The sequence below is a fragment of the Lelliottia sp. JS-SCA-14 genome (assembly GCF_035593345.1).
GTDB lineage: Bacteria > Pseudomonadota > Gammaproteobacteria > Enterobacterales > Enterobacteriaceae > Enterobacter > Enterobacter wanjuensis.
In genome coordinates, this window is sequence record NZ_CP141606.1 from 631,131 (window position 1) to 861,816 (window position 230,686).

General features: G+C 55.8%; 207 protein-coding genes, 3 tRNA genes, 3 pseudogenes, 1 riboswitch and 1 other annotated feature (1 of these 215 running past the window's edge). Of the genes and pseudogenes, 120 read left to right on the plus strand and 93 right to left on the minus strand.

Translation table 11 applies throughout. From position 1 onward, the window contains the following. The 4 genes and pseudogenes from U9O48_RS02995 to U9O48_RS03010 form a co-directional block, all read left to right on the plus strand. Positions 1-1,217 (plus strand): annotated as a pseudogene (locus tag U9O48_RS02995) (tyrosine-type recombinase/integrase); it begins 21 nt to the left of the window's first position. Positions 1,218-1,314: 97 nt separating this feature from the next. Then, a complete protein-coding gene (locus U9O48_RS03000) occupies positions 1,315-1,677 on the plus strand; it encodes a hypothetical protein (RefSeq protein ID WP_324723488.1) in 363 nt (120 codons plus the stop codon). Between the two features lie 11 nt (positions 1,678-1,688). Then, positions 1,689-3,659, plus strand: coding sequence for a site-specific DNA-methyltransferase (locus U9O48_RS03005; RefSeq protein WP_324723489.1), 1,971 nt, complete (start codon positions 1,689-1,691; stop codon positions 3,657-3,659). A gap of 2 nt (positions 3,660-3,661) precedes the next feature. Further along, complete coding sequence (locus tag U9O48_RS03010; protein WP_324723490.1) at positions 3,662-6,571, plus strand: type III restriction-modification system endonuclease; 2,910 nt, start codon at positions 3,662-3,664, stop codon at positions 6,569-6,571. Positions 6,572-6,751: 180 nt separating this feature from the next. On the opposite strand, the gene U9O48_RS03015 is transcribed toward U9O48_RS03010, so the two are convergent. The 4 genes and pseudogenes from U9O48_RS03015 to U9O48_RS03030 form a co-directional block, all read right to left on the minus strand. Continuing rightward, entirely contained in the window at positions 6,752-8,551 is a 1,800-nt protein-coding gene (locus tag U9O48_RS03015; RefSeq protein WP_324723491.1) for a GmrSD restriction endonuclease domain-containing protein, read from the minus strand. A gap of 94 nt (positions 8,552-8,645) precedes the next feature. Further along, positions 8,646-9,152 (minus strand): annotated as a pseudogene (locus U9O48_RS03020) (phosphorothioated DNA-binding restriction endonuclease); the annotation flags it as partial. A 123-nt stretch (positions 9,153-9,275) separates the two neighbouring features. Beyond that, a complete protein-coding gene (gene symE, locus U9O48_RS03025; RefSeq protein WP_282493400.1) occupies positions 9,276-9,617 on the minus strand; it encodes an endoribonuclease SymE in 342 nt (113 codons plus the stop codon). 208 nt (positions 9,618-9,825) lie between these two features. After that, the gene (locus tag U9O48_RS03030) at positions 9,826-10,836 is read right to left on the minus strand and encodes a LacI family DNA-binding transcriptional regulator (protein ID WP_324723492.1); all 1,011 of its coding nucleotides are present in this window, start codon (positions 10,834-10,836) and stop codon (positions 9,826-9,828) included. Positions 10,837-11,021: 185 nt separating this feature from the next. Here U9O48_RS03030 and U9O48_RS03035 point away from each other — a divergent pair, with 185 nt between their 5' ends. Continuing rightward, complete coding sequence (locus U9O48_RS03035) at positions 11,022-12,116, plus strand: cellulase family glycosylhydrolase (protein WP_324723493.1); 1,095 nt, start codon at positions 11,022-11,024, stop codon at positions 12,114-12,116. Between the two features lie 45 nt (positions 12,117-12,161). Beyond that, complete coding sequence (locus U9O48_RS03040; RefSeq protein ID WP_324723494.1) at positions 12,162-13,556, plus strand: MFS transporter; 1,395 nt, start codon at positions 12,162-12,164, stop codon at positions 13,554-13,556. Between the two features lie 39 nt (positions 13,557-13,595). On the opposite strand, the gene trpS is transcribed toward U9O48_RS03040, so the two are convergent. Continuing rightward, on the minus strand, positions 13,596-14,600 hold the full coding sequence (trpS, locus tag U9O48_RS03045) for a tryptophan--tRNA ligase (RefSeq protein WP_285145139.1): 1,005 nt from the start codon (positions 14,598-14,600) through the stop codon (positions 13,596-13,598). Between the two features lie 205 nt (positions 14,601-14,805). Here trpS and U9O48_RS03050 point away from each other — a divergent pair, with 205 nt between their 5' ends. Then, positions 14,806-15,228, plus strand: a complete 423-nt coding sequence (locus U9O48_RS03050) for a FosA family fosfomycin resistance glutathione transferase (RefSeq protein WP_324723495.1) — start codon at positions 14,806-14,808, stop codon at positions 15,226-15,228. Here the strand turns inward: U9O48_RS03050 and U9O48_RS03055 are convergent. The 6 genes from U9O48_RS03055 to U9O48_RS03080 all read right to left on the minus strand — a co-directional run bounded on the left by U9O48_RS03055 (position 15,225) and on the right by U9O48_RS03080 (position 19,460). Further along, positions 15,225-16,034, minus strand: a complete 810-nt coding sequence (locus tag U9O48_RS03055; RefSeq protein WP_324723496.1) for a GNAT family N-acetyltransferase — start codon at positions 16,032-16,034, stop codon at positions 15,225-15,227. The genes U9O48_RS03050 and U9O48_RS03055 overlap by 4 nt on opposite strands. A gap of 58 nt (positions 16,035-16,092) precedes the next feature. Then, complete coding sequence (locus U9O48_RS03060; RefSeq protein WP_285145143.1) at positions 16,093-16,968, minus strand: hypothetical protein; 876 nt, start codon at positions 16,966-16,968, stop codon at positions 16,093-16,095. Between the two features lie 27 nt (positions 16,969-16,995). After that, positions 16,996-17,904 (minus strand): GH25 family lysozyme, encoded by a 909-nt coding sequence (locus U9O48_RS03065; protein WP_285145144.1) that lies wholly within the window; start codon positions 17,902-17,904, stop codon positions 16,996-16,998. A gap of 23 nt (positions 17,905-17,927) precedes the next feature. Beyond that, complete coding sequence (locus U9O48_RS03070) at positions 17,928-18,761, minus strand: hypothetical protein (RefSeq protein WP_285145145.1); 834 nt, start codon at positions 18,759-18,761, stop codon at positions 17,928-17,930. 136 nt (positions 18,762-18,897) lie between these two features. After that, entirely contained in the window at positions 18,898-19,284 is a 387-nt protein-coding gene (locus tag U9O48_RS03075) for a VOC family protein (protein WP_285145146.1), read from the minus strand. Further along, positions 19,281-19,460 (minus strand): hypothetical protein, encoded by a 180-nt coding sequence (locus U9O48_RS03080; RefSeq protein WP_285145147.1) that lies wholly within the window; start codon positions 19,458-19,460, stop codon positions 19,281-19,283. The genes U9O48_RS03075 and U9O48_RS03080 overlap by 4 nt, the downstream gene beginning before the upstream one ends. A gap of 93 nt (positions 19,461-19,553) precedes the next feature. On the opposite strand from U9O48_RS03080, the gene U9O48_RS03085 reads away from it, so the two are divergent. Both U9O48_RS03085 and U9O48_RS03090 read left to right on the plus strand, forming a co-directional pair. Beyond that, entirely contained in the window at positions 19,554-20,324 is a 771-nt protein-coding gene (locus U9O48_RS03085) for a DeoR/GlpR family DNA-binding transcription regulator (RefSeq protein WP_324723497.1), read from the plus strand. 64 nt (positions 20,325-20,388) lie between these two features. After that, positions 20,389-20,994, plus strand: a complete 606-nt coding sequence (locus U9O48_RS03090; protein ID WP_285145149.1) for an ATP-dependent Clp protease proteolytic subunit — start codon at positions 20,389-20,391, stop codon at positions 20,992-20,994. 29 nt (positions 20,995-21,023) lie between these two features. On the opposite strand, the gene U9O48_RS03095 is transcribed toward U9O48_RS03090, so the two are convergent. Continuing rightward, positions 21,024-21,320 (minus strand): SH3 domain-containing protein, encoded by a 297-nt coding sequence (locus U9O48_RS03095; protein ID WP_285145150.1) that lies wholly within the window; start codon positions 21,318-21,320, stop codon positions 21,024-21,026. Positions 21,321-21,521: 201 nt separating this feature from the next. On the opposite strand from U9O48_RS03095, the gene U9O48_RS03100 reads away from it, so the two are divergent. The 3 genes from U9O48_RS03100 (at position 21,522) to foxA (ending at position 25,934) form a co-directional block, all read left to right on the plus strand. Next, positions 21,522-22,643, plus strand: coding sequence for a cupin domain-containing protein (locus tag U9O48_RS03100; protein ID WP_285145151.1), 1,122 nt, complete (start codon positions 21,522-21,524; stop codon positions 22,641-22,643). A gap of 86 nt (positions 22,644-22,729) precedes the next feature. Continuing rightward, entirely contained in the window at positions 22,730-23,704 is a 975-nt protein-coding gene (locus tag U9O48_RS03105; RefSeq protein ID WP_324723498.1) for an AraC family transcriptional regulator, read from the plus strand. Between the two features lie 121 nt (positions 23,705-23,825). Next, positions 23,826-25,934 (plus strand): ferrioxamine B receptor FoxA, encoded by a 2,109-nt coding sequence (gene foxA, locus U9O48_RS03110; RefSeq protein WP_324724374.1) that lies wholly within the window; start codon positions 23,826-23,828, stop codon positions 25,932-25,934. Between the two features lie 107 nt (positions 25,935-26,041). Here foxA and U9O48_RS03115 read toward each other — a convergent pair whose 3' ends face one another. Continuing rightward, on the minus strand, positions 26,042-27,457 hold the full coding sequence (locus U9O48_RS03115; RefSeq protein WP_285150397.1) for a PLP-dependent aminotransferase family protein: 1,416 nt from the start codon (positions 27,455-27,457) through the stop codon (positions 26,042-26,044). Between the two features lie 176 nt (positions 27,458-27,633). On the opposite strand from U9O48_RS03115, the gene U9O48_RS03120 reads away from it, so the two are divergent. Beyond that, on the plus strand, positions 27,634-27,804 hold the full coding sequence (locus tag U9O48_RS03120) for a DUF1127 domain-containing protein (RefSeq protein ID WP_282493416.1): 171 nt from the start codon (positions 27,634-27,636) through the stop codon (positions 27,802-27,804). A gap of 44 nt (positions 27,805-27,848) precedes the next feature. On the opposite strand, the gene U9O48_RS03125 is transcribed toward U9O48_RS03120, so the two are convergent. Both U9O48_RS03125 and U9O48_RS03130 read right to left on the minus strand, forming a co-directional pair. Continuing rightward, complete coding sequence (locus tag U9O48_RS03125) at positions 27,849-28,103, minus strand: DUF4282 domain-containing protein (protein WP_324723499.1); 255 nt, start codon at positions 28,101-28,103, stop codon at positions 27,849-27,851. Positions 28,104-28,209: 106 nt separating this feature from the next. Beyond that, positions 28,210-29,601 carry a PLP-dependent aminotransferase family protein gene (locus U9O48_RS03130; RefSeq protein WP_324723500.1) on the minus strand — a complete coding sequence of 464 codons (1,392 nt, stop codon included), beginning with the start codon at positions 29,599-29,601 and terminating at the stop codon, positions 28,210-28,212. Between the two features lie 101 nt (positions 29,602-29,702). Between U9O48_RS03130 and U9O48_RS03135 the strand changes: the two genes are divergently transcribed. From U9O48_RS03135 to U9O48_RS03145, 3 genes are all read left to right on the plus strand, one after another. Next, positions 29,703-30,182, plus strand: coding sequence for a carboxymuconolactone decarboxylase family protein (locus U9O48_RS03135; protein ID WP_285153694.1), 480 nt, complete (start codon positions 29,703-29,705; stop codon positions 30,180-30,182). A 208-nt stretch (positions 30,183-30,390) separates the two neighbouring features. Continuing rightward, positions 30,391-30,717, plus strand: coding sequence for an antibiotic biosynthesis monooxygenase (locus U9O48_RS03140; protein ID WP_324723501.1), 327 nt, complete (start codon positions 30,391-30,393; stop codon positions 30,715-30,717). 35 nt (positions 30,718-30,752) lie between these two features. Continuing rightward, on the plus strand, positions 30,753-31,448 hold the full coding sequence (locus U9O48_RS03145; protein WP_324723502.1) for a winged helix-turn-helix domain-containing protein: 696 nt from the start codon (positions 30,753-30,755) through the stop codon (positions 31,446-31,448). Between the two features lie 72 nt (positions 31,449-31,520). On the opposite strand, the gene U9O48_RS03150 is transcribed toward U9O48_RS03145, so the two are convergent. From U9O48_RS03150 to U9O48_RS03170, 5 genes are all read right to left on the minus strand, one after another. Continuing rightward, a complete protein-coding gene (locus U9O48_RS03150; RefSeq protein ID WP_100777755.1) occupies positions 31,521-31,949 on the minus strand; it encodes an organic hydroperoxide resistance protein in 429 nt (142 codons plus the stop codon). A gap of 84 nt (positions 31,950-32,033) precedes the next feature. Further along, positions 32,034-32,486 carry a MarR family winged helix-turn-helix transcriptional regulator gene (locus U9O48_RS03155; RefSeq protein WP_103949857.1) on the minus strand — a complete coding sequence of 151 codons (453 nt, stop codon included), beginning with the start codon at positions 32,484-32,486 and terminating at the stop codon, positions 32,034-32,036. Between the two features lie 40 nt (positions 32,487-32,526). Next, positions 32,527-33,168 (minus strand): TetR family transcriptional regulator, encoded by a 642-nt coding sequence (locus U9O48_RS03160; RefSeq protein WP_282493448.1) that lies wholly within the window; start codon positions 33,166-33,168, stop codon positions 32,527-32,529. 65 nt (positions 33,169-33,233) lie between these two features. Further along, positions 33,234-33,707 (minus strand): threonine/serine exporter, encoded by a 474-nt coding sequence (locus U9O48_RS03165; RefSeq protein ID WP_282493449.1) that lies wholly within the window; start codon positions 33,705-33,707, stop codon positions 33,234-33,236. Further along, entirely contained in the window at positions 33,698-34,474 is a 777-nt protein-coding gene (locus U9O48_RS03170) for a threonine/serine ThrE exporter family protein (protein ID WP_282493450.1), read from the minus strand. The genes U9O48_RS03165 and U9O48_RS03170 overlap by 10 nt, the downstream gene beginning before the upstream one ends. 393 nt (positions 34,475-34,867) lie before the next feature. On the opposite strand from U9O48_RS03170, the gene U9O48_RS03175 reads away from it, so the two are divergent. After that, on the plus strand, positions 34,868-35,590 hold the full coding sequence (locus U9O48_RS03175) for a helix-turn-helix transcriptional regulator (protein WP_282493451.1): 723 nt from the start codon (positions 34,868-34,870) through the stop codon (positions 35,588-35,590). A gap of 11 nt (positions 35,591-35,601) precedes the next feature. Then, complete coding sequence (gene bglJ, locus U9O48_RS03180) at positions 35,602-36,222, plus strand: DNA-binding transcriptional activator BglJ (protein ID WP_285145179.1); 621 nt, start codon at positions 35,602-35,604, stop codon at positions 36,220-36,222. 34 nt (positions 36,223-36,256) lie between these two features. Here the strand turns inward: bglJ and U9O48_RS03185 are convergent, their stop codons facing one another. Beyond that, positions 36,257-36,715 carry a YbaK/EbsC family protein gene (locus U9O48_RS03185; RefSeq protein WP_282493452.1) on the minus strand — a complete coding sequence of 153 codons (459 nt, stop codon included), beginning with the start codon at positions 36,713-36,715 and terminating at the stop codon, positions 36,257-36,259. A gap of 328 nt (positions 36,716-37,043) precedes the next feature. On the opposite strand from U9O48_RS03185, the gene U9O48_RS03190 reads away from it, so the two are divergent. Next, on the plus strand, positions 37,044-38,387 hold the full coding sequence (locus tag U9O48_RS03190; RefSeq protein ID WP_100777747.1) for a PTS sugar transporter subunit IIC: 1,344 nt from the start codon (positions 37,044-37,046) through the stop codon (positions 38,385-38,387). A 75-nt stretch (positions 38,388-38,462) separates the two neighbouring features. Here U9O48_RS03190 and fhuF read toward each other — a convergent pair whose 3' ends face one another. Beyond that, on the minus strand, positions 38,463-39,251 hold the full coding sequence (gene fhuF, locus U9O48_RS03195) for a siderophore-iron reductase FhuF (protein WP_282493453.1): 789 nt from the start codon (positions 39,249-39,251) through the stop codon (positions 38,463-38,465). Positions 39,252-39,349: 98 nt separating this feature from the next. Further along, the gene (locus U9O48_RS03200; RefSeq protein WP_282493454.1) at positions 39,350-40,414 is read right to left on the minus strand and encodes a sensor domain-containing diguanylate cyclase; all 1,065 of its coding nucleotides are present in this window, start codon (positions 40,412-40,414) and stop codon (positions 39,350-39,352) included. 216 nt (positions 40,415-40,630) lie between these two features. Here U9O48_RS03200 and U9O48_RS03205 point away from each other — a divergent pair, with 216 nt between their 5' ends. Further along, positions 40,631-40,900, plus strand: coding sequence for a DUF1435 domain-containing protein (locus tag U9O48_RS03205; RefSeq protein WP_100780767.1), 270 nt, complete (start codon positions 40,631-40,633; stop codon positions 40,898-40,900). Positions 40,901-40,941: 41 nt separating this feature from the next. Here U9O48_RS03205 and U9O48_RS03210 read toward each other — a convergent pair. The 4 genes from U9O48_RS03210 to rsmC form a co-directional block, all read right to left on the minus strand. Further along, positions 40,942-41,028, minus strand: a tRNA-Leu gene (locus tag U9O48_RS03210). Between the two features lie 33 nt (positions 41,029-41,061). Further along, positions 41,062-41,148, minus strand: a tRNA-Leu gene (locus tag U9O48_RS03215). A 29-nt stretch (positions 41,149-41,177) separates the two neighbouring features. Beyond that, a tRNA-Leu gene (locus tag U9O48_RS03220) sits at positions 41,178-41,264 on the minus strand. Between the two features lie 156 nt (positions 41,265-41,420). Beyond that, positions 41,421-42,449 carry a 16S rRNA (guanine(1207)-N(2))-methyltransferase RsmC gene (gene rsmC / locus U9O48_RS03225; RefSeq protein ID WP_285150403.1) on the minus strand — a complete coding sequence of 343 codons (1,029 nt, stop codon included), beginning with the start codon at positions 42,447-42,449 and terminating at the stop codon, positions 41,421-41,423. A 102-nt stretch (positions 42,450-42,551) separates the two neighbouring features. Here rsmC and U9O48_RS03230 point away from each other — a divergent pair, with 102 nt between their 5' ends. The 8 genes from U9O48_RS03230 (at position 42,552) to U9O48_RS03265 (ending at position 48,883) form a co-directional block, all read left to right on the plus strand. Further along, positions 42,552-42,965, plus strand: coding sequence for a DNA polymerase III subunit psi (locus U9O48_RS03230; RefSeq protein WP_324723503.1), 414 nt, complete (start codon positions 42,552-42,554; stop codon positions 42,963-42,965). Further along, a complete protein-coding gene (gene rimI / locus U9O48_RS03235) occupies positions 42,934-43,377 on the plus strand; it encodes a ribosomal protein S18-alanine N-acetyltransferase (protein ID WP_324723504.1) in 444 nt (147 codons plus the stop codon). Before U9O48_RS03230 ends, rimI begins: the two co-directional genes overlap by 32 nt. A 17-nt stretch (positions 43,378-43,394) precedes the next feature. Beyond that, a complete protein-coding gene (yjjG, locus tag U9O48_RS03240; RefSeq protein ID WP_282493458.1) occupies positions 43,395-44,072 on the plus strand; it encodes a pyrimidine 5'-nucleotidase in 678 nt (225 codons plus the stop codon). Positions 44,073-44,163: 91 nt separating this feature from the next. Next, entirely contained in the window at positions 44,164-45,753 is a 1,590-nt protein-coding gene (prfC, locus tag U9O48_RS03245) for a peptide chain release factor 3 (protein ID WP_282493459.1), read from the plus strand. Positions 45,754-46,057: 304 nt separating this feature from the next. Further along, positions 46,058-46,663, plus strand: coding sequence for a molecular chaperone OsmY (gene osmY, locus U9O48_RS03250; protein ID WP_282493460.1), 606 nt, complete (start codon positions 46,058-46,060; stop codon positions 46,661-46,663). Positions 46,664-46,746: 83 nt separating this feature from the next. Continuing rightward, the gene (locus U9O48_RS03255) at positions 46,747-46,908 is read left to right on the plus strand and encodes a DUF1328 domain-containing protein (protein ID WP_002887716.1); all 162 of its coding nucleotides are present in this window, start codon (positions 46,747-46,749) and stop codon (positions 46,906-46,908) included. Positions 46,909-47,051: 143 nt separating this feature from the next. Then, positions 47,052-48,104, plus strand: a complete 1,053-nt coding sequence (locus U9O48_RS03260; protein ID WP_285153714.1) for a patatin-like phospholipase family protein — start codon at positions 47,052-47,054, stop codon at positions 48,102-48,104. Next, entirely contained in the window at positions 48,101-48,883 is a 783-nt protein-coding gene (locus U9O48_RS03265; RefSeq protein ID WP_324723505.1) for a TatD family hydrolase, read from the plus strand. Before U9O48_RS03260 ends, U9O48_RS03265 begins: the two co-directional genes overlap by 4 nt. Here U9O48_RS03265 and U9O48_RS03270 read toward each other — a convergent pair. Next, the gene (locus U9O48_RS03270; RefSeq protein ID WP_282493463.1) at positions 48,878-49,738 is read right to left on the minus strand and encodes a YjjW family glycine radical enzyme activase; all 861 of its coding nucleotides are present in this window, start codon (positions 49,736-49,738) and stop codon (positions 48,878-48,880) included. The two genes, U9O48_RS03265 and U9O48_RS03270, sit on opposite strands and share 6 nt — an antisense overlap. Next, a complete protein-coding gene (locus U9O48_RS03275) occupies positions 49,713-51,260 on the minus strand; it encodes a YjjI family glycine radical enzyme (RefSeq protein WP_324723506.1) in 1,548 nt (515 codons plus the stop codon). Before U9O48_RS03275 ends, U9O48_RS03270 begins: the two co-directional genes overlap by 26 nt. 261 nt (positions 51,261-51,521) lie before the next feature. Here U9O48_RS03275 and deoC point away from each other — a divergent pair, with 261 nt between their 5' ends. From deoC to deoD, 4 genes are all read left to right on the plus strand, one after another. Continuing rightward, positions 51,522-52,301 (plus strand): deoxyribose-phosphate aldolase, encoded by a 780-nt coding sequence (gene deoC / locus U9O48_RS03280; protein WP_285153718.1) that lies wholly within the window; start codon positions 51,522-51,524, stop codon positions 52,299-52,301. A 134-nt stretch (positions 52,302-52,435) separates the two neighbouring features. After that, a complete protein-coding gene (deoA, locus tag U9O48_RS03285; RefSeq protein WP_324723507.1) occupies positions 52,436-53,758 on the plus strand; it encodes a thymidine phosphorylase in 1,323 nt (440 codons plus the stop codon). Positions 53,759-53,818: 60 nt separating this feature from the next. Then, entirely contained in the window at positions 53,819-55,042 is a 1,224-nt protein-coding gene (deoB, locus tag U9O48_RS03290) for a phosphopentomutase (protein WP_282493467.1), read from the plus strand. Between the two features lie 103 nt (positions 55,043-55,145). After that, positions 55,146-55,868 carry a purine-nucleoside phosphorylase gene (gene deoD / locus U9O48_RS03295; protein ID WP_095280675.1) on the plus strand — a complete coding sequence of 241 codons (723 nt, stop codon included), beginning with the start codon at positions 55,146-55,148 and terminating at the stop codon, positions 55,866-55,868. Positions 55,869-55,967: 99 nt separating this feature from the next. Here the strand turns inward: deoD and lplA are convergent, their stop codons facing one another. Both lplA and U9O48_RS03305 read right to left on the minus strand, forming a co-directional pair. Further along, positions 55,968-56,984, minus strand: a complete 1,017-nt coding sequence (gene lplA / locus U9O48_RS03300; protein WP_324723508.1) for a lipoate--protein ligase LplA — start codon at positions 56,982-56,984, stop codon at positions 55,968-55,970. A gap of 39 nt (positions 56,985-57,023) precedes the next feature. Continuing rightward, on the minus strand, positions 57,024-57,668 hold the full coding sequence (locus U9O48_RS03305; protein WP_282493469.1) for a YtjB family periplasmic protein: 645 nt from the start codon (positions 57,666-57,668) through the stop codon (positions 57,024-57,026). 117 nt (positions 57,669-57,785) lie between these two features. Between U9O48_RS03305 and serB the strand changes: the two genes are divergently transcribed. From serB to nadR, 3 genes are read left to right on the plus strand one after another with little or no spacing between them, the layout of a single operon-like run. After that, positions 57,786-58,754, plus strand: a complete 969-nt coding sequence (gene serB, locus U9O48_RS03310) for a phosphoserine phosphatase (RefSeq protein WP_324723509.1) — start codon at positions 57,786-57,788, stop codon at positions 58,752-58,754. Between the two features lie 13 nt (positions 58,755-58,767). Next, on the plus strand, positions 58,768-60,150 hold the full coding sequence (gene radA, locus U9O48_RS03315) for a DNA repair protein RadA (protein WP_282493471.1): 1,383 nt from the start codon (positions 58,768-58,770) through the stop codon (positions 60,148-60,150). Positions 60,151-60,185: 35 nt separating this feature from the next. Further along, on the plus strand, positions 60,186-61,418 hold the full coding sequence (nadR, locus tag U9O48_RS03320) for a multifunctional transcriptional regulator/nicotinamide-nucleotide adenylyltransferase/ribosylnicotinamide kinase NadR (protein ID WP_282493472.1): 1,233 nt from the start codon (positions 60,186-60,188) through the stop codon (positions 61,416-61,418). A gap of 61 nt (positions 61,419-61,479) precedes the next feature. Here nadR and U9O48_RS03325 read toward each other — a convergent pair whose 3' ends face one another. Next, a complete protein-coding gene (locus tag U9O48_RS03325; RefSeq protein WP_285157682.1) occupies positions 61,480-62,481 on the minus strand; it encodes a zinc-binding alcohol dehydrogenase family protein in 1,002 nt (333 codons plus the stop codon). 106 nt (positions 62,482-62,587) lie between these two features. Between U9O48_RS03325 and U9O48_RS03330 the strand changes: the two genes are divergently transcribed. Beyond that, complete coding sequence (locus tag U9O48_RS03330) at positions 62,588-63,487, plus strand: LysR family transcriptional regulator (protein ID WP_285150414.1); 900 nt, start codon at positions 62,588-62,590, stop codon at positions 63,485-63,487. Positions 63,488-63,782: 295 nt separating this feature from the next. After that, a complete protein-coding gene (locus tag U9O48_RS03335) occupies positions 63,783-64,745 on the plus strand; it encodes an IS110 family transposase (RefSeq protein ID WP_285143723.1) in 963 nt (320 codons plus the stop codon). Between the two features lie 74 nt (positions 64,746-64,819). On the opposite strand, the gene ettA is transcribed toward U9O48_RS03335, so the two are convergent. Then, the gene (gene ettA, locus U9O48_RS03340) at positions 64,820-66,487 is read right to left on the minus strand and encodes an energy-dependent translational throttle protein EttA (protein ID WP_100777722.1); all 1,668 of its coding nucleotides are present in this window, start codon (positions 66,485-66,487) and stop codon (positions 64,820-64,822) included. 226 nt (positions 66,488-66,713) lie between these two features. Here ettA and sltY point away from each other — a divergent pair, with 226 nt between their 5' ends. Both sltY and trpR read left to right on the plus strand, forming a co-directional pair. Beyond that, positions 66,714-68,651, plus strand: coding sequence for a murein transglycosylase (gene sltY, locus U9O48_RS03345; protein WP_282493475.1), 1,938 nt, complete (start codon positions 66,714-66,716; stop codon positions 68,649-68,651). 56 nt (positions 68,652-68,707) lie between these two features. Then, a complete protein-coding gene (trpR, locus tag U9O48_RS03350) occupies positions 68,708-69,034 on the plus strand; it encodes a trp operon repressor (RefSeq protein ID WP_282493476.1) in 327 nt (108 codons plus the stop codon). Between the two features lie 294 nt (positions 69,035-69,328). Here the strand turns inward: trpR and yjjX are convergent, their stop codons facing one another. Beyond that, complete coding sequence (yjjX, locus tag U9O48_RS03355; protein ID WP_285153726.1) at positions 69,329-69,844, minus strand: inosine/xanthosine triphosphatase; 516 nt, start codon at positions 69,842-69,844, stop codon at positions 69,329-69,331. Between the two features lie 50 nt (positions 69,845-69,894). On the opposite strand from yjjX, the gene gpmB reads away from it, so the two are divergent. Further along, positions 69,895-70,542, plus strand: a complete 648-nt coding sequence (gene gpmB / locus U9O48_RS03360) for a 2,3-diphosphoglycerate-dependent phosphoglycerate mutase GpmB (protein WP_282491569.1) — start codon at positions 69,895-69,897, stop codon at positions 70,540-70,542. Here the strand turns inward: gpmB and robA are convergent. Further along, positions 70,539-71,408 (minus strand): MDR efflux pump AcrAB transcriptional activator RobA, encoded by an 870-nt coding sequence (robA, locus tag U9O48_RS03365; protein WP_324723510.1) that lies wholly within the window; start codon positions 71,406-71,408, stop codon positions 70,539-70,541. The genes gpmB and robA overlap by 4 nt on opposite strands. A gap of 211 nt (positions 71,409-71,619) precedes the next feature. Between robA and creA the strand changes: the two genes are divergently transcribed. Genes creA through creD form a run of 4 tightly spaced genes read left to right on the plus strand, consistent with a single transcriptional unit; the run spans position 71,620 to position 75,628 of the window. Beyond that, positions 71,620-72,090 carry a protein CreA gene (creA, locus tag U9O48_RS03370; RefSeq protein WP_285150617.1) on the plus strand — a complete coding sequence of 157 codons (471 nt, stop codon included), beginning with the start codon at positions 71,620-71,622 and terminating at the stop codon, positions 72,088-72,090. Between the two features lie 14 nt (positions 72,091-72,104). Then, the gene (creB, locus tag U9O48_RS03375) at positions 72,105-72,794 is read left to right on the plus strand and encodes a two-component system response regulator CreB (protein ID WP_285146061.1); all 690 of its coding nucleotides are present in this window, start codon (positions 72,105-72,107) and stop codon (positions 72,792-72,794) included. Next, positions 72,794-74,218: a two-component system sensor histidine kinase CreC gene (creC, locus tag U9O48_RS03380; RefSeq protein ID WP_324723511.1), complete on the plus strand. Its 1,425-nt coding sequence runs from the start codon at positions 72,794-72,796 to the stop codon at positions 74,216-74,218. The genes creB and creC overlap by 1 nt, the downstream gene beginning before the upstream one ends. Before the next feature lie 57 nt (positions 74,219-74,275). Then, positions 74,276-75,628, plus strand: a complete 1,353-nt coding sequence (gene creD, locus U9O48_RS03385; protein WP_324723512.1) for a cell envelope integrity protein CreD — start codon at positions 74,276-74,278, stop codon at positions 75,626-75,628. A gap of 45 nt (positions 75,629-75,673) precedes the next feature. Here creD and arcA read toward each other — a convergent pair whose 3' ends face one another. Continuing rightward, on the minus strand, positions 75,674-76,390 hold the full coding sequence (arcA, locus tag U9O48_RS03390) for a two-component system response regulator ArcA (RefSeq protein WP_006174002.1): 717 nt from the start codon (positions 76,388-76,390) through the stop codon (positions 75,674-75,676). Positions 76,391-76,485: 95 nt separating this feature from the next. On the opposite strand from arcA, the gene yjjY reads away from it, so the two are divergent. The 7 genes from yjjY (at position 76,486) to U9O48_RS03425 (ending at position 83,296) form a co-directional block, all read left to right on the plus strand. Continuing rightward, the gene (yjjY, locus tag U9O48_RS03395) at positions 76,486-76,626 is read left to right on the plus strand and encodes a protein YjjY (protein ID WP_001303782.1); all 141 of its coding nucleotides are present in this window, start codon (positions 76,486-76,488) and stop codon (positions 76,624-76,626) included. Positions 76,627-77,025: 399 nt separating this feature from the next. Then, a complete protein-coding gene (locus tag U9O48_RS03400; RefSeq protein ID WP_324723513.1) occupies positions 77,026-77,712 on the plus strand; it encodes a tRNA/rRNA methyltransferase in 687 nt (228 codons plus the stop codon). A 211-nt stretch (positions 77,713-77,923) separates the two neighbouring features. Then, positions 77,924-77,992: a thr operon leader peptide gene (gene thrL / locus U9O48_RS03405; protein WP_107704209.1), complete on the plus strand. Its 69-nt coding sequence runs from the start codon at positions 77,924-77,926 to the stop codon at positions 77,990-77,992. Next, positions 77,931-78,049: a sequence feature (Thr leader region), on the plus strand. (Overlaps the previous gene by 62 nt.) A 23-nt stretch (positions 78,050-78,072) precedes the next feature. Next, the gene (gene thrA, locus U9O48_RS03410) at positions 78,073-80,535 is read left to right on the plus strand and encodes a bifunctional aspartate kinase/homoserine dehydrogenase I (protein ID WP_324723514.1); all 2,463 of its coding nucleotides are present in this window, start codon (positions 78,073-78,075) and stop codon (positions 80,533-80,535) included. Between the two features lies 1 nt (position 80,536). Continuing rightward, entirely contained in the window at positions 80,537-81,466 is a 930-nt protein-coding gene (gene thrB / locus U9O48_RS03415) for a homoserine kinase (protein ID WP_282491577.1), read from the plus strand. Between the two features lie 3 nt (positions 81,467-81,469). Further along, complete coding sequence (thrC, locus tag U9O48_RS03420) at positions 81,470-82,756, plus strand: threonine synthase (RefSeq protein WP_324723515.1); 1,287 nt, start codon at positions 81,470-81,472, stop codon at positions 82,754-82,756. A 243-nt stretch (positions 82,757-82,999) separates the two neighbouring features. Beyond that, complete coding sequence (locus U9O48_RS03425; protein ID WP_285153731.1) at positions 83,000-83,296, plus strand: DUF2502 domain-containing protein; 297 nt, start codon at positions 83,000-83,002, stop codon at positions 83,294-83,296. Between the two features lie 69 nt (positions 83,297-83,365). Here the strand turns inward: U9O48_RS03425 and yaaA are convergent, their stop codons facing one another. Next, entirely contained in the window at positions 83,366-84,139 is a 774-nt protein-coding gene (gene yaaA / locus U9O48_RS03430; protein ID WP_285157975.1) for a peroxide stress protein YaaA, read from the minus strand. 66 nt (positions 84,140-84,205) lie between these two features. Further along, positions 84,206-85,636, minus strand: coding sequence for a sodium:alanine symporter family protein (locus tag U9O48_RS03435; protein ID WP_324723516.1), 1,431 nt, complete (start codon positions 85,634-85,636; stop codon positions 84,206-84,208). 260 nt (positions 85,637-85,896) lie between these two features. Here U9O48_RS03435 and tal point away from each other — a divergent pair, with 260 nt between their 5' ends. The 3 genes from tal to U9O48_RS03450 all read left to right on the plus strand — a co-directional run bounded on the left by tal (position 85,897) and on the right by U9O48_RS03450 (position 88,976). Beyond that, a complete protein-coding gene (gene tal / locus U9O48_RS03440; protein WP_100777705.1) occupies positions 85,897-86,850 on the plus strand; it encodes a transaldolase in 954 nt (317 codons plus the stop codon). A gap of 115 nt (positions 86,851-86,965) precedes the next feature. Further along, positions 86,966-87,553: a molybdopterin adenylyltransferase gene (mog, locus tag U9O48_RS03445; protein WP_285146048.1), complete on the plus strand. Its 588-nt coding sequence runs from the start codon at positions 86,966-86,968 to the stop codon at positions 87,551-87,553. A gap of 121 nt (positions 87,554-87,674) precedes the next feature. Next, a complete protein-coding gene (locus tag U9O48_RS03450) occupies positions 87,675-88,976 on the plus strand; it encodes an MFS transporter (protein WP_324723517.1) in 1,302 nt (433 codons plus the stop codon). Here the strand turns inward: U9O48_RS03450 and U9O48_RS03455 are convergent. From U9O48_RS03455 to satP, 5 genes are all read right to left on the minus strand, one after another. After that, a complete protein-coding gene (locus U9O48_RS03455; protein ID WP_285150627.1) occupies positions 88,963-90,087 on the minus strand; it encodes an ABC transporter substrate-binding protein in 1,125 nt (374 codons plus the stop codon). The genes U9O48_RS03450 and U9O48_RS03455 overlap by 14 nt on opposite strands. 23 nt (positions 90,088-90,110) lie before the next feature. Further along, positions 90,111-90,884, minus strand: coding sequence for an ABC transporter ATP-binding protein (locus U9O48_RS03460; RefSeq protein ID WP_285150628.1), 774 nt, complete (start codon positions 90,882-90,884; stop codon positions 90,111-90,113). Then, positions 90,884-91,885 carry a FecCD family ABC transporter permease gene (locus U9O48_RS03465; RefSeq protein WP_390889411.1) on the minus strand — a complete coding sequence of 334 codons (1,002 nt, stop codon included), beginning with the start codon at positions 91,883-91,885 and terminating at the stop codon, positions 90,884-90,886. Before U9O48_RS03465 ends, U9O48_RS03460 begins: the two co-directional genes overlap by 1 nt. A 257-nt stretch (positions 91,886-92,142) precedes the next feature. Further along, positions 92,143-93,393: a chloride channel protein gene (locus U9O48_RS03470; RefSeq protein ID WP_324723518.1), complete on the minus strand. Its 1,251-nt coding sequence runs from the start codon at positions 93,391-93,393 to the stop codon at positions 92,143-92,145. A 117-nt stretch (positions 93,394-93,510) separates the two neighbouring features. Then, positions 93,511-94,074 (minus strand): acetate uptake transporter, encoded by a 564-nt coding sequence (gene satP, locus U9O48_RS03475; RefSeq protein WP_324723519.1) that lies wholly within the window; start codon positions 94,072-94,074, stop codon positions 93,511-93,513. 296 nt (positions 94,075-94,370) lie between these two features. Between satP and dnaK the strand changes: the two genes are divergently transcribed. The 4 genes from dnaK to nhaR all read left to right on the plus strand — a co-directional run bounded on the left by dnaK (position 94,371) and on the right by nhaR (position 99,835). Further along, positions 94,371-96,290 carry a molecular chaperone DnaK gene (gene dnaK, locus U9O48_RS03480; protein ID WP_324723520.1) on the plus strand — a complete coding sequence of 640 codons (1,920 nt, stop codon included), beginning with the start codon at positions 94,371-94,373 and terminating at the stop codon, positions 96,288-96,290. Positions 96,291-96,376: 86 nt separating this feature from the next. Then, on the plus strand, positions 96,377-97,522 hold the full coding sequence (gene dnaJ, locus U9O48_RS03485) for a molecular chaperone DnaJ (RefSeq protein WP_282491590.1): 1,146 nt from the start codon (positions 96,377-96,379) through the stop codon (positions 97,520-97,522). Between the two features lie 171 nt (positions 97,523-97,693). Next, the gene (gene nhaA, locus U9O48_RS03490; protein ID WP_285146042.1) at positions 97,694-98,872 is read left to right on the plus strand and encodes a Na+/H+ antiporter NhaA; all 1,179 of its coding nucleotides are present in this window, start codon (positions 97,694-97,696) and stop codon (positions 98,870-98,872) included. A gap of 60 nt (positions 98,873-98,932) precedes the next feature. Continuing rightward, on the plus strand, positions 98,933-99,835 hold the full coding sequence (gene nhaR / locus U9O48_RS03495; protein ID WP_282491592.1) for a transcriptional activator NhaR: 903 nt from the start codon (positions 98,933-98,935) through the stop codon (positions 99,833-99,835). A gap of 59 nt (positions 99,836-99,894) precedes the next feature. On the opposite strand, the gene rpsT is transcribed toward nhaR, so the two are convergent. Next, positions 99,895-100,158 (minus strand): 30S ribosomal protein S20, encoded by a 264-nt coding sequence (gene rpsT / locus U9O48_RS03500; RefSeq protein ID WP_100777693.1) that lies wholly within the window; start codon positions 100,156-100,158, stop codon positions 99,895-99,897. Positions 100,159-100,485: 327 nt separating this feature from the next. Here rpsT and ribF point away from each other — a divergent pair, with 327 nt between their 5' ends. The 7 genes from ribF to U9O48_RS03540 all read left to right on the plus strand — a co-directional run bounded on the left by ribF (position 100,486) and on the right by U9O48_RS03540 (position 107,770). Continuing rightward, positions 100,486-101,424 carry a bifunctional riboflavin kinase/FAD synthetase gene (gene ribF / locus U9O48_RS03510; protein ID WP_282491593.1) on the plus strand — a complete coding sequence of 313 codons (939 nt, stop codon included), beginning with the start codon at positions 100,486-100,488 and terminating at the stop codon, positions 101,422-101,424. Positions 101,425-101,461: 37 nt separating this feature from the next. Continuing rightward, positions 101,462-104,278: an isoleucine--tRNA ligase gene (gene ileS, locus U9O48_RS03515; RefSeq protein WP_282491594.1), complete on the plus strand. Its 2,817-nt coding sequence runs from the start codon at positions 101,462-101,464 to the stop codon at positions 104,276-104,278. Further along, positions 104,278-104,778 carry a signal peptidase II gene (lspA, locus tag U9O48_RS03520; RefSeq protein WP_282491595.1) on the plus strand — a complete coding sequence of 167 codons (501 nt, stop codon included), beginning with the start codon at positions 104,278-104,280 and terminating at the stop codon, positions 104,776-104,778. Before ileS ends, lspA begins: the two co-directional genes overlap by 1 nt. Before the next feature lie 118 nt (positions 104,779-104,896). Further along, entirely contained in the window at positions 104,897-105,367 is a 471-nt protein-coding gene (gene fkpB / locus U9O48_RS03525) for an FKBP-type peptidyl-prolyl cis-trans isomerase (protein WP_095280714.1), read from the plus strand. Further along, entirely contained in the window at positions 105,348-106,298 is a 951-nt protein-coding gene (ispH, locus tag U9O48_RS03530) for a 4-hydroxy-3-methylbut-2-enyl diphosphate reductase (RefSeq protein WP_282491596.1), read from the plus strand. Before fkpB ends, ispH begins: the two co-directional genes overlap by 20 nt. Positions 106,299-106,452: 154 nt before the next feature. Further along, on the plus strand, positions 106,453-107,007 hold the full coding sequence (locus tag U9O48_RS03535) for a glucose-6-phosphate isomerase family protein (RefSeq protein WP_324723521.1): 555 nt from the start codon (positions 106,453-106,455) through the stop codon (positions 107,005-107,007). Further along, a complete protein-coding gene (locus tag U9O48_RS03540; RefSeq protein ID WP_324723522.1) occupies positions 107,000-107,770 on the plus strand; it encodes a glucose-6-phosphate isomerase family protein in 771 nt (256 codons plus the stop codon). Before U9O48_RS03535 ends, U9O48_RS03540 begins: the two co-directional genes overlap by 8 nt. Before the next feature lie 240 nt (positions 107,771-108,010). Here U9O48_RS03540 and U9O48_RS03545 read toward each other — a convergent pair whose 3' ends face one another. From U9O48_RS03545 to U9O48_RS03565, 5 genes are read right to left on the minus strand one after another with little or no spacing between them, the layout of a single operon-like run. Beyond that, entirely contained in the window at positions 108,011-108,826 is an 816-nt protein-coding gene (locus U9O48_RS03545; protein WP_285146039.1) for a PTS system mannose/fructose/sorbose family transporter subunit IID, read from the minus strand. Beyond that, positions 108,826-109,623, minus strand: a complete 798-nt coding sequence (locus U9O48_RS03550) for a PTS mannose/fructose/sorbose/N-acetylgalactosamine transporter subunit IIC (RefSeq protein ID WP_202674012.1) — start codon at positions 109,621-109,623, stop codon at positions 108,826-108,828. Before U9O48_RS03550 ends, U9O48_RS03545 begins: the two co-directional genes overlap by 1 nt. Before the next feature lie 10 nt (positions 109,624-109,633). After that, positions 109,634-110,128, minus strand: a complete 495-nt coding sequence (locus U9O48_RS03555) for a PTS system mannose/fructose/N-acetylgalactosamine-transporter subunit IIB (RefSeq protein ID WP_282491601.1) — start codon at positions 110,126-110,128, stop codon at positions 109,634-109,636. Positions 110,129-110,138: 10 nt separating this feature from the next. After that, complete coding sequence (locus U9O48_RS03560) at positions 110,139-110,567, minus strand: PTS sugar transporter subunit IIA (protein ID WP_282491602.1); 429 nt, start codon at positions 110,565-110,567, stop codon at positions 110,139-110,141. Positions 110,568-110,569: 2 nt separating this feature from the next. After that, on the minus strand, positions 110,570-112,306 hold the full coding sequence (locus U9O48_RS03565; RefSeq protein WP_324723523.1) for a class I mannose-6-phosphate isomerase: 1,737 nt from the start codon (positions 112,304-112,306) through the stop codon (positions 110,570-110,572). A 189-nt stretch (positions 112,307-112,495) separates the two neighbouring features. Between U9O48_RS03565 and U9O48_RS03570 the strand changes: the two genes are divergently transcribed. From U9O48_RS03570 to folA, 12 genes and pseudogenes are all read left to right on the plus strand, one after another. Continuing rightward, positions 112,496-113,503, plus strand: a complete 1,008-nt coding sequence (locus U9O48_RS03570; RefSeq protein ID WP_324723524.1) for a LacI family DNA-binding transcriptional regulator — start codon at positions 112,496-112,498, stop codon at positions 113,501-113,503. A gap of 133 nt (positions 113,504-113,636) precedes the next feature. Then, entirely contained in the window at positions 113,637-114,458 is an 822-nt protein-coding gene (gene dapB / locus U9O48_RS03575) for a 4-hydroxy-tetrahydrodipicolinate reductase (protein ID WP_282491605.1), read from the plus strand. A 454-nt stretch (positions 114,459-114,912) separates the two neighbouring features. After that, positions 114,913-116,061, plus strand: coding sequence for a glutamine-hydrolyzing carbamoyl-phosphate synthase small subunit (gene carA / locus U9O48_RS03580; protein WP_324723525.1), 1,149 nt, complete (start codon positions 114,913-114,915; stop codon positions 116,059-116,061). An 18-nt stretch (positions 116,062-116,079) separates the two neighbouring features. Further along, a complete protein-coding gene (gene carB / locus U9O48_RS03585; RefSeq protein ID WP_282491606.1) occupies positions 116,080-119,304 on the plus strand; it encodes a carbamoyl-phosphate synthase large subunit in 3,225 nt (1,074 codons plus the stop codon). Between the two features lie 213 nt (positions 119,305-119,517). Further along, positions 119,518-119,751: a YgdI/YgdR family lipoprotein gene (locus U9O48_RS03590; protein ID WP_095280727.1), complete on the plus strand. Its 234-nt coding sequence runs from the start codon at positions 119,518-119,520 to the stop codon at positions 119,749-119,751. 119 nt (positions 119,752-119,870) lie between these two features. Then, positions 119,871-122,264 (plus strand): annotated as a pseudogene (locus U9O48_RS03595) (DMSO/selenate family reductase complex A subunit). Next, complete coding sequence (locus tag U9O48_RS03600) at positions 122,251-122,880, plus strand: DMSO/selenate family reductase complex B subunit (protein ID WP_285146033.1); 630 nt, start codon at positions 122,251-122,253, stop codon at positions 122,878-122,880. Before U9O48_RS03595 ends, U9O48_RS03600 begins: the two are co-directional and overlap by 14 nt. Next, positions 122,873-123,697, plus strand: a complete 825-nt coding sequence (locus U9O48_RS03605) for a dimethyl sulfoxide reductase anchor subunit family protein (RefSeq protein WP_285146032.1) — start codon at positions 122,873-122,875, stop codon at positions 123,695-123,697. The genes U9O48_RS03600 and U9O48_RS03605 overlap by 8 nt, the downstream gene beginning before the upstream one ends. Continuing rightward, positions 123,697-124,548: a 4Fe-4S dicluster domain-containing protein gene (locus tag U9O48_RS03610; RefSeq protein WP_285146031.1), complete on the plus strand. Its 852-nt coding sequence runs from the start codon at positions 123,697-123,699 to the stop codon at positions 124,546-124,548. Before U9O48_RS03605 ends, U9O48_RS03610 begins: the two co-directional genes overlap by 1 nt. Positions 124,549-124,644: 96 nt before the next feature. Beyond that, the gene (kefF, locus tag U9O48_RS03615) at positions 124,645-125,175 is read left to right on the plus strand and encodes a glutathione-regulated potassium-efflux system oxidoreductase KefF (RefSeq protein WP_285146030.1); all 531 of its coding nucleotides are present in this window, start codon (positions 124,645-124,647) and stop codon (positions 125,173-125,175) included. Next, positions 125,168-127,033, plus strand: coding sequence for a glutathione-regulated potassium-efflux system protein KefC (gene kefC / locus U9O48_RS03620; RefSeq protein WP_324723527.1), 1,866 nt, complete (start codon positions 125,168-125,170; stop codon positions 127,031-127,033). The genes kefF and kefC overlap by 8 nt, the downstream gene beginning before the upstream one ends. Positions 127,034-127,147: 114 nt before the next feature. Further along, entirely contained in the window at positions 127,148-127,627 is a 480-nt protein-coding gene (gene folA / locus U9O48_RS03625; protein WP_100777676.1) for a type 3 dihydrofolate reductase, read from the plus strand. 205 nt (positions 127,628-127,832) lie between these two features. Here folA and apaH read toward each other — a convergent pair whose 3' ends face one another. The 6 genes from apaH to lptD are packed head-to-tail and all read right to left on the minus strand — an operon-like array spanning position 127,833 to position 134,559. Next, positions 127,833-128,681 (minus strand): bis(5'-nucleosyl)-tetraphosphatase (symmetrical) ApaH, encoded by an 849-nt coding sequence (apaH, locus tag U9O48_RS03630; protein WP_324723529.1) that lies wholly within the window; start codon positions 128,679-128,681, stop codon positions 127,833-127,835. A gap of 4 nt (positions 128,682-128,685) precedes the next feature. Beyond that, positions 128,686-129,063 (minus strand): Co2+/Mg2+ efflux protein ApaG, encoded by a 378-nt coding sequence (gene apaG, locus U9O48_RS03635; RefSeq protein WP_324723530.1) that lies wholly within the window; start codon positions 129,061-129,063, stop codon positions 128,686-128,688. A gap of 3 nt (positions 129,064-129,066) precedes the next feature. Further along, entirely contained in the window at positions 129,067-129,888 is an 822-nt protein-coding gene (gene rsmA, locus U9O48_RS03640; RefSeq protein WP_285146026.1) for a 16S rRNA (adenine(1518)-N(6)/adenine(1519)-N(6))-dimethyltransferase RsmA, read from the minus strand. Further along, positions 129,885-130,871, minus strand: coding sequence for a 4-hydroxythreonine-4-phosphate dehydrogenase PdxA (gene pdxA / locus U9O48_RS03645; protein WP_324723532.1), 987 nt, complete (start codon positions 130,869-130,871; stop codon positions 129,885-129,887). Before pdxA ends, rsmA begins: the two co-directional genes overlap by 4 nt. Then, a complete protein-coding gene (gene surA, locus U9O48_RS03650; RefSeq protein ID WP_282491616.1) occupies positions 130,871-132,157 on the minus strand; it encodes a peptidylprolyl isomerase SurA in 1,287 nt (428 codons plus the stop codon). Before surA ends, pdxA begins: the two co-directional genes overlap by 1 nt. A gap of 53 nt (positions 132,158-132,210) precedes the next feature. Continuing rightward, positions 132,211-134,559 carry an LPS assembly protein LptD gene (lptD, locus tag U9O48_RS03655; protein WP_324723533.1) on the minus strand — a complete coding sequence of 783 codons (2,349 nt, stop codon included), beginning with the start codon at positions 134,557-134,559 and terminating at the stop codon, positions 132,211-132,213. Positions 134,560-134,799: 240 nt separating this feature from the next. Here lptD and djlA point away from each other — a divergent pair, with 240 nt between their 5' ends. Next, a complete protein-coding gene (gene djlA / locus U9O48_RS03660) occupies positions 134,800-135,621 on the plus strand; it encodes a co-chaperone DjlA (protein ID WP_282491619.1) in 822 nt (273 codons plus the stop codon). A gap of 34 nt (positions 135,622-135,655) precedes the next feature. Here djlA and rluA read toward each other — a convergent pair whose 3' ends face one another. The 6 genes from rluA to araB form a co-directional block, all read right to left on the minus strand. Further along, positions 135,656-136,315, minus strand: coding sequence for a bifunctional tRNA pseudouridine(32) synthase/23S rRNA pseudouridine(746) synthase RluA (gene rluA, locus U9O48_RS03665; protein WP_282491620.1), 660 nt, complete (start codon positions 136,313-136,315; stop codon positions 135,656-135,658). A 12-nt stretch (positions 136,316-136,327) separates the two neighbouring features. Continuing rightward, a complete protein-coding gene (gene rapA, locus U9O48_RS03670) occupies positions 136,328-139,234 on the minus strand; it encodes an RNA polymerase-associated protein RapA (protein ID WP_285153748.1) in 2,907 nt (968 codons plus the stop codon). A gap of 131 nt (positions 139,235-139,365) precedes the next feature. Then, a complete protein-coding gene (polB, locus tag U9O48_RS03675) occupies positions 139,366-141,723 on the minus strand; it encodes a DNA polymerase II (RefSeq protein WP_324723536.1) in 2,358 nt (785 codons plus the stop codon). A 127-nt stretch (positions 141,724-141,850) separates the two neighbouring features. Next, on the minus strand, positions 141,851-142,546 hold the full coding sequence (gene araD / locus U9O48_RS03680) for an L-ribulose-5-phosphate 4-epimerase (protein WP_282491626.1): 696 nt from the start codon (positions 142,544-142,546) through the stop codon (positions 141,851-141,853). Positions 142,547-142,649: 103 nt separating this feature from the next. Further along, on the minus strand, positions 142,650-144,152 hold the full coding sequence (gene araA / locus U9O48_RS03685) for an L-arabinose isomerase (protein WP_324723537.1): 1,503 nt from the start codon (positions 144,150-144,152) through the stop codon (positions 142,650-142,652). Positions 144,153-144,162: 10 nt separating this feature from the next. Continuing rightward, the gene (gene araB / locus U9O48_RS03690) at positions 144,163-145,872 is read right to left on the minus strand and encodes a ribulokinase (protein WP_324723538.1); all 1,710 of its coding nucleotides are present in this window, start codon (positions 145,870-145,872) and stop codon (positions 144,163-144,165) included. Positions 145,873-146,209: 337 nt separating this feature from the next. Here araB and araC point away from each other — a divergent pair, with 337 nt between their 5' ends. Together araC and U9O48_RS03700 are read left to right on the plus strand one after the other, a co-directional pair. Beyond that, positions 146,210-147,052, plus strand: coding sequence for an arabinose operon transcriptional regulator AraC (gene araC, locus U9O48_RS03695; protein WP_282491629.1), 843 nt, complete (start codon positions 146,210-146,212; stop codon positions 147,050-147,052). A 128-nt stretch (positions 147,053-147,180) separates the two neighbouring features. Then, on the plus strand, positions 147,181-147,948 hold the full coding sequence (locus U9O48_RS03700; RefSeq protein ID WP_285150649.1) for a DedA family protein: 768 nt from the start codon (positions 147,181-147,183) through the stop codon (positions 147,946-147,948). A 66-nt stretch (positions 147,949-148,014) separates the two neighbouring features. On the opposite strand, the gene thiQ is transcribed toward U9O48_RS03700, so the two are convergent. From thiQ to sgrR, 4 genes are all read right to left on the minus strand, one after another. Next, complete coding sequence (thiQ, locus tag U9O48_RS03705; protein ID WP_324723540.1) at positions 148,015-148,716, minus strand: thiamine ABC transporter ATP-binding protein ThiQ; 702 nt, start codon at positions 148,714-148,716, stop codon at positions 148,015-148,017. After that, on the minus strand, positions 148,700-150,310 hold the full coding sequence (thiP, locus tag U9O48_RS03710) for a thiamine/thiamine pyrophosphate ABC transporter permease ThiP (RefSeq protein ID WP_324723541.1): 1,611 nt from the start codon (positions 150,308-150,310) through the stop codon (positions 148,700-148,702). Before thiP ends, thiQ begins: the two co-directional genes overlap by 17 nt. Further along, entirely contained in the window at positions 150,286-151,269 is a 984-nt protein-coding gene (gene thiB, locus U9O48_RS03715) for a thiamine ABC transporter substrate binding subunit (RefSeq protein ID WP_324723543.1), read from the minus strand. Before thiB ends, thiP begins: the two co-directional genes overlap by 25 nt. 31 nt (positions 151,270-151,300) lie before the next feature. Next, positions 151,301-151,401, minus strand: a riboswitch (TPP riboswitch). Positions 151,402-151,437: 36 nt separating this feature from the next. Further along, positions 151,438-153,093 (minus strand): HTH-type transcriptional regulator SgrR, encoded by a 1,656-nt coding sequence (sgrR, locus tag U9O48_RS03720; RefSeq protein WP_282491635.1) that lies wholly within the window; start codon positions 153,091-153,093, stop codon positions 151,438-151,440. Positions 153,094-153,180: 87 nt separating this feature from the next. On the opposite strand from sgrR, the gene sgrT reads away from it, so the two are divergent. Together sgrT and U9O48_RS03730 are read left to right on the plus strand one after the other, a co-directional pair. Continuing rightward, positions 153,181-153,333 (plus strand): glucose uptake inhibitor SgrT, encoded by a 153-nt coding sequence (gene sgrT, locus U9O48_RS03725; protein WP_095280755.1) that lies wholly within the window; start codon positions 153,181-153,183, stop codon positions 153,331-153,333. 120 nt (positions 153,334-153,453) lie between these two features. Further along, positions 153,454-154,632, plus strand: coding sequence for a sugar efflux transporter (locus U9O48_RS03730; protein WP_285146012.1), 1,179 nt, complete (start codon positions 153,454-153,456; stop codon positions 154,630-154,632). 82 nt (positions 154,633-154,714) lie between these two features. On the opposite strand, the gene leuD is transcribed toward U9O48_RS03730, so the two are convergent. The 5 genes from leuD to leuL form a co-directional block, all read right to left on the minus strand. Next, positions 154,715-155,320, minus strand: a complete 606-nt coding sequence (gene leuD / locus U9O48_RS03735) for a 3-isopropylmalate dehydratase small subunit (RefSeq protein ID WP_285146011.1) — start codon at positions 155,318-155,320, stop codon at positions 154,715-154,717. Positions 155,321-155,330: 10 nt separating this feature from the next. Next, a complete protein-coding gene (leuC, locus tag U9O48_RS03740) occupies positions 155,331-156,731 on the minus strand; it encodes a 3-isopropylmalate dehydratase large subunit (RefSeq protein WP_285146010.1) in 1,401 nt (466 codons plus the stop codon). A gap of 2 nt (positions 156,732-156,733) precedes the next feature. Beyond that, on the minus strand, positions 156,734-157,825 hold the full coding sequence (gene leuB, locus U9O48_RS03745) for a 3-isopropylmalate dehydrogenase (RefSeq protein WP_285146009.1): 1,092 nt from the start codon (positions 157,823-157,825) through the stop codon (positions 156,734-156,736). Continuing rightward, positions 157,825-159,396, minus strand: a complete 1,572-nt coding sequence (gene leuA / locus U9O48_RS03750; protein ID WP_282491640.1) for a 2-isopropylmalate synthase — start codon at positions 159,394-159,396, stop codon at positions 157,825-157,827. The genes leuB and leuA overlap by 1 nt, the downstream gene beginning before the upstream one ends. A 91-nt stretch (positions 159,397-159,487) precedes the next feature. Next, positions 159,488-159,574 carry a leu operon leader peptide gene (gene leuL, locus U9O48_RS23325; RefSeq protein WP_350315585.1) on the minus strand — a complete coding sequence of 29 codons (87 nt, stop codon included), beginning with the start codon at positions 159,572-159,574 and terminating at the stop codon, positions 159,488-159,490. Positions 159,575-160,206: 632 nt separating this feature from the next. Here leuL and leuO point away from each other — a divergent pair. From leuO to mutT, 23 genes are all read left to right on the plus strand, one after another. Beyond that, positions 160,207-161,154: a transcriptional regulator LeuO gene (gene leuO, locus U9O48_RS03755; protein ID WP_282491731.1), complete on the plus strand. Its 948-nt coding sequence runs from the start codon at positions 160,207-160,209 to the stop codon at positions 161,152-161,154. A 386-nt stretch (positions 161,155-161,540) separates the two neighbouring features. Next, on the plus strand, positions 161,541-163,265 hold the full coding sequence (gene ilvI, locus U9O48_RS03760; protein ID WP_285150653.1) for an acetolactate synthase 3 large subunit: 1,725 nt from the start codon (positions 161,541-161,543) through the stop codon (positions 163,263-163,265). Then, entirely contained in the window at positions 163,265-163,756 is a 492-nt protein-coding gene (gene ilvN, locus U9O48_RS03765) for an acetolactate synthase small subunit (protein WP_006173870.1), read from the plus strand. Before ilvI ends, ilvN begins: the two co-directional genes overlap by 1 nt. A gap of 180 nt (positions 163,757-163,936) precedes the next feature. After that, positions 163,937-164,941: a catabolite repressor/activator gene (gene cra / locus U9O48_RS03770; RefSeq protein ID WP_282491642.1), complete on the plus strand. Its 1,005-nt coding sequence runs from the start codon at positions 163,937-163,939 to the stop codon at positions 164,939-164,941. Between the two features lie 600 nt (positions 164,942-165,541). Next, positions 165,542-166,000: a division/cell wall cluster transcriptional repressor MraZ gene (mraZ, locus tag U9O48_RS03775; protein ID WP_282491643.1), complete on the plus strand. Its 459-nt coding sequence runs from the start codon at positions 165,542-165,544 to the stop codon at positions 165,998-166,000. A gap of 2 nt (positions 166,001-166,002) precedes the next feature. Beyond that, complete coding sequence (gene rsmH / locus U9O48_RS03780; RefSeq protein ID WP_282491644.1) at positions 166,003-166,944, plus strand: 16S rRNA (cytosine(1402)-N(4))-methyltransferase RsmH; 942 nt, start codon at positions 166,003-166,005, stop codon at positions 166,942-166,944. Beyond that, positions 166,941-167,306 (plus strand): cell division protein FtsL, encoded by a 366-nt coding sequence (ftsL, locus tag U9O48_RS03785; protein ID WP_014068894.1) that lies wholly within the window; start codon positions 166,941-166,943, stop codon positions 167,304-167,306. Before rsmH ends, ftsL begins: the two co-directional genes overlap by 4 nt. Positions 167,307-167,321: 15 nt before the next feature. Next, positions 167,322-169,088, plus strand: coding sequence for a peptidoglycan glycosyltransferase FtsI (locus tag U9O48_RS03790; RefSeq protein WP_282491645.1), 1,767 nt, complete (start codon positions 167,322-167,324; stop codon positions 169,086-169,088). Next, on the plus strand, positions 169,075-170,562 hold the full coding sequence (gene murE, locus U9O48_RS03795) for a UDP-N-acetylmuramoyl-L-alanyl-D-glutamate--2,6-diaminopimelate ligase (RefSeq protein WP_285150654.1): 1,488 nt from the start codon (positions 169,075-169,077) through the stop codon (positions 170,560-170,562). Before U9O48_RS03790 ends, murE begins: the two co-directional genes overlap by 14 nt. Continuing rightward, a complete protein-coding gene (murF, locus tag U9O48_RS03800) occupies positions 170,559-171,917 on the plus strand; it encodes a UDP-N-acetylmuramoyl-tripeptide--D-alanyl-D-alanine ligase (protein WP_285150655.1) in 1,359 nt (452 codons plus the stop codon). The genes murE and murF overlap by 4 nt, the downstream gene beginning before the upstream one ends. Further along, positions 171,911-172,993: a phospho-N-acetylmuramoyl-pentapeptide-transferase gene (gene mraY / locus U9O48_RS03805; RefSeq protein ID WP_095280770.1), complete on the plus strand. Its 1,083-nt coding sequence runs from the start codon at positions 171,911-171,913 to the stop codon at positions 172,991-172,993. Before murF ends, mraY begins: the two co-directional genes overlap by 7 nt. A gap of 2 nt (positions 172,994-172,995) precedes the next feature. Further along, entirely contained in the window at positions 172,996-174,312 is a 1,317-nt protein-coding gene (gene murD / locus U9O48_RS03810; RefSeq protein WP_285150656.1) for a UDP-N-acetylmuramoyl-L-alanine--D-glutamate ligase, read from the plus strand. Continuing rightward, positions 174,312-175,556 carry a cell division protein FtsW gene (ftsW, locus tag U9O48_RS03815; RefSeq protein ID WP_095280772.1) on the plus strand — a complete coding sequence of 415 codons (1,245 nt, stop codon included), beginning with the start codon at positions 174,312-174,314 and terminating at the stop codon, positions 175,554-175,556. The genes murD and ftsW overlap by 1 nt, the downstream gene beginning before the upstream one ends. Further along, a complete protein-coding gene (gene murG / locus U9O48_RS03820; protein ID WP_285146000.1) occupies positions 175,553-176,617 on the plus strand; it encodes an undecaprenyldiphospho-muramoylpentapeptide beta-N-acetylglucosaminyltransferase in 1,065 nt (354 codons plus the stop codon). Before ftsW ends, murG begins: the two co-directional genes overlap by 4 nt. Before the next feature lie 58 nt (positions 176,618-176,675). Continuing rightward, positions 176,676-178,151, plus strand: coding sequence for a UDP-N-acetylmuramate--L-alanine ligase (gene murC / locus U9O48_RS03825; RefSeq protein ID WP_282491650.1), 1,476 nt, complete (start codon positions 176,676-176,678; stop codon positions 178,149-178,151). Continuing rightward, positions 178,144-179,064, plus strand: coding sequence for a D-alanine--D-alanine ligase (locus U9O48_RS03830; RefSeq protein ID WP_285150658.1), 921 nt, complete (start codon positions 178,144-178,146; stop codon positions 179,062-179,064). Before murC ends, U9O48_RS03830 begins: the two co-directional genes overlap by 8 nt. Before the next feature lies 1 nt (position 179,065). Beyond that, a complete protein-coding gene (gene ftsQ / locus U9O48_RS03835; protein ID WP_095280776.1) occupies positions 179,066-179,908 on the plus strand; it encodes a cell division protein FtsQ in 843 nt (280 codons plus the stop codon). After that, on the plus strand, positions 179,905-181,161 hold the full coding sequence (ftsA, locus tag U9O48_RS03840) for a cell division protein FtsA (RefSeq protein ID WP_095280777.1): 1,257 nt from the start codon (positions 179,905-179,907) through the stop codon (positions 181,159-181,161). The genes ftsQ and ftsA overlap by 4 nt, the downstream gene beginning before the upstream one ends. A gap of 111 nt (positions 181,162-181,272) precedes the next feature. Continuing rightward, positions 181,273-182,424, plus strand: a complete 1,152-nt coding sequence (ftsZ, locus tag U9O48_RS03845; RefSeq protein ID WP_006173842.1) for a cell division protein FtsZ — start codon at positions 181,273-181,275, stop codon at positions 182,422-182,424. A gap of 101 nt (positions 182,425-182,525) precedes the next feature. After that, positions 182,526-183,443 (plus strand): UDP-3-O-acyl-N-acetylglucosamine deacetylase, encoded by a 918-nt coding sequence (gene lpxC, locus U9O48_RS03850; RefSeq protein ID WP_282491652.1) that lies wholly within the window; start codon positions 182,526-182,528, stop codon positions 183,441-183,443. Between the two features lie 275 nt (positions 183,444-183,718). After that, complete coding sequence (gene secM, locus U9O48_RS03855; RefSeq protein ID WP_282491653.1) at positions 183,719-184,222, plus strand: secA translation cis-regulator SecM; 504 nt, start codon at positions 183,719-183,721, stop codon at positions 184,220-184,222. 60 nt (positions 184,223-184,282) lie between these two features. After that, entirely contained in the window at positions 184,283-186,988 is a 2,706-nt protein-coding gene (secA, locus tag U9O48_RS03860) for a preprotein translocase subunit SecA (RefSeq protein ID WP_282491654.1), read from the plus strand. A 59-nt stretch (positions 186,989-187,047) separates the two neighbouring features. Further along, positions 187,048-187,449 (plus strand): 8-oxo-dGTP diphosphatase MutT, encoded by a 402-nt coding sequence (mutT, locus tag U9O48_RS03865; protein WP_282491655.1) that lies wholly within the window; start codon positions 187,048-187,050, stop codon positions 187,447-187,449. 32 nt (positions 187,450-187,481) lie between these two features. Here the strand turns inward: mutT and yacG are convergent, their stop codons facing one another. The 3 genes from yacG to coaE are packed head-to-tail and all read right to left on the minus strand — an operon-like array spanning position 187,482 to position 189,049. Continuing rightward, on the minus strand, positions 187,482-187,676 hold the full coding sequence (yacG, locus tag U9O48_RS03870) for a DNA gyrase inhibitor YacG (protein WP_282491656.1): 195 nt from the start codon (positions 187,674-187,676) through the stop codon (positions 187,482-187,484). 9 nt (positions 187,677-187,685) lie between these two features. Then, positions 187,686-188,429 carry a cell division protein ZapD gene (zapD, locus tag U9O48_RS03875; protein ID WP_282491657.1) on the minus strand — a complete coding sequence of 248 codons (744 nt, stop codon included), beginning with the start codon at positions 188,427-188,429 and terminating at the stop codon, positions 187,686-187,688. Next, entirely contained in the window at positions 188,429-189,049 is a 621-nt protein-coding gene (gene coaE, locus U9O48_RS03880) for a dephospho-CoA kinase (protein ID WP_324723549.1), read from the minus strand. Before coaE ends, zapD begins: the two co-directional genes overlap by 1 nt. Positions 189,050-189,277: 228 nt before the next feature. Between coaE and U9O48_RS03885 the strand changes: the two genes are divergently transcribed. Then, entirely contained in the window at positions 189,278-190,321 is a 1,044-nt protein-coding gene (locus U9O48_RS03885) for a GMP reductase (protein ID WP_282491659.1), read from the plus strand. Positions 190,322-190,356: 35 nt separating this feature from the next. On the opposite strand, the gene hofC is transcribed toward U9O48_RS03885, so the two are convergent. From hofC to nadC, 4 genes are all read right to left on the minus strand, one after another. Further along, positions 190,357-191,553, minus strand: coding sequence for a protein transport protein HofC (gene hofC, locus U9O48_RS03890; protein ID WP_324723551.1), 1,197 nt, complete (start codon positions 191,551-191,553; stop codon positions 190,357-190,359). After that, on the minus strand, positions 191,543-192,928 hold the full coding sequence (gene gspE, locus U9O48_RS03895) for a type II secretion system protein GspE (protein WP_285150661.1): 1,386 nt from the start codon (positions 192,926-192,928) through the stop codon (positions 191,543-191,545). The genes hofC and gspE overlap by 11 nt, the downstream gene beginning before the upstream one ends. Before the next feature lie 11 nt (positions 192,929-192,939). Continuing rightward, positions 192,940-193,377: a prepilin peptidase-dependent pilin gene (gene ppdD / locus U9O48_RS03900; protein ID WP_285153772.1), complete on the minus strand. Its 438-nt coding sequence runs from the start codon at positions 193,375-193,377 to the stop codon at positions 192,940-192,942. A gap of 192 nt (positions 193,378-193,569) precedes the next feature. After that, the gene (gene nadC / locus U9O48_RS03905; RefSeq protein ID WP_282491664.1) at positions 193,570-194,463 is read right to left on the minus strand and encodes a carboxylating nicotinate-nucleotide diphosphorylase; all 894 of its coding nucleotides are present in this window, start codon (positions 194,461-194,463) and stop codon (positions 193,570-193,572) included. An 87-nt stretch (positions 194,464-194,550) separates the two neighbouring features. On the opposite strand from nadC, the gene ampD reads away from it, so the two are divergent. Together ampD and ampE are read left to right on the plus strand one after the other, a co-directional pair. Next, positions 194,551-195,114, plus strand: coding sequence for a 1,6-anhydro-N-acetylmuramyl-L-alanine amidase AmpD (ampD, locus tag U9O48_RS03910; RefSeq protein WP_285145993.1), 564 nt, complete (start codon positions 194,551-194,553; stop codon positions 195,112-195,114). Further along, complete coding sequence (gene ampE, locus U9O48_RS03915; protein WP_285145992.1) at positions 195,111-195,965, plus strand: beta-lactamase regulator AmpE; 855 nt, start codon at positions 195,111-195,113, stop codon at positions 195,963-195,965. The genes ampD and ampE overlap by 4 nt, the downstream gene beginning before the upstream one ends. 18 nt (positions 195,966-195,983) lie before the next feature. On the opposite strand, the gene U9O48_RS03920 is transcribed toward ampE, so the two are convergent. From U9O48_RS03920 to aroP, 3 genes are all read right to left on the minus strand, one after another. Continuing rightward, entirely contained in the window at positions 195,984-196,934 is a 951-nt protein-coding gene (locus U9O48_RS03920) for a family 43 glycosylhydrolase (RefSeq protein ID WP_324723556.1), read from the minus strand. Between the two features lie 10 nt (positions 196,935-196,944). After that, the gene (locus tag U9O48_RS03925; protein ID WP_285157950.1) at positions 196,945-198,342 is read right to left on the minus strand and encodes a glycoside-pentoside-hexuronide (GPH):cation symporter; all 1,398 of its coding nucleotides are present in this window, start codon (positions 198,340-198,342) and stop codon (positions 196,945-196,947) included. A gap of 161 nt (positions 198,343-198,503) precedes the next feature. Continuing rightward, positions 198,504-199,874, minus strand: coding sequence for an aromatic amino acid transporter AroP (gene aroP / locus U9O48_RS03930; protein ID WP_285145989.1), 1,371 nt, complete (start codon positions 199,872-199,874; stop codon positions 198,504-198,506). A gap of 537 nt (positions 199,875-200,411) precedes the next feature. Between aroP and pdhR the strand changes: the two genes are divergently transcribed. The 4 genes from pdhR (at position 200,412) to lpdA (ending at position 207,497) form a co-directional block, all read left to right on the plus strand. Next, the gene (gene pdhR / locus U9O48_RS03935) at positions 200,412-201,176 is read left to right on the plus strand and encodes a pyruvate dehydrogenase complex transcriptional repressor PdhR (protein ID WP_103947083.1); all 765 of its coding nucleotides are present in this window, start codon (positions 200,412-200,414) and stop codon (positions 201,174-201,176) included. A gap of 123 nt (positions 201,177-201,299) precedes the next feature. Next, positions 201,300-203,963, plus strand: coding sequence for a pyruvate dehydrogenase (acetyl-transferring), homodimeric type (gene aceE, locus U9O48_RS03940; protein WP_095280796.1), 2,664 nt, complete (start codon positions 201,300-201,302; stop codon positions 203,961-203,963). A gap of 14 nt (positions 203,964-203,977) precedes the next feature. Then, a complete protein-coding gene (gene aceF / locus U9O48_RS03945) occupies positions 203,978-205,873 on the plus strand; it encodes a pyruvate dehydrogenase complex dihydrolipoyllysine-residue acetyltransferase (RefSeq protein WP_324723561.1) in 1,896 nt (631 codons plus the stop codon). Positions 205,874-206,072: 199 nt separating this feature from the next. Continuing rightward, on the plus strand, positions 206,073-207,497 hold the full coding sequence (lpdA, locus tag U9O48_RS03950) for a dihydrolipoyl dehydrogenase (protein WP_100777599.1): 1,425 nt from the start codon (positions 206,073-206,075) through the stop codon (positions 207,495-207,497). A 47-nt stretch (positions 207,498-207,544) separates the two neighbouring features. Here lpdA and U9O48_RS03955 read toward each other — a convergent pair whose 3' ends face one another. Together U9O48_RS03955 and U9O48_RS03960 are read right to left on the minus strand one after the other, a co-directional pair. Continuing rightward, positions 207,545-208,339, minus strand: a complete 795-nt coding sequence (locus tag U9O48_RS03955) for a DUF2950 family protein (RefSeq protein WP_324723562.1) — start codon at positions 208,337-208,339, stop codon at positions 207,545-207,547. 10 nt (positions 208,340-208,349) lie between these two features. Continuing rightward, positions 208,350-209,894 (minus strand): DUF3300 domain-containing protein, encoded by a 1,545-nt coding sequence (locus U9O48_RS03960; RefSeq protein ID WP_324723563.1) that lies wholly within the window; start codon positions 209,892-209,894, stop codon positions 208,350-208,352. A gap of 892 nt (positions 209,895-210,786) precedes the next feature. Here U9O48_RS03960 and acnB point away from each other — a divergent pair. Both acnB and yacL read left to right on the plus strand, forming a co-directional pair. After that, on the plus strand, positions 210,787-213,384 hold the full coding sequence (gene acnB / locus U9O48_RS03965; protein ID WP_282491674.1) for a bifunctional aconitate hydratase 2/2-methylisocitrate dehydratase: 2,598 nt from the start codon (positions 210,787-210,789) through the stop codon (positions 213,382-213,384). A 179-nt stretch (positions 213,385-213,563) separates the two neighbouring features. After that, positions 213,564-213,926, plus strand: coding sequence for a protein YacL (gene yacL / locus U9O48_RS03970; RefSeq protein ID WP_100777595.1), 363 nt, complete (start codon positions 213,564-213,566; stop codon positions 213,924-213,926). 31 nt (positions 213,927-213,957) lie between these two features. Here the strand turns inward: yacL and speD are convergent, their stop codons facing one another. The 3 genes from speD to U9O48_RS03985 all read right to left on the minus strand — a co-directional run bounded on the left by speD (position 213,958) and on the right by U9O48_RS03985 (position 216,087). After that, positions 213,958-214,752: an adenosylmethionine decarboxylase gene (gene speD / locus U9O48_RS03975; RefSeq protein ID WP_285153778.1), complete on the minus strand. Its 795-nt coding sequence runs from the start codon at positions 214,750-214,752 to the stop codon at positions 213,958-213,960. 1 nt (position 214,753) lies between these two features. Next, positions 214,754-215,623, minus strand: a complete 870-nt coding sequence (speE, locus tag U9O48_RS03980) for a polyamine aminopropyltransferase (protein WP_285145984.1) — start codon at positions 215,621-215,623, stop codon at positions 214,754-214,756. 116 nt (positions 215,624-215,739) lie between these two features. Then, a complete protein-coding gene (locus U9O48_RS03985; protein ID WP_282491733.1) occupies positions 215,740-216,087 on the minus strand; it encodes a YacC family pilotin-like protein in 348 nt (115 codons plus the stop codon). A 145-nt stretch (positions 216,088-216,232) separates the two neighbouring features. Here U9O48_RS03985 and cueO point away from each other — a divergent pair, with 145 nt between their 5' ends. Beyond that, the gene (gene cueO, locus U9O48_RS03990; protein ID WP_285157945.1) at positions 216,233-217,804 is read left to right on the plus strand and encodes a multicopper oxidase CueO; all 1,572 of its coding nucleotides are present in this window, start codon (positions 216,233-216,235) and stop codon (positions 217,802-217,804) included. Between the two features lie 75 nt (positions 217,805-217,879). Here cueO and U9O48_RS03995 read toward each other — a convergent pair whose 3' ends face one another. Next, positions 217,880-220,270 carry a glucose/quinate/shikimate family membrane-bound PQQ-dependent dehydrogenase gene (locus U9O48_RS03995; RefSeq protein WP_285150671.1) on the minus strand — a complete coding sequence of 797 codons (2,391 nt, stop codon included), beginning with the start codon at positions 220,268-220,270 and terminating at the stop codon, positions 217,880-217,882. 204 nt (positions 220,271-220,474) lie between these two features. On the opposite strand from U9O48_RS03995, the gene hpt reads away from it, so the two are divergent. Then, entirely contained in the window at positions 220,475-221,011 is a 537-nt protein-coding gene (hpt, locus tag U9O48_RS04000; RefSeq protein ID WP_095280807.1) for a hypoxanthine phosphoribosyltransferase, read from the plus strand. A gap of 104 nt (positions 221,012-221,115) precedes the next feature. Here hpt and can read toward each other — a convergent pair whose 3' ends face one another. Beyond that, positions 221,116-221,778 carry a carbonate dehydratase gene (gene can / locus U9O48_RS04005; RefSeq protein WP_282491679.1) on the minus strand — a complete coding sequence of 221 codons (663 nt, stop codon included), beginning with the start codon at positions 221,776-221,778 and terminating at the stop codon, positions 221,116-221,118. Between the two features lie 107 nt (positions 221,779-221,885). Here can and U9O48_RS04010 point away from each other — a divergent pair, with 107 nt between their 5' ends. The 4 genes from U9O48_RS04010 (at position 221,886) to U9O48_RS04025 (ending at position 225,438) form a co-directional block, all read left to right on the plus strand. Then, a complete protein-coding gene (locus tag U9O48_RS04010; protein WP_282491680.1) occupies positions 221,886-222,812 on the plus strand; it encodes an ABC transporter ATP-binding protein in 927 nt (308 codons plus the stop codon). Further along, a complete protein-coding gene (locus U9O48_RS04015; RefSeq protein WP_282491681.1) occupies positions 222,809-223,579 on the plus strand; it encodes an ABC transporter permease in 771 nt (256 codons plus the stop codon). Before U9O48_RS04010 ends, U9O48_RS04015 begins: the two co-directional genes overlap by 4 nt. A 107-nt stretch (positions 223,580-223,686) precedes the next feature. Next, complete coding sequence (locus U9O48_RS04020) at positions 223,687-224,127, plus strand: PTS sugar transporter subunit IIA (protein WP_285145981.1); 441 nt, start codon at positions 223,687-223,689, stop codon at positions 224,125-224,127. Between the two features lie 63 nt (positions 224,128-224,190). After that, the gene (locus tag U9O48_RS04025; protein ID WP_285150673.1) at positions 224,191-225,438 is read left to right on the plus strand and encodes a polysaccharide deacetylase family protein; all 1,248 of its coding nucleotides are present in this window, start codon (positions 224,191-224,193) and stop codon (positions 225,436-225,438) included. A 1-nt stretch (position 225,439) separates the two neighbouring features. Here the strand turns inward: U9O48_RS04025 and panD are convergent, their stop codons facing one another. From panD to gluQRS, 6 genes are all read right to left on the minus strand, one after another. Beyond that, on the minus strand, positions 225,440-225,820 hold the full coding sequence (panD, locus tag U9O48_RS04030; RefSeq protein WP_095284178.1) for an aspartate 1-decarboxylase: 381 nt from the start codon (positions 225,818-225,820) through the stop codon (positions 225,440-225,442). Between the two features lie 111 nt (positions 225,821-225,931). Continuing rightward, the gene (panC, locus tag U9O48_RS04035; protein ID WP_282491685.1) at positions 225,932-226,786 is read right to left on the minus strand and encodes a pantoate--beta-alanine ligase; all 855 of its coding nucleotides are present in this window, start codon (positions 226,784-226,786) and stop codon (positions 225,932-225,934) included. A gap of 11 nt (positions 226,787-226,797) precedes the next feature. Continuing rightward, positions 226,798-227,589, minus strand: a complete 792-nt coding sequence (gene panB, locus U9O48_RS04040; RefSeq protein ID WP_282491686.1) for a 3-methyl-2-oxobutanoate hydroxymethyltransferase — start codon at positions 227,587-227,589, stop codon at positions 226,798-226,800. A gap of 122 nt (positions 227,590-227,711) precedes the next feature. Further along, positions 227,712-228,191 carry a 2-amino-4-hydroxy-6-hydroxymethyldihydropteridine diphosphokinase gene (folK, locus tag U9O48_RS04045; protein WP_324723568.1) on the minus strand — a complete coding sequence of 160 codons (480 nt, stop codon included), beginning with the start codon at positions 228,189-228,191 and terminating at the stop codon, positions 227,712-227,714. Continuing rightward, on the minus strand, positions 228,188-229,588 hold the full coding sequence (gene pcnB, locus U9O48_RS04050) for a polynucleotide adenylyltransferase PcnB (protein ID WP_282491734.1): 1,401 nt from the start codon (positions 229,586-229,588) through the stop codon (positions 228,188-228,190). The genes folK and pcnB overlap by 4 nt, the downstream gene beginning before the upstream one ends. A gap of 176 nt (positions 229,589-229,764) precedes the next feature. Then, positions 229,765-230,655, minus strand: coding sequence for a tRNA glutamyl-Q(34) synthetase GluQRS (gene gluQRS / locus U9O48_RS04055; protein ID WP_285153784.1), 891 nt, complete (start codon positions 230,653-230,655; stop codon positions 229,765-229,767). Positions 230,656-230,686: the final 31 nt, after the last annotated feature.

The window sequence follows — 230,686 nt, forward strand, 5'->3', positions numbered from 1 at the left end:
GTATGAACGGTAAAGCCGTTAGATAAACCCTTCAAACTCACTGATGGTGAGGGGATGCACCTTCTCATAAATCCAAATGGGTCAAAATACTGGCGGCTGCAATATCGCTTTGGTGGTAAGCAAAAGATGTTGGCTTTAGGAGTCTACCAAACCGTCACTCTTGCTGATGCTCGTAAGCGACGTGAAATAGCGAAAAAGTTGATATCTGATGGAATCGATCCAGCTGAAAAGAAAAAAGAGGACAAGATTGAACAAAACGGTTCGACTACCTTCAAATCGGTAGCCAGAGATTGGCACGCTTCTTGTAGTAAAAAATGGTCTTCTTCTCATAGTGAACGTGTGTTGAAGAGTTTGGCTGATAATCTTTTCCCCTCCATTGGCAAAAGCAAAATTTCTGATCTCAAAACAAGAGATTTGCTCGCCCCTATCAAAGTTGTTGAAGCATCTAAGCGTTATGAAGTTGCTGCACGTCTACAACAGCGAACGACGGCAATAATGCGTTATGCCGTTCAAAGTGGGTTAATTGACTACAATCCAGCACAAGAGATGGCGGGAGCGATAGCTGTCGCAAAGCGTGAACATCGTCCTGCTTTAGATTTTGAACGCATACCTGAGCTTTTGGACCGTATCGAATGCTTTAAAGGTAGAAAGTTAACCAAATTAGCCGTCAAGTTGGCCTTGATGGTATTTATACGATCAAGTGAGCTTCGTTTTGCTCGGTGGTCAGAAATTGATTTCGAACGTGCTATGTGGACCATCCCTGCAGAACGTGAACTAAACATTCCCATCGTGGTTCAAAGATGCGCACACCCCATCTTGTTCCGTTAAGTAGTCAGGCGCTGGTAGTTTTGAAAGAGATTAAAGCTATCAGTGGTGATCATCATCTGATTTTCATAGGCGATCACAATCCTGAAAAGCCAATGAGTGAAAACACTGTGAACACAGCTCTCCGAGGGATGGGGTATGACACTAAAACCGAGGTATGCGGTCATGGTTTTAGAGCAATGGCTTGTAGCGCTTTGATAGAGTGTGGATTGTGTTCAAAGGATGCCGTGGAACGCCAGATGAGCCATCAAGAACGTAATTCTGTGCGCGCTGCTTACATTCATAAAGCTGAACATCTGGAGGAGCGTAGATTGATGGTGCAATGGTGGGCTGATTATCTGGATGCTAATTGCGAAAGGGTGATCCGATCGTTTGAGTTTGCCAACAGGTGATTATTTTGGTTAGAAAACCTCCGTAAACCGCTTGATAACCCATCACGTAAAAATATAACCATTTGTTTTAAATGTGTTTAATAGCCATCAATAGTTAATGACTATTAAACCATTTCATTGTGATTTTACAGCAATATTTGATATCGTAGCAGTATTAGATAACGAGGGAATAACCATGATATCAGGTCTTGATGGTGGAAATTTCATCCTCAGCTCAATGGCTAAGGAAAGGGTCAAATCAGGCATACTTGATAGAGCAATGATAGAAGGCTCTAAAGGCGGGTATAGCGTGATTTTTGATGGTTCAGAGTGGAATGGTAAACCCTTGGTCTTATGTAGCTCCAGACAGCCTTATGAAGCACGTATCTTCAAAAGTATTGATGGTGCGGTAGCCGAACTGCTGCGCATAGGCTTGAGTGAAGCTTCAATCAAAAACACCACAAAATCGAACTCCAAATAGTCAGGTTTAAAATGGATATGCAAAAAGAAACGATTTTTTCAGAAGTTGAAACAGCAAATAGTAAACAACTTGCTGTGTTAAAAGCTAACTTCCCACAGTGTTTTGATAAAAATGGGGCGTTCATTCAAGAAAAGCTGCTTGAGATCGTTAAATCATCCGATGTTGAGCTCTCTAAAGAGTCGTACAGTTTAAATTGGCTGGGCAAGTCCTATGCCCGGCTGTTGGCTAACTTACCACCAAAGACGTTCCTCACCGAAGATAAAGACCATAACCAACGTGAAGAGAACAAGAGCAGTCAAAATCTGTTGATCAAAGGGGATAACCTTGAAGTATTAAAGCATATGGTTAATGCGTATGCTGAAAAGGTTAAAATGATTTACATTGACCCGCCATATAACACAGGTTCTGATGGGTTTGCCTATAGCGATGATCGCAAGTTTACGCCTGAACAGCTTTCTGAACTGGCAGCTATCGATCTTGATGAGGCTACACGTATCCTCGATTTTACTGTAAAAGGTTCAAGTAGCCATAGTGCATGGCTGACATTCATTTACCCTCGTTTATATGTAGCTCGTGAGCTTTTAAAAGATGATGGAATAATCTGTATTTCAATTGATGAGAATGAACGTTCAAACTTAAAAATATTATGTGACGAAGTATTTGGTGAGTTTAACTTCGCTGGTGAAATAGTATGGAAAAATAGCAGTAAAAACGATCAGGCCTATATTTCAATCCAGCATGAATACTTGTTGTTTTATGTTAAAAGTAAAGAGCATAATTCTGGTCAATGGAGTGAGAAAAAAGAAGGGTTAGATGAAATCTATAAGGCATTTGATGGTTTTAGAAAAAAACATGGTGACAACTGGGCTGCTATACATAAGGACGCTTTGGAATGGTACAATCAATTCCCTGCTTCAAACCCAATAACAAATAGCAAACATTATAATTGGATGGATGAAAGAGGTATTTATTTCCCTGATAATATTTCTAAACCAGCGAATGGTTATTACTATGACATCGAGCATCCTATAACAAAAAAAACCTGTAAAAAACCTGCTGGGGGCTGGCGTTTTATTGAGGATACAATGAAACGTAAAATCAGTGAAAATAGAATACATTTTGGCAAAGACCACACTGTAGTTCCTAACAATAAAACCTATCTTAAGGATACTGAGTTTCAAAGTCTGACCAGTATAAAATTTAAAGATGGACGCGTAGCATCAAATATGTTGAAAAACCTATTTGGTCAGAAAGACATCTTTACAAATCCGAAGGATGTGGGATTGTTATCAGAAATATTTAAGGCTTTAAGTATTGAACATCAAGATATTGTGCTCGATTTTTTTGCTGGATCGGCATCTACTGCTCATGCAATATATAATATGAACTGCAATGAAGAGAAGGAGCTAAAATTCATTTGTATTCAACTGCCAGAGGAGACTAAAGAAAAGTCAGAAGCCTATAGAGCTGGATATAAAAATATCTTTGAAATTACAAAAGCAAGATTACTCAAATCCTCTGAGAAAATTAAAAATGAATACCCTGATTACAGAGGAGATCTAGGTTTTAAAATTTTTGAAACAATCAATGATTTCCGCTCAAAAGATGAATCAGAACTTACTCTGGCTAACCATACATTCTTTGATGATGTTGTATTAACTCAAGAACAGTATGACACCCTATTGACTACATGGTGTGTATATGATGGTAGCTTATTAACAACGCCAATTGAAGATGTTGATCTTAACGGTTACAAAGCGCACTTGTGCGATGGTCGTCTGTATCTGATTGCACCTAACTTCACCAGTGAAGCTCTGAAAGCTTTGCTTCAAAAGTTGGATTCAGACAAAGACTTTGCTCCTAACAAAGTTGTGTTTTATGGAAGCAACTTTGAAAGTGCAAAACAGATGGAACTCAATGAAGCACTAAAAAGCTATGCTAATAAAAAATCTATTGATATAGATTTGGTAGTGAGGAACTAATCATGTCTAAAGGGTTTACATTCGAAAAAAATTTACCTCATCAAAAGGCAGGCGTTGATGCGGTGATGAATGTTTTTGTTTCCGCAACACCTCATCAGACAAATAATGTTGCTGTTCGCTTGTTAGCCAACCCTGAACTGAATCTTACTGAACAACAATACTACAACAACATAAAAAATGTTCAGGAGTTCAATGGCATTGAGCATTTAAAAGATAATTACGATGCTAAAAGCAATGTGATTGATGTTTCTATGGAAACAGGGACAGGTAAAACCTATACCTACACTAAAACCATTTTTGACCTGAACAAATCATTTGGCATTAACAAATTTATAATTATTGTTCCTACACTATCAATCAAAGCCGGAACAGTTAACTTTTTAAAAAGTGATGCTTTAAAAGAACACTTTCGAGATGATTACGAGCGAGAGCTAAAGACTTATGTTGTTGAGAGTCAGAAAAACTCTGGTAAAAACACGAAATCGTATATGCCCCAAGCTATTCATGATTTTGTTGAAGCAAGTAATTTCAACAAGAAATATATACACGTTCTTGTAATCAACTCAGGGATGATTAACTCCAAGTCTTTAACTGATACTTATGATGTTGGTTTGCTTGATAATCAGTTTGATACACCATTTTCCGCCCTTAGTGCGGTAAAACCATTCATCATTATTGATGAGCCTCATAAGTTCCCTACGGGTAAAAAAACATGGGAAAACATTGAGAAATTTAATGCTCAATATATCATTCGTTATGGCGCTACCTTTAGTGAAGGCTATAAGAACTTAGTTTATCGTCTTACGGCCGTAGATGCATTTAATGACGATCTTGTTAAAGGTATTGATGCTTACATTGAAGATATTGTTGGTGATGGTTTCGCCAGCCTCAAGTTCATCAAATCTGACGGAAAAGAAGCCACATTTGAACTGAACGAAAATGGCAATAAAAAAACGTTCAGGTTAGCCAAAGATGAATCACTATCTAAAACGCATAGTGCGATCCATGATTTAACGCTTGATGCTTTAAACAGGAGCACTGCAGTGTTGAGTAATGGTATAGAGCTAAAAATTGGTAGCTCTATAAACCCCTACTCTTATGATCAGACGCTTGCTGATAACATGATGCGTAAAGCTGTCAAAGAACACTTCAAGTTAGAAAAAGAGTATCTGACACAAAGACCACGCATAAAACCTCTTACTCTTTTCTTCATTGATGACATTGAAGGCTATCGTGATGGTAATGATATTGCAGGAAGCCTGAAAACTAAGTTTGAAGCGTTCGTGTTAGCTGAAGCTAATGAACTGTTAAAAAAAGAGAAAGATGAGTTTTATAGAAACTACCTTGAAAAAACTATTAAGGATATCTCTTCTGTTCATGGAGGTTATTTTTCAAAAGATAACAGCGATAAAGATGATAAAATTGAGCAGGAAATCAACGAAATCCTTCATGACAAAGAGCTTTTGTTATCTTTGAATAATCCTCGTCGTTTCATTTTCTCCAAGTGGACATTGCGTGAGGGGTGGGATAACCCTAACGTCTTTCAGATTTGTAAGCTCCGTTCGAGTGGTAGCATCACATCTAAACTTCAAGAGGTAGGACGTGGATTACGTCTTCCAGTGAATGAATATATGTGCCGAGTGAAAGACCGCAATTTTACACTCAACTATTATGTTGATTTTACAGAAAAAGATTTTGTTGATTCTCTTGTCAAAGAGGTTAACGATAGCTCTTTCAAAGAAACCGTTCCGAGTAAGTTCACTCAGGAGCTTAAGGATAAAATACTATCTAAGTATCCTGATCTTTCATCAAGGATACTCATGAATGAAATCTTTGACGCTGAAATCATTGATGAGAATGACAACTTCAAAGATTCTGATTCCTATATACGCTTAAAAGGTAAATACCCGGCAGCATTCCCTACCGGAGTAAAACCAAACAAAATCAAAAAAGCCACAGATGGAAAAAGACGTACTAAAATGCGTGCTGGCAAGTTCAGTGAACTGAAAGAACTGTGGGATTTAATCAATCAGAAAGCAGTGATTGAGTATAAGATAAACAGCGAAAATGAATTCTTATCCATTTTCAAATCATTCATGCTCGAAGAAACAGAAAGATTTACTAAATCAGGGGTTCATACTCGTATTGATAGAATTTACATTCATAATGATACTGCCATGTCAAAAAGTATCATCAGTGATGATGATAACTTTGCAAAACTCAATACAATGAGTTATCGAGAATTTCTTGATAACTTATCACAAACTATTTTTGCTAAACAGGATACCTTACATAAGGTGTTTTGTGATATAAAAGACACTATCAATATCACTGATTACCTGAACATTCAAACAATCAGAAAGATTAAATCTGGTTTCAGTAAATATTTGTTAAACAATTCTTTCAACAAGTTCAGTCTTGGATACAATGTAATTTCAGGCTCTGTTCATCCAACTAAGTTTACAACGGAAAGCGGTGAGCCTGTAGTTGAGGTGTTATCAAGTGATCTTGGTGTATTGTATGAGAATACAAAGCCACCATTGGATTCTTATCTTTTTGAAGAGGTCTTTTATGACTCAGAACTTGAAAAGCTCAACATAACAGATGAAGAAATTCAGTCTGTGTCTGTATTTACAAAAATTCCAAAAAATTCTATTAAGATTCCGGTTGCGGGTGGCTATACGTATTCTCCAGACTTTGCATATGTTGTAAAAACATCAAAAGGTGATTATTTGAACTTTATCATCGAAACAAAAAATGTTGAGGGGAAAAATAGCTTGCGACTTGAAGAAGAACGAAAGATAAAACACGCCAAAGTATTATTTAACCAAATAAGCAAGTCTGTTAAAGTGGAGTTTAATACACAGTTTTCTGATGACTCAATATATAAATTAATCAAACAAGCTCTTTGATGGTGTTTAAATCAAGGGCTCTAAAGCCCTTGATTTTTCGACGAATGGGTACTATCCCTACCGAATAATGCCATTTCTTCTACTAAGGTAAAAATAGTCCATTTGGCTGAAAATGGGCCCCTATATATGGGAGAGTCAGAGACTTCATCAAAGTGAATATTTACCATTATGGACATGTGATTAAAGCTGGCTCGGTGATTTGACCATCGCCCTCTCAATCAACCCCAGTAACTCTTTCTGCCGCTGTTCGTAGAACGCATCGAAATCGTCCGCACGTAGGGGTTCTACAGGAATGTGATGGCTTCTCAAAAGCGTGTTCATCGCGACATCATCCAGTTGTACCTGGTTGTGGGATTGTAGCGATGCCAGATAGACGGAGGGGGCTGACCCACCAATCATCCTGTTTGCTTTATAGGAAATAGGCGTTTTATTGATAATCGAATCGTACTGGCGTCGGGCGATACCTTGCTTTTCGCACCAGTCTTTCGGGAAGATATGATGGATATCGAGTGAGACTTCATCAGCTTCAAGGTTGCGAATCTGAGATTTCCAGAACAGGTCATGTGCGCCGTCGCGTAAGACCAGAACGTTAATCCCCTTATAAGCCGCACTCAGACGAGAAGCGAGTGAACCCAGACGATCAATCTGGAAATTGGCATCGTTGATGGTTCGCGGAAGGTCTCCATTGCCTTCAATCCAGGCCAGCAACTCCTCAACATCATTCGCTATACGCGTTTCAACGGCACCGCCGTAAAGTTCGCCCAGCACGCCACACCAGAACCATCTGGCCAGCTTCTGGTGAATCTGTGGTTCTCTCCAGCGTTCTTCATCTTTGCTGCAAATGACCGTCATGACTGCCGCCAGCGGGGCGATCTGGGTTCTATAAGGTAAGTCACGTTGAGAAGTAAAACATTCCTGGCGAAGGAATTTGGCGGCGCAATTGAATCCTCTTTCTACAACTTCAGCCCAATTTTTATAAGCGTCTAAAGGTAGCTCAAGGACAGATGCTCGTTTCGCACTGACGGGGGAAACTTGTTTACCTGTTTTGCCAGCGGCGATATCAGCTTTACGTTTTTCCAGTGTATGCAGCATGGTAATAGCTTGCAGGAAGTCTGTGCTTTCAACACCATTCAGAATCGGCTCTTCGGAAATTCGCTGCCTGCGAGAGATAACGTTTCGAATATCGCTGCCGTACCAGTCATCGCGTAGATTGTAGCCGTCAGCTGCGTAGCTCGCTGTAACCAGCTCAAATACCGAGAGTGGTACGCCTCCGGTGTTCACCTTTTCAAACACGAGGCATACCGCTTCTTTGGTCGTGTCTTTTTTCAGGACAATTAAAGGAATTTGGTAATCGTTGTACGCATCCAGGACCTGCGATTTGAATTCAAAGAATTGGGGTACCGCGTCAGGATTATGGGTGTACAGATCTTTTAGCCAACCCATTACCTCCAGAATTTCCGAGCAAGGGAAATATAACTGCTGGCATTCAAGTTCCCGGGTAGAAAGATCAAGCTCAACTTTACGACCAAAATCACTGCGAATCTGGCGACTACCATCGGTTGCAATGATGGCCTCATCCAGCCTGTCAGCACCCGCGAGAGCAGTGGGAATATGGATGTAGTAAAAACGATCGATCGGTTTCCCTTTTTCCGTCGTTGTTTTCACTGGTCCCTGAAGTTTAAGCACCTGAGTTAAGGTTGTCAGACGTTGCTGACCATCGAGAATCAATTTCTCTGGCGCAGGTAAGCCCGCGGAAGGAACATTCTCTACTGGTCTCACCTGAAAACGAACTTCGCCGCCCGTTTCAAGAAGCATTACAGCACCGACAGGAAATGAACGTCCCAGACTGACCAATAAGCTCCGTACATGCTCATCATCCCAGACCCAGCCACGTTGAAAATCGGGTAACTGAATTTTCCCGCCAACAATATCTTTCAGAAGATCCTTGAGCGGCAGTTTAGTGCTGTCAAATGTCGACATATCTACATCCTTGCTATGAGTTCAATGCCCGTAAGCGTCATTAATTGAAAACGGACTATATATACATTTTTCACGTTAAACGTTTTACTTAAACAAACAATGGCTCGGTAACTTTGTGAATCTGCTGGAAATCAAAACCTATCTCTTTGGCAATTTCTTCCTGAACATTTTCAGGGAAGTGTGCTTTCAGAATTTGCTGCATAAGTGAGCAAATAAGGTTCTTGTTATTTTTCAGCCGCGCGTAATACTCTTCAGTGAAACCGCCTGCGACGCAATAGCTCACTAACTCTGTGACTGGAGGTTCTTTGCTTCCAGTGCTGGAACAATGTTCAGCATTATGAAGTTCCCAGAATCCATCCCCTTTCAGCCGCCAGAACGGCATTTGAGGGTAGTGGGTTGCGCGCTTTGGACCAAAACGTTCTAACAGGTTAAGCAGCGGGTGATGGATTTCCGTACCATAGTCGAATAAACGGCCATGGCCACGCTGGTAATTTGCCAGTACATACAGAAGCAATAGCGGCTTATGAGGTGCACGTTCATTACCTTTGCGCCAGATTCTAATATCGGAAATAGCTTGTTCCAGGGTTTTATTGGGGATCATCGTGTTATGTCATTAACTAAAATAATTGCGATGATGCTCGCAAAATCCCTCCCAATCAACCACCCACCTCTCACAACCAACAAAAAAGGCGCCCATCGGCGCCTTCCCCATTCAATTGATTTTTCAGCCTTTCGAACTCTTCGCCGATATCACTCCGACGAACTCCACCACCTGCTTTTGCTTACGCGCTGAGAGCTTACTCACCTCGCGCACCAGCTTCTCCATCTCCGTTTCTTCCGGTTCTGGTTCTCGTGCGGTCAGGATCATGCAGCCTTTCATCACCTTCACGTCCACTTTGGTGCCGGTGCTGAATCCGGCTTCATCCAGCCAGTAGCCCTTCATGATAAAGGCCGGCATACGGGCGTGATCGTGAAAACGGCTCGCATAACTCACGGTGAAGGTGCGGTTATCGGCGGGGAACACTTCTGGTTCAAATGAATCTGCAATACAATCGACGTTAGTCATAGTTACTATTCTCTCTAATAGTGATTGTGATGAGCGGTGCGGACGTGTTGGCGCATGTCCGCATCGCGTTATGAATACCTGTATATTTAATCAGGAAAATATTTAAAGTCCAGCTGAATACAAAACGTAATAAGCGTTATTCGGAGTGATTTGAATATATAAAAATCATGAATTCATTATTCACAATATATATTTCCGGAATAAGTATTTAATTACGCTCACTCGATCTCCGCATCCTCAACCGTCCCGCCAGCGTTACATGCGTCGCCGCATCTTCCTGATTGCACAGATACTCCACGGCTAACCGCCCCAGCTCGCTATAAGGCAGCTGAATACTGGTCAGCGCCGGAGTCAGCTGTTCGGAAATCTTCTGATCGTCGTAGCCCGCCAGCAGCATGTCCTGCGGGATCTGCACGTTGTTCACCGCCAGCGCCTGATAGCAGCCGATCGCCAGCCAGTCGCTGGCGCAGAAGATCGCGTCCGGGCGTTCCGGCAACGCCAGCAGGGCCTCGGTCGCGGTGAAGGACTCGCTGAACTGCCAGTTGGTCGGGCGAACCAGACTCTCATCGAACGCCAGTCCGGCCTGTTCCAGCGCGGCCTGGTAGCCCGCCTTACGCTGGCGGGTGGCCTCCATCCAGCTCTCGCCGGTGATGTGCGCGATGCGCGTGGCCCCCTGAGCAATCAGATGGCGCGTCACCTGGAAGGCGTTGGCGAAGTCGTCGGGAATGAATGACGGCAGCAGCGGGGAGCCGGGGTCGCGCTGGTTGAGCAGCACCAGCGGGAGCTGCGTGCAGTCCTGGAAATCGGTCATGTCCACCAGAGTGGTGACGGGGGAGGCGAGGATAATCCCCACGCAGTTGCGCTTCTCCAGCTGGCGGATGATGTTCAGGGCCAGCTCCACGTCGTCGCCGTAGTCGTACACGGTCAGCAGCGTCTCGTTGCGCCAGGCCGCATCCCGCGCCTGGCTGATGGCGTCGATAAAGGGGTCGTAACTTTGCAGGGAGCTGACCAGCAGCGCCACCTCTTCCTGGTTGCGCGGCGCGTGGATGGCGGGCAGGCGGTCGTAGCCGAGTTCGGCGGCCACGCCGATCACCCGCTGGCGCGTCTCGTCGCTGAGCTTGATGTTGCGGGACTGGTTGAGCACCAGCGATACCGTCGCCTGCGACACCCCCGCCGCACGCGCAATATCGTTCATCGTGATTTTGTTTTTCCGCTTCATCCGCTCGCTCCCCCTTGAGAAACAGCATCATACCTTAACCGTCTTCCAAAGCGCGGTCGATCACGTTTCTTATGCGCTCAAGCCTGAACTTTGTGATTGCTGTCGCTTTTCTGAATGCGCCAGTTTGCTCATTTATAGTTCAACTAATATTTATTAGCTAAATATTATCAGCAAGTGAGGCGACGATGAAACAGCAGTGGAGTAAAGAACAGGCGCAGGCGTGGTATCAGCAAAAAGGGTGGCTCTGCGGGTTTAACTATCTGCCGTCGACGGCGGTGAACTGGACGGATATCTGGCAGCAGGAGACGTTCGATCCCGAAACCATTGACCGTGAACTCGGCTGGGCGGCGGACGCGGGCTACAACACCCTGCGCATCAACCTGCCGTTTATCGTCTGGGAGCACGATCGCGACGGATTGCTGGCGCGTATTGACCACTTTCTGACGCTTGCTGACCGCCACGGGTTCAGCACCATGCTGACGCTGATGGACGACTGCGGGTTCTCGGGCGATGAGCCGTATCTCGGCCCGCAGAAGCCGCCGATCCCGGGCAAACACAACAGCCAGGCGGCGGCGAGCCCAGGGCGCGATAAAGTGTGCGATCGCGACTGCTGGCCGCAGATTGAGCGTTATATCCGCGACGTTATCCGCCAGTTCCGCGACGATAAACGCGTCCTGGTGTGGGATCTCTACAACGAGCCGGGCAACCGCGGGATTTTTGCGACCGGCACCGTGGAAGTGCAGTACGACGAAAAACTGGAAAGCTACGCGCATGAGCTGATGAAACGGGCGTTCGAGTGGGCGCGGGAAGAAGATCCGGAGCAGCCGCTGACGGTCTGCGCGTGGCGCGTGTCGCCAGATGTGGAAGTGGAAGGAGAGACCTTCTTCCAGCATCCGCTCGATCAAACCGCGCTGGAGTTGTCGGACGTGGTGAGCTACCACGCTTACCTCAACACCGGGCGCATGACCGCGATTATCCAGCAGTTACAGCAGTTTGGCCGCCCGATGTTCTGCACCGAATGGCTGGCGCGCCACGTCGGGAGCACCATCGAAGAGCAGCTCCCGCTAATGTACACCGCGAAGGTCGCGCCGTACCAGTGGGGCCTGGTGCGCGGCAAAACCCAGACCTGGCTGCCGTGGCCGGTGATCATGACCGGCTCGACCGACTACTGCCGTCTGTGGTTCCACGACGTCTTCGAAGAGAACGGCATCCCGTTCTCGCGCAGCGAAATCGCCCTGATGCGCAAGCTGCGCAAAATCGCCCCGCAGCCGCAGGCATAACAATAACGATCCGGCGGTACGCCGCCGGACAGCAAGGTACGCACTATGGCAACGACAATGAAAATACCGTCTCGCGAGTTGTGGTCCTATTTTGGCTATGGTTTAGGTCAGTGTTTTAGTTTTGGTTTAGTGGGTTCATTTATTAACTATTTTTACACCGACGTGCTGGGGATCTCGGCCCTGGCGGCGAGCTCGATCTTCCTGATTGCCCGCGTCTGGGATGCGGTTCACGATCCGCTGTTCGCCAGCATTATGGACACCATTAACAGCCGATTCGGCAAGTTTCGGCATTTTTTACTTATCGCTCCGCTGCTGATCACCGGCGTCACGCTGCTGTCGTTCTATAAAATCGAAGCGGACATGACCACCAAAATCCTCTACGCCGGGGTGACCTATATTCTGTGGGGGACGCTGTACGCGATCTCCGATATCCCGTTCTGGTCGATGTCGTCGGTGATGACCAACGACTCCGGTCAGCGCACCCGCGCGGTGACGGCGGCGATGCTCGGCGTCAACGCCGGGATTGCCTGCGCGAATATCTTCTTCCCGAAACTGGCGGCGTTTTTTGCCCAGTACAGCAACGACAAAGGCTATTTCATGGCGGCGCTGGTGATGATGCTCTTCGGCCTGCCGCTGATGTTGAACGGCTTTATGCAGATTAAAGAGCGCGTCCCGCCGAGCGCGGAGAAGGTGACGATGCGAGACACCTTCCACAATCTGCGTCAGAACAAACCGCTGTTCGTCATCCTGCTGTCGTTCTTTTTCTGCGTGTTCCATAACGTCGCCAACGGGATTTACATCTACTTCTTTATCTACAACCTCGGCGACGGCAGCCTGCAGATGGCGATCGGCATTATGGGGATCGTGGCGGCGGTGGTGTGCCTGATAGCACCAATGCTGACCCGCAGGATGCAGAAGCGAAAACTGTTTATGATCCTCTGCGGGCTGGATATCGCGGTGCGCGCGGTGATGTGGTTCGCGGGATATCACCACACGGCGTTGCTGTTCCTGCTGCTTGGTCTCAGCACCTTGTTCGTCATGATGAGCAATATCCTCACCTCGTCGATGATCGCCGACACCATCGAGTACGCTGAGTACCACACCCATAAACGCTGCGCGGCGATCACCTTCTCCGGGCAGACCTTCACCGGCAAGATGTCGGTGGCGGTGGGCGGGGGCTTGATCGGCGTGTTCCTGACGATGATCGGCTACGTACCGCAGGCGCAAACCCAGAGCGATGGCGTGCTGACCGGGCTGTTCTTCGGCATCTGCCTGCTTCCGGCGATTGGCTCGCTGATCCGCCTCGGCTGCATGTCGCGCTTCACCTTTACCGAAGAGAAACATGCGGAGATTTGCCGTCTGCTGGCGGAGCGCCGCCATGCTTCAGCGCAGGATGTGGAAGGCGACGAGCGGCTGGATCGCCCGGTCTCGGTGAATTAGCTTTTATGGGCGCCTGCCCGGCAGGCGTCCACTTATCCTTCAGAACACCGGTACGCCCAGCCCCTGTTTCACCTCTTTGAGCGTCGCCTGCGTGATCTCGTGCGCCCGTTCGCTACCGTTTTTCAGCATCGCCATCAGTTGGCTTTTGTCCTGAATGTAGGTCGCCCGGCGCTCGCGCATCGGCGCAATCAGCTCCTGCAGACAGGCTTCCAGCTCGTTTTTGCAGGTTCTGTCGCCCAGTCCGCCCTGCTGATAGTGCGCTTTCATCGCCGCGACTTTGGCTTTGTCCGCGTGGAACGCATCCAGATAGGTAAACACCACGTTGCCCTCGACCTGCCCCGGATCGCTCACTTTCAGATGGTTCGGATCGGTATACATCGCGCTGACGGCGCGGTGGATGGTCTCTTCGCTGGCCGAAAGGTGCAGGGTGTTGCCGAGGGATTTTGACATCTTGGCGTTGCCGTCGACGCCCGGCAGGCGGCTGGTGTCGCTCAGCATCGCCTTGCAGTGGCGCAGTACCGGGGCGGGCAGCAGGCTATTCATCTTGTGGACGATTTCGTTGGTCTGCTCGATCATCGGCAGCTGGTCATCGCCGACGGGCACCACTTCCGCTTTAAACGCGGTGATATCCGCCGCCTGGCTGATGGGATACACGAGGAAACCGGCGGGCAGCGAGCGGGCAAAGCCTTTCTGGGCGATTTCGTTTTTCACCGTCGGGTTGCGCTCCACGCGCGCCACGGTGACGATGTTCATATACAGCATCGTCAGTTCGGCCAGCGCGGGCAGGGCGGACTGCAGGCAGATGGTCGTGAGATCGGGATCGATACCCGCGGCGAGATAGTCGGCCAGCACTTCGGGGATGTTATCGCGGATTTTTTGCGGGTTGCTGCCATTATCCGTCAGGCCCTGCAGGTCGGCGACCAGCACAAACTGCTGATAATCCTGCTGGAGCGCGACGCGCTGGCGCAGCGATCCAACATAGTGCCCAAGATGCAGAGGGCCAGTCGGACGGTCGCCGGTGAGGATGGTCGTTTTGGTGTTCATGTAAGACTCCTTAAGGTTTTAAAAGCCGAAAGACGTCTTAGAAATGCAATAGCCGCCTTTCGGCGGCTATCTGAAAAAGAGGGAAAACAATTCCGGGCCGCCTTTAAGAAGGCAGCCACCACTGGGTGTGATGGAAAGCGGGGAGGTGTTTTCTGTTCATTGAATTACCGTATCATGTTCTGAGCGAAACACAACAGGGGATCCTATGCTGCAATCACTGAACCACCTCACGTTGGCCGTCAGCAACCTGCAAACCAGCATGAATTTCTGGCGCGATCTGCTGGGTTTGTCACTCCATGCCCAGTGGGACACGGGCGCATATCTCACCTGCGGCGACCTCTGGCTGTGCCTGTCTTTCGACGAAACCCGCAACTACGTTCCGCCTGAGGAGAGCGATTACACCCACTATGCGTTCAGCGTTGCACCCGAAGATTTTGACGCTTTCTCGCACAAGCTGGAGCAGGCTGGCGTCACCGTCTGGAAAACCAATAAAAGCGAAGGGGCATCGTTCTATTTTCTCGACCCGGACGGACACAAGCTGGAGCTGCACGTGGGCGATATCGCCGCGCGACTGGCGGCGTGTCGGGAAAAACCTTATGCGGGGATGCGGTTTTATTCGCAGGATTAGTCGCAAACCATCTCGCGCTGCGTAATCTCCATTTGCGCGTAACCCGCCGCCAAAAACAGCGGCGTTAAACGCTCAGGCACTGAGACCGGGGTGCTGATTCCTGGATATTGCTCGCTCAGGATCTGCAACATGCGCTGAGCCTCTCCCTTGCCGCGCGATGCTGGTTCCACAAATAGATAGCGCAGCTGCGGCACCGGACCGTGAGTGGTGATAACCGCCCATGCTCCCCGACCTGTGTTCAGCACCGTGCAGGGCAAGGATCGCAGCGCCAGCGGATCCAATTGCCAGGGCGTGGTCTCCGGCGGAGCAGAAAAGAGTGCGTGGTACAGGGAATCCAGCGTGGCGGAGTGTAGTTTCGCGCCCTGCGGGTTCTCCGTCGAGCTGCCTTTAAACCCGAGCAGCGCCTGTGCATCGCGAAAACCCAGCGACTTGTACAGCGCAATCCCGGCGTTGTTTTCGGCGATCACTTCCAGATAAAGACGCGCTACGCCTTTGGTTTTCAAAGCGGCGAACAGCGGTGCGAGCATCGATCGGGCCAGCCCTTTCCCACGAAGTGCCGGAACGATGGCAAACGCCGCCAGACGCGCGATCGAATCTCGTCGGGTGATAATGGCAATCGCCACCGGCTCACCGTCCTGCAGCCAGACGCAGGAGTCTTCCACACTCATCCCTTCTGCCCCGAAACGCAGGGCAAAAGCTTCCGGCGTGAGCGAGAAAGGGACGAAATAGTTCTGAAAGCAGCGCCCCAGAATGTCAGTAAGTTCCGTAAAGCTGAAATGAAGCGCGCTGGTTGCGGTCAGTTCCATGACGATCGTCCTCACAAATAGACAGGAAATCAGTGTAGCGGATGAATTCTTTCCTGTATTACTGAACTTCCAGCGTTTTCAGTTCGTCGGCGATGGCTTTATTGCGTTCAGTTAATGTTGAACACATCTGCTTGTCTGATTCTTGTTTGCCTCGGCAGTAAAGATTCATCTGTGCGTTATTGAGCAGCACTCGATTGTTAAGGGTATTGATTTTATTTTCTGTCGGATTCTGTGTGCCATTTGCCAGCGCCAGGCGAAGCCCTTCCATAAACGAACAACTGTTATGGTAATCCATAAAGTCGTTGATCCCTTTAGAAAGCGGATACGCGGTGATATCGTCATCTTTTAAGTGCTGCGCAATCGCGATTGCTTTGGTCTCGCGGGTTTGCTGAATTTTGTTATCGACGGCCGTGATAATCATTTGCTTGTAAACCACCTCATTGACCAGTGAACGTTCGGAGTTAGAAAACATCGCTAACGCTGAGAAAATTGATTTGCTCACTGCTGGTGTGGCAACGGTAGAAATACCGGCAAACAGACTGGTTAATGTTCCGGCGGTCACGTTAAAAGAAGCATCTCTGCCATAGATACTACGTCTGTGAATTAGGCATACCTGCTCCGAACCGGTCATCAGGGTGTAAATGGCGTTGTTGCGCTGGGTTCGGCATTTACCAGATCTGTCGGTTGTGCTCGTTGCAGTGACACAGTCCTCTGAAACAATGGCCTGCCTTTCGTTTATCTTATTTTGATTATCTGGATTTTTCTTTTTATCATCAGCAGCTGGATTTAATAATGCTCGCATTATTTTGTCAGAGGTAAAGGTAATGTTTTCATCAATGTCGGGGCTGGAATAGCCCCGATAAAAATAACTGTCGGATACGCAGCCAGAGGTAGCCAAGCAAGATAACGTGAGCAAGCAAATACACTTTTTCATGATGACCTTCCTGACCGCAGAATGGTGTTATGTCGCCCACTGCTCTTTTAATTCCTGTGCAGTACCAGGGAAATAATTGCAGTCCAGATGCCCAAGATAATTACCCGGAATCCCCGGAACGGAACGGCAACCGGAAGGTCCTTTTGGACCATCGGTATATTGCCAAAGCCAGTATTGATCCCAGTGAACTGGTAGCGTTGGATGAGCATTGTACTGTGCCAACCATAAACGATGGTTGTGATAAAAAGGATCCCGGGTGTTGCCTAATTTCTCGCGGAGCAGATTGCTACCATAAATCACCGGGCGGCGATTAAGTTTGCTATATATCGCCTGACAAAATGCTCTAACCCCTTCTTCGGTCATTTGATTGCCCGGCGTAGGTTCAAAGTCCAGTGCGATCAGCGTGTTTTCATCAGGCTGCGCGTAGTCCAAAAAATTCTTCACCTGCTGCGAAATATCCGCTGCCGTTCCCCAGTGATAAGCGCCCCACATCAGACCCGCATTCTTAGCGGCTATTCTGCGATTATCATACTCATCATCCCTGCCCGATGCCCCCGTGGTGGCTTTATGGATCACCGCCACCAGACCTGCGTTTTTGGCTTGCTGAAAGCTATTCACTTCATCGCCGTGGTAGAGATCTACCACGAAGGGGATATGTTGAAGTGCTGCGTTGGTTTCCAATGCTGGCGCAGCAAGGCTGTGCTGAGAGACTGCGGTGCACGCGCCCGCCCAAATAAATGTATTGGTTGATATGCGATACCAGTGGGTATTTCCTTCTACATTATCACCGACAACCACAGCTAAAACGGAGACGGTTTGTCCCGCCGCCATTTTTTGCACTACGGGAGCCAATATGGACGGTTTACCCTGACGCACGTTGACCAGAACGGTTGTGGTTACGCTTCCTTTTAATGGGATTTCCGGATAGCTGCTCATAGAGACCTCGTGATGATTAACAGTTAACCCGCACCAGAAGATGTCGTGTTTTTGTCTAAAGAGGGAGAAGGCACGTCGGCATCGCCATGTGGGGCGGCTTTATAAGCGAGATAACCGGCATGGCTAATACCGAGTAGCCATGACAGGCCTTCTGAAACGGGAGGGAATAGTTGCAACCACGTATGATCTGTCTTGCCAGGTATTGGAACTGGTTGGGGAAAATAGTTATTCCAGAGCAAAGTGGCGTATACGACTAACAGGATGAACGTGATGATGAATTGTTGGATTTTTCCCAGATCGGCCGAACCGGCATTAGCACTCTCTTCACCACGAAAAAGGTCTAGCCAGCTAGCAAAATCAGATGAGGAAAAATAGAAAATTTTACCGGAGGGGATGATGTCCACTTCGGGTTTATTAATTGCCTGAGATACCTGTTGTGCCGCTTGATTCGGCGATTTATTCTCCTCTTTGGCATTTAAAATCGCAGGCGCTGCCGCAAGCGACGTTAGTGAGATCCCCATGATCGCGAGAAGGTATTTATCTAATGTTATGTCCAGGGGCGAATCGACATGTGCCCATATTCTTAGTAACGCAGCGGTATACAATGCAGATAAAATCAGTACCGACCAGCACAATGCCTGTAATTTCGACAAACTAAAACGGTTACGATAATCGATGAAAATACCTGTAAAACGTCCATTGATGGCATAGCCAATACTTAGACAAAAAACAATCATCAGAATGAGCGTACTAAGCCATGCTATTTGTGGTGTATGCTGAAAAAATATCGGGGAGAGAAATGAGCCTACCAGGCTCACGATTATAAAGAACTTCGCGCCGGATGCTGTTCTGGGCATACAACATACCTTAATGAAAAAAGATGATGCTATTAACCATATAGGTGGGCATTAATCCGGCATTAACAATAAAGCATGAAAAGAATAAGGGTTTTTCATGCTTATGGTTGAAATGTTTTGCTAACAACGGTGGGAATTACTCCCCGACCAGCTCAATCCGGTTCCCGTCCGGGTCGGCGATCACCGCCTCGTAAAACCCGTCCCCCGTCATGCGCGGCGCGCTGAGCAGCGTGCCGTTCTGCTGCGCCTGTTCCGCCATACGATCCACATTGGCTTTGCTGCCAACGTTGAGAGCGATATGTGCCCAGCCGACAAATTCAGGATGCACGGGCTCGTCCGCCAGTTCCGGGACCGTCATCAGCTCAATCGTCGGGCCGTCGGTGAGCGTAATAAAGTGCGACTCAAACCCAGGGCGATTTTTACTGATGTATTTCTCGTTGCTGCGACCCCCGAAAACCGTTTCCCAGAACTGAACCTGAGCGGGCAGGTTGCGGGTCCAGAGTGCGACATGTGCAATATTCATATTAAGCCTCGTTGTTTGCTGCGCATAGTTAAGTGATGTTCCTGGAACCGGGCGGGTAACTCTTCGCGCTGCACTTTCTGCTGCGATCGCTCCGTGTGGCTGACGGGCTGGAACCAGAATCCGTCGTAAGGCTGGTTAGCCACAAGCGGGTGAGACGGTTTACTGCGTTTCATCATCAGGCTCCCTTCCAGGTTGCATCGATTGACAGGCTGAGCGTCATGCAACATTATGCGCATTGATGCTCGATTTGGATTTTAACAGGACTCTTTATGCTCGATTATGCTGCTTTTCCGGAACAACGACAAGATCTGATCCGCAAGATCCTTCAGGACAACGGCAGGGTGGTCTGCACGGAATTAGCGACGCAAATGAAAGTGTCTGAGCACACGATTCGCCGTGATTTACATGAGCTTAGCAAAGAAGGGCTGTGCAAAAAGGTCTACGGCGGCGCGGTGCTTCAGCTGCCGGATGCGGGAAATTTTCTCGCTCGCGAGCGAAAAAATCCTGCAAAAAAAGACATGATCGCGCAGAAAGCGGCAACCTTTATCAAACCCGGCAGCTGTATTTTTATGGATACCGGCACCACCAACCTGGCGCTGGCGAAGGCATTGCCTGCGGATTTGAACGTGACGATCGTGACCAACTCTCCGGCGATCGCGGCGGAGCTGCTGCGCCATCCTCTGTGCGAAGTGATCATGACCGGCGGGCAGATCCAGCGCGCCTCGGGCGGTGCCGTCGGGGCGACGGCGGCCAGTCAGATCCAGGGGATTATTTTCGATCAGGCCTTTATCGGCGGATGTGCGATGGACCCCGAAATGGGGCTGACCGGCTTTGATTTTGCCGACTGCGAGTTTAAGAAAACGGTGATCGCCCAGAGCAATCAGACCATCGTGGCGCTGACCACCGACAAAATCCCCGGCGTGGCGCGCTTCGTGGTCGCCAGAACCGGTGACATCGACGTGCTGGTGGTGGAAGCGAGCATGAACCCGGATGTTCTCAGCGCGTTCGCGACTCAGGATGTTCGCATTGTGTGCGCCTGACGACTTTGCCTGGCAAAACAGGCTACACTCTGACTTTGAGCGCTAAAAGCCGAGGATAACAACAATGCACTTCACACAGAAAGATCGCGATAACACAGAAAAATCAGAAGGGAAAAACGGCGCGGGCGCACTGCAGCAGAAATTGCTCGAGTCCCGCTCGATCATCATCTCCGGCGAAATTGACCAGGCGCTGGCCGAGAAAGTGATCACTCAGATGATCCTGCTGCAAAGCGTGAGCAACGATCCGATCAAGCTGTACATCAACAGTCAGGGCGGCCACGTGGAAGCGGGCGATACTATCCATGACTTTATCAAGTTCATCCGCCCGGATGTGCACGTGATCGGTACCGGCTGGGTGGCGAGCGCCGGGATCACCATCTTCCTGGCGGCGAAAAAAGAGCACCGCTATGCGCTGCCAAATACCCGCTTCATGATCCATCAGCCGCTGGGCGGCGTGCGTGGTCAGGCAACGGATATTGAGATCGAAGCGCGCGAGATCATCCGCATGCTGGATCGCGTGAACAAGCTGATTGCTGACGCGACCGGCCAGCCGCTGGAAAAAGTGAAAAAAGACACCGACCGTAACTTCTGGATGTCTCCTGGCGAGGCGCTGGATTACGGCATTGTCGGCAAGATCATCACCCAGTATGACGAGCTGAAGCTGGATTAAGTGTTCCAGAAAGCGCCCGGTTACGGGCGCTATCGTTCATGTAAAACGATCGCCGTCCAGCTGGGTCTGGTGATTTCCGGAAACTCCGGATACGGCTCCAGCCGCGTACAAGCCCCCGCCCAGATATAGGTATCCTCTCCCACCCGATACCAGTGCGCATTGCCCTCTACCGCATCACCCACCACCGCCCCCTGAATCGTCACGCGACTCCCGGCAGGCAGTTCATTCGCGACGGGCGAAAATACCGACGGATTATCTCTGCGAGTGAAAACGCCCATCGTGGTTTTCACGTTTCCAGAAACCGGGAGTTCAGTGAAGTCGCTCATATCGCCTCGTGACAGTGCGCGCTTATTAATTAACGATATAAGCCGCTAAGGATCGGGCGATAACCATAAAGGCTGAAACTGTCACGGTGTGTCATGCGAACGGTTGAAGGGGCAATTGGCGGGCAATTGACCCACGACAAAGCAGCCGCCCGGCCCGTCTCTCATAATCGCACCTGTTTCCCTTCTCACTGGTGCTTTCCCATGGCGTATCAACTGAATCTCAATTGGCCGGAATTTCTCGAAAAATACTGGCAAAAACAACCCGTTGTGCTGAAAAATGCCTTCCCGAATTTTGTCGATCCGATCACGCCTGATGAGCTGGCGGGCCTGGCGATGGAGCCGGAAGTCGACAGCCGTTTGGTCAGCCATTTCAACGGTGAGTGGCAGGCGAGCAACGGTCCTTTCGAACACTTTGACGGTCTGGGCGAAAACGGCTGGTCACTGCTGGCGCAGGCGGTGAACCACTGGCACATGCCGTCCGCTGAGCTGGTGCGCCCATTCCGCGTGCTGCCGGACTGGCGACTGGACGATCTGATGATCTCCTACTCGGTGCCCGGCGGCGGCGTTGGCCCGCATATCGATCAGTACGATGTATTTATTATTCAGGGCATGGGGAGCCGCCGCTGGCGCGTGGGCGATAAGCTGCCGATGCGTCAGTTCTGCCCGCATCCGGCGCTGCTGCACGTTGATCCGTTTACGCCGATCATCGACGAAGATCTGGAGCCGGGCGATATTCTCTATATTCCGCCTGGATTCCCGCACGACGGCTTCACGCACGAAACCGCGCTGAACTACTCCGTTGGTTTCCGTGGACCAAACGGCCGCGACCTGATCAGCAGCTTTGCTGATTACGCGCTGGAAAACGATCTGGGCGGCGAGCACTACAGCGATCCGGATCTGACCTGCCGCGAACATCCGGGCCGCGTGGAGCAGTACGAACTCGATCGCCTGCGCAGCATGATGATCGAGATGATCAGCCAGCCGGAAGATTTCAAAAAATGGTTCGGCAGCTTTGTCAGCACCCCGCGTCACGAGCTGGATATCGCCGCGGCGGAACCGGCCTACGAACCGGAAGAAGTGCTCGATGCCCTGCAGGGCGGCGAAACCCTGTCTCGTCTGAGCGGTCTGCGCGTGCTGAACGTCGGCGGCAGCTTCTTCATCAACAGCGAACAGCTGGAAACGGTGGATGCGAAAGCCGCTGACGTGCTGTGCCGCTACACCGAGTTTGGCCAGGACGAACTGGGCGACGCGCTGCAAAACCCGGCGTTTGTCGCTGAGCTGACGGATCTGATCAACCAGGGCTACTGGTACTTCGAAGAGTAATCCGCTCGATGAACATGGCGGCGGCGTAGCCTTTGCGCCGCCGCAATGTTATGGTTCCTGCGTCATCCGTCCACGCAAACGCCATCATGAACCTTGCCGCACAGCCTGATCTCTCAACCAAACGCCTGTTCTGCGTGGAAGATTTTATTGGCTTCGGCGAACGCTACGGCATCGATTATCGTTTCCCGCATCTGGCCGATAACGCCCGTCACGACAGCCCGGTTCTGCACGGGGATGTCGAAGAGATGACCCTCTCCTCCGGTATTTCCCTGACGCACTCCGACGTGCGCGTGCTTCAGCCCTATGAAACCACCTCTCGCCACAGCAGCCCGCTTTATATGCTGGTGGTGCTGGAAGGGTGCGTCACGCTGACGTTGAACGGCGAGGAGTATCAGGTATTGCCGGGGATGGCGTTCAGCTCGCAGCTGAGCGAACAGCAGGCGATGAGCGCCCGCCACGACGCAGACTGCACCCTGAAAACCCTCTCTTTTGGCGTTTATCCGAACCATGCCGATTGCGAGAGCTTACTGGAAACACTGCTCCTGGAATGGCAGCGCCTGCATGCGCCGACGTTCGTCTGGCCGGTGCCTGGGTTTGTGCTGATTGGCATTCAGCATGCGCAGCAGAAATGGCTGAGCGCCGTATCGCGCAAGCTGTTGCTCGAAGGGCTGATGTATCAGCTGCTCGGACACGGTCTGAATCAGTGCCAGCCGCAGGCGGTTCGCGGTGCGCTGCCGCCGTGCGGGGAGTTTGCGCGTCTGGAACGTATCCGGCGCATGCTGGAACAGTCGCCGGAACAGGAATACAGCCTCGCGCAGCTGGCGACACAGGCGGCGATGAGCCCTGGCAGCCTGCGGACCAAGTTCCGCCACGCCTACGGCAAAACCGTGTTTGATTATCTGCGCGACTGCCGTCTCGAGCTGGCGCGCCGCTATCTGCTGGAAGGGCACAGCGTGCAGCAGGCCGCGTGGATGTCCGGCTATCAGCACGCGACCAACTTCTCCACCGCGTTTCGCCGTCGATACGGCATCTCCCCCGGCGATCTGCGCCGACACGGCTAACGCACTTTTCCCCATCGCGCGAATGTCTCGCGCACAGTTTGTCATTGCGCATACGTCACCTGGCGTTACGCATAGCTGTTTGCGATCTCAAAAAGGTAATAATTCTTATTAACAATTAGAAATACCTTTGGAGACTTTCATGTTCGCTCAATCACGGCTGGCACTGCTGGTGGGATGCGTTACCGGCAGCGTCGCGTTCCCTTTGCTGGCGCAGGATACGCCGAAAAACGACACCGTCGTTGTCACCTCGCAAATGCAGAGTGGCGCGACCAAGCTTGCAACGCCAGATATCGAAACCCCGCAGTCCGTGTCGATCGTGACGCGCGAGCAGTTCGAAGAGCAGGGCGCGACCAGCGTGCGCCAGGCGGTGAGCTATACGCCGGGCGTCTACAGCAACCAGATCGGGGCATCGAATCGCTTTGATTACATTGTGCTGCGCGGCTTCTCCGACGGCAGCCTGGACAACGTCTATCTCGACGGCCTGAAGATGATGGGGGATACCAACTCCCACAGCTCGCTGGTGGTTGATCCCTGGTTCCTGGAAAATATTGAAGTGGTGCGCGGCCCGGCATCGGTGCTGTATGGTCGTTCATCGCCGGGCGGGATTGTGGCGCTCACCTCGCGCAAACCTTCCTTCGATGCGGGCGGTGAAATCAAACTCTTCGCCGGGAATAACGACCAGCGCGGGGCGATGTTCGACGTCACTGGGCCACTGGACGACAACGACCGCGTGGCCGCCCGTCTGAGCGGGATGACTCGCTACGCCGATTCCCAGTTCGGCCCGCTGAAAGAAGAGCGTTACGCGCTGATGCCGAGCCTGACCTGGCGCATCACCGACAACACGCGCCTCGACCTGATGGCCTATCTGCATCGCGATCCGGAAGGCGGTAGCCACTCCGGCCTGCCGTATGAAGGCACAGTGGTTCCTCACGACGGCAAGAAAATTTCCAATACCTTCTTTGAAGGCGAGGACGATTACGATAAATATGACCGTCGCGAGAACATGGTCGGGTACAACATCGAGCACATGTTCGATAGCGGCTGGTCGGTGCGCCAGAAGCTGCGCTATCTGCACACCAAAGTCGAGCTGAATCAGGTGTATGCCGCGGGCTGGCTGAACGAAACGGATCTGAATCGTGGCTATTCCGGCTCTGACGAGAAGATGAACGCCATCACTCTCGATAACCAGGTCGACGGCAGTTTCGACACCTGGGCGGTGAACCATCGGGTGCTGATCGGTCTGGATTATCAGGATCGCAGCAACAACACCACCGGCTATTACGGCGATTTCCCGCCGATCAACGCTTTCCATCCGGTGTATGGCGCGAAGCCTAACTCCATCACCATGTACAGCAAAGAGAAGCACAAGCTGCGCCAGACCGGCTACTACCTGCAGGATCAGATGTCGCTTGACCGCTGGCGTCTGACCCTGGGCGGGCGTTACGACCAGGTGAGCGTGTCGAATATCGACAAGCTCAACAGCAGCCGCAGCGATCTGGATAAGAACAACTTCAGCAGCCGTGCGGCGCTGCTGTATCTGTTCGACAACGGCATCGCGCCGTACATCAGCTACTCCACCGCGTTCACGCCGACCAGCTTCGCCGATGAGAACGGCCAGATCCTCGACCCGATGAAGGGCAAGCAGTGGGAAGCGGGTGTGAAGGTCGAGCCGGAAGGGATGAACAGCCAGTTCAGCGCGTCGGTGTTCCGTATCAATCAGAAAAACATCGCCACCAAAGAGGAGCCGACGGATCCGTATCGTTCCATCGGTGAGATCGAATCGGAAGGCGTAGAGCTGGAAGCGATTGGCCAGCTGACCGACAGCCTGCGCGTGCAGGCGGCGTATACCTATACGGATATTCGCTACAAGAAGAGCAGCCCGGAAGAAGAGGGCAAACGCGCGGTCTACGCCCCGCGTAACATGGCCAGCACCTGGCTGAGCTACGACGTCAAAACCGGTCCGCTGGACGGTCTGACCCTCGGTTCCGGCGTGCGCTACGTGAACGGCGTGACCAGCGATCGCCAGAACACGCACACGCTGCCGTCTTATACGCTGGTGGATTTAGCGGTGGGATACGATCTGTCGAAGCTGGGTGTGAAAGGGTTGAGCGCGCAGTTGAACGTCAATAACCTGACGGACGAAAGCTACGTGGCGGCCTGTAACTCGCTCTCTTATTGCTACTTTGGGGCGGAGCGCAGCATCGTGGGGAGCGTGTCCTGGAAGTTCTGATGTGAGTCCGTGCGGCCTGACGCCCGGTGGCGCTGCGCTTACCGGGCCTACGCTCCGAGGATTCGGTATTTGTAGGCCGGGTAAGGCGCAGCCGCCACCCGGCAAACCTACTCCTCCATGGCGATATAAATCGCCTCGCCCATTTTCTTCAACGCCTCGCGGTTTTTCTCGGTGGGCGGCAGGGCGACGTTGATCCGCAGGCAGTTACGATACTTCCCCGAGGCGGAAAACAACGACCCCGCCGCCGCCTGAATTTTCAGCGCACACAGCTGTTTACTGACGCACACCATATCCACCTGTTCCGGCAACTCCACCCACAGCAAAAAACTCCCTTTAGGTCGCGTTACGCAGATCTCACACGGGAAATACTGCCGCACCCAGCAGGTATAACGCTCCATATTTTGCTGATAAATCTGGCGCATACGCCGCAGATGCCGGTGATAATGCCCGTCGCGGATAAACGCCGCGACCGCCATCTGCGTGGCCGGAACGTTAAACCCGCCCGCCGCGTATTTCATGTGCATCACCCGGTCGTAATAGCGGCCCGGCACAATCCAGCCGACGCGCAGCCCCGGCGCGACGGTTTTGGTAAACGAACTGCACAGCAACACCCGCCCGTCGATATCGAACGAGTGAATGGTGCGCGGACGCGGATAGTCCGCCGCCAGCTCGCCGTAAATATCATCCTCGACGATCACAATATCGTGCCGCTGCGCCAGGGCCAGCACCTGCCGTTTGCGCGCTTCCGGCATGATAAAACCGAGCGGGTTATTGCAGTTCGGCACCAGGATCACGGCCTTGATCGGCCACTGCTCCAGCGCCAGTTCGAGGGCTTCAATGCTGATCCCGGTTTCAGGATCGGTCGGGATCTCGATCGCTTTAATATCAAACCCGCGCAGCATCTGCATAGTGCCGTGGAACGACGGCGACTCCACCGCCACGATATCCCCCGGTTTGCACACAGACAGCAGCGCCAGCGACAGCGCCCCGTGACAGCCGTTGGTGATGACAATCTCCTCCGCCGCGACGGTCGAACCGCCGTCGAGCATCAGCCGCGCAATCTGCTCACGCAGCTCTTTGCGCCCCTCCAGCACGTCGTAGCTCAGCATCTCCGCCGGGTTGTGCTGCGCAATGCGGCTCATCTCGCGCCAAAGGGGTTTCAGGCTCGGCTGGGTCAGATCCGGCGAACCGCCGCCAAAGGAGATCATCTCGCGATCGCCGCGTGCATCGAGGAGCATCATCACTTCGTCCCACTGGGTCACGTCGACCGGGCGCTGTACCGGGCGGGTCATCGCCGGAACCGGCGGCAGGGCTTTCTTCTGAGAGACAAAATAGCCGGAGCGCGGCTGGGGGGTGATCAGCTGAAGATTTTCGAGGATCTGATAGGCCTGCTGAATGGTGCTGATACTCACGCCGTGCTCCTGACTCAGCGCGCGTACCGACGGCAAACGTTCGCCGCTGCGATACAGCCCTTGTTCAATGCGCTGCGCCAGCAGATTGGCCAGATGTTGGTAACGCGTCATGCTGTATCCTCGATTATCACCATACAGATTGTTAAACCAGTACAGATCGCGGCGGAATTCGCCATGCAGATTCATTTTTAGCGGATCTGTATGTTAAAGAAAAGTTGTTTTTGAATCTGTATTGTAAAGCCCGATTCCGACGATGATAGAGCCTCAAACAGCGTGAGGAGAAGATCATGGAATTCAACGAAAACCGCCCGTTCCGGCCTTTTATCGGCTTCGTTTTTGTCTGGCAGGCGTTTGTGAAATGGCGTCGTCGCGAGCAGACGCGGCGCTTACTGCAGGGCATGAGCGATGAACAGCTGCGGGATGTCGGGTTAACGCGCAATGATGCATGCAATATCTGAACAACAGGCATTTATCTGCACGGCGGCAGATAAATGCCTGAACATTACTCGGCTTTCGTGATGCTGGTGTTTTCCGCGATGCGTCGCAGATATTCGTTATTTTTAAACGCCACCATGATCAGCTCGAACATCACGCGACAGCCGATCAGGCCGAAGAACATGCCAAAGAAACCGGCAATCAGATGTTCGGTGAACATGGTGTAGATGCCGCTAACCAGAATACACAGCATGGCGATCCAGTAGAAAAAGACCAGCACACGCGGCGTTAACAGATAATCAAACCCTAAAATTGACTTCATTTTCTTGTCCTTAGAAAAATGTCGGAATCCGACGAAATAAGCTCGCGGAGTATAACCAGAGTTGTTCCGCCCCGTACACCTACCAAAAAGTCTCGCTCTAGACTTGCTATTTCAGCAGGCCCAGCGTCTCGGCCAGCGGGCGGCGCAGCAGTTCCAGCGCCTCTTCGAAGCTCCGCACATTGTTGTACCCCATCACCAGTCCGTAGCGTTTGCCGGAGCCGCGATACCACTCGGATAGCGCGTTGACCTGCAGCTGCTGCGCCTGCCAGCAGCGGGCGATTTCGCGGTCGCAGCTGCCTTTGGTCAGGAACGCCACGATGTGCATTCCGCCGTCGTTTTGCTCGGTGAAAAACCGCTCGCCGTAAACTTCCCGCAGGGCGGCAATCATCCAGTCGCGGCGCTGCTGATACAGCGCACGCATCTTTTTGAGATGACGGAAAAAGTGGCCGTCGTTAATAAAGGCGGTGAGGATTTTTTGCGTCAGCACCGGCTGGCCGCTGGCGACAATATCCGCGCAGTCGGTAAAGGCTTCCACAGTGCTGGCTGGCATCACCAGATAGCCCATGCGCAGGGACGGCATCACGGTTTTGCTGAAGGTGCCCATAAAGATCACCCGGTCGTGGCGATCGATACTTTTTAACGAGGGCAGCACCTTGCGGGTGTAATGAAACTCGCCGTCGTAGTCGTCCTCGATGATCCACGCGTCATTCTGCGTCGCCCAGTCGAGCAACTGCTGTTTGCGCGGCAGCGAAAGGGTGACCGCCAGCGGGCTCTGGTGCGACGGCGTGACGATGGCGAAACGGGCGTCGCGGTGATGGCGCAGCAGATAGTCCGTATCCATACCGGAACGATCCACCGGGACGGTGTGCAGGCGCGGGACGATCCGTTTCAGCAGCTGCTGGCCCATAAAATAGCCCGGATCTTCAAACACCACTTTGTCGCTGCGGCTCGCCAGCGTGTCGAGGATCAGCCGCAAGCTGCCGCTGTACCCGCTGGTGATCAGCACCTGTTCCGCCGTGCAGGACAAGCCGCGCGAGATATTCAGATAGCTGGCAATCGCCTGACGCAGGGGAGCCCAGCCCATCACCGGCGGGTTCAGCATCTCCTCCTGACGCATGGATCGCGTCGCCTGACCCGCCAGCAGCAGCCACTTTTTATAGGGAAAACTGTCCAGCGCCGGAATGCCCGCGCGCAGAAAACCGGCGCGCTCGCGCTGGGTGATGAGGGATTCCGGCAGCGTGCCGGTGGCCTGTTCGGCGGGCGCGGATGGCTTCGCCGGGAGATTCAAATCCGGATTCACCCGCGTGCCGCGCGCGCCCTGGCTGACCAGATAGCCTTCGCCGATCAGGATCGCATAGGCGGTTTCGACGGTTTTGCGCGCCACTTTCAGCTCTTCGGCCAGCACGCGAATGGCAGGCACTTTGTCGCCGGGCTTCAGCACGCCGCGCGTAATGTTGTCGCGATAGCGGGTATAAATGTCGTGATAGCCCGATTTCATGTCCTACCTCGTTTCAGCAGTTTTGTATCTTTTTACTATGTCATGATCGGCGTAGATTTGCCCCATCGCATTTGATATGCCGCACAATAAGAGGAAAGACAATGAGCACTCGCGTTAACCACCATAAAGCCACACCTGCCCTGGCCAAAGCCCTGTCCGATCTGAGCATGGCTGTCGGCAAAACCTCCATCGAACCGGCGCTCAAGCACCTGATCGACATTCGCGTCTCCCAGCTGAACGGCTGTACGTTCTGTCTGGATATGCACTCGAAAGAGGCGAAAATTGCCGGTGAGCGCGAGCTGCGCCTGTATCACCTGACGGTCTGGCGCGAATCCCCGCTGTTCAGCGCCCGCGAGAAAGCCGCGCTGGCCTTCACCGAAGCCCTGACGCACATCACCGTAGAAGGGATCAGCGACGAGCTGTACCGCAGCGTGTCCGAGCACTTCTCCGACACCGAGATTTCCGAGCTGAACTTCGCCATCGTGGCGATCAACGCCTGGAACCGCCTGGGGATCACCTCGCGCATGGAACCTGGCGCGATGGACGTGGCTTACGGGTTGAACAAGGCTAACCTGGAATAGTTCTTCATCGCTTAGATGCCCGGTGGCGCTGCGCTTACCGGGCCTACAAGGGCAATGCAGGATGGCGTTGTGTATGACCGGGCCTAACGATTTTGTAGGCCGGATAAGCGCAGCGCCATCCGGCAATACCGACATTTCGCTCCTCACCGAAGCATCCCTCCTGATTCCCCTGCATGCTCTTCGAATATCACAACGGAGAGCTAAAACTATGATCGCAGTCCTTTTTGAAGCCCGGGCCGAACCGGCGCATCAGGCGCGCTATCTGGAGCTGGCGGCGGAGCTAAAACCGCTGCTGGCGGATATCGATGGTTTTATCGAGATCGAGCGTTTTCAGAGCCTGACGACGGAGGGCAAAATTCTGTCACTGTCCTGGTGGCGGGATGAAGAGGCCATTCGCGCCTGGAAGCAGAACGTTTTTCACAAGGCGGCGCAGGCCGAGGGGCGGGCGTCGATTTTCGCCCATTACCGCATTCGCGTGGTGCAGCTGGTCCGGGAGTATGGCTCGGATGACAAGCCGGAGCAGGGCTCATGCTAAGCTGGTGGCAACGGTCAATCATACGTGGGCAGCCTGTGCAGAAGAAAAGTTTACCGACTGAAAACAACGACGCGCTGGAGTGTGCCGTCGCGGCGATTGCGGCGGCGATGGCCGATCCGTCGAGGGTTAAAATGCTTTGCGCCCTGATGGACGGCCGCGCCTGGACCGCAACGGAGCTGAGCGCAGCGGCGGACGTGGCGCCGTCCACCGCCAGCGGGCATCTGGCGAGGCTCGTGGAGGGCAAGCTCATCGTCTGTCTGTCTCAGGGGCGTCATCGCTATTATCGCCTTGCCGGGCATGATGTCGCCGAGCTGGTGGAGCAGATCATGGGGTTGTCCTGGAATCGCATCATGCCGCCGGAAACCACGGCACCGAAAACCATGCGTGAAGCGCGGACCTGCTACGACCATCTGGCGGGCACGATCGCGGTGCAGATTTACGATTTTATGCTGGCGGAAAACTGGCTGGAGCCGGACGGTTCCGCGCTGACCGTGCTCGGGCGCGAACAGTTCCTCAAACTCGGTATTGCACTCAATACTCACTCCCGCCGCAAAGCGTGCTGCGCCTGCCTGGACTGGAGCGAGCGCCGGTTTCATCTGGGCGGTGAGGCGGGTGCGGCGCTGCTGATTTTTCTGGAAACGAAAGGCTGGATCCAGCGGGTGGCGGGGTACCGGGAGGTGGTGGTGACACCTGTCGGGAAAAATGCCATTCATCAGCATTTTAGCCGCTAGCGTGCCCGGTGGCGCTGCGCTGACCCGGGCTACCTGAGCAGGCCGGATAAGCGCAGCGCCATCAGGCAATAATTACGCGATGATGTTGAGGGTCACATCAATATTGCCGCGGGTGGCGTTGGAGTACGGGCAAACGATGTGCGCCGCGTCGACCAGTTTTTTGGCTTCCGCTTCGTCCATGCCTGGCACGTGGATGTTCAGTTTGGCTTCGATACCAAAACCGGTCGGCAATGGACCGATACCCACTTCGCCTTCGATAAACGCGTCTTTTGGCAGGGCGATTTTGTCACGGGCAGAGACAAACTTCATCGCGCCCAGGAAGCAGGCAGAGTAACCCGCTGCGAACAGCTGCTCTGGGTTAGTCACTTCGCCGCCCATGCCGCCCATCTCTTTCGGTACGCCCAGTTTGACGTCCAGGACGCCATCGGAAGAGGTCGCACGGCCATCACGGCCTCCGGTGGCTTTGGCTTTGGCGGTATAAACAACTTTTTCTAAAGACATGGCAGGTTCCTCATCTTACGGTTATGTGTGCTATTAAATAGCGCGCGATATATATGGGTAAATAGAATCTTATTAACTATAGCCTCAGGCGCGATGGAGCTGCTGACGCAGTTGCTCGAGCTGCTGCTTGAGCGCGAGCATGGAATCCGCATCGCACTGCGCGGCGCAGCCGACGGCCTCAGGGATACTTTTTGCCTGCTGCTGGAGCGCGCGACCGTCGTCGGTCAGCGTAACAGCGACCTGGCGTTCATCCTGGCGCGAGCGCTGACGGACCAACAAACCGGCACTTTCCATGCGTTTCAGCAGCGGGGTGAGCGTGGCGGAATCCAGGAACAGACGCTCGCCAATCTCCGACACCGTGATGTCATCCTGCTCCCACAAAATCAGCATCACCAGATACTGCGGGTAGGTCAGGTTAAGCGGCGCCAGCAGTTGCCGGTACAGCTTATTGAGCGCCAGGTTTGCCGAGTAGAGGGCAAAACAGAGCTGGTTATCCAGCATCAGCGCAGCGGTGGTGTCGTTCGTTTTCGCATTCATAAAGTGAATATAGATAGTGCGCGATTTAATTGCAAGCGATTTAAGGGCAGGTATAGCGAAGGGCCACCTGCACCGCCATTTTGCGATAGTGCTGGCGCTGGGCTTGCTCATCGGCACCGTCTTCAAACAGCAGGGTGAAAGTGTAGCTGTTAGCGACGTAATGAAAACTGAAACTGCTGATCAGGCGGTGCAGATCGCGCGCATCGACGGTCTGGTTAAACAGCTGCTTCTCTTTACCGCGCTGCAGGATCGCTTCCAGCAGTTCGAGCGCGCTGCGGTTAACCTGACGCAGGTAGCTGGATTGCTGCATAAAGCGGCCGCGCTGCATGTTCTCCATGCAGATGATGCGAATGTAATCCGGGTGATCGGCGTGGTAGTCAAAGGTCGCTTCCACCAGATGGACCAGCGCTTCGACGGGCGGAAGGCCTGACAGGCTAAGCTGTTTTTCGCTGGCGCGGATCTGGGTGTAGACGTACTCCAGCGTCTGGAGATAGAGGTTCTCTTTGTTTTTATAGTGATAAACCACCATGCGTTTGGTGGTGCCAGCTTTCTCGGCAATCTGCTCCATGCGCGCGCCGTTCAGACCGTATTCGGCGAACAGAGTAATCGCGCTCTGAAAAATCTTGTCCTTCAGGCTGGAATCATCATGGTGGTCGGGGAATTCGCTGCCAGGGTTAGCCACTGCCACTCCTTACATCGCCAAACAGAATGCAGGGATTATCGCCATGGCTGCGGGATAACACAAATTCAAACGCGCGGACGCTTTCTGTAGAGCCACAAACCGGGGATCGACAGGCCGATGGAGAGCGCGCCGACGATGGACGAGGCTTTGAGGAAATTGCTTAACAGCAGGATCATCTGCGGCTCGCTGTAGCCGAAGTGGCTGATCTTCACCGCCGAGATCATCGCGGTGTAGGCGGAGATTCCGGGGAACATCGGGATCACCGCCGCCACGGTAAAGACTTTCGGATGGGCCAGATACCAGCGCGACCACTGAATGCCGATACTGCCGACGAGCATTGACGCCATGAATGTTGACCACTCGATGTTAAACCCGGCGGTCATCATCACCATCCGCGAGCCGTGGCCGATCGCGCCGAGCAGCGCACACCAGGGCAGGGCGCGATGGGGTACGTTGAAGACCATCGCAAAACCGACGGCGGGAATGGCGGCCAGCGCCATGTCTTGCGCCAGTGCCAGTAAAAACTCGATTATGCCCATCCGCGCAGCCCCCAGAGTGTCATCGCCATCACCACGCCGATACAGGTGGCGAGGGTGAGTAAACTGGCAATCGCCCAGCGCGCCAGGCCGGTGTTGATGTGCCCTTTGAACATGTCAGCGACGGCGTTTATCAGCGGGAAGCCGGGGACCAGCAGCAGGACGCTGGCCGCCATGGCGACGGTCGGTGTGTTGACGAAAACGGGCAGGCGCAGCAGCAGGCCGGAAACCGTCGTGGCGACAAACGCGGCGATGCAAAAATTGATCTGCGGATGCATGTGGCGCTGCGTCAGCAACTGGCGCACATACATGGCAACGGCGCTGGCGAAAAAGGTCACCACGGCACCGTCCCATCCGCCGTTATTCAGTTTGCAAAAACAGGCGCAGGAGAGCCCGACCATGACCACTACCAGCCAGCGCGGATAGCGCAGCGGCTTGATTTGGTTAAATCGTTTCTCCACGGAGGCCTGGTCCAGAAGCTTATGTTCAGCCATGATTACGATGTGCTGCACTTCCGTCACCACGTGCATATTGATGCCGCGATCCTGATTTTTACGGGTGGACGTCAGGCATTGCCCATCTTTAATGGTGGTCAGCACGATCGCGTTTGAGGAGATCGAACTCTCGACGCTGTCCATCCCCAGCGCCAGGCCCAGGCGTGTGGACAGCTCTTCAACGAGGGCGCTTTCCGCACCGTGTTGCAATAAAAAAAGGCCGCACTGGATGCATAGTCGCGTGGCGGCGCGTTGTGACGACTGATCTGCCTGCATTTGTTGCCCTGAAAATGAGAACTGCCAGATTGCCCCTGAATGTTTACTTTTAGCACAAACCGCGGCCCGTCTGGCTCTGGGTCAGATCAACATTTGTGCAATCAGTTGGGGCGAGGGGATCCCACGGCGTTTTTATTTATTTTATGAATGCCAATCTATTAAATATATAATTTATTAATTTAGTTTATTCTCATTAATATTTTACGCATTCAGTATTATGTTATGCTGTTTTTTGTACTATATTATTCGCTGCTTTAGTGTTTTCTGGATTATAATTGTTCCTGTTAATATAACCTGTACTAATTAATTCAGCGTCGGGATGACACCTGCTTTAGCGCTATGTATTCGTATTAAATGCCATAAAATTAAATCAAGAATGGATTCGGAGGGTCTATGTCACCTGTAAAAGGAAAGTTTGGGATCGTTATAAGTAAAATTCCGGTAATGCAAACCGGTCTCGTTGGCGTGATGACTAATCATTTTCCTGAATATGATGTGGTCTCTAGCCGCTCTCAGGATGAGCTGACGTTACAGCAGCTAAATCGCGCCTCTGTGGTGGTTGCGGATATTTCAGGGGATTACGTCGACCCGCGGGGCGCACTTGAACACTATTATTTATTATTGAGCCAATATCGGGATATCCACTGGATATTTTTGGTCTCGCGCGCCCTGTACCCCCTTGCCGTTGAGTTCCTGGTGCGCCCTGAAAGCACGCTGCTTTCGGATATGGAGCCGATTGAAGGCGTCGTCAATGCCATCCGGGCGGGCAGTGAATATTCAGACCGGATAAGCCAGGCATTGTTATCACCTGACCCGCGAAACGGTGGCGAAGAGTATAAAGCCTCGATAATGCTGACCCTCTCGGAGCGTAAAGTGTTACGTCTTCTGGGGAAAGGCTGGGGAATTAACCAAATCGCGACGTTATTGAAAAAAAGCAATAAAACCGTCAGTGCCCAAAAGAATAGCGCAATGCGTCGGTTATCACTGCACGGTAATGCGGAAATGTACGCCTGGATCAACAGCACGCAGGGAATGAGAGAGCTGAATTTAATCTCAGCCTATGGAGAGCAAAAGGAATGGAAACAAATGCCTCAGGAAGAGATATTGCTGTCGTAGACCAATGCTCAATGAGCGCCGCAGGGCTTGAACACCTTTTTGCACTCGCGCCATTAAGCCAATATCAACTTCATCTGTTTAAAGATTTCGCGAGTTTTAAAACGGCTCTTTCACAAACCCCTTTTTTCTCAGTGATCTATTCGCTCTCAGATGCGCGAGAAGAACGAAGAAACTGTCTGATTTCTCTGCGTGAACTGGCTTATTCACACAGTGAGATACAGCGTATTATCCTGGCGGCAGACGACGCAGAGGCAAGGCTGATTGGTCAGCTGTCGCCTTCTCGTCTGCACGGGATTATCAGTAAATCGGCATCGCTGGCGGAGCTGCAAAATCAGCTTGCCACCCTGCTCAGTGAAACGGGTAGCGTCAATAACAACGAGTTTGTCCACTGGCACGGGAGCCATTGCAGAATGCTCAGCCCAACAGAGCGGGCCATTTTGCGGTATCTGGCGGCGGGCTTTTCGATACCTGAAATCGCGGAGCAGCTTGCGCGTAATATCAAAACCGTTCGCGCTCACAAATATAATGCGATGATCAAACTTGGGGTGAATTCTGACGTCGGTCTTCTGGATGCGGCGGACATTCTGGGGCATCTGCCGATGCGCGAGCCGCAGCTACGGGCTGCGTCATAGCCTGTCTCTGCGCCAGAGGGATCTGGCGCAACGATCAAATGCAGACATCTACCCATTTCGCCGACGTCAGCTCTGCCATTCTTTCTGGCGCGATGCGTACGGCGCTGTGGATGGAGCCCGCGGCAGGCAGCACTTCCTCATATTGTTTTAATGAAATGTCGCAGTACACGGCCAGAGGATTCTCCAGGCCAAAGGGACAGACTCCGCCGACAGGGTGTCCGGTGAGTGTCACCACTTCATCACTGCATAACATCCGCGCTTTCGCGCCAAACACGCTTTTCAGTTTTTTGTTGTCCAGGCGTGCATCGCCTTTGGCGACAACCAGTACCACTTCATTTTTGACCTTCAGTGATAAGGTTTTCGCTATCTGTCCCGGCTCGACGTGATGAGCGGCCGCGGCCAGCGCAACCGTTGCGGTGCTTTGGCTAAGCTCAATGACATCAATATCCGGGGCATTGTCAGCAAAAAATTGTCGTACAGACTGCAAACTCATTGTTATCTCCTGACAAATATCCTGCGTAATCTGTCATAAGAAATTATGCTCTGTAAATATCTCTTAGGTAACAAATATCCTGTTCACCCGATTTCTGGATCGCCTTCACATTCACGGAAACCGGTTACAGTAACCGGTTGCAGAGTGCACGGGAGAGATTAATACTGACGATGTAACTTCCCCTGTATCCCATAATAAGAGTCGATTATGAAACCAATCAGTCCGAGCTGTACCGCTGGTAAACGAACTGGCAAGGTGGTGACACTGATATGTGGAACACCGTGTGGCGCGTTTGCGTCCAAACTGAACGTCTGACAGGAGAGCCACAATGTCTGCCAACCATGCTGCGTTTAATCTTATTTTCCGATTCGTTGAAAACTATGTCAGTCCCGTCGCCGGGCGCATCTCATCCCAGCGTCACGTGATGGCGATTCGCGACGGATTTATTTCCGCGATGCCATTTATGATTGTCGGATCATTCTTGCTTGTCTTTGCTTATCCGCCTTTCTCGCCGGACACCACCTGGGGCTTTGCCCGCGCGTGGCTGGATATGGCGAAACAGTTTGAAGGTCAGATCCTCACACCTTTCGATATGACCATGGGTATCATGTCGATCTACATCTGCGCGGCGATTGCCTACAACCTGGGCAAGCATTACGTGAAGTCGCATCAGCTCGACCCGTTCATGTGCGCGATGCTGTCACTGATGGCGTTTTTGCTGGTGGCTGCACCGAAAACCAAAGGGGCAATGCCGGTCGATAGCCTGGGCGGAACGGGGATCTTTACCGCGATTCTGGTGGCGGTCTACTGCGTGGAAATGATGCGTTTCCTGAAGGCGCACAACATTGGTATTCGTCTCCCGGACCAGGTTCCACCGATGATCAAAAACTCCTTTGATCTGCTGATTCCGGTGCTGGTCGTGGTGCTGACGCTCTATCCGCTGAGCCTGTTTATTCAGTCCCAGTTCGACATGCTGATCCCTCAGGCGATCATGTCCATCTTCAAACCGCTGGTCTCTGCGGCAGATTCTCTGCCTGCTATCCTGCTGGCGGTGCTGATCGGCCACCTGCTGTGGTTTGCCGGGATCCACGGTGCGGCGATTGTCTCAGGCATGCTGCAGATGTTCTGGCTGACCAACCTTGGGATGAACCAGACTGCACTGGCGCAGGGCGCGCCGCTGCCGCATATCTTTATGGAAGCGTTCTGGACTTTCTTCATCGTCATCGGTGGCTCTGGCGCCACGATGGGACTGGTGATCTGCTATCTGCGCAGCCGTTCCGCGCACCTGCGTTCCATTGGCCGTCTGAGCGTGGTTCCAAGCTTCTTCAACATTAACGAACCGGTGATCTTCGGTACGCCGATCGTCATGAACCCGGTGTTCTTCATTCCGTTCCTGCTGGCACCGATGGTCAACGCCGTGCTCGCATGGGCTGCCATGAAGTTGGATCTGATTGGACGCGTGATTTCTGTGGTGCCGTGGACCGCACCGGCTCCGGTTGGGGCTGCGTGGGCGCTGGGCTGGGACTTCCGTGCGGCGGTGCTGGTGATTCTGCTGGCGCTGGTCTCGGCGATCATCTACTACCCGTTCTTCAAAGTGTACGAGAAGCAGTTGCTGGAGCAGGAAGCCGAAGAAGCGCAGCGCGCGGAAGAGGATAGCCAGCAGGTGGCTTAAACAAAAAGCAAAACGGCAACGCAAGTTGCCGTTTTTAGTGTTTGCGCCCTCACCCGAAGGGAGAGGGGACTCCAGTTATTTCAGCGTACAATCCCCACACTGCTGCACATCCGGCAGGCGATAGCGCTGACAGCAGGTGCGACGCACCAGCAGCCCGTCGCGCGGCACGACGGTGCGGAATAGCGGGTTATCCTGACCATTTGAGAGCTGTTTGGCAAAGAAGCAGGACTGGCGCAGAGCGTCGACGGTCTCATCACCCAGCACCGCTTTCATCTCTGTCAGATACCAGTGAATCAAATACCCGGTATTACTCCAGATAAGCTTGCCATTAATCTCTCCGGTCTCCTCTAGCGCATTCACCACCGGAATGAGTGCCTGCGTCACCAGCGTTTCCATCCGCTCCTGCGCGGACAGCACCGTGGCATTCCTGTCTTCATGTACGTCAATCCAGAAACAGGCGGCACGGCCGGTCTCATGAAATTCGACAAAGAAATGTTCCGGGGAAAGATCCAGCGCGGCATCCTGAGTTAACAGGGCGATCATTAGCGGCGGCACCATCAGGCCGATGTACCACTGCGCCCACAGGGAGAGTAGCGGTTTGTTTTCCCGCGCGAGGTTGGGCTGGTTACGATAAATATGGTCGGAATAGACTGCTAATAAGGACTGCATTTCTGCCGGGCGACGCCACTGGTCGAGCGTCATCGCCTGGTGCGGATGCGCTTCATCCAGCTTGATGAAATCCAGCAGGTAGGCGCGATGTTCGGCGATGGTTTCCCGTACGGAATCCGCAAGCGTCGTACGCCCGGCTGAGAGCGGGGCTCGCCAGAGGATAGGATCAACGATTTGCGCGGAACGTGTGGCCATAGGGAATCAGGATAGGAATCTAAATGATAATGATTGCCAATCCTAGCTATAGAGTAAACCGATCGCAAGCCTTTTGTCGGCAAAGCGAGATGCGGGGCTTATCCTGCCTGCAGCTCAGGGCTAAAGAGGATATTGTTGCGTCCCATGTGTTTGGCTTCGTACAGCGCTTTATCGGCTTTTTCGAGCGCCCCTTCGATATCTTCTGACTCATAAATCGCGATGCCGATGCTGATGGTGACGTTTGTCGCCACGCTCTCATTAAACATATGGGGGATTTTCAGGTCGTAGACCTTCTGGCGAATGCGCTCTGCGGTCTGGCGTGCCTGATCGAGCGTGACGCTGGTCAGCAGCACCATAAACTCTTCCCCACCAAAGCGAGCGACGATATCCCTTGAACGTACCGCGTCGCGTATCCCGGCGGAGACCCGAATCAGCGCCTGGTCGCCCATCATATGGCCATAGTGATCGTTGTAGGCTTTGAAATGGTCGATATCGAGCAGCAGGACGAAGTGCTCGCCCTGTTCCAGCGTCGGGAGGTTCTCCAGCCGGTTCTGCAGGCCGCGGCGGTTATACAGACCGGTCAGTGGGTCCATCATACTCAGATCGTTCAGCGTTTCTCGCTCCTCAAGCAGCCGGTAGAGCAGGTCCTGGGCAAAGCGGTCGTTACGTTTTTGAATCACGTGATGGATCGCAATCCCAATCATCGGCAGGGCGAGAGAGTAGACGATGCGCGGCCAGTGTTCAGGAGGGCTAAACCACAGACAAACGAGAAACGTCGGCAGAGAATGAATGGTAAAGGCTTTGATATCACTCGCAAATGCCAGCGAGCCAATAAACAACACGCTCAACAACGCCACCAGAAGAAAGGTGAACGGATCCTGCGTGATATGCATAAATTTCCAGGCAATATGCCAGGCCCAGATGCCACCAAAGATGAGTGAAATCAGCGGAATATTGATCTGCCGGGTTTTGTTTTTCCAGTGCCAGATAAGCAGCGACAGGCTGAGCGTGAAAATGAGCGCGACGGGCAGGGTGAGCGTATGCACGGTGTACAGCGGATTCAGCACAGTGAAAAGCGCTGACACGGTGTTCAGGAACAAAAATAAACGTAAAGATAACTGATATTTCTTGTGACGTAATGAACGCCAGGATTGTGCTGTCATGTCGGTATTTTTTTAGTAATGCTGAATTAAATCAAACTAATGGCTGCCGATGTGAGTCAAAAACTGCGAAATTATCAGGGGCTAAATTATCAGAAAATTATTATAAATAGTTAACAGGTGTGCAATTTATCACCTTACACATTTCCTGTCATTACGGGAAAGGTAAAGGTTGTTGGATTGTGTTGGCCAGTGCTGACAAATGAGAAAACCTATCATATGATATTGGTTATCATTATCGCATTGAGAGAGAAAAACATGTTGAGCAAGGCGCTGGGAAGTGGATGGGGTGTGCTGCTGCCGGGGATCGTTATCGCCGGGCTGACATTCGCCGATCTCTCATTGGACGTCTGGAAAGCGATTATTGTCTCGGGTCTTTTGGTCACATCAGGAATGATTTGGCACAAACAGCTGCGGCATTTCGTCTTGCTGCCATCATGCGTTGCGTTAATCAGTGGAATGCTGGTGATAATGATGAGTTTGAAATAACAGGGAGAAGCAGAGAGAAATCAGGGAGGAGATAAGATAAGTGGTGCGAAGAGGGGGACTTGAACCCCCACGTCCGTAAGAACACTAACACCTGAAGCTAGCGCGTCTACCAATTCCGCCACCTTCGCACTGTTATCTTATTCTTTTTGATATCGCCTCGTTGGTGCGAGGGGGGGGACTTGAACCCCCACGTCCGTTAAGACACTAACACCTGAAGCTAGCGCGTCTACCAATTCCGCCACCGTCGCCCGGTGAGAACAATATCAAACATGGTTTGTGGTGCGAGGGGGGGGACTTGAACCCCCACGTCCGTAAAGACACTAACACCTGAAGCTAGCGCGTCTACCAATTCCGCCACCGTCGCATACCATCAATACTTAAAAAGTATCGCAACCACGGAGGCGCATTCTAGATGTTTTCAGCTTTCCGTCAACAGATAATTGCCCAGGATGTTTTGATTGCTGCAAAAATGGGCGTTTGTATCGCCCGGACCGTGATTCACAGCCGGGCGGACGGGAAATTACTTCTTCGCCTGACGGGTCATCACCGTGCGGTAGACTTTAAAACGACCGGTCTGGGCCAGCACTTCGTGGAAGCCAAAAATCTCATCCAGCAGTTTTGGATAAGGCAGGAAGGCGTTGGCCACGATGCGCAGCTCACCGCCGCTGTTGAGGTGGCGAACTGCGCCACGGATCAGCGTCTGTGCCGCTTCGAGGCTGGTTTCCATGCCGTCGTGGAACGGTGGGTTGGAGATAATGATATCGAAACGGCCCGTCACTTCAGAGAAGACGTTGCTGGCAAAGACTTCGCCTTCGAATTCATTGGCCGCCAGGGTTGCACGGCTCGCTTCCACGGCTGGCGCGCTCACGTCGCACAGGGTCAGGCGCACTTTTGGTGAGTGGCTGGCGAGCACAGCAGACAACACGCCTGCGCCACAGCCGACATCCAGCACTTTCCCTTTGGTGTGCGGAGTGAAAGTGGAGAGCAGCAGCTGGCTGCCCAGATCCAGACCGTCGCGGCTAAAGACGCCAGGCAAGGTCTTGATGGTTAACCCTTCGAGCTGATATTCGCCCCAGGCTTTTTCGGCATCAAACTCCGGCTGTTTTTCCAGACGACCGTGATACAAACCACAGCGTCGCGCGCTGTCGATTTTGTTCAGCGCCGCGTACTCCGCCAGCATCTGCTCTGCGCTACGCACGCCGCTGCGGTTTTCACCAACGACGAAAACATCACTGCCCACCGGCATCATTGACAGCAGGTTCATCAGCTGGAACTGGGCTTCAGGTTTGTTCTTCGGCCAGTAGTAGATCAGCGTATCGCAATCGGCGATATCGCTCTGATCTGCGACCAGGCTGAAGCGCGCGCGATCTTCCATCTGACGGCTCAAAACCTGCCAGTGGTGGAATTGCTGGGTATGGGCGCGGCTTGCGGCGCATTCGAAACGGGCAGGCAGATCGTCTTGCATATCTCCGGCAAACAGAATACGGCTTTCTTCGAAATCATCACTGTGACGCAGCAAGACTTCACTTGCCGGGGTAAATGCAGACATGAATTGTTCCTCAATAAACTCAGCCGGGGATTATAGTAGTTTGTTGGCGGATATACGACGAATTTGCTATATTTGCGCGCCTGACAGACAGGAGTTTTCCCTATGACATCCCGACGTGACTGGCAGTTACAGCAGCTGGGTATTACCCAGTGGTCTCTGCGTCGCCCGACGGCGTTGCAGGGCGAAATCGCCATCTCCATTCCGGCACACGTTCGTTTGGTCATGGTGGCCGAAGAACTTCCTGCACTCACGGACACGCTGGTCAGCGACGTTCTGCGCACCTTAAAAGTGAGCGTAGATCAGGTGTTACAGCTGACGCCCGATCGCGTGGCGATGCTGCCGCCGGAGAGCCGCTGCAACAGCTGGCGGCTGGGCGTAACGGAGGAGACTCCCCTTGAGGGCGGTCAACTTCGCACGGCTGCACTGGAAGAATTGAAAGCAAACCCAAAGGCGCGAAGCGCGCTATGGCAACAAATCTGCGAATATGAACACGATTTCTTCCCTCACGACGACTGATCTCGCATCAGCGTTCGCGATTGAAACGCGCGCCCACGCTTTTCCGTGGAGCGAAAAAACATTTGCCAGCAATCAGGGTGAGCGCTATTTAAATTTCCGTCTGGATGTCGAGGGTGAAATGGCCGCGTTTGCCATTACCCAGGTCGTGCTGGACGAAGCGACGCTGTTTAACATCGCCGTCGATCCCGCGTATCAACGCCGGGGATTAGGCAGAGAACTGCTGGAATTTTTGATTCGCGAGCTGGAGAAGCGTGACGTCTTCACTCTGTGGCTGGAGGTTCGCGCCTCCAATACCGCCGCCATCGCACTCTACGAAAGCTTAGGTTTTAACGAGGCGACAATTCGCCGTAACTACTACCCGACTGCCGAGGGCCGCGAAGACGCCATCATCATGGCGCTACCGCTTGGATAACGAATAAGGTTGTAACGATGAAATGGGACTGGATTTTCTTTGACGCCGACGAAACGCTGTTTACGTTCGATTCGTTTGGCGGCCTACAGCGGATGTTTTTAGACTACAGCGTCACCTTTACCGCAGAAGATTTTCAGGACTATCAGGCGGTGAATAAGCCGCTTTGGGTGGATTACCAGAACGGTGCCATCTCGGCGTTACAGCTCCAGCATCAGCGTTTTCAGGGCTGGTCTGAGCGCCTGAACGTCTCTCCCGGTGCGCTGAATGAGGCGTTTCTCAACGCGATGGCCGAGATTTGCGCGCCATTGCCAGGGGCGATTTCCCTGCTGAACGCGCTCAAAGGCAACGTGAAGCTTGGCATCATCACCAACGGCTTTACCGCCCTGCAGCAGATCCGCCTGGAACGCACGGGCCTGCGCGATCATTTCGATGCGCTGGTGATCTCCGAACAGGTGGGCGTGCCTAAACCCGATCCGCGTATTTTTGACTATGCGCTGGAAAAAGCCGGTCATCCCGCTCGCGAGCGCGTGCTGATGGTCGGAGACACCGCCGAGTCCGATATTCTGGGCGGGATGAAGTCCGGTCTGGCGACCTGCTGGCTGAACGCGCACGATCGCGCGCTGCCGGAAGGTATCGAACCGACCTGGACCGTATCGTCATTGAACGAACTGGAGCAACTCCTGTGTAAACAATGATTGCCTGCCCCCCATTGATGGGTAAAATAGCCGCAATTTCGTATTCCATGATGCGTGGCCTCTGGCCGCGCTTATATAAGAAGATTTGATTATGACGTTGTCTCCTTATCTGCAAGAGGTGGCGAAGCGCCGTACTTTTGCCATTATTTCTCACCCGGATGCCGGTAAAACGACCATCACCGAAAAGGTGCTGTTATTCGGACAGGCGATTCAGACCGCCGGTACGGTAAAAGGCCGTGGCTCCAGCCAGCACGCGAAATCCGACTGGATGGAGATGGAAAAGCAGCGTGGTATCTCCATTACCACCTCCGTGATGCAGTTCCCGTATCACGACTGCCTGGTGAACCTGCTTGACACCCCGGGCCACGAAGACTTCTCCGAAGATACCTACCGTACCCTGACGGCGGTTGACTGCTGTCTGATGGTCATCGACGCCGCGAAGGGCGTTGAAGACAGGACCCGTAAGCTGATGGAAGTCACCCGTCTGCGCGATACGCCGATCCTGACCTTCATGAACAAACTCGACCGCGACATCCGCGATCCAATGGAAGTGATGGACGAAGTGGAGCGCGAGCTGAAAATCGCCTGTGCGCCAATCACCTGGCCGATCGGCTGCGGTAAGCTGTTCAAGGGCGTTTACCACCTCTATAAAGATGAAGTGTATCTGTACCAGACCGGTAAAGGTCACACCATCCAGGAAGTGCGCATCGTGAAAGGTCTGGACAACCCGGATCTGGACGTTGCCGTCGGCGAAGAGCTGGCCACCCAGCTGCGCGATGAGCTGGAGCTGGTGAAAGGCGCCTCTCACGAATTCGACAAAGAGCTGTTCCTGGCCGGGGAAATCACGCCGGTGTTCTTCGGTACGGCACTGGGCAACTTTGGTGTGGACCATATGCTCGACGGTCTGGTCGAGTGGGCGCCGCAGCCGATGCCGCGTAAAACCGACACCCGTCTGGTGGAAGCCGCAGAAGATAAATTCACCGGTTTCGTCTTTAAGATTCAGGCCAACATGGACCCGAAACACCGTGACCGCGTGGCCTTCCTGCGTGTGGTTTCCGGTAAGTATGAGAAGGGCATGAAGCTGCGCCAGGTGCGCATCGGGAAAGACGTGGTTATTTCTGACGCGCTGACCTTCATGGCGGGCGACCGATCGCACGTGGAAGAAGCGTATCCGGGCGACATCATCGGTCTGCACAACCACGGCACCATCCAGATCGGCGACACCTTCACCCAGGGTGAAATGATGAAGTTCACGGGTATCCCGAACTTCGCGCCGGAACTGTTCCGTCGTATTCGCCTGAAAGATCCGCTCAAGCAGAAACAGCTGCTGAAAGGTCTGGTCCAGCTCTCCGAAGAGGGCGCGGTGCAGGTCTTCCGCCCAATCGCCAACAACGATCTGATCGTCGGCGCGGTGGGTGTGCTGCAGTTTGACGTGGTGGTTGCGCGTCTGAAAAGCGAATACAACGTTGAAGCGATTTACGAATCCGTCAACGTGGCTACCGCGCGCTGGGTCGAGTGTTCTGACGTGAAGAAATTCGAAGAGTTCAAACGTAAGAATGAAATCCAGCTGGCGCTGGATGGCGGCGATAACCTGACCTACATCGCCCCAACCATGGTCAACCTGAACCTGACGCAGGAACGTTATCCTGACGTGCAGTTCCGTAAAACTCGCGAGCACTAATCCCCTCTCAGAGCACGGCGTCTGCCGTGCTCTTCTTAAACTCCTGCTTTATTAATCCCTTGCGGAATGTTCTTAATTCAACGCGTTTTCAGCGTAATTGCTCGTTTTTTCCCCGATTCTGAAAGCGGCTTTGTCAATGTGATCTATATTTAACTCAGTGTTTAACACCGGGCGCGGATGATAGTTCTGTTCAATGCGTGTTCATGAGTCTCTCATCCCGACCCTGTGTTTATTCGCAAAATTAAAAACTAGTATGAAGGGATGTTTGACGCTCAACTTCCGAGCAAACTACAGGAATACATCGATGAATATGACAAGCCTGAAGATTTCTAAAACTCTGTTAGCCGTTACGCTGAGTGGCCTTCTGGTCAGTGGTTCTGCACTTGCTGAAAACAGCGTGCAATCCACCGCGGATAGCGCAGGGCAAAAAATCGATAGCTCTATGAATAAAGTCGGTAATTTCATGGATGACAGCTCTATCACAGCAAAAGTGAAAGCGGCTCTGGTGGATGATGAAAACATCAAGAGCACCGACATTTCCGTAAAAACTGATAAGAAAGTGGTCACCCTGAGCGGCTTCGTTGAGAGCCAGGCGCAGGCAGAGCAGGCCGTCACCGTAGCGAAAGGCGTTGAAGGCGTCGCTTCCGTCAGTGACAAACTGCATGTGCGTGATGCCAAAGACGCGTCCGTGAAAGGTTATGCGGGTGACACAGCAACCACCAGTGAAATCAAAGCTAAACTATTAGCTGATGACATTGTGCCGTCACGTAAAGTGAAGGTGGAAACCACTGATGGTGTGGTTCAGCTGTCCGGTACGGTTGATTCCCAGGCGCAGGTTGAACGCGCTGAAACTATCGCTAAAGCCGTCGATGGCGTTAAAAGCGTCAAAAACGATCTGAAAGCGAAATAAGAACGACTTTTGGACAAAACGCTTGTGAGCACCTGAGCGCTCACATATAGCGGCTGACATTAACTATGGTTAAGGAGAGTTTTATGTTTCGTTGGGGCATTATATTTCTGGTTATCGCGTTAATTGCCGCCGCTCTGGGCTTTGGTGGTCTGGCGGGTACAGCGGCCGGTGCGGCGAAAATTGTCTTCGTCGTCGGTATCATCCTGTTCCTGGTCAGCCTGTTTACCGGACGCCGTCGTCCCTAGCTAAGCGTAATCAGCCTGTCGGAAAGCAACGCCGACAACACCACACTCAAAGCCAGTCCTCGCGACTGGCTTTTTCTGGTTTGAGTCATGGGGCAAGTTTGCGCTACTGTGTAATCATATAAAAACGAAAAACAGGTGCAGCAGTGGGCCAGAGAATTCCCGTTACGCTCGGCAATATTGCGCCGTTGGCGTTAAAACCTTTTCGCGTCGGACGACTCGCACTGGTGTGCGAAGGCGGTGGGCAGCGCGGCATCTTCACCGCAGGGGTGCTGGATGAGTTCATGCGCGCGCAGTTTAACCCTTTCGATCTGTTTTTCGGCACCTCCGCCGGGGCGCAAAACCTCTCCGCCTACGTCTGTAATCAGCCCGGCTATGCACGCAAAGTCATTATGCGCTACACCACCTCACGCGATTTCTTCAATCCTCTGCGCTTTGTGCGCGGCGGAAATCTTATCGATCTCGACTGGCTGTTAGACTCCACCGCCAGCCAGATGCCGCTGGCGATGGACACCGCGTCTCGCCTGTTCGATACGGGCAAAGAGTTCTGGATGTGCGCCAGCCGGGGCGATGACTACACGCCGGGCTACTTCTCGCCGCAAAAAGAGAACTGGCTGGATATTCTGCGCGCCTCCAGCGCGATCCCCGGTTTCTACCGCACCGCCGCGGCGCTCGATGGGATCAACTACCTGGACGGCGGGATCAGCGATGCGGTACCGGTTCAGGAAGCCGCGCGGCGCGGAGCACAAACCATCGTGGTGATCCGCACCGTGCCGTCGCAGATGTACTACACCCCGCAGTGGTTTAAGCGGATGGAAAAATGGCTGGGGGACAGCAGTTTGCAGCCGTTGGTGAACATCGCCAATTTGCATGAAAGCAGCTACAGCGCGATGCAGCGCTTTATCGAAAAGCCGCCGGGCAAGCTGAAAATCTTTGAGATCTACCCGCCGAAACCCCTTAACAGCATGGCGCTGGGCAGCCGTATACCTGCGCTACGCGATGACTACAAAACCGGGCGTTTGTGCGCGCGCTATTTCCTCGCGACCGTCGGCAAACTGCTGGCCGAGCGCCCGCCGATCCACCGGCATAAGCGCATCATCACTCCACCGGCGATTGTGGCCAACGACGCCCTGACAATGCCGCTGGTGAATGCCCCGCAGGCCAATGACACGACCTTTGACAATGAGGATCTGGCGTGACTTTCCGCTTTGTCGACACCCACTGCCATTTCGATTTCCCGCCGTTTACCGGCCATGAAGCGCAAAGTATTCAGCAGGCGGCCAGGGCAGGTGTGCAGGCGATTATCGTGCCCGCCATCGAAGCGGCGAATTTCAACCGGGTGCTCGATCTGGCCCGAACGCATTCCGCGCTCTACGCCGCGCTGGGCCTGCATCCGATTGTGATTGAAAAGCATCAGGATGCGCATCTGGATCAGCTTGAAAATCGCATTCGCACTGCCGGAGAAAAGCTGGTGGCGATAGGCGAGATCGGGCTCGATCTTTATCGCGAGGATCCGCATTTCGATCGCCAGCAGGCGCTGCTGGACGCGCAGCTTAAACTGGCGAAACGCCACGATCTGCCGGTGATCCTCCACTCGAGGCGCACCCACGACAAACTGGCGATGCATCTCAAACGCGCCGATCTGCCGCGAACGGGCGTGGTGCACGGTTTTTCCGGCAGCCTGCAGCAGGCGCAGCGTTTCATTGAACTGGGCTACAAAATTGGCGTCGGCGGGACGATTACCTATCCGCGCGCCAGCAAAACACGCGACGTGATGGCGCAATTACCCCTTTCATCCCTGCTGCTGGAAACCGACGCGCCGGACATGCCGCTGAACGGTTTTCAGGGCCAGCCCAACCGCCCGGAGCAGGCGGCGCGCGTCTTTACGACATTGTGTGAATTGCGAGAGGAACCCGCCGAAGCGATCGCCGATGCGCTGCTGCAAAACACCGACGATCTGTTTGGCATCACCCTATAGATAGAGCGCCGGGCGAATCACGGTGATCCGGCGTTTTTCCAGCGCGAGGGCCAGTGGTTCGACATCCTCCACCGTTGCGCTGCGCCAGCTGGCCGCTTCGCCATAAACCCCGTGGGCGTGAAAGGCGTTGATGCGTACCGGTACATCCCCCAGAGCGTGAATAAAGGCGCTCAACGGCCCCAGATGTTCGAAATAATCGCAACGATCGGGGATCACCAGTAGTCGCAGCTCCGTCAGGCGCCGATGGTGCGCCAGCCAGCGAATGCTGTGTTTGATCTGCGGGTTTTCGCGCCCGGTCAGGAACCGGTGATGTTCGTTATTCCACGCTTTCAGATCCAGCATCGCGCCATCCAACACCGGCAGCAGTTTTTGCCAGCCGGTTTCACTCAGCAGACCGTTACTGTCCACCAGACAGGTGAGATGCTTGAGCTTTTCATCCGCCTTGACGGCACTGAACAGCGCCACCAGAAACGGCAGCTGAGTGGTGGCTTCCCCACCGCTGACGGTGATCCCTTCGATAAACGGCGCGACCTTGCGGATCTGCCCGAGGATCTCCTCCACGCTAAAGCGGTGCGCCATCGGCGTGGACTGCTGCGGGCAGACGTGCAGGCAGGTATCGCACTTTTGACAGTCGCTCTCCTGCCACCACACCCGCCCGGCCTGAAGGGTCAGGGCATCGTTCGGACAGTGGACCACGCAGTCGCCGCAGTCATTGCAGCGCCCGATGGTCCACGGGTTGTGGCAGGTTTTGCAGCGCAGATTACACCCCTGCAGGAACAGCGCCAGGCGGCTGCCCGGCCCGTCCACGCAGGAGAAGGGGATAACCTGACTAACTAAAGCGCATCTGCTGTTCATGGCTGATCACGCGCGGCTGACGTTCAAGGATACGGGTATTGCGTGCGGCCTCTTCCCCGAGCCACGTGGTGTTGGTGCGAGAGCCCTCGGCGCGGTATTTCTCAAGATCCGACAGACGCACCATATACCCGGTGACGCGCACCAGATCGTTCCCGGCGACGTTGGCGGTGAACTCGCGCATCCCGGCGTTAAACGCCCCGAGACAGAGCTGAACCACCGCCTGCGGGTTACGCTTGATGGTTTCGTCCAGGGTCAGGATATCGCTGATACCCGAATGATAATGTTTGTGATGCGGCGCGACGGCCAGCAGATGGCTGATCGGGTCTGGCTCGTCGCCGTACGGCAGACGCGCTCCCGGCGTGGTGCCGGAATCCGAGCTGATCCCGGACTGGGCATGCAGCATCGCGCGCTGTTTCCAGCCGTGTTTGACCGGCGTGTTTTCGACAAACGCTGCCAGCTGTTCGCTGATGCGATACCCCAGCGCATTGGCCCGATCGTCCTTGCCATAGCGCCCGTCCAGCCCGGCTTTCTCGCACAGGGTGTTCACCGCTTCGGCCAGGCCGTACATGCCAAACATCGGCACAAAACGATCCGCTTCAATCAGCCCCTCTTTCACCAGGAAGCTATTCTCAAAGAAACCGGATTCCTGATAAAGGAAATCACAGCGCGCATCAATGATGGCGATCTGCTGTTGGCAGTAGTGCGGTAGCGTGCGGGTAAAGAAATCCTCCACCGATTCGCTGCTCTCGGCGATGGCCTTGAGATTGAGGCGAACCAGGGTGCTGCCACCGCCCGCCAGCGGCAGGGAGTTGTAACAACTCACCACGCCATAACGACCTTTTGTGAAAATTTTATCATTCACCGGACCATTAGAAATATGCGGTTTACTGCACTCGCAAATATTTTTCGCGACGCTCAACAGCAAATCGTCCGGCGTGATTTCCGGGTCGTAGATGAAAGTGAGATTCGGTGCAACCTGCTTCAGCTCTGCATCTGCGCGTAAAATAGCGCGCGTGACGGGGGTATCGGCAGGGCCGATGTTGGCGTGCATAAAGGCGTCGGGCAGGGTGCGATCGAGGTAACGCCAGAAACGTTTTATTCGGCTATCGATTTCGTCTTGTGTTAGAATTATAACATAAGGTTGCAGCAGTGCGTCGAGATGGCCGAGAAACACCGGCATCGATGTGACGGATGGAACATGGTGGTAGAGGATAGTCAGTAGCGACAGGGCGTCATCGAGATCTTTCGCCCCTTCCAGCTCTAACCACTCTGAGCCGTTCGCCAGGAATTTGGCGTAGTCCGGCAGAACGTAGCGCGGTTTGTAAGGCGCATGGCCTTCAAACATGTCGCAGATAAAGCCCTCGTCCAGTGCGGCGCGCGCCACGGCTGAAAGCGTGGGGTAGGGCAGATTGTTTTCCGCTTCCAGCGCCAGGAAATGGCGTTTCTGCTCAGGCGTCAGTACCGGGCTTGTCACAATTTGCTGGCAACGTTGTTGCATGGCATCGAGGCCGGAGGTGGACATGTTCGCTTCCTTTTATTCTGCGGATGATGGGCGGATTGTAGAAACTCATCGTGCGAAGGCATTTGATCCGACGTGGGTGATTGCTGTTTTAGCCAGCAGTTTGAAGAGTAAAGTTTGAAGTTGATCTCATTACAGTAATGCAAATTTGTACGCAGTTTTCATTAACTGTGATGAATGTCGAAGTGTGAATGCGGGTGAATGTTAGAATACTCACAGACCCGCACGGTGAAAATTTATACGGCGAAGCCGTTGGAGAATGTTATGACCGATTTAACCGCAAGCAGCCTGCGCGCGTTGAAACTGATGGACCTGACCACCCTGAACGATGACGACACCAATGAAAAAGTGATCGCATTGTGCCATCAGGCGAAAACGCCGGTAGGCAATACCGCTGCTATCTGTATCTATCCGCGTTTCATCCCGATTGCCCGTAAAACGCTGAACGCCCAGGGTACCCCTGACGTGCGTATCGCGACGGTGACCAACTTCCCGCACGGTAACGACGACATCGACATCGCGCTGGCAGAAACCCGCGCAGCGATTGCCTACGGTGCAGATGAAGTGGACGTGGTCTTCCCGTACCGCGCGCTCATCGCCGGTAACGAGCAGGTCGGTTTTGACCTGGTGAAAGCCTGTAAAGATGCCTGTGCAGCGGCAAACGTGCTGCTGAAAGTGATCATCGAAACCGGCGAGCTGAAAGAAGAAGCCCTGATTCGTAAAGCGTCTGAGATCTCTATCAAAGCCGGTGCGGATTTCATCAAAACCTCTACCGGTAAAGTGCCGGTCAATGCGACGCCAGAAAGCGCGCGCATCATGATGGAAGTGATCCGCGATATGGGCGTTTCCAAAACCGTTGGTTTCAAACCGGCGGGCGGCGTGCGTACTGCCGAGGACGCGCAGCAGTTCCTGGCGATCGCTGACGAACTGTTTGGCGCCGACTGGGCGGATTCCCGTCACTACCGCTTCGGCGCATCCAGCCTGCTGGCAAGCCTGCTGAAAGCGCTGGGTCACGGCGACGGCAAGAGCGCAAGCAGCTACTAAGTCTTTTATTGCCGGATCTGTAGCGGCGTAGGCCGGATAAGGCGCAGCCGCTATCCGGCATCAATACGACAGCCGGGTGGCGCGTTGCTCACCCGGCCTACAACGGCCTTCTACTCTTTCCCCTGGGGGTTACCGTGTTTCTCGCACAAGAAATTATTCGTAAAAAACGTGATGGTCATGCATTAAGCGACGAAGAAATCCGCTTCTTTATCAACGGTATTCGCGACAACACCATCTCTGAAGGGCAGATTGCCGCCCTGGCGATGACCATTTTCTTCCACGATATGTCGATGCCGGAACGTGTATCGCTGACCATGGCGATGCGGGATTCAGGGACCGTCCTGGACTGGAAAAGCCTTAACCTTAACGGCCCGATTGTGGACAAACACTCCACCGGCGGCGTAGGCGATGTCACTTCCCTGATGCTCGGCCCAATGGTGGCGGCCTGCGGCGGTTACATCCCGATGATCTCTGGCCGTGGTCTGGGCCATACGGGCGGTACGCTCGACAAACTGGAAGCCATTCCGGGCTTCGATATCTTCCCGGATGACCAGCGCTTCCGCGACATTATTAAAGATGTTGGTGTGGCGATTATCGGCCAGACCAGCTCTCTTGCTCCGGCGGATAAACGCTTTTACGCCACCCGCGACATTACTGCGACCGTCGATTCCATTCCGCTGATCACCGCCTCGATCCTCGCCAAAAAACTGGCAGAAGGTCTGGATGCGCTGGTGATGGACGTGAAAGTGGGTAGCGGCGCGTTTATGCCGACCTATGAACTCTCTGCGGCACTGGCCGAAGCGATCGTTGGCGTCTCCAACGGCGCAGGCGTGCGCACCACCGCGCTGCTGACCGATATGAACCAGGTCCTGGCCTCCAGCGCCGGTAACGCCGTCGAAGTGCGCGAAGCCGTGCAGTTCCTGACCGGCGAATACCGCAACCCACGTCTGCTCGACGTCACCATGGCCCTGTGCGTGGAGATGCTGATCTCCGGCAAGCTTGCCAAAGACGACGCCGACGCGCGCGCGAAACTGCAGGCGGTGCTGGATAACGGTAAAGCGGCGGAGATCTTTGGCCGCATGGTTGCGGCGCAAAAAGGCCCAACCGATTTCGTCGAAAACTACGCGAAATACCTGCCAACCGCGACGCTGAGCAAAGCGGTGTACGCCGATGCGGAAGGGTTTGTTTCCGCGATGGACACTCGCGCGCTGGGTATGGCCGTCGTCTCGATGGGCGGCGGACGTCGTCAGGCATCGGACACTATTGATTACAGCGTCGGCTTTACCGATATGGCGCGTCTTGGCGACAGCGTCGACGGACAGCGTCCGCTGGCGGTGATCCACGCCAAAGACGAAGCCAGCTGGCAGGAAGCGGCGAAAGCGGTGAAAGCGGCCATTAAACTTGACGACGCAGCTCCCGAAACCACACCAACCGTCTATCGTCGTATCACCGAATAGCGGTATACTGATCTGATCGGTTTTTTATGAATTTTTGAAGCACATAAGTACGGAGAACATATGAAACGTGCATTTATTATGGTGCTGGACTCATTCGGCATCGGCGCTACAGAAGATGCAGACCGCTTTGGTGATGTCGGTTCCGACACCATGGGCCATATCGCAGAAGCTTGTGCGAAAGGCGAAGCGAACAATGGCCGCCAGGGCCCACTGACCCTGCCAAACCTGACCCGTCTGGGTCTGGTGAAAGCGCATGAAGGCTCGACAGGTAAAGTCGCTGCCGGCATGGACGGCAACGCAGAAGTGATCGGCGCATACGGCTGGGCGCACGAGCTCTCTTCCGGTAAAGACACCCCGTCAGGTCACTGGGAAATCGCCGGTGTGCCGGTTCTGTTCGACTGGGGCTACTTCTCCGATCACGAAAACAGCTTCCCGCAGAAACTGCTGGATAAGCTGGTTGAGCGCGGCAATCTGCCGGGTTACCTCGGTAACTGCCACTCTTCCGGTACCGTGATTCTGGATCAGCTCGGCGAAGAGCACATGAAAACCGGCAAGCCGATTTTCTATACCTCTGCTGACTCCGTGTTCCAGATTGCCTGCCACGAAGAGACGTTCGGTCTGGACCGTCTGTACGAGCTGTGCGAAATCGCGCGCGAAGAGCTGACCGAAGGCGGCTACAACATTGGCCGCGTCATCGCACGTCCGTTTATCGGCGACAAGCCGGGCAACTTCCAGCGTACCGGCAACCGTCACGATCTGGCCGTTGAACCGCCAGCCCCGACCGTGCTGCAGAAACTGGTTGATGAGAAAGCGGGCGAAGTGGTTTCCGTCGGTAAAATCGCGGATATCTACGCCAACTGCGGCATCACCAAAAAAGTGAAAGCCACCGGCCTGGACGCGCTGTTCGACGCGACCATCAAAGAGATGAAAGAAGCGGGCGACAAGACTATCGTCTTCACCAACTTCGTGGACTTCGACTCCTCCTGGGGCCACCGTCGCGACGTCGCCGGTTATGCTGCCGGTCTGGAACTGTTCGACCGCCGTCTGCCGGAGCTGCTGGAGCTGGTCGGGGAAGATGACATCATCATCCTGACCGCTGACCACGGCTGCGACCCAACCTGGACCGGTACCGACCACACCCGTGAGCACATCCCTGTGCTGGTGTACGGCCCGAAAGTGAAACCAGGATCGCTCGGCCACCGCGAAACCTTCGCGGACATCGGCCAGACCATTGCGAGCTACTTCGGTACTTCGCCAATGGACTACGGCAAAAACATGCTGTGATGCGCATGCCCGGCGGCGCTACGCTTGCCGGGCCTACGATTTTGTAGGCCGGGTCAGGCGCAGCCGCCACCCGACAAAACAACACTTTTAAAAGGATCTGAAGATGGCTACCCCACACATTAATGCAGAAATGGGCGATTTCGCGGACGTAGTATTAATGCCTGGCGACCCGCTGCGCGCGAAGCACATTGCTGAAACCTTCCTCGAAGACGTGCGTGAAGTGAACAACGTGCGCGGCATGCTGGGCTTCACCGGGACTTACAAAGGCCGCAAAATCTCCGTAATGGGCCACGGTATGGGTATCCCGTCCTGCTCCATCTACACCAAAGAGCTGATCACCGATTTCGGCGTGAAGAAAATCATCCGCGTGGGCTCTTGCGGTGCCGTGCGTATGGACGTGAAACTGCGTGACGTGGTCATCGGTATGGGTGCCTGCACCGATTCCAAAGTAAACCGTATGCGTTTCAAGGATCATGACTTCGCAGCGATCGCTGACTTCGGCATGGTACGTAACGCGGTAGACGCAGCCAAAGCGCTGGGCGTTGACGCGCGCGTCGGTAACATCTTCTCTGCTGACCTGTTCTATTCCCCGGACGGCGGCGAAATGTTCGACGTGATGGAAAAATACGGCATCCTGGGCGTGGAAATGGAAGCGGCTGGCATCTACGGCGTCGCGGCTGAGTTTGGTGCGAAAGCGCTGACCATCTGCACCGTGTCTGACCACATCCGTACTCACGAGCAGACCACTGCCGCTGAGCGTCAGACCACCTTCAACGACATGATCAAAATCGCGCTGGAATCTGTTCTGCTGGGCGATAAAGAGTAAGTTTGTTTTGTGCCGGGTGGCGGCTTCGCCTTACCCGGCCTACATTCTTTTCTCCCTCTCCCTGTGGGAGAGGGCCGGGGTGAGGGCACCAGACCGCACTCATCTCACCGCTTTCGCCACCCACTCTGACAACTCCCGCAACTCTTTTTCCTGCTCCGGGAATTCTGCTATCAGCGCATCACACGCCTGCTGCAAACACTCCGCACGATACAAACATCCCTGCAATCGGGCTGCCAGCGCTTCCAGCGGGGCCGGGTTCAGACTATCGGTAAACACCTGCGTGCGCGTAATGATGCCGCGCTCGACGTCGAAATGTAGCTCCACGCCGCCCCAGGTAAAACGCTCATCCAGCAGATGCGAGAACGCCGGAGCCTGACCGAAGTTCCACTCCCAACTGCTCTGACGCGCAAAGGTCTCGGCAAAATTCGGCAGGTCCGGGGTGTGGTCCGGGGAGATCACTTCCGCCTCGACGCGCTCGCCGTAATGGTCAAAGAACGCCTCCTGGATCGCCGCGCAGATCTGTTCGTGGGTCACGCCGGGCAACAGCTCAACCAGATTCGCCACGCGGCCGCGCACCGAGGTAATCCCCTTGGCCTGCAGCTTTTTCTTATCGGGATTGAGATAGTTTGCCAGACGGCTTAAATCGGCGTTGAGCAGCAGAGTGCCGTGGTGGAAACCGCGATCTTTGGTTTCGCGATAGGCCGAGCCGGAGACTTTCCGGTCGCCTTCGGGCGTTTTTACTACCAGGTCGTTGCGCCCGGAGGCTTCCGCCGTCACGCCGAGGACATTCAGGGCGTTCAGCACAATCGCCGTGGAGATGGTTTTATCGTACTCCGGTTTACCGGCCATAAAGGTAAAGCAGGTATTCCCGAGGTCGTGGAACACCGCGCCGCCGCCGCTGCTGCGACGGGCCAGGCGGACGTTGTCCTCTTCCATGCGTCGCGTATTGCACTCTTTCCACGGGTTCTGTGCGCGGCCAATGACCACCGTATCGGCATTGCGCCAGAGGAACAGCACGCGCTGGGTGGCAGGCATCTGGCGGAAGATGCACTCTTCCACCGCGAGGTTGAACCAGGGATCGTAAGAGTCAGAGATAAGCAGGCGGAGCGTCGTCATGGCAGATTTCCTTTTCCGAATCGTACGCCCATTTTACCACTATTCTTTCTTCTCGCTCTCTTCCTCTTCCGGCACCGATTTGCTGGCCGTCAGCAGGAATGGCGACTGCTGCCAGCGCGTGCGTTTGCCCTGCAACAGCGTGCGCGTTAACACCACGCCAATCGCCAGCGAAAGGAGTAACATCAGACGCAGAATGTTGGTGGTGTTATCCACCTGTTTGGCTTCGGTCGGCAGGGTGTGGGTGTCGAGGGTCAGACGCAGATAGCCGAGCGGGCCATTTTTGCCCTGAATCGGCTCGACGATTTGCTGATTGAAATAGCCGCCGGCCTTTTTGCCGTCCAGCGCCAGCCGGTCGCGGACGTCAACGTGCTCACCGGCGCGGGCAATGAGATCGCCCTCTTCGTCGTACACGCCCGCGTCCAGAATGCGGCTGTTTTCCGTAATCTGACGCAGGATTTGCGCAATGCGTTTATCGTCCGGCGTCTCGGTGCGCATCGCCGGTGCGACGCTCAGGGTCACCTGGCGGGCGAGGGTACGCGCCAGCTCTTCGAGCTGTGGATTACGTTGTCGTTGATGATTCTGGCTAAACCAGGATGCCCCTTGCATCAGCGCCACCAGAAGCGCGAGGCAGGACAGGACAATCACTGCACGATGTAGCCGGAATTTCAGTTTTGCGCGAGCCATATTCCACCTGCTGAAAATTTACGGCTTAATGTTGCCAGAAGTGATGGTTACAGGGTAGCCTCATGCGTTATTTTCCCCCTGGAACCTTCCGGCGCGAACCAATTTACAGGAGCTTCAATGCCGAACATTACCTGGTGCGACCTGACCGATGACGTCTCTTTATGGCCAGGATTGCCGCTCTCATTAAGTGGCGACGAGGTCATGCCTCTGGACTACCATGCGGGGCGTAGCGGCTGGCTGCTGTATGGCCGTGGCCTGGATAAGCAGCGCCTGACGCAATACCAAACCAAGCTCGGCGCGGCGATGGTGATCGTGGCGGCCTGGTGCGTGGAAGATTATCAGGTGCTGCGTCTGGCCGGTTCGCTGACGCAGCGCGCCACCCGTCTGGCACATGAAGCCGGGCTGGATGTGGCTCCGCTGGGGAAAATCCCGCATCTGAAAACGCCAGGGCTGCTGGTGATGGATATGGATTCGACTGCCATCCAGATTGAGTGCATCGACGAAATCGCCAAACTGGCCGGCAGCGGCGAGATGGTGGCGGAAGTGACCGAGCGCGCGATGCGCGGCGAACTCGATTTTTCCGCCAGCCTGAAACAGCGCGTCGCCACCCTGAAAGGGGCCGATGCCAACATTCTGCGCCAGGTGCGCGACGAACTGCCGTTAATGCCAGGCCTCACTCAGCTGGTGCTGAAGCTTGAAACGCTCGGCTGGAAAGTGGCGATTGCCTCCGGCGGGTTCACCTTCTTTGCGGACTACCTGCGCGACAAACTGCGTTTGACCACGGTGGTGGCCAACGAGCTGGAGATCCGCGACGGTAAACTGACCGGGGAAGTGATCGGCGATATCGTGGATGCGCAGTACAAAGCCAACACCCTCACGCGCCTGGCGGAAAAATTCGAAATCCCTGTCGCGCAGACCGTTGCCATCGGCGACGGCGCGAACGATCTGCCGATGATCAAAGTGGCGGGTCTGGGCATCGCCTATCATGCCAAGCCAAAAGTAAACGAAAAGACGGAAGTCACCATTCGTCATGCTGATCTGATGGGCGTGTTCTGCATCCTGTCCGGCAGCGTGAATCAGAAATAATCAGAGGTAAACCGTGGCGAAAGCTCCAAAACGCGCATTTGTCTGTAATGAATGTGGTGCGGATTATCCGCGCTGGCAGGGGCAGTGCAGCGCCTGTCATGCCTGGAACACCATCACCGAAGTGCGCGTGGCCGCTTCGCCAACCGTGGCCCGCAACGAGCGTCTGACGGGCTATGCGGGCAACGCCGGCGTCTCGAAAGTGCAAAAACTTTCTGAGATCAGCCTCGATGAAGTGCCGCGCTTCTCCACCGGTTTTAAAGAGTTTGACCGCGTCCTGGGCGGCGGCGTGGTGCCGGGCAGCGCAATCCTGATCGGCGGTAACCCCGGTGCCGGTAAATCGACGCTGCTGCTGCAAACCCTGTGCAAGCTCTCTGAGCAGATGAAAACCCTGTATGTCACCGGGGAAGAGTCGCTGCAACAGGTGGCGATGCGCGCGCACCGTCTCGGTCTGCCGACCGGCAATCTCAACATGCTGTCGGAAACCAGCATCGAACAGATCTGCATGATCGCCGATGAAGAGCAGCCGAAGCTGATGGTCATCGACTCCATCCAGGTGATGCACATGGCGGACATTCAGTCCTCGCCGGGCAGCGTGGCCCAGGTGCGCGAGACGGCGGCTTATCTGACGCGCTTCGCCAAAACGCGCGGCGTGGCGATCGTGATGGTCGGCCACGTCACCAAAGACGGCTCGCTGGCCGGTCCGAAAGTGCTGGAGCACTGCATCGACTGCTCGGTGATGCTCGACGGCGACGCTGATTCTCGCTTTCGCACCCTGCGCAGCCACAAAAACCGTTTTGGTGCGGTGAATGAACTGGGCGTTTTCGCCATGACCGAACAGGGGCTGCGTGAAGTTAGCAATCCGTCGGCGATTTTCCTCAGCCGTGGCGAAGAAGAGACGCCGGGCAGTTCGGTGATGGTGCTCTGGGAAGGGACGCGCCCGCTGCTGGTTGAGATTCAGGCGCTGGTGGATCAGTCGATGATGGGTAACCCGCGTCGCGTCGCGGTCGGCCTTGAGCAAAACCGCTTAGCGATTCTGCTGGCGGTACTGCACCGCCACGGTGGGCTACAGATGGCGGATCAGGACGTGTTCGTCAACGTGGTCGGCGGCGTGAAAGTGACCGAAACCAGTGCTGACCTGGCGCTGCTGCTGGCGATGGTCTCCAGCCTGCGCAACCGACCGTTGCCTCAGGATCTGGTGGTCTTTGGCGAAGTGGGGCTGGCAGGGGAAATTCGCCCGGTCCCGAGCGGACAGGAGCGTATCTCCGAAGCGGCGAAACACGGTTTCCGTCGCGCGATTGTGCCTGCTGCCAACGTGCCGAAAAAAGTGCCGGAAGGGATGAAAATTTTCCCCGTCAAAAAACTCTCCGATGCGTTAAATGTTTTTGACGACATATAATTACCTATTCGATTTTGCAGGAGGCACCGTAATTTATGTCAACATTTGACTACCTGAAAACCGCGATCCGCCAGAAGGGCTGCACGTTGCAGCAGGTGGCGGAAGCCAGCGGAATGACCAAGGGCTATTTAAGCCAGCTTCTGAATGCCAAAATCAAAAGCCCGAGCGCGCAAAAGCTGGAAGCTTTGCACCGCTTTCTGGGCCTCGAATTCCCGCGCATGCAAAAGAACATCGGCGTGGTGTTTGGCAAGTTCTACCCGCTGCACACCGGCCATATCTATCTGATCCAGCGTGCCTGTAGTCAGGTGGATGAGCTGCACATCATCATGGGCTACGACGACACGCGTGACCGTGCCCTGTTCGAGGACAGCGCCATGTCCCAGCAGCCGACCGTCTCGGACCGTTTGCGCTGGCTGCTCCAGACCTTTAAATACCAAAAAAATATTCGCATTCATGCCTTTAACGAAGAGGGCATGGAGCCATATCCGCACGGCTGGGATGTGTGGAGTAACGGCATTAAAGCCTTTATGGAAGAGAAGGGGATCGCCCCGAACTGGATCTACACCTCTGAAGAGTCCGATGCGCCGCAGTTCCGCGAGCATCTGGGCACCGAAACGGTGCTGATCGACCCTAAGCGCACCTTCATGAACATCAGCGGCGGGCAGATCCGCGAAAACCCGTTCCGCTACTGGGAATACATCCCGACAGAAGTGAAGCCCTTCTTTGTGCGCACGGTGGCGATTCTGGGCGGCGAATCAAGCGGTAAATCGACGCTGGTCAACAAGCTGGCGAACATCTTCAACACCAGCAGCGCGTGGGAGTATGGGCGGGATTACGTCTTCTCGCACCTCGGCGGTGACGAGATGGCGCTCCAGTATTCCGACTACGACAAAATCGCGCTGGGCCACGCTCAGTACATTGATTTCGCGGTGAAATACGCCAACAAAGTGGCATTTGTCGATACGGATTTTGTCACCACCCAGGCGTTCTGTAAAAAGTACGAAGGGCGCGAGCACCCGTTCGTGCAGGCGCTGATTGACGAGTACCGGTTCGACCTGGTGATCCTGCTGGAAAACAACACCCCGTGGGTCGCCGACGGAATGCGCAGCCTCGGCAGTTCCGTCGACCGCAAAGAGTTCCAGACCATGCTGGTGGATATGCTGCGCGAGAATAACGTCGAGTTCGTTCACGTCGAGGAGTCGGACTACGATGGCCGGTTTCTGCGCTGCGTCGAGCTGGTGAAGGAGTTGATGGGGGAGCGGGAGTAAAGACCGCTCCGATCGGTCCCCTCTCCCTTTGGGAGAGGGTTAGGGTGAGGGGACAATGACCTCAGAATTCCACCACCACCTTCCCGCGCATATGCCCGTCCAGTACTTTCCGGTGTGCCTCGGTGATGCTCTCCACGCTTAAGCCGTGCAGGGTGTCGCTCAGCGAGCTTTCCACCACGCCGGTATCCACCAGCTTCGCCACCTCATTCAGAATCTCACCCTGGCGCGCCATATCTGCGGTCTGGTACATGCTGCGCGTATACATAAATTCCCAGTGCAGCGCGGCAGATTTCGACTTCAGCTTGCTCTGATCCAGCGGACGATCGTTCTCCACGATGGTACAGATATGCCCCTGCGGCGCGATCAGGTCGCTGACCGCGTCCCAGTGCCCGTCGGTGTCGTTGAGGATGAAAATATAATCCACGAATTTTATGTCGTGCTTCGCCAGCTCACCCTTCAGGTCACGATAATTCACCACTAAATCCGCGCCTCGATCCCGGCACCATTGGGCTGAGTCTTCGCGCGAGGCGGTGGCGATCACCTTGATCTTACTGTTGTGTTTGGCGAAGGGGATCGCCAGCGATCCGACGCCGCCCGCACCGCCGATGATCAGCAGCGTTTTGTCCGATCCGGCGTCCTGAATATTCAGGCGTTCAAACAGTCCTTCCCATGCCGTCAGCGCGGTCAATGGCAGTGCGGCGGCGGCGGCCCAGTCGAGGCTCTGCGGTTTGTGGCCGACGATGCGTGCGTCAATCAGCTGATGCGTGGCGTTGCTGCCCGGACGGGTGATGTCCCCGGCGTACCACACTTCGTCACCGGCTTTGAACTGCGTGACACTCGCGCCGACCGCTTTCACAATCCCGCTGGCGTCCCAGCCCAGAATGCGCGGGGACTGCAGGCCGTTTTTACTCAGGCTGGCATGGACTTTGGTATCGACCGGGTTCACGGAGACGGCTTTCACTTCGACCAGGAGGTCGTGCTCGCCGGGCTGCGGCATTGGCTGGGTGATCTCAATAAATGTGGATGGCTGGTCGGGATTAACGGCAATGGCTTTAACGGACATGGTGAACTCCTTATGGAATGCGTGTGTTGAGGCTAGTCTATTAAGTCGCCACTTGCGTGATAAGATGGACAATCAATAACAAAGTGTTCGTGTGAGATGAACAGTGATGTTTAAACAGCTTCAGGATATGGCCCTGTTTGCGCTGGTGGCGGAGATGGGCAGCTTTACCGCGGCGGCGCAAAAAGCGGGCCTGCCGAAATCGAGCGTCAGCCAGCGGGTCAGCCAACTTGAGCAGCAGGTTGGTATCCGGCTGCTGAACCGCACCACCCGCAAACTTAATTTAACCTATGCGGGCGAGCACTATCTGGTGCACTGCCGCGAGATGCTGGCGGCCAGCGAGCGCGCGGAATATGCCATTCAGCGTCTGCGCGATAACCCCGGCGGACGGCTGCGCGTCACTTCCCCGGCGGGAATTGGTGCCACGCTGCTGGCGCATCTGAACGCGGAGTTCCAGCGTCGTTATCCCGATGTCTCACTCGATGTTTGTATTTCGGATGATGTGCAGGATCTGGTGGAGTCGGGCTACGACGTGGCGCTGCGCACCGGTAAACCGCAGGATTCGTCCCTGATTGGCCGTATGATTGGCAATTGCCCGCGCTACATGCTGGCCTCGCCCGACTATCTGGCGCGTTTTGCCCCGCTGGACCATCCGCGCCAGCTGGTGGATCACCGCTGTATCACCCACAAAGCCTGGCCGGAGTGGCTGCTGCGGCAGCACGGCGAGGATTATCGTCATCTGCCTGACAATGCGCACGTCACGGATAACCTGGTGTATGCCCGCGAAAGTGCCATCGCCGGGGCGGGGATCACGCTGCTGCCCGCGTTTTTGCTGGAAGATAAAATCGAGAAGGGGGCGCTGGTGCAGGTGCTGCCGGAGTGGAGCGTGGAAGGAAACGAACTGTGGCTGGTCTATCCGAGCAGGAAGCTGAATTCGCCTGCGCTGATGAGCTACATCCAGTTTGCGATGCAGTTTGATGAGGTGAAGCGGTTTTACGTGGGGGGGTGATTGCCGGGTGGCGGCTACGCCTTACCCGGCCTACAAAAAACCGGTCGTGCGGCCTGATGCCCTCACCCCGGCCCTTATGTCTTGATCTTCTCCGCTTCTGCGGAGAAGATCCCCGACTGATCATCGGGAGGTTACCGGTGAGCATCACCCGGCCCTGGTGCCACTGAGCCCGTGGGAGAGATTATGCCCCGGTAACCTGTTTCCCTGTCGCCTCAAGACCGAACGGTATCCTGTGCCCTGAGCACCCACATATAAGGATGGTCCGGCGATATTATTCATAAGGTTACGGAGTGCCATGATGGAGCTTATTCCTGTCGGCGTTGATATCGCCAAACTCAAATTTGATGTCGCCGTCCTGCTGCCTAATCAGAAATACAAAACCAAAAAATTCCCCAACACCTCTGCCGGATGCCGCGAGTTCCTCAGCTGGCTGGCACGTTTTGGCGACTGCCATGTCTGCATGGAAGCGACGGGCTGCTACAGCACTGAACTTGCCACCCTGCTGGCCGATAACGGCTGCTGTGTCAGCCTCGAAAATCCCGCCCGCATACACGCGTTTGGCAATACGGAGCTGACCCGCAACAAAACGGACAAAAGTGATGCGGCACTGATAGCCCGCTACTGCGCCCTGTATCAACCCGCCCCCTGGTATCCTGCGCCGCTGAGCGAGCGTCAGCTGACGGCGCTGGTACGCCACCTGCGTAATCTGGAAGAGATGCGGCAGATGGAGATGAACCGCCTTGAAGCAGCCGACGAGGTCATTGTTCCCTCACTGCATGAACACGTTGCCATGCTGGATGAACTGATTGACGAAACACGAAAAAAAATCAGCCAGCACATCGATGATAACCCTGACCTGAAGCGGGACAGGGAACTGCTGAAGAGCATCCCCGGGATCGGTGAAATGCTGAGCGTGAGCCTGCTGGCGTTCGCGGGTAATCTGAGACGGTTCAGTGACAGTAAGGCACTGGTGGCTTACGCCGGGCTGAATCCACGGCGCTGTGAGTCGGGGATGTGGAAAGGAAAGAGCAGGCTGTCAAAAGTAGGTCACGCAGAGCTGCGCAGTGCCCTGTATATGCCGGCAGTGGTGGCGGGTAGGTGCAATGAGGTGGTGAAGAATCTGATGGACAGGCTGGCAGCGAGAGGAAAAACAGGGAAGGAACGCGTATGTGCCGGGATGAGAAAACTGCTCCAGCTGGCTTATGGCGTGGTGAAATCCGGACGAGAATTTAATGCTGAAATACCGCTTGCCGGATAACCGACAAGACGGTATCTCTCCCACGGGAGAGGGAGAAAACATAAAAAACGGCAACCGAAGTTGCCGTTTTGCTTTTATTTCGATATACGCTTGTACTTAATACGTTTTGGCTCCAGCGCATCCGCGCCGAGGGTACGTTTCTTGTACTCTTCGTATTCGGTGAAGTTACCTTCGAAGAACTCCACTTTACCCTCGTCCTGGTAATCCAGAATGTGGGTTGCGATACGGTCGAGGAACCAACGGTCGTGGGATATCACCATTGCACAGCCCGGGAACTCCAGCATGGCGTTTTCCAGCGCGCGCAGGGTTTCAATGTCCAGGTCGTTTGTTGGTTCATCGAGGAGCAGAACGTTACCGCCAACCTGCAGCAGTTTCGCCAGGTGCAGACGACCACGTTCACCACCGGACAGCTCGCCGACGCGTTTACCCTGATCCACACCTTTGAAGTTGAAGCGGCCAACGTAGGCGCGGCTCGGCATCTCGGTGTTACCGATACGCATGATATCCTGCCCGCCGGAAACTTCTTCCCACACGGTTTTGCTGTTGTCCATCGCGTCACGGAACTGATCCACAGAGGCCAGTTTCACGGTGTCGCCCAGCGTAATGGTGCCGCTGTCAGGCTGTTCCTGACCGGACATCATGCGGAACAGCGTCGATTTACCCGCGCCGTTCGGACCGATGATCCCGACAATCGCCCCTTTCGGCACGGAGAAGCTCAGGTCGTCGATCAGCAGGCGATCGCCGTAAGACTTACGCAGATTGCTCACTTCAACGACTTTATCCCCCAGACGTGCTCCAGGTGGGATAAACAGTTCGTTGGTTTCGTTACGTTTCTGGTATTCGGAGTTGTTCAGCTCTTCAAAGCGTGCCAGACGGGCTTTGCCCTTAGACTGACGGCCTTTCGCGCCCTGACGAACCCACTCCAGCTCTTTCTCAATCGATTTACGACGAGCCGCTTCCTGAGAAGCTTCCTGCGCCAGACGCTGATCTTTCTGCTCCAGCCAGGAGGAGTAGTTGCCTTCCCACGGAATACCTTCCCCGCGGTCCAGCTCCAGGATCCAGCCTGCGACGTTATCGAGGAAGTAACGGTCGTGGGTAATTGCCACAACGGTCCCTTCGAAGTCGTGCAGGAAGCGTTCCAGCCAGGCAACGGATTCGGCATCCAGGTGGTTCGTTGGTTCGTCGAGCAGCAGCATGTCTGGCTTTTCCAGCAGCAGACGGCACAGCGCGACGCGGCGGCGTTCACCCCCGGACAGTTTTTCGATTTTCGCGTCCCAGTCTGGCAGGCGCAGGGCATCGGCCGCACGCTCCAGCTGAACGTTCAGGTTGTGGCCGTCGTGCGCCTGGATAATTTCTTCGAATTTACCCTGTTGCGCCGCCAGTTTGTCGAAGTCCGCATCCGGTTCAGCGTACTTCGCGTAGACTTCATCCAGACCTTTCAGGGCGTTAACGACTTCGGAAACGGCTTCTTCGATGGATTCGCGAACGGTGTGTTCCGGGTTCAGCTTCGGTTCCTGCGGCAGATAACCGATTTTGAGACCAGGCTGCGGGCGAGCTTCACCTTCGATATCGGTATCGATACCGGCCATGATGCGCAGCAGGGTGGACTTACCGGCACCGTTGAGACCCAGGACACCGATTTTTGCGCCAGGGAAGAAGCTCAGCGAGATATTTTTCAGAATATGACGTTTCGGCGGAACCACTTTGCCGACACGATGCATGGTATAAACGAATTGAGCCACGTGGACTTCGCCTCTTTTATAGTAAAGAAAATGGTATACAGCTGCGAAGTGTAGCCTTTTTCATGGCCTAATCCCAGACACGAACGTCGGGAGTGTTAAAACGCGCAAGAAAGGTAAAAAAGTGTCCATGACGTGGCGTGTTGCGGAATGCCTGGTTAGCATAGATCCATTACATTTGTAGGTGGCAAGACGCCGCAACAGTATTCAACAAAATGAGGAAGAGCTTGTGGAAAAAGCCAAACAGGTGGTCTGGCGTCTGCTGGCTGCCAGCGTCTGCGTGATGACGATAAGCCACGCAGCGCATGCCGATTCACTGGATGAACAGCGCAACCGCTATGCGCAGATCAAGCAGGCGTGGGACAGTAAGCAGATGGATACCGTGCAGGCCCTGATGCCGACGCTGAAAGAGTATCCGCTCTACCCGTATCTGGAATATCGCCAGATTACCGACGATCTCATGAACCAACCGACGCTCACCGTCGCTAATTTTATTCAGGCCAACCCCACGTTGCCCCCTGCCCGAACCTTACAGTCGCGCTTTGTGAACGAACTGGCACGACGCGAAGACTGGCGCGGCCTGCTGGCCTTCAGCCCGGAAAAACCGGGCACCACCGAGGCGCAGTGTAATTTCTATTACGCCAAATGGGCGACGGGCCAACAGCAGGAAGCCTGGAACGGCGCAAAAGATCTGTGGCTGACGGGGAAAAATCTGCCGAACGCCTGTGACTCGCTATTTGGCGCCTGGCGCGCATCGGGCCAGCAAGATCCGCTGGCCTATCTCGAACGTATTCGTCTGGCGATGAAAGCCGGGAACACCCGTCTGGTGACCACTCTGGCCGGGCAGATGCCGTCAGATTATCAGACCATTTCCACGGCGGTTCTCCAGCTCGCCAACGATCCGAATTCCGTACTGACCTTCGCCCGCTCGACCGGCGCGACGGATTTCACGCGCCAGATGGCGGCGGTGGCCTTTACCAGCGTGGCGCGTGACGATGTGGAAAACGCGCGGCTGATGATCCCGCAGCTGGTTCAGGCGCAGCAGCTTAACGACGATCAAACCCAGGATCTGCGCGATATCGTCGCGTGGCGTCTGATGGGCACCGATGTCACCGATGAACAGGCGCGCTGGCGTGACGATGCGATCATGCGTTCGAACTCTACGTCGCTGGTGGAACGCCGGGTGCGTATGGCGCTCGGCACCGGCGATCGCCGGGGCTTAAATACCTGGCTCTCCCGCCTGCCGATGGATGCCAAAGAGAAAGACGAATGGCGTTACTGGCAGGCCGATTTGCTGATGGAGCGTGGGCGCGATGACGAAGCGAAAGAGATCCTCCACTCTCTGATGCAGCAGCGCGGCTTCTACCCCATGGCGGCGGCGCAGCGCCTGGGTGAGGAGTACACGCTTAAAATCGACAAAGCCCCGACCAACGTCAACTCAGCCCTGATTCAGGGTCCGGAAATGGCGCGGGTGCGCGAGCTGATGTACTGGAGCATGGATAACACGGCGCGCAGCGAGTGGGCCAACCTGGTGACCAGCCGCAGTAACGACGAAAAAGCCCAGCTGGCGCGCTACGCGTTTGATAACCGCTGGTGGGATCTGAGCGTGCAGGCGACGATCGCCGGGAAGCTGTGGGATCATCTGGAAGAGCGTTTCCCGCTGGCCTACAAAGATCTGTTTGATCGTTACACCAGCGGAAAAGACATTCCGCAGAGCTACGCGATGGCGATTGCCCGTCAGGAGAGCGCGTGGAACCCGAAAGTGCGCTCACCGGTTGGAGCCAGCGGCCTGATGCAAATCATGCCCGGCACCGCCACGCACACGGTGAAGATGTTTAATATTCCAGGCTACAGCAGCCCGTCGCAGCTGCTTGACCCGGATACCAACATCAACATCGGCACCAGCTATTTGCAGTATGTCTATTCCCAGTTCGGCAATAACCGTATCTTCTCGTCTGCGGCCTATAACGCAGGGCCTGGGCGCGTGCGGACCTGGCTTGGCAACAGCGCCGGACGCATCGACGCGGTGGCGTTTGTCGAGAGCATTCCGTTCTCGGAAACGCGCGGGTATGTGAAGAATGTGCTGGCCTATGACGCTTACTATCGCTACTTCATGGGGCAGAAAGATACCCTGATGAGCGACGCCGAGTGGCAGAGAAAGTATTAATCCAGACGGGTTGTGTTATGCTTGTACTCGTCTAAGAGTACAAACGGCGGCATAACATGACCCAGCATTCCCCTTATTCATCGGCGATGGCCGAACAGCGCAATCAGGAGTGGCTTCGTTTTGTGGAGCTGCTTCGCCAGTCCTATGAGAAAGATCTGCACTTACCGCTGATGCAATTGATACTGACACCCGACGAGCGTGAAGCGTTGGGCACGCGTGTGCGCATTATCGAAGAGTTACTGCGCGGTGAGATGAGCCAGCGTGAGCTGAAAAGCGAGCTGGGGGCGGGCATCGCGACGATCACCCGTGGCTCGAACAGTCTCAAATCAGCCCCGGTGGAGTTGCGCCAGTGGCTTGAGGAAGTGTTGTTGAAAAATGCCTGATGGCACGTTTCTGTAGGCCGGGTAAGGCGAAGCCGCCACCCGGCATTAGCGTGGCCGGTTGCCTGATGGCGCTACGCTTATCAGGCCTACGGCTCATCGATTGGGTTTTGTAGGCCGGGTAAGGCGAAGCCGCCACCCGGCAATGGCGCGGCCGGTTGCCTGATGGCGCTGCGCTTATCAGGCCTACGGTTCATGGACTGGGTTTTGTAGGCCGGGTAAGGCGAAGCCGCCACCCGGCAATAGCGCGGCCGGTTGCCTGATGGCGCTACGCTTATCAGGCCTACAACGGCGGAATCAGCCGTATACCGCGTTATGAAACGGGCTTAACGCCAACACCACCGCCTGATGGTACACGCTCGAACGCGTCAAGGCTCCGGCGGTAAACACGCCAATCGCTCCTTCTTTACGACCAATCTCATCAATGCCGGTGTACTGCGACATCACTGGTCCGAGCGCCTCTCCGGCGCGCACTTTTTCCAGAATGATGGCCGGTAAAGGCAGCGTCGCCGAGCGCGATTCACCGCGCTGCTCGCGGCTCTCGATCACCACCCAGCTAAAGGTGGCTCCCTCGTCAATCCCCGCCTCAATCGCCACCCAGAAATCAGCCTCAGGGCGCGCGGCCTTCGCATTCACGACGCGATTTCGTGCGCCAGCGCGCGTTTCCTCGCTCCCGAACGGCTGTTCAGGGACGCCGCTCTCGACGCCGACGGCGTCAATGTGGCAGGATCCTTCGCCGAAGATCTCTTCAAATGCCCTTAGAATTGCCTGAATTTTGGCAGGATTAGTGGTAGCAGAGACAACATGGTGCATAATTAAGCTCGATTCAAAAAAAACTCATCGCAGTATAACGGAAAAAAAGCATGTTACAGGTTTACCTTGTTCGCCACGGTGAAACGCAGTGGAACGCCGAGCGACGTATTCAAGGGCAGTCAGACAGTCCTCTCACCGCCAAGGGTGAGCAACAGGCATGGCAGGTCGCGGAACGTGCCAGATCCTTAGGCATCACGCACATTATCGCCAGCGATTTAGGTCGTACGCAGCAAACGGCGCGCATTATTGCCGAAGCCTGCGGGTGCGACATTATCCTCGATCCTCGCCTGCGCGAACTCGACATGGGCGTGCTCGAAAAGCGTCATGTGGATACCCTGACGGAACAGGAAGAGGGCTGGCGGCGTACGCTCGTCAACGGCACGGAAGATGGCCGTATTCCGCAAGGCGAATCCATGCAGGAGCTGAGCGTGCGCGTACAAGCGGCGCTGGCGGATTGTCTTAAACTGCCGCAGGGCAGCCGTCCGCTGCTGGTGAGTCACGGTATCGCGCTGGGATGTCTGGTGAGTACCATTCTCGGACTGCCAGCCTACGCGGAACGCCGTTTGCGTCTGCGCAACTGCTCCATTTCCCGTATCGACTATCAGGAAAGCCCGTGGCTGGCTTCAGGTTGGGTGGTGGAAATGGCAGGGGACATCTCGCATCTGGACGCCCCTGCGCTGGATGAACTGCAGCGCTAGCGGCGCACTGGAATCAGGTATTCCATCCGCAGATTGATTGGGCCTACTTCCGGTCGGGCATCGCTGGCCGGGTAGTAGCGCTCAATATCCTGACCTTTGCGGCGGTTCAGATTCAGCATCGGCATGCAGGTGCCGTAAACGGTCAGGATAAACTCCTGAACGCCCGTGCCCAGCCCTTCGTAGGTGAACATCACGTATTCACCGCCTTCCAGTACCACCGGTTTCGAGCCCTGGATGTAGCCGTTGGCCATCTCCGGCGTGAGCGCGGTGGTGTAGAACACTTCCTGCTCGTCGTCTTTTTCCATGCTCGGATGCGTTTCGTTCAGGCCATACAGCAGCGGCGGAAGCGCCGGGGCGTGTCTCAGGAAATCGCGCCAGAACTGGGTGCGCATCTGATGACGGAATTCGGAGATCTGCTCCAGAGAACAGGTGTAGCTTTGCGTCGTGCCGATGAGATGGGTCTCTGGCAGGACCGTGAATTCGTATTTTGGCATCGCGAATTCACCCAGGCGCAGCGGCGGACGCATACCAAATGAACTCCAGTCGGGTGAACGACGATAGAGCGCAGGCGTCAGCGAGAACTGTTTTTTGAAGGCGCGGGTGAACGTCTGCTGCGAGTCAAAACGGTATTGCAGGGCAATATCCAGAATAGGGCGTGCCGTCAGGCGCAGTGCCACAGCCGATTTTGAAAGACGACGTGCACGAATATAGGCACCGATAGCATGACCGGTGACATCCTTGAACATCCTTTGCAAATGCCACTTGGAATAGCCTGCTTTTGCCGCCACATTATCCAGTGACAAAGGCTGGTCCAGATGACCTTCCAGCCAGGTAAGCAGATCGCGAATAATTCCAGCCTGATCCATATACTATCCTCATCCTTAAAACAGCAGGTGCCTGATAACAGGGTAGCGGATAATAGCATTTTTTGATGTTTTAGCATTCAGTGTTTTTTTTGCGCATTAATGCTTTTTGCCGCACATTATGGGCAATAAATTGCTAATCCTGTGATCTTGCTACATTTTTATTCGGTTTGTTGAATAATCGCTCAATGTAATTTTAAAGAATGGTAACAATATGAAATACAAGACATTGATCTTCACTGCTCTGATGTTAATCGTAGGCCGTCACGCGCTGGCTGAAGAAGTTGGCTCCGTCGATACCGTGTTCAAGATGTTCGGTCCGGACCATAAAATTGTGGTCGAAGCCTTCGACGATCCGGATGTGAAAAACGTCACCTGCTACATCAGCCGCGCGAAAACGGGCGGCATTAAAGGCGGCTTAGGGCTGGCGGAAGATACGGCCGATGCGGCGATCTCTTGCCAGCAGGTCGGGCCCGTCGAACTGAGCGACAAAATCAAAAACGGCAAAGCGCAGGGCGATGTGGTGTTCCAGAAACGGACCTCGCTGGTGTTTAAAAAGCTGCAGGTGGTGCGTTTTTATGACGTCAAACGCAACACGCTGGCGTACCTGGCCTACTCCGATAAAGTGGTCGAAGGATCGCCGAAAAACGCACTGAGCGCAGTGCCGATTATGCCGTGGCGCTAACCCAGGGAAAGACGATGCAGCAACCCTTGATTTGGCTGGTGGAAGACGAAATCAGCATCGCCGAGACGCTGATCTACATGCTTTCGCAGGAAGGTTTTGCGGTAAAAGCGTTCGAACGCGGGCTGCCTGCGCTCGACGAGGCGCGACGTCAGGCACCTGCGCTGGCGATTCTGGATGTGGGTTTGCCGGATATCAGCGGATTTGAGCTGTGTCGTCAGCTGCTGGCGCAGCACCCGTCGCTGCCGGTGCTGTTCCTCACGGCCCGCAGTGATGAAGTGGATAAGCTGCTCGGGCTGGAAATGGGGGCGGATGATTACGTCGCCAAACCTTTTTCCCCGCGCGAAGTGTGCGCCAGGGTGCGGACCATTTTGCGCCGGATGCAAAAATCCGCGCTGCCATCAGACATCGTGCGTATCGGACAGTTTGAACTCAACGAGCCGGCGGCGCAGATCAGCTGGTGCGGCGAGCCATTACTTTTGACGCGCTACGAATTTTTGTTGCTCAAAACCTTGCTCCACGCGCCGGGCCGGGTGTTTTCCCGCCAGCAGCTGATGGACAAAGTCTGGGGTGAGGACGGCGACAGCTTCGATCGCACCGTGGATACCCACATCAAAACCCTGCGCGCCAAACTGCGCGCCGTGAATGCAGATCTTTCGCCGATCAGCACCCATCGCGGCATGGGCTACAGCCTGGGGCTGGTGTAATGCGCATTGGCATGCGCCTGCTGCTGGGCTATTTCCTGATCGTTGCTATCGCGGCCTGGTTCGTGCTGTCGATCTTTGTGCAGGAGGTCAAACCCGGCGTGCGTCGGGCGACTGAAGGCACGCTGATCGACACTGCCACGCTGCTGGCGGAAGTGGGGCGTGACGATCTGCTGAATGGCGATCCGCAAAACGGCAGGGTGGCGCAGGCATTTTCTCAGCTCCATCAGCGGCCGTTTCGCGCCAACATTGGCGGCATCTACAAGGTGCGTAACGAGTATCACGTCTACATGACCGACGCCCAGGGCCGGGTGGTGTTTGATTCCACTGGAAAAGGGCTGGGCGAGGATTATTCCCGCTGGAACGACGTCTGGCGCACCCTGCGCGGGCAGTACGGGGCGCGTAGCACTCAGGACGATCCGAACGATCCCAACAGCACAGTGATGTACGTGGCGGCGCCGATTGTGGATCAGGGAAAAATTATCGGCGTCCTGTCGGTGGGGAAACCGAACAGCGCGATGGCGCCGGTGATCCAGCGCAGCGAGCGACGCATTCTCTGGGCGGGTGGCGCGCTGCTGGGGATTGCCCTGCTGATCGGGCTGATCGTCGCCTGGTGGATTAACCGCTCCATCAGCTCTTTGTCGCGTTACGCCGATTCAGTCACCCACGAGACGCCGCTGCCGTTGCCCGACCCCGGCAGCAGCGAGCTGCGCAAACTGGCGCAGGCGCTGGAAAACATGCGTATCCGTCTTGAAGGCAAAAATTACATTGAGCATTACGTTCACGCACTCACCCACGAGCTGAAAAGCCCGCTGGCGGCGATTCGCGGTGCGGCGGAGATCTTAGCGGAACAGCCGCCGCCGTCGGTGGCTGCGCGGTTTATCGATAACATTCTGGTGCAGAATGCGCGCATGCAGTCGCTGGTCGAGAAGCTGCTCGAGCAGGCGAAGCTGGAAAATCGCGTGGAGATTGTCCCGACCAGGGTAAGTATTGACGCGCTGTTCGCGCGCATCACCGACGCCCGTTCGACGCAGCTGGCGGCAAAGAACATCAGGCTGACAGGCAACGGGGCAGCGCTAACGGTCGAAGGCGACGCGGATCTGCTGGAGCAGGCGCTGGGCAATTTGCTCGACAACGCTATCGACTTCACGCCATCCGGCGGAAGCATTGAGCTCAGCGCCGAAGAGACGCAGAAACAGACTCTGCTGAAAGTCACGGACAGCGGCAGCGGCATCCCGGATTACGCGCTGGCTCGCATCTTTGAGCGCTTCTACTCACTGGCGCGCGATAACGGCCTGAAAAGCAGCGGCCTCGGGCTGGCATTTGTGCAGGAGGTGGCGCGGTTGCATCACGGCGATATTCAGCTTCACAACCGTGAAGCGGGCGGCGTTGAGGCGATTTTGAGACTTCACCGTCCCTTCACATAACTTCAAATTCAGCGCACATAGCCGCGTTACGCTCTCTCCATCACTAAGGAGAAGGCAATGAAAAAATCCCCCCTGTTCTGGAAAGTTAGCACCCTGATGGGGTGCATCCTGCTGCTGTTAGTTCCGCTGTTCATGGTGAGTAACCTGATTTCGGAGCGCGCCAGCTATCGCGATGACGTTGAAGATACGCTGCGTCAAAGCACCAGCGGGCCGCAGCAGCTCACCGGGCCGCTGATCGCGATCCCGGTAACGGAAATTTATTACAAGTTCGAAGATAACGTGAGGGTTGAGCACAAGCGCAGTTTCCTGCACTTTTTGCTGCCTGAATCACTGGTGGTTGACGGGAATCAGCAGGTCGAGTCCCGCAGCATCGGGATCTACGACGGACAAATCTGGAGCACCGATCTCAAGCTGAAGGCGCAATTTAACACCGATAAGCTGGACGAACTGAAAGGCGAAACCATTACCCTCGGACAGCCGTTTATTGCCGTCGGCGTGGGCGATGCGCGTGGGATCGGTGCGGTGAAGGTCTCGAAAGTGAACGATGAAACCTTGACCGTCGAACCGGGTTCCGGCATTTCAGGGCAACAGGCGGGGATCCACATTCCGCTGACCTGGGAGACGCTCAATGCAAAAAATATCGACCTGGAGATGTCACTCAATCTCAACGGAACGGGGAGTTTTTCCGTCGTACCGGTCGGGCGCAACAGCGAACTGACGCTGCGCAGCAACTGGCCGCATCCGGGTTTTATGGGCGATTACTTACCCTCGAAGCGTGAAATCAGCGAGTCGGGCTTCCAGGCGCACTGGCAGAGCAGTTGGTTTGCCAACAATCTTGAAAGCCAGTTTAGCGCCATCGAACCGCCAGAGTTTCGTACCGTTCCGGCGTTTAGCGTCACGGTGGCGACGCCTGCGGACCAGTATCAACTGACGGACCGGGCGATTAAGTACGCTATTTTGCTGATTGCTCTGACGTTTATGGCTTTTTTCGTCTACGAAACAATGACTCACCTTCGCCTGCACCCGATGCAGTACCTGCTGGTGGGGCTGTCGCTGGTGCTGTTCTATCTGGTGCTGCTGGCGCTCTCTGAACACGTGGGCTTTACGCCCGCCTGGATTATCGCAAGCCTGGTCGGGGCGATGATGAACGGAGTTTATCTGCAGGCGGTGCTGAAAGGCTGGAAGCGCAGCGCGGTGTTTGTGGTGGCGCTGTTAGGCCTCGACGGCGTGATGTGGTTCTTGCTGCGCTCGGAAGACAGCGCGCTGCTGTTGGGCTCTGGCGTACTGGCGATCGCGCTGTTTGCGGTGATGTATCTCACCCGAAACTTTGACTGGTACTCGCTTTCACAGGTGAAGCAAAGTGTGCCAAAAGGTGAACCGGACGACGATGCGTTACGGATCTGGAAATAAAAAAACGGCGCATTAAGCGCCGTTTTTACTGCATTGAGTGCGGGATTATTCCTGCAGGTCGCCGCAGAAACGATACCCTTCGCCGTGGATAGTGGCGATGATCTCTGGCGTATCCGGCGTAGACTCGAAGTGTTTACGAATGCGACGGATCGTCACGTCAACCGTACGGTCGTGCGGCTTCAGCTCGCGACCAGTCATCTTCTTCAGCAGCTCTGCACGGGACTGAATTTTGCCCGGATTTTCGCAGAAGTGCAGCATGGCACGGAATTCGCTGCGCGGCAGCTTGTACTGTTCACCGTTCGGACTAACCAGCGAGCGGCTATTAATATCAAGTTCCCAGCCGTTGAACTTGTAGCTGTCTACGCTACGACGCTCTTCGCTCACCGTACCCAGATTCATGGTACGGGACAGCAGGTTGCGTGCACGGATGGTTAACTCGCGAGGATTAAACGGCTTGGTGATGTAGTCATCAGCGCCGATTTCCAGGCCAAGAATTTTATCCACTTCGTTATCACGGCCTGTCAGGAACATTAGTGCGACGTTCGCCTGTTCACGCAGCTCGCGCGCCAGCAGAAGGCCGTTTTTCCCGGGCAGGTTGATATCCATGATGACCAGGTTGATATCATTTTCAGAAAGGATCTGATGCATCTCTGCGCCATCGGTCGCTTCAAAGACATCGTAGCCTTCTGCTTCGAAAATGCTCTTTAACGTGTTGCGTGTTACCAACTCGTCTTCAACGATAAGAATGTGCGGGGTCTGCATGTTTGCTACCTAAATTGCCAACTAAATCGAAACAGGAAGTACAAAAGTCCCTGACCTGCCTGATGCATGTCGCAAATTAACATGATCGGCCTAACGTGACTAAAGTACGTAATTGCGTTCTTGATGCACTTTCCATCAACGTCAACAACATCATTAGCTTGGTCGTGGGCACTTTCCCTCAGGACCCGACAGTGTCAAAAACGGCTGTCATCCTAACCATTTTAACAGCAACATAACAGGCTAAGTGACACCAGACACCCAATAAAACTACGCTTCGTTGACATATATCAAGTTCAATTGTAGCACGTTAACAGTTTGATGAAATCATCGTATCGGATTGCTAGCCTTTGTCACAAATTTTCAATAAACCAACTAGTTGCAGATATTGATTAATAAACAACGCGAATCCAATACGAAAAAGCAATCAATCAGAGTATTATCATTAATAAACATACGGATAAGCAATATCTGTTAACATTTAAATCAATGATTCAGTCATGCAACAGTTTAGCGTTTTTAATTTGTTGTGAAACGCGATTTCGGTGATTTGTGTTGCAATTTTGTAAATTCGCGCTGCGTAATATGTTGAGCTGTATCACACTTTTACAGGCTAACTGATTAAAAAGAGAGCATAAATGCACTTATCGATAGTGCTGGTTTCGCCAGCAAGACCCGAAAATATTGGCGCCGCCGCCCGTGCAATGAAGACAATGGGATTCACCGATTTACGTATTGTCGACAGTGAGGCGCACCTCGAACCGGCTGCCCGCTGGGTGGCGCACGGTTCGGGTGAAATTCTCGACAACATAACCACTTACGCCACGCTCGCTGACGCACTGCACGACATTTCCTTCACCGTGGCGACCACCGCGCGCAGCCGGGCGAAGTATCATTACTACGCGACGCCGACCGAACTGGTACCGATGCTTGAGGAAAAAAGCGCGTGGTTGACCAAAGCTGCGCTGGTGTTTGGCCGCGAAGATTCCGGCCTGACCAACGAAGAGCTTGAGCTGGCAGACGTGCTCACGGGCGTGCCGATGGTGGCGGATTATCCGTCCCTCAATCTGGGCCAGGCGGTGATGGTCTATTGCTATCAATTAGCATCCTTAATGCAAACCCCGGCACCTGCCACAGAGAGCGTGGATGAAAACCAGCTGCGGGCATTACGCGCACGAACCCAATCGCTTTTGGCGCAGCTGGGCGTGGCCGACGATCAGAAAATGGTGGACTGGTTACACCAGCGTCTCGGTCTACTTGAGCAGCGCGATACGGCGATGCTGCACCGATTGCTGCATGATATTGAAAAAAAATTGGCAGAATAAAAATCTGATATTTTTTTTTCGTATGGATTAACCGTCTGTCGATAAGGGTTGCAACTGGTCGTATCCGGACAAAAATAAATCCGCAAGCAGCGGGTCGTGAAAGGGTTACAAACTGTGATCAAATTAAAAATTCATTGACTTAAGGTGCCGGATACTTTAACCCTAAAAGGATACAGGACAGACAGAAAACAACACAGAGCACACAACATCCATGAATCGCGTTAGCACCACCACCATTACAACAACCATCATCATTACCACAGGTAACGATGCGGGCTGACGCGTAACAGGAAAAACAGAAAAAAGCCCGCACCTGAACAGTGCGGGCTTTTTTTTCGACCAAAGATCACGAGGTAAACCATGCGAGTCTTGAAGTTCGGCGGTACATCAGTGGCAAACGCAGAACGCTTTCAGCGCGTTGCCGATATCCTGGAAAGCAACGCCAGGCAGGGGCAGGTGGCAACCGTGCTCTCTGCCCCGGCGAAAATTACTAACCACCTGGTGGCGATGATTGAAAAAACCATCGGTGGGCAGGATGCGCTACCGAACATCAGCGATGCCGAGCGTATTTTTGCCGAGCTGCTGCAGGGGCTCGCCGACAGCCAGCCCGGCTTCCCGCTCGCACAGCTGAAAGCTCTGGTTGAACAAGAATTCGCACAGATTAAACATGTCCTGCACGGCATCAGCCTGCTGGGCCAATGTCCGGACAGCATCAACGCGGCGCTGATTTGCCGCGGTGAAAAGCTGTCGATTGCCATCATGGCGGGGCTGCTGGAAGCGCGCGGCCACGCGGTCACGGTGATCGACCCGGTCGAAAAACTGCTCGCCGTGGGCCATTACCTCGAGTCCACCGTCGATATCGCCGAATCCACTCGCCGCATCGCCGCCAGCAAAATCCCGGCTGACCACATGATCCTGATGGCAGGCTTCACCGCCGGGAACGACAAAGGTGAACTGGTGGTGCTGGGCCGTAACGGCTCTGACTACTCCGCCGCCGTGCTGGCAGCCTGTCTGCGCGCCGACTGTTGTGAAATCTGGACTGACGTCGACGGCGTCTATACCTGCGACCCGCGCCAGGTGCCGGACGCAAGGCTCCTGAAATCGATGTCGTATCAGGAGGCGATGGAGCTGTCGTACTTCGGCGCAAAAGTTCTCCACCCACGTACCATCTCCCCGATTGCCCAGTTCCAGATCCCTTGCCTCATCAAAAACACCGGTAATCCGCAGGCGCCAGGCACCCTGATTGGCGCCAGTCATGACGAAGACGATCTGCCGGTGAAAGGCATTTCGAATCTGAATAACATGGCGATGTTCAGCGTCTCCGGTCCGGGGATGAAAGGGATGGTGGGCATGGCCGCGCGCGTGTTTGCCGCGATGTCCCGCAATGGCATCTCCGTGGTGCTTATTACTCAGTCCTCCTCTGAATACAGCATCAGCTTCTGCGTGCCGCAGGCCGACTGTGGCCGTGCGCGCCGCGCGCTGGAAGAAGAGTTCTATCTGGAGCTGAAAGAAGAGCTGCTGGAACCCCTGTCGATTCAGGATCGCCTGGCGATCATCTCCGTCGTCGGCGACGGAATGCGCACGCTGCGAGGGATCTCCGCCAAATTCTTTGCCGCGCTGGCGCGCGCGAACATCAATATTGTCGCCATTGCCCAGGGCTCTTCCGAGCGCTCCATCTCCGTCGTGGTGAGCAATGACGACGCGACCACCGGCGTGCGTGTGACGCACCAGATGCTGTTCAACACCGATCAGGTGATCGAGGTGTTCGTGATTGGCGTCGGCGGTGTGGGCGGCGCGCTGCTGGAACAGGTCAAGCGCCAGCAGGGCTGGCTGAAGAACAAACATATCGACCTGCGCGTCTGCGGCGTGGCGAATTCTAAGGCGCTGCTGACCAACGTCCACGGGCTGAATCTGGAAAGCTGGCAGGACGAGCTGGCGCAGGCCAAAGAGCCGTTCAATCTGGGCCGCCTGATCCGTCTGGTGAAGGAGTATCACCTGCTCAATCCGGTGATTGTGGACTGTACCTCAAACCAGGCCGTCGCCGATCAGTATGCTGACTTCCTGCGCGAAGGCTTCCACGTGGTGACGCCGAATAAAAAGGCCAACACCTCGTCGATGGATTACTACCATCAGCTGCGTACCGCCGCCAGCAAGTCGCGCCGCAAATTCCTGTACGACACCAACGTCGGCGCAGGACTGCCGGTCATCGAGAACCTGCAAAACCTGCTCAATGCGGGTGACGAACTGCAGAAATTCTCCGGCATTCTTTCCGGCTCGCTGTCGTTTATTTTTGGCAAGCTGGATGAAGGGATGAGCCTCTCGGAAGCTACCCGCGAAGCGCGTGAGCTGGGCTACACCGAGCCGGATCCGCGCGACGATCTCTCGGGCATGGACGTGGCGCGCAAGCTGCTGATCCTCGCCCGTGAAACGGGCCGCGAGCTGGAGCTGTCCGATATCGTCATCGAGCCGGTGCTGCCCGCGAGTTTTGACGACAGCGGCGATGTCGCGACCTTTATGGACCGCTTAGTGCAGCTCGACGACGACTTTGCGGCGCGTATCGCAAAAGCCCGTGATGAAGGCAAAGTATTGCGCTATGTTGGCAACATCGAAGACGACGGCGTGTGCCGCGTGAAGATTGCCGAAGTGGACGGGAACGATCCGCTCTTTAAAGTGAAAAACGGCGAAAACGCTCTGGCGTTTTACAGCCACTATTATCAGCCATTACCGTTGGTGCTTCGCGGTTACGGCGCAGGGAATGATGTGACAGCGGCGGGCGTGTTTGCCGATCTGCTGCGTACCCTGTCATGGAAGTTAGGAGTTTAACATGGTCAAAGTTTATGCCCCGGCTTCCAGCGCCAATATGAGCGTCGGATTTGATGTGCTGGGTGCGGCGGTTACGCCTCTCGACGGTTCGCTGCTGGGTGATACGGTCACCGTCGAAGCGGCGGACAGTTTCAGCCTCAATAATATTGGCCGCTTCGCGAGCAAGCTGCCGCCAGAACCGCGCGAGAATATTGTTTATCAGTGCTGGGAACGCTTCTGTCAGGAGATCGGCAAAAACGTGCCGGTTGCCATGACCCTCGAAAAAAGTATGCCGATTGGCTCGGGCCTCGGCTCCAGCGCCTGTTCCGTCGTCGCTGCGCTGGTGGCGATGAACGAACACTGCGGCAAACCGCTCAACAACACCCGTCTGCTCTCCCTGATGGGCGAGCTGGAAGGGCGCATCTCCGGCAGCATTCACTACGATAACGTCGCGCCGTGCTTCCTTGGCGGCATGCAGCTGATGATCGAAGAGAACGGCATTATCAGCCAGCAGGTGCCAGGCTTTGACGAGTGGCTGTGGGTGCTGGCCTATCCGGGGATTAAAGTCTCGACCGCCGAAGCGCGCGCGATCCTGCCCGCGCAGTATCGCCGTCAGGACTGCATCGCGCACGGTCGCCATTTGGCGGGCTTTATTCACGCCTGCTACACCCGTCAGCCCGCGCTCGCCGCGAAGCTGATGAAAGATGTGATTGCCGAACCTTACCGCACCAAACTGCTGCCGGGCTTCAACGAAGCGCGTCAGGCGTCGCTGGATATCGGCGCGCAAGCGTGCGGCATTTCGGGCTCCGGCCCGACGCTGTTCGCCTTATGCGATAAGCCGGACACCGCGCAGCGCGTGGCGGACTGGCTGTCGAAAAACTACCTGCAAAATCAGGAAGGCTTTGTTCATATTTGCCGTCTGGACACGGCCGGCGCACGAGTACTGGGATAAACGATGAAACTCTACAATCTTAAAGATCATAACGAGCAGGTGAGCTTCGCGCAGGCGGTGACTCAGGGGCTGGGCAAAAATCAGGGGCTGTTTTTCCCGCACGATTTACCCGAGTTTAGCCTGACGGAAGTGGACGACATGCTGAAGCAGGATTTCGTCACCCGCAGCGCGAAAATCCTCTCCGCCTTTATTGGCGATGAAATTCCTCACGCGCTGCTGGAAGAGCGCGTGCGTAGCGCCTTTGCCTTCCCGGCTCCGGTGAAGTCCGTTGAGCCAGACGTGGGCTGCCTGGAGCTGTTCCACGGTCCGACGCTGGCATTTAAAGATTTCGGCGGGCGCTTTATGGCGCAGATGCTGACGCACATCAGCGGCGACAAGCCTGTGACGATTTTGACGGCGACTTCCGGTGATACGGGTGCGGCGGTGGCCCATGCGTTTTACGGCCTGAAAAACGTCCGCGTGGTGATCCTCTATCCGCAGGGGAAAATCAGCCCGCTGCAGGAAAAACTGTTCTGTACGCTCGGCGGCAACATTGAAACCGTCGCCATCGACGGCGATTTTGACGCCTGCCAGGCGCTGGTGAAAAAGGCCTTCGACGACGAAGAGCTGAAAGTGGCGCTGGGGCTGAACTCGGCGAACTCGATCAATATCAGCCGCCTGCTGGCGCAGATTTGCTACTACTTCGAAGCGGTGGCACAGCTGCCGCAGGAAGCGCGTAATCAGCTGGTGATCTCCGTGCCAAGCGGTAACTTCGGCGATTTGACCGCCGGTCTGCTGGCGAAATCCCTCGGCCTGCCGGTGAAGCGTTTTATCGCGGCAACCAACGCCAACGACACGGTTCCACGCTTCCTGAAAGACGGCAAGTGGACGCCAAACGCGACCCAGGCGACCCTGTCCAACGCGATGGATGTGAGCCAGCCGAACAACTGGCCGCGCGTGGAAGAGCTGTTCCGCCGTAAGATCTGGCGTCTGGGCGATCTGGGCTATGCGGCGGTGAGCGATGACACCACCAAAGAGACGATGCGTGAGCTGAAAGCGGTGGGGTACACCTCCGAGCCGCATGCGGCGATTGCCTACCGTGCGCTGCGCGACCAGCTCAATCCGGGCGAGTATGGCCTGTTCCTCGGAACGGCGCATCCGGCGAAGTTCAAAGAGAGCGTGGATGAGATCCTGGGTGAATCGCTGCCGCTGCCGAAAGAGCTGGCCGATCGTGCCGATCTGCCGCTGCTGTCCCATAATCTGCCAGCGGATTTCGCGGCGCTGCGCCAGCTGATGATGACGCGCGGATAGCCTTGTTGTGTCGGGTGGCGGCTTCGCCTTACCCGACCTACGGTTTTGTAGGCCCGGTAAGCCTAAGCGCCACCGGGCTTTTTTTATGGAGAAATTAAGGAGAAAAAACGCAGGGAAAAAGCAGAAATTCCCAATAAATGCGGTCACTTAGAGATTAGGATTGCAGAGAATAACATCCCCGACTTCCCTCACGTACTCTCCTTACATCGGCCCACGTTGGGCAAGAATGAAAAGGAGTCACCTATGTCTAAACTGAAACCTGCACTGCTCGTGCTTTCACTGATGCTGGTCGCTCCCGCAGTGGTTCAGGCCGGGGAAATCACCCTGGTTCCGGCGGTAAAATTACAGATTGGCGATCAGGATAGAAGCGGGCACTACTGGGATGGCGGCCGCTGGCGCGACCATGACTGGTGGAAATCACATTACGAGTGGCGCGACAACCGCTGGCATCAGCATGACGAGCATCGCGAGCCTCACGATAACCGCCATGGCGATAAACATGATGACCATGGCAAGGGGCCGGACTGGAAGCATCATTAACAACGCCTGATGGCGCTGCGCTTATCAGGCCTACGAGTCGCCCCGGTAAGCGTAGCGCCACCGGGGAAATTACTGCTCGTGCCGCTTAAACACCAGCTCACCTTTCCCTGACGCTTCGCCGTCAAAGAAATACCCGTCAGTGTTAAATTGGGTCAACTGCTCTGGCTTCGTCAGGCGGTTCTCAATGATATAGCGGCTCATCAGCCCGCGCGCTTTTTTGGCGTAGAAGCTGATCACTTTGAACTTGCCGTTCTTCTCGTCCAAAAATACTGGCTTGATGATCTCCGCGTTGAGCTTTTTCGGCTTCACGGATTTGTAGTATTCGTCGGACGCCAGGTTGATGACGATATTATCGCCCTGGGCCTTCAGCGCGTCGTTCAGCTTCTCGGTGATGATATCGCCCCAGAAGTGGTACAGATCTTTGCCTTTGGCATTTTCCAGACGGATTCCCATCTCCAGGCGATACGGCTGCATCAGATCCAGCGGGCGCAGCACGCCGTACAAACCCGACAGCATGCGCAGGTGCTGCTGGGCAAAATCGAAATCGGCTTCGCTGAACTCTTCCGCCTGCAGGCCGGTATACACATCGCCTTTGAACGCGAGGATCGCCTGACGGGCGTTTTTCGGGGTGAAATCCGGATGCCAGTCGTGGAAGCGGGTGGCGTTGAGATCGGCGAGTTTGTCGCTGATGCTCATCAGCTTGCCAATCTGCGGGGCGGAGAGTTTACGCGCCTCGCGGATCAGCTGCTGTGAATGATCCAGCAGTTCGGGCTGGGTATAGCGCTCGGTGGCGAGCGGGCTCTGGTAATCGAGCGTTTTTGCAGGTGAAATCAGAATCAGCATATCCAGTCCTTGCAGGAAATTTAGAGCGACTTTAGCAAAAAAATGGCCTGATTTGATCGATGACTGTTATTGCCGTGGCAAATCATCCCAGCTGCCCGGCGCAATCTGCGACTCAATTTCGGGGTAACGGGTGGGGTCAAATACCGGCTGCACGCCCATTTTGCGCTGGCGCAAGTAATCGCGGGCGATCAGCACCACCACCGGCGACAGCAGCAAAATCGCGGTCAGGTTGGTGATCGCCATCAGCGCCATAATCACGTCCGCCAGCTGCCAGACCAGCGGCAGGCTCATTACCGAACCCATCAACACCATTCCGGCGATGCCGAGGCGCAAAAACCACAGGTTATTACGCGAGTCGAGGCGCAGGAATATCAGGTTATTTTCGGCATAAATGTAGTTGGCAACGATAGAGCTAAAGGCAAACAGCATCACAATCAGCGAGACAAATCCTGCCCCCCAACTGCCGGAGAGATTCACCAACGCCTGCTGGACGAGCTGAATGCCCGCCATATCAGCGGAATGAGGAACCGGACCTGCCAGCAGCACAATCATCGCGCTGGCGGTGCAGATGATAATGGTGTCGGTAAACACGCCGATCATCTGCACGATCCCCTGCGCCGCCGGGTGAGGGGGCCAAGAGGCCGCCGCCGCTGCGGCATTCGGCGTGGAGCCCATCCCGGCTTCGTTCGAGAACATACCGCGCTGGAAACCGGCCGTCAGCGCCTGACTGATGGTGTAACCCAGCGCGCCTGCGGCAGCTTCTCGCCAGCCAAATGCGGCTTTAAAAATCATGGCGATGACGCCTGGCACCTGCTCAATATGCGTAGCTGTGACGACGAGACTGGCGAATACCCACAGCAGGGCCATGACGGGAACCATCCACTGCATCAGGCGCGCGACGCCTTTGATGCCGGTCACGATGACCAGCAGCGTCAACACGGCCAGCACCGCGCCCGTTATCCATTCCGGGAAGCTGAAGGCATAGCGCAGGGCGTGGGCCACGGAGTTCGCCTGGACGGTGTTAAAGATAAGGCCGTAGGCGGCGAGCAGGAAGAGAGAAAACAGGACGCCCATCCAGCGCATCCCCAGACCACGGGACATATACCAGGCCGGGCCGCCGCGGAATTGACCGTGCTTATCGCGCTCTTTGTAGAGCTGGGCCAGCGAGCACTCGGCAAAAGAGGTCGCCATGCCGATAATCGCCGTCACCCACATCCAGAACACGGCGCCAGGGCCACCCGCGCTGATAGCAAGAGCCACACCGGCTAAATTCCCGCTGCCGACGCGTGCCGCCAGGCTGGTGCAGAGCGCCTGAAAAGAGGTTAATCCGCCGGGCTGGGGGTTAACGCTGTTTTTAAGACTTTTGCCAAACTGGCGAATGTAGCGAAACTGAATAAAACCGCTGCGGTAGGTAAACCACACCCCGGCTCCCAGTAACAGATAAATCATTACTGAGCCCCACAGGACTTCATTGATAAAAGAAAAGAAATCAGGCATTAACGTCCCTCTTGTTGATGCCACTGAATAGATACGCGGTAACGCTGAATGAGCACGCTGTTAATTAGCAGGCTGTTAATATTCAGAGTTTACCATACTATCCGTAAGCGCACTGTCTGCGGTTGCGCTGTCATTCCGTCGTGTTATCATCAGGGCAGACCGGTTACATCCCCCTAACAAGTAAACCTGTCATTTTTCCGCTGCTGGCAGGCTGTCGGTAGCGTGAATTATCCAGGGCACGTTAAAAGAGAAACACTATCATGACGGATAAATTGACCTCCCTTCGTCAGTTCACCACTGTCGTAGCTGACACCGGAGATATCGCGGCAATGAAGTTGTACCAGCCGCAGGATGCCACAACTAACCCTTCTCTGATTCTTAACGCCGCGCAGATCCCTGAGTACCGCAAACTGATCGACGAAGCTGTGACCTGGGCGAAAGGCCAGAGCAACGATCGTGCGCAGCAGGTTGTGGATGCAACTGACAAACTGGCTGTGAACATCGGTCTGGAAATCCTGAAACTGGTTCCGGGTCGTATCTCTACCGAAGTTGACGCGCGTCTGTCCTACGACACCGAAGCGTCTATCGCCAAAGCCAAACACCTGATCAAACTGTATAACGATGCGGGCATCAGCAACGATCGTATCCTGATCAAACTGGCTTCCACCTGGCAGGGCATCCGCGCTGCAGAACAGCTGGAAAAAGAAGGCATCAACTGTAACCTGACTCTGCTGTTCTCCTTCGCGCAGGCGCGTGCGTGTGCAGAAGCGGGCGTGTACCTGATTTCTCCGTTCGTGGGCCGTATTCTGGACTGGTACAAAGCCAACACCGACAAGAAAGAGTACGCAGCTTCTGAAGATCCAGGCGTGGTTTCCGTGACTGAAATCTACGAATACTACAAACAGCACGGCTACGAGACTGTCGTGATGGGCGCAAGCTTCCGTAACGTCGGTGAAATCATCGAGCTGGCCGGCTGTGACCGTCTGACCATCGCCCCTGCGCTGCTGAAAGAGCTGGCAGAGAGCGAAGGCGCACTGGAGCGTAAACTGAGCTACACCGGCGAAGTGAAAGCGCGTCCAGAGCGTATCACCGAGTCTGAGTTCCTGTGGCAGCACAACCAGGATCCAATGGCAGTAGACAAACTGGCGGACGGTATCCGTAAGTTTGCTGTTGACCAGGAAAAACTGGAAAAAATGATCGGCGATCTGCTGTAATCATTTCCCTGGCCGGGAGCTCTTCCCGGCCACGTTACTTCTCTCGTCCCCTGTCTGATTTTCCCCTCTGCGTGTATCATTCTCCGTAATCAGTATTGTTATGAAGGGAATGGATATGAATACCTTACGCATCGGCCTGGTGTCGATTTCTGACCGCGCGTCCAGCGGCGTGTACGCCGACAAAGGCATCCCGGCGTTAGAAGAGTGGCTGGCTGCCGCACTGACCACCCCGTTTGAAGTGCAAACCCGCTTAATTCCGGATGAACAGCCGATCATCGAGCAAACCCTGTGCGAGCTGGTGGACGAAATGAGCTGCCATCTGGTGCTGACCACCGGCGGTACCGGCCCCGCGCGCCGCGACGTGACGCCGGATGCCACGCTGGCGGTCGCCGATCGCGAAATGCCAGGTTTCGGCGAGCAGATGCGCCAGATTAGCCTGCACTTTGTGCCGACGGCTATCCTGTCACGTCAGGTGGGCGTCATCCGTAAACAGGCGTTGATTCTTAATCTGCCAGGCCAGCCAAAATCCATCAAAGAGACGCTCGAAGGGGTGAAAGCCGAAGACGGCAAAGTGGTGGTGGCGGGGATCTTTGCCAGTGTACCGTATTGTATACAGCTGCTGGACGGGCCTTACGTCGAGACCGATCCGCAAGTGGTAGCAGCTTTTCGCCCGAAAAGCGCACGGCGCGAAACAATCTCCTGAAATTAGTGTGTTTGTGACATAAGCTACAGCCTCAATGGCGTGGTGTTTGATTTACGGTATAGTCATTTTTTCTTTACGATCACTGTAAAATTAAATCAACACTGCCAGTAAAGGTTTTGCTATGTCACATTACACCCGGCCTCTGAATCGTCAGGACTACAAAACGCTCACGCTCGCGGCCCTCGGCGGCGCGCTGGAGTTTTACGATTTCATCATCTTCGTCTTCTTTGCCGCCGTTGTCGGCGAACTCTTCTTCCCGGCGAATATCCCTGAATGGCTGCGTCAGGTGCAGACCTTTGGCATCTTTGCCGCAGGCTATCTGGCGCGCCCGTTGGGCGGCATTATCATGGCCCACTTCGGCGATCTGGTCGGGCGCAAAAAGATGTTTACCCTCAGCATTCTGCTGATGGCGGTGCCGACGCTGGCGATCGGTCTGCTACCGACCTATGCCTCGATGGGGATTGTGGCGCCGGTTCTGCTGCTGTTGATGCGTATTTTGCAGGGTGCGGCGATTGGCGGGGAAGTGCCGGGGGCGTGGGTGTTTGTCGCTGAACACGTTCCGGCGCGGCGCATCGGGATCGCCTGCGGGACCTTAACCGCCGGGCTGACCGTCGGGATTTTGCTCGGCTCGGTCGTGGCCACGCTGATCAACACCAGCATGACGCCGCAAGCCGTGCATGAGTGGGGCTGGCGTATCCCGTTCCTGCTGGGCGGGGCGTTTGGCCTGGTGGCGATGTATCTGCGCCGCTGGCTGCAGGAGACGCCGATTTTCCTCGAGATGCAGCAGCGTAAAGCCCTGGCGCAAGAGCTTCCGGTGAAAGCGGTGGTGGTGCGCCATCAGAAAGCGGTGGTGATTTCCATGCTGCTGACCTGGCTGCTGTCCGCCGGAATTGTCGTCGTGATTTTGATGTCGCCGGTCTGGCTGCAAAAACAGTATGGCTTTGCCCCGGCGGTGACGCTGCAGGCCAACAGCATCGCGACCATTATGCTCTGCTTTGGCTGTCTGATCGCCGGTCTGGCGGCGGATCGCTTCGGAGCCAGCCTGACCTTTATCGTTGGCAGTCTGCTCCTCGCCGGAACGAGCTGGGCGTTCTATCACCTGGCGGGCGCGCACCCGGAACAGCTGTTCCTGCTCTACGGCATCGTAGGCCTGTGCGTCGGCGTCGTCGGAGCCGTGCCTTACGTGATGGTTCGCGCCTTCCCGGCGGAAGTGCGCTTCACGGGCATTTCGTTCTCCTACAACGTCTCGTACGCCATTTTCGGCGGCCTGACGCCGATAGCCGTCACGCTGCTGATGGGCGTCTCGCCGATGGCACCGGCCTGGTACGTGCTGGCGCTGGCGTTGATGGGACTGGTGCTGGGGATCTGGCTTCGCGGTGAGCGCCATCAGCTGATGGCGCATACGCCGGTTAACGAGGGGTAAAGCTCAGGATGATGTTGTCATCCGGGATGTGGGTGAAGCTTTTGATCAGCTCGTGATAATCCGCCTGCGGATCAACGTCCTTGAACAGCGTTGGGTAGAAGATTTTACTCAGAGCTTCAATGGCGATGATGTTGTACGGATTGTTGTAGAAGTGATGGTACAGCGCACCGGTATGACCCTGCGCGACGGCCGGAATGCTGCTCACGCCCTGGCGCGACACCAGCGCTTTAAAGGCGGCGGCGACATCGCTTTCCGGCACGTTATAGCCAAACGGAATAATCGCGGTGCCTTTCCCCGAGCGCTTTGAGCCGGTCATCAGGTAGTAATCCGGGTTCAGAGAGATAATTTTCTCCACCGAGATATTCCCGGTTGCGCCCGGCAACAGCTGCGAGCCAATGTTCACACCGCCTGCGGCTTCTACCAGTCCGCCCCAGCCGTTGTGCGCGTGGGTGAAGCAACAGCCGTTATCCAGCCCGGCGACCCCGGCAATTGGTTCGATAAACACCAGCGGTTTTTTCTCTGCTTCCGTCAGGCGCTGGTGAATTCTGTCCAGACGCTGCTGATAGAAGTCGACATAGGCCTGCGCACGGTCCGTCTGGCCTAACACCTTGCCTAACAGATCGATGCTTGGCAGGGTGTTCTCCACCGGATGCAGTTCGTAATCGACGAAGACCACCGGGATGTGCAGGGCTTCCAGCTGAGTCAGCACGCCGCTTTGCGTCAGCGAAGGTTTGGCGCGCAGCTGGGCAATCATCAGATCCGGGTGGCGCGAAATCACCGTCTCCAGATCGACGTTCCCCTGATCCGAGAACTGCATATCGAGGATCTTCTCGGCTTCCGGCCATTTGCGCTTCAGCACCTTCCAGGTTTCAGTGTCCTGTTTCTTCGGCAGGTTGTTCCACGCCACCACTTTGGCGAAGGGATCGTCACGCTCGAGCATCGCCAGCGTCAGGATATCGCGGCCATCCTGCAAAATAATGCGCTGCGGCTCCTGCGGGATAGTCACCGTGCGGTTAGCCATATCTTTTACGGTCACCGGCCAAGTCTGGGCCATCGCCAGCAGCGGTGAGAGCAGCAGTATCGCTGCGAATATTGTCTTCTTAATCGTCATACTTCCCCGTCTTATGATGAGTGTTATGTTGTTAAACCATCGACCACCACGTGCGGCAGTCCTTGCGAACATTTTTCCACCCGGCCTTTCACGCCGTAGACCGTCGCCAGGTTCGCGGGGGTAACCACCTCGCCCGGAACTCCGCTGGCGACCAGGGCACCCTCTTTGAGCATCACGGCGTATTCCGCGTGGCGCAGGGCGATGTTGATGTCGTGGATCACCACCACCGTCACGATGTTGCGCAGCCGCGTTTCTCGGGCCACGATGTCCATAACGTGAAACTGATAGTTGAGATCGAGGGCGCTGAGGGGTTCATCTAGCAGCAGAAGATCGGGCTGGCGGATCAGGGACTGGGCCAGACCAATCAGCTGTTTTTGCCCGCCGGAGAGCTGGTCGAGATAACTCATTGCCAGATGGGCGACGCCGAGTTTTTCCAGGATCGCAAAAGCCTCCTCCCCGGCGTTGCCGTCAACGGGAGAGCCGCTGGCGCGTCGCGCGACAATCACTGACTCCAGGGCATGGAGATGCACGCCCGCCGGGAGCGACTGCGGAAGATAAACCACTTTTTGTGCCCGCCTGGCAGAGGGTAACGTCATCAGGTCTTCACCGTTCAGCGCAAGCTTGCCCTGGGCCGGGTTCAGGTCGGCCATGGCGCGCAGCAGCGTCGACTTCCCCGAACCGTTTGGCCCGAGCAGCGCCGTAATTTTGCCGCGCGGCAGCAGGGGCGTCGTCAGCCCGTCGATGATTTTCTTTTTGCGATAGCCGGTGTGCAGGTCGGTGACGATCAATCCATCCATTACAGCGTCCCCCGGTGGCGAATAATAATGCTCAGGAAGAAGGGCACGCCGACCAGCGAGGTGACGATCCCGACCGGAATAATGACGCCGGGAACAATATTTTTGGAGAGCACCGAGGCCAGAGACAGCACCAGCGCGCCGATCAGCATACTGCCCGGCAGGTAAAAGCGATGGTCTTCGCCAAACATCATCCGCGAAATATGTGGGGCGACCAGGCCGATAAACCCGACCGGGCCGACAAACGCCACCGTCAGCGCCGAGATAATGCTGATGCGCAGGAGCGTCGCCAGCCGCAGTTTGCGCACGTTAATGCCAAAGCTGACGGCCCGGTCTTCGCCAAGCCGCAGGGCGGTGAGCTTCCAGGCGTTTTTCAGCGACAGCGGTACGACGATCAACAGGACTACCAGCAGAATCGCAAGCTTATCCCACGACGCGCGGGCCAGGCTGCCCATCGTCCAGAACACCAGCCCCTGGAGCGTGTCTTCGCTGGCGACAAATTGCAGAATGGAGATCAGCGCGTTAAAGGTGAAGACCAGCGCAATGCCAAACAGCACCACGCCGGAGGTGGCGACCCGCGTCCAGCGGCTGATGCCGTCGAGCACGAAGCAGGCCATCAGCGCGAAAATAAAGGCATTGGCGGAGATGAACCATTGATCGGGAATACCGGGGATCCCCAGCCCAAGGATAATCGCCAGCGCGGCGCCAAAGGAGGCGGCGGAAGAGACGCCCAGCGTAAACGGGCTGGCGAGGGGGTTATTCAGAATGGTTTGCATCTCAGCGCCCGCGAGGCCCAGCGCCATTCCCACCACGACCGCCATCAGCGCGAAGGGCAGACGGATATCCCAGACGATTACCCGTGTGCCTGCGTCAGCGGAGGCGGCATCAAACAGCGTGTGCCACAGGGTTGCAACGGAAATCCCGGACGGGCCGAGGGTAAAATCCAGCAGGAGCGAGAGGACGATCAGCAGCAGAATCACACCTGCGACGACAAAGCGGCGCATCACGACTTTACGGTACTGTGACGCCACCGCAGATCCGTCAGGTTTCACGCTGGCGACAAGAGGGGAACTCATTGGCTTACCTTATGCAACAAAAGCAGAATCGTAGTTTATCCCGAAACGTTCCTGTCCTTGATGTTGCCTGATATCCAATATCCGGGGATGCTCCCGGCGACAATATTCGGGATGATAATGCTTATCAATTAAAATGATATGAAGCGCGCAACTCGTTTAGCTGCGGTTTCTGTTGTGCGCAAAAATTAACCTTCCAGATGGCGGCAGGTCATGTACGCGCCCGTTACGCACAGCGCGACGGGCACCAGGAAACTGTGGTCCATACGGGTGGATTCCATGATCAGCGCGATGGCCGTGATCGGCATTTGCAGAGACGCGGCGAGAAAACCCGCGGCCCCCGTCAGGGCAAAACTCGCCATATCCGCGCCGGGGAACCAGCGGCCCAGCAGAATAAACAGCACCGAGCCGAGCAGCCCGCCGACGGCAAGACCGGGTGTGAGCAAACCGCCCTGAGCACCGGCGCGCAGTACCGCCCAGATCACCACCACTTTAAGCATGAGGATCGCGACAGCGAGCTGGAGTGTCACATCGCCGCTGAGGGCCAGCTGCGTCGGGCCTTTGCCATTGCCGGGCAACTGCGGGAACCAGACGGATAGCGCACCCAGCGCGGTAAAAGCAATCAGACTGAAAACCGGCATTTGCCAGTTGCTACGCACTTTGCTGCGCGCGCGCTGCGTTACGCGACGGAACAGAAACGCCGCCGCGCCAAACAGCGGGCCGGAAAGCGCCCCCCAGAAGACCAGCGAAGTGGCGGCGATTTCGGCGGTGAAATGGTACTGATGTTCATCGCCCAGCCCGAGCGTGGCGATCCACGCCGCCAGCGCGGAGGTGACCAGCGCGGCGATAGCTTTCTCCCAGCTGAAGCTGACCAGCAGTACTTCCAGCGTAAAAATGGCCCCGGCCAGCGGAACGTTATACACCGCCGCCAGACCGGCACCGGCGCCGCAGGCGATCATCAGCTGGATATCGGCCAGGCTCAGGTGCAGACGACGGGCGACGCCGCCGGCAAAGAGTGCCCCCACTTCGCGCGGGGCGACTTCCCGACCGAGCGGTGAGCCCATCGCGACGGTGATGATTTGCAGAAGCGAGTTAATGAGCGTGGTGACGGCAGGCATCGGTTGGTCAGGATTTTTGATCGCCTCGCCGATGCTGATGCGCTTTTTGGCGTAGCGCGCCAGCAGCCACCAGCCGATACCTGCTACCAATCCCGCGGCGGTGAGGGCGAGAAAACGCCGCTGGGCGCTGGCATCCGTCACGCCCTCTAAAAACGACTGCGGGCTGATGAGAAGCGTCTGGCTGTAGCCGTAAACGAGGTGCTGTACTTCATGCAGCAGCATGGCGAGCAGCATGCCGCCGAGCCCGGCCAGAATCCCGGTGAGCAGTAACGCAGTCCAGCGATGCAGCCAATTTGTGCGAGACGGATCATGAGCCATCATACGGAATGTCTTGATAAAAAGAGGGAGAAACAGTGTCCCACAAAGCGACAAAACGAGGAATCAATCAGAAGAATTAAAGCGGGAGATTCGTGCCCGCGAGGCGGGCACGAAGGGGGATTAGTGTTTTTCACCAATCGGCAGTACGGTGCGGCCAAACTGTTCGTTCAGCACTTCGCCCATTGCCAGGTAGATTGCGCTCGCGCCACACGCCAGGCCAACCCAGCCCGCAACGTGAACGATGCTTTCGTTATCAGCCAGATGGCCAATCGCCAGCAGGGCGAACAGCACGGTCAGGCTCAGGAACACGAACTGCAGGGCGCGGTTAGCGACCAGCGTACCGAAGAACATGAACAGGGTGAAGACGCCCCACAGGCCCAGGTAAACGCCGAGGAAGTGCGCGTTAGAGGCAGCAAAGCCCATATTTGGCATGACCAGAATGGCGACCAGGGTCAGCCAGAAAGCGCCGTAAGAGGTGAAAGCGGTTAAACCGAAGGTATTGCCTTTTTTATACTCCAGCAGCCCCGCGAAGATTTGCGCGATACCGCCGTAAAAAATGCCCATCGCCAGGATAATATTGTCCATCGGGAATAAACCGATGTTATGCAGGTTCAGCAGAATAGTGGTCATGCCGAAACCCATCAGGCCCAGCGGAGCCGGATTAGCCAACTTAGTGTTGCCCATAAGTCCTCAAAAAAATCATCATTAGTATGGTGAAATGGTTAAACCACGCCCACTCTCCCGAGCAGTGGCGCGGCATAATAATCGGCGCGATCCCTGCCGTCTATGATCTGAGCAGGGTGAATTTAAAAAATTTTTTATCCTTGCCCCTTGATGCATGCCGTTACGACCCCATCTTGTAGTCAACCGCAGTGAGTGAAGCTGAAAAAAATCAAATCAGGGCAGTTGAAACCGCACGTTTCGCCCTTATTACAGATTCACAACCACATGATGAACAAATTTTTAGTGGAGACGTTTAGATGGGTAAAATTATTGGTATCGACCTGGGTACTACCAACTCTTGTGTAGCGATTATGGACGGCACTACTGCACGTGTGCTGGAGAACGCCGAGGGCGATCGCACCACGCCTTCTATCATTGCTTATACCCAGGATGGTGAAACTCTGGTTGGCCAGCCGGCTAAACGTCAGGCCGTGACTAACCCGCAAAACACGCTGTTTGCGATTAAACGCCTGATTGGCCGTCGCTTCCAGGACGAAGAAGTACAGCGTGATGAAGCCATCATGCCGTACAAAATTATCGGTGCTGACAACGGCGATGCATGGATCGACGTGAAGGGCCAGAAAATGGCACCTCCGCAGATCTCTGCAGAAGTGCTGAAGAAAATGAAGAAAACGGCTGAAGATTACCTGGGCGAACCGGTAACTGAAGCGGTTATCACTGTACCTGCATACTTCAACGATGCTCAGCGTCAGGCAACTAAAGATGCCGGTCGTATCGCGGGTCTGGAAGTCAAACGTATCATCAACGAACCTACCGCAGCCGCACTGGCTTACGGTCTGGATAAAGAAGTTGGCAACCGTACTATCGCGGTTTACGACCTCGGTGGTGGTACTTTCGATATCTCTATTATCGAAATCGACGAAGTTGACGGCGAAAAAACCTTCGAAGTTCTGGCAACCAACGGTGATACCCACCTGGGTGGTGAAGACTTCGACAGCCGTATGATCAACTACCTCGTTGACGAGTTTAAGAAAGATCAGGGCATTGACCTGCGCAACGATCCGCTGGCAATGCAGCGCCTGAAAGAAGCCGCAGAAAAAGCGAAAATTGAGCTCTCTTCTGCGCAGCAGACTGACGTTAACCTGCCGTACATCACTGCAGATGCGTCTGGTCCAAAACACATGAACATCAAAGTGACTCGCGCGAAACTGGAAAGCCTGGTCGAAGACCTGGTGAACCGTTCCATCGAGCCGCTGAAAGTTGCTCTGCAGGATGCTGGCCTGTCTGTCTCTGACATTCAGGACGTTATCCTGGTCGGTGGTCAGACGCGTATGCCAATGGTTCAGAAGAAAGTCGCTGAATTCTTTGGTAAAGAGCCGCGTAAAGACGTTAACCCGGACGAAGCAGTGGCCATCGGTGCTGCGGTTCAGGGTGGTGTACTGACAGGTGAAGTGAAAGACGTTCTGCTGCTGGACGTGACCCCGCTGTCGCTGGGTATCGAAACCATGGGCGGCGTGATGACTGCGCTCATCAGCAAAAACACCACTATCCCGACTAAGCACAGCCAGGTGTTCTCTACCGCTGAAGATAACCAGTCTGCGGTGACCATCCATGTGCTGCAGGGTGAGCGTAAACGTGCTGCGGATAACAAAGATCTGGGTCAGTTTAACCTCGACGGTATCAGCCCGGCTCCACGCGGTATGCCACAGATCGAAGTCACCTTCGACATCGATGCTGACGGTATCCTGCACGTGTCCGCGAAAGACAAAAACAGCGGTAAAGAGCAGAAGATCACCATCAAAGCTTCTTCTGGTCTGAACGAAGAAGAGATCGAAAAAATGGTTCGTGAAGCAGAAGCGAATGCTGAATCTGACCGTAAATTCGAAGAGCTGGTTCAGACCCGTAACCAGGGTGACCATCTGCTGCACAGCACTCGTAAGCAGGTTGAAGAAGCCGGCGAACAGCTGCCAACTGATGACAAAACCGCAATCGTTGCTGCACTGAGCGCGCTGGAAACTTCCCTGAAAGGCGAAGACAAAGCGGACATCGAAGCGAAGATGCAGGAACTGGCGCAGGCGTCCCAGAAGCTGATGGAAATCGCTCAGCAACAGCACGCACAGCAGCAGGCTGGCGCTGAAGCGGGTGCTTCCGCGAACAACGCGAAAGACGACGACGTTGTCGACGCTGAGTTCGAAGAAGTCAAAGACAAAAAATAATCGCCCTGATGCAGGGTAATTAATCAGCACGGGCGAAGAGGTTTCCTCTCCGCCCGTGCTCGCATGTTAAGGGGCTGAAAAAACCAATGGCAAAGCAAGACTACTACGAGATTTTAGGCGTTCCGAAAACTGCGGAAGAGCGTGAAATCAAAAAGGCGTACAAGCGCCTGGCCATGAAGTTTCACCCGGACCGTAACCAGGGTGACAAAGAGGCCGAAGCCAAATTTAAAGAGATCAAAGAAGCGTATGAAATCCTGACCGACGCTCAGAAACGTGCAGCCTACGATCAGTACGGTCATGCGGCGTTTGAACAAGGCGGCATGGGCGGCGGCGGATACGGCGGTGGCTTTGGTGGCGGTGGCGCTGATTTCGGCGACATCTTTGGTGATGTTTTCGGTGATATCTTCGGCGGTGGCCGCGGTCGTCAGCGCGCAGCGCGCGGCGCGGATCTGCGCTACAACATGGATCTGACGCTGGAAGAAGCCGTTCGCGGTGTGACCAAAGAGATTCGTATTCCAACGCTGGAAGAGTGTGATATCTGCCACGGCAGCGGCGCGAAAGCGGGGACCAAACCGCAAACCTGTCCAACCTGTCACGGCTCCGGCCAGGTGCAGATTCGCCAGGGTTTCTTCGCGGTGCAGCAGGCCTGTCCGCACTGTCATGGTCGCGGCACGCTGATTAAAGATCCGTGCAACAAATGTCACGGTCACGGTCGCGTTGAGAAAACTAAAACCCTGTCCGTCAAAATCCCGGCAGGGGTGGATACGGGCGACCGCATTCGTCTCTCAGGCGAAGGTGAAGCTGGCGAGCACGGCGCACCGGCAGGCGATCTGTACGTTCAGGTTCAGGTGAAACAGCACGCCATCTTTGAGCGTGAAGGCAATAACCTGTACTGCGAAGTGCCGATCAACTTCGCGATGGCAGCGCTGGGCGGCGAAATCGAAGTGCCTACGCTGGACGGACGCGTGAACCTGAAAGTTCCAGGTGAAACGCAGACCGGTAAGCTGTTCCGCATGCGCGGTAAAGGCGTCAAATCCGTTCGCGGCGGTGCGCAGGGTGACCTGCTGTGTCGCGTGGTCGTTGAAACGCCGGTCAGCCTGAATGACAAACAGAAACAGCTGTTGAAAGAACTGCAGGAAAGCTTCGGCGGTCCAACGGGCGAGAAAAACAGCCCGCGTTCTAAAAGCTTCTTCGATGGCGTGAAAAAATTCTTCGATGATTTGACCCGCTAATCCCTTAGCGAGTGTGAATTTTTCAAAGCCCGGAAGCGATTCCGGGCTTTTTCGTTATGCGAGGGACTGCTCGGTAAAACTGAATTAAATCCCAATGTTAATCTGATTTTTTCGATCTGTTAGCCTTGGTATTATGGTTTTAACGAGGTATGGTCTTAAGAGAGAACTAAAGTGAAACTTTTACAACGATTCTTCAGCAATGAGGCGTCCGGCGGGGTCATTTTGATCCTTGCCGCGATAGCCGCCATGGTCCTGGCAAACCTGGATGCGACGCAGGGGCTGTATCGTGCGTTTCTGGATACGCCCGTAGAACTGCGCGTGGGCGCGCTGGAAATTAACAAGAATATGCTGCTGTGGATTAACGACGCGCTGATGGCGGTGTTCTTCCTGCTGGTGGGCCTGGAAGTGAAGCGCGAGCTGGTGCTGGGCTCTCTGAACAGCCGTCAGCGGGCCGCTTTCCCGGTCATTGCGGCGCTGGGCGGTATGGTGGTACCTGCGCTGCTCTATCTGGCGTTTAACTACCAGGATCCGGTGGCGCGCCACGGCTGGGCGATTCCGGCGGCGACGGATATTGCTTTTGCACTGGGCGTGCTGGCGCTGCTCGGCAGCCGTGTGCCGGTGGCGTTAAAGATTTTCCTGATGGCGCTGGCGATTATCGATGACCTGGGCGCGATCGTGATCATCGCCCTGTTCTATACCAGCGAACTGTCGGTGCTGTCGCTGAGCGTGGCGGCGGGGGCTATCGCCGTACTGGCATTGCTCAATCTCTTCAACGTGCGCCGAATCGGAATTTACGTGCTGGTGGGCGTGGTGCTGTGGACGGCGGTACTGAAATCCGGCGTTCATGCGACGCTGGCGGGAGTTATCATCGGCTTCTTTGTGCCGCTGAAAGCGGATGAGAAGGGCAAATCCCCGGCGAAGCTGCTGGAGCATGTTCTGCATCCGTGGGTGGCCTTTATGATCCTGCCGCTGTTTGCCTTCGCCAACGCGGGCGTGTCGCTGCAGGGCGTGACGCTAAGCGGTCTGACATCTATGCTGCCGATGGGTATCATCGCCGGTCTGTTTATTGGTAAGCCGCTGGGGATCAGCCTGTTCTGCTGGCTGGCGCTCAAGCTGAAACTGGCTTCCCTGCCGCAGGGAACCACCTTCCGGCAGATTATGGCGGTCGGCGTGCTGTGCGGAATCGGCTTTACGATGTCGATCTTCATCTCGACCCTGGCGTTTGCGTCGATGGATCCGCAGCTCATCGTGTGGGCGAAACTCGGCATCCTGACCGGCTCGCTGCTCGCGGCCTTTACGGGTTATACGCTATTGAAAGTGAAGCTGTCGGGGCAGGTGCAACCGGCATAACAGAAAACGGGGGAGGGCAGAGGCCCTCTCCTGACAATACTCTCAGGGAGCGAAAACGCGATGTCTCACATCAATTACAACCATCTGTACTATTTCTGGCATGTCTACAAAGAAGGCTCGGTAGTGGGCGCGGCGGAAGCCTTGTATCTGACGCCCCAGACCATCACCGGCCAGATTAAAGCGCTCGAAGAACGCCTGCAGGGGAAACTGTTCAAACGCAAAGGCCGCGGGATTGAGCCGAGCGAACTGGGCGAGCTGGTCTTTCGCTATGCGGACAAGATGTTCACCCTGAGCCAGGAGATGCTCGATATCGTGAATTACCGAAAAGAGTCCAATCTGCTGTTTGATGTGGGCGTGGCGGATGCGCTGTCCAAACGCCTCGTCAGCGGCGTGCTGGACGCGGCGGTGGTGGAAGATGAACAAATCCATCTGCGCTGCTTTGAATCGACGCACGAGATGCTGCTGGAGCAGCTGAGCCAGCATAAGCTGGATATCATCATCTCGGACTGCCCGATCGATTCCACCCAGCAGGAAGGGCTGTTCTCGGTGAAGATTGGCGAATGCGGCGTGAGCTTCTGGTGCATCAATCCCCCGCCAGAAAAACCCTTCCCGGCGTGCCTGGAAGAAAGACGCCTGCTGGTGCCCGGACGACGTTCGATGTTAGGCCGCAAGCTGCTGAACTGGTTTAACTCGCAGGGTCTGAAAGTGGAGATTCTCGGGGAGTTTGATGATGCGGCGCTGATGAAAGCCTTCGGTGAAGCGCATAACGCGATTTTCGTTGCGCCAACGCTCTACGCGCACGATCTGTACACCGACGATCGGGTCACAGAGATTGGACGGGTGGATAACGTGATGGAGGAGTATCATGCGATTTTTGCCGAACGCATGATTCAGCATCCGGCGGTGCAGCGTATCTGTAACCGCGACTACTCGGCGCTCTTTACGCCGCCCGCGTCAAAATGAGCCTATAAAAAAACCCGCATTAAGCGGGTTCTTTATAAACAAGCAACAACAAGTGGCGATTAAGCCAGTTTGCTGATCTGCGCGGTCAGGTTTGCTTTATGACGCGCTGCTTTGTTTTTGTGGATCAGACCTTTAGCAGCCTGACGATCCACGATTGGTTGCATTTCGTTAAATGCGTTCTGCGCTGCAGCTTTGTCGCCAGCTTCGATTGCTGCGTATACTTTCTTGATGAAAGTACGCATCATAGAACGACGGCTTGCATTGTGCTTACGAGCCTTTTCAGACTGAATGGCACGTTTCTTAGCTGATTTGATATTAGCCAAGTCCAACTCCCAAATATGATCTATGTGGACAATTCAAAGGCCGAGGAATATGCCCTCTATACCTTCTTTTGTCAATGGATTTGTGCAAATAAGCGCCGTTGAATGGCGACGCTACGTTACGTAGTGATGGCGCAGGATTCTACCAGCTTGTCTCCCCTGAATACAGTCTTTCGATGTAAAAAACGCACTTTGCCGGTAGTTTTTTCCCCTCCGAAAGCTAAGCATCATGAAATCATTACGGCTTTCTGATTTGAGGCAACAATCGCCGGTTAACCTTAACCGCTGTACAAGGTATACTCGGGCGATTTTCACTGTTTTGAGCCTGTCATGAAGCTGATACGCGGCATACATAATCTCAGTCACGCCCCGCACGGGTGCGTACTGACCATTGGTAATTTCGACGGCGTGCATCGTGGGCATCAGGCGCTGTTGCAGGGATTGCGTAAAGAGGGCGAGGCCCGCGGGCTGCCGGTCGTGGTGATGATTTTTGAACCGCAGCCGCTGGAGCTGTTTGCCGGTGATAAAGCGCCCGCACGCTTGACCCGTCTGCGCGAGAAATTGCGCTATCTGGCGGAGTGCGGCGTGGACTACGTGCTGTGCGTGCGCTTCGACCGACGTTTCGCGGCACTGACGGCGCAGAATTTTGTCGGCGATTTGCTGGTCAAACGTCTGGGCGTGCAGTTTCTCGCCGTGGGCGATGATTTCCGCTTCGGCGCTGGTCGTCAGGGCGATTTCTTGTTATTACAGAAGGCCGGTCTGGAGTATGGTTTTGATGTCACCAGCACCATGACTTTCTGCGAAGGCGGCGTGCGCGTGAGCAGCACGGCGGTGCGACAGGCCCTGGCCGACGATCAGCTGGACGTGGCGGAGAACCTGTTAGGGCATCCGTTCGCCATTTCCGGACGCGTCGTGCACGGCGATGCATTAGGTCGCACCATAGGTTTCCCGACGGCGAACGTCCCGCTGCGTCGTCAGGTGTCCCCGGTAAAAGGGGTGTATGCGGTAGAAGTCACCGGACTGGGTGACAAGCCGTTGCCGGGCGTGGCCAATATTGGCACCCGTCCAACGGTGGCAGGTGTGCGCCAGCAGCTGGAAGTGCATCTGCTGGACGTTGTAATGGACCTCTACGGTCGCCATATAGATGTAATCCTGCGTAAAAAAATACGCAATGAGCAGCGATTTGCTTCGCTCGATGAGCTGAAAGCACAAATTGCGCGTGATGAGTTAACGGCCCGCGAATTTTTTGGGCTATCGAACCCGGCTTAATGCCTGAACGAGTTTTAAATACGGAACCGAGAATCTGATGAGTGACTATAAATCAACCCTGAATTTGCCGGAAACAGGGTTCCCGATGCGCGGCGATCTCGCCAAGCGCGAACCGGGAATGCTGGCGCGTTGGACCGATGATGACCTGTACGGCATCATCCGTGCAGCCAAGAAAGGCAAAAAAACCTTCATTCTGCATGATGGCCCTCCATATGCGAATGGCAGCATTCATATTGGTCACTCTGTAAACAAGATTCTGAAAGACATTATCGTGAAGTCCAAAGGACTCACCGGTTTTGACTCGCCTTACGTTCCGGGCTGGGACTGCCACGGTCTGCCAATCGAGCTGAAAGTGGAGCAGGAATACGGCAAGCCGGGTGAGAAATTCACCGCCGCCGAGTTCCGCGCGAAATGCCGCGAATACGCCGCCGCGCAGGTTGACGGTCAGCGTAAAGACTTTATCCGTCTGGGCGTGCTGGGCGACTGGTCTCGTCCTTATCTGACTATGGACTTCAAAACTGAAGCCAACATTATCCGCGCGCTGGGCAAAATCATCGGCAACGGCCATCTGCATAAAGGCGCGAAGCCGGTGCACTGGTGCGTTGACTGCCGTTCTGCGCTGGCAGAAGCGGAAGTGGAATATTACGACAAAACCTCTCCGTCCATCGACGTGGCTTTCCACGCGGTCGATCAGGATGCGGTGAAAGCCAAATTCGGCGTGACCTCCGTCAACGGCCCAATTTCTCTGGTGATTTGGACCACCACCCCGTGGACCCTGCCAGCGAACCGTGCGATCTCCCTGTCCGCTGATTTCGATTACGCGCTGGTGCAGGTTGAAGGTCAGGCGGTTATCCTGGCAAAAGATCTGGTGGAGAGCGTTCTGAAACGCGCGCACATCAGCGAATACACTATTCTCGGCACCGTCAACGGCGCTGAGCTGGAACTGATGCGCTTCAAACATCCGTTCCTCGACTTCGACGTTCCGGCGATTCTGGGCGATCACGTTACCCTGGAAGCGGGTACCGGTGCGGTACATACCGCCGGTGGCCACGGCCCGGACGACTACAACATCAGCCTGAAATACGGTCTGGAAATCGCTAACCCGGTCGGTCCGGACGGTGCTTACCTGCCTGGCACTTACCCGGCGCTGGACGGTATCAACGTCTTCAAAGCAAACGACATCATCGTCGACATGCTGCGCACCAGCGGCGCGCTGCTGCACGTTGAGAAGATGCAGCACAGCTATCCATGCTGCTGGCGTCACAAGTCGCCGATCATCTTCCGTGCGACCCCGCAGTGGTTCATCAGCATGGATCAGAAAGGCCTGCGCGAGCAGTCGCTGAAAGAGATCAAAGGCGTGCAGTGGATCCCGGACTGGGGCCAGGCGCGTATCGAATCCATGGTCGCTAATCGTCCTGACTGGTGTATCTCCCGTCAGCGTACCTGGGGCGTGCCAATGTCCCTGTTCGTCCATAAAGAGACGCAGGAACTGCACCCTCGCTCGCTGGAGCTGATGGAAGAAGTTGCCAAACGCGTTGAAGTGGATGGCATCCAGGCGTGGTGGGATCTGGACTCTAAAGAGATCCTGGGCGACGACGCGGCCAACTACGAGAAAGTGCCCGACACCCTCGACGTGTGGTTCGACTCCGGCTCCACCCACTCGTCTGTGGTGGATGTGCGTCCTGAGTTCTACGGTCACGCGGCCGATATGTATCTGGAAGGCTCTGACCAACACCGCGGCTGGTTCATGTCATCTCTGATGATCTCCACCGCGATGAAAGGCAAAGCGCCATACCGTCAGGTGCTGACCCACGGCTTTACCGTGGATGGTCAGGGACGCAAGATGTCCAAATCCATCGGTAACACCGTTTCTCCGCAGGATGTGATGAACAAACTGGGCGCCGACATTCTGCGTCTGTGGGTGGCCTCAACGGACTACACCGGCGAAATGGCGGTTTCCGATGAGATCCTCAAACGCGCTGCCGACAGCTATCGTCGTATCCGTAACACCGCGCGCTTCCTGCTCGCTAACCTGAACGGTTTCGATCCGGTTAAAGACATGGTGAAACCGGAAGAGATGGTAGTGCTGGATCGCTGGGCCGTGGGCTGCGCGCAAGCGGCGCAGGAAGATATCCTGAAAGCCTACGAGTCTTACGATTTCCACGAAGTGGTGCAGCGCCTGATGCGCTTCTGCTCCATCGAGATGGGCTCATTCTACCTCGACATCATCAAAGACCGCCAGTACACCGCGAAAGCGGACAGCGTGGCGCGTCGCAGCTGTCAGACTGCGCTGTTCCACATCGCCGAAGCGCTGGTGCGCTGGATGGCACCGATCATGTCCTTTACCGCAGATGAAATCTGGGCCTACCTGCCGGGTGAGCGCGAGAAATACGTCTTCACCGGTGAGTGGTACGAAGGCCTGTTTGGTCTGGCGGACACCGAAGCGATGAATGATGACTTCTGGGACGAGCTGCTAAAAGTGCGCGGCGAAGTGAACAAGGTGATCGAGCAGGCGCGTGCTGACAAGAAAGTCGGTGGCTCTCTGGAAGCGGCAGTGACCCTGTACGCTGAACCTGAGCTGGCGGCGAAACTGACGGCGCTCGGCGACGAATTGCGATTTGTCCTGTTGACCTCCGGTGCTGCTGTTGCCGATTATGCACAGGCGAGTGCCGATGCCCAGCAGAGCGAACTGCTCAAAGGGCTGAAAGTGGCGCTGGTGAAAGCCGAAGGTGAGAAGTGCCCGCGCTGCTGGCATTACACCACCGACGTCGGCCAGGTGGCGGAACACGCAGATATCTGTGGACGCTGTGTCAGCAACATCGCCGGTGATGGCGAAAAACGTAAGTTTGCCTGATGAGTCAATCAATCTGTAAAAGTGGACTTCGCTGGCTGTGGCTGGTCGTCGTCGTACTGATTATTGATCTGGGCAGCAAGTTCCTGATCCTCCAGAATTTTGCTCTGGGGGATACGGTCCCGCTGTTCCCGTCACTTAATCTGCATTACGCGCGCAACTACGGCGCGGCGTTTAGCTTCCTCGCCGACAGCGGCGGCTGGCAGCGCTGGTTCTTCGCGGGTATCGCTATCGGTATCAGCGTGATCCTTGCGGTGCTGATGTATCGCTCGAAAGCGACGCAGAAGCTAAACAACATCGCCTACGCGCTGATCATTGGCGGCGCGCTGGGCAACCTGTTTGATCGTCTGTGGCACGGCTTTGTCGTCGATATGATCGACTTCTACGTCGGTGACTGGCACTTCGCCACCTTCAACCTGGCCGATAGTGCGATTTGCATCGGTGCGGCGTTGATTGTGCTGGAAGGCTTCTTGCCAAAACCAGCAGCGAAAGAGCAGGCGTAAATGTTAATGCCGGGTGGCGCTTCGCTTACCCGGCCTACAGAATTTTTCGCCTCCCGTAGGCCCGGATCGCTGCGCGCCACCGGGCAAACCGATGGGGCAAAACAAGCGAGCAACTGGCATGTCAAAATCCATACAGAGCAATAGCGCGGTGCTGGTCCATTTCACCCTGAAACTGGACGACGGTTCTACTGCAGAATCGACCCGCAATAACGGCAAGCCTGCGCTGTTCCGCCTGGGTGATACCTCTCTTTCGGAAGGTCTGGAGCAACAGCTGCTCGGGCTGAAAGAGGGCGAGAAAAAAGCCTTCTCCCTGGAGCCTGATGCGGCGTTTGGCGTGCCGACCCCGGATCTGATCCAGTATTTCTCGCGCCGTGAATTCATGGACGCGGGCGAGCCGGAAATCGGCGCAATTATGCTCTTTACCGCAATGGATGGCAGCGAAATGCCTGGCGTGATCCGTGAAATCAATGGCGATTCCATCACCGTCGATTTCAACCATCCGCTGGCCGGGCGTACCGTCCATTTTGATGTTGAAGTGCTGGAGATCGACCCGGCACTGGAGGAAGTGAATGCAGATCCTGTTGGCTAACCCGCGCGGTTTCTGTGCCGGAGTAGACCGCGCTATCAGCATTGTTGAAAACGCGCTGGAGATTTACGGCGCGCCGATTTATGTCCGTCATGAAGTGGTTCACAACCGCTATGTGGTGGACAGCCTGCGCGAGCGCGGCGCAATCTTTATCGAGCAGATCAGCGAAGTGCCCGACGGCGCGATCCTGATCTTTTCGGCGCACGGCGTCTCTCAGGCGGTGCGTAACGAAGCGAAAAGCCGTGACCTGACGGTCTTCGACGCCACCTGTCCATTAGTGACCAAAGTCCATATGGAAGTCGCCCGCGCCAGCCGCCGTGGCGAAGAGTCGATTCTGATTGGCCACGCCGGTCACCCGGAAGTCGAAGGGACCATGGGCCAGTACAGCAACCCGGAAGGGGGCATGTATCTGGTCGAATCGCCGGACGACGTGCTGACGCTTAACGTCAAAAACGAAGCCCGTCTGTCGTTCATGACCCAGACCACGCTCTCGGTGGATGACACCTCCGACGTTATCGACGCTCTGCGCAGCCGCTTCCCGAAAATTGTCGGGCCGCGCAAAGACGACATCTGCTACGCCACCACTAACCGTCAGGAAGCGGTGCGCGCCCTGGCCGAACAGGCGGATGTGGTGCTGGTGGTCGGTTCCAAAAACTCCTCCAACTCCAACCGTCTTGCCGAACTGGCGCAGCGCATGGGGAAAGCGGCGTTTCTGATCGACGACGCCACCGATATCCAGGAAGCCTGGGTGAAAGACGCGACCTGTGTCGGCGTCACCGCCGGCGCCTCTGCGCCGGATATTCTGGTGCAGAACGTGATTAAGCGTTTGCAGGAGCTGGGCGGTGGCGAAGCGGTGCCGCTGGAAGGCCGCGAAGAGAATATCGTCTTCGAAGTGCCGAAAGAGCTGCGCATCGACGCGAAAGAAGTCGAATAATCCCCTCGGTTTTAAACATGCCGGTCCCGTAAGCGACCGGCATTTTTTTGTCTGGTTACCTGTGATTAACCCGACAGTTCCTCCCTCCTGACCTTAGGTTAATCGTTTAATCTGGTAGGCTGATCGTGCCATTCTCCTTGGGCCGGAGAGAAACATGAATCATGATATTATCCTGCCACCCCAGGTGGCATGGGCCAGCGGCGCGTTCGCTAATGGTCCTCTTATCCGCAAAGCCACGTGCGTGGGCGATCTGACGGGCGCGTTTAGCGACACGCTCGCCTGGCAGCAGCGCGATCCAAGTGACATCGTGTATAGCGTGGAAATGCTCGACTCCCCGGCGCAAGCGGGGGCGCTGTATGTCGGCGTGACCCATCTCAATGCCGGGAAAATTGGCGACGAGTTTTATATGACGCGCGGCCATTTTCACAAACAGCGGGAGCAGGGCGAAGTCTATTTCGGGCTGAGCGGGGAAGGTTTGCTGCTACTCCAGACGGAGCTGGGTGAAGCGCGGCTGGAACGCGTCGCGCCAGGCTCGGTCCACATTATTCCTCCCTTCACCGCTCACCGCTTAATCAACACCGGAACTGAAACGCTCTCATCTCTAGCCGTCTGGCCGACGGTGGCCGGGCATGATTACGCCGCGCTGGCAGGCGGTTTTGCCCTTCGCGTTTTTGTCTCAGAAAGTGGCTGGGAGGTGCGACATGGATAAGTTTGGGCTGGAGATGACCATCACCCATCAGCCGCTTGGTTTTAGCTACGGCGATGACGTCACCGGGCCGATGCCGGAGATCCGCACGCTGGATCAGATTCGTCCGTCGCTGCGCAACCCTGACTGCACCGGGCCGGAGCAGGTCTACGCCATCGCGATGGACGTCGCGCGGTTGGCGGATCGCCAGGAGCTGGAAAAACGGATGCTGCTGTTCGGCGTCGTGACCTATGCCGCCGGGACGCTGGGCGATGAACCGGTGCGCAGCCAGGGGCATGTGCATCGTATCAGCCAGCACAGCGGCTGGTCGCCGCCGGAGCTGTACGAAATCTGGCAGGGCAAAGCGATTATCTACATGCAGGAAAGGGTCGAAGACGATCCGGGGCGCTGTTTCGCGGTGCTCGCCGGGCCAGGCGATAAAGTGCTGGTTCCGCCGGGATGGGGGCACGCCACCATCTCCGCTTCGCCCGATGTACCGCTGACCTTTGGCGCGTGGTGCGACCGGGAATACGGGTTTGAATACGACGCGGTTCGCGCGCGCAAGGGGCTGGCCTGGTATCCGCTGGTGCAAGGGAATCACATTATCTGGCAGCACAACTCTCACTATCAGCCGGGGCGGTTGCAGACCATCACGCCGCGTCGTTACAGTGAGTTTGGCATTACCGACGCGCCGATTTATCAGCAGTTTATTGATGACCCGGCGCGCTTCCAGTTTATCTCCCGCCCGGATCGAGCCGCGGAGCTGTGGCAGAATTTCCATCCATAAACAGGGTAAACGTAGGCCCGGTAAGCGAAGCGCCACCGGGCATTAAACCGCACGAACCTTACCTTTTGCCGGGTGGCGGCTGCGCCTTACCCGGCCTACAAAAAAAACACCGCGGTCGTAGCAGTTGTAGGCCCGGTAAGCGCAGCGCCACCGGGCAATAAACCGCACGAACCTCACCTTTTCGCCGGGTGGCGGCTGCGCCTTACCCGGCCTACAAAACCCGCTCCACGGCTCCTGTCTTCACGCAAACAACCCGCTCGCCACGCCCGCGGCCGCCAGAACCAACAGCAACACCATCGCTTTCACCGGCGACACGCCGCGTTTCGCCATCAGATACCATGTCCCGAGCACCACAATCAGCGGCAACAGCTGCGGGAAAATCCCGTCGAGCATCTGCTGCACATGAATGTTCACGCCGTCTTTGGTGATGAACTCCAGCCCGGTGCCGAGCTTCACATAGCTCGCCGCCACGCCGCCCATGACGAAAACACCCAGCAGCGACAGGGCCTCACGCAGGCGAGTCGATTTGCTGCTGACCAGCATCTCCACCGACCCCGAGCCCATCTGATAGCCCTTGAGGAACAGATACCAGGAGCCCGGAATGATGATCGCCAGCCACGCGACGGTGTAAAACAGCGGGCCGAGAATATTGCCGCCCGCCGCCAGCGCCATCCCGATGCTGAGCAGGATCGGGATCAGCATGCCGGGGATCATCGAATCGCCGATCCCGGCGATCGGCCCCATCAGCCCGACTTTGAGGGTGTTAATGGTCTCGCCGTCGATCGGTTCGCCGTTGGCTTTTTTCTCTTCCAGGCCCAGCGCCATTCCGTTGACGATCGCGCCGATTTGCGGCTCGGTGTTGTAGAACGACGCATGGCGCTTAAGCATCTCCTTGCGCTGAGTGGCATCCGGATAGAGTTTTTTCGCCACCGGCAACATGCTCAGACAGAAGCCGAACGATTCCAGACGCTCAAAGCTCATCGACGACAGGTTGTGCATCATCCACGCGCGCCAGCAGCGGCGCAGATCTTTGCGGGTTAATTTACGCTCTTCCATCAGAATTCATCCTCATCGTCGTCAACCCGGCGTGCCGCTACCGCCTGCGGGGCTTCCGGTTTGTAGTTGTAGTGGATCAGCGCCAGCAGACTGCCGACGATCACCAGCGCCACCATGTTCAGCTTCAGAAAAACGATGCAGATAAAGCCGACGAGGAAGTAGATCAGCATGGTGTAATTTTTGATGATCTGTTTCAGCAGAATGGCGATCCCCACCGCAGGCAAAATCCCGCCCAGCACGTTCATGGTGGAGAGCACGATTTTCGGCAGACTGTCCATAAACCCGCTGATGTACTGCGCGCCGAAATAGACCGCGATAAAGGTCGGCACAAAGCGCAGGACAAAGTTCATCGCCTGCGGCCCGATGGCGCTGTTGAAGTAGATCCCGCGCTCATCGCCTTTCTCCAGCGCCACGTCGGCGCGGTGGTTCCAGTACGAGTTCAGCACCATCATCGCGTTGAACAGAATGGTTCCGGCGATGCCGATGGTCGCCGCCAGCGCCACGGCCACCTCCGGCCCTTTTCCGGAGAGAATGCCCAGCGCAATGGCGGGATAGGCGACGAAGTTCAGATCCGCAGGCATCGAGCCGCCCGGCGTGACCATCGCGATATAAACCGCCTGCACCGCCACGCCGATCATGATCCCGGTTTTCACATCGCCCAGAATCAAACCGACCAGCATGCCGGAAACCAGCGGACGGGAAATCAAATACCAGCCGCCGGTCAGGCCCAGCAGCCACGGGCTGCTGAGTGCGCCGAGATAGCACAGCAGCCCTATTAATGACGCTTCGATAATCATTCTGCGCTCCTCATTTCAGCTTCTGGCGGGCGTCCTGCCAGGTGTAAAAGCTGGCATCCGGCACGAGGCGAAACTCAACGTTATGCCCCTGCGCAGTCAGCCACTCAAACGCGGCAGCTTCGTCGGTGGTGACAGACTGATTCGGGCCGATGGTGGTGGTATTGGCACGGGCGCTCATTGGCCCGACGTTGATTTTGCCGTTACTGTTTTTCAGGCTAATACCCGCCTGCTCGAGACGCTGCAGGGTGACGGGCGATTTGCCAATCACGAAATAGCGTTTCTCGCTGGCAATCACCTTCGGCAGTTTTTCGATGGCGGTGGCGGTATCGAACAGCCACACTTTGGTGTCGGAGACCGCCCCTTTCATCACTGAGGAGAGCAGCGGATCGGCCGCAACGGCGTCATCAATGGCGACGATACCGTCACAGGGCAGCTCTTTGGCCCAGCGTGTGATGAGCTGCCCGTGGATCACCCGGTCATCAATGCGTACAAATGAAATACTCATAGCATGCTCCTTAAAAGTCATCTGACTGCGCTGAGACGACAGGTTTTGCCTGAATCAACGTAGGATGGGTCAGTTCAATCAGTCGGGCCGCCGCGATATTGACGTCGGGCAGGTGCGCCACGTCGTCGGTCTGCAGCAGCATCGGGAAATTCACCCCGGCCACCACGGCGACCGGCGGCTGGGTGTGGGGATTAAAGGCCGCTTCGCAGGCCACGTTCCACGGCGTGCCGCTCTGCATATCACACAGCACCAGCACCCCGTCGGCCTGCGCGCTGGCGGCTTCCAGCACCGCGGCAAACTCGCGGCGAAAGCCTTCGATGCCCGCCTGTTCCGTCAGGCACACCGCCTGAATGTGAGGAAGCTCGCCGTACACCATCTGCCCGCTTTGCAGCAGCGCGCTGGCCAGCGGCCCGTGGGTGGCGACAATAAACCGGATCATGATTACCCCCTTACCCAGGCTTTGATGGTGGCGAGCGGCTTACCGGAAGTTTCACCGGACGGTGAGATGCGGTATTCGCCGACATCTGCCGGAATGATAAAGGTCTCGGCGTAACGCACGGTGAAAGGAGCAAAGGCGCCGCTCGGGCTGTCGACGATGGCTCGATCGCCTTCCACCAGATTGAGCACGTTGACGCCGCCGTGGGTGTGATGCACGACCGGGGCGCTAAACCAGTGGCGACGCGTTTCGATAAATTCGCGCTCGTGCAGTCCGGTGCGCTCCTCCCGCCAGCCCTCTCCCTCGGCAATCGGCTCCACCTGATTCACCAGATGCTGATGCACCCACTGGGTATCGCGCTGCCAGTCAATGACCTTCTCGCCGTGATCGAGATGCACCGGGCGCGGCAGACCGTCCATGCCCAGGCGGCCCCAGTCCCAAAGTTTGAAGGTGAAGATATACGGCGTGGCGCTGATCTCCAGCACCATCGTCCCGGCACCGGAACAGTGAACGGTTCCCGCGGGGATCAGGAAATGATCGTGCTTCTTCGCCTGGATTTGGTTCACGAAACGCGCATCATCAAACGGCTGCTCGCCGCGACCGGCGCTTCGGAGGTTATCGAGCATCGCCTGCGGCTCAGTGCCGGTTTTGGTCCCGAGATAGACCATCGCGCCCGGCTCCGCTTCCAGAATGTAGTAGCTCTCATCCTGGGTATAGTGCATGCCAAACTGCTGCTGGATGTACTCGGTCAGTGGGTGTACCTGGAAACTGAGGTTTTGCCCGCCGATGGTATCGAGAAAATCGAAGCGAATCGGGAACTCCGCGCCAAAGCGCGCGTGGACTTTTTCACCCAACAGCGCGCGAGGCTCAAGCAGCACCAGGTCCTGAGAGGGGATCTCGATCCGCACCGCGCCAAAACGCAGTAACAGGCTGTTCTCCTCGGGCACACAGTCAAAACACCATGCGTAATTGGGTGCGGAGGGATCGAGATCGAATTTTTGCTTCATCCACTGGCCGCCCCAGACGCCGGGGTCGAAGAAGGGGACGACGCGAAACGGCTGCTGGGTGGTTTGTTTGAGTCCGGCACGCAGCGCGTCGCCGGTGACCATCGCCGGGCTGTCGGCACGGGTGGTATCCAGCAGGAAATCGGCGCGTTTGAGAAGCGGGGTTTTATGGCGGTCGAACACGCGCCATTCGACAAAGAATGCCCGCTTGTAGCGACGCAGCATGTCTTCGCTCTGATTCTCTGCGCCCCAGTTATCCAGCTCGCCGCTGCGCATCCGCTGCTGGATCTCCCAGCGAGGCAGATCCGCATACACCAGCACATCACCCGGATGCACCAGCGCCGCGCCGGGGCCGTAAATCACGATCAGCCCGTCAGGGGCGTTGCTGACCTGCTCTTTCAGCGCGTGCAGCTTTTGCGGATCGATAAACTCGCTGAGCTGATGGCAGGAGAGCACGCCAAAGACGCGGTCATCCGTGAGGTTGCGCGCCAGAAGCTGGTGCAGGGCCGACTCATCGAGCCGCGCCTGTTCGGCGTTAATCACAAGGGCCGGGTTCAGCGCGGAGAGCAGATTTTCTTCCAGCTCGGCCAGGCGAACGCCCGGATAACAGTCAATTACCAGAACGGTTCGCTGGCCTGTTCTGGCGCGAAGCCGGGCCGTTATCGCTTCCCAGCCCTGCCAGGCGCTGTCGTCGTAGCCTTCAATCTGGAGCGTGGGATATTTTTCGTAGTAGCTCATTTTATCCTCCGTAATCGTTGCTTAAGGTTATTCGATTAACCGCGTTTGAGAAGGGTGGTTAACGCGATTAACCCGCCATTCCAGGCAATGAAAGGGGAAAAAGCGGGCGGAATGTGAAGAGGCTCACAGGGAAAAATGCAAAAAATAGGTTATTCGATTAATCTGGAATGAAGTCTTAAAGGAGTCACTATGACAGGAATCACGCTGGCCGATGTCGCGAAGCGGGCCGGAGTTTCAACGGCGACGGTCTCGATGGTGTTGTGCAACAAGGGGCGCATTTCACAGGCGACGCGCGAGCGGGTGCTGAAAGCGCTGGATGAATCGGGCTACGTCTATAACCAGACGGCGGCCAACCTGCGCAATCGCAGCAGCAATCAGGTCGGACTGCTGCTGCACGATATCACCAACCCTTTTTACGGGGAGATGACGGCGGGATTAAGCCACGAAATGGAGCGTCACGATCTGATGCTGTTTCTGGCGAACAGCGAAGAGTCGTCTCAGCGGCAGCAGAAATTTGTCGATTCTCTGATGCGCAATAACGTCGGCGGGATGGTGCTGTGCGCCGCCCGTGAAACGCCGCAGGCCTTTTTCGACGGCCTGAAGCGGCGCAACATTCCGGCGATTATGGTGGTGCGCCCGCTCAACGATCCGGATTTCGATTTTGTCGGGACGGATAACTTCCTCGGCACGCAAATGGCGACCGAACATCTGCTGCGGATGGGCCATCGCCAGATTGCCTTTATCGGCGGCAGCCAGAATTCCGGCTCGCGGGCGCAGCGTATCGGCGGCTTTACCAGTCAGCTGCTGGAGTACGGCGTTGCGCCGAATCCTGAGTGGATCATCACCTCGCAGGCCAGCCAGAGTGATGGGGCACGCGTGGCGGAAAGCCTGCTGCGGGGCAATCCGCAGATCACGGCGGCCATTTGCTATCAGGATATTGTGGCGCTCGGCGTTATGCAGAGTTTACGCAAACTGGGCCGCGAACCGGGGCGGGATTTCGCGCTGGTGGGCTTCGATGACATCACCGAAGCGGCGCTGGTTCAGCCCGCGCTGACCACGGTATCGGTCGCGGCGAAAGAGATCGGGCGTAAAGCCGGGGAGCTGCTGTTCAGCCGGATTCAGGGCAATGACGAACCGGCAAAACGGATCATCCTGCCACCGGCGCTGGTGGTGCGGGAATCATGCGGTTTTCGCTGATCCTCATGTCTTTTACTGATACTCCTCCCTGTTTATCATAAAATTCTAATCATCGGCGTTTTCAGATAGCAGCATTGCCGAAGGCTGGTTAATCTGAAAACGATTTACATACTTTTAACGTAAGAGAATAACTATGCATGATGCACAGGTACGTGTCGCGATAGCGGGCGCGGGTGGCCGTATGGGCCGTCAGTTAATTCAGGCTGCGCTGCAGTTAGACGGCGTTGCGCTTGGCGCAGCGCTGGAGCGCGACGGCTCTTCGCTTCTGGGAACCGACGCGGGCGAGCTGGCGGGCGTAGGCAAGACGGGCGTGACCGTGCAAAGCAGCCTGGAGGCGGTGAAAGACGATTTTGACGTTTTCATCGATTTCACCCGTCCGGAAGGGACGCTGCACCATCTGGCGTTTTGCCGTCAGCACGGGAAAGGCATGGTCATCGGCACCACCGGTTTTGACGACGCGGGCAAACAGGCCATCAAAGACGCTTCCCAGGAGATCGCCATTGTCTTCGCGGCTAACTTTAGCGTCGGCGTCAACGTGATGCTCAAGCTGCTGGAGAAAGCGGCCAAAGTGATGGGCGAATACACGGACATCGAGATTATCGAAGCGCACCACCGTCACAAAGTAGATGCCCCGTCCGGTACGGCGCTGGCGATGGGCGAAGCGATTGCTTATGCACTTGATAAGGATTTAAAGGACTGCGCGGTCTACTCTCGCGAAGGGCATACCGGCGAGCGTGTTCCGGGCACTATCGGCTTTGCAACAGTGCGTGCGGGCGATATCGTCGGCGAACACACGGCGATCTTCGCCGATATCGGCGAGCGCGTGGAGATTACCCACAAAGCATCCAGCCGTATGACCTTTGCCAACGGCGCAGTACGCTCCGCGTTGTGGCTTAAAACGTTAGATAATGGTCTTTTTGATATGCGAGATGTGCTTAATCTTAACGATTTATAAGTTTTATTACCCATCGTGATGTGGTTATTGCAGTCTTAATTGATTGATTGCACAGGGCAATATTTTATTGCCCTTTTATTTTGCCATTCTGGCATATTTTCTTTAGCTAAAGGCGTTAAAAATATCATTTTCTCTCAATTTTGTGTTATCGCACTGTAAATTTTGACCATCTGGTCTGGTTTTTATTGCCCCTCACACTAAGATCCCACTAAACTCAGCGTACAAACGTTTTCTAACGTGATTTTGTTGATCTTTTTATGGCTTAAACTCCGTTAATCGCCAAAGGCGCGTAAAATAATAAACAAAAAAGCCATTTTGAGTTGACTTTACCCCTCCAAATCCCCAGAATGCCGCCGTTTGCCGAAAATCCACTGGCAGCAAATTTGCATTGATTCATGACGTCGTTGTGAATTAATATGCAGATAAAGTGAGTGAATATTCTCTGGAGGGTGTTTTGATTAAGTCAGCGCTATTGGTTCTGGAAGACGGAACCCAGTTTATCGGTCGGGCCATAGGGGCAACAGGTTCGGCGGTTGGGGAAGTCGTTTTCAATACTTCAATGACCGGTTATCAAGAAATCCTCACTGATCCTTCCTATTCCCGCCAAATCGTCACCCTTACTTATCCTCATATTGGTAATGTCGGCACCAACGAAGCCGATGCCGAATCTTCCCAGGTCCACGCACAAGGTCTGATTATTCGCGACCTGCCGCTGATTGCCAGCAACTACCGCAACACCGAAGACCTCTCTTCTTACCTGAAGCGTCACAACATCGTGGCGATTGCCGATATCGATACCCGTAAGCTGACCCGTCTGCTGCGCGAGAAGGGCGCACAGAACGGCTGCATCATCGCGGGCGATAACCTGGATGCGGCCCTGGCGCAGGAAAAAGCGAAAGCCTTCCCTGGCCTGAACGGGATGGATCTGGCGAAAGAAGTGACCACCGCGGAAGCTTATAGCTGGACGCAGGGGAGCTGGACGCTGGCGGGCGAACTGCCGGAAGCGAAGAAAGAAGAAGAGCTGCCGTTCCACGTGGTCGCCTACGACTACGGTGCGAAGCGCAACATTCTGCGCATGCTGGTGGACCGCGGCTGCCGCCTGACGGTAGTTCCGGCGAAAACGCCTGCGGACGAAGTACTGAAGATGAACCCGGACGGGATCTTCCTCTCCAACGGCCCTGGTGACCCGGCGCCGTGCGAGTACGCGATTGAAGCGATTAAAAGCTTCCTCGAAACCGATATTCCGGTATTTGGCATCTGCCTCGGCCATCAGCTGCTGGCGCTGGCGAGCGGTGCGAAGACCGTCAAGATGAAGTTCGGCCACCACGGTGGTAACCACCCGGTGAAAGATATCGACAACAACACGGTGATGATTACCGCGCAGAACCACGGTTTTGCGGTGGACGAGGCATCAATGCCTGCCAACCTGCGCGTTACCCACAAGTCGCTGTTCGACCATACCCTGCAGGGTATCCATCGCACCGACAAACCGGCGTTCAGCTTCCAGGGTCACCCGGAAGCCAGCCCAGGCCCGCACGATGCCGCGCCGCTGTTCGATCACTTCATCGAACTTATCGAGCAATACCGTCAGACCGCTAAATAATCAGGAGCCGAGAAAAAAATGCCAAAACGTACAGATATAAAAAGCATCCTGATCCTTGGCGCTGGCCCGATCGTTATCGGCCAGGCCTGCGAATTCGACTACTCCGGCGCACAGGCGTGTAAAGCCCTGCGCGAAGAGGGTTACCGCGTCATTCTTGTGAACTCTAACCCGGCCACCATCATGACCGACCCGGAAATGGCCGATGCGACCTACATCGAGCCGATTCACTGGGAAGTGGTACGCAAAATCATCGAAAAAGAGCGTCCGGACGCCGTGCTGCCAACCATGGGCGGCCAGACCGCGCTGAACTGCGCGCTGGAGCTGGAACGTCAGGGCGTACTGGCCGAGTTCGGCGTGACCATGATTGGTGCCACCGCTGACGCGATTGATAAAGCTGAAGACCGCCGCCGTTTCGACGTGGCGATGAAGAAAATCGGCCTCGACACCGCGCGCTCCGGCATCGCACACACCATGGAAGAAGCGCTGGCGGTTGCCGCTGACGTGGGCTATCCGTGCATCATCCGTCCTTCCTTCACCATGGGCGGCACCGGCGGCGGTATCGCCTACAACCGCGAAGAGTTCGAAGAGATTTGCGAACGCGGTCTGGATCTTTCCCCAACCAAAGAGCTGCTGATTGACGAGTCGCTGATTGGCTGGAAAGAGTACGAGATGGAAGTGGTGCGTGATAAAAACGACAACTGCATCATCGTCTGCTCTATCGAAAACTTCGATGCGATGGGTATCCACACTGGCGACTCCATCACCGTGGCACCGGCTCAGACTCTGACCGACAAAGAGTATCAAATCATGCGTAACGCCTCGATGGCGGTACTGCGTGAAATTGGCGTCGAAACCGGCGGGTCTAACGTGCAGTTCTCCGTGAACCCGAAAAACGGTCGCCTGATTGTTATCGAGATGAACCCGCGCGTATCCCGCTCCTCGGCGCTGGCCTCCAAAGCGACCGGCTTCCCGATTGCGAAAGTGGCGGCGAAACTGGCCGTGGGTTACACCCTCGACGAGCTGATGAACGACATCACCGGCGGTCGTACTCCGGCGTCGTTTGAGCCGTCTATCGACTACGTTGTGACTAAGATTCCTCGCTTCAACTTCGAGAAATTCGCGGGCGCGAACGACCGTCTGACCACCCAGATGAAATCCGTCGGCGAAGTGATGGCGATTGGCCGCACTCAGCAGGAATCCCTGCAGAAAGCGCTGCGCGGCCTGGAAGTGGGCGCGATGGGCTTCGACCCGAAAGTGAGCCTCGATGACCCGGAAGCGCTGACCAAAATCCGCCGCGAGCTGAAAGACGCGGGCGCTGAGCGTATCTGGTACATCGCCGATGCCTTCCGCGCGGGCCTGTCCGTCGACGGCGTCTTCAACCTGACCAACATCGACCGCTGGTTCCTGGTGCAAATCGAAGAGCTGGTGCGTCTCGAAGAGAAAGTGGCAGAGATGGGCATCACCGGTCTCGACGCTGACTTCCTGCGTATGCTGAAACGCAAAGGCTTCGCCGATGCGCGTCTGGCAAAACTGGCGGGCGTGCGTGAATCTGAAATCCGCAAGCTGCGCGACCAGTACAATCTGCATCCGGTCTACAAACGCGTGGACACCTGTGCGGCTGAGTTCGCCACCGACACCGCCTACATGTACTCCACGTACGAAGACGAGTGCGAAGCGAACCCGTCCACCGACCGCGATAAAATCATGGTGCTGGGCGGCGGTCCAAACCGTATCGGCCAGGGCATCGAGTTCGACTACTGCTGCGTACACGCCTCTCTGGCGCTGCGTGAAGACGGTTACGAGACCATCATGGTCAACTGTAACCCGGAAACCGTATCGACCGACTACGACACCTCTGACCGCCTCTACTTCGAGCCGGTAACGCTGGAAGACGTACTGGAAATCGTGCGCATCGAGAAGCCGAAGGGCGTTATCGTGCAGTACGGCGGCCAGACCCCGCTGAAACTGGCGCGTGCGCTGGAAGCAGCAGGTGTGCCGGTTATCGGCACCAGCCCGGATGCGATTGACCGCGCGGAAGACCGCGAGCGTTTCCAGCAGGCGGTTGACCGTCTGAAGCTGAAACAACCGGCGAACGCCACTGTGACCGCGATTGAAATGGCGGTTGAGAAGGCGAAAGAGATTGGCTACCCGCTGGTGGTGCGCCCGTCCTACGTACTGGGCGGCCGTGCGATGGAAATCGTCTACGACGAAGCTGACCTGCGCCGCTACTTCCAGACCGCGGTGAGCGTCTCTAACGATGCGCCGGTGCTGCTCGACCGCTTCCTTGACGACGCGGTAGAAGTGGACGTGGATGCCATCTGCGACGGCGAAATGGTGCTGATTGGCGGCATCATGGAGCACATCGAGCAGGCGGGCGTGCACTCCGGTGACTCCGCGTGTTCTCTGCCAGCCTACACCCTGAGCCAGGAAATTCAGGATGTGATGCGCCAGCAGGTGCAGAAACTGGCCTTCGAGCTGCAGGTTCGCGGCCTGATGAACGTCCAGTTCGCGGTGAAAGATAACGAAGTCTACCTGATTGAAGTGAACCCGCGTGCGGCGCGTACCGTGCCGTTCGTCTCCAAAGCGACCGGGATTCCGCTGGCGAAAGTGGCGGCGCGCGTGATGGCGGGCCAGACGCTGACTCAGCAGGGCGTGACCAAAGAGATCATCCCACCGTACTACTCGGTGAAAGAGGTGGTCCTGCCATTCAACAAATTCCCGGGCGTTGACCCGCTGTTAGGGCCAGAGATGCGCTCCACCGGCGAAGTCATGGGCGTGGGCCGTACCTTCGCGGAAGCTTTCGCCAAGGCACAGCTCGGCAGCAGCTCGACCATGAGAAAGCAGGGCCGTGCGCTTCTCTCCGTGCGCGAAGGTGATAAAGAGCGTGTGGTAGACCTTGCGGCAAAACTGCTGAAACAGGGCTTTGAGCTGGATGCGACCCACGGCACGGCCATCGTGCTGGGTGAAGCCGGTATCAACCCGCGTCTGGTCAACAAGGTGCATGAAGGTCGTCCGCACATTCAGGACCGTATCAAGAATGGCGAGTACACCTACATTATCAACACCACCGCAGGTCGTCAGGCGATTGAAGACTCCAAGCTGATTCGCCGCAGCGCGCTGCAGTACAAAGTGCATTACGACACCACCCTGAACGGCGGTTTCGCGACAGCGATGGCGCTAAACGCGGATGCCACCGAGAAGGTGATTTCGGTGCAGGAAATGCACGCGCAAATTAACAAGTAAGCCGCACCGCGTGTATCCGGCGGGTGGCGCTGCGCTTACCCGCCCTACAAAAACCACATTTCCACCTGTAGGCCGGGTAAGGCGCAGCCGCCACCCGGCAACAAGCCTCTCCGTACTTCTTCAGAGTGTTCTGGTTTTCCATCTCCCGTCAGTCAGTTAGCCTAAAATGGTTAGGTCGATAATTAAATTCAACTGAAAAGCAGGGAGAACACCATGCGAAATAAACTTCTGGCTACCTCAATTTTTGCTGCAGCAGCCCTCTTTACCGTTGCCGGTTGTTCATCCAACCAGGCGGTGAAAACTACCGACGGCAGAACCATCGTCACCGACGGTAAACCGCAGGTCGATGACGATACCGGTCTGGTCTCTTATAAAAACGCGGAAACCGGTAAAACCGAGCAAATTAACCGCGACCAGGTGAAGAACATGAGTGAATTAGATAACTGATTCTCATTCATTTTCTTTATGACAGCGGCACCGTGCCGCTGTCTCTAATCCTTGACGAATATCAATCGTAACCCCAACGAGGTAGGTGAAAATCACGCTCTGAATACTGGAGAGTGATTATGGAAGACCAAAATAAGACTGAAGATGAGCAAGGCTTTCGCCTTTCGCGGCGAAGTGTCCTGAAGTCAGGCTCTTTACTCCTGACCCTACCCTTTGTTTCGCTTAAATCCCATTCTGCTTAGGCTGCCGAAACCATCCCGGATCCTGCGCCTGCATCCGCTGAAAAAGTCGTACCCACCTGCAGCACCTTTGACTGTGGCGGGAAATGCGATATTCGGGCGCATGTCTCGGACGGTGTCGTCACCCGCATTACTACCCGTCCTGATAACGAGCTGGATGCCGACATGCCCATCATGCGCGCCTGCGTTCGTGGCCGCGGATACCGTAAATTTGTCTATCATCCCGACCGGCTTAAATATCCGATGAAGCGCGTGGGTAAACGTGGTGAAGGGAAGTTTGAGCGCATCTCCTGGGATGAAGCCACGACCCTGATTGCGGATAACCTCAAGCGCATCACGGCGAAATACGGCCCGGAATCGCGGTTTATGCATAACAACACCGCCACCAGCGGCGGGGCGTTTTCTGGCGACGGCATGATGAAGCGTCTGCTGAATCTGACCGGGGGTTATCTCTCTTACTACCACTCGGTCAGCCTCGGCAATACCGTGGCGGCCACGCCTTACACCTATGGCATCGCGGCCAGCGGAAACTCGCTTGATACGCTCAAGGACACCCCGCTGGTGATCCTCTGGGGGCACAACCCTACCGAGACGATTTTCGGCCATACCAACCACTATTTTCAGCAGATGAAGCAAAACGGCACCCGCTTTATCGTCGTTGATCCGCGCTATTCCGATACCGTCTCTTCCCTGGCTGACCAGTGGATCCCGCTGCTGCCAACCACCGACAATGCCCTGATGGACGCGATGATGTACGTCATCATCAGCGAGAATCTGCACGATAAAAACTTTATCGCTCGCCATACGCTGGGCTTTGATGAACAGTCGATGCCAGAAGGCGTTCCGGCCAATGAGTCGCTGATCTCCTATCTTATGGGCACGAAAGACGGGGTCGTGAAAACGCCGGAATGGGCAGAAAAAATTACCCACGTTCCGGCGCAGACGATTCGCCAACTGGCGCGCGACTACGCCACCACCAAACCGGCCGCTCTGATCCAGGGCTGGGGTCCGCAGCGACATAACTGCGGTGAAAGAACCGCGCGCGGATCGACACTGCTTGCCACACTCACCGGTAACGTCGGCGTGCCGGGCGGCTGGGCCGCGGGTTACGGCGGATGCGCCAACCGCAAATTCACCACCGGGATCGAAACCCTGGATAACCCGGTGAAGGAGAGCATCTCCATCATGAACTGGGTTCAGGCCGGTGATGATGCGAGCCAGGTGAAACCCGAGGATGGACTCAAGGGCGCGGAAAAACTGAAAAGTAACATTCGCATCCTGTTCTCGCTGGCGGGGAACTATCTGGCGAACCAAAATCCGGATGTGAATCAGACGGTGAAAGTGCTCGAGGACGAATCGAAAATCGAGTTTATCGTCGTGAGCGATCTCTACATGAGCCCGAGCGCGAAGTATGCCGACCTGCTGCTGCCCGAAACCAGCTTTATGGAGCGCTGGAACATTGGCGAAACCTGGGGGACAGCAAACTATTTGATCCTCTCCGAAAAACTAATTGAGCCTGAATTTGAGCGCCGCAGCGATTATGCCTGGCAGCGTGAAGTGGCGGCGAAACTTGGCGTTGAAGCTGAATTCAGCCAGGGGCGCGATGAGAAAGGGTGGATCGAACACATCTGGGAGAACACGCGCCAGTCGATGCCGGACGAAAAACTCCCGACCTTTGCCGAGCTGCAAGTGACCCGCCGCCATCTTTTCAAAAGCGCGCCGTGGGTGGCCTTTGAAGAGAATATCCGCGATCCCGACAATCATCCTTTCCCGACGCCGTCCGGCAAAATCGAGATCTTTTCGAAGCGCCTCTACGACATGAACCATCCGGAAATCCCGGCGCTGTCCCACTATGTGCCCGCCCACGAAGGACCGGAAGATCCGCTGGCGAAGCAGTATCCGTTACAGCTGATCACCTGGAAAGGCAAAAACCGCGCGAACTCCACTCAGTACGCCAACCCGTGGCTGCAGGAAGTGCAGATGCAAAAACTGTGGATTAACCCGCTGGATGCTGAGCAACGCGGAGTCCAGCAAGGTGACAAGGTGCGGATTCATAACGATCGCGGCGTGAGCCTGGTCGAGGCGAACGTTACGCCACGGATTATTCCGGGCGTGGTGGCGATGCAGGCGGGGGCCTGGTGGCAGCCCGATGCGCAAGGTGTCGACCACGGCGGATGCGCCAACGTACTCAGCTCAACGCGGATCACCGCGCTGGCGAAAGGGAATTCACATCAAACCATGCTGGTGGAGGTAGCGAAGCATGAGTCAGTTTAAGGAATACGCACCCGTAAGCGATAAACAGCTGGGGTTCTTTATCGATTCCTCCCGCTGTTCAGGCTGCAAAGCCTGCCAGGTGGCGTGCAAAGATAAAAATAATCTCGACGTCGGGCGCCGTTTTCGTCGGGTTTACGAAGTGACGGGCGGCGGGTTCATGCCGACCGGTCAGGGCGGCGTGCAGAACAACGTCTTCGCCTACACCCTCTCCATCTCCTGCAATCATTGCGCCGATCCTATCTGTACGAAGAACTGCCCCACCACCGCCATGCACAAAAGGCCTGGCGACGGCATAGTGCGCGTCAACACTGACAAGTGCGTGGGCTGCGGCTATTGCGCCTGGTCTTGCCCTTACGGCGCGCCGCAGCTCAACGAGCAAACCGGGCAAATGTCGAAGTGCGATTTTTGCGTGGATCTCCAGGCGCAGGGCGAACAGCCGATCTGCGTCGCAACCTGTCCGCTGGGAGCCATCCAGTTTGGCCCGATCGACGAGTTACGCAAAAAGTTCGGTCATCTTTGCGATGTGAACGGATTGCCCGATTCGGCGATCACCCAGCCTAGCCTGGTGATCAAAGCGCATCAGGGTGCGGAGAAAAAGGAGAAACCTCATGCATGAGTGGCCGCTGTTAATCTTTACCCTGCTACTGCAGGGGGCCGTCGGGCTGACGCTCTTTCTGACCCTGAACCTGTGGTCGGGCAGCACGCCGCATTATTCCACTCGGCTGTCGACGGAACGGCCGCAACTGCCGATCTTTATCGTCTGCGTCATGGCCGGACTGGGCCTGCTGGCATCGGTATTCCATCTGGGATATCCGCTTAACGCCTTCAACGCCCTGCGCCATTTCAACAGTTCGTGGCTGAGTCGTGAGATCGTGTTTGCCAGCCTGTTCCTGGCCTTCGCCGGGTTGGGCTTTTTGGCCTCGCTAATGAAAGGATCGCTCTGGAAGGGGTTGATGCCGCTGGCGCTGCTGCTGGGGCTGATCGACGTGTATTGCATGAGCCAGATCTACATGCATACCTCGGTGATCACCTGGATGCATGCCAATACCCTGGTGATGTTTTATGGGTCGGTAGCCATTGTCGGCGCGGTGGTGGCCAGTGTGCTGCTGCCCCTGCGTAATAGCTCACTTGCCCGCGGGATGATGGCGCTGGTAGTGGTAGCCGTTCTGGTTCGGCTGCTGACGCAAATTCCTTATATGTCGTGGCTGTCCGGGGCCGGACTGAGTGACGCGCCGACGTTCCCGCATCAGCCGCTGGAGGCGTTCAAAACCACCGCTGAGCTGCGTTTGTGGGGCTGGTCGCTCTCCGTCGTCGGTGCGCTGGCCTTTGCCTGCGGCGCACTTCGCTCTCGCCAGGTGTGGCTGTACGCCGGTGGCGCATTATTGCTGATAGCCGAAGTTCTGCTGCGCTTTGCGTTCTTTAGCATTCACTGATGCTGCGTTTCGCTTTAGCTGACTCCCCACCGCCACCCGCGGTGGGCGAGTCATGTTTACGCCGCTCGCTTCGACGTGCAACCTGCCGCGCCTGCGTGGACAATTGCCCGGCAGATGCGCTGACGGTAACAGGCGAGGGCGCAGCGCTTAACGACGAACTGTGCCTGCGCTGTGGCCGTTGTCTGTTTGTCTGCCCCGTGGGAGCCATTGCGCACCTTGAACCTCCCCGAAGGCACACTCTCGCTCAACGGCTGATCGCGCCCTTCACGGCCATTGCGCCTGACATCAACGAACTCCTGCTGTGGCATGTTCAACATCATATTCGCGGTGTGGATATCGATCTGGATGAACATCCTCACTGGGGCCTCGCTATCGCGGCGCTCAATCTTAAGCTGCGCGAACTGGACGAACCCGCGTGGCAGATTTTTCCGCCGCAGCTAGCATCTCTCGATCGCGGACGCCGCCGTTTGTCAGGCGTGGAGAAAGGCGTTTCTGTGGAGGTGGAGCCGCTCTCGAAGGCTTTTCCGCAGTATCAACAGTTTACGCTGCAGCTCGATCCTGAACGGTGTGTCGCCTGCGCGGCGTGCAGCCGGGTCTGTTCCCCGAAGGCGTTAGTGCTAGAGGCGGGAGCCTTTGCCCTCGACGCCCGGCAGTGCACCGGCTGCAAAGCGTGCGAGGCGGTCTGTCCGGTTGATGCCATACGCATTGTGCCTGAAACGCGCAAAGCCGGGGCGATCGTTCACCCCTTGTTTGAGACCTCCTGCCTGGCGTGCTCCCGCCCGTTTTATGCCTGGCATCCGCAGACCTCCCTGTGTCCGATTTGCCGCCAGCATCATCACGGGATGCGGTGACAACTCCGATACATTTGCTGTGCTTATGTATCTCGTTTTTGTTTTACCGCCAATGGGATATGCTTGATCAGATGTTCCTTCCGTAAAGAGCTCCGAATGATTCTGATAATTTATGCGCATCCTTATCCGCAACACTCGCATGCGAATAAGCGAATGCTCGATCAAGTCAGGGAAATTGACGGCGTAGAAATACGCTCCCTCTATCAACTCTATCCCGATTTCAACATCGATATTGCCGCCGAACAGGAGGCGATTGCCCGCGCGGATCTGATCGTCTGGCAGCACCCGATGCAGTGGTACAGCACGCCGCCGCTGCTCAAACTGTGGATCGACAAAGTCTTCTCCCACGGCTGGGCCTACGGGCATAACGGTCACGCGCTGAAAGGCAAAAGCCTGATGTGGGCCGTTACCACTGGCGGCGGGGAAAGTCATTTCGATATTGGCGAACATCCGGGATTTGAGGTGCTGTCTCAGCCATTGCAGGCGACGGCGGTGTACTGCGGATTGCAGTGGCTGCCGCCTTTCGCCATGCACTGCACCTTTGTCTGCGATGACGAAACCTTGCAGGCGCAGGCCCGTCACTACAAACAACGTCTACTCGACTGGCAGGAGCACCACCATGGATAGCCATACGCTGATACAGGCATTGATCTACCTGGGTGCGGCCGCGCTGATCGTTCCGGTGGCGGTGCGTCTGGGCCTGGGCTCGGTGCTCGGGTATTTGATCGCCGGTTGCGCCATCGGCCCGTGGGGGCTTGGGCTGGTCACGGACGCCGAGTCTATTCTGCATTTCGCCGAAATCGGCGTGGTGCTGATGCTGTTTGTCATTGGTCTGGAGCTCGACCCGCAGCGTCTGTGGAAACTACGCGCCTCGGTGTTTGGCGGCGGGGCGTTGCAGATGATCGCCTGCGGCGCGCTGCTGGGCGGATTCTGTATTCTGCTCGGGATGGACTGGAAGGTCGCCGAGCTTATCGGCATGACTCTTGCGCTCTCCTCGACGGCGATTGCCATGCAGGCGATGAATGAGCGCAACCTGACGGTGTCCCAGATGGGGCGCAGCACGTTCTCCGTTTTGCTGTTCCAGGATATCGCCGCGATTCCGCTGGTGGCGATGATCCCGCTGCTGGCGGCGAGCGGTTCGTCCACTACGCTGGGGGCCTTCGCCCTGTCGGCACTGAAAGTGGCGGGGGCGCTGGCGCTGGTGATCCTGTTGGGCCGGTATGTGACGCGCCCGCTGCTGCGTTTTGTCGCGCGCTCCGGGCTGCGGGAAGTGTTCAGCGCCGTGGCCCTGTTCCTGGTCTTCGGTTTTGGTCTGCTCCTCGAAGAGGCCGGTCTGTCGATGGCGATGGGGGCATTCCTCGCGGGCGTTCTGCTCGCCAGCTCCGAATACCGTCATGCACTGGAAAGCGATATCGAACCCTTTAAGGGCCTGCTGCTGGGGCTGTTCTTTATCGGCGTCGGGATGTCCATCGACTTTGGCACGCTGGTGACGCACCCGCTGCGCATTCTGATCCTGCTGGTCGGTTTCCTGGTCATTAAAATGGGCATGCTGTGGCTGATCGCCCGCCCGCTGAATGTGCCGAATAAACAGCGCCGCTGGTTTGCGGTTTTGCTGGGGCAGGGGAGTGAATTTGCCTTCGTGGTGTTTGGTGCGGCGCAGATGGCGAACGTACTCGACGCCGAGTGGGCGAAGGCGCTGACCCTGGCGGTGGCGCTGTCGATGGCGGCCACGCCGATTTTACTGGTGCTGCTTACGCGTCTGGAGCAATCCGGCAGCGGGCAGGAGCGCGAAGCGGATGAGATTGACGAAGAGCAGCCGCGGGTAATCATCGCCGGGTTTGGCCGCTTCGGGCAGATCACCGGCCGCTTGCTGCTCTCCAGCGGGGTGAAAATGGTCATTCTGGATCACGATCCTGACCACATTGAAACTCTGCGTAAATTTGGCATGAAGGTCTTTTACGGCGATGCGACGCGCGTCGATCTGCTGGAATCCGCCGGGGCGGCGAAAGCCGAGGTGCTGATTAACGCGATTGACGATCCGCAGGCCAGCCTCCAGCTGGCTGAGCTGGCGATGGAGCATTTCCCGAACCTGAAAATCATCTCCCGTGCGCGCGATGTGGACCATTACATCAAGCTGCGTCAGGCCGGGGTGGAAGCGCCGGAGCGTGAAACCTTCGAAGGGGCGCTGAAATCCGGGCGTATGGCACTGGAAGGGTTAGGGCTGGGTGCCTATGAAGCGCGCGAGCGCGCCGATCTGTTCCGCCGATTTAACACCGGGATGGTCGAAGAGATGGTGGAGATGGCCGAAGAGGATGCGACGTCCCGCGCGGCGGTAGTGAAACGCACCAGCGCGATGCTGACGGAGATCATCAACGAGGATCGAAATCATCTGTCGTTGACTCAGCGTCACGGCTGGCAGGGAACGGAAGAGGGCAAACATACCGGCGATCCGAAGGATGAACCGGAGAGTAAACCTCTGGCGTGAAGTGGAGTTGCCAGCAATATTGAAATATTTCCCGTTCTTTACTCTGCCGCCAGTCGACGAAAGATTAAGCTTTCCGTATAGTGGCGGCAATTTTTTGCATCCGGGAAATTTTCAATGATCAGTCTGATTGCAGCGCTGGCGGTAGACCGCGTTATCGGTATGGAAAACGCCATGCCGTGGAACCTGCCTGCCGATCTCGCATGGTTTAAACGTACCACGCTTAACAAGCCGGTAGTGATGGGCCGCCTGACCTGGGAGTCAATCGGTCGTCCGTTGCCGGGTCGTAAGAATATCGTTATCAGTAGCCAGCCGGGTACCGACGATCGCGTTGAATGGGTAAAATCCGTCGACGATGCGATTGCCGCCTGCGGCGACGCGGAAGAGATTATGGTGATTGGTGGGGGCCGTGTTTACGAGCAGTTCCTGCCAAAAGCGCAGAAGCTCTATTTGACCCACATTGACGCGGAAGTGGAAGGGGACACGCATTTCCCGGACTACGATCCTGACGAGTGGGAATCTGTGTTCAGCGAATTCCACGACGCTGACGCGCAGAACTCGCACAGCTACTGCTTCGAAGTGTTGGAGCGTCGTTAAGGCGAAGCCGCCATTCGGCATTCGTGCGGTGAGTTTGCCTGATGGCGCTTCGCTTATCAGGCCTACGAAAGACCATCTAAGAATGTAGGCCGGATAAGGCGAAGCCGCCATCCGGCACTTGTGCGGTGAGTTTGCCTGATGGCGCTTCGCTTATCAGGCCTACGAAAGACCATCTAAGAACGTAGGCCGCCATCCTGCAATGACATCAGGAGGCAACCGCCTCGCCATCCCCTAACTCAAGATGCCGGTTCGACGGCTGAACAAAATACGTCTTATCTTCCCAGCGCAGACAGGTTAAATCCCCGCCCCAGCAGCATCCCGTATCCAGCCCGTAAATATTGTCTGGTGTGCCTTTGCCTTCCAGCGACGCCCAGTGGCCAAACACCACGCTGTACTCATCCGTTACCGGGCCAGGAATGGCAAACCACGGCTTCAGCGGCGCAGGAGCGTTTTCCGGAGTGTCTTTGCAGTACATATCCAGCTGACCGTACGGGAAGCAGTAGCGCATGCGGGTAAAGGCATTGGTCACGAAGCGCAGGCGCGCCAGACCGCTTAGCTCCGGGCTCCAGTTGTTCGGCATATCGCCGTACATCGCATCGAGGAAGAACGGATAGGAGTCGCTCGCCAGCACCGCCTCGACATCGCGCGCGCACTCTTTGGCGGTCTGCAGATCCCACTGCGGCGTGATCCCGGCGTGGGCCATCACCAGCTTCTTCTCTTCGTCGACCTGCAGCAGCGGTTGACGACGCAGCCAGTTCAGCAGCTCATCGGCGTCTGGTGCTTCCAGCAGCGGCGTGATCCTGTCTTTCGGCTTATTGCGACTGATCCCGGCAAATACCGCCAGCAGATGCAGATCGTGATTACCCAGCACCACGCGCACGCTGTCGCCCAGCGATTTAACGAAGCGCAAGACGTCCAGCGAGCCCGGCCCGCGCGCCACTAAATCGCCCGTCAGCCAGAGGGTGTCTTGTCCAGGCGTAAAATCGACCTGTTTTAGCAATGCGATCAGTTCATCGTAGCAACCGTGAACGTCGCCAATGAGATATGTAGACATATTTTTAATGAATGAAAGTAGGAACGGCGAGACGGAAAACAGGAACATCAATACGGAAGGTATTGCCGTCTGGATCGACCATTTCGTAATGGCCCTGCATGGTGCCCATCGGTGTCTCTATGACGGCACCGCTGGTGTACTGAAACTCTTCGCCGGGGGCGATGTGGGGCTGTTCGCCGACCACACCTTCACCCTGAACTTCAATTTCACGGCCATTGCCGTTGGTGATAAGCCAGTAGCGCCCGAGCAGTTGCACAGGCATCCGCCCCAGATTGCGAATGGTTACGGTGTAAGCAAAAACAAAACGTTCTTCGTCCGGCGTGGACTGAGACTCGATATAGACACTTTGCACCTGAACACATACGCGGGGCGAATCAATCATGGCTTAGCTCTCCTTTGGCGGTGCGTTGTCGCTGATGTAGTTAGCCAACTTACAGTACTGCTCAACGGAAATGTTTTCCGCACGCATCGCTGGATCGATACCTAATTCGGTCAGCACTTCGACGGTAAACGAGTTACCCAGGCTGTTACGAATCGTTTTACGACGCTGGTTAAAGGCCTCGGTGGTGATGCGGCTCAGCACGCGCAGCTCTTTAACCGGATACGGCATCACAGCGTGTGGCACCAGACGCACGACCGCTGAATCCACTTTTGGCGCTGGCGTAAACGCCGTCGGCGGCACTTCCAGCACCGGGATAATCTGGCAATAGTATTGCGCCATGACGCTCAATCGACCATACGCTTTACTGTTCGGCCCTGCAACCAGTCGGTTGACGACCTCTTTTTGCAGCATGAAGTGCATGTCGGCAATGGCATCAGTATAGCTAAACAGATGGAACATCAGCGGCGTGGAGATGTTATACGGCAGGTTGCCGAACACGCGCAGCGGCTGGCCCAGCTTCTCGGACAGCTCGGCGAAGTTCATGGTCATGGCGTCCTGCTGATAAATCGTCAGCTTAGGGCCAAGGAACGGATGCGTTTGCAGACGAGCGGCCAGATCGCGGTCCAGCTCGATAACCGTCATTTCGTCGAGGCGTTCACCCACAGGCTCCGTCAGCGCCGCAAGGCCCGGACCGATTTCGACCATCGCCTGGCCTTTCTGTGGATTAATGGCGGAAACGATGCTTTCGATAACGAACTGATCGTTAAGGAAGTTTTGCCCGAAGCGTTTGCGGGCTAAGTGGCCCTGATGGACTCTAGTATTCATTGAGTATTAACAATCATTTTGATGGCGAGATTAAGCGCCGTAATAAAACTGCCGACATCCGCCTGGCCTTTTCCTGCCAGATCCAGCGCAGTACCGTGGTCCACGGACGTTCGAATAAAGGGTAAACCGAGCGTGATGTTCACGGCGCGGCCAAATCCCTGGTATTTTAGCACGGGCAGGCCCTGATCGTGGTACATCGCGAGCACCGCATCGGCGTTATCGAGATATTTAGCCTGGAAAAGGGTATCAGCAGGCAGCGGCCCGCTAAGATTCATCCCTTTGCCGCGCATCTCTTCCAGCACCGGAATGATGGTATCGATCTCTTCCGTGCCCATATGCCCGCCTTCGCCCGCATGCGGATTCAGCCCGCAGACCAAAATATGCGGTGCGTTAATGCCGAATTTGGTTTGCAGGTCGTGATGCAAAATGGTGATGATTTCGCGCAGCAGGTCTGGCGTGATCGCCTCTGAAATAGCTTTCAGCGGCAAATGGGTCGTCACCAGCGCGACGCGCAGCTCTTCTGTTGCCAGCATCATCACCACGTTGTCGCTGTGGGAGCGCTCTTCAAAGAACTCCGTGTGACCGGTAAAAGGCACACCCGCGTCGTTAATCACGCCTTTATGCACTGGGCCGGTAATCAACGCGGCAAATTCACCGCTCAGGCAACCATCACAGGCGCGCGCCAGCGTCTCGACAACGTAGTGACCGTTTTCGGTACTGAGCTGACCGGGCGTGACAGGAGCGCGAAGGGGAACCGGAAGAAGGGTTAAAGTGCCCGCCGTTTGCGGAACAGGTGTTTGGCTGGCGTCGTAGGGCAGGAGCGTTAAAGGCAGACCGAGCCATTCAGCCCGGTCTTTTAACAGTGTTTCATCAGCGCAGACAACCAGTTCCACCGGCCAGCTCTGCTGTGCGAGCTGGACGACGAGGTCAGGACCAATCCCGGCGGGCTCGCCGGGAGTGATGACAACACGTTGTGGTTTCATTAGTTGCTCAGGATTTTCACGTAAGCACTGGCGCGTTGTTCCTGCATCCAGGTCGCCGCTTCTTCAGAGAACTTACGGTTGAACAGCATACGGTAAGCGCGGTCTTTCTGCGCCGCGTCGGTTTTATCCACGTTGCGGGTATCCATCAGCTCGATCAAGTGCCAGCCGAAGGAGGAGTGAACCGGCGCGCTCATCTGGCCTTTGTTCAGCTTCATCAGCGCATCGCGGAAGGCTGGATCGTAGATATCCGCTGCCGCCCAGCCCAGATCGCCGCCCTGGTTTGCAGAGCCAGGATCTTGAGAGAACTCTTTCGCGGCATTGGCGAACGAGGTTTTACCGCTCTTGATATCCGCAGCAATCTGCTCCAGTTTCACGCGCGCCTGATCGTCAGTCATGATCGGAGACGGCTTCAGCAGGATGTGACGAGCGTGAACTTCAGTCACAGAAATGCTCTGGCTCTGGCCGCGCATATCGTTCACTTTCAGAATGTGGAAGCCCACACCGGAACGGATTGGACCGATAATGTCGCCTTTCTTCGCCGTGCTCAGCGCCTGCGCAAAGATAGACGGCAGCTCCTGAATACGACCCCAGCCCATCTGGCCGCCTTTCAGCGCCTGCTGGTCAGCAGAGTAGCTGATTGCCAGTTTGCCGAAGTCACTGCCGTTACGCGCCTGATCTACGATAGAGCGCGCCTGACTTTCCGCTTCAGCCGCCTGATCGGAGGTTGGGTTTTCCGGGAGAGGAATCAGGATGTGGCTCAGGTTCAGCTCGGTGCTGGCATCATTCTGACTGCCAACCTGCTTCGCCAGCTGATCCACTTCCTGAGGCAGGATGGTTACGCGACGACGCACTTCGTTGTTACGCACTTCAGAAATCAGCATCTCTTTGCGGATCTGATTCCGGTAGGTCGCGTAGCTGATGCCATCGTAAGCCAGACGGCTGCGCATCTGGTCGAGCGTCATGTTGTTCTGCTTGGAAATGTTAGCGATGGCCTCATCGAGCTGCTGATCGGTCACCTTCACACCCATTTTCTGACCCATCTGCAGCACAATCTGATCCATGATCAGACGTTCGAGGATCTGATGGCGCAGCGTGGCGTCATCGGGAAGTTGCTGACCTGCCTCGCCCGAATTGAGCTTCACAGATTGCATTAAACCAGTAACGTCGCTCTCAAGTACTACACCGTTGTTCACAACGGCGGCGACTTTATCAACAACCTGTGGCGCGGCATAGCTGGTGTTCGCAACCATAGCGATACCGAGCAGCAGCGTTTTCCAGTTCTTCATACTTTTTCCATTTCAATTAACCGCAAAGCGGATGGCGTTGTAAATCAAGCACATTACAAGGAACTACGATATGGCAGAATGTTCGAGCGCAGCATCTGCTGCGTGCCCAGGCCGTAGTTGGAGCTCAGGCCGCGCAATTCGACATTGAAGCCAATGACGTTATCGTATTTGCTCTGATTATTCGTGGTATCCCAGCCGTTAAGCTTGCGTTCGTAACCGACGCGAAGCGCGTAACAGCAGGAGTTATATTGCAAACCAACCATCTGATCTGCTGGCTTGCTGGTATTGGTGTCGAAGTAGTAAGCGCCCACAATTGACCAGCGATCGGCGATCGGCCAGCTTGCCGCACCACCGACCTGCGCAATACCGTCCTTGTACTGATCGGCGGTGGCGTAGTTTGGCAGCGTCGCCTGAATATATTCCGGGCTGGCGTAACGGTAGGTCAACTGCACCATCCGGTCCTCATCACGGCGATATTCAATGCTGGCGCTGCTGGTCGCGACATTATCCAGTCGTGTGTCGTACTGCAGACCACCGCGCAGACCCCAGCGATCGGTCATACGCCAGTAGGTATCGCCCGCCCACACCAGAGCACCCGTTTTGTTGTCTTTCTCCCAGTTAATGTTGTCATCACCGGTACGTGCTTCGGTGAAGTAGTAGATTTGACCAACAGAAACGTTAAAACGTTCAACCGCAGCATCATCATATACGCGAGTTGTCACACCGGTGGTGACCTGGTTCGCGGAAGCAATACGGTCAAGGCCGCCATAAGTCCGATCGCGGAACAGGCCGCTATAGTCGGACTGGAGGAAAGAGGAGTCGTAGTTCTGGATTTTGCTCTGATCGCGATACGGTACATACAGGTACTGCATGCGCGGCTCCAGCGTTTGGGTATACCCGCTCGCCAGGTTCATGTCACGTTCGAAAATCAGCTTGCCGTCCATTTTGAACTGCGGCAGCACGCGGTTAACGGACTCTTCGAGATCGGTGCCGTAACGGGCGTTATACGTGTCCAGATTCTTCTGCTGATAATGGGTCGCCATCATCTTGGCTTCGGTGTTCAGACTCGCCCAGTCGTTAGATAAAGGCAGGTTGATCGTCGGCTCAAGGTGCACACGCGTGGCTTCCGGCATGTCGGAGTTGGTGTTCACGAAGTGTACGGCCTGACCATAGACGCGAGTGTCAAACGGACCGACGTCATTCTGATACCAGTTCACGTCCAGCTGCGGCTCAGCACCGTAGGTGCTACGCGTCTGGTTGCTGAAGACCTGGAACTGCTTGGTCGATACCGTGGCGTTAAAGTTCTGGATGGCATAACCGACGCTGAATTTCTGCGTCGCATAGCCGTCAGTACTGGAACCGTACTTAGAATCGAAATCATTAAAATAGTAAGGGTCGCTGACTTTGGTGTAGTCGACGTTGAAGCGCCACACCTGATCCATCACGCCCGCATGCTGCCAGTAGTATAACCAGCGGTGGCGATCGCCCTCTGTTGGATGCTCGTCCTGGTACACCTTGTCAGATGGCAGATAATCCAGTTCCATCAAACCGGAACCCGCCTGGGTCAGATAGCGGAACTCGTTCTGCCACTGAATATTGCCGCGCTTATGGATATAGTGCGGCGTAATGGTGGCGTCCATGTTGGGCGCGATGTTCCAGTAATACGGCAGGTAGAACTCAAAATAGTTCGAGGTGCTGTATTTGGCATTCGGGATCAGGAAGCCTGAACGACGCTTATCGCCAACCGGAAGCTGCAAATAGGGGCTGTAGAACACCGGCACCGGGCCGAGTTTGAAGCGCGCATTCCAGATCTCCGCGACTTCCTCTTCTCGGTCGTGGATCACTTCGCTCCCGACCACGCTCCAGGTATTGGAACCCGGCAGACAGGAGGTAAAGGAGCCGTTCTCCAGAATGGTGTAGCGGTTTTCGCCGCGCTGTTTCATCAGGTCCGCTTTACCGCGCCCCTGGCGACCCACCATCTGGTAATCACCTTCCCAGACGTTGGTATCTTTAGTATTCAGGTTTGCCCAGCCTTTCGGACCTTTCAGGATGACCTGATTGTCGTCATAGTGCACATTGCCCAGAGCATCCACCGTTCGGACGGGCTCAGCCGCGCCCTCGGGTTGCTTCTGATGCAACTGAACTTCGTCCGCCTGCAGACGGCTGTTACCCTGGTTAATGTCGACATTACCCGTGAAGGTCGCGTTATCAGGGTAATTCCCCTTCGCGTGGTCGGCATTAATCGTGACAGGCAAGTTATTGGTATCACCCTGCACCAGTGGGCGATCATAGCTTGGAATGCCCAGCATACATTGCGAGGCAAGATCGGCAGCCATGCCCTGTTGACTGTACAGAGCGGCGGCGATCATGGTGGCCAGGAGGGTGGGGATACGTTTTTTCATACGTTATATTTAGTGTTCCGTCATCAGTGGCTACGGCTTACAAACGCTCAGAGACTATCTTACTCATCTGCGCAGTGCCAGCGTTAATCCTGCCCGGTTACGAGTCAGAGTGTTAGGCTCGCTATCGAATGACGAGTATGATAATGCAAATTATAGGCGATGTCCCTCAATTGACCGTGGCTCGACCACTGAGATGATGGAGTTGCGTCGAGACCTGGAACATGACCATACGGGGAGTCTATGCAGTATTGGGGTAAAATCATTGGCGTGGCGTTCGCTTTATTGATGGGCGCAGGGTTCTGGGGCATCGTGCTGGGCCTCATTATCGGGCATATGTTTGATAAGGCGCGCAGCCGCAAAATGGCCTTCTTTGCCAACCAGCGCGAGCGTCAGGCACTCTTTTTCTCCACCACCTTTGAGGTGATGGGGCATTTAACCAAGTCGAAAGGGCGCGTTACCGAAGCGGACATTCAGATTGCCAGCGTGTTTATGGATCGCATGAGCCTGCACGGTGAGTCACGCGTTGCCGCGCAAAATGCGTTTCGTATCGGCAAGGCGGATAACTATCCCCTGCGCGAGAAAATGCGCCAGTTCCGCAGCATCTGTTTCGGCCGTTTTGACCTCATTCGGATGTTTCTCGAAATTCAGATCCAGGCGGCGTTTGCCGACGGTTCTCTACATCCGAACGAACGCGACGTGTTGTATGTGATTGCCGAAGAGCTGGGCATTTCCCGCATGCAGTTCGACCAGTTCCTGCGCATGATGCAGGGCGGGGCGCAGTTTGGCGGCGGCTATCAGCACCAGCAGCAGTCTGCGGGCGGCGGCTGGCAGCAGGCGCAGCGCGGTCCGACGCTCGAAGATGCCTGTAACGTGCTGGGCGTGAAAGCGACCGACGACGCGACCACCATCAAACGCGCCTATCGCAAGCTGATGAGCGAACATCACCCGGATAAACTGGTGGCCAAAGGGTTACCGCCGGAGATGATGGAGATGGCGAAGCAGAAAGCGCAGGAAATTCAGAAAGCGTACGAGCTCATTAAAGAGCAGAAGGGCTTTAAGTAACACGCGTTGGCCCGGCAAGCGCCGGGCCACACGGTTAAAAGTCAGCGGGTGCTTTAAAGGTCATCAGATTGCCAAACTCCGGATGCGTTATTGTCAGCATCTGAGCGTGCAATTGCAGCCGCGGTGCTAACGCCAGCGCTTCAGGTGTGGCGTAAAAGCGATCCCCCAGAATCGGATGACCTAACGCCAGCATATGCACGCGCAGCTGGTGCGAACGCCCGGTAATAGGTTTAAGCAGAATACGCGCGGTGTTATCCGGCGCGTACTCCAGCACTTCATACTCCGTCTGCGCCGCCTTGCCGGTTTCAAAACAGACTTTTTGCTTAGGCCGGTTCGGCCAGTCGCAAATCAGCGGCAAATCCACCAGACCTTCTGCCTTCTCCGGGTGTCCCCAGATGCGCGCGACGTACTGTTTCTTCGGTTCACGATCGCGGAACTGGCGCTTTAATTCGCGCTCAGCCGCTTTGGTCAGAGCCACCACAATCACGCCGCTGGTCGCCATATCCAGGCGATGCACGGACTCCGCCTGCGGATAATCGCGCTGCACGCGCGTCATCACGCTGTCTTTGTGCTCCTCCAGACGTCCCGGCACGGACAACAGGCCGCTGGGCTTGTTGACCACCATGATGTGCTCATCCTGATACAGAATGACCAGCCACGGGTCCATCGGCGGATTGTAGGTCTCCATGATCATGTCGCGCTCCGGTTACTGATGCGTCACAACGATCAGACGCAGCGCGTCCAGTCGCCAGCTCGCCTGATCCAGGCTTTCCATGACCTGCTCGCGGTTGCTCTCGATCGCAGCCAGCTCGTCGTCACGGATGTTTGGGTTCACCGCTTTTAAGGCTTCCAGACGCGACAGTTCGGCCGAGAGTTTATCGTCCGCTTCGCTGCGAGCGGCATCAATCAGCGCGCGGGCAGCTTTCTCAATCTGCGCTTCGCCCTGCTGCAGGATGGCATGCACGTCCTGCTGAACGGCATTCACCAGCTTGCTGCCCGTGTGGCGGTTCACCGCGCTCAGCTGACGGTTAAAGCTCTCAAACTCCACCTGTGCGGCGAGGTTGGTGCCGTTTTTGTCGAGCATCAGACGCACCGGCGTCGCAGGCAGGAAGCGGTTGAGCTGCAGCTGTTTCGGTGCCTGCGCCTCCACCACGTAGATAAGCTCTAACAGCAGCGTCCCGACAGGCAGCGCTTTGTTTTTCAGCAGGGAAATGGTGCTGCTGCCCGTATCGCCTGAGAGGATCAAATCCAGACCGTTGCGAATCAGCGGGTGTTCCCAGGTGATGAACTGCGCGTCTTCACGGGAAAGCGCGACGTCACGCTCGAAGGTGATGGTGCAGCCATCCTCCGGCAGACCCGGGAAATCCGGGACCAGCATGTGATCGGACGGCGTCAGGACGATCATGTTTTCGCCGCGATCGTCCTGGTTGATACCCACGATATCAAACAGGTTCATCGCAAAACTGATCAGGCTGGTGTCGTCGTCCTGCTCTTCAATGCTTTCGGCAAGCTGCTGCGCTTTTTCGCCGCCGTTGGAGTGGATCTCCAGCAGGCGGTCGCGGCCTTGTTCGAGCTGCAGTTTCAGCGCGTCGTGCTTCTCGCGACAGGATTTGATCAGGTCGTCAAAACCTTCGGTCTCTTCCGGGGCCGCCAGGTAGCCGATCAGATCGCTGTGCACCTGGTCGTAAATGGTGCGCCCGGTCGGGCAGGTATGTTCAAAGGCGTCCAGCCCTTCGTGGAACCAGCGCACCAGTACGGACTGAGCGGTTTTTTCGAGGAACGGGACGTGGATCTGAATATCGTGCGCCTGACCGATACGGTCCAGACGGCCGATACGCTGCTCCAGCAGATCCGGGTTAAACGGCAGATCGAACATCACCAGATGGCTGGCGAACTGGAAGTTACGCCCTTCGGAGCCGATTTCGGAGCACAGCAGAACCTGCGCGCCGCTGTCCTCTTCGCCGAACCAGGCCGCTGCGCGGTCACGCTCTATGATCGACATCCCTTCGTGGAACACGGCGGCGCGGATCCCTTCCCGCTCGCGCAGGACCTGCTCCAGCTGCAGCGCGGTGGCCGCTTTGGCGCAAATCACCAGCACTTTCTGTGAGCGGTGAGCCGTCAGATAACCCATCAGCCACTCGACGCGCGGATCGAAGTTCCACCAGGTTCCGGTATCGCCTTCGAACTCCTGGTAAATCTGTTCCGGATAGAGCATGTCACGCGCGCGCTCTTCCGCACTTTTACGCGCACCCATGATGCCGGAGACTTTAATCGCCGTCTGATACTGGGTCGGCAGCGGCAGCTTGATGGTGTGCAGCTCGCGTTTAGGGAAGCCTTTCACGCCATTACGGGTGTTACGGAACAGCACGCGGCTGGTGCCGTGGCGGTCCATCAGCATCGAGACCAGCTCCTGACGCGCGGTTTCGGCGTCATCGCGGTCGCTGTTCGCGGCGTGCAGCAGCGGCTCAATATCCTGTTCGCCAATCAGCTCGCTCAGGGTGTTGAGTTCATCGTTGGAGAGGTGTTTCCCGGCCAGCAGCAGCGCCACCGCGTCGGCAACCGGGCGATAGTTTTGCTGTTCTTCGACGAACACCGAGAAATCGTGGAAACGGTTGGGATCAAGCAGACGCAGACGGGCAAAGTGGCTTTCGAGACCCAGCTGTTCCGGCGTGGCGGTCAGCAGCAGAATACCCGGCACGCGCTCTGCCAGCTGTTCGATAGCCATGTACTCACGGCTTGGCGCGTCTTCACTCCACACCAGGTGGTGCGCTTCGTCGACGACCATGATATCCCACTCGGCGTCGCACAGATGCTCAAGGCGCTGCTTGCTGCGGCGCACGAAATCGAGGGAGCAGATCACCAGCTGCTCTGTTTCAAACGGGTTGTCCGCGTCGTGCTGAGCTTCGGCGTAGCGCTCGTCATCGAACAGGGAGAAACGCAGGTTGAAGCGGCGCAGCATCTCGACCAGCCACTGGTGTTGCAGAGTTTCTGGCACCACAATCAGTACGCGCTCGGCGGCGCCAGAGAGCAGCTGTTGATGCAGGATCATACCCGCTTCGATGGTTTTGCCGAGGCCCACTTCATCGGCCAGCAGGACGCGCGGCGCATGACGACGACCGACGTCGTGGGCGATGTTCAGCTGGTGCGGGATCAGGCTGGTACGCTGACCGCGCAGGCCGCTCCACGGCATACGGTACTGTTCACTCTGGAATTTACGCGCGCGATAGCGCAGGGCAAAACGGTCCATGCGGTCAATCTGACCGGCAAACAGACGGTCCTGCGGCTTGCTGAAGACCAGGCGGCTGTCGAGCAGCACTTCGCGCAGGATGACATTGGTCTCTTCGGTGTCCACCCGCGTACCGATGTAGGCGAGGATCCCATTCTCTTCTTTTACGTCTTCAATCTTCAGCTGCCAGCCTTCATGGCTGGTAACGGTGTCACCCGGGTTAAACATGACGCGGGTAACAGGGGAATCATTGCGTGCATACAGACGGTTTTCACCCGTGGCCGGGAAGAGGATCGTGACCATACGCGCATCCAGCGCTACCACAGTTCCTAATCCAAGTTCGCTTTCTGTATCGCTGATCCAGCGTTGACCAAGTGTAAAAGGCATAGTTATTGGGCTCTAATCTTTAGTTTTGCAGGCAATAGTTCGACCACCGTCGCAGAGTGACGGCCATCGAAAAATGGGTCCGGGAATGGAAAGGGCGCTATGGTACTGGATGGCGGCGTTTTCGTCACGCGTCAAAATAGCCCCAGTTGCCCTGTCATGAGTGTAGCAAAATCATCGTCGACGAAGGGTAATATTCCATCGGCAACAGGCATTAACTGGCGCGTCAGATAGTGATCGTAATCCAGCGGCGAGTGCTGATAATCGACCGGCTCCGGGCCGCTGGTGGTCCAGACGTATTTGATGGTTCCCCGGTTTTGATACTGCGGCGCGCGACCGAGACGCAGGTTCTCTTCATCGGCCAGCCTGGCGGCGCGAACGTGCGGCGGAACGTTGCGCTGATACTCCGCCAGCGGGCGGCGCAGACGCTTACGATAGACTAGCTGGCTGTCCAGCTCTCCTGCCAGCAGGCTGGCGATGGTCTCGCGGACATAATCCTGATACGGCTCGTTGCGAAACACGCGCAGATAGAGCGTCTGCTGGAACTGTTGCGCCAGCGGGGTCCAGTCGGTGCGCACGGTTTCCAGCCCTTTAAACACCATGCGCTGCGAGTCGCCTTCCTGAATCAAACCGGCGTAACGCTTCTTGCTGCCCTGCTCGGTGCCGCGAATCGTCGGCATCAAAAAGCGGCTGAAATGGGTTTCAAATTCAATTTCTAAGGCGCTGGTTAAGCGCTCTTTTTGCAAATGGTTTTGCCACCAGTCGTTAATGAAAGCCACCAGATCGTTGCCAATTTTGGCGGCGGCCTCTTCGCTGTGTGCGCCTTTCAGCCAGACAAAGGTCGAGTCCGTGTCGCCGTAGATCACGTCATAGCCCTGGGATTCCACCAGGGCTTTGGTCTGGCGCATGATCTCATGCCCGCGCATGGTGATCGACGAGGCGAGGCGGGGATCGAAAAACCGACAGGCGCTGGTCCCGAGCACGCCGTAGAAGGCGTTCATAATGATCTTCAGCGCCTGAGAGAGGGGTTTATTGTGATGGCGCTTGGCCTCGTCGCGCCCGTGCCAGATCTGGCTGACGATCTCCGGCAGGCAGTGTTTCTCCCGCGAGAAACGCGCGCCGAGAAAACCTTCCGTGCTGTGGGCGTCATCGGGCTGAGCCATGCCCTCGACCAGCCCGACGGGATCGATCAGGAAGGTGCGAATGATCGACGGGTACAGGCTTTTATAGTCCAGCACCAGCACCGAATCATACAGCCCAGGCCGCGAGTCCATCACATACCCGCCGGGGCTGGCCTGGGGCGGAACTTCGCCGAGATTCGGCGCGACATAACCCGCGCGGTGCATACGCGGAATATAAAGGTGGCCGAACGCAGCAACAGATCCGCCGTGGCGATCGATCGCCAGGCCGTTGACGGTGGCGCGTTCCAGCAGGAACGGCATGATTTCGGTCTTATGGAAAATCCGCGTCACCAGTTCGCAGTCTTTCAGGTTGTAGGTGGCCAGCGCTGGTTTGTCTTCGTTGAAGCGCCGGTCGATCTCGTCCATGCGATCCCAGGGATTGTCGATGGATTTCCCTTCGCCGAGCAGCTCCTGGGAGACTGCTTCCAGCGAGAAAGAGGAGAAACTCCAGAACGCGGATTTGAGGGCTTCGATGCCGTCGATAATCACCCGACCGTTGGCCTGGGCAAAGAACACGCCGTTTTTAAAACCGTGCTCGCGCCACTCCAGCTCGCTGTTGCCGCGCCCGAGCATCAGGGGAATGCGGTAGCGCTCGGCATGTTTTTGCAAAACGCGCAGGTCAAACTGCACCACGTTCCAGCCGATCAGCACATCGGGATCGTGGGTGGCAAACCACTGGTTGAGTTTTTCGATCAGCTGCGGGCGACTGTTGACGTACACAAGCTCAAAATCGAGTCCCGACGCATCGCCGTTTTCCGGGCCCAGCATGTAGACAATCCGCTGGCCGCAGCCTTCCAGCCCGATGCAGTACAGCTCGCCGTGGCGCGTGGTTTCGATATCCAGCGACACCCATTTCAGCGGCGGGCGGTAGTGGGGATTGGGTTTCAGACGGGCGTTAATGAGTTTGTCGCCTTGCGGCGTGCCGTCGACCCAGACGGGGGCGGTGATAAAGCGCTCCATCAGGAAACGTTCCGGCGGACGAATATCCGCTTCGTAGAGCGTCACACCCGCTTCGCGCAGCAACTTTTCATAGCGCATCAGCTGGCGATGCGCGCGGCAGTACAGCCCAAACACAGGCGTACGGTGGAAATCTTTCAGCTCCAGCGGCGTGATGCGCCAGCCGTTTTCCCCGCGCAATACCTCGCGCGTTTTTTCAACGTACTGTTCCGGGATAAAGGCCACAGACTCTTGCGGCGGAAGTGTGACGTTCAGCGGACCCTCGTCCGTTGCCAGCCAGAATTCCACTTCGGTGCCCTGAGGGGTATCCCGCCAGTGCCGGGTCAGTAAAAAGCCTTCTCGCGCCTGCGCCACGCCGTTATCCCAAAAAACAAAACCAGGCGTGAGTATAGCCTGGTTAAGGGGTCTTTGCTGGGGTTATATACAGGTGTGTTTTTGCCGGATGGTGCTGCGCTTATCCAGCCTACAAAACCCTAACCGATCACTGCCCGTAATACGCCTTCGCCCCGTGCTTGCGCAGATAGTGTTTATCCAGCAGCGTTTGCTGCATGTCCGGGAGCTGCGGTGACAGCTGGCGGCAGAAGATCCCCATGTAGGCGACTTCTTCCAGCACGATGGCGTTATGTACCGCGTCTTCGGCGTTTTTACCCCAGGCGAATGGGCCGTGGGAGTGAACCAAGACGCCTGGCATTTGCGCCGCGTCGATCCCCTGTTTTTCAAAGGTTTCGACGATCACGTTGCCCGTCTCCCACTCGTACTCGCCGTTGATTTCGGCGTCGGTCATTTTACGCGTGCAGGGGATGGAGCCGTAGAAATAGTCGGCATGCGTCGTGCCCGTCGCCGGAATCGACTGCCCGGCCTGCGCCCAGATGGTGGCGTGGCGCGAGTGGGTGTGGACGATGCCGCCAATCGACGGGAATGACTGATAGAGCAGGCGATGGGTTGGCGTATCGGAGGAGGGCTTTTTGGTCCCTTCGACGACTTCGCCGGTGGCGATGCTCACCACCACCATGTCGTCGGCGGTCATTACGCTGTAATCCACGCCGGAGGGTTTAATCACAAAGACGCCTTTCTCCCGATCGACGGCGCTGACGTTGCCCCAGGTGAGGGTAACGAGATGGTGTTTCGGCAGGGCGAGGTTGGCTTCCAGCACCTGACGTTTGAGATCTTCTAACATGTTGTCTCCATGCCGGGTGGCGCTTCGCTGACCCGGCCTACAGTGTTTGTGCGCTCCCGTAGGCCCGGTAAACGAAGTGCCACCGGGCAATCCGTCACCGTACTTAACGTTTTGAACCGTAATAGACTTCGTTCCAGCGCAGCGCATCTTTAAACGCTGGCAGACGGGTGTCGTTGTCGATGACGGTCAGCTCGATGTCATGCAACTCCGCGAACTGGCGCATATCGTTCAGATCCAGCGAGTGGCTGAAGACCGTATGGTGCGCGCCACCGGCGACGATCCAGGCCTCCGATGCGGTTGGCAGATCCGGCTGCGCTTTCCACAGGGCGTTCGCCACCGGCAGTTTTGGCAGGGAATGCGGGGTTTCGACGGCATCCACGCAGTTCACCAGCAGACGGAAGCGATCGCCGAGATCGATCAGGCTGGCGTTAATCGCCGGGCCGGTGCGGGTGTTGAAGATCAGACGGGCCGGATCGGCTTTGCCGCCAATGCCCAGGTATTGCACGTCGAGGATCGGTTTCTCTTCGACGGCGATGGAAGGACACACTTCCAGCATGTGCGAGCCCAGCACCAGATCGTTGCCGTTCTCGAAGTGGTAGGTGTAATCCTCCATAAAGGAGGTGCCGCCCTGTAGACCGGTCGACATCACCTTCATGATGCGAAGCAGGGCGGCGGTTTTCCAGTCGCCTTCGCCCGCAAAGCCGTAGCCTTGCTGCATCAGACGTTGTACCGCCAGGCCTGGCAGTTGTTTCAGGCCGTGGAGGTCTTCAAAAGTGGTGGTAAAGGCGTGGAAGCCGCCCTGTTCGAGGAAGCGTTTCATGCCCAGTTCGATACGCGCCGCATCGATGACGTTCTGGCGCTTGTCGCCGTTGATCTGCGCCGCCGCGGTCAGGCGGTAGCTGCTTTCGTATTCATCCACCAGCGCGCTGACATCGCCCTCGCTGATGTCGTTCACCACCTGCACCAGATCGCCCACGGCCCAGGTGTTTACCGAGAAACCAAATTTGATCTGCGCGGCGACTTTATCGCCGTCGGTCACCGCTACTTCGCGCATGTTGTCGCCAAAACGCACCACTTTCAGATGGCGGGTATCCTGTTTCGATACCGCCTGGCGCATCCAGGAGCCGATGCGCTGCTGCGCGTGTTGATCCTGCCAGTGACCGGTCACCACGCCGTGCTGCTGGCGCATACGCGCGCCGATGAAGCCGAACTCGCGGCCGCCGTGTGCGGTCTGGTTCAGGTTCATAAAGTCCATATCGATGCTGTCCCACGGCAGGGAGGCGTTGAACTGGGTATGGAACTGGAGAAGCGGTTTGTTGAGGATCGTCAGGCCGTTGATCCACATTTTGGCCGGGGAGAAGGTGTGCAGCCATACCACCATCCCGGCGCATTTGTCGTCGTAGTTCGCATCGCGGCAGATATGGGTAATTTCGTCCGGCGTGGTGCCGAGCGGTTTCAGCACCAGCTTGCACGGCAGTTTGGCCTCGGCGTTCAGGGCGTTAACCACGTGCTCCGCGTGTTTTGTCACCTGCTGCAGCGCTTCCGGTCCGTATAAATGCTGGCTGCCAATGACAAACCACACTTCATAATTACTAAAAATGCTCATTATCGTGTCCTTAATGTGTCAGGGTTGCCGGTTTTTCCGCGGTGTTTTTGGCCGGGGCGGCGACTGGGAGATAGTGCTGTTCGGCGCTTTTCGACCACTGCAGGTAGCGCTGATAAAGCTGTTCGAAGCGTTGGGCCTGCGCTGCGCGCGGCTGAAGCGTGCTCTCAACTTTGCTTGCCATGTGCTGCTGCGCGGTCGGGATATCCGCGTGAACGCCTGCCGCAACGGCAGCGAAAATGGCGGCACCGAGGGCACAGCACTGATCGGAGGCAACGATCTGCAGCGGACGGTTCAGCACGTCGCAGCAAGCCTGCATGATCACCGGGTTTTTACGCGCAATGCCGCCAAGAGCCATCACCTCGTTCACGGCGATCCCCTGTTCGGTGAAGCACTCCATGATGGCGCGTGCGCCAAAGGCGGTGGCCGCAATCAGGCCGCCAAACAGCGCGGGCGCGTCGGTCGCCAGATTCAGGTCGGTGATCACGCCTTTAAGACGCTGATTGGCAAACGGGGTGCGACGACCGTTAAACCAGTCAAGCACCACCGGGAGATGATCCAGCGACGGGTTTTTCGCCCAGGCTTCGGTCAGCTGCGGAAGAAGCTGTTTTTTGCTGGCGGCGATCTGCGCTTTCAGTTCCGGATGGGTTTCCGCCAGCTGATCAAGCGGCCAGCCGAGCACGCGGCCAAACCAGGCGTAGATATCACCGAAGGCGGATTGCCCTGCTTCCAGCCCGATAAAATCAGGGACCACGCTGCCGTCCACCTGACCGCAAATCCCTTTCACGGCGCGATCGCCGACGGTGGCTTTATCGGCGGTGAGAATGTCGCAGGTCGAGGTGCCAATGACTTTCACCAGCGTGTTCGGCTGCGCACCCGCGCCGACGGCACCCATGTGGCAGTCGAACGCCCCGCCGGAAATCGCCACGTTCTGCGGCAGACCCAGACGCTGCGCCCACTCGGCGCAGAGGGTTCCGACCGGAATGTCAGCGGTATAGGTATCGGTAAAGAGCGGGTATTTCAGGCTTTGATTGATGAGCGGATCGAGTTCATCGAAGAATGCCGCCGGAGGCAGTCCGCCCCAGCTTTCATGCCACAGGGATTTATGCCCGGCGCTGCAGCGTCCACGGCGAATATCCTGCGGGCGGGTGGTGCCTGACAGCAGGGCTGGCACCCAGTCGCAGAGCTCAATCCACGACACCGCAGCCTGCGCCACGTCGCGGTCGGCGCGGGTGACGTGCAGAATTTTGGCCCAGAACCACTCGCTGGAATAAATCCCGCCAATGAAGCGGGAGTAGTCGGTTTTGCCCGCCTGATGGCACAAACGGGTGATGGCTTCGGCCTCTTCAACCGCAGTATGGTCTTTCCACAGCACGAACATGGCGTTCGGGTTGTCGGCAAACTCAGGGCGCAGCGCCAGCACGCGGCCTTCGGCATCTACCGGAGCTGGCGTCGAGCCGGTGCTGTCCACGCCGATGCCGACAATCTCGGCGCGCTGGGCTTCGCTCAGCTCAGCAAGCACGGTTTTGATCGCCGCTTCCATCGATTCGATGTAATCGCGCGGGTGGTGGCGGAACTGGTTATTTGGCGCATCGCAGTAACGCCCCTCTTGCCAGCGCGGATACCACTCCACGCTGGTTGCTATCTCCTGGCCCGTACGACACTCCACCGCCAGGGCGCGTACCGAGTCACTGCCAAAATCGAGGCCAATCGCAATTGCCATTTATGTTGCTCCATCAAAAAACGGGTATGGATCAACATTAGAGATTGGGGGCGAAAATCGTCAGGCAGGATCCGCTAATCTTATGGATTAAATTGCTGTTGAGGTGGAAAGTGTGACGCCGTGCAAATATTCAATGTGGACATTTCTGCCGCAGTTATAGACACTTTTGTTACCGCTGATTGACATGATGTCGCGGAAAAATCTGGGGTAAAGGCTGAGGCAAAGCGGAATTAAAAGAGCGGGCAGGTGATTGGGATCTTTTAACGACCCGTTTTTATACGGCTTTTATCGATATGGACAATTTGTTTCCTTATTGACCGTCGGGAGTCACCTGTTTATGGCCGAAATACAAAACGATCCCCTGTTGCCGGGCTACTCCTTCAACGCCCATCTGGTGGCGGGTTTGACTCCCATTGAAGCCGACGGCTACCTCGACTTTTTCGTCGACCGTCCGCTGGGGATGAAAGGCTATATCCTGAATATCACCGTGCGCGGCGAAGGGATCATCAAAAATCACGATCGGCAGTTTGTCTGTCGTCCGGGCGATATTTTGCTGTTCCCGCCGGGAGAGATTCACCACTACGGACGCCATCCGGACGCGAAAGAGTGGTATCACCAGTGGGTCTACTTCCGCCCGCGCGCCTACTGGCAGGAGTGGCTGGCCTGGCCGGCGATTTTTGCCCACACCGGTTTTTATCGCCCCGACGAAGCGCATCAGGCGCAGTTCCGCGAGCTGTTTGCGCAGATTATTGAAGCCCAGGCGGGCGGGCGCTACGCCGAACTGCTGGCGATCAATCTGCTGGAACAGCTGCTGCTGCGGCGCATGGAGGCGATTAACGCGTCGCTCAATCCGCCGCTGGATAACCGCGTGCGCGATGCCTGCCAGTACATCAGCGACCATCTGGCGGACAGCCAGTTTGATATCGCGGGGGTCGCCCAGCACGTCTGTCTGTCGCCGTCGCGCCTGTCGCATCTCTTCCGCCAGCAGCTGGGCGTGAGCGTCCTGAGCTGGCGCGAGGATCAGCGCATTAGCCAGGCCAAACTGCTGCTCAGCACCACGCGCATGCCGATTGCCACCGTCGGCCGTAATGTCGGCTTTGAAGATCAGCTCTATTTCTCCCGCGTCTTTAAGAAATGCACTGGCGCCAGCCCCAGCGAATTCCGCGCGGGGTGTGAATAAAACGTAAATAAAACTAAACAAACAGGTGAAGTCTGGCGGCACCCGGTAAACTATTCAGACAATTGTTGTCTTGACGCGGCAGGAAGCACTTCGCAGAATCCCTGCTCTGTTATCTGACCGGAAACGTTATGCAGGCATTGCTGGAACATTTTATTACGCAGTCCGTCGCCTATTCGCTGATTGCCGTCGCGCTGGTCGCCTTTCTTGAATCGCTGGCGCTGGTCGGGCTGATATTACCCGGAACGGTGATGATGGCGGGCCTCGGGGCGCTGATCGGCAGCGGCGAGGTGAACTTCTGGCAGGCATGGATGGCCGGTATCGTGGGCTGTCTGCTGGGGGACTGGATCTCTTTCTGGCTCGGCTGGCGCTTCAAAAAGCCGCTGCATCGCTGGTCGTTCATGAAAAAGAACAAAGCGTTGCTTGATAAAACCGAGCATGCCCTGCATCAGCACAGCATGTTTACCATTCTGATTGGGCGATTTATTGGGCCAACGCGCCCGATCGTGCCGATGGTTGCCGGGATGCTTGACCTGCCCGTCGCAAAGTTTCTGCTGCCGAACATCATCGGCTGCCTTCTCTGGCCGCCAGTCTACTTCCTGCCGGGCATTCTGGCCGGTGCGGCGATTGATATCCCCGCCGATGCGCAAAGCGGTCATTTTAAATGGCTGCTGTTAGGGACCGCGCTGCTGCTGTGGGTCGCGTTTTGGTTGTGCTGGAGATTGTGGCGCAGTGCGAAGGCGGGGACGGATCGTCTGACCCACTATCTGCCACGTGGGCGCCTGATGATGCTCGCGCCCTTAACGCTCGGGATCGCCGTGGTGGCGCTGGTGGCGTTGATTCGTCATCCATTGATGCCGGTGTATGGCGAGATTTTGTTGAAGGTGGTGAGCCGGTAGTTTATTGCGGGCCTACAGCGACTACGAACCGTAGGCCGGGTAAGGCGCAGCCGCCACCCGGTTTTTTTACTGCGGCACGATCCCCAACAACGCGGAGGCACTCGCCTTACCGCTCACCAGCTCCTGCGTCTCCCCATCCCACGCAATTCGCCCGTCGGCGATCACCACTGAACGCGTTGCGATCCGCGCGGCGTCTTCTACGCTGTGCGACACCATCAGCATGGTCAGGTTCTTCTGCTGGCACACCTCTTTCACCAGCAGCAACATCTCCTGACGCAGGGCCGGGTCGAGGGCGGAGAAAGGTTCGTCGAGGAGTAAAATCGGCTGTTCGCGCACCAGACAGCGCGCAAGTGCCACGCGCTGACGCTGCCCGCCGGAAAGCTCACCCGGCAGGCGGTCGAGAAATTCATTCAGCCCCATCTGCTGCGCGATAGATTCCAGTTTTTCACGCTGAGCCGCCGACAGTTTGAGACCGGGGTCCATCCCCAGCCCGATATTCTGGCGCACCGTCAGATGGGTAAACAGGTTGTTTTCCTGAAACAGCATCGACACCGGCCGTTGGGACGGCGGCGTGTGGGTGTGGTTCTGCCCGTCAATCACCATCTCCCCGCGCGCCGGAGGCAGAAAACCGGCAATCAAATTGAGCAGCGTGCTTTTCCCGGCACCGCTCGGGCCGAGGATCGCAATCATCTCCCCGCGCCCGACGGAGAGCGTAAACCGCATCGGCAGGTGCTGATAAAGCCAGGTTACATCAGTCAGTTTTAGCATCGCGCCCCGGAAGTTTTTCGATAACGGTGAAGAGGGTAAAACAGAGCAGCAGCAGGAGCAGGGCGGTGACCGCACCATCCTGACTGCGATACGAGCCGATCTGCTGATACAGCCAGAACGGCAGGGTGCGGAAATCGTCGTTGCCAAATAGCGCCACCACGCCGAAATCGCCAATCGACAGCACGCTGGCAAACGCCAGCGCCTGTGCCAGCGGGCGTTTCAGGGCGCGCAGTTCCACCACTTTCAACCGCTGCCAGCCGCGCATCCCCAGCGACTGGCAGAGCAGCGTGTAGCGGGCGCTGAGATCGCGCATCGGGTTTTCCAGCACTTTCAGGGCGTAGGGGATCGCCATTAGCGCGTTGGTGAAAATCACGATCCCGTCGGCGTGTTCGGGTAAGCCGATGGTGCTGTTGAACAGCAAAAAGAAGCCGGTCGCCAGCACGATGCCCGGCATCGCCAGAATCAACATTCCGCTCAACTCCAGCGCCTGTCCGGCGATGCGCGACTGGCGGGCGTACAGTTCGCGACTGCTCCACAAGAGCATCATGGTCAGGAGAACGCACAGCAATCCGGCCCCGAGAGCGATGCGCAGTGACGTCCACAGCGCCTGCCACAGTACCGGCTGTTGCAGCACGGAAAACAGATTCAGATTGAGCCCATCCACCACCACCGCCAGCAGTGGCGGGAGCAGCAATAACAGCGCGAGGGCAATCAGCAGGAGATCGCCCAGACGACTGCGCAGGCTGTCCTGCGGGTCGCGCCAGCCGTTCACCTGATGGCTGCCGACGGCAATGGCCTTGCTCAGGCGCTGGCTGAGCAGCACCAGCCCCAGACAGCAGAACATCTGGATAATCGCCAGCACCGCCGCGCGGCCTGGATCATAGTCAAAGCTCAGCGCCTGATAGATCGCCAGCTCAATAGTGGTGGCCTGCGGCCCGCCGCCAAGCGACAGCACGGTGGCAAAGCTGGCGAAGCAGAGCATAAAAATCAGTGCCGCGACGGGCGGGATCTGCCGACGCAGCCACGGCCACTCGACAAAGTGGAAGAAGGCAAAACCGCGCATCCCGAGCTGGGCTGCCAGCTGGCGCTGCTCGCCGGGAATGTTTTCCAGCGCTTGCAGGAACAGGCGTGTCGCCATCGGCATATTGAAGAACACATGAGCGAGCAAAATGCCCTGCAGGCCGTAAGGGGAGAAAGTCCACTCCAGCCCAAAGGCATTCAACAGCGTGGCGATCCACCCCTGGCGTCCGTACACGCTCAAAATACCGAAGACGGCGACCAGCACGGGCAGAATCAACGTCATTGCGCACAGGCGCAGCAGGGCTTGCCTGCCGGGGAAGCGGCGGCGATAGAGCGCCCGGGCTAAAAAGATCGCCGGAACCACAGAAAGCAGGGCAGAGAGAAACGCCTGCCAAAAGGAGAAGCGCACCACGTGCCAGAGATAGCTATCGTGCCACAGCGCGGCGATGTCGCTTTCCGGTGCGTTGAGCCACAGGGCAAGAAAAGCCCCCAGGCTCACCACCACCATCAGCGTGGCGGCAGTCAGCCCGGGGATCAGCCAGCCGGGAATTAGCGGCTGACGGCGCGTTGCCATTCACTGATCCAGGCGGCGCGCTGAGTGGAAACCTGCTGCGGGGTAAACTCGAGCGTGGTTTGCGGTTTTCTCAGCTGGTCAAAGCCGGCGGGCAGCGTCACGTCCGTCACCGGGTACATCCAGTTGCCGGTCGGGATCGCATTCTGGAACCCAGGAGAGACCATAAATTTCAGGAACTTTTCTGCCAGTTCCGGCTGTTTGCTGGCGGCGGTACGCGCGGCGACTTCCACCTGCAGATAGTGGCCTTCGGCGAAGTTCGCGGCGGCGTAATTGTCTTTCTTCTCTTCGATGATGTGATAGGCCGGAGAGGTGGTGTAGCTCAGGACCAGATCGCTTTCACCTTTCAGGAACAGGCCGTAGGCTTCGCTCCAGCCTTTTGTGACGGTGACGGTTTTGGCCGCCAGTTTTTGCCAGGCTTCCGGCGCTTTATCGCCGTACACTTTTTGCATCCACAGCAGCAGGCCCAGGCCCGGCGTGCTGGTGCGCGGGTCCTGATAAATCACACGCCATTTCTGGTCGCTTTCGATCAATTCTTTCAGGCTTTTCGGCGGGTTTTTCAGCTTGTTTTTGTCGTAGACGAAGGCGAAGTAGCCGTAATCGAAGGGCACGAAGGTGTCGTTTTTCCAGCCGCCCGGAACGCTCACCGCATCGGCGGAGACACCGCTTTTGGCGAACAGTTTGGTTTGCGAGGCCGCTTCCAGCAGATTGTTGTCGAGACCCAGCACTACGTCGGCTTTGCTGTTTTTGCCTTCCATCCGCAGACGGTTTAGCAGGGAGACGCCATCTTCCAGCGCCACGAATTTCAGCTCGCAGTTGCAATCGGCTTCAAAGGCTTTTTTGACCACCGGGCCTGGGCCCCAGTCGGCGGCAAAGGAGTCGTAGGTGTAGACCGTCAAAACGGGTTTGGCAAAAGCAGGCAGCGCGAAGAGCGCCAGCAGGGGGAGAACTTTTTTTAACACTTTGCACCTCAAAGTTGAGTGGCAAAGGATTTTGAGCGACAGCCTCAAATCCCTTCGCCGGCGTTATCCGGATCAGGTTCGACGGGTATTATCTCAGCGCACATCATCGATGCAGCACCCCGTTGAGAACGGCGGTATTGTAATGATTTGGTGAATATTACGAAAGTGTTATGGCTCCGGCGGCGCAAACCAGGCCGATTTAAAGTCAAACCAGCCCAGGGTGTTCATGCGCAGGCCGCGCATACTGCGCTGTCCCTGAATCATCAGCCAGTGGTGGATCAGCGGCACCATCGCCTGCTGGGAGAGCAGTTGCTGGCACCAGACCGCCAGATTCATATCACCCGCTCGCCACTGGGCGGCGTCCTGCTGCCAGTCGCGGGCGATGCAGTGCTGGATCAGCGGGATCTCATACAGATGCGAGAATAACGAGAAATCGAGCGGCAGGGTGAAGTTCGCGCTGTTGAGCCAGATATCGCTGACTGCTTCGCCGCGATGCCATTCATCGTATTCCACCTCCTGAATCTCCAGCGTCACGCCTTCTGCCGCCAGAAGTTTGCTCATGATGCGGGCAATAAACCGGTGCTCCACATGTTCGCGATAATAGGTCAGGGTGATGGATTCCAGCCCGGCGGGCTTTTCGCACCGCCCTGGGCGGGCGTGGTGCCAGCGCGGCAGCAGCCCGTAGGCCGGGAACCAGTAGGTCTGGTGCTGATCTTCCGCCTGATAAATCAGATTGGCAGGCGCGAGAATCTGACTGACCCACTGGCGCACCTCGCGGCTCGCGCCCCGGTGGGTGCGGGAGTCAAATAGCAGATAGTAACAGCCCTCTTCGAGGCGACTTTCGACGGCTTTTTCCCCGTCGGTCGGGCCTTCCAGCGTCAGGCCGGGGCTGAACTCTTCGCTGATCTCCGGCAGCACCCAGACATTCACCTCGTCAATCAACGCGCGATAGCCAAAGTAGTCATCGAAGGCGCGGATTTTGAGCTGATTGCTGTTGTTGCGCATCACCGCGTAAGGGCCAGTCCCGACCGGCTGGCTGGCGAAATTCGGCATGGTTCCCCATTCGTGGGGCAAAATCATCGACGGGACGTAGCCCATCAGCCACGGCAGCCACTGGTCGGGTTCGGACAGTTCAATATCCAACGTCCAGGCGGTGGGGGAGTGAATCTGCGTGATGTGGGAGTAGAGCGGCAGCTCGCGGGCGCGCTGCAGGGAGGCGATGACGTCTTCCATCTCCAGCTCGCGACCATGATGAAAATGGATGCCGGGACGCAAAAAAAAGCGCCAGTGCAAGGGGGATAATTGCTGCCAGTGGTGCGCGATGTCCGCTTCCAGTTCCCCGTTTTCCTCATTTATGCGCGTCAGGCCGCTGAAGATCTGGCGCGCCATGTGCGTTTCGGAGCGGCGTAACGCCGTGCCGGGCAGCAGGTTTTTCATCGGACGATAGTAGAGCACGCGCAGGATGTGTTTCCCCTGGCGGAAGCTGCGGCCCAGATGAGAGACCAGCATCTGGCGCACGGCGGCTTTGTCGCCGACCAGTTGCACCAGCTGATCGATGCGATCCTGCTCCAGCAGGTCCTCGGCGCGCTGTTGCTGGAGTGCCAGGCCGGTGTAGAGGAAGGTTAAGCGCGAACGTTTTCCGCGTCCGGCTTCGGCTTCCCAGTTAAGCCAGCCCTGCTGCTGCATGGTGTTGAGCAGGGTACGCATATGGCGACGCGAGCAATTCAGGAGTTCGGCCAGCTCGTTCAGCGTGGTCTCTTTTGACTGGCCTTCGCAGCACTGCCAGAGGCGGATGAATTGTTGTTGCAGACGACCAGATGGCATAAAAGGGGAACTCCTGACAAAAAATCAGCAATTTATTATTCCTCATAATAAGCCAATAATTCTTCCTGTTGAAGTGAGGAGGTGATTATGAAGAGGTCTACCGCACGTCAGTTTTATCAGCAGTACTTTTCAGCGACAAAAGGAGTGTCCTGGCTGGCCCGCCAGTGCGCAGAACAGCGCCTGAAAATGCTCGAAGATCTGATGCAGTGGGATGTTACGAATCCGACCTCTTCCCGCTGACTTGCCTCGATCATGTGTGACTGAGTATTGGTGCTTATCACCCGCCAGCAAAATGTTTTTGCTGGCTTTTTTCGTTTACACTGCCTCCTGATTTCGCTCCTCTTTGACAAGGAACTGCGCATGCTCTGGTTGATGACGATGGGCCGCCGCCTTAACGGCGTGTATGCCGCTTTTATGCTGGTGGCCTTTATGATGGGCGTCGCGGGCGCGCTACAGGCGCCGACGCTGAGCCTGTTCCTGAGTCGCGAGGTCGGAGCGCAGCCCTTCTGGGTCGGCCTGTTTTATACGGTCAACGCCATTGCCGGGATCCTGGTCAGCCTGTGGCTGGCAAAACGATCCGACAGTCAGGGCGATCGCCGCAAATTAATTCTGTTCTGCTGCGCGATGGCGATCGGTAACGCGCTGCTGTTTGCTTTCAACCGCCACTATCTGACGCTGCTCACCTGCGGAGTGCTGCTGGCGTCACTTGCCAATACCGCCATGCCGCAGCTCTTTGCGCTGGCGCGTGAATACGCGGACAGCTCGGCGCGGGAAGTGGTGATGTTCAGCTCGGTGATGCGTGCGCAGTTATCGCTGGCGTGGGTGATCGGCCCGCCGCTGGCCTTTATGCTGGCGCTGAATTACGGCTTTACGATGATGTTTTCTATCGCGGCGGGGATTTTTGCCATTAGCCTCGCGCTGATCGCCTTCGTCCTGCCGTCCGTCGCGAGGGTGGAGCAGGCGGCGGACAGGCCCGTCACTCAGGTGAGCGGCTGGCACAACAAAAATGTGCGCATGCTGTTTATCGCCTCGACGCTGATGTGGACCTGCAACACCATGTACATCATCGATATGCCGCTGTGGATCAGCAGCGATCTGGGGCTGCCGGATAAGCTCGCCGGGATTTTGATGGGCACTGCGGCAGGGCTGGAGATCCCGGCGATGATCCTCGCGGGTTTTTACGTGAAACGCTTTGGCAAGCGCCGGATGATGGTGATCGCGGTGGCGGCTGGCGTGCTGTTTTACCTCGGGCTGATTCTTTTCCATTCCCGCGAGGCGCTGCTGGCGCTCCAGCTGTTTAACGCGATATTTATTGGCATTGTCGCCGGGATTGGCATGCTGTGGTTTCAGGATCTGATGCCCGGACGGGCGGGGTCTGCGACCACGCTGTTTACCAACAGTATTTCGACCGGTGTGATTCTGGCGGGGGTGATTCAGGGGGCGCTGGCGCAAAGCTACGGGCACTTTGCGGTGTACTGGGTGATGGCGGGGATTTCGCTGGTGACGCTGGGGCTGACGTTGCGCGTCCGAGATGTATAAGTTTGCCGGATGGCGCTGCGCTTATCCGGCCTACAAAGCTACAAACCCAACAAAAAGGCCCGCTTTTCGCGGGCCTTTTTCGTTAGCGCATAAACGCCGGTTGTTTGTTTTCGTAGGTCGCAATCGACGCTTCGTGTTGAAGCGTCAAACCGATGCTGTCCAGACCGTTAATCATGCAGTGGCGGCGGAAATCGTCGATTTTAAAGCTGTAAGTTTTATCACCCGCTTTCACCACCTGGGCTTCCAGATCCACTTCAAACGAAATGCCCGGATTGGCTTTCACCAGCGCGAACAGCTCATCGACCTGTTCGTCGCTCAGCGTCACCGGCAGCAGCTGGTTGTTGAAGCTGTTGCCGTAAAATATGTCGGCAAAGCTCGGGGCGATCACCACTTTAAAACCGTAGTCGGTCAGGGCCCACGGCGCGTGTTCACGGGAAGAACCGCAGCCGAAGTTTTCACGCGCTAACAGGATCGATGCGCCCTTAAATTCCGGGAAGTTCAGAACGAACTCGGGATTTGGCTGCTGGCCCTGATCGTCGAGAAAACGCCAGTCGTTGAACAGGTGCGCGCCGAAGCCGGTGCGGGTCACTTTCTGCAAAAACTGTTTCGGAATGATGGCGTCCGTATCCACGTTCGCCGCATCCAGCGGGACAACCCGGCCCGTATGTTGGGTAAATTTCTCTGCCATGATTGTCTCCTTATTTCAAACCACGAATATCGGCAAAATGACCGGTGACAGCGGCAGCCGCTGCCATCGCCGGGCTCACCAGATGGGTGCGTCCGCCGCGGCCCTGACGGCCTTCAAAGTTACGGTTGCTGGTGGAGGCGCAGCGCTCGCCGGGGTTCAGGCGGTCGTTGTTCATCGCCAGACACATTGAGCAACCCGGTAAGCGCCACTCAAAACCGGCTTCGATAAAGATCTTATCCAGACCTTCGGCTTCCGCCTGCGCTTTCACCGGGCCGGAGCCTGGCACGACCAGCGCCTGCACGCCAGGAGCCACTTTGCGGCCTTTGGCAATTTCCGCCGCTGCGCGCAAATCTTCGATACGGGAGTTGGTGCAGGAGCCGATAAACACTTTATCTATCGCCACGTCGGTCAGCGGCACGCCCGGTTTCAGGCCCATGTAGGCCAGCGCTTTTTCGGCGCTCGCGCGTTCAACCGGATCGGCAAACGAGGCCGGATCGGGGATGTTGTCGTTGACGGAAATCACCTGGCCTGGGTTGGTGCCCCAGGTGACCTGCGGGGCGATCTCTTCGGCCTGCAGCGTCACAACGGTATCGAAGGTCGCGCCGTCGTCGGTTTGCAGGGTTTTCCAGTATTGCACCGCATCGTCATAATCTTTGCCTTTCGGCGCGTGCAGACGACCTTTCACGTAGTTGAAGGTGGTTTCGTCTGGCGCGACCAGACCGGCTTTGGCCCCCATCTCGATCGCCATGTTGCACAGGGTCATGCGGCCTTCCATGCTCAACGCTCGGATCGCATCGCCGCAGAATTCCACGACGTGGCCGGTTCCGCCTGCGCTGCCGGTTTTACCGATAATCGCCAGCACGATGTCTTTGGCGGTAATGCCTGGTGCCGCCTGGCCGTTAACTTCAATTTTCATGGTTTTCGCGCGGCCCTGTTTCAGGGTTTGCGTCGCCAGAACGTGCTCCACTTCGGAGGTGCCGATACCAAAGGCCAGCGCACCGAACGCCCCGTGGGTCGCGGTATGAGAGTCGCCGCAGACGATGGTCATGCCCGGCAGGGTGATGCCTTGCTCAGGACCCATCACGTGGACGATGCCCTGATACGGGTGGTTCAAATCGTACAGCTCCACGCCGAACGCGTTGCAGTTCTTAATCAGCTCCTGCATCTGGATACGCGCCATTTCGCCGGACGCGTTGATATCTTTGGTCTGCGTGGAAACGTTGTGATCCATGGTGGCGAAGGTTTTACCCGGCTGGCGAACCGGACGGTTGTGCGCGCGCAGGCCGTCAAATGCCTGCGGAGACGTCACTTCGTGCACCAGATGACGGTCGATGTACAGCAGCGGGGTTTCGTTTTGTGCCTCAAAAACCACGTGAGCATCAAACAATTTTTCGTATAACGTCTTCGCCATGATTACACCCCTTCAGCGACATAGCGGGCAATGATATCGCCCATTTCATCGGTACTGACGGCCGCCGCGCCGCGCGCTAAGTCGCCGGTGCGGATACCTTCTTCTAATGCGCGGTTGATGGCGCTTTCGATTGCGTCTGCCGCATCGTTTGCATCCAGGCTGTAGCGCAGCAGCAGGGCCAGGGAGAGGATCTGGGCAATCGGGTTGGCGATGTTTTTACCCGCGATATCCGGCGCTGAGCCGCCCGCAGGCTCATACAGACCAAACCCTTCTTCGTTCAGGCTGGCAGACGGCAGCATGCCCATCGAGCCGGTGATCATTGCGCATTCGTCAGAGAGAATGTCGCCGAACAGGTTGGAGCACAGCAGGACGTCAAACTGCGACGGGTCTTTAATCAACTGCATGGTGGCGTTGTCGATGTACATGTGCGAGAGCTCAACGTCCGGGTACTCTTTGGCGATTTCGTTGACGATTTCGCGCCACAGAATCGAAGATTGCAGGACGTTGGCTTTATCAATGGAGGTCACTTTGTGACGGCGTTTGCGCGCAGATTCAAAAGCGATGCGGGCAATACGTTCGATTTCGAAACGGTGATACACCTCGGTATCAAAGGCTTTTTCGTGCTGACCGCTGCCTTCGCGGCCCTTCGGCTGGCCGAAATAGATACCGCCGGTTAATTCACGCACGCACAGGATGTCGAAGCCGTTGGCGGCAATATCGGCGCGCAGCGGGCAGAACTCTTCCAGTCCCTGATACAGCTTCGCCGGACGCAGGTTGCTGAACAGTTTGAAATGCTTACGCAGCGGCAGCAGCGCGCCGCGCTCAGGTTGCTCTGCTGGCGGCAGATGTTCCCATTTCGGGCCGCCGACGGAGCCGAACAGGACCGCATCGGCGTTTTCGCAGCCTTCGACGGTGGCTTTCGGCAGCGGAGTACCGTGGTTATCAATCGCAATACCGCCCACATCGTAGTGGCTGGTGGTGATTTTCATCGCGAAACGGGCGCGGATGGCTTCCAGGACTTTCAGGGCTTGTGTCATCACTTCCGGGCCAATGCCATCGCCCGGCAACACAGCAATATGGTAATTCTTCGACATTACACGGTTTCCTTATTGTTCTCTTTATTCTGAGCTTTGCGTTGCAACTCTTTTTCGACTTCTGCGGCGCGCCAGATGTTGTTCAGGACGTGCACCATGGCTTTGGCGGAGGACTCGACGATGTCTGTCGCCAGGCCCACACCGTGGAAGCGGCGGCCGTTGTAAGTGACCACGATGTCGACCTGACCCAGCGCGTCTTTGCCGTGACCTTTGGCGCTGAGATCGTATTTGACCAGTTCGATGTCGTAGCTGGTGATGCGGTTGATCGCCTGGTAAATCGCATCGACCGGGCCGTTGCCGTTGGCGGCTTCGGCTTTGACGTCATCACCGCAGGCCAGTTTGACGGAGGCGGTGGCGATGTCGCTGGAGCCGGACTGCACGCTGAAGTAGTCCAGACGGAAGTGCTCTGGCTCTTCCTGCTGTTTGTTAATGAAGGCTAATGCTTCCAGATCGTAATCGAAGACCTGACCTTTTTTGTCCGCCAGCTTCAGGAACGCGTCGTACAGGTGATCCATGTTGTAGTCGCTTTCCTTGTAACCCATCTCTTCCATACGGTGTTTTACTGCCGCACGGCCAGAGCGGGAAGTCAGGTTCAGCTGAACCTGGTTCAGGCCGATGGATTCCGGGGTCATGATTTCGTAGTTTTCGCGGTTCTTCAGCACGCCATCCTGGTGGATGCCGGAGGAGTGGGCGAACGCGCCGGTGCCGACAATCGCTTTGTTCGCCGGGATCGGCATGTTGCAGATCTGGCTGACGGTCTGGCTGGTGCGCCAGATTTCGTTGTGATTGATGCGGGTCTGCACATTCATGATGTCTTTGCGCACTTTGATCGCCATGATCACTTCTTCCAGCGAACAGTTACCGGCGCGTTCGCCGATGCCGTTCATCGCGCCTTCAACCTGGCGCGCACCGGCGTGGACTGCGGCAATGGCGTTGCCCACGGCCAGACCCAAATCGTCATGGGTGTGGACGGAGATAATGGCTTTATCGATATTCGGCACGTGCTCGTACAGGCCGGTAATGATGTTGGAGAACTCGAACGGCATGGTGTAGCCGACGGTGTCCGGGATGTTGATGGTGGTCGCACCGGCGTTAATCGCAGCTTCAACCACGCGCGCCAGATCGGCGATGGGCGTACGGCCTGCATCTTCGCAGGAGAATTCGACGTCGTCGGTGTAGTTGCGGGCGCGTTTCACCATATAGATTGCGCGTTCAATCACTTCATCCAGCGTACTGCGCAGCTTGGTGGCGATATGCATTGGCGAGGTGGCGATAAAGGTGTGAATGCGGAAAGCTTCGGCCACTTTCAGCGACTCGGCGGCGACGTCGATATCTTTCTCGACGCAGCGGGCCAGGCCACACACGCGGCTGTTTTTGATGGTGCGTGCGATGGTCTGTACGGATTCAAAATCACCCGGAGAAGAGACCGGGAAACCCACCTCCATCACGTCGACACCCATACGTTCGAGGGCCAGCGCAATCTGCAGTTTCTCTTTCACACTCAGGCTTGCCTGTAACGCCTGTTCACCGTCACGTAAAGTTGTATCGAAAATAACGACTTGCTGGCTCATGGGTTAGGTCCTTGTCTGTCCTGGGGCGCCTTGCTACGAGCATAAAAAAACCCGCGCAGTGGCGCGGGTTTTTTTGTTTACTGAAGACGATTCAACGTTGAATTTCGCCCGCCAGCCTACCGCGCACAGTGGATGCGTTTAGTAGTAGTAGGCTGAAGTGGCGAGTGGTACGAATCATGAATCGGGCTCCAGATGAATGCGTTATGCTTTTAGTGGTACTGGATATGCGGATTCAAGTCAACCCCCGAAGTGAAAAACACCCTCAAACCGTCATGACAATCGGATTTCTGCTTTAGCGTATTGTGCTGGGTTTTGCTACAGAGCTTATTTAAATTGTCTACTTTTGGACTTTAAATAATGATTGAAAATAAATTTAATATAATTCGTTTCAATTAATCATGACCAAATGTGTTTGCGGTGCTACTGCTAAAGTCATTAAATTCATTGGGTTGTGATTTTTTCAGATACGCAGTGAGTGAATGAAAGTCCACCAATGATAATGGATTGTTAACCAACAGACGTTGGTCATGTTGAATAGTTTAATAAAACTTAAATATTTGTTTACCGGAAGGCTTATTGTTTATTCATTGGATTTATGGTTTCATTCAAATCCTAATGTTCTGGTTATTGCTTGGTTCCTTATCGCTTGAACTCGTGTATACCTGCACCTGTTATTTGGCATAAGCATTTTATATATTCCGAATTTTAAACTTTTCTCTTTTTCTGGTTTTATCTGCATGATAAATAATATTTTTAAAAGTTATTTCTGCACTAAGGCAAAGGGAGTTTAGCGTGACAGTGGAGTTAGATATGTTAGAAAAAAGAAATGATCAGCCTCACACGACAAGTGAAGGGACCAGGCCGCAACTGCGTACGGTAGATCTTAACTTATTAACCGTTTTTGATGCTGTTATGCAGGAACAGAATATTACCCGAGCCGCGCAGTCTTTAGGGATGTCTCAGCCTGCCGTCAGTAATGCCGTTGCCAGACTTAAACTGATGTTTAACGATGAACTCTTCGTCCGCTATGGCCGCGGGATCCAGCCTACCGCCAGAGCCTATCAGCTTTTTGCCTCCGTGCGTCAGGCGTTGCAGCTGGTCCAGAATGAGTTGCCAGGGTCCGGATTCGAACCTCTAAGCAGTGAACGTGTTTTCCACCTTTGCGTGTGCAGTCCGCTGGATAATTATCTGACTTCCGTTATCTATAATAAAGTCGAGGCCATCGCGCCTAATATTCATCTGATATTTAAGTCATCCTTAAATCAAAACACTGAGCATCAGCTTCGTTATCAGGAAACAGAATTTGTTCTTGGCTATGAAGAGTTTCGTCGCCCGGAATTTTCTTGCGTTCCCTTGTTCAAAGATGAAATGGTGTTAGTCGCCAGCAAAACCCATCCGCGCATTAATGGTCCGCTGCTGGAAAGCGATGTTTATAATGAACAGCATGCGGTGGTGGCGCTTGATCGCTACGCCTCATTTAGCCAGCCCTGGTACGATACCCCGGATAAACAAGCCAGCGTGGCATACCAGGGAATGGCCATGGTGAGCGTGTTGAATATCGTTTCGCAGACGCACCTGGTGGCCATTGCCCCTCGTTGGCTGGCGGAAGAGTTCTCCTCCCAGCTCAATCTGCAAATATTATCGCTGCCGCTGAAACTAAATAGTCGCACCTGTTATCTTTCCTGGCACGAGGCTGCAGGGCGAGATAAAGGCCATCAGTGGATGGAAGAGTTATTGGTGAGCGTTTGCCGGCGTTAATCGCCATCAGGATAAATCGGTGGAAATCATCCGGTTTATCCTGCCTTTATTTCCAGTGGTAGTATTTTATCCTGTCATGAATTTTTCCCTTCGTGTTTTACCGCGCAAAAATAGATGAATTACTGATTCAGTCTCTTTTTAAGCGACGAATCATCATCGCCAAAGTGTATTCCAGTGGAATTCACCATATCTTGTCATAATCCCTGTGTATTCTGCTTTTAGTCCCTTTTTCACGCCTCCGTTTGCTGATTGCCTGCCTCATAGGGAGCGGTTAAGGTGAAGGTCACTCTGCAAAAATGTAAGACAGGGGCAACCCTGGTCAGCAAGACGGCGAGGAAATGAATTCCTGTGTTCGTCTATAACAACAAGAAGCCTGGAGGCAAACCATGGAGATGTTGTCTGGCGCCGAAATGGTCGTCCGGTCGCTTATCGATCAGGGCGTCAAGCAAGTATTCGGCTATCCCGGAGGCGCGGTCCTCGATATTTACGATGCGTTACACACCGTGGGCGGTATTGATCATGTACTGGTGCGCCATGAGCAAGCCGCCGTACATATGGCTGACGGTCTGGCGCGTGCCACCGGGGAAGTGGGCGTGGTGCTGGTCACCTCGGGCCCAGGAGCCACCAACGCCATTACCGGCATTGCGACTGCCTATATGGATTCCATCCCGCTGGTCATTTTATCCGGACAGGTTGCCACCTCGCTGATTGGCTACGACGCCTTTCAGGAGTGCGACATGGTCGGGATCTCCCGCCCGGTGGTGAAGCACAGCTTCCTGGTCAAACAAACGGAAGACATTCCGGGCGTGCTGAAAAAAGCCTTCTGGCTGGCCGCCAGTGGCCGTCCTGGCCCGGTTGTTGTCGATTTACCCAAAGATATTCTCAATCCGGCCAACAAACTGCCGTACGTCTGGCCTGATTCCGTGAGCATGCGCTCTTATAATCCCACGACGCAGGGACATAAAGGTCAAATCAAACGCGCGCTGCAGACGCTGGTCGCCGCGAAAAAACCGGTGGTATATGTGGGTGGCGGTGCGGTGAACGCCCATTGCCATGCGCAGCTTCGTGAGCTAATCGAAAAGCTGAACCTACCTGTCGCATCGTCATTGATGGGGCTGGGCGCATTTCCGGCTACGCACCGTCAGGCGCTGGGTATGCTGGGGATGCATGGCACCTATGAAGCCAACATGACCATGCATAACTCCGATGTGATTTTTGCCGTCGGGGTGCGCTTTGACGATCGCACCACCAACAATCTGGCGAAGTACTGCCCGAATGCGACGGTGCTGCATATCGATATCGACCCGACCTCTATCTCTAAAACCGTTCCTGCCGATGTGCCGATCGTGGGCGATGCTTTGCAGGTTCTGGAACAAATGCTGGAGCTATTGGCGCATGACGCTCCTGCACAGCCGCTGGATGATATTCGCGACTGGTGGCAGCAGATTGAGCAGTGGCGTGGCCGTCAGTGTCTGAAATACGACACTCAGAGCGAACACATCAAGCCGCAGGCGGTGATCGAAACGATCTGGCGCTTGACCCAGGGCGATGCCTACGTCACCTCTGATGTCGGTCAGCACCAGATGTTTGCTGCCCTCTATTATCCGTTTGATAAACCGCGTCGCTGGATAAACTCCGGCGGCCTCGGAACCATGGGCTTCGGTCTGCCCGCTGCCTTAGGCGTGAAGCTGGCGCTGCCAAATGAAACGGTGGTGTGCGTCACCGGTGATGGCAGTATCCAGATGAACATTCAGGAGCTCTCCACCGCACTGCAATACGATCTGCCGGTACTGGTGCTGAACCTTAACAACGGCTATCTGGGGATGGTGAAGCAGTGGCAGGACATGATCTACTCCGGACGCCATTCGCAATCCTATATGAAATCGTTGCCGGACTTTGTACGGGTGGCGGAAGCCTACGGTCACGTCGGTATTCGCGTCAGCGATCCAAAAGAGCTGGAAGCGAAGCTCGGCGAAGCGCTGGAGCACGTCAGGAACAATCGCCTGGTCTTTGTGGATGTCATCGTCGATGGAACGGAGCACGTCTATCCGATGCATATCCGCGGCGGCGGTATGGATGAAATGTGGTTAAGCAAAACGGAGAGAACCTGATGCGCAGGATATTATCTGTACTCCTGGAAAACGAATCTGGCGCGCTGTCGCGCGTCATTGGGCTCTTTGCGCAGCGCGGCTACAACATTGAAAGCCTGACCGTGGCACCGACCGACGATCCGACCCTGTCGCGGATGACTATCCAGACCGTCGGCGATGCGAAAGTGCTTGAGCAAATTGAAAAGCAGCTGCATAAATTAGTGGATGTGCTGCGAGTGAGTGAATTAGGGCAGGGGGCGTACGTCGAGCGTGAAGTGATGCTGGTGAAAATTCAGGCCAGCGGATACGGACGCGAAGAGGTTAAGCGCAATACGGATATCTTCCGTGGGCAAATCATCGACGTGACACCCTCTATCTATACCGTTCAGCTTGCCGGAACCAGCGATAAGCTCGATGCCTTTCTGGCTTCCGTTCGCGATGTAGCAAAAATTGTCGAGGTCGCGCGCTCAGGCATCGTGGGCTTGTCCCGCGGTGATAAAATCATGCGCTAACGACCAAAAAAGTTCGCCTCTTTCAGCCCGGTCTGCAAAGCCGGGCTTTTTTTTGCCTAAACACCGCCTAAGGACAATAAAAGCGGTTGCCGCAAGAACTATTCTGCGTTTAGATGTTAAAAGATATAACCATAAACCTGACAAGGCCATGGACTCTTTTATTTCGTTTAAGGGGCAATTGTGAAACTGGATGAAATCGCCCGGCTAGCCGGCGTGTCACGAACTACGGCGAGCTATGTGATTAACGGTAAAGCAAAGCAGTACCGTGTTAGCGACAAAACCGTTGAAAAAGTGATGGCGGTGGTTCGTGAGCATAACTACCATCCGAACGCTGTCGCGGCCGGGTTACGTGCCGGGCGCACCCGCTCTATTGGTCTGGTGATCCCGGATCTGGAGAACACCAGCTACACACGCATTGCGAACTATCTCGAACGTCAGGCGCGTCAGCGTGGCTATCAGCTGCTGATCGCCTGCTCGGAAGATCAGCCCGATAACGAGATGCGCTGCATTGAACACCTGCTGCAGCGCCAGGTCGACGCGATTATTGTGTCGACCTCTCTGCCGCCTGAGCATCCTTTCTACCAGCGCTGGGCGAATGGTTCGTTCCCGATTGTGGCGCTCGATCGTGCGCTCGACCGCGAACACTTCACAAGCGTGGTGGGTGCCGATCAAGACGATGCCGAGATGCTGGCCGCTGAGCTAAGAACTTTCCCGGCGGAAACCGTCCTCTATCTCGGCGCGCTGCCAGAGCTCTCCGTCAGCTTCCTGCGCGAGCAGGGGTTCCGTACCGCCTGGAAAGACGATCCGCGCGAGGTGCACTACCTCTACGCTAACAGTTACGAGCGCGAAGCCGCTGCTCAGCTATTTGAAAAGTGGCTTGAGACGCACCCGATGCCGCAGGCGTTGTTCACCACCTCTTTCGCGCTGTTACAGGGCGTGATGGACGTGACGCTGCGCCGCGAAGGGAAACTCCCTTCCGAACTGGCGATTGCCACCTTTGGTGATAACGAACTGCTCGACTTTCTGCAATGCCCGGTGCTGGCCGTCGCTCAGCGTCATCGTGATGTGGCCGAACGGGTGCTGGAGATCGTGCTGGCGAGCCTCGATGAACCGCGTAAGCCAAAGCCGGGACTGACGCGTATCAAACGTAATCTCTACCGTCGCGGCGTGTTAAGCCGTCATTAATCACACATCAGGGCAGGTTAACTGCCCTGACTGTTTCTCATTATCACGTCAAATAATATCCTGACTAAAATTAAGATAATTCTCTAAGAATCATAGCCTGCTATTCGTCTTAATTCTTTTTGCTTTCTTCGAGTGCTTTTTAAGGTTATTTCGGCAACAGTTATCGCTATTTTTTGTATTGTTTTGTTACAAAGGCCATTCCCGCGCTGAATTATCAGCCGTTTTTTCCTCTCTGACTCCGGCCTGCGCGCCAGGTCTTGTCTCTTCTGGCTTCTCCGGTGAATCTGGCGCTGTTATCCCCGTGCGTAATGTCTTAAAATGCCGCCCGCGTCGCAAACTGACACTTTATATTTGCCCGTGGTGGTATGGAGTGAATTTTAACGCCCATGGGTCTATTTGTTTTTTTTCTTACAAATATTCATGACGTTAATTTTGCCTCGTTAGTTGTGCAGTTATTAATCAAGTTGGGTTATGTCCGTAAATAGGTGGCATCCATGCCCTTATCGCGGTAGTCCTGGCTTGACAAGCTTTTCCTTCGCTCCGTAAACTCCTTTATGTGGGAATTTGTGGGTTAAAGTGGTGATAAGGGGTGAGGCTGGCATGTTCCGTGGGGCGGCGTTAGTCAATCTCGACAGCAAGGGGCGTTTATCGGTACCAACCCGATATCGCGATCAGCTGATCGAAAACGCTTCGGGTCAAATGGTTTGCACCATTGACATCAACCACCCCTGCCTGCTGCTTTACACCTTACCCGAGTGGGAAATTATTGAGCAAAAGCTGTCGCGACTGTCGAGCATGAATCCGCAGGAACGCCGCGTACAGCGGTTGTTATTGGGACATGCCAGTGAATGTCAGATGGATAACGCAGGACGTTTATTGATAGCCCCTGTGTTACGGCAACATGCTGGTCTGACGAAAGAAGTGATGCTGGTCGGGCAGTTCAATAAGTTTGAACTGTGGGATGAAACGACCTGGTATCAACAGGTCAAGGAAGATATCGACGCTGAGCAGTCTGAATCCGTAGTGCTTTCGGACAGGCTGCAGGACTTGTCTCTATAAATATGATGGAAAATTATAAACATACAACGGTGCTACTGGATGAGGCCGTCAACGGCCTGAATATTCGTCCTGATGGCATCTATATCGATGGAACATTTGGTCGCGGTGGTCACTCGCGTCTGATCCTCTCCCAACTGGGAGCGGAAGGCCGCTTACTGGCAATCGATCGCGATCCGCAGGCTATTGCCGTGGCGAAGACCATCGATGATCCACGCTTTTCCATCGTCCATGGACCTTTCTCTGCGCTGGCGGATTATGTCGCCGAGCGCGGCCTGACGGGCAAGATCGACGGAATCCTTCTCGATCTTGGCGTCTCTTCACCCCAGCTTGATGACGCAGAGCGCGGTTTTTCCTTTATGCGCGACGGTCCGCTGGACATGCGTATGGACCCGACCCGCGGCCAGTCTGCTGCCGAATGGCTGCAAACCGCTGACGAAGCCGACATTGCCTGGGTGATCAAAACCTTCGGCGAAGAGCGTTTCGGCAAACGTATTGCCCGCGGCATCGTGGAGCGTAATCGCATTGAACCGATGACCCGCACCAAAGAGCTGGCAGAGGTCGTGACCGCGGCAACGCCGGTCAAAGACAAATTCAAACATCCCGCGACCCGTACCTTCCAGGCGGTGCGCATCTGGGTGAACAGTGAACTGGAGGAGATAGAGCAGGCGCTAAAAAGCTCGCTCGGCGTGCTGGCCCCAGGTGGGCGGTTATCCATCATCAGCTTCCACTCGCTGGAAGACCGTATTGTGAAGCGCTTTATGCGTGAGCAAAGCCGCGGTCCTCAAGTGCCAGCTGGGCTGCCGATGACGGAAGAACAACTCAGGAAGCTGGGCGGCCGTCAGTTGCGAGTATTAGGCAAGTTGATGCCGGGCGAAGAAGAGGTGGCAGAGAATCCACGTGCCCGTAGTTCAGTGCTGCGTATCGCAGAGAGGACGAACGCATGATCAGCAGAGTGACAGAGACCTTAAGCAAGGTTAAAGGATCGTTAGGAAGCAACGAGCGCCATGCCTTGCCTGGCGTGATCGGCGACGATCTCTTGCGGTTTGGGAAGCTGCCACTCTGCCTGTTCATTTGCATCATTGTGACGGCTGTGACGGTGGTGACCACCGCGCACCATACCCGTTTATTAACCGCGCAGCGCGAGCAGATGGTGCTCGAACGCGATGCGCTGGATATCGAATGGCGAAACCTGATTCTTGAAGAAAACGCGCTCGGCGATCACAGCCGGGTTGAACGGATCGCAACGGAAAAGCTGCAGCTGCAGCATGTTGATCCTTCTCAGGAAAATATCGTAGTACAAAAATAAGGGAACACGCGACGCATGAGAGCAGCGGCGAAAACGCAAAAACCGAAACGTCAGGAAGAACAGGCCAACTTTGTCAGTTGGCGTTTTGCGTTGCTTTGTGGCTGTATTTTACTGGCGCTGGTGTTCCTGCTGGGCCGTGCGGCGTGGTTGCAGATCATCGCTCCTGACATGCTGGTGCGCCAGGGTGACATGCGTTCCCTGCGCGTGCAGGAAGTGGCAACATCGCGCGGTCTGATCACCGATCGTTCCGGTCGTCCACTGGCGGTGAGTGTGCCGGTGAAAGCGATCTGGGCCGATCCGAAAGAGCTCCACGATGCTGGCGGCGTGACCCTCGATAACCGCTGGAAGGCGCTGGCCGATGCGCTGAAAATGCCTCTCGACCAGATGGCGGCGCGCGTGAACGCTAACCCGAAAGGGCGCTTTATCTATCTGGCGCGTCAGGTTAACCCTGACATGGCCGACTACATCAAAAAATTGAAACTGCCGGGCATTCATCTGCGTGAAGAGTCACGCCGTTATTACCCGTCGGGAGAAGTGACCGCTCACCTCATTGGCTTCACTAACGTCGATAGTCAGGGGATCGAAGGGGTCGAAAAAAGCTTTGATAAATGGCTGACGGGCCAGCCGGGCGAACGTGTGGTGCGTAAAGACCGCTACGGGCGTGTCATCGAGGATATCTCCTCAACCGACAGCCAGGCCGCGCATAACCTGGCCCTGAGTATCGACGAACGTCTGCAGGCGCTGGTGTATCGCGAGCTGAACAATGCCGTAGCGTTCAACAAAGCCGAATCCGGCAGTGCCGTGCTGGTGGATGTCAGCACCGGTGAAGTACTGGCGATGGCGAACAGCCCGTCCTACAACCCGAACAACCTGACGGGGACGCAGAAAGATGTGATGCGTAACCGTACCATCACCGACGTCTTCGAACCCGGTTCGACCGTCAAACCGATGGTGGTGATGACCGCCCTGCAGCGCGGCATCGTCAACGAAAATACCGTTCTGAATACGATCCCTTACCGAATTAACGGTCACGAAATCAAAGACGTGGCGCGTTACAGCGAATTGACCCTCACCGGGGTTTTGCAGAAGTCGAGTAACGTCGGTGTTTCTAAGCTGGCGTTAGCGATGCCGTCCTCAGCGTTAGTAGAGACTTACTCACGTTTTGGGCTAGGAAAGGCGACCAATTTGGGGTTGGTCGGAGAACGCAGTGGCTTATATCCTCAAAAACAACGGTGGTCTGACATAGAGAGGGCCACCTTCTCTTTCGGCTACGGGCTAATGGTAACGCCGTTACAGTTAGCGCGAGTCTACGCAACGATTGGCAGCTATGGCGTCTATCGCCCGCTGTCGATTACCAAAGTTGATCCACCGGTTCCCGGCGAGCGTATCTTCCCGGAAGCCACCGTACGTACCGTCGTGCACATGATGGAGAGCGTCGCCCTGCCGGGCGGCGGTGGCGTCAAAGCCGCCATCAAGGGCTATCGCATCGCGATTAAAACCGGTACCGCGAAAAAAGTGGGGCCAGATGGCCGCTACATCAACAAATACATTGCTTATACCGCAGGCGTCGCGCCTGCCAGTAATCCGCGTTTTGCGCTGGTGGTCGTCATTAACGATCCACAGGCGGGTAAATACTACGGCGGCGCCGTCTCCGCGCCAGTGTTCGGTGCCATCATGGGCGGTGTTCTGCGTACCATGAACATCGAGCCTGATGCGCTGGACACGGGCGATAAAAATGAATTTGTAACTAATCAAGGCGAGGGAACAGGTGGCAGATCGTAATTTGCGCGACCTTCTTGCTCCGTGGGTGCAAACGCTGCCCGCGCGAGCACTGCGAGAGATGGTACTCGACAGCCGTGTGGCTGCGTCGGGCGATCTTTTTGTAGCAGTAGTCGGTCATCAGGCGGACGGGCGTCGGTATATCCCGCAGGCGATAGCGCAAGGTGTAGCTGCCATTATTGCTGAGGCAAAAGATGAAGCAACCGATGGCGAAGTGCGTGAAATTCACGGCGTGCCGGTCATCTATCTCAGCCAGTTGAATGAACGCCTTTCCGCTCTGGCGGGACGTTTTTACGATGAGCCGTCCGATCAGCTGCGTCTGGTTGGCGTGACGGGCACCAACGGTAAAACCACCACCACGCAGTTGATGGCGCAGTGGGCCGAGCTGCTGGGTGAAACCAGCGCGGTGATGGGTACCGTCGGCAACGGTTTGCTGGGTAAAGTGAACCCGACGGAAAACACCACCGGCTCTGCAGTCGACGTGCAGCATGTGCTTGCCGGTCTGGCAGGGCAGGGCGCGACCTTTGCCGCGATGGAAGTCTCTTCTCACGGCCTGGTCCAGCACCGTGTGGCCGCGCTGAAATTTGCCGCATCGGTGTTTACCAACCTGAGCCGCGATCACCTCGACTATCACGGCGACATGGAAAGCTACGAAGCCGCGAAATGGCTGCTGTACTCCACTCACCACTGCGGTCAGGCGATTGTGAACGCCGACGACGAAGTGGGCCGCCGCTGGCTGGCGAAGCTGCCGGATGCGGTTGCCGTGTCGATGGAAGACCATATTAATCCGAACTGCCATGGCCGCTGGCTGAAGGCGACGGACGTGAATTATCACGACAGCGGGGCGACGATCCGCTTTGACTCCTCCTGGGGCGAAGGCGAAATTGAAAGCCGCCTGATGGGCGCGTTTAACGTCAGCAACCTGCTGCTGGCGCTGGCCACGTTGCTGGCGCTGGGCTATCCGCTGGCCGATCTGCTGAAAACCGCCGCGCGTCTGCAACCCGTTTGTGGCCGTATGGAAGTGTTTACCGCACCGGGCAAACCGACGGTCGTCGTTGATTATGCCCACACTCCGGACGCGCTGGAAAAAGCGCTGCAGGCGGCACGTCTGCACTGCACCGGTAAACTGTGGTGCGTCTTCGGCTGCGGCGGCGATCGCGACAAAGGTAAGCGCCCACTTATGGGAGCGATTGCCGAGGAGTTCGCCGATATCCCGGTTGTCACCGATGACAACCCGCGTACCGAAGAGCCGCGCGCGATCATCAACGATATTCTCGCAGGTATGCTCGATGCCGGGCATGCGCGTGTGATGGAAGGCCGCGCAGAAGCGGTGACGAACACCATCATGCAGGCCAAAGAGAATGACGTGGTGCTGCTGGCCGGTAAAGGCCACGAAGATTACCAGATTGTCGGCGCGCGTCGTCTCGACTATTCCGACCGCGTCACCGCGGCACGTCTGCTGGGAGTGGTGGCATGATTAGCTTAACGCTAAGCCAGGCTGCCTCTGTGCTCAAGGGCGAGCTGCAGGGTCAGGATCTGACTATTGATGCCGTCACGACTGACACTCGCAAAATCACCGCGGGCTGTCTGTTTGTGGCGCTGAAAGGCGAGCGCTTTGACGCGCACGATTTTGCCGATCAGGCGAAAGCAAACGGCGCGGGCGCACTGCTGGTGAGCCGTAAGCTTGATATCGACCTGCCGCAGATTGTGGTGAAAGACACCCGTCTGGCGTTTGGTGAGCTGGCGGCCTGGGTGCGTCAGCAGGTTCCGGCGCGCGTGGTCGCGCTGACCGGTTCTTCCGGCAAAACCTCCGTGAAAGAGATGACCGCGGCCATTCTGAGCCAGTGCGGGAACACCCTCTACACGGCGGGCAATCTGAATAACGATATCGGCGTGCCGATGACGCTCCTGCGTCTGACCAAAGAATACGACTACGCCGTGATTGAATTAGGCGCCAACCACCAGGGCGAAATTGCCTGGACCGTCGGCCTGACGCGTCCGGAAGCGGCGTTAGTCAATAACCTCGCCGCCGCACATCTTGAAGGTTTTGGCTCGCTGGAAGGCGTGGCAAAAGCCAAAGGTGAGATTTACACCGGTCTGTCGACAGACGGCATCGCCATCATGAATGCCGATAACAACGACTGGCTGAACTGGAAAGAGGTGATTGGCGCGCGCAAAACCTGGCGCTTCTCGCCAAATGCGGCCAACAGCGATTTCACCGCGACCAATATCCACGTGACCTCGCACGGCACCGAATTTACGCTGCAAACCCCGACGGGCGGTGTGGACGTGTTACTCCCGCTGCCGGGTCGCCACAATATCGCGAACGCCCTGGCGGCGGCCGCGCTGTCGATGGCGGTCGGCGCCACGCACGAGGCGATCAAAGCGGGTCTGGCGAATCTGAAAGCGGTGCCGGGGCGTCTGTTCCCGGTTCAGCTGGCAGAAAACAAACTGCTGCTGGATGACTCCTACAACGCCAACGTCGGCTCGATGACTGCCGCCGTGCAGGTGCTGTCTGAGATGCCGGGTTATCGCGTGATGGTCGTGGGCGACATGGCTGAGCTGGGTGTTGAGAGCGAAGCCTGTCATATCCAGGTCGGCGAAGCGGCGAAAGCTTCAGGAATTGATCGAGTATTGAGCGCCGGAACCTTGAGCCAGGCGATTAGCCAGGCGAGTGGCGTCGGTGAACATTTCGCTGATAAATCGGCGCTGATTACGCGCCTTAAAACACTGGTAGAAGAACACCAAATTGTGACGGTTTTAGTGAAAGGTTCACGTAGTGCCGCCATGGAAGAGGTTGTGCACGCATTACAGGAGAACGGAACATGTTAGTTTGGCTGGCTGAACATTTGGTCAAATATTATTCAGGCTTTAACGTCTTTTCCTATTTGACGTTTCGCGCCATCGTCAGCCTGCTGACCGCGCTGTTCATCTCTCTGTGGATGGGCCCGCGCATGATCGCCCGTCTGCAAAAGCTCTCCTTTGGTCAGGTTGTGCGTAACGACGGTCCGGAATCGCACTTCAGCAAACGCGGTACGCCAACCATGGGCGGGATCATGATCCTGACCGCCATTGTCGTCTCGGTTCTGCTGTGGGCGTATCCCTCTAACCCGTACGTCTGGTGCGTACTGACCGTGCTGATCGGCTACGGCATTATCGGTTTTGTCGATGACTATCGCAAAGTCGTGCGTAAAGACACCAAGGGCCTGATTGCGCGCTGGAAATACTTCTGGATGTCGGTGATTGCCCTCGGCGTGGCCTTTGCGCTCTACCTTGCAGGGAAAGACACTCCGGCGACCGAGCTGGTGGTGCCGTTCTTCAAAGACGTGATGCCTCAGCTGGGGCTGTTCTACATCCTGCTGGCCTACTTCGTGATTGTCGGTACCGGCAACGCCGTGAACCTGACCGATGGTCTGGATGGCCTGGCGATTATGCCAACCGTCTTTGTGGCCGGTGGTTTTGCGCTGGTGGCGTGGGCGAGCGGTAACATGAACTTTGCCAGCTATCTGCATATTCCCTATCTGCGCCACGCCGGTGAGCTGGTGATCGTCTGTACGGCGATTGTCGGCGCGGGGCTGGGCTTCCTGTGGTTCAACACCTATCCGGCGCAGGTCTTTATGGGCGACGTCGGCTCGCTGGCGCTGGGCGGCGCGCTCGGCATTATCGCCGTGCTGCTGCGTCAGGAGTTCCTGCTGGTGATCATGGGCGGCGTGTTTGTGGTTGAAACCCTTTCCGTGATTTTGCAGGTCGGCTCCTTCAAGCTGCGCGGTCAGCGCATCTTCCGTATGGCACCGATTCACCATCACTATGAACTGAAAGGCTGGCCGGAACCGCGCGTGATTGTGCGCTTCTGGATTATTTCGCTGATGCTGGTCCTGATTGGCCTGGCCACGCTGAAGGTACGTTAATCATGGCAGATTACCAGGGTAAAAAAGTCGTTGTCATCGGGTTAGGCCTTACGGGCCTGTCCTGCGTGGACTTTTTCCTCGGGCGCGGCGTCACGCCGCGTGTGATGGATACGCGTGTTTCTCCGCCTGGTCTGGACAAGTTGCCAGAACAGGTTGAACGCCACCTTGGTGGTCTGAATGATGCCTGGCTGCTTGCCGCCGATCTGATTGTCGCAAGCCCTGGAATGGCGCTGGCGCATCCGTCCTTAAACGCGGCGGCGGACGCGGGCGTTGAGATTGTCGGCGATATCGAACTGTTTTGCCGCGAAGCGCAGGCCCCGATCGTAGCGATTACCGGCTCTAACGGAAAAAGCACCGTCACGACGCTGGTCGGCGACATGGCAAAAGCGGCGGGCGTGAACGTCGGCGTTGGCGGCAATATCGGCCTGCCAGCGTTGATGCTGCTCGATCCGGCTCGCGAGCTGTATGTGCTTGAACTCTCCAGCTTCCAGCTGGAAACCACCTCCAGTCTGCAGGCCGTGGCCGCCACGATCCTGAACGTGACGGAAGATCATATGGATCGCTACCCGTTTGGTCTGCAGCAATATCGCGCGGCCAAACTGCGCGTCTATGAAAACGCAAAAGTGTGTGTGGTGAACGCGGACGATGCGTTGACCATGCCGGTGCGTGGCGCGGACGAGCGTTGCATCAGCTTTGGCGTGAATATGGGTGACTATCACCTGAATCATCAGCAGGGCGAAACCTGGCTGCGGGTGAAAGGCGAGAAAGTGCTGAACGTGAAAGAGATGAAACTTTCCGGCCAACACAACTACACCAATGCCCTGGCGGCGCTGGCGCTGGCGGATGCGGCAGGCTTACCGCGTGCGACCAGCCTGAAAGCCCTGACCACCTTTACCGGTCTGGCGCACCGCTTCCAGCTGGCGCTGGAACACAACGGTGTGCGCTGGATTAACGACTCAAAAGCCACCAACGTGGGCAGCACCGAAGCGGCGCTGAACGGCCTGCGCGTGGATGGCACGCTCTACCTGTTGCTCGGTGGCGACGGCAAATCGGCCGATTTCTCCTCCCTGAAACAGTATCTGACGGGCGATAACATTCGCCTGTACTGCTTTGGTCGTGACGGCGCTGAGCTGGCAGAACTGCGCCCTGAGATAGCTCAGCAAACCGAAACCATGGAACAGGCTATCCGTCAGATCGCGCCTCTGGTTAAAGCGGGCGATATGGTGCTGCTGTCTCCTGCCTGCGCCAGCCTCGACCAGTTTAAGAATTTCGAACAGCGTGGTGATCTCTTTACCCGCCTCGCGAGGGAGTTAGGCTGATGCGTTTATCTCTCCCTCGCCTGAGAATGCCGCGTATGCCGGGATCGCGTATCTTCGGCTGGCTGTTTGCGGCGCTGAAAGGCTGGGTGATGGGCTCGCGGGATAAAGATTCCGATAGCCTCGTGATGTACGACCGTGCGCTGCTGTGGTTCACCCTGGGCCTGGCGGCGGTCGGTTTCATCATGGTGACTTCGGCTTCGATGCCTGTCGGGCAGCGTCTGGCGAACGATCCTTTCCTGTTCGCCAAGCGTGATGGTTTGTACATCATCCTCGCGTTCTGTCTGGCGATGATCACGCTGCGTCTGCCGATGGAGTTCTGGCAGCGCCACAGTACCGCGATGCTGATTGCCTCCATCATTATGCTGCTGATCGTGCTGGTGGTGGGGAGCTCGGTGAACGGGGCATCGCGCTGGATCGCTTTTGGTCCGCTGCGTATTCAGCCTGCGGAATTTACCAAGCTGTCGCTGTTCTGCTATCTCGCCAACTACCTGGTGCGCAAGGTCGATGAAGTCCGAAATAACCTGCGCGGCTTCTTAAAACCGATGGGCGTGATTCTGGTGCTGGCGGTTCTTCTGCTGGCGCAGCCGGACCTCGGTACGGTGGTGGTACTGTTTGTCACCACGCTGGCGATGCTGTTCCTGGCGGGCGCGAAGCTGTGGCAGTTCATCGCGATTATCGGGATGGGCATCTCGGCCGTGGTTCTGCTGATCCTCGCCGAGCCGTATCGTATTCGCCGTGTGACCTCTTTCTGGAACCCTTGGGAAGATCCGTTCGGCAGCGGTTATCAGCTGACTCAGTCGCTGATGGCCTTTGGCCGAGGCGAGGTCTGGGGCCAGGGGCTGGGCAATTCAGTGCAAAAACTGGAGTATCTGCCGGAGGCACACACCGACTTCATCTTCTCCATTATTGGGGAAGAACTGGGTTATATCGGTGTGGTACTGGCACTTTTAATGGTATTCTTCGTCGCTTTCCGCGCCATGTCGATTGGCCGAAAAGCGCTGGAAATCGATCACCGCTTCTCAGGTTTCCTGGCCTGCTCAATTGGTATCTGGTTTAGCTTCCAGGCATTGGTGAACGTTGGCGCGGCAGCGGGTATGTTGCCGACGAAGGGCCTGACGTTGCCGCTGATCAGTTACGGTGGTTCGAGTCTGTTGATTATGTCGACAGCGATTATGTTCTTGTTACGCATAGATTATGAGACGCGTCTGGAAAAAGCCCAGGCGTTTACACGAGGTTCACGATGAATCAACCGAAGCGGTTAATGGTGATGGCGGGCGGTACCGGCGGACATGTTTTCCCGGGGCTCGCGGTTGCGCACCATTTAATGGATCAAGGCTGGCAAGTGCGCTGGCTGGGAACCGCCGATCGCATGGAAGCCGATCTGGTGCCGAAGCACGGTATCGAGATCGACTTTATTCGGATTTCAGGTTTGCGCGGCAAAGGCATCAAAGCGCAGCTGCTGGCTCCGGTCCGCATCTTCAACGCCTGGCGTCAGGCGCGCGCGATCATGAAGCGCTTTAAACCTGATGCGGTACTGGGTATGGGCGGTTACGTTTCCGGTCCTGGTGGACTGGCGGCCTGGTCGCTGGGCATTCCGGTTGTGCTGCACGAGCAGAACGGTATCGCCGGGTTGACCAACAAATGGCTGGCAAAAATTGCCACCAAAGTGATGCAGGCCTTCCCCGGTGCGTTTCCAAAAGCGGACGTGGTGGGCAACCCGGTGCGCGTTGATGTGCTGGCGTTACCGTTGCCGCAGGAGCGTCTGATCGGGCGCGAAGGCCCGGTTCGGGTGCTGGTCGTTGGTGGCTCGCAGGGCGCACGGATCCTGAACCAGACCCTTCCGCAGGTAGCCGCAAAGCTCGGCGACAGCGTCACGATCTGGCATCAGAGCGGGAAGGGCGCGCAGCAAACGGTTGAACAGGCTTATGCCGGGGCGGGTCAGCCGCAGCATAAAGTCACTGAATTTATTGACGACATGGCGGCAGCCTATGCCTGGGCCGATGTCGTGGTGTGTCGTTCCGGTGCGCTGACGGTCAGTGAAATTGCCGCTGCGGGTTTGCCAGCGGTATTTGTGCCTTTCCAGCACAAAGACCGACAGCAGTACTGGAATGCGTTACCGCTTGAGAAAGCCGGTGCCGCCAAAATTTTTGAGCAGCCACAGTTTACCGCCGACGCCGTCGCTTCCACCCTCGCGGGCTGGAACCGGGCGACGCTGCTGGAGATGGCCGAACGCGCGCGCGCGACGGCGATTCCGGATGCGACCGAGCGGGTGGCAAATGAAGTGAGCCTGGCAGCAAAGGCTTAACCCTTGTAGCGCGTTTTGCGTTGCACGAATTTTGAGAAGTATCGATGGCGGTTAGAGAATGAATACACAACAACTGGCGAAACTGCGTTCAATCGTGCCCGAGATGCGTCGCGTCCGGCACATTCACTTCGTTGGCATCGGCGGCGCAGGTATGGGCGGTATTGCCGAAGTCTTAGCGAACGAAGGTTACCAGATCAGCGGTTCCGATCTGGCGCCGAACCCTGTCACGCAACAGTTGGCGTCGCTTGGGGCGACCATCTATTTCAACCATCGTCCTGAAAACGTACTGGATGCGAGCGTTGTTGTGGTCTCCAGCGCGATCTCTGCCGATAACCCGGAAATTGTTGCCGCGCACGAAGCGCGTATCCCGGTGATCCGCCGCGCGGAGATGCTGGCCGAGCTGATGCGTTTTCGTCACGGTATCGCCGTAGCGGGTACGCACGGCAAAACGACGACCACGGCGATGGTCTCGAGCATTTATGCCGAAGCGGGTCTGGATCCGACCTTCGTCAACGGTGGCCTGGTAAAAGCGGCGGGCGTGCATGCCCGTCTCGGCCATAGCCGTTACCTGATAGCGGAAGCCGATGAGAGCGACGCGTCGTTCCTGCATCTGCAGCCGATGGTGGCGATTGTCACCAACATCGAAGCCGACCACATGGATACCTACCAGGGCGACTTCGAAAATTTAAAGCAGACGTTTATTAATTTCCTGCACAATTTGCCGTTTTATGGTCGTGCGGTGATGTGTGTGGACGATCCGGTGATTCGCGAACTGCTGCCGCGCGTGGGTCGTCAGATTACCACTTACGGTTTCAGCGAAGATGCTGACGTGCGTGTGGAAGACTATACCCAACTGGGTGCGCAGGGGCATTTCACCCTGGTCCGTCAGGATAAAGCCCCGCTGCGTGTGACGCTGAACGCGCCGGGCCGCCACAATGCGCTCAACGCGGCGGCTGCGGTGGCGGTTGCCACTGAAGAAGGCATTGAAGACGACGATATTTTACGCGCGCTGGAAGGTTTCCAGGGCACCGGGCGTCGTTTCGACTTCCTCGGTGAATTCCCGCTCGAGCCAGTCAACGGCAAAGCGGGCACCGCGATGCTGGTGGATGATTACGGTCACCATCCAACAGAAGTGGATGCGACCATTAAAGCGGCACGCGCGGGCTGGCCGGATAAAAATCTGGTGATGGTCTTCCAGCCACACCGCTACACGCGTACCCGTGACCTGTATGACGACTTCGCCAACGTGCTGTCGCAGGTGGATACGCTGCTGATGCTGGATGTTTATTCAGCGGGTGAAACTCCGATTCCGGGCGCAGACAGTCGATCTTTGTGTCGGACTATCCGTGGACGCGGTAAGGTAGACCCGATTCTGGTCTCCGATCCAGCGCAAGCTGCTGAAATTCTGGCACCTGTACTGACCGGTAACGATTTGATTCTGATCCAGGGCGCGGGAAATATCGGCAAAATCGCCCGTAACTTAGCGCAAATCAAACTGAAGCCGCAAACCTCAGAGGATGAACGCAATGGCTGATAAGATTGCGGTCCTCTTCGGCGGAACCTCTGCTGAGCGCGACGTTTCGCTGAACTCCGGTGCCGCCGTGCTGGCGGGTCTGCGTGAAGGTGGTGTCGACGCCTACCCGGTGGATCCAAAAGAGACGGACGTCACGCGTCTGAAAGAGATGGGCTTCGATAAAGTCTTTATCGCGCTGCACGGGCGCGGCGGCGAAGATGGCACCCTGCAAGGGCTGTTGGATTTGATCGGTTTGCCTTACACCGGCAGCGGTGTGATGGCCTCCGCGATTTCAATGGACAAACTGCGCAGCAAATTGTTGTGGCAGGGGGCGGGTTTACCCGTTGCGCCGTGGGTTGCGCTGACCCGCCGTGAGTTCGAAATGGGCCTCGACGAGAGCGTCAATGCACGCATTGCAGAGCTGGGTTTACCCGTTATTGTAAAACCGAGCCGTGAAGGTTCAAGTGTTGGTATGTCCAAAGTTGAACAAGCTGGTGATTTAACATCGGCGTTAGCTTTGGCTTTTCAACACGATGAAGAAGTTCTGATTGAAAAATGGCTCAGCGGTCCGGAATTTACCGTGGCGATGCTCGGTGAAGAAATTTTGCCGTCAATTCGCATCCAACCCGCTGGAACCTTCTATGATTATGAAGCGAAGTATCTCTCTGATGAGACGCAATATTTCTGTCCAAGTGGTCTGGAAGCAGAACGTGAATCAGATTTACAGGACCTGGTGCTCAAAGCCTGGACTGTTTTAGGTTGTCGTGGTTGGGGACGTATCGACGTGATGCAGGACAGCGACGGTGAATTTTATCTGCTGGAAGCCAATACCTCTCCGGGTATGACCAGCCACAGCCTGGTGCCGATGGCGGCGCGTCAGGCGGGCATGAGCTTCTCGCAGCTAGTCGTCCGTATTCTGGACCAGGCGAACTGATATGTCTCAGGCTGCACTGAACACGCGCAACCGCGAAGAAGAAGAGGAATATTCTTCTTCGGGTCGGAGTAATGGAACGCGTCTTGCAGGGATTTTGTTCCTGCTGGGTGTGCTGTGTACCGTGTTTATCAGCGGCTGGATGGTGTTGGGCTGGATGGAAGATGCGCAACGGTTGCCGCTGTCAAAACTGGTGGTCACCGGCGAGCGTCACTACACGCGTAACGATGATATTCGCCAGTCGATCCTGGCGCTGGGATCGCCTGGAACCTTCATGACCCAGGACGTCAACATTATCCAGAGCCAGATTGAACGTCTGCCGTGGATAAAACAGGCGAGCGTCAGAAAGCAATGGCCTGATGAATTGAAGATTCATCTGGTTGAATATGTGCCCATTGCGCGTTGGAATGATCAGCATATGGTCGACGTAGACGGAAATTCGTTCAGCGTCCCGGCCGATCGTGTCAGCAAGCAAAGTTTACCGATGTTGTCTGGCCCGGAAGGCAGCGAAAACGAAGTGCTACAAGGTTTTCGCGAAATGGGTCAGGTGCTGGCTAAGGACAGATTTGCGTTAAAAGACGCGGCAATGACAGCGCGCCGTTCATGGCAGCTGACGTTAACGAATGGGATTAAGCTCAATCTCGGCCGCGGCGACACGATGAAGCGTTTGGCGCGTTTTGTAGAACTGTACCCCGTTTTACAGCAGCAGGCGCAGACCGACGGCAAACGGATAAGCTACGTTGATTTGCGCTATGACTCAGGCGCAGCAGTCGGTTGGGTACCGGCTCCGGTTGAGGAACCTAATCAGCAACAGAATCAGGCACAGGTACAGGCAGAACAACAATGATCAAGGCGACGGACAGAAAACTGGTAGTTGGACTGGAGATTGGCACCGCTAAGGTTGCCGCTTTAGTAGGGGAAGTTCTGCCCGACGGTATGGTCAATATCATTGGCGTGGGCAGTTGCCCGTCCCGTGGTATGGATAAAGGTGGGGTAAACGACCTCGAGTCGGTGGTGAAATGCGTACAGCGCGCCATCGATCAGGCAGAATTAATGGCAGATTGCCAGATTTCCTCCGTCTATCTGGCCCTCTCTGGTAAGCACATTAGCTGCCAGAACGAAATCGGGATGGTGCCGATTTCCGAAGAGGAAGTGACGCAGGAAGACGTTGAAAACGTTGTGCACACGGCTAAATCCGTGCGCGTGCGCGATGAACATCGTGTACTGCACGTGATCCCGCAGGAATATGCGATCGACTATCAAGAGGGTATCAAAAACCCGGTCGGCCTTTCCGGCGTGCGTATGCAGGCAAAAGTGCACCTGATCACATGTCACAACGATATGGCGAAAAACATCGTTAAAGCCGTTGAACGTTGTGGCCTGAAAGTTGACCAACTTATTTTTGCAGGACTGGCAGCAAGCTACTCGGTGCTGACCGAAGACGAACGTGAACTGGGCGTCTGTGTGGTTGATATCGGTGGTGGTACAATGGACATGGCCGTGTATACGGGCGGTGCATTGCGTCACACCAAAGTGATCCCATACGCCGGGAATGTGGTGACCAGCGATATCGCTTATGCCTTTGGTACGCCTCCGAGCGATGCAGAGGCCATTAAAGTGCGCCATGGTTGTGCATTAGGCTCCATCGTCGGCAAAGACGAGAGCGTTGAAGTGCCAAGCGTGGGCGGTCGTCCGCCGCGCAGTCTGCAGCGCCAGACGTTGGCCGAGGTGATTGAGCCGCGTTACACCGAGCTGCTTAACCTGGTCAACGAAGAGATTTTACAGTTACAGGAACAGCTTCGTCAGCAGGGTGTGAAACACCATCTTGCGGCGGGGATTGTCTTAACCGGTGGTGCAGCGCAAATTGAAGGTCTCGCTGCCTGTGCCCAGCGCGTGTTCCATACGCAAGTGCGTATTGGTGCGCCGCTGAATATTACCGGTTTAACGGATTACGCTCAGGAGCCGTATTATTCAACGGCCGTGGGCCTGCTGCATTACGGGAAAGAGTCCCACTTGAGTGGTGAAGCAGAAGTCGAAAAACGTACGTCGGTCGGTTCCTGGGTCAAACGACTCAATTCCTGGCTGAGAAAAGAATTTTAATTTTTAAAGAGACCGGAGAGAATTAGCGGTCTCAGGCGACAGGCACATACGCGGAATCATTCACTATGCCCAGGCAGGCAGAATGATGAAGTGTAAAAACGGAGAGAAACCATGTTTGAACCAATGGAATTAACCAACGACGCGGTGATTAAAGTCATCGGCGTCGGTGGCGGCGGCGGTAACGCTGTCGAGCATATGGTGCGTGAGCGCATCGAAGGTGTTGAGTTCTTCGCTGTTAACACCGACGCTCAGGCCCTGCGAAAGACGGCGGTAGGCCAGACCATTCAGATCGGTGGTGGTATCACCAAAGGTCTGGGCGCTGGGGCTAACCCGGAAGTCGGTCGCAATGCGGCTGAAGAAGACCGTGAAGCATTGCGTGCTGCACTCGATGGCGCCGATATGGTGTTTATCGCAGCGGGCATGGGCGGCGGTACCGGTACAGGTGCTGCGCCAGTCGTGGCTGAAGTGGCAAAAGATTTAGGTATTCTGACCGTTGCTGTCGTGACTAAGCCTTTCAACTTTGAAGGCAAGAAGCGTATGGCATTCGCGGAGCAGGGTATCACTGAGCTGTCCAAACACGTGGACTCTCTGATTACTATCCCGAATGACAAACTGCTGAAAGTGCTGGGTCGCGGTATCTCCCTGCTGGACGCGTTTGGCGCAGCGAACGACGTGTTGAAAGGCGCGGTTCAGGGTATCGCTGAGCTGATTACTCGTCCGGGTCTGATGAACGTCGACTTCGCGGACGTCCGCACCGTGATGTCCGAAATGGGCTATGCGATGATGGGCTCTGGCGTGGCGAGCGGTGAAGACCGTGCAGAAGAAGCCGCTGAAATGGCGATCTCTTCTCCACTGCTGGAAGACATCGATCTGTCTGGCGCACGCGGCGTGCTGGTCAACATTACCGCTGGCTTCGATCTGCGTCTGGACGAATTTGAAACAGTAGGTAACACCATTCGCGCATTCGCTTCTGATAATGCTACTGTGGTGATCGGTACTTCCCTTGATCCGGAAATGAACGATGAACTGCGTGTGACTGTTGTGGCGACCGGTATCGGCATGGACAAACGTCCTGAGATCACCCTGGTCACCAACAAACAGACTCAGCAGCCGGTGATGGATCGCTACCAGCAGCACGGCATGGCGCCGCTGACGCAGGAGCAAAAACCGGCCGCGAAAGTGGTTAACGACAATACGCCGCAAACTGCGAAAGAACCAGATTATCTGGATATCCCAGCGTTCCTGCGTAAGCAAGCTGACTAAGAATTGGCTGGAATTTGGGGATTTTCGCTCTTTGTGCTAAACTGGCCCACCGTTAGTGATATACACTCTCGGTTGGATAAGTAATTTGGCGAGATTATACGATGATCAAACAAAGGACTCTTAAACGTATCGTTCAGGCGACTGGCGTCGGTTTACATACCGGCAAAAAAGTCACACTGACGTTACGCCCTGCGCCGGCCAATACCGGGGTCATCTATCGTCGCACCGACTTGAATCCACCGGTAGATTTTCCGGCCGATGCCAAATCTGTGCGTGATACTATGCTCTGTACTTGCCTGGTGAATGAGCATGACGTGCGGATTTCTACCGTAGAGCACCTGAACGCCGCCCTGGCGGGTCTGGGTATCGACAACATTGTGATTGAAGTCGATGCGCCAGAAATCCCAATCATGGACGGTAGTGCTGCTCCGTTCGTTTATCTCCTGCTTGATGCGGGTATTGATGAACTGAACTGCGCGAAGAAATTTGTACGCATTAAAGAGACAGTTCGCGTTCAAGACGGCGACAAGTGGGCTGAATTCAAGCCGTTTAATGGTTTCTCGTTGGACTTTACCATCGACTTTAACCATCCGGCGATTGATGGCAGCAACCAGCGCTATGCGATGAACTTCTCTGCTGATGCGTTTATGCGTCAGATTAGCCGTGCACGTACTTTCGGTTTCATGCGTGATATCGAATATCTGCAGTCCCGTGGCCTGTGCCTGGGCGGCAGCTTCGATTGTGCCATCGTTGTTGACGATTATCGCGTACTGAACGAAGACGGCCTGCGTTTTGAAGATGAATTCGTTCGTCACAAAATGCTGGATGCAATCGGCGACCTGTTCATGTGTGGTCACAACATCATTGGTGCATTTACCGCGTTTAAATCCGGTCATGCACTGAACAACAAATTGTTGCAGGCAGTCCTGGCAAAACAGGAAGCCTGGGAATTTGTGACCTTCCAGGACGAAGCAGAGCTTCCACTGGCGTTCAAAGCACCGAGCACGGTTCTGGCGTAACGGTTCATTCCGTATCGTAAAATCGACTGGTTGACCTGGTACTCTCTCCGGCCAGGAAGACCAGTCGTTTTTGTTTTTGCACTTCTGAATTTCTTCCCCGCATGATAATTGCCCGCTAAGCACAGAATGTGCGCGCGTTCGCTGCATTCTTGACCGTTTTTACCCGTGGCAATCTGTCATTCCTGCTGCTGAATTATCGCTTTAGTGATAATATCTGTGCGCTAAATAGTATCTGAACGCATGCCTGTACGGGCCTGCATACGATGGTGGATTAGGTGAGCGGAATTCTAACGCGCTGGCGACAATTTGGCAGACGTTACTTCTGGCCGCATCTCTTATTAGGGATGGTTGCGGCGAGCTTCGGCTTGCCTGTACTCAGCCATAGCGCAGAAGCGGCAACGCCCGCGAACACCACCACGGCCAAGCACGATCTTTCCACGCGGGTTAATTTCACGAACCTCGCGCTGCTGGAAGCCAGTCGCCGTCCTAACTTTACCGTCGATTACTGGCATCAGCATGCTATCCGCACTGTTATCCGTCACCTCTCTTTCGCCATGGCTCCACAGGCTGTGCCTGTCGTGGAAGAGTCGCTCCCGGTTCAGGCGCAACATCTCGCTCTGCTGGATACGCTCAATGCCCTGCTGACGCAGGAGAGCAAACCGCCGGTCATCGTTCGTCAGATGACGAATATCGCTTTCATTCCACACGCCGCCTTCTCGGTCTCTGCCTGGATAAGCCAGGTGCAGGGTATCCGCGCCGGGCCACAACGCCTCAGCTAAATTAACTGTTTTTCAATACCTTAATTTATCTGCCCATGATGGGGCGTGTGAGAATTTATTATGCTAATCAAGTTATTAACCAAAGTTTTCGGTAGTCGTAACGATCGTACCCTGCGCCGCATGCGCAAAGCGGTCACCGTCATCAACGGTATGGAACCGGAGATGGAAAAACTCTCCGATGACGAACTGAAAGCGAAAACCGGTGAATTCCGTGAGCGTCTGGCAAAAGGCGCAACTCTGGAAAGCCTGATCCCGGAAGCCTTCGCCGTGGTTCGCGAAGCGAGTAAACGCGTGTTCGGGATGCGTCACTTCGACGTTCAGCTGCTCGGCGGTATGGTTCTGAACGAACGCTGCATCGCAGAAATGCGTACGGGTGAAGGTAAAACCCTGACCGCAACGCTGCCTGCGTACCTCAACGCACTGACCGGTAAAGGCGTTCACGTCGTCACCGTCAACGACTATCTGGCGCAGCGTGACGCCGAAAACAACCGTCCACTGTTCGAATTCCTCGGTATGTCCGTGGGTATCAACATGTCTGGCCTGCCTGCTCCGGCCAAGCGCGAAGCTTACGGCGCGGATATCACTTACGGCACCAACAACGAATACGGTTTTGACTACCTGCGCGACAACATGGCGTTTAGCCCGGAAGAGCGCGTACAGCGCAAACTGCACTACGCGCTGGTGGATGAGGTCGACTCAATCCTGATCGATGAAGCTCGTACCCCGCTTATCATCTCTGGCCCGGCTGAAGACAGCTCCGAGATGTACCGCAAAGTCGACAAAATCATTCCGCACCTGATCCGTCAGGAAAAAGAAGACTCCGATACCTTCCAGGGCGAAGGTCACTTCTCCGTGGACGAAAAAGCGCGTCAGGTTAACCTGACCGAACGCGGTCTGGTGCAGATCGAAGAGCTGCTGGTTGAGCAGGGCATCATGGAAGAGGGCGAGTCACTTTACTCCCCGACCAACATCATGCTGATGCACCACGTTACCGCAGCGCTGCGCGCTCACGTGCTGTTCACCCGCGATGTGGATTACATCGTGAAAGACGGCGAAGTCATCATCGTTGATGAACATACCGGCCGTACCATGCAGGGCCGTCGCTGGTCCGATGGTCTGCACCAGGCTGTGGAAGCCAAAGAAGGCGTGGATATCCAGAACGAAAACCAGACCCTGGCTTCTATCACTTTCCAGAACTACTTCCGTCTGTATGAAAAACTGGCGGGCATGACCGGTACAGCGGATACCGAAGCGTTCGAATTCAGCTCCATCTACAAACTGGATACCGTCGTCGTTCCGACTAACCGTCCAATGATCCGTAAAGACATGCCGGATCTGGTGTACATGACCGAAGCGGAAAAAATCCAGGCAATCATCGAAGATATCCGCGAGCGCACCGCTGCAGGTCAGCCGGTGCTGGTGGGTACGATTTCCATCGAGAAATCCGAAGTGGTTTCTCACGAGCTGGATAAAGCGGGCATCAAGCACAACGTGCTGAACGCCAAATTCCACGCCAAAGAAGCGGATATCGTTGCTCAGGCCGGTTATCCGGCGGCAGTGACCATCGCCACCAACATGGCGGGTCGTGGTACCGATATTATGCTGGGTGGTAGCTGGCAGGCCGAAATCGCCGAGCTGGAAAACCCAACTCCAGAACAAATTGCGCAGATCAAAGCCGACTGGCAGGTACGTCACGATGCGGTTTTGGCGTCTGGCGGTCTGCACATTATCGGTACCGAGCGTCACGAATCTCGTCGTATCGATAACCAGCTGCGCGGGCGTGCGGGTCGTCAGGGTGATGCCGGTTCTTCCCGCTTCTACCTGTCGATGGAAGATGCCCTGATGCGTATCTTCGCCTCTGACCGTGTGTCCGGCATGATGCGTAAACTGGGGATGAAACCAGGCGAAGCGATCGAACACCCATGGGTGACCAAAGCGATTGCCAACGCCCAGCGTAAAGTCGAAAGCCGCAACTTCGATATTCGTAAGCAGCTGCTTGAATATGATGACGTAGCTAACGATCAGCGTCGCGCGATCTACTCCCAGCGTAACGAACTGCTGGACGTGTCCGACGTGAGCGAAACCATCAACAGCATTCGCGAAGATGTCTTCAAAGTGACCATCGATGCGCATATTCCGCCGCAGTCTCTGGAAGAGATGTGGGATGTTGAAGGCCTGCAGGAACGTCTGAAAAACGACTTCGATCTCGAACTGCCGATCAAAGAGTGGCTGGACAAAGAGCCAGAGCTGCACGAAGAAACGCTGCGCGAACGTATTCTGGAAACTGCGGTTGCCGTTTACAAGCAGAAGGAAGAAGTGGTTGGCGTTGAGATGATGCGTCACTTCGAGAAAGGCGTCATGCTGCAGACTCTGGACTCCCTGTGGAAAGAGCACCTGGCAGCGATGGACTACCTGCGTCAGGGTATCCACCTGCGTGGCTATGCGCAGAAAGATCCTAAGCAGGAATACAAACGTGAATCCTTCGCGATGTTCGCGTCTATGCTGGAGTCACTGAAATATGAAGTGATCAGCACCCTGAGCAAAGTTCAGGTGCGTATGCCGGAAGAAGTGGAAGCGATGGAGCAGCAGCGTCGTGAAGAAGCTGAGCGTCTGGCGCAGATGCAGCAGCTGAGCCATCAGACCGATGAAGACGAAGCCGCCGCCGCGATCGCAGCCCAGACGGGCGATCGCAAAGTGGGTCGTAACGATCCGTGCCCATGCGGTTCCGGTAAAAAATACAAAGCGTGTCATGGCCGTCTGAGCTAAACATGTATCACCAATCGAAAAGGCGCAGATTTCTGCGCCTTTTTTATGGAAGTCACAATATGAAAGTACTGCAAATCGCTGTCGGGATTATTCGTAACCCGCAAAATCAAATCTTTATTACTCAGCGCGCCGCGGATGCCCACATGGCCAATAAGTGGGAATTTCCTGGCGGTAAAATCGAATCAGGAGAAACGCCGGAACAGGCGCTGGTACGAGAGCTGCAGGAAGAGGTGGGAATTACTGCGCTGGAACCGAGACTGTTCGATAAGCTCGAATATCAATTCCCGGACAGGCACATCACGCTGTGGTTCTGGATGGTTGAACGCTGGGAAGGTGAGCCGTGGGGCAAAGAAGGGCAGCCTGGAAATTGGGTTGAGCTGGAGGCGCTGGACGCCGATAAATTCCCGCCTGCCAATGAACCGGTGATTACAAAACTGACTCAGGAACTGAAGGCCTGCTAAGCACGTTCTCAGCAGGCACAACGGATATCGCGTTACTGTTGCTCTTCGCTCCAGTCATCGCTATCGGACAGATCGCCCGCGCTCGGGATGCGTTTCTCTTCTGCCGCCCACTCTCCCAGATCGATCAGCTGGCAGCGTTTGCAGCAGAACGGGCGAAACGGGCTGATCTCTCCCCAGACAACGGCTTTGCCGCAGGTCGGGCAGTTTACGGTAATAATTTCGGACATCAATACTCCTCAGCAGCAAGCCAGTTCAAAATCGAGACGTTCTGGCACGGTGCCATTCTCACTATCCAGCGGCATAAAGCGAATCGCAAAACGGCTTTTATGCCCGGAAATCTGCGGATAGAGCTGATCGCTGAGCGACAGATTCAGGCGCAGCAGATCGGCATCGTCGCCATTATCCTGGTAGAAACCGTTAAGGCTGGTTTGCTTACGAAACGGTGATGAGTGGCGCACGAGATCGAGGATCAGCGTCAGCGCCTGGTTCATCGGCTCCAGGCTTTCCATCCAGCTGTTCACCTGCGCATCACGCTGTTCTTGCTGCATGTGCAGCCACATGTGCAGCGTCGGCAGGTCAAAGCTGCAGCAGCCGCCCGGAATACTCAGACGCTGGCGCACCAGAGCAATCAGGCGATCTTCACGCAGAAACTGCCCCACGCGAGGTGCGGCCATCAGGACTGTGCTGCTTTGTTTCAACTGCAGACGCAGGGAGTCAATCCGGCTCTGATCGACGCCCGGGACTTCCGCCCATCCCTGCAATTTACGCTGCTGACGCTCAAGCTCTTTCAGTAACTCGGTGCGGACATCACCGCGCTCAATGACATCCAGCAGATCGCCGACGTTGCGAAAAAAATGCAGTGCGGTGGCGTGATCGGCGATAGGACGGTGATGCGACATCTGCTGAACGAGAAATTCGATGCGCAACCAGGTGCGCATTTTTTCATTGAGCGGGTGCTCAAAAAGGATGTGCGTATTCATTATGGTTTTTCCTGTGCTACGGCCTGCGCGGCGTAGGTCAGATATTGGGCGTGCAGGCGGGCGACATCCGAGGCAATGCGGTCGGGCGCGCCATCATTATCAATAACATCATCTGCGACGGCAAGGCGCGCTTCACGCGTTGCCTGCGCAGCAAGAATCTGTTCAGCGTGCTGGCGGGAGACATTATCGCGCAGCATCGTTCGCTGAAGCTGTGTCTCAGGCGACACATCAATCACCAGAATACGATCTGCCTTATGCTGAAGCTGATTTTCAACAAGCAAGGGAACAACCCAGAGAACATAAGGCGACGTGGACCCGGCGATCTGGCGCTGAGTTTCCTGGTGAATCATGGGGTGCAGGAGGGCGTTGAGCCAGGCTTTTTCCGCCGGCTGCGAAAAGATACGCTCACGCAGCAGACGCCTGTTCAGCGTGCCATCGGCGTTGATCACGCTCTGTCCGAAATGCGCGGCGATAGCATGAAGACCGGGTGTATGAGGCTCTACCACCTGACGGGCAATAATATCCGCATCAATAATCGCGATACCTAAGCGAGAAAAAGCGTCAGCCACGGTGCTTTTGCCACTGCCGATACCGCCCGTTAACGCAACGATGTACCCCATTAAACCAAATCCTGGGAATTATTCATTTTTAAAATCAGCTGGTTAGAAAGTAAACTTACACTAGCGAATGGTTAACTCTGTTTACCCGCTTTTGACCAGGTAAATTTATAGGATTGTAGCGTAAAAAAAGAGAAAATCGCAGTCTTGCGGAGCAGGTATTAGTGCGTATGATAGCGTCACTGGAGTTGTGCTTTTAATATATTTGCCTCTAACCCCAGGAATCCGCACATGCGTATCGAAGAAGATCTGAAGTTAGGTTTCAAAGACGTTCTTATCCGCCCTAAACGCTCTACGCTGAAAAGCCGCTCAGACGTTGAACTCGAACGTCAATTCACCTTTAAACACTCCGGTCAGACCTGGTCTGGCGTGCCTGTGATTGCTGCCAATATGGATACCGTGGGTACCTTTGCGATGGCAACGGCGCTGGCGAAATTCGATATTCTGACCGCCGTGCACAAACACTACAGTATCGAAGAGTGGAGCGCGTTTGCCGCTTCTGCATCCGATGATGTGAAGAAACACATCATGGTATCGACCGGTACATCCGATGCGGATTTCGAGAAAACCAAACAAATTCTGGTCGCGAACCCTGAGTTCAATTTTGTCTGCATCGACGTGGCGAACGGCTATTCCGAACACTTCGTGCAGTTCGTCAGCAAAGCGCGTGCGGCCTGGCCGACCAAAACCATCATCGCGGGTAACGTTGTGACCGGCGAGATGTGTGAAGAGCTGATTCTGTCCGGCGCGGATATCGTCAAAGTCGGTATCGGCCCGGGCTCAGTTTGCACCACGCGTGTGAAAACGGGTGTCGGTTATCCGCAGCTTTCCGCCGTGATCGAGTGTGCCGATGCGGCGCACGGTCTGGGCGGACAGATCATCAGCGACGGTGGCTGCACCATGCCGGGCGATGTGGCGAAAGCCTTCGGTGGCGGCGCAGATTTCGTGATGCTGGGCGGTATGCTGGCCGGTCACGAAGAGAGCGGCGGCACGGTGGTTGAAGAAAACGGCGAGAAATTCATGCTGTTCTACGGCATGAGCTCTGAATCCGCCATGAATCGCCATGTTGGCGGCGTGGCGCAGTATCGCGCAGCCGAGGGCAAAACCGTGAAACTGGCGCTGCGTGGCCCGGTTGAGAACACCGCTCGCGATGTTCTGGGTGGCCTGCGTTCTGCATGCACCTACGTCGGTGCATCCCGCCTGAAAGAGCTGACTAAGCGCACGACGTTTATCCGCGTTCAGGAACAGGAAAACCGCGTATTCAATAGCCTGTAATCGCTCTCCCGCTGGCGCGCACCCGTGCGCCAGCGTTATCCCGCACTCATCGCATCCCCCAAATGGAAAATCGGCAGATACATCGCCACCACCAGGGTTCCGATAATCACACCTGTCACAATTAACAGCAGCGGCTCTAACAGCGACGCCAGATTATCCGCGTGCTGAAATGTCTGCTCATTATGATGACGCGCCAGATTCGCCAGCATCGTGTCCAGCGCACCGGAAATCTCCCCCGTTCGTACCAGTTGAATACACAATGGCGTGAAGATCCCCGCTTCACTCAGTGATGACCAGATGGGGGCACCTTGCACTACGCGTTCCCTGATATCCCGCAGCACCTCTTTCCAGAACAGGCCCTCGACGGATTCCTGTGCACTCTCTAGTCCTTGTAAAAAGGCGATACCCGCCTGCTGCGTCAGGGAGAGGACGGTGTAGATTTGACTCAGTTTCTGCCCGCGAACAAGCGCCCCCATGACGGGCAAACTCAATACCCTGCGCTGGCTAAAGCGCTGCCATCCCGCATGTTGCCGCACGCTGCGTAGTGCGATGAATGGAAAGAGCATGATGAAAACCAGCCCAATAATGTGCTGACGAATAAAATCCGCAAACTCCATCACCCAGCGCGTCAGTAGCGGAAGAGGGGTATTAAAGGTTTTATAGATACCCGCAAATTCCGGTAATACGAGCGTGACCATCGCCAAGACCACGACAGCGGCCAGGGTCAGAATGATCGCCGGGTAACGCAGGGCCTTTTTCACCTTCGCACTCAGTTGCTGATGAGATTTTTGCTGCTGCGCCAGCTGGCGGCAGCACTCTTCCAGTTTTCCGGTCAGCTCGCCGGTTTTCATCATTGAGATATACAGCGGAGAAAAAACCTCTGGCCATTTTTTCAGGGCATCGGAGAACGCGCAGCCTGCGCTGAGATCTTCCGCAAGACTCGACAGTAGCGCCTGCCATTGCTTAACAGGATGTTGCTCGGCCAGCATTTGCAGGCTGTAAGCGAGCGTGAGCCCTGCCTGAAGCAGGGCGGCAAGCTGGCGGAAAAGCTCATAGCAGTGCTGCGGCTGCCATTTCTGGAGCATCAGACTGCGCGAGAGTGCCAGCGGACAGAGTGCCCGACCAGACAACAGATTCAAGGCCGCCTCCCGATCGACTGCCCAAAGGGTGCCCTGCTGGAGCTCTCCCTCTAACGTCAAAGCCCGCCAGCGCCAGAGATGGTTAGCAGCCATCCGGTAGCCCCAGCACGCGAACGATCTCCTCCAGCGTGGTATGACCTTGCTCAACGGTCAGGCAGCCGTGTGCAAAGAGCGTGGTCATCCCGGTGCGCCGTGCGGTGTGGTCAATTTGTTCAATCGACGCGCCGCTGGCAATGGCCTGGCGGATGTCGCTGTTCACCGAGAGCACTTCAAACAGGGCGACGCGGCCATAAAAGCCGTGATAACAGCGATCGCATCCTGCCGGCTGCCAGTGAGGAAGCTCACGCGGCCAGACAGTCTCTGGAAGCGTTATCCTTTGGTCAGTCTCTTTTCGGCAGTGCGGGCATAAGCGGCGGACCAACCTCTGGGCAATCACCAGCGTCAGAGCTGAGGAGACCATCCAGCGGGCTACGCCCATCTGCTGTAAGCGGATCAGCGTTTCGGTGGTGGAGTTGGTATGCAACGTTGAGAGCACCAGATGCCCGGTCTGCGCAGCGTTGATGGCAATCTCAGCCGTTTCGCCATCGCGGATCTCGCCCACCATGATGATGTCCGGATCCTGACGCAAAAGTGCTCGCAGCACGCTTTGAAAGGACAGACCGGCGCGCGGGTTGATCTGCGTCTGATTCAGCCCGGCAAGCGGAATTTCAATCGGATCTTCGACGCTGCAAATATTCACGTCCTGACCGTTCCGGGCCTGCAGCGCGCTATAGAGCGTGACGGTTTTCCCACTGCCGGTCGGGCCGGTCACCAATAAAAGCCCCTGCGGCTGATGGAGCGCATCGGCAAACAGCGCGCGCTGGGCCTCCGTCATCCCTAAGGCATCCAGTTCCAGCGCCTGTTGCACCTGGTGCAGCAAGCGCAGAACGATTTTTTCGCCTCCTCGGCAGGGGAGCGTTGCGATACGAAACGAGACGGCGTTGCCTGCCAGCTCAACGGTGAACTGCCCGTCCTGCGGCAAACGGCGCTCGGCGATATCCAACTCCCCCAATACCTTCAGGCGGGCGATCAGCGTGGTCGCCACCGCAGCCGTTAAGGGCGGCTGCGGGTATAGCACACCGTCGATACGCAAACGGATTTGCCAGGTCTCGCCCGCGGGCTCGACGTGGATATCCGAGGCGCGCTGGCTGAGGGCCTGCAAAAGCGTCCGGTTGAGAATATCGACCGCTGAACTCGTCACCAGAGTGGTGACCGGTAAAGAGGATTGGGATGACGCCTGCTGATGTTTCTCCATCCGCTCTTTCGACCAGCACTCAATATCAATCCGCTTTTGCGTGGCGAAGCGCAGGGCTTCCATCATCTGTGATGCTGGTGTGTCCACCACGGCAATGTTGATCGTCTCATCGTTGCTGCCTAACAGCAGCGCATGATGGCGCTGGCACAGCAGCGTCAGTTGCTCTGTATTCATGGTCAGCGCCTTTATTTGTTATCGAAGCGGAAAACGTCTTCGCACGCCTGCTTTAACGCGCTGTCATTAGCGATAGTGCAGTCGCGCGTCCAGCCGGTGATGCCGTCCCCGTCGCTCCAGACCGGTGCCAGCAGAACTTCCAGACCGTTCAGGCTCTCCTGGCCTGTCAGTGCCACCACACCTTTGGCAACGCTCATCGCAGAGACATAGCGCGTGGTCGTTGGAGAGCGAATGCCGTTGGTTCCGCCATCGCAGGTATCGACTCCGCCGTGCTCAAGTGCGCAAAGTTCAATGGCCGTGCGATAGGGGACAAAGGTTTGCAACATATCCGTCAGCGCGGCTTTGCGCAGATAGTTCTGGTACGCAGGCACGCCGATGGCGCTGAGAATCGCGATAATGCCAATGACGACCATTAGCTCAATGAGGGTAAATCCTTGTTGTCTGTTCATGTCAGCTCCTTGGGTTTCGTGACGCCACTGTGGCAGCGCGAAGAGACAAACACGAGGAGCGAAAAAAGGATCGTGAAGGGCGATTCAGAGGATTTTAAAGCGGTTGCATTGCTGCATTAACACTTTGCGAGGCGCGTCGTAAAAGCGTGCGAAGTTCCTCCTCTCCCGTAGAAGAGGAGGAATAAACCTGTATTATTTGAAGCGCATAGAGAGGTCGAGGGCCTGGACGTGTTTGGTGAGCGCGCCAACGGAGATAAAATCCACGCCAGTTTCAGCAAACTCGCGCAGGGTTTCATGGGTGACGTTGCCGGAGACTTCCAGCTGCGCCTGACCGTTGGTGCGTTTAACCGCTTCGCGCATCTGCTCTGTTTCGAAGTTATCGAGCATGATGATATCGGCCCCGGCTTTGAGCGCGGCATCGAGCTCGTCGAGGTTTTCGACTTCCACTTCGACAGGCACATCCGGGTGCAGCCAGAAGGCTTTTTCCACCGCCTGACGTACGGAGCCGGAGGCGATAATGTGGTTCTCTTTGATCAGGAAGGCGTCGGATAACCCCAGACGGTGGTTGGCGCCGCCGCCGCACAGCACCGCGTATTTCAGGGCGGTGCGCAGGCCAGGCAGCGTTTTACGGGTATCCAGCAGCTGAGTTTTGGTGCCTTCCAGCAGGTTAACATAGCGACGAACGGCACTCGCCACGCCGGATAAAGTCTGGACGAAGTTCAGTGCGGTGCGCTCACCCGTTAACAGTACGCGGGACGGGCCATGAAGTTCAAAAAGAGGCTGACTGGCGCTGATGCTGTCGCCATCCTGAACGTGCCAGGTTATCTGTACGTCATCGCCGGCGAGCTGGGTAAAGACCTCTTCGACCCAGCGTTTTCCGCAGAATACGCCGTCTTCGCGGGTGATGATCACCGCGTGCGAGCGCGTCTCTTTAGGCAATAATTGTGCGGTAATATCGTTGTCCGCATTGACCTCGCCGCCCAGATCTTCACGCAGTGCGTGGGCGACGCTCGCCGGGATATCGAGGTTAATACGTTCCAGAAGCGCTTCACGTCGGTGGTCGGGGTTGTAACGGCGAGTCGGCATGATAAAACTCCAAATTGGTAACGAATCATAAGATTGAAACATGCTACTCTGAACCGAGAATCTGCACCATATATAAGGAGAGCCAGCATGCAGTTACAAGACGGATGGCTGGTGGATGCGCGGCACGTACCGTCGCCGCACCATGATTGCCGCCCGGAGGATGAAACGCCCTCACTGCTGGTGGTCCACAATATTAGCCTGCCACCGGGTGAATTTGGCGGTCCGTGGATCGACGCATTATTCACCGGAACAATCGATCCCAACGCCCATCCATTTTTTGCGGAAATTGCGCACCTGCGCGTTTCTGCCCATTGTCTGATTCGCCGTGACGGTGAGATCGTCCAGTATGTTCCTTTCGATAAACGCGCGTGGCACGCCGGTGTCTCGGTCTATCAGGGGCGTGAACGCTGTAACGATTTTTCGATTGGTATTGAGCTGGAAGGCACAGATACTACGCCGTACACCGACGCGCAGTACCAGGCGCTGGTGGCGGTGACGCGTGAGTTGACCGCGTTGTACCCAAAAATTGCTGACAACATCACCGGGCATAGCGATATTGCGCCAGTGAGAAAAACCGATCCAGGCCCGGCGTTTGACTGGTCCCGGTTTCGCGCCATGCTAACCGCTTCGTCAGATAAGGAGATGACATGACGTTGTTTACCATGCTGCTGGTGATGATCGCTGAACGGTTGTTTAAACTGGGCGAGCACTGGCATTTGGATCACCGGATGGAAGTGATCTTCCGTCGGATTAAACATTTTTCGATGCTACGCACTCTCCTGATGACCGCCGTGGTGATGGGCGTGGTGTTCCTGCTGCTGCGCGCGCTGCATGGCCTGTTTTTCAACGTGCCGCTGCTGGTGGTGTGGATCCTGCTGGGCGTGCTGTGCATCGGTGCTGGAAAGGTTCGGTTGCACTACCATGCCTATCTGAAAGCCGCATCCCGCGACGATAGCCACGCGCGTGGCGCGATGGCGAGCGAGCTGACGCTGATCCACGGCGTTCCGCCGGACTGCAACGAGCGCGATTACTTGCGCGAGCTGCAAAACGCGCTGCTGTGGATTAACTTCCGCTATTACCTCGCGCCGCTGTTCTGGTTTGTGGTGGGCGGCCCACTGGGGCCGGTGTTCCTGATGGGCTACGCTTTCTTACGCGCCTGGCAGACCTGGCTGGCGCGCTATCTGACGCCGCACGAACGACTGCTGTCAGGCATCGATGCGATTTTACACGTGCTGGACTGGCTGCCGGTGCGCCTGGTGGGCGTGGTGTATGCTCTGATTGGTCACGGCGAGAAGGCGCTTCCGGCGTGGTTTGCTTCCCTGGCGGATCGTCATACCTCGCAGTATCAGGTGCTGACGCGTCTGGCGCAGTTCTCCCTGGCCCGCGAACCGCACACGGATAAAGTCGAAACCCCGAAAGCAGCGGTGTCGATGGCGAAGAAAACCTCGTTTGTGATTGTGGTGCTGGTCGCGTTGCTGACGATTTACGGCACGCTGGTGTAAGCCAGCGCACCGCATTCCTCAATATGTATCCGCAGGCGGGATGCCAAAATCGGGCATCCCGTTTTCGTTCCAGCGCACGACTTTCAGGCGGGTGTGACGATTTGGATCGTACAGCGGGTCGCCCTCAATTTCGGTGTAATTGCGCGCGTGATACACCAGCACATCTTCCCCATCCGGCGTCTGCGTAAAGCTGTTATGCCCCGGCCCGTACTGACGATTTTCGTAGCTGGTAGTGAACACCGGGCGTGGTGATTTGTGCCAGTTGGCCGCGACACGCGGATCGGCGCTTTTATCAATCCACAGCAGCCCCATGCAGTAGTTCTCATCCGTCGCGCTGGCGGAGTAGCTGATAAACAGCCTGTCGCCATGCTCCAGCACTGCCGGGCCTTCGTTGACCCAGAACCCGCGACACTCCCAGTCATACTCCGGTTTGCTGAGCATCACCGGCTCGCCTTTAAGCGTCCACGCGTTTTCCATTTCACACAGATAGAGATTGGAGTTGCCTGAGATATCCGGCGCTTTTTGCGCCCACAGATACCAGCGCTTGTCTTGATGAACGAAAGTGGTGGCATCGAGCGCAAAAGTATCGAACGGCGTGACGATTTGCCCTTTCTCGACCCATTTTCCGGCCAGCGGATCGCTGTCGGCGCACTCCAGGGCGAACATCCGGTGCTGGAACATATTCAGCCCATCGAGCGCTTGAGTATGCGCGGCGGCAAAGTAGATGATCCATTTGCCGTCGATGTGATGCAGTTCCGGTGCCCAGATCAGCTCGCTCATCGGCCCGGCCTCGGGTTTTCGCCAGACCACCACCTCTTCGGCGCTGCGCAACCCTTCCAGCGAATCGGCGCGGCGGATCGCCAGTCGGTCGTACTCGGGCACCGAGGCGATGAAGTAATACAGCCCTTCGTGATGCAGAATAAACGGGTCGGCACGTTGTTCGATAAAGGGATTGGGCCAGTCACGCATTGGGCTTTCCTTATTTGGTTTCAGCGGCTTTGAGTTCCTGATAGTCATTCAGCTCGCGATAGTTCATGCGGCGTTTCTCCAGGTCTTCCTGAATCTGTTTCATCAGGTCACGGTCTACTTTCAGCAGACGCACCACACCTGCGGTAATCAAATAGCCAACGCCCGGTATGATGGTAAACAGCAGGACGATGCCGTTGATGGCATCGGCGCTTTGCGCCTTAGCACCCGCGTCGTAGCCGTACCAGGAGAGCAGGAATCCGACCATCGCCCCGGCGATCGCCAGCCCCAGTTTGAGGAAGAAAATGTTGCCTGAGAAGCTGATTCCGGTGATGCGCTTCCCGGTTTTCCACTCGCCGTAGTCGTCCACGTCGGCCATCAGGGACCAGTGCAGCGGGGACGGGATCTGATGCAGGACGTTGAGCAGGAAGTAGAGCACCACGATGGTGGTGGTGGCTTTCGGGTCGAAGAAGTAGAACGCGCTGGAGAAAATGGCCAGGGCGATGTTGGTCCAGAAGAACACTTTCAGCTTGCACCAGCGGTCGGTCAGGGTTTTTGCGAGGATGCTGCCGAGCATCATGCCCACCACGCCGAGGCTGATAAACAGGGTGGCGAAATGGGTGCTTTGCCCCATCACCCAGGTGACGTAGTACATGGTCGCCGCCATGCGGATAAAGCCAGGGCACACGTTGCACAGGGTCAGAAGCAGGATGCGCACCCACTGATCGTTCTTCCACACGTCTTTCAGATCGTTTTTCAGTTCATCATTGGTTTGTACCGCCGGGCGAATACGTTCTCGTACGGTTGAGAAACTAAACAGGAACATACAGGTGCCAATCAGCGCCAGCACGGTCATCGCCATCTGGTAGCCTTTGGCTTTGTCGTCACCGCCAAAAAACTCCACCATCGGCAGCAACGTTAACGAGAGCAACAGCGTCGCAATCCCGACCATCACAAAGCGATACGACTGACAGGCCACACGCTCTTTTGGATCGTTGGTGATTACGCCACCCAGCGAGCAGTAAGGGATGTTGATGGCCGTGTAGGTGAGCGACAGCAGGAAGTAGGTGACAAACGCATAGATAACTTTGCTGTTGTAAGTCCACTCCGGCGTGGTGAACATCAGAATACTGAACAGAGCATAGGGGAACGCAATCCACAGCAACCATGGACGAAATCGGCCATATTTACTGCGGGTACGGTCAGCGATCGCGCCCATGATCGGGTCGGTGATGGCGTCAATCACGCGAACTGAGAGTAACAACACCCCGACCAGCGCGGGGGCCAGGCCGAAGATATCCGTATAAAAATAGTTAACAAACAACATAATGGCGCCAAAGATGATGTTGCATCCCGCGTCGCCCATGCCATAGCCGATCTTTTCTTTTACAGACAGTTTATTGTTATCCATCGACAGCTCTCCGAGTTTCGGTATGGAGAGAATTATTCGCTGGCGAAGGAATATATGCGTTGCAGGATAAGGGCGGTGATATGGATGAAATGGCTGTGGGTGAGAATTTGTGAGGCAGGTAACACGCTCTGTACCCCAGTCGGGCACAGAGCGAGACGGGATTAATGCGCTTTTACGGTTTTGGCATTTTTCTGTTTGAACAGATAGCCCACGCCGAGAATCAAAATCCACACGGGGATCAGATAGACGGAGATCGCCATGCCCGGTGTGATCAGCATGATGACTAGCACCGCTGCCATAAAGATCAGGCATACCCAGTTGCCCAGCGGATAGAACAGGGCAGGGAAGCGGGTTTTCACACCTTGCTTCTGCTTGGCGCGACGGAACTTGATGTGCGCCAGGCTGATCATCGCCCAGTTAATCACCAGTGCGGAAACCACCAGCGCCATCAGCAGACCAAATGCCGATTCCGGTGCCAGGTAGTTGATCAGTACACACAGGGCGGTCACCACGGCGGAGACCATAATGGAGTTCACCGGCACGCCGCGTTTATCGACGTTCAGCAGCGCTTTTGGTGCGTTGCCCTGCTGAGCCAGACCGAACAGCATACGGCTGTTGCAGTAGACGCAGCTGTTATAGACAGACAGCGCCGCCGTCAGTACCACGATGTTGAGCGCGTTAGCCACGAAGGTATCGCCCAGCTCATGGAAGATCAGGACAAACGGGCTGGTGTCAGCGGTGACGCGTGTCCACGGCAGCAGGGAGAGCAGGACTGCCAGCGAACCCACATAGAAGATCAGAATACGGTAGATAACCTGGTTGGTGGCTTTCGGGATGCTCTGCTCAGGGTTATCGGCTTCTGCGGCGGTAATCCCGACCAGCTCCAGACCACCGAACGAGAACATAATGATTGCCATCATCATTACCAGACCGGTCATGCCGTGAGGCAGGAACCCGCCTTGCTCCCACAGGTTGCGCACGGTCGCCTGCGGGCCGCCGTTGCCGCTGAACAGCAGCCAGCCGCCGAAGATGATCATCGCTACAACCGCGATCACTTTGATAATCGCAAACCAGAACTCCATCTCACCGAACACTTTGACGTTGGTGAGGTTGATGGCGTTGATGATCACGAAGAAGGCCGCGGCCGATGCCCAGGTTGGGATCTCCGGATACCAGAACTGAATGTACTTACCGACGGCGGTCAGTTCCGCCATGGCAACCAGAACGTACAGCACCCAGTAGTTCCAGCCTGAGGCGAAACCGGCAAAGCTGCCCCAGTACTTATAGGCAAAGTGGCTGAAGGAGCCGGCTACTGGCTCTTCAACCACCATTTCGCCGAGCTGGCGCATAATAAGGAAGGCAATAAAGCCCGCGATGGCGTAACCCAGAATAATCCCCGGACCTGCCGACTGAATGACGGATGCGCTGCCCAGAAACAGGCCGGTACCGATAGCGCCACCCAACGCGATGAGCTGTATATGGCGGTTTTTAAGGCCGCGCTTTAGCTGATCGCCATGCTGTTGAGCTTCCATTTGAAACCTCGTGTGTGGTTGTTATGTTCACGCTCGAGCGTGTGTAATTATGAAAGTCCATTTTCTGTATTTTTTTCTTTACGGTGAAGTTGACCGAAAAAAGCGGGGGTGACTTCCGTTGACGCCAGAATAGTGGTAAGCGGACCCGAATGCACCTGCTTTATGAAGGGATGTCGATCGCTTGAATAAAAAGAAAGCATTTGTAAATACGTCCGCTTCACTCCCTTAACCCATCTATAGAATAAAAATGCTCCATAAGTGGGCGAATTTTCATTATTTACCTTGTTGAATCGCTTCAGATTGCAAATCCCCTCGTTTCAATAAGGTTAAAACACCCTCTTTAGTGGTAACCAGTTCATTTGTGCAAAGTTACATTTCTGAAACGTTATTTCTGTAAGGTTGTTAAAATGTGCAGGGTTTACTGATTTCAATCAAAACCAATATGGACAGAAGGTGAATACTTTGTTACTTTAGCGATACGAACATGAAATTGGTAAGACCAATTGACTCCGGGCAAAAAGGCGTAAGACAGGGAATATGGCCTACAGCAAAATTCGCCAACCAAAACTATCGGATGTGATAGAGCAGCAGCTGGAGTTTTTAATCCTCGAAGGGACTCTGCGCCCCGGTGAAAAACTCCCGCCTGAACGCGAACTGGCTAAACAGTTCGACGTTTCCCGTCCCTCTCTGCGTGAGGCGATTCAACGTCTCGAAGCGAAGGGCTTGCTGCTACGTCGTCAGGGCGGCGGAACTTTTGTGCAAAACAGCCTGTGGCAGAGCTTCAGCGATCCGCTGGTAGAGCTTCTTTCTGACCACCCAGAATCCCAGTTTGACCTGCTTGAAACCCGTCACGCGCTTGAAGGCATCGCGGCTTATTACGCGGCTCTGCGCAGCAATGATGAAGATCGTGAACGTATTCGCGAGCTTCATCAGGCCATTGAACGGGCCCAGCAGTCAGGCGATCTCGACGCTGAGTCCGATGCCGTCGTCCAGTATCAAATTGCCGTCACCGAAGCGGCGCACAATGTGGTGCTGCTCCATCTGCTACGCTGCATGGAGCCGATGCTGGCCCAGAATGTTCGACAGAATTTTGAATTGTTGTACGCCCGCCGGGAAATGCTCCCGTTGGTCAGCAACCATCGCACCCGAGTTTTCGAGGCGATAATGGCCGGGGAACCGGAGCAGGCGCGTGAAGCGTCGCACCGCCACCTGGCTTTCATTGAGGAAATCTTGCTGGACCGCAGCCGTGAACAGAGTCGTCGAGAACGTTCACTGCGCCGCATACAGCAACGAAAGGATTAAGCGCCTGGCATTTTTAGAGCGCGGCAACTAAACGCAGAACCTGTCTTATTGTGTTCTTTGTTGAGAGCACAATGGGACAGGTTCCAGACAAATCAACGTATTAGATAGATAAGGAATACCCCCATGTCAGAACGTCTCCAAAATGACGTGGATCCGATCGAAACTCGCGACTGGCTACAGGCGATCGAATCGGTCATCCGTGAAGAAGGTGTTGAGCGCGCTCAGTATCTGATTGATCAGCTGCTTTCAGAAGCCCGTAAAGGTGGCGTGAAAGTAGCCTCAGGTGCAGGGGCTAGCAACTACGTAAACACGATTGCCGTCGAAGACGAACCGGAATACCCGGGCAATCTGGATCTGGAACGTCGTATCCGTTCTGCAATTCGCTGGAACGCGATCATGACCGTTCTGCGCGCATCCAAGAAAGACCTGGAGCTGGGCGGCCACATGGCTTCCTTCCAGTCTTCTGCGACCGTATACGAAGTGTGCTTCAACCACTTCTTCCGCGCACGCACCGAGAAAGACGGCGGCGACCTGGTGTACTTCCAGGGCCACATCTCTCCGGGCGTTTACGCACGTGCGTTCCTGGAAGGTCGTCTGACTGAAGAGCAGATGAACAACTTCCGTCAGGAAGTTCACGGTAAAGGTCTCTCCTCTTACCCGCACCCTAAACTGATGCCTGAATTCTGGCAGTTCCCGACCGTATCTATGGGTCTGGGTCCAATCGGTGCTATTTACCAGGCTAAATTCCTGAAATATCTGGAACACCGTGGCCTGAAAGATACCTCCCAGCAGACCGTTTACGCTTTCCTCGGCGACGGCGAGATGGATGAGCCAGAATCTAAAGGTGCGATCACCATCGCCACCCGTGAGAAACTGGACAACCTGTGCTTCATCATCAACTGTAACCTGCAGCGTCTGGATGGTCCGGTAACCGGCAACGGCAAGATCATCAACGAACTGGAAGGCATCTTCAGCGGTGCTGGCTGGAACGTGGTTAAAGTGATGTGGGGCGGTCGTTGGGATGAGCTGCTGCGTAAAGACACCAGCGGTAAACTGATCCAGCTGATGAACGAAACCGTTGACGGCGACTATCAGACCTTCAAATCCAAAAACGGTGCTTACGTTCGTGAACACTTCTTCGGTAAATACCCTGAAACCGCAGCGCTGGTTGCAGACTGGTCTGACGATCAGATCTGGGCTCTGAACCGTGGCGGCCACGATCCGAAGAAAGTCTACGCAGCACTGAAAAACGCACAAGACACCAAAGGCAAAGCAACAGTTATCCTGGCACATACCATCAAAGGTTATGGCATGGGTGACACCGCCGAAGGTAAAAACATTGCTCACCAGGTGAAGAAAATGAACATGGACGGCGTGCGTTATATCCGCGACCGTTTCAACGTTCCTGTCACCGACGAGCAGGTTGAAAACCTCTCTTACATCACCTTCCCGGAAGGCTCTGAAGAACACACCTACCTGCACGCACAGCGTCAGAAACTGAACGGCTACCTGCCGTCCCGTCAGGTGAACTTCACTGAGAAACTGGAACTGCCGGTTCTGGAAGACTTCTCCCAGCTGCTGGAAGAGCAGAACAAAGAGATCTCTACCACTATCGCTTTCGTTCGTGCCCTGAACGTGATGCTGAAAAACAAGTCGATCAAAGATCGTCTGGTTCCAATCATCGCCGATGAAGCGCGTACCTTCGGTATGGAAGGTCTGTTCCGTCAGATCGGTATTTACAGCCCGAACGGCCAGCAGTACACCCCGCAGGACCGTGAGCAGGTTGCTTACTACAAAGAAGACGAGAAAGGCCAGATTCTGCAGGAAGGGATCAACGAGCTGGGCGCAGGCGCATCCTGGCTGGCTGCTGCGACCTCTTACAGCACCAACAACCTGCCGATGATTCCGTTCTACATCTACTACTCCATGTTCGGTTTCCAGCGTATCGGTGACCTGTGCTGGCAGGCTGGCGACCAACAGGCTCGCGGCTTCCTGGTCGGTGGTACTTCCGGTCGTACAACCCTGAACGGTGAAGGTCTGCAGCACGAAGATGGTCACAGCCACATTCAGTCTCTGACTATCCCGAACTGTATCTCTTATGACCCGTCTTACGCGTACGAAGTGGCAGTCATCATGCATGACGGTCTGGTACGTATGTACGGTGAAGCGCAAGAGAACGTTTACTACTACATCACCACTCTGAACGAAAACTACCACATGCCGGCTATGCCAGCAGGTGCCGAGGAAGGTATCCGTAAAGGTATCTACAAACTCGAAACCATCGCGGGTAGCAAAGGTAAAGTTCAGCTGCTGGGCTCCGGTTCTATCCTGCGTCACGTCCGTGAAGCAGCGCAGATCCTGGCGAACGACTACGGCGTTGGCTCCGACGTGTACAGCGTGACCTCCTTCACCGAACTGGCGCGTGATGGCCAGGATTGTGAGCGCTGGAACATGCTGCACCCGATGGAAACTCCACGCGTACCGTACATCGCTCAGGTGATGAACGACGCACCGGCAGTGGCATCGACTGACTATATGAAACTGTTCGCCGAGCAGGTTCGTACTTACGTACCGGCTGATGATTACCGCGTACTGGGTACCGACGGCTTCGGTCGCTCTGACAGCCGCGAAAACCTGCGTCACCACTTCGAAGTTGACTCTTCTTATGTGGTCGTAGCAGCGCTGGGCGAACTGGCTAAACGTGGCGAAATCGATAAGAAAGTGGTTGCGGAAGCAATTACCAAATTCAACATCGATGCAGATAAAGTTAACCCGCGTCTGGCGTAAGAGGTAAAAGAATAATGGCTATCGAAATCAATGTACCGGACATCGGGGCTGATGAAGTTGAAATCACCGAGATCCTGGTCAAAGTAGGCGACAAAGTTGAAGCTGAACAGTCGCTGATCACCGTAGAAGGCGACAAAGCCTCTATGGAAGTCCCGTCTCCTCAGGCTGGCATCGTTAAAGAGATCAAAGTCTCTGTTGGCGACAAAACCGAGACTGGCAAACTGATCATGATTTTCGATTCCGCCGACGGTGCAGCAGCTGCTGCATCTGCGCAGGAAGAGAAGAAAGAAGCAGCGGCTCCGGCGGCTGCACCAGCAGCTGCGGCTGCAAAAGACGTCAACGTGCCAGACATCGGCGGTGACGAAGTCGAAGTGACTGAGATCATGGTGAAAGTGGGCGACACCGTTGCCGCTGAACAATCCCTGATCACCGTAGAAGGCGACAAAGCCTCTATGGAAGTCCCGGCTCCGTTCGCGGGCGTCGTTAAAGAGATCAAAATCAACACCGGCGACAAAGTGTCTACCGGCTCCCTGATTATGGTCTTCGAAGTGGCGGGTGCTGCACCTGCTGCGGCTCCAGCACAGGCAGCTGCTCCGGCGGCCGCGGCTGCACCAGCAGCGTCTGGCGCGAAAGACGTTAACGTTCCGGATATCGGCGGTGACGAAGTTGAAGTGACTGAAGTGATGGTGAAAGTGGGCGACAAAGTTGCCGCTGAGCAGTCACTGATCACCGTAGAAGGCGACAAAGCCTCTATGGAAGTCCCGGCTCCGTTCGCAGGTACCGTGAAAGAAATTAAAATCAGCACCGGCGACAAAGTGTCCACCGGCTCTCTGATCATGGTCTTCGAAGTGGAAGGCGCTGCGCCTGCCGCGGCTCCGGCTGCTGCTCCAGCACCTGCTGCTGCCGCTCCGGCTCCAGCTCCTGCTGCGAAAGCAGCGGCACCGGCAGCGAAAGCCGAAGGCAAATCTGAGTTTGCTGAGAACGACGCGTACGTTCACGCCACTCCACTGATTCGTCGCCTGGCGCGCGAATTCGGTGTGAATCTGGCGAAAGTGAAAGGGACGGGCCGTAAGGGTCGTATCCTGCGCGAAGACGTTCAGACTTACGTGAAAGAAGCGGTGAAACGCGCTGAAGCGGCACCAACTGCTGCTACCGGCGGCGGTATCCCGGGCATGCTGCCATGGCCGAAAGTGGACTTCAGCAAGTTTGGTGAAATCGAAGAAGTGGAACTGGGCCGTATCCAGAAAATCTCTGGTGCTAACCTGAGCCGTAACTGGGTGATGATCCCGCACGTTACGCACTTCGACAAAACCGATATCACCGATCTGGAAGCGTTCCGTAAACAGCAGAACGCCGAAGCTGAGAAACGTAAACTGGACGTGAAATTCACCCCAGTGGTCTTCATCATGAAAGCGGTTGCGGCAGCCCTTGAGCAGATGCCACGTTTCAACAGCTCTCTGTCTGAAGATGCACAGCGTCTGACGCTGAAGAAATACATCAACATCGGTGTTGCGGTTGATACGCCAAATGGTCTGGTTGTTCCGGTCTTCAAAGACGTGAACAAGAAGAGCATCACTGAGCTGTCCCGTGAACTGACTGTCATCTCCAAGAAAGCGCGTGATGGTAAGCTGACAGCCGGCGAAATGCAGGGCGGTTGCTTCACTATCTCCAGCATCGGCGGCCTGGGTACCACCCACTTCGCGCCGATTGTTAACGCGCCGGAAGTGGCGATCCTCGGTGTGTCCAAGTCCGCGATGGAACCGGTGTGGAATGGTAAAGAGTTTGTGCCGCGTCTGATGATGCCAATCTCTCTCTCCTTCGACCACCGTGTGATCGACGGTGCTGATGGTGCTCGCTTCATTACCATCATCAACAACACCCTGAGCGATATTCGCCGCCTGGTGATGTAATCGCAAAAGCCGGCCAGTCGGCCGGCTTTTTGTCTTGTAATCTCATGATAATTGTGAGGTTATGGGTAAAGACAAGAATTCATGAGCCGTTTGTTGTTTCAAAATTGTTAACAATTTTGTAAAATACGGGCGGATAGAACGTCCCGGTGGATGAAGGGCGACAAGTACCTGGACCGCCGGAAATCAATAAGAGGTCATGATGAGTACTGAAATCAAAACTCAGGTCGTGGTACTTGGGGCAGGCCCGGCAGGTTACTCTGCTGCCTTCCGTTGCGCTGATTTAGGTCTGGAAACCGTTATCGTAGAACGTTACAACACCCTCGGTGGTGTTTGTCTGAACGTCGGCTGTATCCCTTCTAAAGCACTGCTGCACGTAGCAAAAGTTATCGAAGAAGCCAAAGCACTGGCTGACCACGGTATCGTCTTCGGCGAGCCGAAAACCGATATCGACAAGATTCGTACCTGGAAAGAAAAAGTGATCACTCAGCTGACCGGCGGTCTGGCTGGCATGGCTAAAGGCCGTAAAGTGAAAGTGGTCAACGGTCTGGGTAAATTCACCGGGGCTAACACCCTGGAAGTGGAAGGCGAAAACGGTAAAACCGTGATCAACTTCGACAACGCGATCATCGCGGCGGGCTCCCGTCCGATCGAACTGCCGTTTATTCCGCATGAAGATCCACGCGTGTGGGATTCCACCGACGCTCTGGAACTGAAAACCGTTCCAAAACGCCTGCTGGTTATGGGTGGCGGTATCATCGGTCTGGAAATGGGTACCGTTTACCATGCGCTGGGTTCAGAGATTGACGTGGTTGAAATGTTCGACCAGGTTATCCCGGCTGCCGATAAAGACATCGTGAAAGTCTTCACCAAACGCATCAGCAAGAAATTCAACCTGATGCTGGAAACCAAAGTGACTGCCGTTGAAGCGAAAGAAGACGGTATTTACGTTTCCATGGAAGGCAAAAAAGCCCCTGCTGAAGCGCAGCGTTACGACGCGGTGCTGGTCGCTATCGGTCGTGTACCGAACGGCAAAAACCTGGATGCAGGCGCGGCGGGCGTTGAAGTGGACGACCGTGGCTTTATCCGTGTCGACAAACAGCTGCGCACCAACGTGCCGCACATCTTTGCCATCGGCGATATCGTCGGTCAGCCAATGCTGGCACACAAAGGTGTTCACGAAGGCCACGTTGCCGCTGAAGTTATCGCGGGCATGAAGCACTACTTCGACCCGAAAGTGATCCCATCGATCGCTTACACCGAGCCAGAAGTTGCCTGGGTAGGTCTGACCGAGAAAGAAGCGAAAGAGAAAGGCATCAGCTACGAAACCGCCACCTTCCCGTGGGCTGCTTCCGGCCGTGCGATCGCTTCCGACTGCGCCGATGGCGTGACCAAACTGATCTTCGACAAAGAAACTCACCGTGTGATCGGTGGTGCGATTGTCGGCACCAACGGCGGCGAGCTGCTGGGTGAGATCGGTCTGGCTATCGAAATGGGCTGTGACGCTGAAGACATCGCGCTGACCATCCACGCACACCCGACTCTGCACGAGTCCGTGGGCCTGGCGGCAGAAGTGTTTGAAGGTAGCATCACCGACCTGCCGAACGCGAAAGCCAAGAAGAAGTAATCTTCTGAATATGAAAAAGCCGCTCAACTGAGCGGCTTTTTTTTTTATTATGGAGTGACGGGCTGCCACGCTTTATCCGGATGATAAGCCTTTATCTTATGCGCCTTCTTCTGCGACTCGCTGCCGAGATCCGTCTGATACACCTTGTCTTCACCGTTCACCATAAAACTCATGACGCCGGTCTGGCCATAGCTGACGGGCCAGGCGATCATCGCAAAACCGTTGTCGCTATCCGGCAGGATCCGGAACTGGTAGCCGTGATACCCGGTCCCTGGCACCGGTGGGCTAAATGCCGGACCAAGCGGGCTTGGCGCTTCACCGGGAGCGGCTGGCCAGTACAGGCCGTCTTTTTTCCCTTCTGAGCTAATCACCTTTTTCGCGTATTGATGATTGAGCAAGAAATAGCTTTGCTGCGCATCGACATAGGCGTGAAGGGCTTCAATGGCGGCGAGTTCGTTGCGGCCAATCTCGCGCGTCAGGATCTCTTCGGCGGCTTTTTTCATATCAAACTGCCAGCCAGCTTCGCGCTTCACGACGGGGATCGGGAGTTGCCAGTCGCTATCGCCCACGTTCAGATGCGCGACATCGCCATTGATGACCGTGTGGTGGCTGACCTGCCAGTCCCGCAGAAAACGATCAACGGCGTCAGGGTCGACGCCCTCCGGCGGTAAAAAATCACGCCAGTCATCGCCGAGCAGGTTTTTCATCTCGCCTTCGTTTTGTATGCTGATGGCCTTCGCCAGGGCGCTGGTTGCTTCGTCCGGGGTAGCGAACTCCTGCTGCGCGAGGGCAAAAGTGGAGACCATAAGCAGCATCATTCCACTGAGTAATTTCTTTTTCATTTTGATGCCCTTAGCGGTGGCGGAATTCACGGTGTTCAGTGCGGCCCGCTGGCATTTGCCGCGGCTGCTGACGGTTCTGGTGTTGCGCGGTGAACTGACGACTCTGCGCGCCGCGTTGCTGCTGCGCCTGCCAGTTGGCTGACCGGCTATCGTTGCCGCTTAAGGCATTGGCCCGTGGTTGCGTATTTCGCTGGCGAGCGGGTTGCGCAGCCGGTCGCTCCTGCCGCTGGGACAGATTCTGACGGTTATCGCGCTGGGCTTTGTTATTCGCGCGCTGCGCGGTCTGTGGCTTGTTGGTGTCATACCCGCGATAGTTATTGCGCTGGGAAATCTGCTTCAGCTGATTGTTGGCCGCCTGACGCTGAGCGTCTTTCGTTGCCGGACGCTGGGTTTGCGACAGGTTTTTCCCGGTGGATTGCTGAACCTGAGCCAGTGCTGCCTGGCGCTGACTGTCGCGGTTAACCGGTTTTTGCTGCGTGGCACTCAGGCCCGTCGCGCTGTTCGTCGAGTGGAAACGGTTATTGAGCTGATTATTCGGATACGGAACCCCTTCACGATAGGCTGGATTATGCTGCCAGGTGCGGTTGTTATCCGTCAGGCGCTGGCCGCTGATTTTATTGAAGTTATCCACGTTGATGTTGATGTTGTTATCGCCGTTACGGTTATAGCCGCCGTTGTGGTGGTCATAATCATCGTGGTCATGGTGGTGATCGTCATCGTCCCAGTCGATATTACTGAAGATCGCGTAGGTGGTGGCGACCCCGAGACTGAAGCCCAGCCCCTTCACCAGGCTGTCGGTAAACTGCTCGCCCGGGGAAGGGGGAAGGTAGACCGGCGGATAGCTGGTGCTAGGCCAGGTGCCGTAAACCGTGTTGGGGTTATAGGTCGGGACGTAAACCACCTGCGGATCGGCGGATTCGATTTTGATAACCGTCGGGCTGGTTGTCGTGGTCGTTGCGGTTGAGCCGGATGTCGTGCTGGCAGCCGGTTCCGCTTTCTTCACACTGGTGACCGTCTGCTGCGGCGTGGACTGCAGCGCACCTGTTTGCTGAGCCAGTTGACGCAGACGCTGAACGGAATCCATCACATCCTTAGGCTGCGCCAGAAACGCATCGCCGAGACTCTGTATCCACGGCGGGTTTTCACCCATCAGTGACATTAGCTGAGGAAAGGCGACCAGGGATTTGACGCTCGGGTCCCAAGGCTGATTGCTCACCGCCTGAATGGCCGCGTCGCCCTGCATTTTAGGATTGTCTTTCGACCACTGCGCGGCCTGGATCACGTTTGCCGGATAGGTGGAGGCCATCAGGATTTGCGAGAGCAGCGCGTCGGGATAGAGCGCGATAGGGGCTGTCCACTGATCGATCTGCGCGGCGGTATAGGTTGGGGTAACAACCGGTGCAGGCGGTGGGGGGACGGGCTGAGGCACCGCCGCGACCGGTGGTGTTGAGACCGTCTCTGGAGCCCGGCTCTTCACAAACATCACGCCGGATGCGGCTAACAGCCCGGCACTGCACAGCAGGACCAGAAGGTGTGGCTTAAAGGGCAACTTCATAGTGTGACTCCAGCGTAAGCAGTGTCGATGGGCGTTCTTGTTGCCGCGAGTATATTCACCCGTGCTGTGCCGTTTTGATTAATGTTGGGAAACGGCGGAAGTGTCCTGATAAAGAGTGTGAGCATTTATTACACAAATTATATCCGATGGGGAAAAAGGCGTGGGAAATTCAAAAGGCCGCTCTTGCGAGCGGCCAGCAGCTAGTTGCCGAGATTGACGACCAACAGCACCGTGATGTCGGAAATATTCCAGCCACCATGCAGCGCCGTCAGCAGTAAACCGGTCACAACGATCAGCGCATAGATATATCGCATCTCCATTGCGTGCGTTCCTTTGCAGGGCTACGCGGGTTCCTTCTTCACCGGAAAAGGCAGAACCAGGCAAGTTGGAATTGCCGCGTAGGTTATGGAACTGCTTCCGGGCCCGGTGACTGGTTGCTACACCAGCGAAGCAGGCCGGAATGGAGATTAGCGTATGAAGTATCGAGGAAGAAGCGCGGAGATAATGTTTCTTTGATTTTCATTTGAAAGCTGAAGGCGCTACGCAAAAAGAAAAACAGGACTTGCACAGCACCAAATGAAAGAGCAAAATTCAAAACGTTGGGATTGCCGCAAAACCTGCCAGCCCGGTGTGCTACCACCGCAAGGCACCAACTAAACCGCTGAAAGGCGGTTTTTTTGTGCCCGAAAAATCCCTCTCTTTGCGCGCTATACCATCCTTAACGATTCAGCAAACTATTTAATGTTGCTTTTTTGTAAACGGATTAACACTGTGCAGAAATCCTGCTATGCTGCCCGACGCGGTATCGGGCATTTACCCTACAAACTGCTGTCTCACAGGAGCGTGAAGAGAACGCCGACCGCATATGACAATGAGAGCGAGGAGAACCGTCGTGCTAGAAGAATACCGTAAGCACGTAGCAGAACGTGCCGCCGAGGGAATTGTACCGAAACCCTTAGATGCAACCCAGATGGCCGGCCTCGTCGAGCTGCTGAAGAACCCGCCTGCGGGCGAAGAAGAATTCCTGTTAGATCTGTTGATCAACCGCGTTCCGCCTGGCGTCGATGAAGCCGCGTATGTAAAAGCCGGATTCCTTGCTGCCGTTGCCAAAGGCGAAGCCACCTCCCCACTGGTCACTCCTGAAAAAGCCATTGAACTGCTCGGCACCATGCAGGGCGGCTACAACATTCATCCGTTAATTGATGCACTGGATAGCGACGCGCTGGCACCGATTGCCGCCAAAGCGCTGTCTCAGACGCTGCTGATGTTTGATAACTTCTACGATGTGGAAGAGAAAGCCAAAGCCGGCAACCGTCACGCAAAACAGGTGATGCAATCCTGGGCTGATGCCGAATGGTTCCTGAACCGTCCACAGCTTGCCGAAAAAATTACCGTCACCGTCTTCAAAGTGACCGGTGAAACCAACACCGATGACCTGTCGCCGGCTCCGGATGCCTGGTCTCGCCCGGATATCCCACTGCACGCTCTGGCGATGCTGAAAAACGCCCGCGAAGGCATCCATCCGGATCAGCCGGGCAGCGTTGGCCCGATCAAACAGATCGAAGAGTTAAATAAGAAAGGCTTCCCGCTGGCCTACGTCGGTGACGTAGTCGGGACCGGCTCTTCGCGTAAATCCGCGACCAACTCGGTGCTGTGGTTCATGGGCGATGATATCCCTCATGTGCCGAACAAGCGCGGCGGCGGCCTGTGTCTTGGCGGTAAAATCGCACCGATCTTCTTCAACACTATGGAAGATGCGGGCGCACTGCCGATCGAAGTGGACGTCAACAACCTGAACATGGGTGACGTGATTGACGTTTATCCGTTCAAAGGCGAAGTCCGCAACCACGAAACCAATGAACTGCTGGCAAGCTTCGAGCTGAAAACCGACGTGCTGATCGACGAAGTGCGCGCCGGTGGCCGTATCCCGCTGATCATCGGTCGCGGCCTGACCACCAAAGCGCGTGAAGCGCTCGGTCTGCCGCACAGCGATGTGTTCCGTCAGGCGAAAGACGTGGCCGAGAGCAATCGCGGCTTCTCCCTGGCACAGAAAATGGTCGGTCGTGCATGCGGCGTGACCGGCGTTCGTCCGGGCGCGTACTGCGAGCCAAAAATGACCTCCGTCGGTTCTCAGGACACCACCGGTCCAATGACCCGTGATGAGCTGAAAGACCTGGCGTGTCTGGGCTTCTCGTCTGACCTGGTGATGCAGTCCTTCTGCCACACGGCGGCCTATCCGAAGCCGGTTGACGTGACCACACACCACACTCTGCCAGACTTCATCATGAACCGTGGCGGCGTCTCCCTGCGTCCGGGCGATGGTGTGATCCACTCCTGGCTGAACCGTATGCTGCTGCCGGATACCGTCGGTACCGGTGGTGACTCCCATACCCGTTTCCCGATCGGCATCTCCTTCCCGGCCGGTTCTGGTCTGGTGGCGTTTGCTGCCGCGACGGGCGTGATGCCGCTGGACATGCCGGAATCCGTTCTGGTGCGTTTCAAAGGCAAAATGCAGCCGGGCATCACCCTGCGCGATCTGGTTCATGCGATCCCGCTGTACGCGATCAAACAGGGTCTGCTGACCGTTGAGAAGAAAGGCAAGAAGAACATCTTCTCTGGCCGCATTCTGGAGATCGAAGGTCTGCCGGATCTGAAAGTCGAGCAGGCGTTTGAGCTGACCGATGCGTCCGCCGAGCGTTCTGCGGCGGGCTGCACCATCAAGCTGAACCAGGAGCCGATCGTTGAGTATCTCACCTCTAACATCGTGCTGCTGAAGTGGATGATTGCCGAAGGTTACGGCGATCGTCGTACGCTGGAGCGTCGCGTGCAGGGCATGGAAAAATGGCTGGCCGATCCGCAACTGCTCGAAGCTGACGCTGACGCAGAATACGCGGCGGTGATCGACATCGATCTGGCGGATATCAAAGAGCCAATCCTGTGTGCACCAAACGATCCTGACGATGCGCGTCTGCTGTCTGACGTGCAGGGCGATAAGATCGACGAAGTGTTCATCGGCTCTTGCATGACCAACATCGGTCACTTCCGTGCGGCCGGTAAGCTGCTGGATACCCATAAAGGCCAGCTGCCAACCCGTCTGTGGGTCGCTCCGCCAACGCGTATGGATGCGGCACAGCTGACGGAAGAAGGCTACTACAGCGTGTTTGGTAAGAGCGGTGCGCGTATCGAAATCCCTGGCTGTTCCCTGTGTATGGGTAACCAGGCGCGCGTGGCTGACGGTGCGACCGTGGTCTCCACCTCGACCCGTAACTTCCCGAACCGTTTAGGAACCGGCGCGAACGTCTACCTGGCTTCTGCGGAGCTGGCGGCGGTTGCGGCGCTGATCGGCAAACTGCCAACGCCGGAAGAGTACCAGACCTATGTGGCGCAGGTTGATAAGACGGCGGTGGATACCTATCGTTATCTGAACTTCGATAAGCTCTCTCAGTACACCGAGAAAGCGGACGGCGTGATCTTCCAGACGGCAGTATAAGAGTCTTCTCCCTCTCCCGTGGGAGAGGGCCGGGGTGAGGGCATCAGCCCGCACAATCCCCACAAAACCTCGCGTTATTCAACGCGAGGTTTTTTATTTTCCACTCCTGACACCCGTCCCGCTTTTTATCTCCTCTCTATCTGCGATAATTACGCCATAGCTCTGCAGAGGAAAACACCATGGATTACGAATTTCTGCGCGATATCACCGGAGTGGTGAAAGTGCGCATGTCGATGGGCCACGAAGTGGTCGGGCACTGGTTTAACGAAGAAGTGAAAGAAAATCTCGCCCTGCTCGATGAAGTCGAAGACGCTGCACAAACCGTCAAAGGCAGCGAGCGCTCCTGGCAGCGCGTCGGACACGAGTACACCCTCTGGATGGACGGCGAAGAGGTGATGGTTCGCGCCAATCAGCTCGAGTTTTCCGGCGATGAGATGGAAGAGGGGATGAGCTACTACGATGAAGAGAGCCTGTCGCTGTGCGGCGTAGAGGACTTTTTGCAGGTGGTGGCAGCGTACCGCGATTTTATGAAACAGAAGTAAACCAGCGGAGCATCCTTGCTCCCCGCGCGTTTTACACGGCCGGAATATTGCGGCCGTAGTAGATTTCGCGCATCTCTTTCCAGAGCAGGTCGGTGATCGTCTTCCGCTCTTCTTCGCTTAAATCTTCAGGCTTCGTGTGGAACATGTAGTGCTGGAGGTCGAACTCCTTCAGTAACATCTTGGTATGGAAGATGTTTTCCTGGTACACGTTCACGTCCATCATGTCGTACAGCGCCTTCATATCCTCGGACATAAAGTTCTGAATCGAATTGATCTCATGGTCGATAAAATGTTTCATGCCGTTGATATCACGGGTGAAACCCCGCACGCGATAATCGACGGTGACAATATCGGATTCCAGCTGGTGGATGAGATAGTTCAGCGCGTTGAGCGGAGAAATCACCCCGCAGGTGGAGACTTCAATGTCGGCGCGGAAAGTACACAACCCGCCTTCCGGGTGACTCTCGGGGTAGGTATGCACGCAGATGTGGCTCTTATCGAGATGGGCGACCACCGCGTCGGGCAGCGGGCCGGGGTGTTCAGTCGGGTCGATAAGCTTGGGATCAATCGGCTCTTCGCTCACGAGGATCGTGACGCTCGCGCCCTGCGGTTCATAGTCCTGACGCGCAATGTTCAGGATATTGGCCCCGATGATGGAGCAGGTTTCTGACAGGATCTCGGTCAGTCGGTTGGCGTTGTAGAGTTCATCGATATAGGCGATATAACCATCGCGCTCCTCCGCTGTTTTCACGTAGCAGATATCGTAAATACAAAAACTCAGGCTTTTGGTCAGGTTGTTAAAGCCATGCAGTTTCAGCTTTTTCAATTTAGTTCACCCCCTTAGAGGACAGCGCGTCTTGCAGATATTGTGGCAAGGCAAAAGCGGCCGTGTGCACTGCCGGATTGTAGTAGCGGCAGATGAGGTTTGCCTGATGGAAGCGCGCCTGGATAATCTCGGTGGAGAGATGGCGCAGCGCCTCGTTGTCCGTCGCCCAGGCGAAGGTCATGATACCGCCGTAATAGGTCGGGATCGCCGCCTGGTAGAAGCTCACGTCACCGAAATAGGTGCTGAGCTTGCGGTGGCTGTCGAGGGCTTCGTCCTGCTGCAGGAAGCAGACGCCGTTCTGCGCCACGAAGATCCCGCCAGGGTTCAGGCAGCGCTTGCAGCCTTCGTAGAAGGACGAGGTGAAGAGCGTCGCGCCCGGCCCGATGGGATCGGTGCAGTCGGAGATGATCACGTCGAAAGTCTGGCTGGTCTGATTCACGAAGTTGACGCCGTCGTCGATCACCAGCGTAAAGCGTGGATCGTCGTAGCTGCCCGCATTGTGGTTCGGTAGATACTGGCGGCAGAAGGAGACAACACCGGCGTCGATCTCGACCATGGTGATGGTTTCGACGGTTTTATGGCGGGAGACTTCGCGCAGCATCGCGCCGTCGCCGCCGCCGATAATCAGCACGTGTTTCGCGTGCCCGTGCGCCAGCAGCGGCACGTGGGTCATCATTTCGTGATAGATAAACTCATCGCGCTCGGTGGTTTGCACCACGCCGTCCAGCGCCATGACGCGCCCGAACGCGGCGTTTTCGAAAATGATCAGATCCTGATGATCGGTTTTCTCATGATAAAGCACGTTATCAACGGCAAAGTACTGACCAAACTGGTCATGCAGCGTTTCGTGCCATAGGGTTTTCTCGGTCACAGGCTGATACCTCCTTTGTTAACATCCATTACACCCACGCAAAATGGGCGCAACATCATAGCCAACAATGACCGCGCATGCACGGTCATCATTGCAACAAAGGGGCGTCGGGAAGGTTACTTCACGTAGGCGAGCAGGCTCAGCGAATCGCGGGCCAGCGCTTTGCATTTTTTCGCGACAGGAATGCCAATGCCGCTTAAATCGCGGTAGCTGTCTTCACCGAGCGCCTTCATGTCAAAGCTATCGTAGTTGCTGAGATCCCATTGGTTCTGCTGGGCAAAAAAGACCAGTGCGCGACGAATCTGCCCGTTGGGTAAATTCTGGTATCCACAATCGTTTTTCAGGAAAACAAAAACTGCCGTTAAATCGGCCATATCTTCCGCTTCGTTTTCACTCAGCGCATAACTGTTCGCACTCATCGCCACCAGGCTTGTGAACAAAATTGTCCTGAAAAACGTCTTCATTGCTTCTACCACTGCGTCACGGAAATTAAACGTTAGCATACTTGATACCAGCGCGACGACCTTTATTATTGCGGCTTTACTTGACCTTCCGCTTAGGGGAGGGTTTAAGCTCAAAATATCGCCTGCACGGAAAAAAGGAATGAACATGCAACGTCGTGATTTTTTGAAATATTCAGCCGTCATCGGGGCTGCCAGCGCGTTACCTTTGTGGAGCCGCGCGGTATTTGCGGCCGACAGACCGGCGCTCCCGATCCCTAATTTACTGACGGCGGACGCCCGCAGCCGCATTCAGCTTGTCGTACAGTCCGGAAAATCGGCCTTTGGCGCGCATCAGGCGACGACATGGGGATATAACGGCAATTTGCTCGGTCCTGCGCTGCAGCTCTCTCGCGGCAAACAGGTGACGGTGAATATTCACAATACCCTCGCCCAGGAGACGACGCTGCACTGGCACGGCCTGGAAGTTCCCGGTGAAGTGGACGGCGGCCCGCAGGGCGTCATCAAAGCGGGCGGCGAGCGCACGGTGACCTTTACACCGGATCAGCACGCGGCAACCTGTTGGTTCCACCCGCATCAGCACGGTAAAACCGGGCATCAGGTGGCGATGGGGCTGGCGGGTCTGGTGCTGATTGAAGACGACGAGAGCCGAATGCTGCGCTTGCCGAAACAGTGGGGCATTGACGATGTGCCGGTGATCGTGCAGGACAAGAAATTTACCGCTGACGGGCAGATTGACTATCAGCTGGATGTGATGAGCGCGGCGGTCGGCTGGTTTGGCGACACGCTCCTGACCAACGGGGCGATCTACCCGCAGCATTCGGCGCCGAGAGGCTGGCTGCGTCTGCGCCTGCTCAACGGCTGTAACGCGCGATCTCTCAATTTTGCCGCCAGCGACCAGCGCCCGCTGTACGTGGTGGCCAGCGACGGCGGGCTATTGGCTGAGCCGGTAAAAGTCAGTGAGCTGCCGATGCTGATGGGCGAGCGTTTTGAAGTGCTGGTGGATATCAGCGACGGTAAGCCGTTTGACATCGTCACGCTCCCGGTGAGCCAGATGGGGATGGCGGTTGCGCCGTTCGATAAGCCGCACCCGGTGCTGCGCATCCAGCCGCTGGTGGTCACCGCCTCGGGCACGCTGCCGGACACCCTCGTTGCCGTGCCTGCGCTGCCGTCCCTCGACGGGCTCACCCAGCGTAAACTCCAGCTGTCGATGGACCCCATGCTCGACATGATGGGCATGCAGGCGCTGATGAATAAATATGGCGCTCAGGCGATGGCCGGGATGCACCACGGGCAGTCGATGGGTCATATGAACATGGATCACGGTAAGATGGGCAACATGGGCCATATGAATCACGGTGGCGGAAAAGGTTTTGATTTCCACAACGCCAACCGCATCAACGGGCAGGCCTTCGATATGAACACCCCGATGTTTGCGGCGCAAAAAGGGCAGTACGAGCGCTGGGTGATTTCCGGTGAGGGTGACATGATGCTGCACCCGTTCCACATTCACGGTACACAGTTCCGCATTTTGTCCGAGAACGGCCAGGCGCCTGCGGCGCATCGTACGGGCTGGAAAGATACGGTGCGGGTGGAAGGGGGCGTCAGCGAAGTGCTGGTGAAATTCGAGCATGACGCGCCGAAGGAGTTTGCCTATATGGCGCACTGTCATCTGCTGGAACATGAAGATACGGGGATGATGCTCGGGTTTACGGTGTAAAAAAAGCCGGGTGGCGGCTGCGCCTTACCCGGCCTACGGTTCTACAAACGGCAACCTCGGGTTGCCGTTTTGCTATTACTTCACATCATCCGGCAACGCATACGCGACAATATAATCGCCCATTTTCGTGCCAAACGATCCGTGACCGCCCGCCGAGATGACAACATACTGCTTGCCATTCACTTCGTAGGTCATCGGTGTGGCCTGTCCGCCTGCAGGCAGACGGCCTTGCCACAGTTTTTCACCGTTGGTCATGTTGTACGCGCGCAGGTAGTTATCTGCGGTTGCGGCGATGAACAGGACGTTACCGGCGGTAGAGATTGGGCCACCGAGCATCGGCATCCCCATATTGAACGGCACCGGAACCGGCATTGGGAACGGCATGCTGTCCTGCGGCGTACCAATACGTTTTTTCCACACGACCTGATTGGTTTTCAGATCCAGCGCGGAAATATAACCCCAGGCAGGCTGTTTACACGGCAGACCAAACGGCGACAGGAACGGGTTCAGCGTCACGCCAAACGGCACGCCATACTGCGGCTGAATACCGGCTTCGGTACCGCTGCCTTTCGCGTCTTTCGGCTGCTCCATCGGGTTGCCCGGACCGCGTGGGATCAGCTTCGAGACAAACGGCAGCGCCATCGGGTTAGCAATCGCCACCTGACGGTTTGGATCGACAGAAATACCGCCCCATTCGAACATCCCCAGGTTACCCGGGAAGACCAGCGTGCCCTGCTCAGACGGCGGGGTGAAGATGCCTTCATAGCGCAGCTGATGGAACATCACGCGGCACACCAGCTGGTCGAACATGGTGGCGCCCCACATGTCCGCGCCGGTCAGATCTTTCTTCGGACGGAAGCTCAGGTCAGAGAATGGCTGCGTTTTAGAAACGTAGTCGCCTTTCGCCGCACCCTGCGGGACCGGTTTTTCCGGAGCCGGAACCACCAGTTTGCCGTTAGTACGATCCAGCACGAAGATGTTGCCGGTTTTTGCCGGAGCGTAAATCACCGGAACCGTTTTACCGTCGACGGTAATGTCGGCCAGCGTCGGCTGGGACGGCATATCCATATCCCACAGATCGTGGTGAACGGTTTGATAGCTCCAGGCCAGTTTCCCGGTCGTGGCGTTCAGCGCCACAATCGCGCTGGCGTAACGCTCCTGCTCTGGCGTGCGGTTCCCGCCCCAGATATCTGGCGTGGTCACGCCCATCGGCAGATAGACCAGATCCAGCTTGGCGTCATATGCGGCCGGTGCCCAGGAGTTCGGGGAGTTAAAGGTAAAGGTATGTTCATCCGACGGGATTGCGTTTGGATCTTTCGCACCCGGATCGAAGGCCCACAGCAGTTTCCCGGTGTTCACGTCGAAACCGCGAATCACGCCAGAGGTTTCACGGGTAGAGAAGTTATCCGTGACCGACCCGGCAATGACGATGGTTTTATCGGTGATGATCGGCGGAGACGTCGGCTCATACAGGCCCGGCGTGGTATCCGGCATGTTGGTCTGCAGGTTGAGGATACCTTTGTTGGCAAAGGTTTCGCACAGCTTGCCGGTTTCGGCGTTGATGGCAAACAGACGGCCATCGTTCACCGGCAGAATGATACGGCGAGGGCAGTCTGCCACCACTTCCGGGGAGGCCGTTTCCGCGCGCGCTTCGTGGTAAGAGACACCGCGACAGGTCACATGCTGGAACGAGGTATTGGTGTTCAGCTGCGGATCAAAGTGCCACTTCTCCTTGCCTGTCGCTGCATCCAGCGCGAACAGACGCTGGTGAGCGGTACACAGGTAGAGCATGTCGCCCACTTTGATCGGCGTGACTTCGTTGGTCAGTTCACCCGGATCGTTCGGCTGCTTCAGATCGCCGGTGCGGAAGGTCCAGGCCTCTTTCAGGTTTTTCACGTTGTCGGCGTTGATCTGCTTCAGCGGCGAGTAGCGTTGACCTTCCTGATTGCGGCCATACGCCGGCCAGTCACCGTCCGCCACCTGAGAGATTGCGGCGGCAGGGGTGGAATCGGCGCTCAGGGTGCCTTTCACTTCCTGCGGATCGTTAAATCCGGCCCAGGTCAGAATGCCAGCAGTAATCAGCAGGACAACGACCAGCCCACCGACGGCACCGTTAGAAGGCACCACCAGGCGACGCCAGACGAACGGCAGAATCAGCCAGACACCAAAGAAGACGAGGATGTCGCTACGGGGCGTGAGCGCCCAGAAGTCGAAGCCGACCTCCCAGACACCCCAGACCATCGTCGCGAGCAGTAATGCTGCGTAAAGCCACAGCGCGGAACGTTTACGACGTAACAGCAGGATAGTCACGCCAACCATGACCAGGCCCGCAATTGGGTAGTACCAGGAGCCGCCTAACGCGACCAGCCATACGCCACCGGCTAACAGATACAGCGCGCAGAAAGCGGCAAATGCGGCTGTTAACGTTACCAGTAGACGCGGCTGTGGAGATTTTGTTTCAGCCATAGAAAAGTACTCTGTAGTTTGTTAATTATTTGATAGCAATTAATTATAGGTATTAACAAGTGTGATCGGAATCACAAAATGAGCTTTTTGTAACTCATGCGCCAGGCCAATCCATTTGCTGGTATACTGCTGAACTTGTGAATCATTGCCGGACGTATCAGCATCCGCAGTGATAGATTGGTTTTAAATCATACGGTTAGTAATATGAAACATACTGTTGAAGTGATGATCCCGGAAGCGGAGATCAAAGCGCGTATCGCCGAACTGGGTCGTCAAATCACCGAACGTTATCAGGACAGCGGCAGCGATATGGTGCTGGTGGGTCTGCTGCGCGGCTCATTCATGTTCATGGCAGACCTGTGCCGTGAAGTTCAGGTGTCCCATGAAGTGGATTTCATGACCGCCTCCAGCTACGGCAGCGGGATGTCGACCACCCGTGATGTGAAAATCCTGAAAGACCTGGACGAAGACATTCGCGGCAAGGACGTGTTAATCGTAGAAGACATTATCGATTCCGGTAACACCCTTTCTAAAGTGCGCGAGATCCTGAGCCTGCGCGGACCAAAATCCCTGGCGATTTGTACCCTGCTGGATAAACCGACGCGTCGCGAAGTGGACGTCCCGGTTGAATTTGTCGGTTTCTCAATCCCGGATGAGTTCGTGGTGGGTTACGGCATCGATTACGCACAGCGCTATCGCCATCTGCCGTATGTTGGAAAAGTGGTTCTGCTGGACGAGTAGTCTTATGTTTTGCCCGGTGGCGCTGCGCTTACCGGGCCTACAAAAGCGTGAACGGTGAATCGTAGGCCGGGTAAGGCGAAGCCGCCACCCGGCTTTTTTACAGGTTATTTGTGGTTAACGTGCTTGAGCTTGAGGTTGGCAATCCCGGAACGATAGCGCTGCTCCAGGGTTTCGCGGTTGGTGGCCGTCACTTCCAGGTTACGTAGCAACCCGTCGTGAATTCCATACGCCCAGCCGTGAACCGAGACTTTCTGCCCGCGCTTCCATGCCGACTGCATGATGGTCGAATGGCCCAGGTTATAGACCTGCTCCATGACGTTCAGCTCGCAAAGGGTATCGAGGCGGCGCTCCTGCGGCATTTCGCCCAGCAGTGAGCTATGTTTGAACCAGATATCGCGAATGTGCAGCAGCCAGTTATCGATCAACCCCAGTTCCGGGTTCTCGACCGCCGCCTGCACGCCACCGCAGCCGTAGTGGCCGCAAATAATAATGTGTTCCACTTCCAGCACGTCCACCGCGTACTGCACGACGGAAAGGCAATTGAGATCGGTGTGAATGACCAGGTTTGCGACATTACGGTGAACAAACAGCTCACCCGAATCAAGACCTGTCAGGCGTTCCGCCGGGACGCGGCTGTCAGAGCAGCCAATCCACAAAAAGCGTGGGTTCTGCGCCTTCGCCAGCTTCTCAAAAAATCCCGGGTCCTCTTCTATCAGCATTTTTGACCATAGTGCATTGTTGCTGATGAGTGTATCTATGTCATTCATAGAGGTTAACGACCTGTAACCGAGTAATAGCGTTGCGCTAATATAGGGTAACTCGACTTTTATTGAAACCACACAACGTGTGTCAGAACTATAGGTAAGTTTAATTCATGACAATCGCACTTGAGCTCAAGCAGCTTAAAAAAGTCTATTCCGGCGGCGTTCAGGCGCTGCGCGGAATCGATCTGCAGGTCGAAGCGGGGGATTTCTACGCGCTGCTGGGGCCGAATGGCGCAGGGAAATCCACCACCATCGGCATCATCAGTTCTCTGGTGAACAAAACGTCCGGCAGCGTCGCGGTGTTTGGTTATGACCTCGAAAAAGACGTGGTGAACGCCAAGCGTCAGCTGGGGCTGGTGCCGCAGGAATTTAACTTCAACCCGTTTGAAACCGTGCAGCAGATTGTGGTTAACCAGGCGGGTTACTACGGCGTGGAGCGTCAGGACGCCATTGCGCGCAGCGAAAAGTACCTCAAACAGCTCGATCTGTGGGAAAAACGCGGCGAACGCGCGCGGATGCTCTCCGGCGGGATGAAGCGTCGTCTGATGATCGCCCGTGCTTTGATGCACGAGCCAAAGCTGCTGATCCTCGATGAGCCGACGGCGGGCGTCGATATCGAACTGCGCCGCTCGATGTGGGGTTTCCTGAAGGATCTCAACGACAAAGGCACGACCATTATTCTGACCACCCACTATCTGGAAGAGGCGGAAATGCTGTGCCGCAATATCGGCATCATTCAGCGCGGCGAGCTGGTGGAAAACACCTCGATGAAAAACCTCCTCTCCAAGCTGAAATCCGAAACCTTTATCCTCGACCTGGCGGCGAAAAGCCCGCTGCCGAAGCTGGAGGGCTATCAGTATCGTCTGGTGGATACCTCAACGCTGGAAGTCGAAGTGCTGCGCGAGCAGGGCATTAACAGCGTCTTTGCGCAGCTGAGCGCGCAGGGCATTCAGGTATTGAGTATGCGTAACAAAGCCAACCGACTGGAAGAACTGTTTGTCTCGCTGGTCCATGATAAACAAGGAGAGCAGGCATGATGCATCTTTACTGGGTGGCGCTAAAAAGTATCTGGGCCAAAGAGATCAACCGTTTTATGCGCATCTGGGTGCAAACCCTGGTGCCGCCGGTGATCACCATGACGCTCTATTTCATCATCTTCGGGAACCTGATTGGCTCCCGCATTGGTGAAATGCATGGCTTTACCTACATGCAGTTTATCGTGCCGGGCCTGATCATGATGGCGGTGATCACCAACGCCTACGCCAACGTGGCATCGTCGTTCTTCAGCGCTAAATTCCAGCGCAACATCGAAGAGTTGCTGGTGGCCCCGGTGCCGACGCATGTGATCATCGCCGGTTATGTCGGCGGCGGTGTGGCGCGCGGGCTGGCGGTTGGGATTCTGGTGACGGCGATTTCCCTGTTCTTTGTTCCGTTCCAGGTGCACTCGTGGACGTTCGTAGCGGTGACGCTGCTGATGACGGCGATCCTGTTCTCGCTGGCCGGTCTACTGAATGCGGTCTTCGCGACCACCTTCGATGACATCAGCCTGATCCCGACCTTCGTCCTGACGCCGCTGACCTATCTCGGCGGGGTGTTCTACTCTCTGACGCTGCTGCCGCCATTCTGGCAGGCGCTGTCGCACCTGAACCCGATTGTCTACATGATCAGCGGCTTCCGCTTCGGCTTCCTCGGCATTACCGACGTGCCGCTGTTCACCACCGTGATCGTGCTCGGCGTGTTCATCATTGCCTTCTACATCCTCTGCTGGTATCTGATCCAGCGCGGACGCGGACTGCGCACCTAAGCGTTATCCCCGGCAGTACTCTGTCTGCCGGGGCCTTTTCTTTGATAGTTATCACCCTAAATCAACCTTCACTCCGCTAAACTACTTTCCCCTAAAGGAGAGACGCTATGCTGGGTTGGGTGATTACCTGTCATGATGACGATGCCCAGGCAATGATTGATCGCCTGGAAAAGAAGTTTGGTCCGCTGCCGCAGTGTCGGGCGGTGAATTACTGGCGTGGCCTCAGTACCAATATGCTCAGTCGTATGATGTGTGATGCATTGCATCAGACGGATACCGGCGAAGGGGTGATATTTCTCACCGACAAATCGGGCGCTGCGCCGTACCGTGCCGCCGCGTTGTTGAGCCACAAGCATGAAAACTGTGAAGTGATTTCCGGAATAACCTACGCCTTGCTGGAGATGATGTCTCCCCTGCGCGAGACGCTGAGCAGCGCGGAGTTCCGCGACATGCTGGTCGGGCAGGAGATCCCTGGCGTCAGCAGTCTGTGGCATCAGCAGCAGAAAAACCCGCCTTTCGTCCTGCTCCACGATCTGTATAAGAATTAAACATTGGTATTGATGTCGCTTTTGCTACAATGGCGGCTGATTTTTTGTGTCGATAATAATCCCATGTTTATGCGCGTTTTTTTCCTGCTGTTGCTGCTGGTCTCCGGCGGCGCATCTGCCAGTTTATTAAGCCAGCAAGGCTTGCCCGCTCAATACATGCAAACCACTGAAGATGCGGCGATCTGGGCGCAGGTGGGCAACGAGGTCGTGAACGTCGGCAACGTCCGCGCGGGGCAAATTCTTGCGGTGGTTCCTACCGCAGCCGATTACTACGAATTTCGCTTCGGCTTTGGCACCGGTTTTATCGACAAAGGCCACCTGGAAAAGGTGCAGGGCAAGCAGCGCGTTCAGGACAGCCTGGGCGATCTCAACAAGCCGCTCAGCAATCAAAATCTCATCACCTGGAAAGACACCCCGGTTTATAACGCTCCCAACAGCGGCAGCGCGCCCTTTGGTACGCTCAGTTCCAACCTGCGCTATCCGATCCTCAGCAAGCTGAAAGACAGGCTAAACCAGACCTGGTTTCAAATCCGCATGGGGAACCGCCTGGCGTGGATCAGCAGCCTGGATGCTCAGGAAGATAACGGTATTCCGGTGATCACCTATCACCATATCCTGCGTGACGAAGAGAACACCCGCTTTCGCCATACCTCCACGACCACCAGCGTGCGTGCGTTCAACAACCAGATGACCTGGCTGCGCGATCAGGGCTACACCACGCTGACCATGTATCAGCTGGAAGGGTACGTGCGCAATAAAATGAACCTGCCCGCGCGGGCGGTGGTGATCACCTTTGACGATGGTCTGAAGTCGGTCAATCGCTACGCCTGGCCGATTCTGAAGCAGTACGGATTTAAAGCGACGGCGTTTATTATCTCGTCGCGCATCAAAGGCCACCCGCAGAAGTGGGACCCGAAATCACTGCAGTTTATGAGCGTGTCGGAGCTGAAAGAGATTCAGGATGTGTTTGATATCCAGTCGCATACCCACTTCCTGCACCGCGTCGACGCCAACAAACATCCGATTTTGCTGAGCCGCAGCGCGCATGTGATCCTGTTCGATTTTGAACGCTCGCGTCGCGCGCTGGCGCAGTTCAACCCGCGCGTACTCTACCTCTCGTATCCGTTCGGCGGGTACGATGACAAAGCGGTGAAAGCGGCGAACGAGGCCGGTTTTCATCTGGCGGTGACGACGGTGAAAGGGAAGGTAAAGCCGGGGGATAATCCGTTCTTACTGAAACGCCTGTACATCTTAAGAACGGATTCGCTGGAGACCATGTCGCGGCTGATCAGCAATCAGCCGCAGGGATAAATCAGGCAACCTGAACCGGTACGGCTTTCGCGGTACGTTTCATTTCGTTGTCGCCGTCAAAATAGGCCACTTTCGGCTGCCAGCTGCGCGCCTGTTCGTCCGGCATGGTGACGTAGGTGGCGATAATCAGGATATCCCCCACGTCCGCACAGTGTGCCGCCGCGCCGTTCACGGAGATGATTTTCGAGCCGCGCTCACCGGCAATCGCATAGGTCGAGAAGCGCTTGCCGTTGGTGACGTTGTAAATATCAATGGCTTCGTATTCGAGAATACCCGCCGCCTCAAGGAAATCCTGGTCAATCGCGCAGGAACCTTCGTAATGCAGGTCTGCCTGCGTCACTTTGACGCGGTGAAGCTTACCTTGCAGCATTGTGCGAATCATAACGTTACCTTTACTCTTCATGCAGTCCCTCTCCGGCTGGAGAGGGCAGGGTGGGGGGAAACATTCCCCAGGCAAATATCAGCGCAGTATTGCCCGATTTTTAGTCGCTGTCTACTGCGTCAGCTCAACCACTTTATTGTCGATCAGACGGGCCTGACCAAGCCACGCGGCAACCAGAATCACGGCGCGTTTGCTGGTGTCTGAAAGCTCAAGCAGCGTGTCCGCATCGCGGATTTGCACGTCGTCGGCACGCAGCCCTTTTTCGTTCAGCTCCTGTTCGCCGATAGCGATAATCTCTTCCGCCGTCAGCTCATTCGCTTTGAGCTTTTCCGCCATCGCGTTCATCACTTTGCTCAGTCCCGGCGCGATTTTGCGCTGGTCAGCGGTCAGATACCCGTTGCGGGAGCTGAGCGCCAGGCCGTCTTTGGCGCGCACAATCGGCACGCCGACGATATCGATGTCATAGCCCATGTCGGCGACCATTTTGCGGATCAGCGCCAGCTGCTGGAAATCTTTCTCGCCGAAGCAGGCGACGTCCGGCTGCACCAGGTTGAAGAGCTTGCTGACGATGGTCGAAACACCGCGAAAATGCCCCGGACGGCTGGCCCCTTCGAGCATCGTTGAAATGCCCGGCACGTCGACAAAGGTCGCGCCTTCGGTGCCCTGCGGATAAATATCGGCAGGCGCAGGCGAGAAGACGAAATCCACGTGGTGTTTTTTGAGCTTCTCGCAATCTTCCTGCAGCGTGCGCGGATAGCGCGCCAGATCGTCGGCGCGGTCGAACTGCATCGGGTTCACGAAGATAGAGACCACCACCACGTCGGCGCGGGCTTTGGCTTCCTCGACCAGTTTCATGTGGCCGTCATGCAGATTTCCCATGGTCGGAACCAGGGCGATACGTTTACCTTCCTGACGCAGGCGGCGAATGTGCTGGCGCAGCAGCGGCAGGGTTTCAATGATTAGCACAACGAGACTCCTTAATGGAAACTGTGTTCTTCACCCGGGTAAACACCGGATTCGACGTCGGCAATATACTGCCTGACCGCAGCGCGCATGTCGCCCGCGGTGCTCAGGAAATTCTTCGCAAATTTAGGAATGTGGCCGCCGGTAATGCCGAAGGCGTCATGCATCACCAGGATCTGCCCGTCGGTGACGTTGCCTGCGCCAATGCCGATCACCGGAATGGAGAGCGCCTCGGTGACGCGTTGAGCGAGTTCTACAGGCACGCACTCCAGCACCAGCAGCTGCGCACCGGCGGCTTCCAGCGCCAGGGCATCGTCCAGCAGCGTTTGTCCTGCTTCGCCGCGACCCTGAACTTTATACCCGCCGAAGATGTTCACCGACTGCGGGGTTAACCCAAGATGGCCGCACACCGGTACGGCGCGCTCGGTCAGCTTTTTCACCGTCTCGATAAGCCAGGCTCCGCCTTCGATTTTCACCATATTGGCGCCCGCGCGCATTACCGCAGCGGCGTTTTCAAAGGCTTGTTCTGGCGTGGCATAGGCCATGAAAGGCAGATCGGAAAGCAGCAGGCAGTTTGGCGCACCGCGGCGTACGGCGCGGGTGTGATAAGCAATCTCTTCTACCGTCACTGGCAGGGTGGAATCATGTCCTTGTACCGTCATCCCTAACGAGTCGCCGACCAGCATGACGTTAATGCCTTCATCGGCAAACAGCTTCGCAAAGCTGTAGTCATAGGCGGTGATCGTGGCGAAGCGTCTCTTTTCCTGTTTGCATTTCTGCAATAAGGCGATGGTGGTTGGTTTCATAATGTTTCCTGATGGCCCAAAACGAATCTTTGCGCATTCTAACAGTAACATTCAGTGGAACAATGATTTTAGGCAACCGATTAACAGCAAATATTTTGGGGTTAATCAGCGAAAAAGCGGGTTTACCAGAGGGCAGGTTTTTCGGCGTTAAGCTGCTGCAAAATCGCCTTGAGCGATTCGCCGGTCGGGAAGGTTAATTCAGGGGCGACTTCAAACAGCGGCCAGAGCATAAAACCGCGATTTTTCATGTCGTAATGCGGCACCGTCAGGCGTTCTGTATGAATCACTTCATCGCCGAACAGCATGATATCGAGATCCAGCGTGCGCGGTCCCCAGCGTTCTGCTTTGCGCTGACGGCCCTGCTGGAGTTCAATGCGCTGGGTGTTATCCAGCAAGGTTTCGGCATCGAGCGCGGTTTCCAGCACCACGGCGGCGTTCAGGTAATCAGGTTGATCCTGCGGCCCGAGCGGCGGTGTGCGGTAAAACGCAGAAACCGCCACCAGGCGGCTCTGTGGGATCTCGCTTAACGCCTGAACGGCAGCGTTGACCTGCTCCAGCGGAGAGGCCAGATTGCTGCCGATGGCGATATACGCGAGGGTCATGCGCTGCCTTCGCGGCGCGGTGCGCGCTTGCGTGGGCGACGATGACGGCGACGCGGTTCTGGCTCTTCGTCCAGATTGGTGAGCATCCCTTTCTGTTCCGGCGGCGCGGACACCTGGAATTCACCCCACCACTGGGCCAGACTTTGCAGCTCTTTGCTGTTTTCGATCTCAGCGCGCAGCGCCAGCAGATCGTAAGCCGCACGGAATTTTGGATGTTCCATCAGCTTCCATGCGCGCTTGCCCTGACGGCGAGACATGCGCAGCTGCAGCTGCCAGATATCGCGAACCAGGGTGGTGATGCGCTTAGGAATCGCCAGCGTACGACAGGCTTCATCCAGCACGTCGTTCGCGGCCAGCGCGAAGGCGTCGTAATAGGCCAGACCGCTTTCCTGGGCAATCTTCTGCGCGGTTTCGAGCAGCGGATACCAGAACATCGCCGCGAACAGGAACGCCGGGTTCACGCGCATATCGTTATGAATGCGGGTGTCGGTGTTTTTCAGCACCTGGGCGATGATGCGCTCCATCGGGCTGTCACCGCTTTCAGTGAAGTAGCGCACGATGGTCGGGAACAGCGGCTGGAAGAGGCTGTTTTCACGCAGCAATTTATAGGTTTCATACCCATAACCCGCCTGCAGCATTTTCAGCGCTTCTTCGAACAGGCGCGCCGGTGGCACGTCGTTGATGAGCGTAGCCAGACGCGGGATCGGCTCGGCCGTTTCAGGGCTGATCTGCATATTCAGCTTGGCGGCAAAGCGCACAGCGCGCAGCATGCGCACCGGATCTTCGCGGTAGCGCGTCTCAGGATTACCAATCAGGCGAATCACGCCCTCTTTCAGATCCTGCACGCCGCCGACGAAATCACGCACCGTGAAATCGGCCACGCTGTAGTAAAGGCTGTTGATGGTGAAATCGCGACGCTGGGCATCTTCTTCGATGGAACCAAAGATGTTGTCACGCAGCAGCATGCCGTTCTGGCCGCGCTGAGAAGTGGTGCGATCGGTCGGTGCGCCAGCTTCGTGGTGACCGCGGAAGGTGGCCACTTCGATAATTTCCGGCCCAAACATCACGTGAGCAAGACGGAAACGACGGCCGACCAGACGGCAGTTGCGGAATAATTTACGCACCTGCTCCGGCGTGGCGCTGGTCGTCACGTCAAAATCTTTTGGTTTTTTGCCAAGCAGTAAATCGCGAACCCCGCCGCCCACGAGATAGGCCTCGTAGCCTGCTTTATTCAGACGATAGAGCACCTTGAGGGCATTTTCACTGATATCTTTGCGGGAAATAGTGTGCTGCTCACGCGGAATAACCGACATATGGGATTGAGCAATAGCGTCATTCGCTACGCTCTCATCGCGGCTTAGCACCTTACGGCAAAAATTAGCGACTCGAGTAAAAATAGTACACCTCGGTAGTGTGTTTCATTTATAGGACAAAAAAATTACACGTCATCCTCCATGCTGCCTCTGCGTTGGCTGCCTTCGCTCACACTGGTCGTTTACACGTGTAAACTCCCAGCGATTCACTCAGTTGCCGCCTTGATGCAGCATGGATGCTTCGTGTAAAAAGCGGCTAATCATAGCTCAGCGAGACGCATTTGAGAATGCTGGATTTTTGGCACTGCGGAGAGCGACCAGCCCTCGACAGCTTTTTTCAGCAATTCCTCAACGGATAAATCCTGCCATTCATTGTTTACATTTTGGTTTAGAAATCGTAATGCGTCGATCAAAACAGGGCGCGGATCGCCGTCAGGCAGCGCCGGCGCGTGATTCTGCTTTGAAAGTTTATTCCCGTGTTCATTCAACGCCAGCGGCAGATGAATATAATCCGGCACCGGCCAGCCAAAGTGCTGATACAGGGAAATTTGTCGCACCGTCGGTTCAATCAAATCCGCGCCGCGCACAATTTCCGTCACGCCCTGGAAATGATCGTCCACCACCACGGCAAGATTATAGGCAAATAAGCCATCGCGACGATGAATAATGAAATCTTCCCGCGCCAGGCGTTCATCGGCGTTAATTTCGCCGAGCAGTAAATCATCAAAGCGGGTCACCGGATGATGCTGAAGCAGACGCACCGCCGCATTGTCCGGCCCATTATTCAGGGTCCGGCAATGGCCGTCATACACGCCACCTGCGCTCTGAATACGCGCACGGGTGCAGGTGCAATAATACGAGAGCCCTTGCTCATACAGCCACGCCAGGCGCTCGCGGTAAGCCTCATGACGTTGTGATTGCCAAAGAACTTCACCGTCCCAGTTCAGGCCGTAATGTTCCAGCTGACGCAGGATAGTTTCTGCCGCACCGGGAACTTCACGAGGGGGATCAATATCTTCGATACGCACGCGCCAGATGCCGTGCTGAGAGCGCGCTTGCAGGTAACTGCCGAGAGCGGCGATGAGCGAGCCAAAGTGCAGCTCACCAGAGGGAGATGGCGCAAAGCGCCCGATATAGTCGGATTGAGGCATATTCACAGCAGACAAAAAGTCACAAGGCGGG

Bases quoted from the DNA above. Each gene is read 5' to 3' on its own strand.
- U9O48_RS03185 (WP_282493452.1), bottom strand. From the start codon at position 36,715: ATGAGTTTGCAGTCTGTACGACAATTTTTTGCTGACAATGCCCCGGAT.
- ileS (WP_282491594.1), top strand. From the start codon at position 101,462: ATGAGTGACTATAAATCAACCCTGAATTTGCCGGAAACAGGGTTCCCG.
- ftsQ (WP_095280776.1), top strand. From the start codon at position 179,066: ATGTCTCAGGCTGCACTGAACACGCGCAACCGCGAAGAAGAAGAGGAA.
- ribF (WP_282491593.1), top strand. From the start codon at position 100,486: ATGAAGCTGATACGCGGCATACATAATCTCAGTCACGCCCCGCACGGG.
- U9O48_RS03065 (WP_285145144.1), bottom strand. From the start codon at position 17,904: ATGAGCAGCTATCCGGAAATCCCATTAAAAGGAAGCGTAACCACAACC.
- U9O48_RS03095 (WP_285145150.1), bottom strand. From the start codon at position 21,320: ATGAGCGACTTCACTGAACTCCCGGTTTCTGGAAACGTGAAAACCACG.
- mutT (WP_282491655.1), top strand. From the start codon at position 187,048: ATGAAAGTACTGCAAATCGCTGTCGGGATTATTCGTAACCCGCAAAAT.
- lplA (WP_324723508.1), bottom strand. From the start codon at position 56,984: ATGACGACGCTCCGCCTGCTTATCTCTGACTCTTACGATCCCTGGTTC.
- surA (WP_282491616.1), bottom strand. From the start codon at position 132,157: ATGAAGAACTGGAAAACGCTGCTGCTCGGTATCGCTATGGTTGCGAAC.
- leuB (WP_285146009.1), bottom strand. From the start codon at position 157,825: ATGTCGAAGAATTACCATATTGCTGTGTTGCCGGGCGATGGCATTGGC.
- pdhR (WP_103947083.1), top strand. From the start codon at position 200,412: ATGGCCTACAGCAAAATTCGCCAACCAAAACTATCGGATGTGATAGAG.
- rluA (WP_282491620.1), bottom strand. From the start codon at position 136,315: ATGATCATGGAGACCTACAATCCGCCGATGGACCCGTGGCTGGTCATT.
- U9O48_RS03130 (WP_324723500.1), bottom strand. From the start codon at position 29,601: ATGAAATCGGGCTATCACGACATTTATACCCGCTATCGCGACAACATT.
- U9O48_RS03555 (WP_282491601.1), bottom strand. From the start codon at position 110,128: ATGAGTATTTCATTTGTACGCATTGATGACCGGGTGATCCACGGGCAG.
- U9O48_RS03550 (WP_202674012.1), bottom strand. From the start codon at position 109,623: ATGATTATCGAAGCGTCATTAATAGGGCTGCTGTGCTATCTCGGCGCA.
- U9O48_RS03570 (WP_324723524.1), top strand. From the start codon at position 112,496: ATGACAGGAATCACGCTGGCCGATGTCGCGAAGCGGGCCGGAGTTTCA.
- U9O48_RS03205 (WP_100780767.1), top strand. From the start codon at position 40,631: ATGATATTGGTTATCATTATCGCATTGAGAGAGAAAAACATGTTGAGC.
- ilvN (WP_006173870.1), top strand. From the start codon at position 163,265: ATGCGCAGGATATTATCTGTACTCCTGGAAAACGAATCTGGCGCGCTG.
- U9O48_RS03140 (WP_324723501.1), top strand. From the start codon at position 30,391: ATGATCGCAGTCCTTTTTGAAGCCCGGGCCGAACCGGCGCATCAGGCG.
- creC (WP_324723511.1), top strand. From the start codon at position 72,794: ATGCGCATTGGCATGCGCCTGCTGCTGGGCTATTTCCTGATCGTTGCT.
- symE (WP_282493400.1), bottom strand. From the start codon at position 9,617: ATGACTAACGTCGATTGTATTGCAGATTCATTTGAACCAGAAGTGTTC.
- araB (WP_324723538.1), bottom strand. From the start codon at position 145,872: ATGGCAATTGCGATTGGCCTCGATTTTGGCAGTGACTCGGTACGCGCC.
- U9O48_RS03100 (WP_285145151.1), top strand. From the start codon at position 21,522: ATGGCGTATCAACTGAATCTCAATTGGCCGGAATTTCTCGAAAAATAC.
- yacG (WP_282491656.1), bottom strand. From the start codon at position 187,676: ATGTCCGAAATTATTACCGTAAACTGCCCGACCTGCGGCAAAGCCGTT.
- U9O48_RS03995 (WP_285150671.1), bottom strand. From the start codon at position 220,270: ATGGCTGAAACAAAATCTCCACAGCCGCGTCTACTGGTAACGTTAACA.
- U9O48_RS03125 (WP_324723499.1), bottom strand. From the start codon at position 28,103: ATGAAGTCAATTTTAGGGTTTGATTATCTGTTAACGCCGCGTGTGCTG.
- hpt (WP_095280807.1), top strand. From the start codon at position 220,475: ATGAAACATACTGTTGAAGTGATGATCCCGGAAGCGGAGATCAAAGCG.
- thiQ (WP_324723540.1), bottom strand. From the start codon at position 148,716: ATGCTAAAACTGACTGATGTAACCTGGCTTTATCAGCACCTGCCGATG.
- mog (WP_285146048.1), top strand. From the start codon at position 86,966: ATGAATACCTTACGCATCGGCCTGGTGTCGATTTCTGACCGCGCGTCC.
- deoB (WP_282493467.1), top strand. From the start codon at position 53,819: ATGAAACGTGCATTTATTATGGTGCTGGACTCATTCGGCATCGGCGCT.
- U9O48_RS03435 (WP_324723516.1), bottom strand. From the start codon at position 85,636: ATGCCTGATTTCTTTTCTTTTATCAATGAAGTCCTGTGGGGCTCAGTA.
- U9O48_RS03465 (WP_390889411.1), bottom strand. From the start codon at position 91,885: ATGCGCCGCTTTGTCGTCGCAGGTGTGATTCTGCTGCTGATCGTCCTC.
- U9O48_RS03450 (WP_324723517.1), top strand. From the start codon at position 87,675: ATGTCACATTACACCCGGCCTCTGAATCGTCAGGACTACAAAACGCTC.
- U9O48_RS03545 (WP_285146039.1), bottom strand. From the start codon at position 108,826: ATGGAAGAGCGTAAATTAACCCGCAAAGATCTGCGCCGCTGCTGGCGC.
- creA (WP_285150617.1), top strand. From the start codon at position 71,620: ATGAAATACAAGACATTGATCTTCACTGCTCTGATGTTAATCGTAGGC.
- U9O48_RS03830 (WP_285150658.1), top strand. From the start codon at position 178,144: ATGGCTGATAAGATTGCGGTCCTCTTCGGCGGAACCTCTGCTGAGCGC.
- U9O48_RS03885 (WP_282491659.1), top strand. From the start codon at position 189,278: ATGCGTATCGAAGAAGATCTGAAGTTAGGTTTCAAAGACGTTCTTATC.
- U9O48_RS03035 (WP_324723493.1), top strand. From the start codon at position 11,022: ATGAAACAGCAGTGGAGTAAAGAACAGGCGCAGGCGTGGTATCAGCAA.
- U9O48_RS03105 (WP_324723498.1), top strand. From the start codon at position 22,730: ATGAACCTTGCCGCACAGCCTGATCTCTCAACCAAACGCCTGTTCTGC.
- dnaK (WP_324723520.1), top strand. From the start codon at position 94,371: ATGGGTAAAATTATTGGTATCGACCTGGGTACTACCAACTCTTGTGTA.
- ispH (WP_282491596.1), top strand. From the start codon at position 105,348: ATGCAGATCCTGTTGGCTAACCCGCGCGGTTTCTGTGCCGGAGTAGAC.
- U9O48_RS03175 (WP_282493451.1), top strand. From the start codon at position 34,868: ATGTCACCTGTAAAAGGAAAGTTTGGGATCGTTATAAGTAAAATTCCG.
- mraY (WP_095280770.1), top strand. From the start codon at position 171,911: ATGTTAGTTTGGCTGGCTGAACATTTGGTCAAATATTATTCAGGCTTT.
- murD (WP_285150656.1), top strand. From the start codon at position 172,996: ATGGCAGATTACCAGGGTAAAAAAGTCGTTGTCATCGGGTTAGGCCTT.
- U9O48_RS03985 (WP_282491733.1), bottom strand. From the start codon at position 216,087: ATGAAGACGTTTTTCAGGACAATTTTGTTCACAAGCCTGGTGGCGATG.
- U9O48_RS03170 (WP_282493450.1), bottom strand. From the start codon at position 34,474: ATGCAGGCAGATCAGTCGTCACAACGCGCCGCCACGCGACTATGCATC.
- panB (WP_282491686.1), bottom strand. From the start codon at position 227,589: ATGAAACCAACCACCATCGCCTTATTGCAGAAATGCAAACAGGAAAAG.
- U9O48_RS03535 (WP_324723521.1), top strand. From the start codon at position 106,453: ATGAATCATGATATTATCCTGCCACCCCAGGTGGCATGGGCCAGCGGC.
- aceE (WP_095280796.1), top strand. From the start codon at position 201,300: ATGTCAGAACGTCTCCAAAATGACGTGGATCCGATCGAAACTCGCGAC.
- rsmC (WP_285150403.1), bottom strand. From the start codon at position 42,449: ATGTCTGCATTTACCCCGGCAAGTGAAGTCTTGCTGCGTCACAGTGAT.
- U9O48_RS03080 (WP_285145147.1), bottom strand. From the start codon at position 19,460: ATGATGAAACGCAGTAAACCGTCTCACCCGCTTGTGGCTAACCAGCCT.
- U9O48_RS03700 (WP_285150649.1), top strand. From the start codon at position 147,181: ATGCAGGCATTGCTGGAACATTTTATTACGCAGTCCGTCGCCTATTCG.
- U9O48_RS03090 (WP_285145149.1), top strand. From the start codon at position 20,389: ATGCACTTCACACAGAAAGATCGCGATAACACAGAAAAATCAGAAGGG.
- gluQRS (WP_285153784.1), bottom strand. From the start codon at position 230,655: ATGCCTCAATCCGACTATATCGGGCGCTTTGCGCCATCTCCCTCTGGT.
- hofC (WP_324723551.1), bottom strand. From the start codon at position 191,553: ATGGCTGCTAACCATCTCTGGCGCTGGCGGGCTTTGACGTTAGAGGGA.
- U9O48_RS03015 (WP_324723491.1), bottom strand. From the start codon at position 8,551: ATGTCGACATTTGACAGCACTAAACTGCCGCTCAAGGATCTTCTGAAA.
- rsmH (WP_282491644.1), top strand. From the start codon at position 166,003: ATGATGGAAAATTATAAACATACAACGGTGCTACTGGATGAGGCCGTC.
- U9O48_RS03150 (WP_100777755.1), bottom strand. From the start codon at position 31,949: ATGTCTTTAGAAAAAGTTGTTTATACCGCCAAAGCCAAAGCCACCGGA.
- U9O48_RS03330 (WP_285150414.1), top strand. From the start codon at position 62,588: ATGTTTAAACAGCTTCAGGATATGGCCCTGTTTGCGCTGGTGGCGGAG.
- yaaA (WP_285157975.1), bottom strand. From the start codon at position 84,139: ATGCTGATTCTGATTTCACCTGCAAAAACGCTCGATTACCAGAGCCCG.
- U9O48_RS03070 (WP_285145145.1), bottom strand. From the start codon at position 18,761: ATGCCCAGAACAGCATCCGGCGCGAAGTTCTTTATAATCGTGAGCCTG.
- U9O48_RS03925 (WP_285157950.1), bottom strand. From the start codon at position 198,342: ATGGATAACAATAAACTGTCTGTAAAAGAAAAGATCGGCTATGGCATG.
- U9O48_RS04020 (WP_285145981.1), top strand. From the start codon at position 223,687: ATGCTGGGTTGGGTGATTACCTGTCATGATGACGATGCCCAGGCAATG.
- ftsW (WP_095280772.1), top strand. From the start codon at position 174,312: ATGCGTTTATCTCTCCCTCGCCTGAGAATGCCGCGTATGCCGGGATCG.
- thrC (WP_324723515.1), top strand. From the start codon at position 81,470: ATGAAACTCTACAATCTTAAAGATCATAACGAGCAGGTGAGCTTCGCG.
- U9O48_RS04010 (WP_282491680.1), top strand. From the start codon at position 221,886: ATGACAATCGCACTTGAGCTCAAGCAGCTTAAAAAAGTCTATTCCGGC.
- araD (WP_282491626.1), bottom strand. From the start codon at position 142,546: ATGTTAGAAGATCTCAAACGTCAGGTGCTGGAAGCCAACCTCGCCCTG.
- U9O48_RS03005 (WP_324723489.1), top strand. From the start codon at position 1,689: ATGGATATGCAAAAAGAAACGATTTTTTCAGAAGTTGAAACAGCAAAT.
- U9O48_RS03400 (WP_324723513.1), top strand. From the start codon at position 77,026: ATGCACTTATCGATAGTGCTGGTTTCGCCAGCAAGACCCGAAAATATT.
- murG (WP_285146000.1), top strand. From the start codon at position 175,553: ATGAATCAACCGAAGCGGTTAATGGTGATGGCGGGCGGTACCGGCGGA.
- ampE (WP_285145992.1), top strand. From the start codon at position 195,111: ATGACGTTGTTTACCATGCTGCTGGTGATGATCGCTGAACGGTTGTTT.
- thiP (WP_324723541.1), bottom strand. From the start codon at position 150,310: ATGGCAACGCGCCGTCAGCCGCTAATTCCCGGCTGGCTGATCCCCGGG.
- mraZ (WP_282491643.1), top strand. From the start codon at position 165,542: ATGTTCCGTGGGGCGGCGTTAGTCAATCTCGACAGCAAGGGGCGTTTA.
- U9O48_RS03590 (WP_095280727.1), top strand. From the start codon at position 119,518: ATGCGAAATAAACTTCTGGCTACCTCAATTTTTGCTGCAGCAGCCCTC.
- U9O48_RS03325 (WP_285157682.1), bottom strand. From the start codon at position 62,481: ATGTCCGTTAAAGCCATTGCCGTTAATCCCGACCAGCCATCCACATTT.
- leuL (WP_350315585.1), bottom strand. From the start codon at position 159,574: ATGATTCGTACCACTCGCCACTTCAGCCTACTACTACTAAACGCATCC.
- U9O48_RS03790 (WP_282491645.1), top strand. From the start codon at position 167,322: ATGAGAGCAGCGGCGAAAACGCAAAAACCGAAACGTCAGGAAGAACAG.
- nadC (WP_282491664.1), bottom strand. From the start codon at position 194,463: ATGCCGACTCGCCGTTACAACCCCGACCACCGACGTGAAGCGCTTCTG.
- leuC (WP_285146010.1), bottom strand. From the start codon at position 156,731: ATGGCGAAGACGTTATACGAAAAATTGTTTGATGCTCACGTGGTTTTT.
- U9O48_RS03135 (WP_285153694.1), top strand. From the start codon at position 29,703: ATGAGCACTCGCGTTAACCACCATAAAGCCACACCTGCCCTGGCCAAA.
- coaE (WP_324723549.1), bottom strand. From the start codon at position 189,049: ATGGGGTACATCGTTGCGTTAACGGGCGGTATCGGCAGTGGCAAAAGC.
- araA (WP_324723537.1), bottom strand. From the start codon at position 144,152: ATGAGCATTTTTAGTAATTATGAAGTGTGGTTTGTCATTGGCAGCCAG.
- U9O48_RS03120 (WP_282493416.1), top strand. From the start codon at position 27,634: ATGGAATTCAACGAAAACCGCCCGTTCCGGCCTTTTATCGGCTTCGTT.
- aceF (WP_324723561.1), top strand. From the start codon at position 203,978: ATGGCTATCGAAATCAATGTACCGGACATCGGGGCTGATGAAGTTGAA.
- deoD (WP_095280675.1), top strand. From the start codon at position 55,146: ATGGCTACCCCACACATTAATGCAGAAATGGGCGATTTCGCGGACGTA.
- U9O48_RS03565 (WP_324723523.1), bottom strand. From the start codon at position 112,306: ATGAGCTACTACGAAAAATATCCCACGCTCCAGATTGAAGGCTACGAC.
- ilvI (WP_285150653.1), top strand. From the start codon at position 161,541: ATGGAGATGTTGTCTGGCGCCGAAATGGTCGTCCGGTCGCTTATCGAT.
- U9O48_RS03540 (WP_324723522.1), top strand. From the start codon at position 107,000: ATGGATAAGTTTGGGCTGGAGATGACCATCACCCATCAGCCGCTTGGT.
- U9O48_RS03085 (WP_324723497.1), top strand. From the start codon at position 19,554: ATGCTCGATTATGCTGCTTTTCCGGAACAACGACAAGATCTGATCCGC.
- U9O48_RS04025 (WP_285150673.1), top strand. From the start codon at position 224,191: ATGTTTATGCGCGTTTTTTTCCTGCTGTTGCTGCTGGTCTCCGGCGGC.
- arcA (WP_006174002.1), bottom strand. From the start codon at position 76,390: ATGCAGACCCCGCACATTCTTATCGTTGAAGACGAGTTGGTAACACGC.
- yacL (WP_100777595.1), top strand. From the start codon at position 213,564: ATGGATTACGAATTTCTGCGCGATATCACCGGAGTGGTGAAAGTGCGC.
- folA (WP_100777676.1), top strand. From the start codon at position 127,148: ATGATCAGTCTGATTGCAGCGCTGGCGGTAGACCGCGTTATCGGTATG.
- U9O48_RS03560 (WP_282491602.1), bottom strand. From the start codon at position 110,567: ATGATCCGGTTTATTGTCGCCACCCACGGGCCGCTGGCCAGCGCGCTG.
- nhaR (WP_282491592.1), top strand. From the start codon at position 98,933: ATGTCTCACATCAATTACAACCATCTGTACTATTTCTGGCATGTCTAC.
- pdxA (WP_324723532.1), bottom strand. From the start codon at position 130,871: ATGAAACCACAACGTGTTGTCATCACTCCCGGCGAGCCCGCCGGGATT.
- U9O48_RS03200 (WP_282493454.1), bottom strand. From the start codon at position 40,414: ATGACAGCACAATCCTGGCGTTCATTACGTCACAAGAAATATCAGTTA.
- lpxC (WP_282491652.1), top strand. From the start codon at position 182,526: ATGATCAAACAAAGGACTCTTAAACGTATCGTTCAGGCGACTGGCGTC.
- U9O48_RS03230 (WP_324723503.1), top strand. From the start codon at position 42,552: ATGACATCCCGACGTGACTGGCAGTTACAGCAGCTGGGTATTACCCAG.
- fkpB (WP_095280714.1), top strand. From the start codon at position 104,897: ATGTCAAAATCCATACAGAGCAATAGCGCGGTGCTGGTCCATTTCACC.
- secA (WP_282491654.1), top strand. From the start codon at position 184,283: ATGCTAATCAAGTTATTAACCAAAGTTTTCGGTAGTCGTAACGATCGT.
- dnaJ (WP_282491590.1), top strand. From the start codon at position 96,377: ATGGCAAAGCAAGACTACTACGAGATTTTAGGCGTTCCGAAAACTGCG.
- rapA (WP_285153748.1), bottom strand. From the start codon at position 139,234: ATGCCTTTTACACTTGGTCAACGCTGGATCAGCGATACAGAAAGCGAA.
- U9O48_RS03165 (WP_282493449.1), bottom strand. From the start codon at position 33,707: ATGGGCATAATCGAGTTTTTACTGGCACTGGCGCAAGACATGGCGCTG.
- ampD (WP_285145993.1), top strand. From the start codon at position 194,551: ATGCAGTTACAAGACGGATGGCTGGTGGATGCGCGGCACGTACCGTCG.
- U9O48_RS03305 (WP_282493469.1), bottom strand. From the start codon at position 57,668: ATGGCTCGCGCAAAACTGAAATTCCGGCTACATCGTGCAGTGATTGTC.
- panD (WP_095284178.1), bottom strand. From the start codon at position 225,820: ATGATTCGCACAATGCTGCAAGGTAAGCTTCACCGCGTCAAAGTGACG.
- murC (WP_282491650.1), top strand. From the start codon at position 176,676: ATGAATACACAACAACTGGCGAAACTGCGTTCAATCGTGCCCGAGATG.
- leuD (WP_285146011.1), bottom strand. From the start codon at position 155,320: ATGGCAGAGAAATTTACCCAACATACGGGCCGGGTTGTCCCGCTGGAT.
- apaG (WP_324723530.1), bottom strand. From the start codon at position 129,063: ATGATTGATTCGCCCCGCGTATGTGTTCAGGTGCAAAGTGTCTATATC.
- djlA (WP_282491619.1), top strand. From the start codon at position 134,800: ATGCAGTATTGGGGTAAAATCATTGGCGTGGCGTTCGCTTTATTGATG.
- thrA (WP_324723514.1), top strand. From the start codon at position 78,073: ATGCGAGTCTTGAAGTTCGGCGGTACATCAGTGGCAAACGCAGAACGC.
- leuO (WP_282491731.1), top strand. From the start codon at position 160,207: ATGTTAGAAAAAAGAAATGATCAGCCTCACACGACAAGTGAAGGGACC.
- yjjX (WP_285153726.1), bottom strand. From the start codon at position 69,844: ATGCACCATGTTGTCTCTGCTACCACTAATCCTGCCAAAATTCAGGCA.
- U9O48_RS03010 (WP_324723490.1), top strand. From the start codon at position 3,662: ATGTCTAAAGGGTTTACATTCGAAAAAAATTTACCTCATCAAAAGGCA.
- satP (WP_324723519.1), bottom strand. From the start codon at position 94,074: ATGGGCAACACTAAGTTGGCTAATCCGGCTCCGCTGGGCCTGATGGGT.
- U9O48_RS03050 (WP_324723495.1), top strand. From the start codon at position 14,806: ATGCTGCAATCACTGAACCACCTCACGTTGGCCGTCAGCAACCTGCAA.
- U9O48_RS03275 (WP_324723506.1), bottom strand. From the start codon at position 51,260: ATGTCCACCTCCGGCCTCGATGCCATGCAACAACGTTGCCAGCAAATT.
- gpmB (WP_282491569.1), top strand. From the start codon at position 69,895: ATGTTACAGGTTTACCTTGTTCGCCACGGTGAAACGCAGTGGAACGCC.
- osmY (WP_282493460.1), top strand. From the start codon at position 46,058: ATGAATATGACAAGCCTGAAGATTTCTAAAACTCTGTTAGCCGTTACG.
- trpR (WP_282493476.1), top strand. From the start codon at position 68,708: ATGACCCAGCATTCCCCTTATTCATCGGCGATGGCCGAACAGCGCAAT.
- trpS (WP_285145139.1), bottom strand. From the start codon at position 14,600: ATGAACACCAAAACGACCATCCTCACCGGCGACCGTCCGACTGGCCCT.
- araC (WP_282491629.1), top strand. From the start codon at position 146,210: ATGGCCGAAATACAAAACGATCCCCTGTTGCCGGGCTACTCCTTCAAC.
- folK (WP_324723568.1), bottom strand. From the start codon at position 228,191: ATGACCCTCGCGTATATCGCCATCGGCAGCAATCTGGCCTCTCCGCTG.
- U9O48_RS03270 (WP_282493463.1), bottom strand. From the start codon at position 49,738: ATGAACAGCAGATGCGCTTTAGTTAGTCAGGTTATCCCCTTCTCCTGC.
- rimI (WP_324723504.1), top strand. From the start codon at position 42,934: ATGAACACGATTTCTTCCCTCACGACGACTGATCTCGCATCAGCGTTC.
- U9O48_RS03425 (WP_285153731.1), top strand. From the start codon at position 83,000: ATGTCTAAACTGAAACCTGCACTGCTCGTGCTTTCACTGATGCTGGTC.
- ftsL (WP_014068894.1), top strand. From the start codon at position 166,941: ATGATCAGCAGAGTGACAGAGACCTTAAGCAAGGTTAAAGGATCGTTA.
- kefC (WP_324723527.1), top strand. From the start codon at position 125,168: ATGGATAGCCATACGCTGATACAGGCATTGATCTACCTGGGTGCGGCC.
- U9O48_RS03960 (WP_324723563.1), bottom strand. From the start codon at position 209,894: ATGAAGTTGCCCTTTAAGCCACACCTTCTGGTCCTGCTGTGCAGTGCC.
- ftsA (WP_095280777.1), top strand. From the start codon at position 179,905: ATGATCAAGGCGACGGACAGAAAACTGGTAGTTGGACTGGAGATTGGC.
- creD (WP_324723512.1), top strand. From the start codon at position 74,276: ATGAAAAAATCCCCCCTGTTCTGGAAAGTTAGCACCCTGATGGGGTGC.
- U9O48_RS03455 (WP_285150627.1), bottom strand. From the start codon at position 90,087: ATGACGATTAAGAAGACAATATTCGCAGCGATACTGCTGCTCTCACCG.
- deoC (WP_285153718.1), top strand. From the start codon at position 51,522: ATGACCGATTTAACCGCAAGCAGCCTGCGCGCGTTGAAACTGATGGAC.
- U9O48_RS03460 (WP_285150628.1), bottom strand. From the start codon at position 90,884: ATGGATGGATTGATCGTCACCGACCTGCACACCGGCTATCGCAAAAAG.
- ppdD (WP_285153772.1), bottom strand. From the start codon at position 193,377: ATGAACAGACAACAAGGATTTACCCTCATTGAGCTAATGGTCGTCATT.
- U9O48_RS03605 (WP_285146032.1), top strand. From the start codon at position 122,873: ATGCATGAGTGGCCGCTGTTAATCTTTACCCTGCTACTGCAGGGGGCC.
- U9O48_RS03255 (WP_002887716.1), top strand. From the start codon at position 46,747: ATGTTTCGTTGGGGCATTATATTTCTGGTTATCGCGTTAATTGCCGCC.
- murF (WP_285150655.1), top strand. From the start codon at position 170,559: ATGATTAGCTTAACGCTAAGCCAGGCTGCCTCTGTGCTCAAGGGCGAG.
- aroP (WP_285145989.1), bottom strand. From the start codon at position 199,874: ATGGAAGCTCAACAGCATGGCGATCAGCTAAAGCGCGGCCTTAAAAAC.
- U9O48_RS03115 (WP_285150397.1), bottom strand. From the start codon at position 27,457: ATGACGCGTTACCAACATCTGGCCAATCTGCTGGCGCAGCGCATTGAA.
- sgrR (WP_282491635.1), bottom strand. From the start codon at position 153,093: ATGCCATCTGGTCGTCTGCAACAACAATTCATCCGCCTCTGGCAGTGC.
- sgrT (WP_095280755.1), top strand. From the start codon at position 153,181: ATGAAGAGGTCTACCGCACGTCAGTTTTATCAGCAGTACTTTTCAGCG.
- dapB (WP_282491605.1), top strand. From the start codon at position 113,637: ATGCATGATGCACAGGTACGTGTCGCGATAGCGGGCGCGGGTGGCCGT.
- U9O48_RS03335 (WP_285143723.1), top strand. From the start codon at position 63,783: ATGATGGAGCTTATTCCTGTCGGCGTTGATATCGCCAAACTCAAATTT.
- U9O48_RS04015 (WP_282491681.1), top strand. From the start codon at position 222,809: ATGATGCATCTTTACTGGGTGGCGCTAAAAAGTATCTGGGCCAAAGAG.
- U9O48_RS03920 (WP_324723556.1), bottom strand. From the start codon at position 196,934: ATGCGTGACTGGCCCAATCCCTTTATCGAACAACGTGCCGACCCGTTT.
- U9O48_RS03055 (WP_324723496.1), bottom strand. From the start codon at position 16,034: ATGGAACTGACCGCAACCAGCGCGCTTCATTTCAGCTTTACGGAACTT.
- lspA (WP_282491595.1), top strand. From the start codon at position 104,278: ATGAGTCAATCAATCTGTAAAAGTGGACTTCGCTGGCTGTGGCTGGTC.
- gspE (WP_285150661.1), bottom strand. From the start codon at position 192,928: ATGAATACAGAGCAACTGACGCTGCTGTGCCAGCGCCATCATGCGCTG.
- ftsZ (WP_006173842.1), top strand. From the start codon at position 181,273: ATGTTTGAACCAATGGAATTAACCAACGACGCGGTGATTAAAGTCATC.
- serB (WP_324723509.1), top strand. From the start codon at position 57,786: ATGCCGAACATTACCTGGTGCGACCTGACCGATGACGTCTCTTTATGG.
- robA (WP_324723510.1), bottom strand. From the start codon at position 71,408: ATGGATCAGGCTGGAATTATTCGCGATCTGCTTACCTGGCTGGAAGGT.
- U9O48_RS03470 (WP_324723518.1), bottom strand. From the start codon at position 93,393: ATGATGGCTCATGATCCGTCTCGCACAAATTGGCTGCATCGCTGGACT.
- U9O48_RS03955 (WP_324723562.1), bottom strand. From the start codon at position 208,339: ATGAAAAAGAAATTACTCAGTGGAATGATGCTGCTTATGGTCTCCACT.
- apaH (WP_324723529.1), bottom strand. From the start codon at position 128,681: ATGTCTACATATCTCATTGGCGACGTTCACGGTTGCTACGATGAACTG.
- bglJ (WP_285145179.1), top strand. From the start codon at position 35,602: ATGAGCGCCGCAGGGCTTGAACACCTTTTTGCACTCGCGCCATTAAGC.
- nadR (WP_282493472.1), top strand. From the start codon at position 60,186: ATGTCAACATTTGACTACCTGAAAACCGCGATCCGCCAGAAGGGCTGC.
- lptD (WP_324723533.1), bottom strand. From the start codon at position 134,559: ATGAAAAAACGTATCCCCACCCTCCTGGCCACCATGATCGCCGCCGCT.
- creB (WP_285146061.1), top strand. From the start codon at position 72,105: ATGCAGCAACCCTTGATTTGGCTGGTGGAAGACGAAATCAGCATCGCC.
- zapD (WP_282491657.1), bottom strand. From the start codon at position 188,429: ATGAATACGCACATCCTTTTTGAGCACCCGCTCAATGAAAAAATGCGC.
- U9O48_RS03190 (WP_100777747.1), top strand. From the start codon at position 37,044: ATGTCTGCCAACCATGCTGCGTTTAATCTTATTTTCCGATTCGTTGAA.
- U9O48_RS03030 (WP_324723492.1), bottom strand. From the start codon at position 10,836: ATGAAGCGGAAAAACAAAATCACGATGAACGATATTGCGCGTGCGGCG.
- U9O48_RS03155 (WP_103949857.1), bottom strand. From the start codon at position 32,486: ATGAATGCGAAAACGAACGACACCACCGCTGCGCTGATGCTGGATAAC.
- U9O48_RS03730 (WP_285146012.1), top strand. From the start codon at position 153,454: ATGCTCTGGTTGATGACGATGGGCCGCCGCCTTAACGGCGTGTATGCC.
- tal (WP_100777705.1), top strand. From the start codon at position 85,897: ATGACGGATAAATTGACCTCCCTTCGTCAGTTCACCACTGTCGTAGCT.
- yjjG (WP_282493458.1), top strand. From the start codon at position 43,395: ATGAAATGGGACTGGATTTTCTTTGACGCCGACGAAACGCTGTTTACG.
- U9O48_RS03600 (WP_285146033.1), top strand. From the start codon at position 122,251: ATGAGTCAGTTTAAGGAATACGCACCCGTAAGCGATAAACAGCTGGGG.
- U9O48_RS03610 (WP_285146031.1), top strand. From the start codon at position 123,697: ATGCTGCGTTTCGCTTTAGCTGACTCCCCACCGCCACCCGCGGTGGGC.
- prfC (WP_282493459.1), top strand. From the start codon at position 44,164: ATGACGTTGTCTCCTTATCTGCAAGAGGTGGCGAAGCGCCGTACTTTT.
- U9O48_RS03060 (WP_285145143.1), bottom strand. From the start codon at position 16,968: ATGAAAAAGTGTATTTGCTTGCTCACGTTATCTTGCTTGGCTACCTCT.
- thrB (WP_282491577.1), top strand. From the start codon at position 80,537: ATGGTCAAAGTTTATGCCCCGGCTTCCAGCGCCAATATGAGCGTCGGA.
- fhuF (WP_282493453.1), bottom strand. From the start codon at position 39,251: ATGGCCACACGTTCCGCGCAAATCGTTGATCCTATCCTCTGGCGAGCC.
- kefF (WP_285146030.1), top strand. From the start codon at position 124,645: ATGATTCTGATAATTTATGCGCATCCTTATCCGCAACACTCGCATGCG.
- carB (WP_282491606.1), top strand. From the start codon at position 116,080: ATGCCAAAACGTACAGATATAAAAAGCATCCTGATCCTTGGCGCTGGC.
- can (WP_282491679.1), bottom strand. From the start codon at position 221,778: ATGAATGACATAGATACACTCATCAGCAACAATGCACTATGGTCAAAA.
- U9O48_RS03000 (WP_324723488.1), top strand. From the start codon at position 1,315: ATGACTATTAAACCATTTCATTGTGATTTTACAGCAATATTTGATATC.
- U9O48_RS03075 (WP_285145146.1), bottom strand. From the start codon at position 19,284: ATGAATATTGCACATGTCGCACTCTGGACCCGCAACCTGCCCGCTCAG.
- rsmA (WP_285146026.1), bottom strand. From the start codon at position 129,888: ATGAATACTAGAGTCCATCAGGGCCACTTAGCCCGCAAACGCTTCGGG.
- U9O48_RS03040 (WP_324723494.1), top strand. From the start codon at position 12,162: ATGGCAACGACAATGAAAATACCGTCTCGCGAGTTGTGGTCCTATTTT.
- lpdA (WP_100777599.1), top strand. From the start codon at position 206,073: ATGAGTACTGAAATCAAAACTCAGGTCGTGGTACTTGGGGCAGGCCCG.
- leuA (WP_282491640.1), bottom strand. From the start codon at position 159,396: ATGAGCCAGCAAGTCGTTATTTTCGATACAACTTTACGTGACGGTGAA.
- cueO (WP_285157945.1), top strand. From the start codon at position 216,233: ATGCAACGTCGTGATTTTTTGAAATATTCAGCCGTCATCGGGGCTGCC.